The following is a 161781-nucleotide window of genomic DNA, read 5'->3' on the forward strand; positions in this document are numbered from 1 at the left end:
TGACAGCAACCGAGCCACATCATGAGTCAGCCACAAGAACCCGCCCTGGCCTGCCTAAAAACCATCCCAAGCACTGACAACTCAATGACGAGACCCCACCGACACAACAACACACAACATCAGCCGCCGCTACGCGGCGGTTTCCGGGCTTCGCCCGGAAGAGCCGGAACTCCGTTCCGGCCTGCCGGTCCACTCCGTGGCCCGGCAGGGAATCCGACTCCGTCGGATTCCGGCAGGACTGGTGCGCTCCGCGCCCCACTCCTGCAAGTGCGGCAGCTACAGGGAGGGGTGACGGGATGTGAGGGGGCTCGCCCTGTCCTCGCGCGACTGAGCCGGGAAGGGCCCGTGGCGAAGCGGAGGCGCCTTCCAAGACTGACGGAATGTCACGAGCCTCGATGTGCGTCAAAGTCGAGACACGGATGAGTTCTGGTCTCAACACCCATCCCCTATCTGTCCCATAAGCTGCGTCAAAATCTCAACTTCTACCTCCACCCCTACTTTTCCCTCCCTTAGAACGGCGGATCTTGCCCATTTCCCCATCCTCCATTGCCTACGGAAGGAGAAGGTTCACTATGCTTCTTTCTAGGAGCTGGAAGCGAACCCCGAATTTCTACCTCATCCATCGCATTACTCCATAGCTCGCGGATCCAATCTCGTAGAGATTGGACCTCGTCGATTGAATATTCTTCGGCCCACCGGTCTGCTTCTGGATCGCGATTGGAGATGGCACAAAAGGCCTCAAAGAGCAATTCGACCTTTGTCCAGTCACTGCGACTTTTTCCTTTCAGAATTCTCCGAATAGTCTCTCGGCTGATCTGTGGCGGCATATCAGGAGCATCGCCTGGTGGCGCATCCACACTGGCGTGGATGACTTGGAGAATGCGGGCCAGCTTAGGCCGGCCCGCCGCACGGTAGTAGAGGTGTAGCTCTTCCAGGAACTTTCGATGAGGTCCCGCAGGCAGTTCCTCTTCAGACGGCATGACCAGCGCACGGGGCACGTTCCAGCTCCTCAAACAGAGGCTCGTTTGGACCCGCTTAGTCTATTTGTAACGCTCATTGCTGTCAGGTAAACGCGGAAAGGCGCACTTAGAATCCAGCTTAGACACACTTAGACACGCGAAAACTTTCTTTTACAGAGTGTCATTTTCGCTGGTCAACACGGGTTTCTAGATGCTTTCGTTGTGTCTCGGCACCAACGAGGCGGGCTTTTGTCTCGGATGGTGGACACGGCGTAGCCGTCGCCGGAAACGGCGACGGCTCCCTCGGCAAAGGGAGCCGTCTGCGGATGACAGAACCACTCACGAAGGAGCAGTTGGTGTCTGACTTTGAGCGTAAGGGGGCAAGGCCCCCTGCGGAAGGCTCTGAGGGCAAGTGGCTTCGGAGGCTGAGGCGCGTTCGCAACGAAGCGGGGCTCTACCTTGTGCGCGGTGCCGCTACGACAGCGGGAGGCGTCATCGTCTCCTGTGGATTCTGGTGGGCGCAGACACGTTTTTGATGGAGCGTCAGTCATTCCTTAGCAAGGTGCAAGGTTTGCTTCGAGCATCTGCTGACTGCGGCATAGAAGGCTTCAGGAAGGCCTCCGAGAGGACGGAGGCCTTCCTCGTGCAATCGGGTTTCTGACATGTCTTGTGAGGCTCTACTGGCTTAAGTTGGGCAGCCCCAATTGTCTTCTGTTCTGGGCTGTGCGCTGGCAACTTCAGAAACGCATACGCGGTCGGTGGGCAGCATCCCAATACGGCCGTCCGGGGGCTTGTGCTGGAAATGCCTCGTGAGGGTGGAAGTCGTTGAACATGTCTGCGTCTTCGTCTACCTGGGCGCTGCCCGATCCGATGCGCGCTGTACCGGTCAACAACCCAGCACTGCCTGCAGGGTGGGCGGCACAGCCCAAGTGGGACGGCTACCGTGCACTGGCCGGCCGGTGGGCAGACGGCCGCGTCGCCGTCCGCAGCCGTAACGGCAGCGATCTGGCCCGGGCGTTCCCGGAGATCGAGGAGGCGGTCCGGCGGCTGCCGGACGATACGGCCATCGACTGCGAGCTCATCGTGTGGGAGGCGGGCCGGCTCGCGTTCGAGCGTCTCCAACAACGCATACACCGCCGCGGCGCGGTCGCGGCCCGCGCGGCCGTGGAGTTCCCGGCGCACCTGGTCGCGTTCGACCTGCTGCGCCTGAACGGATCGGATCTGACCGGGCGCGCTTTCGCCGAACGGTACGGCGCGCTGGAGGCGTTGTTCCTCGAGGAGGGCCTGGTGGCGCCGTGGTCGCTGTGCCCGACCACCACCGACCCCAAGCAGGCGGCCGGATGGCTGGCCGACTACACGGCCGTCGGGATCGAGGGTCTGGTGTTCCGGCCTCTGGCGGGCAGGTATGTGCCGGGCGGGCGAGGGTGGACCAAGTACAAGGCGCGGCACACCACGGAGGCCATCGTCGGCGCGGTCACCGGCAGCCTGCGAGCGCCCACCACGGCACTGTTGGGCCGCTACGACGACAGGGGGCGCATGCGGTACACCGGCCGCACCACGACGTTGGGCGCAGCCGTCCGGCACGCCCTCGCTGACCAGCTGCACGCCGGGGAGGCCGGCCATCCTTGGACGGGGCGCACGTTCAGTGTGGGGTGGGGTTCGCGGGAGCAGCTGTCGGTGCACCTGGTCGTGCCCGAAGCCGTCGCCGAAGTCGCCGTGGACGTCGCCAGAGACCAGGCAGGGCGGTGGCGACACCCAGTACGGCTGACCCGTATCCGAATCGACAGGACATCGGACGACGTGCCGCTGTTCGGGACGGCTCCCTAGTCAGCTGGCGGGTGGCATGGCGTGGCGCCCCGGGGGGTGAAGACATCCGCAGCCGCCGGGGCTCTCCGTAGTGGAACCGTGGTCACAGTGCGATCGGTAGCCGGAATTGATTCGACGATGCCCTACACACAGAAGGCCGGGCTCTCGTATCGAGAGCCCGGGAATCTGGCCGCGCCCGTCCGACTAGCGCAGCGAGGGGCAGTAGAAGTTCTGGCTTGTGGCCACCACCCAGGTCGTCCCTTCGACGCCCCATCCGGCGTTCACCAAGGCCTCGACCACCGGCCGCAGCCCGTACGTCTTAAGGATCTGGCAGACCCCGTGGCCCCCCTGGGCGATTTGGTTGTTGTCCAGCGTCGTGTCGGGGAAGCGAGCCCGGAACTTGTTGATGAAATCCTGGTTGTAGTAGTAGTCGCCATCGATCTGAGTCATCTGGCTTTCGCATCGAAAGATGCCCGGCAGCGCCCCAGGCGGGCCGCATACGTCCGGCACGGGTGTGGTGCTGTGGCTTGTGGTCGGCTGGGCGAGTGCACTCGTGGAGGAAAGCGCCAGCATGCCGAGCAGCATGCCGACAGTGATGACGATTCGTCGGGACCGGGTCTGGGACATGGCGATGCACCCTCATATACGGGAAGCCGGCGTTCGAGCCGGTGGCGCTGGATGAGACGGCAGCCATGAATGGCCATGGTCAGCCCGTCGCGACCTTCGGCGATGGCGGCTGATCAGGCAGCCACTCGGGAATTGCATCCCCGGCCTGGTCGACCAGCATAGCGTCGCAATTGACCCATTTCCTCACCTTATATGTGTGTATCAGATAACACTTCACATCATGCTGCGCTGCCAGAAGGTCGAGGTCACGCACCCTGGACTACAGCCTGCTGCCGCCCCGGCAGCACATCCACTGGGTGTCCGCGCACCCCTGCGCACTCGGGGCTGAGTCTCTCCGCTCAGCCCCGCCGAGACTCAGCCGTCTGCGACAGATCGGGAAGCAGGCGGCCCGCCAGGACATCCTCGCTGCGTCCGTATGCGGCCTGGACGGCCGCGATCGCCTGCTCGTAGGTGTCGGCGCGCGTGTCGATCGTCAGCTGCACGCCCTCCCCTCCCCCGGTTTTTGGCCCCGCCCCGGTCGCTGCGTCCTGGTGCCCGAGCGGGGTGAGTCCGAGGACCAGGCGGCGGAAGTCACGGCCGGCGGCGCGTACGTCGTCAGCTCCGTCCCACTCCGTGCGGTACTCCACATCGGGAAGCTGGCGAAAGCACACCAGGTGCTCAGCGACCTCAGCAATGTCTTCCGGTCTGGGGAACACGGTGCGGAAGGGGGCGACGGTGTAGTGGAGGACGTCCTGGGAGTTGATGCCGGTCAGGGCGTAGAACCAGCCCAGGCGTTCCTTCCAGTGCAGGCGGATCCCGCGCTGGCCTCGGGTGCGGCTCGTGTCCCAGGTGAGCCACATGTAGGTGGTGAAGCCGCGCTCCCGGGTGGTGGCGTCGGCCCGCACCGAACCCGGCGGGATACCGCGTGCGGTCAGAGCATCATCGACGGCCCGCACATAGGGCCAGTGCGGCAGACCCTGGGGGCTGCCCTCCCATCCGGGCGGCTCAAGCAGCACGGACCTCACCTCCATCAGCGTCGGGAGCGGTTGGGGTCATGAGGCGCGGCGGAAGACGGCGGCCGGGCCGATGACGCGGGGGCCGAACTTGTCCCGGATCTCATCGACGGTGGCTTCGGCCACCAGGCGGGTTTCTCGGGCGTCGTCGAGACTGATCTGCTCGGCGGCCTGGTCGGCGCCGATGAGGTCCTCGCCCTTGAGGACGAGGCCGGTCAGGCGGCCGCGCTGCAGGCCGGCCGCGTCCATCAACTGGTAGGCCAGGATGCGCAGGTCGTCGTCGTGCGCGGACGGCTCCACCAGACGCCTCGTCCTCTCCCAGCGCCCGCCCCCGGCGAAGGTGAGGGTGAGGGTGACCGCGCGGGCCACCTGGGCGCGGCCGCGCAGCAACGTACCGAGCCGGACCACCAGGTCGAGGAGGGCGGCGCGGACGGCAGCGCCGTCCAGGACGTGCCGGTCGAAAGCACAGCGGACGGTGGCAGCGGCGGGCAGGGTGCGGGGGATGACGGGGCGGGGGTCGATGCCGCGGGCCCGGTCGGCGGCGATCCGGCCGGCGCGGCCACCCAGAAGACGGTGCACCGTGGCCGGCGGGACGGCGGCGAGCAGGCCGACGCAGTGGATGCCGTAGTCGCGCAGCACGGCCGCCTGGCGGGGGCCGATACCGTGCAGGGACTCGACCGGAAGCGGTCCCAGCCAGTCCGTGATCTGCTCCGGGGCCACGGCGAGGACACCGCCCGGTGCAGGGATCTGGGCGGAGGCAGTGGCCGCGACAGTGATCGTCGGCCCTATCCCGACACGGACATCGACGCCCAGACGCGACAGGGCACGCACCCGCAGAACCTCTCCCAGGTAGCGGGCACTGGAGCCGTGGTAGCGCAGCGCCCCCTTCAGCTCCACCAGAGCCGCGGTCGGCGGCAGGGCCTGCACCACCGGCGACAGGCCCGACATGAGCTCCAGGACCTGCCGGTAGGTGGTCTCCCCCAGCCGGTCCGGGCACCGCACATGCATGATCGTCGACACCTTGTCCGGCACCGTCGCGCTCGTGGTCATCACAGCCACCTCCCACACCCCACGTTATCGAACATAAAATCGAACACGCGAGGGCGCGAACGTGGATCATGGGCCTAGAATCAGAAATGTGTTCGATGACCTCCCTTCCGACCTAGATCGTCTCGAGACTTTGCGTGTCTGGCATGCGCTTTGGATCCAGCGCATCGACCGCAAGATCGCCGCCGTCCAGCAGCGCGAGCGCGAGGCCGAACACGGGCGGCGCAACCGACCGAAGCCGCCGGAGTGGCTGGTCGAACTCGGCATCGGCGACGGCCGCCCGCCTGTCCAGGTCCACGCCGGCGACTGCCACATGACCGGCAAGCGCCACCGGCCCGTCGACCGCGACGAAGCACGCCGCCTCCTCGCCGCCGGCCTGCCCGGCTGCACGCACTGCCAGCCCGACGTCCGGCTGCACATCCTCGGCGACTTATCCGCCCGCCCGGCCTCACCCCTCACCGCGGCGCGCTGATCGAACATCTGCACCACCTGCTCGTTAAGCTGCGCTCGCGGTGATTCACCACCATCACCCGGAACAGGACCTGCCCCCATGCCCGTCACTCCCCCGCCGCCCATCTCCGAGCCGGACCCCTCCGCGCTGGTCTGCCCCGGCGACCGCGTCGGCCAGTGCGCCAGCTGTCAGCGGAAGACCCATCGTTTTGGCAGCGGTGGTGAACCGCTCTGTCAGTGGTGCATGGCCACGGCGAAGGACCAGTGGGACTCCCGCGTGCGCTACACCAACACCCGCAGTACCTGAGCCCGCCCGCCACACCCCGGCCCGTACCCGGTCGGGTGAAGTCGCCCGAAGGGGAGAACCCCGACCGAGCCCGGCACGTCGTGCTTGGTGTGAGAGCGATCAACGAAGCGCATATCGCGGAGCCGGGACTGGCCGTGGTGGAAATCGCGGCCGCGGACACAGCAACCGCACTCGCCGTCCAGGCGGCCCTCGCCGGACAGTGGGCAACCGCCGTATCGGACCGCGCGCACCGCGAACCCGGCGAACCCGGCGTCCGGCTGACCTGCTACCTGGACGTGCGCCAGGAGCCCGACTCGTAGCGCTGCGGGCGGGCGGCCACGTCACGCCGACCAGCCATGGTCGGGGTCATGGTCTGGGATGCGGCAGCACGGTCACGGCCGTAGGCGCTCTGACCATCGGTGAGGGCGGTCGTTCATAGGGCGCTGAGCGAGCTCCGCCCCTGGGACAGGGTGTCCTCAGGCGCTGCGCGAGCGGCGTGCGGCCGTCTTCTTCGTGGCCTTCTTCGCCGTCGTCCTCTTGGCCGGCTGCTTCTTCGACGTCTTCTTGGCCGGTAGTTCGTGGACGTCGGCGTCCTCGCCTCGGGATGCCTTCGCCTGCTGGACGGACTCGGTCAGGGCGGCCATGAGATCGAGGACCTTGCCCGGCTGTTCCGGCTCCGGGACGTCGGGCAGGGGCTTCTCCTCCCGCTTCGCTTCGATGATCTTCGCCAGGGCGTCGGTGTAGGCATCGGTGAACTCGGAGCCCTCGAGGTCCTCACGGGTCATACGCTCGATGAGCGCCAACGCCCCCTCGATCTCCTCCTGCGACACCGCCTCGTCGGGCGGGTCGACAGCGGCCGGATCACGGACCTCGTCCGGCCAGCGCATCGCATGCAGCACCAACACATCGTCCCGGACCCGGATCAGTCCGAGGCGCTCCCTCCCGGACCAGGCGTACTTCGCGACAGCCACCTTCGACGACCGGCCCAGAGCCTGCACCAGGAGCTTGTAAGGCTTCGCCGCGACCTGCCCGTCCGGGGCCAGGTAGTAGCCCTCGCCGATCCGGATCGGGTCAACCGTGTCGAGGGGCACGAACCCGGCGATCTCGATCGCCTTCGCCGTGGGGAGCGGGAGAGATTGCAGGTCCTCGTCGGTGACCGGCACGACCAAGTCCTTGGCGTACTCGTAGCCCTTGCCGATCTCCGCCTGAGAGACCTCGCGGTCCTCCAGCTCACACACCTTCCGCACCCGCACCCGCCCCATGTCCTCAAGGTGGTACTGGTGGAACTGGATGGAGTGATTCTCGGTAGCACCCACCACGTGCACAGGTACCGTGACCAGGCCAAACGTGACGGCACCTCTCCAAATAGTCCGGGGCATGGCAAACCTCCAGTACGCCCCGAGCCCTCCCAGCTGTGGGGTCTCAAATCTCGCGGCACAATCTCACGATATTGGCATCGAACGCGGCATCGAACAGAGAAACCGGCCACGGTTCGTGAGACTGAGCGGCTGTGCCATCGACCTGAGACAGATGAAGAACCGCAGGTCGGCGGGCACGGCCTGTGCCACGAGCGGTGAGACCCTACACCAGCCTAAAAGCACCACAGCCACCCGGCACCCGAGCAGCAACAGCCCGCCACCACCGGCGTCAGGATCCACCAGAACGCCGACCAGCCAAGGTCGGGCCCGTGGCCGGAGGGCTCCGGCCCGTGGTCAGGGTCGTGGGGACCGAGGCCGTCCCGAGAACCACCTTTCTCGGGACGGTTTAGCGTGCACACGCGAGAGCATCGATGTCGCGCTCGCCCAGTCTCACGAACCCGCAGCTGGTCCAGTTGAGGGATAAAAGTTTGCGGGCATCTTGGCCCGTTCGCTGGTTTGTGCCAGAGCCGCCTGCCTCGGGGTCAGGCCTGATGCACTCGACAGGTCGGCCCCGCGCAGGTCGGCCCCGAACAGGTCGGCCCCCGTGAGCGTCGCCTCGCGCAGGTCGGCCTCGGTGAGCGTCGCCTCGATCAGGTTGGCCTTCGTGAGCGTCGCCTCGATCAGGATGGCCTTCGTGAGCGTCGCCTCGATCAGGATGGCCCCCGTGAGCGCCGCCCCGCGCAGGATGGCCCCCGTGAGCGCCGCCCCGAACAGGTTGGCCTTCGTGAGCGTCGCCTCGTCCAGGTCGGCCTGCGTGAGCGTCGCCTCGCGCAAGTCGGCCTTCGTGAGCGTCGCCCCGTACAGGTCGGCCTTCGTGAGCGTCGCCCCGTACAGGTTGGCCTCCGTGAGCGTCGCCCCGCGCAGGTCGGCCTGCGTGAGCGTCGCCCCGCGCAGGATGGCGTGGGTGAGGTCGGCTTGTGCGAGTTGGGCGCCGGCTAGGTGGAGTCCGTGAAGGTCGAGTTGTTCGCGGGGGTCGACGTGGGTGCGTGATTCGGTGCGGGTGAGGGCGGTGAGGGCTGCCTGCACGTCGGCTGCTGGTTCGGTGGGGAGCGGGTCGGGAGGCAGGGCGTAGGGGTTGCTGGGTGGGGGTGGGGGTGTGGAGCTGGGGGCGTGGTGGCGGATGAAGTGCCCGAGGACGCGGGCGGCGTCGGTGGCGGCTTGTTCGGGGGCGTCCTGAACGATCTGTTCGAGGGCGAGGATGCCGCCGATACGTACGTAGATCTCGTCTGAACCGAGGCGTTCGAGGGCCTTGGTGAAGCGGTCGGTTATCTGCCCGCGTCGGGTCAGGCGGTAGGTGCGGGCGGTGTAGAGCAGGGCGATGCCGGCACCGAGCGCGGCGGTGAACGCCACGACAGCCGTGCGCAGCCCGGTCACGAGCGCTCCGGACTGATCTTTGAGCTTGGCTTCGTCCAGATGATCCTTGTCGATCTCGAACGGACCCTTCCAGATCAGCCAGGGCAGCACTACGAACAGCACCAGCGCTCCTGCCATGATCAGCACGCCCATGCCCCAGCGCCGGGCGCGTTGCTTCTGCCGGGCCCAGGCTCGGCGCCGTTTCAACCGGGTCCCGGCCTGCCAGTCGCGCCAGCGCAACTTACTTCGCCACCGGAGGCTGCGCGCAGGGTTCATTCGTCTCATGCCCCGTACATGCCGTTCTGGCGGCTTGTAGTTGCAGCCGTCAGCCTCGGCGACGTCATGAGTGAAACGGTCTTGGCTCCGCGTTCCAGGGCCGGATGTGTCCCTGCGCGGTGGGGGCAGGAGTAGCCGCTATCTTTGCGGTGTGGGCTGGGACAGCCCAGGGCTTGCGGTCCGCTCAGGCGGATAGGCGGTTGGCCCCAAGGGTGTGATGCCTGGTCCCGCTGGGTTCGTAGATCCCCGTCTCAGCAGCAACAGGCAGTCGCTTGTTGCTGCTGAGCCGTTTCGGTGCCGTGAAGTGCATCCCCACCGGCTCGTTATCTTCTCGTGACAATTCACGCCGTGAACACCCTCCGGCCGAGTGAAACCGCGTCAGAAACCGCGCACCACCTGCCACTCCAGTCATGCGAGTGAGTAAGGTGACGCCATGGCCTCTCCATACCCCGAAGGTGACCGGGAAAAGGTGGCGTCCAAGCTCCCTCCGGCACTCCACCAAGAACTCAAGATCCGGTGCGCCGAACTCGCCCTGGACATCCAGGACGCCGCAACCGCGGCCGTCACTCAGTGGCGTGCGGACGGCTGGACCGGGCCCGACGTCGACACTGCCGGCGCCAAGTCCTTCAATACCTGGCTTCCCGCTGGCTTGTACGACGACTTCAAGGCCACCTGCGGTGACCGCGACGTGTCCTTCATCCAAGGCCTCGCCCAGAGCATTCGCGCTTGGCTGGACGGCAACCCTTCACCGAAGGAGCTGCCCGCGCCTTCGGAGCCGCGCCGGATCGTCGTGTGCAATCAGAAGGGCGGGGTCGGCAAGACAACTGTTGCTGCCGGCGTCGCCGAGGCACACGCCGAGGCCGATGGCATCGGCGCCAAGTGCCTTCAGAACTTCATCACCTCGCTCACGCATGTCGAGCTGGAGCGTCTCAACCGGACCCGCGAGCAGCTCCTTGCCTCTGTGGCCGAGTACACGGCCGGCGGCCAGCGGGTGTTGCTCGTCGACTACGACCCGCAACACCACCTCAGCAACCAGCTCGGTGTCCGTCACATCCCTGCTGGCGACGAAAGCCTGATCACACACATGGCGGGCCAGCCCAAGGGAGAGCTCAGGGACCTCATCGTCCCCATCGACGACCCGCGGTTCCAGGGCCGCCTGCATGTCCTGCCCGGTGCGTCTGACGGGTTCCTGCTGGACTCGCAGCTGGCGCTGTCGGCAGCGCAGTCCCGGGGCTTCCAGAAGGAGTCTGCGCTGGAGAAGGCCCTGCGCCCTATCGAGGCCGACTACGACGTGATCGTTCTCGACAGTCCTCCCAGCCTGGGCCTGGCCATGGATGCCGGCCTCTACTACGCGCGCAGGCGGCCCAACGAGAAGAAGGGCCGCTCCGGCGTCCTCATCCCCGTGCAGTCCGAGGACAGCTCGGCTGATGCCTACGAGATGCTCGTTGACCAGATCGAAGCCCTGTGTGAGGACCTCGGCCTGAGCATCGACTATCTCGGCATCATCGTGAATCTCTTCGACTCCCGGCGCGGCTTCATCGCCACCTCTTCCCTGGAGGAGTGGCACCAGATGCAGGACCAGAAGGTGATCGCGGTCGTGGACGATCTGAAAGAACAGAGGGAGACCGTCCGTCTGAAGCGGCCGCTGCTGGGCTACGTGCCGGAGAGCAAGCAGGCCAATTTCATGCGGCTGATCGTGGCGGGGGCTGGCAAGTGAGCAAGAGGGACCAGCTTGGCAGCTCGGCGTCCTTCAGTGCTGCTGCGGGTGCTCGAAGTAGCCGACGTACTGCCATCGACAAGACCATCCACGGGGCCAGCTCGCAGAGCACGACCGTGAACCTCACGGACCTGCCTGTCCCGCAGATCAGCAACAACCCCGACAACCACCGCAACCATCTCCGCAATCTCGATGAGACCGTGGCGTCGGTCAACGAGCTCGGTGTCATCCTGCCGATCGTGGTCGCCACGGTTGACGCCTACCTCCGGGACCGTCCGGACCGCGCGGACGATTTGGACGACGGCGCTCAGTACGTTGTCGTCGATGGTCACCGGCGTCTTGAGGCCGCTCGCCGGGTCGGACTAGCGACGATTCCTGTCCGGGTCGACGACGCCCGTGTCAGCACCGACACGGCCTTGCTCGAGACCGCCTTCATCGCGAACTATCACCGCGAGGGGCTGACGGAACTCGAAGAGGCACACGCCCTTCAGCAGCTCGTGGAGTACTACGGCAGCCAGGCCACAGCCTCCAAGCGGCTGGGTATCGCCAAGGCGACCCTCTCCAGCAAGCTCTCGCTCCTCAAGCTCGTTCCAGAGCTTCAGAAGGATCTGATGACGGGAGCGCGGACAGCGGAGCATGTACGCAACCTCGGCAGGCTGTCACCGGCCGCTCAGAAGGAGAAGGCGGACCAGCGGGCGGAGGAGGCAAAGCGGAAGGCCAAGGAGCGGCATAGGCCAGCAGGACAGGTGTCGGGCGCCTCCGGTGTTCACGGCGTGAATAATCACGAAACGGTAACGCAGCCGGATGTGGTGACACCGGCCCAGCCCGCACCCCAGTCCCCTGCAGCTGAGGCTGGAGCTGAGCAGACCCCGGAGGCGATCCCCGAGCCGCGCACGTCCACGCAGCGAGGAGACACGTCTCCCCGTCAGCTGCCATATGACGATGCTCCGTTCCTCGCCATGCACCTGCACAGGAAGATGGAGCCCGCCGTCTTCGTCCAGTTCGCCAACGTGGTGCTGGGGACGCTTCGGGAGCAGCATCCCGACGCTTACCGTGCGCTGCTGAGCGAGCTGGCCCAGCACGAGCAGCGGCCGGTCTGACGCAGGAACGGCCTGAAACGCAAAGAAGGCCCGTACCCCCGCAACGTTCGCGGGAGTACGGGCCTTCGTCATGCTCCGTCGTGTGCGTCAGGGTGCCCAGGTGGCGGGCGCGCCTTCGTCGTCGGGGTTGGGGATGTTGGTGGTTGCCGGTGCGGCGGGGTGCCGCATGGCGGTGATCGGGACGGCGCCCGGCTCAGTGGGCGGTGCCCAGACCAGGCGCCAGGTGTCGTCCCACTCGCAGCCGCACGGATGGTCCGGGTGCGGGTGCCGTAAGACGACGCCGTGCGTGTGGACTGCGCGCGGGATACGGGGGATGAGTACCGAGGGGTCGTCGCCCGGGTAGAGGTACAGGGACCGCCAGGCGTGGACGCGGTCCATGTACGCGGCGGCGGCCTTGATGAGGCGCGCCCTCCGGTGGTGTCCAAGGAGAACGAACCTGTCCGGGTACAGGCTGCCGTCGGTCGGAGCTCCGAGGCCGGCGACGTACAGCCCGCCGTGGGAGATGAACCCGTAGTCGGCCGCATCCTCACTGCTGGGGGTCCAGATGGCTTCAGCGGGGACAGTGGTGCCGTCGTCGGCTTCGCTGGTCTCGATCTCGTACAGGGCCGTGGTCATACCGACGCCTCCCGGGCGATGGCGGCCGCCGTGAGGGCGGCGACGTCGGTCGTGTACGGATCGGCGTAGCTCTCGTGGTCGCTGACGACGAACAGCGTCGTCTTGGCCACGGCCCCGGTGTTGCCCCTTTCCAGCAGGGCGTTGAGGCGGTCGGCGTCGCGTTCGGTGTGATGGCACTGGGTGTAGGGGCCGATCCGGAGGAGGAGCTGTCCGAACTCGCCGTGCGGGTAGCGGGCGATGTGGATGGCGTAGTGGGCTTGTGGCATGGCGATGTCGTCGGGGAGGTCCAGGCCGGCTGCTGCGTGGGTGAGCATCCGGTAGGCGGGGTTCCAGGTGCCGAGGATGGTTGACGTCTCGCAGCGCAGCCAGCCCTTGCTGGTGTAGCGGTCGGCATAGGGCACGTGGGGGGTGTCGGGGTGGACCAGGGTCACGGAGATGACGTCGGGGCCGTGGTCATCCCCGGGGATGGGGTGGGCGCGCTCGACGAACGGGCCTACTCGGATTGCGATGTCGTGGCCGCTGCCGGGCATCCAGGGCTGCGGGTTCTTGCGGGCGGTCAGCAGCGCACGGAACGCGTCGACGACGGCCTGGTCCTCGATGGAGAGGGCGCCGGGCGCGTGGCCGCACCGGCGGAACAGTCGGGTCATCGGACGGGCTCCTTGGGGGTGTGAGCGCTGGCGGCGAGGAACACGGCCGTGGCGCGGGGGTGTTCGGTGGTGTCGAGCGTCCAGAGCCGGACGGGGCAGTCAGCGACGGTGGTGTCGAGGTAGGTCAGCCGCCACCACATCCACTCGGGCAGGCCGGGGATGTGGTGGGGGTCGTCGCTGCCGTAGGCGCTGGCGCCCGTGCTGCGGGCAGTGATGTGCAGGGCGCGCGCCCAGGCCCGCAGGGCGGGCAGGTCGGCGACCTGGATCAGGGCAGTTGGTCCGAGGCCGGGGACGTCGGCGACGTCGACCGAGGCCACGGACAGGTGGGGGTGCGCGGCGATGAGCTGCCCTGCTGCTTGGGACGGTGGCAGGGCATCGGTGGTGGCGTGCACAGGGGGGGCCTTCCTTCAGGTGATGCTCCGGCTGGCAGGCGAGGCAGCCGCGGCGACGATGCGCAGGGTGGCGGTCACGGTGTCGGCGAGCGTGTCGCGGACCGGGACGCCGTGGCTGCGCGCGATGTGGATCAGGTAGCGGTTGCTTTGGGGGTTGCCGCAGTCAGCCGGGCATCCCAGTACGGCCTTGCCCGTGCCGACATCCAGGCCGAAGTTGGCTGTGACGTTGTTCAGCGGCCCCGCCAGGACGCCTTGCAGCGGCCCCAGTTGATGGGTCGCGCGGGTGCATTGAGGGGTGGTGACGGGGCGAAGTGGCCCCACCTCGGCTCTTGCGGTGAGACGGTTCCCGTGGTCTCCGGCAGGGGCGGTGCTGTGGATGTCTTTGTCCAAGCAAGAGCTGTTCGACCGGATCCGGCGGGACAGCTGGCAGCGGCAGCTGTCGATCCGGGCTCTGTCGAAGAAGTACGGCGTTCACCGCCGACTGGTCCGCGAGGCACTGTCCTCGCCGGTGCCCACCCCGCGCCGTCGGCCGGTGCGGACCTCACCTCGGATGCAGCCGTACAAGAAGACGGTCGATGCCTGGCTGCGGGCTGATCTGGAGGCTCCGCGCAAACAACGTCACACCGTGCGGCGGATCGTTGCGCGGATCGAGGAGGAGTTCGGCGAGGCAATCCCGTATCCGACGGTCCGGGACTTCGTCGCGGCCCGGCGCAAGGAGATCGCAGCCCAGGCAGGGGCTCCGGTCGAGGCGTTCGTGACCCGGCACAACGCGCTCGGTGCGGACGCCGATTTCGACGTCGGCGACGTCTACGTGGACCTGGCCGGCCAGCGCACCCGCTGCTACCTGTTCGCCTTCCGCCTGGCCTACTCGGGCAAGGCCGTGCACCGCATCTCCCGGTCGTGCGGTCAGCAGGCGTTCTTCGAAGGCCACGTGCACGCGCTGACCACGCTGAACGGGGTGCCGGCCGGTCAGGTCCGCTACGACAACCTCACCCCGGCCGTGAAGAAGGTGGTCTTCCGCAGCCGCTCGCGGGAGGAGAACCCGCGCTGGACCAACTTCCACGAGTACTACGGATTTACCCCGTTCTACTGCGAGCCGGGCCTGCGCGGCGCCCACGAGAAGGGCGGCGTCGAAGGCCAGGTCGGCTACTTCCGCCGCAACTACCTCACCCCGGTGCCCCAGGTGAACAGTCTGGATGAACTCAACGCCCGGTTAGCCGAGTTCGAGGCTAAGGAGGATCAGCGACGGATCGGGGCCAGGATGCGGACCATCGCGCAGGACTACGCCCGCGAGGCCGGTCACCTGCTGCCGCTGCCGGACGATCCGTTCGCCACCGGGATCACCCTGACGCCCCGCGTCGACCGCTACGGCATGATCACCGTGAAGATGTGCCGGTACTCGGTCCCCGTCCGCTTCATCGACCGCAAGGTCACCGTCACGCTCACCTGCGACGACCTGACCGTCTATGACGGCCGGCGGGAGATCGCCCGCCACCGGCGGCTGACCGGCCGGGGTGCCGAACACCTCGTGCTGGACCACTACTTGGAAGCCCTGCTGACCAAGCCGGGAGCACTGGAACGTTCCGAGGCCCTCCACCAGGCCCGCGCCGAGGGCACCTTCACCGCCGTCCACGAAGCGTTCTGGGCCGCGGCCAAGAAGGCCCTCGGCGACATCGAAGGAACGAAAGCCCTGGTCAAGGTGCTGTTGCTGCACCGCCATCAGCAGCACGCCGACGTGGTTGTCGGGATCCGCGGGGCCCTTGCGGCGGGCACCTTCAACGAGGACGTCATCGCGCTGGAGGCCCGCAAGGCGGCCCAGACGGCCGGGCGGGCACCCACCGTCACCGCCAGCAGCCCCGCCCCGCAGCCGTTGGATCTGGACCAGGCCCAGGTCACGCCTCTGACTCCGCGTCGCCTCGCCCGTGCTTTGCCCGCCGATCAGCGTCCCCTGCCCCGCCTGGAGCAGTGGGACGAGCTGTTGCAGCTTCGCCGGAAGGACTCATCATGACCACCGCCCATCACGCGCTGACCGCACAGGCATCCGACGCGGCGATCGACACCGCCTGCCGCCTGCTGCGGCTGCCCACCATGCGTGCCCAGGCCGCCGATACGATCGCCCGGGCCGAACGCGAAGGGCTCTCCTACGCGGGTTTTCTCGCCGAGCTGCTGATGGCCGAGTGTGAGGACCGGGACCGGCGCCGGGCCGAACGGCGCATCCGGGCGGCTCACTTCCCCCGTGAGAAGTCGCTGCGGGAGTTCGACTACCGGGTCAATCCTCATGTCGATCCGGCGGTCATCCACAATCTCGCCACCTGCGAGTGGATCGCCAAGGGTTACCCATTGTGTCTGATCGGGGACTCGGGCACCGGCAAGTCGCACCTGCTGATCGGGCTGGGCACCGCAGCCGCCATGGCCGGTTACCGAGTCCGCTACACCACTGCCGCAGCCTTGGTGAACGAGCTGGTCGAGGCGGCAGACGACAAGCAGCTGGGCAAGACCATCGCCCGCTACGGACGCGTCGACCTTCTCGAAATCGATGAGCTCGGCTATCTCGAACTGGACCGCCGCGGCGCGGAAATGCTCTTCCAGGTTCTCACTGAACGTGAGGAGAAGAGCAGCATTGCGATCGCCTCCAACGAGGCTTTCACGGGCTGGAGCAGGACCTTCACCGATCCACGGCTTTGCGCGGCGATCGTGGACCGGCTCACCTTCAACGCCACCCTCATCGAGACCGGCACCGAGTCCTACCGCCTGGCTCGCTCCAAAGCCAAGCAGAACGGCACGGGAAAGTAGACCACCGCGACGTGGAGCCCCGAGTGGTCCTGGTGCAAGCCAAGCTCCGGGACCACTTCAGGACGCGGCGGGCGCGGGCGGCGGTTGTGCGACGCCGACGATGAAGTTTCCCCGGAGCCGGACATCTGCCGACCAGCCCAGCGCGGCGAGTTCGCCGGTGAGTGTTCCCGGGTCATGGAAGATTTTCTCGATGCGGTACTCGCGGCCGTCGTCGAGCCGGCGCAGCTTCGCGGCCACCTCTTCCCACGCGGCCTCGGCGGGCCCTTCGTCAATAAAGACCGCTTTGCCGTCGGGGGCGAGTGCGGCAGCAACGGTGTCCCAGAAGGCCCTCAGCCGGGACAACGGGACGTGGGAGAGGAAGAAGGCGAAGAACACAGCGTCGAAGCGGCGCGGCGGCTGCCACCTGAACACATCGGCCTGGGCGAACCGGACGTTGGGGAACCCGGCCCGCTCCTGGGCGATCCCCAGCACCTCGGGCGAGGCATCGACAGCGGTCAGTGAGCGCGCCCGCGCGGCCAACACCCGAGTCCACTGACCCGTTCCGCAGGCCAACTCCAGTACATCTCCGGTGATCGGAAGGCCGTCGACCGCAGCCAGCAACTCCCGCAGGTCCTCACGCTCGGAATAGACCCGGTCGTACTCGGACGCGCGGGCCCGGTAGTAGGCAATCTGCTCCGCCACAAGGGCTTCGTCATCGATTGTCATGACCTCGACCCTAGCCGTTCTCTCCGGCCTTCGGCCTACTCCTCAGCCGAAGCGGTTCACGAGTGGTCCCAGAACAAGCCAATCCCCGGGACCACTTGAAGACGTTGAGACGACACGGGATCTTCACTAAATGGGGCCGCTGGAAGGCGTCCTGGCGGGGCCGCTGAACAACGTCACAGCCACCGAAGTCCACGTTCGTGGTGAGGCCGGGGAGGGTGAACACGTCGCGGGGGATCCAGTACAGGATCGCGTCGGCGGCGGCGCGGGCCCGTGTCTTCCAGTTGGCGTGGTCCTCGGAGTAGGCGGCTCGTGTGCCGTCTGCGGTTTCGGGGGTGAGTACGGTCAGCGGCCGCTGACCGGTCCAGCCGGCTGCCAAGTGCTCGATGGCGGCGGGACGCCAGGACGCGACACCAGTGCTGGCGTGCGGGGTGGGTCCGGCGAGGAACACCCTCGGACCGGAGTCCGGGACGGGCTCGCCCGTGCTGACAACCGTGATGGCTTCCGTCACCGCGCACCCCCGCCCAGCCCTGCCGCAGCGTGGCTGGCCGGGGTCTTGAGCACGCGCGGCAGATGGACGTGGAGGTGCTCGACTTCGACCTCGCGGCCCCGGCCGCGGAGTGTGCGGGCAAGGATTTCGGTGAGGCCGCTGGCCCGGTGCCGACCTCCTGCACAACCGATCGCGATGCGGCGGGGACCGGCAGGCAGATCGGCGTAGTCGGCGAGGTTGGCGATGAGTTCGCGGGCGCCAGGGGTGTTCAGGACGACGTCCTGGACGCGGGGATTGAGGCCGTCCAGGTCGAGGATGTCGCGGGCGGCGGCGGGGTCGCGGAGCCGGTCACGGACGTCCTCGATGCGGTCGGCGGTAGGCGGGACGGGGGAGCCGTCCGGGCCGGTGGGCAGGTGCAAGTAGCCGAAGGAGATCAGGCGGATCGGCACGAAGGGGTGCCCTTCTGCTCGGTGGTGAGGGAACGACAGGGCGCCGCGCCTGGCCGGGAAGGCCGGGCGCGGCGCTCCGGGGTCGTGCTCCTGTACGTGATGGATGGACTTGCCGAGGCTTTGCGCATAGGCGATCTCACGGCTGGTCGATCCGTTTTGGTCGGTGGGGCGCCGGGGCGGCCGGACTCGGAGTCGACGGCCGCCCCGGGGGCAGGTGGTTCCGGCTCTGTGATGGGACAGGCCGGGTGGAGGGTGGGCGGTCCGTAAGAGTGCTGACCGGACGTGGCCCGTGTCGCCGTAGACGCCGCTGAACTCAACGGCCGCCCACGCAAAACGCTCGGCTGGGGAACCCCAGCCGAGCGCCTGCATAAACTGCTCGCGGCCTGATCAACACGATCACGTGTTGCGACGATCCCTAGGAAGCGCCCGTCCGCTGGGGTATGGGCCTTCGGCTGTGTCATTCACGTGGGTGTTGGGATGGCTCCGTGGGTCTGGCCATCCAGGATCCTGCCAGCGCTCTTCTTGCCGACACGCCGCATACGGACTGTGTCGTGCGGGGCGAGGGCTTCCTCCTGATCCCAGCAACGGCCCTGAGTGTCGAGGAGGATGAGGCGGCCGCGGTCGTGCCCGTGGTCCTCGGGTGCGTGCTCCCCCCACTGCTTCAGGAAGAAGGACACATCCGCCCACCGGCATTGGTCGCGCAATTCGCGCAGCCACTGGGGGTGCATCGGCCGGGCCTTGGGTCCGGACTCGCCGCCGGCGATGACCCAGTCGATGCCGTGGAAGCGGCGCTGGCAGCAGCCGTCGGCATGGACGTAGGAGGCGGTCAGGCCGTGGCCGCGCTCGCTGCCCATGGGGATGACAGCCCGTTTGAGGTCGACAGGGCCCAGCAGCGGCTCGCAGGACAGGAAGCGCACGGCGGCCGGGGTCTCCAGGAGGGCGGGGATGCGGAGGTCCGCCCACTTCTGGTCTTCGACCGAGACGCCCAGCCACATGTTGGGAAGTGGCTTCCCGCCCAGCATCGCGCCGACGGCCAGCCAGTCCTCCTGGCAGCCGGTGAAGTGCTCCCTGCCCTGATCAGCGACCAGGTGCCAGAAAGACGGGCTCGACAGCAGCGCCTTCATACGCCCGTGCCTCTTGGTGAGGATCTGGTACGTGTGCTGCGGGGTGAGCGCCATGACGGCGAACGCCTGGGCGATGTAGGCGTCGGGGATGTCCGTGTGGAACAGGTCGGACATGCTGTCGAGGAAGACGCGGCGCGGCGTGCGCCAGGTCATCGGCAGTCGCAGGCGCTCCGGCCGGAGGGTGATGTCGAAGCCGTTCTCGAAGTGGTGGCCGTTGGTCCCGCGCCACCGTTCGGCGAAGGTTTCGGCGTAGCAGTTGTCGCAGCCGGGGCTGACCTTGGTGCAGCCGGTGACCGGGTTCCAGGTGCTGTCGGTCCACTCGATGGTGGTGTTGTCAGCCACGGGCGTCCTCGTCTGCTCCTGCAGGGTGGGTGTAGCGGAGGGGCTTGCCGAGGCTCCTGGCGTAGTCGATCTCGCTGCGGGTGCTGTCGCCTATGTAGTCGCCGGGGTTGACGATGAGGACCTCGTCGGCCAGGTCGATCTTTCGGCGGTGCAGTTCGTCCAGTTGCTGCTTGAGCCGGTCGGCCCGGTCCGGGTCCTCCCACAGCGGGTGCGGTTCCTTCATGTTGCAGCCGGGGGCGAGGACGATGCGGCCGGCGGCGGTCTCGTAGAGGTTGGCCTCGGCGAGTGCGTCCCAGTGCCGGGTCGACCCGCACAACGCGACGATCGGCGGGCGGGAGGCGGTGGTGGTGACGGGCTGGTGGGGCACAGCGGTCCTTCCATAAGTGAATGGCGAGCGACGGGGCGGCCGGACTCGGGGGCCCGCGGCCGCCCCGGGGCTTCACTGGGTGGTGGGCGTGCTCGCGTCGGCGGCCGCCGACTGGGCAGCCTTCGCCTCGAGTTCGGCGTGGCGCCGCTGGAGTTGGTCGATGGCCGCGTGATCGGTCAGAGCCGTGGTGATGAGGTCGCGCTGGTACTCCATGCCGGCGAAGACGCCGCGGTGGTAGCGGCACTGGTCCTGTGCTTCGGCGCAGGCCGGGCAGTCCTCCCAATCCAGCGGGTCGTACGGGGCGGTCTCCGGTCCGGGGAGCTCCGAGGCCGTCCGGCGGGCGGCGGGGGAGTGCGGGCCGGTGGTAAACAGGTCCTCGCGCCAGGTGGCCGGCATCTCGCGGAGGAAGACGGCAAGGGCTTCCGCGATCTGCGGGTAGTTGTCGTAGAGCGACGCCCAGATCCGTGTGGCCTCGGTTTCCGGGTCGGACTTCGAGGACAGCTCGTAGGCGTCACGGGCGTAGGTCCGGATCTTCTCGCGGCGCTCCTCCCAGGTGCTGGTGTCGATGCCGGCTTCAACGGCCGCGCCCAGGACCTGGGTGTCGTGGAGGGGGTCTGGGTGCATCAGCGACGCGGCGAGGGCTTCGGCTGCGGTGGGGTCGCGGCGGGCAAGTGCGGCCACGGCCTGGTCGGTGAGGAAGGCTGTGCGTTGAGTCCAGAAGTCGGCGTTGCTGTACGCGGCGGCGAGCATCCGGGTGCGCAGGCGAGCAAGGTGCGTGGTACCGGTCATGAAAAGGACTGCTCCTTCGTGCAGTTGGTGCCGGCGGGGGCGGCCGGCGTCTCTGTGTCGGCGGTCGCCCCCGCGGGCATGAGGTCATCCCGGCCGGGCCGGGCACGGGGTCAGCGCGTGGCGAGAGCGGCGCGGTGCTCCTGGCGGTGCTCGGTGACCGCGGGCTCGGCAAGCTGCTTGACGTGGTGGGGCGTGCCGACGTCGCCGTGCTCGGAGCAGACGACGGCGAACTGCGTGCGACCGGGGCACCCGGACTTGAGGTCGCGGGGCTTCCCGGACGGCTTCACCGTGTGGTCGCAGGTGGTGTTGTCGGCGTGCCGGGGCTCCACGTAGATCGTGATCCTGGCCATGACTCTCCTGATGGGACGCAGGGGAGCGCCGCGTCCCGCCGGTGAGGCGGAACACGGCGCTCAAGGGTGGGTGAGGTGGTTACGGGGTGTCGGTAACCACGAGGAACTGGTCGCTGTCGAGGGCCATCACGACGCGGGCGTCGTGGCCTTGCTCGCGCTGGGCGGCGGCGTACTCTTCGGCCGGCCAGGAGCCGCGGGGGGCTCCGGCGGGGAACCGTTCCAGGACGGTGCGGGACTGTGCAGTGGTCGTGGCCATCACGTATCACCGCCGTTCACGCGCTCGTGGATCTCGATCAGGGTGGCGATGGCGTCGGGAGTGTCCGCGAGGCCGACCCACTGCCCGAGCGTGGTGAAGACGGGCACCTCCTCGCGGTCGGGGTCGAACACCACGGCGTAGTCGCCGTACCGGTCGAGGACCATCTCCTGCAGGGCCCGCACAGGTGCGGTGCCCAGAACCTCCAGGGAATCAACGGTGAGCCGGGCAGCCTCCGTCGCGCGGTCGGGCTGGGTGAGGATGCCGGTGACGTGCAGCAGGTCGCCGGGCTGGATCTCGGTGAGCAGCGCGTGCACGATCCCGGGGTTGCTGGTGGTGCAGGACCAGGTCACGTCGTCCACGACGTCGTCGGTGGGGGAGACGATCAGCTGGAACCGGGCGGTGTACGGCGCGTCGCCTGGTGTGGGGACGGTGTCGAGGAAGCCGTCGATGGTGAGGTGCTTGGTGTCCATCAGCTGGCCTCCGCCAGGTTGGTGGTGCGGTGGGCGGCGTCGTAGGCGTCCAGGACCTTCCGGGCCGGGGTGCCCGTGCCAGCGACCTGGTGGCCGTTGGCGCGCGCCCATTCACGGATCGCGGCCAGCTCTTCCTTGCTGCGTTTGCCGGTCAACGTCGCAGCCGGGGGCGACGCGGACGTCAAGGGCTCGGCGTCCCCTGCCGCCGCCGCGGTGGGACCGCCGGCCTTCACCGCGCGCAGCTGCGCCTGCGCGGCCTCCAGTTCGGCCTTGGCTTTGGCGACGCGTTCCTCTGCCGCCCGTTGGGCGGCGTCGGTGGCGCGGCGCTCGGTCAGCTCGGCGAGGTCGCTGCGGACGCGGGTGGCCCGGTTACGGATGCTGGCGGCGGGGTGGCTCTCTGCCCAGGAGAGCAGAGCCTCGATCCCGTCGGTGTCCACCGTGCCGTCGGACGCTGACGCCGGGACAGCCTCCGAAGTGCTGGCATCCGTGTCCGGATCGGGGGTGTCGGTGGGGACGGGCAGTTCGGAGTGCTTCACCGCTTCGGCGAGTTCGGTGTCGGACAGCCCGAGGGTGTCGCGGGCCTGGTCGGGGCTGTGGCCGACGACGGCGGCCGCCGCATAGGCGTTGGCGGTGGGGGCCTGGGTGGTCATGTGGTCTCCGGAGGCGGTGTCGGGAAGGTGAGGCAGGAGCGCGGTGAGGGTGTCGGGGTCGGTGGGCGCGCCGATCGCGTCGAGGAGCTCCGCCAGGTCGTGCTTGTCGCTGGCGTGGCGTGCGGTGACGCGGGCTGCGGCGGCGAGCTCTTCCAAGGGGGTTGGCCGGAGCGGGCGGGCATCGGCGGCGAGGGCCTGCTGCCAGGCGAGGTCGGTGGTCATGCCGCCCTCGGCTTCCGCAGCGCGAGCGCCAACACCTCGCGGTTGTGCTGCTGTTGGGCGGTGGTGAGGGGCCGGGGCTTCGCCGTCCCGGGTCGCCGCCAGTTCGGGTGGGCGGGCGGCTCGGGGTAGGCGAGGGCGGCGAGGGCGTGGTCGACGTCGGTGTGTGGGGTCCTGCTCATGGAAGGTCCTCCAGGGGGAGGTCAGGCGTGGTCGCCGTCGCCCTTCTTGGTCTTGGGTTTCGGCGTGAGGTCGGAGGCGAACCGCCAGCGGCGGGCCTCTGCGGGATGCGCGGTGATCCAGCCCTCGGCGCAGACCTTGCGCGCGGGCTCCCCGGAGTGGGAGCGCACGGGCGTGGGCCGGCCGCACAGCGTTCAGGGGAGGTCCTGCCAGCGATCGAAGTGCTGGTTGTCGCGCCAGACGAGCAGCTCGCCGGGGGCCGGGATCAGGTCCGGCTCGAACGGCGGCTTCCCGTTCTTGCGTCCCGTGCCAGTCACGGCCGGAAGTCGGGCAGTTGCTGGAAGACGCGGTCCACCAGGTCCTGCGTCGGCTTCCAGGGGATGACCTGCCCGCGTGCGGGGACGGGCAGGGGGAGCGCCTGGACGTCGGCAAGAACCAGGTGCCAGGCGCCCGGATGCGCCCACTCGGAGCACGGCTGCGCGTCTTCGGGGTCCTGGTGGCAGTCGGTGATCCGGGCGATGCCGAGCACGGCGCCGGTGACCAGGTGGCGGCCGCGGATCGTGCGGCCGATCAGCGGGATGCGCAGGGCGGGCTGGTCGACGGTCTTGCTTGTGTGCAGCAGTACCCAGCCGGTCCGCCACCGTGTGGGCCGGTTCTCCACCGTCTTGGCACCGGCGAGGATGCAGGCCGCGTACGGCTGCCTGATGCTGATGCCGCGGATCCAGTCGCCGTCCGGGAGAGGCGCGATGCTCATGCGGCTCGCCCCCACCGGGCCGTTCCCGGGCGTCCGGCGCGGCGGCCGTTGAAGGACGGCACCGTGGTGTGCACGGCGGCGGCGACAACTGCGCGGCCGGTGTGCTTGGCGTCGTACAGGGCGGCGTCGGCGGCCCTCTGCAAGGCGGACAGGTCGCGCGAACCGACCGAGGCCGGGGTCGCGGCACCGACCGACGCGGCGACGTCGACGGTGCGCCCGTCGTCCAGGACGACCGGGGTGTGCAGCATGCGGACCAGCTGTGCGAGCCGCTGCTCCAGGCGCGCTGCGGGCACCTCGAGAACGGCGGCGAACTCATCGCCTCCCAAGCGGCCGACGGACGCGCACGGGCCCGCCCAGGCGGCGAGCCGAGCCGCGGTCGCGGCCAGGACGGTGTCTCCAGCCGGGTGCCCGAGGCCGTCGTTGACGGCCTTGAAGTGGTCCTGGTCGATGAGGACCACGGCCACGTCGTCGTGGCGGGCCAGGAGCCGACGGGCGCGGGCGGTGTAGGAGTCGCGGCGCAGCAGGCCGGTCAGCGGGTCGCGGCGGGTGGCGGCGAGCTGCTTGTGCAGCGCGACCGCGTGGACCGCCCAGCCGGCCAACGGCAGGGCGGCGGTGGTCAGTAAGAGGGTGCGCTGCCCGATTCGGGCCTGAACGCGCAGGACGGAGTCCATACTTGGGATCTCCCTCTCGTCTCGTACGGGTTGGGTAGGCCCGGGGCAGGCGAACTGGTTTGGACGCCTTGAGCGCCTGTCCCGGGGTCGATCACAGCTCGAAGTCGCCGTCGTCGGCGCGGATCCAGCTGCACGGCCTCTCGTGCTTCTCGTGTTTGAGGGGCCACTGCGACCGCCCCGTCCCCGATAGGTGACGGGGCGGGGCGGCACAGAAGGCGCTCAACTCGCGAGGGTCGGCGGGTTGTTTCGATGGCGTACCGCAGGGTGGGGGTGCGGTCCGTCGGCGGCGCGGCTCAAGTGACCGCGTCCGCGAACTGCGCCTGGAGGTCCGCGCGGCCCTCGGGGTCGTCGTCCTCGTCGTCGGTGCCGTCGCCGTGGACGGTGCAGACGAGATCCGGATCGCTGCCCATGGCGCCGGTCAGTGCCTTGTGCAGGTCGGTGACCGAGTAGACCGGCGCCCACGCCTGTCCGGCGCACTCCGGGTCGACGGGGCACGGCAGCAGGACGTCGAAGCCGAAGTCGCCCTCGCCGTCGGCATCCGGGCGGTAGGCGAGGGTGAGGTACTGCTGACCGAGGCAGATCTCCGCGACGCGGTCCGGGCTGGTCACCAGGTCCGAGCCGGGCCGCCATGTCCACAGCGGCAGGATCTCCGGGCCGAAGAACCGGCGGACCAGGAGAAGGTCCCCCAGTCCGGTGCCGCCGTCCCGCCCGAGGTCGGCCTCACGGCGCTCGGACAGCCGCTTCAGCAGCGGCTCCAGGCGGTACAGGGTGTTGGCGAAGACGATGGTGTTGAAACCCTCGGCGGCCAGTTGCTGGTGCGAGTACGTCATCGCCTGGTGCTGGGCACGGACGACATCCTCGGGCACACGCCGGCTGTCCGGGCGCGAGTGCTGCCGCTGAAGGCAGACCGACAGCGGCGTAGGGACGATGACCGCGACGGCCGGCATGCCGTGCCGCTTGGCCGCCATCACCAGCTCCACCCGGACGTGCTGCTCGCAATTGGTGGCGTCGATCAGCGTGGTGAGCTTCCGGGCCATCCGGCGCTCCAGGATCAGCTGGAGGACGTCGGCGGCGTCGCCGGTCGCGTCCTGGAGGCCGGGCTCGTCGCTGACGACACCGCGCAGCTCGTCGAGGGAGAGGATCTGGGTGGCCGGCCAGGTGCGGGCGAGCGTCGACTTGCCCGCACCCGATGCGCCGATCAGCACGATGAGCCCATGCTCGGGCAGGTCCGGATACAGCACCGAGGTCATGTGTCGTCTCCTTGCGGGTGGAGGGAGCGGGCAGCCCAGGTCAGGCGCTGCCCCGCGTGGTCGGTGATCAGAGCGGCGGCCTCGTGCAGGTAGCCGGAGGCGTCACCGTCACGGTCCGGCTCGAGCTGCTCCGCCCTGCGTGCGGCGGCGCTGACCAGCTGCGCGAGGGCGGGGAAGAGGCCACCGGGCACGTCGGTGTCCTCCTGGAGCTCGCGCAGGATCGCGGCGAGCTCGCGGGCGTCGACGTCGTCGGCTTTCAGGTCGTCCTCGATCTGCTGGAGGGCGAGCTGGGCGATCCCGGCCGATGCGCGGACGCGGTCCAGGCGGGTGCGAGTCACAGCGCGACACCGGCGGCGGCCAGGGCGAGCAGGATCAGGGCGGCGAGCGACAGGTCGACCGCGCGCCGCAGGTGCGTGAACTTCCGCACGGCGAGGTTGGACAGGACCCTGATGCGGGCGGCTCGGGTGTCGCCGTCCATGCAGGCACGGATCTCGTCTTCGTTCAGGCGCGCCCAGTAGGGGAAGGAAGCCTTGTCGTCGCCGCCTAAGCGGGGCCTGACGACCAGGAGCAGCAGCACGGCGGCAGTGCCCAGGGCGAGGACGGCGAGCGCGCCGCAGACCTTCGTCACCGGCGGCAGGTCCTTGTCGGCGACGGACGCGAGGCCGGCGAGGACGGCGCCGTTGAAGGCGAGCAGCAAGGACGACTTGCCGTCCGTGCGTCCGATCTCGCTGGCGACGGAGGCGCAGGCGGTGTCCAGGTTCTTGTCGATCGCGGAGGCGGGGGCCATGGCGGTCGTCATGAGCAGGGTTCTCCTTGCAGAACGCGAAGGGCGGGGCGGTGCATGCTGGTGATCCCCCTGATCTCGCAGAGAGTGCTGGGGAGTTGAGGCGGCTGGCGCGGTACGAGCGCGCCAGCCGCCCCTTCGTGCGGTCACGGCCGGGCGTCACCCAAGGCGGGCAGACGGCGCTGGCTGTCGCAGTCGGGCCCGTTGTCGTCGTGCGGGAAGCGGCCGCCGGTGGCGTGCAGTTCGGTGAGGACCTGCAGTAAGTCCCGCTCGCCGTCCAGGACGGTGTCGATGTAGCCGGTTCCGCAGGTGCAGGGCGCGATGAGGGTGAGGACGTTCTGCTCCTGGTCGCCGCCGGTGGTGTGGTGCAGCCACAGTCCGCCGTCCAGGTAGGCGACGGCGCACGGCTCCAGGTCGTTCCCCGGCGTGGCGGGCCGGCCGGACCAGTCGTCGTCGTCCAGGGCCTTGCCGAGGGTGTCGGGGTAGAGGGTCCAGACGTGGTCCAGGGCGGCCGTCACCGCGTTGTCGCGCTGTTCGTCCTCGCCCTCCACGCCGATCTCCAGGGCGATGTCGAAGAGCAGGGCGAGCGGTGAGTCCGCGCCAGCGGCAGGGGTGGGCGGGGTGAGGATCTCGGTCATGTACGGCTCCTTCGGTTTCGGAGCGACCGGGCTGTCCGGTCCTCCGCACCGCCCCGGCCAGCACTTGTCAGCTGGCCGGGGCGGCACAGGGATCCGTCAGAACGGGGGTTCGTCAGGCCAGGGATCGGGGCACTGCCGGATCAGGCGGCAAGCCGGTGGGTGTCCGGGGCAGGGATCATGACGGTGTCGGGGCTGGGCTCGTAGCCCTTGTCGCACGGTTCACAGCAGCCCTGGGTACGCAGAGGCAGGCACGCGTAGTACCGCCGCCGGCACTTCGGGCAGGTCTGCCGCGCAGCCATCGCCCGGTCCAGCGCCCTTTCCTGAGCCAGCGTCGGAACCCGCTTCGGGACCGCCAGTTCGATGCGGTAGAACCATGCCTTTCGCAGCCCGTTGCGCCAGGTGAGTCCCGCCAGGGGCTTCTGGCCGCCGGGACTCAAGCCCAGCGCGCGTAGCTGGCGGCGGGTCACGAGTCCCCTCTCGGGTACGGGCCCGGTCCCGCGTAACGCAGCGAACACCGCGGCAGCACCCGGGGCTTGTCGAAAGCCGTACTCCGGGAAGCTGCCGTCGTCGTAGAGATCGACATCGACTGGGGCGACGGTGTCTTCGGCGGTGCTGTCCATCACGGCCTCCAGGCGCCAGGGAGCCGGACGGGACGCTTCGGGTAGCGGGGGCCGGGACGCTGCGGTCTGGGGCGGCCGATCCGGCGGCGCGGGCGAGGGATGAGCACGGGCGGTTCCTCCAGCGGGTCGGTGGACAGCAAGCAGCGCGCCCCGCCGACGCGTGGTGCGTCGGCGGGGCGTGGGGTGGTGCTGGCGGCCGGACGGCCTGGCCGGTCCTCGCCCACCACACCGGAGCGGGTGGGTGAGGACCTGACGGAATGCCCGGAGCGCTTGGGGGAGATCAGCTGCAGGTGGGGTCGATGGGCTGGGTGCTGCTCGCGCACGGGGCGGCCGGTTCGTTGTGGCGTTGGCCGGTGAGGAAGCCGAGCACACCCCACAGCCGCTCGCCCGAGGTCCCGTACTCGGGGGCGATGACCGAGACGTAGATGCCGGTGCTGACCTCGCGGTAGAGGTCGCGGTCCAGTCCACGCCACTGCATGGCCATGTCCGCGCGGCTGATTCGTCCGCCGAACGCGGTCATGGCCTCGTCGTCGCGAGTGGTGACGATGACGGGCTCCTGATGGACACCGCCACCGGGGCGGTAGTCGTTGATCCGGACGGCCAGGTCGGCGGCGTGCGCGGCGTCGACCAGGCGGTGGAACCGCATGGGGTCGGTGACCAGCAGCTCGACTGCGGCGCGTTGTTCCCACCACAGGCCGTCCGCGCCGGTGTCGGCGAGTCCGGGCTGCGAACAGGTGGTGACGTATCCGGCTCGGCACAGGGCGGCGAGGGTCGGCACCAGGTGCGTGGTCTCGTCCTCGGGGCCGTAGCGCGGTTGGTAGCCGGGGCGGGAAGCGATCTGTCCCTCCAGCCAGAGGGCCATCAGCTCACCGAGGTCGCTGATGGTCCGGGCGGACCGCCAGCGGCGCCGGTCGCAGCGGCTCATCCACGGGGCTTTGAGGTCCATGGCTGTCACCGCCCTGCGGTGGTGGCCGACGGGTTCGGGGAGGGGGCGGCGGGCTGGTCGCCGGTATGGGCCTGGGAGCCGAGGACGACGGCGAGCCCGACGCCGGCACCGACGGCTATACGTGCCAGGAGCGGGAGCTTCGGCTTGGACGGGGGCGGGTTGGGGATGAACCAGCCCTCGATCGGCTTCGGGGTGTGCTGGGCCATGGCGGAACTCCTCGTCATCGAAGGGGGAGTGGGGGCGGGGCTGCGCGGGCCGGTCGGCCTGTCCGGTCCTCGCCGCCGCGTCGGGGGTGGGCGGCGGCGGAGCGACCGGAAGGTCAGTCCTGGCAGGGGCAGACGTCGTGCTCGCCGGGTGCGGCCTGGGGCGGCACCGGACGGACGTTGATCTCGGGGTGGATGTCGATGCGGGGCTGGAAGGTGGTGTGGATGACCGGTCGCAGGCTCAGGCCGCGCAGGGCGACGACGGAGGCGATAGTCCAGGCGAGGACGGCGATGCCGGTGGCGGTGGTGCGGCCGTCGGCGGGGGAGGCGGACCACACCATGCCGATGCTGGCTGCGCCCCACAGGGTGTAGGTGATGCGGGCGCCGGTGCTGTGGAAGAAGCCGCCGACCAGGCCGAACAGGCCCACCGCCTGCCAGAAGGCGTAGACGGCGGATCCGCTGACGGCGAGACCGGCACTGTGCTGGGCGATGTATGTGCGGACCGGGGTGTCGATCACTGCCCAGAAGCCGTGGGAGGTCTCCGACGCCAGCTGGCTCTCGGGGGTGGCGGCCTCGATCTGGTGGGCCACGGCGGAGAGGACGTCGCCGGCGGCGTCCAGCAGGAGGATGAACGCGCACACTGCGGTCAGGCTGAGCGCTGCCTTGATCCAGATGGCCGTCTCGTGCCAGCCGGCGTTCCGGGCCTTGAACACCTCTTCGCACCGCTCATACAGGAACCCGCCCTGCTCCCAGGAGGCCTTCCACGCCTCGCGCAGCCGGGCGAAGCGCTTGGTGCCGGGGTCCCTTTCCGGGTCGGTTACCGGCGGCTCGGGCGTCTGGTCGAGCAGGTCGAGGATGCCCGGGCCGTTCGGGCTGGGCTGGCTGTTGGCGGGCTTGTCGTCGGACTGCATGGGTGTCTCCCTCACTCGGGCAGCTGTGGCGGGTGGGTGGTGGTGTGCAGGCCGGACGGCCTGGCCCGCACCCGACCGCGAGGGGTTCGGGTGCGAGGCAGGTGGTCCGGAGAACCAGCGGGTCAGAGGCCGCGGGTGTCGGCGAGGCCGGCGGCCAGGTCGACCATGCGCAGGGGGGTGCGGCCGCCTGCCCAGGCGTCGTTGAAGGACGGCACGGAGTCGACGTCGCCGAACTTCCTGCGGATCGCGTCCAGGAGCACGGAGGCCGCGTCGGCTTCCAGGCTTTGGTTGCCGCGGGCCTCGGCTCTGATGGCTCCGAGCATGCAGCGGGCGCCGTCCTCGTCGACCAGGACGTCTTTGCACCAGCCGCCGGTGAGTAGCCGGTGGTGCGCGCGTTCCAGCAGGGCCGCGACCGGGGTCGGGTAGGACTGCGGTGGCGGCTGGAGCGTTGGGGTCAGCGGGACGGTGACGACGTCGGCCAGGTCCACGGGTTCGGTGTCGATGTGCGCGGTGTTGACCTCGTAGGCGACCTTCGCTTCGTCCAGCTTCATGGTCATCGCCGCGTTGACGAACGCCAGGCGTTCCTCGAGGGACAGTGCCGCTGCCGGCGCGGGCGGTGCGGTGGCCGGGGCGGTCTGGTCTGTGGCGGGGTGGGTCTGAGGCATCGGGGCTCCCTGGAGGCGTGAAGGCGCGGGGCGGGGGTGGCGCCTTCGCCGTCGGCGGCCGGTGCGGTGTCAGATGCTGGAGATCAGGGCAGTGACGGTGCCGATCGCGTCGGTGATGAGCGGTGCGGCGCCGGAGGAGGCGAGGAAGAAGCCGAATCCGGCGCAGGCCAGGGCGGGCAGGATGCGCACCCAGCCGCCCCGGATGAGGACGAAGACGACGATGCCGAACAGGACGACTGCGGAGATCGATACGGCCACGAGCGGCGTGTCCTTCCAGGTGAGAGCAGGGCCCGGCCGAAGCGGCCGGGCCCTGCTCGGGTGGAGCGGTGCGGGGTGGGTCAGACTCTGGAGAGGTTCCTGATGGCCTCCAGGGCCTGGCGGGGCGAGGTGACCGCGTCGCGTCGCGCGGCAGGCTTCCCACCGCCGCGGCGCTTGCCGCCGCCCTTGGGCTCGTCGTCGTCGCCGTCCTCGTCATCGGGCACGGGACCGAACTCGCCGGGCCGGGGCGGCTCGGTCCAGTCGAACCACAAGTCGCGCGCTTCGAGCTCGCGGATCTCGTGGTCGGTCAAGTGCTCGACGGCGTCGGGGAAGTAGCCGTCGATGCCGGCCTTGAAGTCCATGAACAGCGTGCGCAGGACGTCGGGCTGCTTGCCCTCGATGATCCATCCGGCGCCGCCGGTGTTGGAGTTGGAGGGCGGCTCGGGCTCGCCGGCCATCACCCGCTCGATCCGGCCCTTCTCCGCGGGGGAGAAGGAGCGGGGGAGCGGGTCGGGGGTGTGCTCAGACGGGATGCCGAGGGCCTTGAACATGTCGCCGACCTTCTTCGGCGCCACTTTCAAAATGACGGGGATGCAGTTCTCGCGCAGGTTCTCGCACAGCAGCTGCGTGAAGCCGTCCTGGACGTAGATGGACTGGCCGGCCACCTTCAGGCCGACGCCGTACTTGCGGCCCTTGACGGACACGAGCTCCGCGAGGTCCATGATTTCCGCGCCGTAGTCGCCGTTGCGGGCGGCGGACAGGAACTCATCGAGGTACGCGGACAGCATCCGGTAGGGGCAGCCTGGCCGGGTCGGGTCCCACTCGTGGACCTGGCCGTCCTCCCACGGCATCTCGCCGCGGATCTCCATCAGCGCGACCAGGACCCGCAGGAGCCGGATCATGTAGAGGGCGCCGACGCCGTAGCGGGACGTGTGCTTGCCCAGCGCGGCTGTCTTCTCATCCGGCGCCTCAGTGGCCAGCATGACCACAGCCCCGAACAGAGCGTCTGCCGCGACATGCAGGCCCATCAGCTGAGTCTTGCCGCCACCCGAGGGGGCGACGAACAGACCGTGGGCGGCGCCCCGGTCGGTGTAGACCCGGTTGCGGGCGGGCTGGCCGTTGCCGAGGAAACCGGTCACCCAACGCCCGTCCTCGTCCGGGGTCAGCAGCTCCTTGGTCGCGGGGAAGATCTGCGCGAGCGGGCTGCTGTCCCACAGGGAGACCAGGACCTGGTTGCCGTCGACCGTGACGAACAGCCGGCCCTCGTCGTACTTGGTCTTCAGCGCGGCCGCCAGGCTGTGCTGATTGACGCGCGGCTCGCCCATCTCGTCGGAGACCTGGGCGATGTAGTGGGTGACCTTCCGCTCGTGGTCGCGGACCTTCTTCACGAACTCGGAGCCGGGAACGGGCCCCCCAGTGGCGCCGATCCGGTCGGCCCACCACTCGCGGGTGGTCGGGGCCTTCAGGCGGCGCTCGTTCGCATCGGGAGTGACGTGGACTTCCTTCCAGCCGGGACCGCCCTCACGGCCGTACTGCCGGGCCACGTCTTCGATCCGCACGTCGCTGACATCGACACCGAACGCGGCCGCGACGGCCTCCTCCGTGAGCCCGAAGATCGGCCGCCCGGCCTCGGAGGCGCGCAGCAGCAGCGACAAGTCGTTGGGCATCCCCGCGTGCGGGGTGGCCGTGACGACGATGGTGCGCCCGGGCAGGCCGCGGGTCTCCCACAGCCAGCGGACCTGGCGGGTGAAGGCGTCGGCGCCGTCGTCCGGCTGCGCCGGGGACACCCCGGGCTGCAGCTGCGGGGCCGGGGTTGGGGCGGCGAGCGCGGGCCGGTGACCCCGGCGGGTGTGCCGGGAAAACGGCATCACCAGCAGGCCGGCCGCCGCCCACCCGGCCGCGAGCAGCCCGTCCAGGCAGTAGGGGCCCCAGCCGATCGTGTTCTTCGCGGCGACGTCGACGGCGGCCGCGAGCACCAGCGGCGACCAGCGCAGGATCTTGCGTCCCGCGCCGGACTCATCGCCCCGGTAGGCAAGAACCCAGCCGCCGACACCGGCCGCGCCCGCCAGCTGCACGACCGAGTTGACGGGGCTGTCGGCGAAGAAGTTCGGTGCCGCGGCGAGGACCGGCGCGGTCACGGTGTAGAAGGCGCGCTCCAGGGCGGCGCTGCGCGGCACGGACACGGGGCTTCTCCTTCGGAAGATGCGATGGGCGGCCCGCCGTCGGTGGCGGGGCCGCCCATCAGGGGTTTCGGTGAGCTGGGGTCAGTGGACGAAGAACCCCGGCCTGGGGGTGCGCTCCCTGCGGCCGGAGCGGATGGTGTCCAGGCCCTCGTACAGCCGGGCGTGCGTACGCCGCGCATCGTTGGCGAGGCCGGAGACTTCCTGGGCCGTCTCGTGGAGCTTCTTCACTTCGACGGCGGCGCCGCCCAGGGCGACGGACACCTGGCTGGTCATCTCGATGAACTTGCGGTCGAGTTCGGCGTTGGCGATGTCGACGGCCAGGCGCTCCGCACGTTGGGCGTTCGTGCGCATGCCGCGCAGCAGCAGCTCGAGCTCGTTGCTGGCCAGGTCCATGGCCCTGTTGAGCTTCTTCAGCTTCTGCTGGACGGCCTTGAAGTGGTTGGCGTCGTCGGTCTGGGCGAGGTCGCTCATCGGCGGGCCTCCTTCCTAGTCGTGGTGGGCGGCAGCGGAGGCCTGAGCCAGGCCCGCGTCGTCCATGGCCTGGATGTCCTCGCCGTAGACCCGGCCGACGGACATGGCAGCAATCCGGGCGGCCTCGGAAGCGATCTCACACTCGGAGGCGCACCGTTCGGCGAGCTGCTTCATACGGGACGCCGCGTCGGCCAGTCCGATGACCTGGTTGACGAGATCAGCCTCGATGTTGTGGTCGTTGATCAGGTCCGCCGCCATGTCCCGCAGCGCGCTGGCGACCTTGCCGAGCGCGATGGCCAGTTCCTGGGCGCGGTCCTTGTCGAGCGCGGCGGCGATCGCAATGTTCACGATCTCCATCAGGTACTCGTCGAAGGTGATGTCGGTCCGGTGCTTGGCCGCCATACCGGCCTGGCCTGACGCGGGCTTGCTGACCTCCGATGCCACGGGGTCCTCCTGTGCAGTGGGTCGGCTGGTGCCGGGGCGCTGGGTGTGTGGTTCAGGGGCGCGGGGCAGGCTCGCCGGGCTGGAGACGGTGGCCCCGAAGGGATCGGATGGGTCGTCGACGATGACCGCGTCCGGGATGACCTCCTCGGCCTCTTCGGACTTCGGGGAGCGGGTCGGGCCGTCAGGGCGGTCAGGGCGGTCCACCGTGGAGTTCAGGTCCTCGGGCCGAAGACGTGAAGGCTCCTCCGCCTCGGGCGGGGTGGCGCCCTTGTCGGGCTTGGCGAAGAAGTCCCTGAATCTCTCTTTGTAGGAGCGCTTGTCGTCGCTGTCGTCTGTGTCCGGCGGGCTCTTGGCGTCGTCGGTCCCGGTGTCGTCCTTGGCGGCCTTGTCCCCGGAGCTGTCGGACGGCTTCTCGCCGCTCTTCTTGCCGTCGTCCGGCTTCTTGGTTTCGGAGTCGTCCTTCGTGCCGTCTGAGGACGTCTCGGGGCCGTCTTTGGGGATCCTTTTGGTCGTGGCCTCGGAGTCCTTGTCGCCGGTGCCGTCCTTCGCGGCCTTGGCCTTCTCCGCTGCCTTGGCTTTCTCCGCTGCCTTGGCCTTCTCCTCGGCCTTGGCTTTCTCGGCTGCCTCCCGCTTCGCCCTTCCCGCGGCCTTCCGCTCGGCTTTTGCCTTGCGTCGTTCCTCGCGCGCCGCCTGGACGGCGGCGCGGTCCTGGTCGCGGTCCTTGCTGCGGTCGGCAATATTGGCGGCCTGGTCGGCAGCGCGCCGCTGTTGTCGGGCGTTCTGGCGGGCGGTGGCGCGATCCTGGCGGCCGCGGGCCCGTTCGGCCCGGGGGCTGGTGGCCGGCGCATCCTTCGACTTGCCGCCGTCGCCCTTCGGCTTGCCGCCGTCGCCCTTCGGCTTGCCGCCGTCGCCCTTGGGCTTGTCGCCGTCGCCCTTCGAAACCCCCTTGCCGGCACCGGGCTTGCTCGCCCCGGAGCCTCCAGCGCCGTTCTGGCGGCCTTTGGGGCCGCTGGGCGGCTCCTTGCCTCTCGGACTGCCTCCACGGCCGCCAGCGGAGCGATCAGAGCCCTTCCCGGTGCCCTTGGGGGAGTTGGCGCCCCCGGAGCCTCGCCCGGAGCTGCCGGACCCGTTCGTTCCCGAGCCCCGGCCGCCCCCGCCGCCGGCCTTCGAGCGGCCGCCCTTGTCGGCGCCCATGCCGGAGCCGGAGGACCGCGCCGCGTCGGCCTTGCCGCGCGCCGCCGCCTTGTCGGCCTTCGCTTTCATCTGCGCCTCATGGAGCTTCGCGTTCTGCTCCATCAGCGCGGTTTCCTGGGCGGTGCGGGCTGCCAAAAGCGCGGCCTTGCGTGCTATTTCCGCCTCACGGAAGGGCGCTTCCCCGGCATGTCGGTCCCGCGCCACCTCGAGCCGGTATTCCAGCCAGTCACCGAGACGATCGGCAAGAGAACGAGACTGTTCGTATTCGTATTCGCCTTCCTCGGGTTCTTCGTCGCTGGAATCCGGAGTGTTGGGCATTCCCGTTTCCCGTAAAGCTGCTTCCGGAGAAATGGGCCCGCGAATAGGCGGGAGTTCCCTTGTTGTCTCCGGAGGGACAGGGGCACCGGCACCGCCGTCAGGCGGTTCGGAGAAAAACAAATCCCCACCGTCGGGAGCGTCCGGCATAACGCCGGAATCACTGTCCCGAGTGGGGAGGTGAACGACGTTGCTGTCGGTGTCTTCGGACACGCGACTCCCTCCTCCTTGGCTTGACAGCCGGCATCGGCCTCGCGTACGCGCGTGCACGCCACGCGCGGCACGCGGCACGCGCGGCACGCGATGGGATCGCCGAAGGGCCGTCCCCGGGATCGGAGACGGCCCTTCGTGACGGGACGCGAGGAAGCTAGCCGGAGTGGCGGCTGTAGACGTTCTGCAGGGCGAGCGCGACCTCACGGATGAACTTCGTGTCTCCGTCGCGATAAGCCTGCGTGCCCCGGATATTCATAATCCGGAGCCAGTAGTAGAAAGTGCCGAGGTCGCTGCCGTGCTGCGCAATCAAATCTTGTTTGATTTTCCGCTCATGTTCTGCACGGTTGAGCTTCTTCCGCTCTACTCTCGTGAGCGGGCGACCTGCACTCACGCCGAATCCCTGCGATCCAGGCTGTAAATCGACGTGGGGCCACCATAACCCATATTCGGGCTCGGTGCACTCTGCTGGCCCGGGTTTTCCGGGGCAGCCTGGAGCGGCTGGTGGTTCTTACGCGCCTTGAGCTGCTCCTTTTCCTTTCGGGTTTTCTTGACCTCCTTCACCTTTTCGTCGTGGGCGTGGCGCCTATTGGCGCTCTTTTCCAGTCCCGCAGTGGCGTTCTTGAGGTTCTTTAGAACGTCGTTCAGGGACTTTTCCACCGGATAAGAGCGAAGGAAAGCCTGGCCCATCCTGTCGCCCTCCACGCGGGTCCCGCGGCAGTGCACACGGGTCTCGCGCTGGAGGATCTCCAGCTTGGCCTGCATGTCCAGCACGACCCGGTGGAAGTCCGCGAGGTAGTGCGCGTAGGCGGCGGGGTTCTGCGCGATCTCACGCAGCGCCGCGTTCGGGTCGTCGAAGAAGGGCTTGCCGTCGTTTTCGGTGCTCACGGGGTCCTCCGTGGGGGTCGGATCTGCTGTACTCGGGGGGCTGTTGACTGCTTCCGGCAGCCGCAGCGGAGGGCCAGCCCGATTGCTGCGGGCTGGCCCTCACTGGCGTGTGCCGGACGGCGGATCACTTCAGGTGCTTGTCCGCGTCCTCGGGGCGCAGCAGGCCGGCCTCCTTCAGCAGCCGCACCGCCCGGTTCTGGTTGACGCCGAGCTTGGTGCGGGCCTGGTAGAGGGTGACGAAGCCGTCCTCGTCGCGCGGCAGGTTCCGTACGAGCGGCAGGAGTTCCGCGTCCGTCCGTACAGGCGTACCGGAACGGTCTGCACCCGCCGCACCGTTCGTTCCGGTTGCGGGAGGGGACACGGTGGCCGTACCTGTACGGGCACCCGGTACGCCGTTGGCGCCGGGCTGTGTACGGACACTGACCGCGCCGGTACGCCCCTGTACGGCCGCGCTGGCCGTACCGGTACGGCCAGCAGCCGGTGTACCTGTACGCGCCGCCCCGTCAGGGGTGGTGTGTACGCCGCCTGTACGGTCGCCGTACGCCCTGGTCACCGCCGCTTCGGTCCCGTCGTCGTGCGGCGGGTGGGCGGCGGGGCGTACCGGGTCCGTACCGTCCCGTCCGGGGCCTGTACCGTCTGGCCGTACCGAGCTGTGAGCGGCGTACAGGTCGCGGCTGGCAGCCCCTGTACGGCTGGGCGATGTGCCGTCCGTACCGTCGGGACGCCGGTGCGTACCGGTACGGGCGGTCGTTCCGTTTCGGCTGTCCGTACCGGTACGGCCGTCCGCACCAGCCGTACTGCCGTGCCCGTCCGTACTGTCCTCGTGCATGAGCGCGTGGACGCGCCAGATGACGGCCACGAAGATCAGCACGACGAACGTCGTCAGCTGCCACGGCGCGGACTTGCCTTCCTCCACCAGGTGCGCCTGTTCCGCCAGGTGGTAGGTGACGTTCGCCGACGCCATCAGCGCGAGCGCCGCCGGGATGTCCCGCTTGGCACGGAAAGCGGTGACGCAGTAGACGTCGATGCTGACCGGCAGCAGCGGGGCAACGTACTCGTTGATGCCGACCATGCGGGCCAGCTCGTACTCGCCGCTGGCGGCGAGGCCGACGCCGGCGGCCAGCGCGATCCACGGGGCCGTGGTCCACGCCTTGCGGCTGAGGTTCTGCTGCCAGCCGTGCCAGCGGGAGTTGGCCTTCTTCGCCTCGCGGGCCTCATCCAGCAGCCGGCGGGCGCGAGCCTCATCCGCCTGCGCCCGCCCGGTGATCCCCGCCGCCTTACGCTGCGCCTCCGTGGTGATGCGGTCGGCCTCCTTGTGGGCGGCGTCCCGCAGTTGCGCCGCGACGGTCTTGGCTTCCTCCCGCAGCCGCTCGCGCTGCTTGTCGCACGCCGCCTTGAGCCCGGCGAGCTCGTCGGCAAGGGCCTTGCGCTTGGCGGTGGCCTCCGTGTCGAACTGGTCGGTGAGCTCACGCAGCTTCTCGCGCAGCGCGGTGCGGGCCTGCTCCGCCTCGGTGTGCGCGGCAGCAACATGCTGGTCGGCCTCGCGGCGCCGGTCGTCGGCGGCCTTGACCGCGTCCGCGTACAGCGCCTGCGCCTCCGCCCGGCGGCCGTCATACTGCTCAGCCGCCGTCGCCGCGAGCTGCGCGAACCGCTCGCGGGCCTGGTCAACCTCCCGCTGCGCCGCGGCCACCAGGGCGTCGGCCTGCTCCTGAGCGCGGGCGAGAATCCCGCCGGCCTCGATGCGGCGCTGGTCGACCAGCGCCGCAATCTCGGTGAGATCGGCCTCCGCCAAACGCCGCAGCTCGGCAACCGCCTTGCCGGTCGCCTCACGGTCGCTGGTGACCAGCTCGGTCAGGTCGGCGACCTGCGCGCGGGCCTCCGTCACCAGCCTCTCGGCACGGTCGCGGGCTTCCGCCAGAAGCCGGTCGGCCTCGCCGCGCGCCGCCTCCAGGTCGTTCTTCGCCGCCGCGCGCCGGGCGGTGGCCTCCTGGTCGGCGTCGGCAGTGATGTCCGCGGCGCGGGTCTGCGCCTCGGCCATCAGCACGGTGACCTTCCGGTGCGTGTCGGCGACGGTACGCGCGGCCGCACTCTCGGCTTCCGCCTGGAGGACGGCGGCCTGCTCGCGCGCGGTGCCGATGACATCGGCGGCCCGGTCCCGGGCGTCCGCGACACGGGCCAGCGCCTCCAAGTCCCCCTCTGTCTCCGTGGTCCCGGCCGGGGCCTGGGGAGCGTCGGGGGTGGAGGAGGCGGTGGGCTGCGGAGTGGGACGAGTTGCGGCCGGCCCGTTGCGGCCGGGGTGCCTCTTGTTCCGGTTTCGAGTGGCGGCCACGCCGCCTCCTTCCAGGTCGATACCGCCAGCGGCGGTTCACGGGTGATTCGGTCAGTCGCGCTGGGGCAGCCGTCAGGCCACGACCGTGAGCGGCCGGTGCGGGGCGATGACCTGGCCGTCGGGGAGCAACTCGCCGGTGTCCTCGAAAATCAGGACGCCGTTGCACAGCAGGCTCCAGCCCTGCTCCGGGTGAGCGGCCACGACGTGCGCGGCCTCGCGGTCCGAGCTGGTAGCCGACGGACATGTCGGCCTGTGCGTGCACAGCGAGGTCGGCAGCCGGGTGGAACCGGTGGCGGTCGTCGCGGTGTTGAGCTGGGTGATCGTCGTGCCCATCGGGGCCTCCCTGTGCTGTCGGTCCGGGCTGTCCGGCTCCCCGTCACCGCCCGTCCCGGCCGCCAGGGTTCGGCGGTCGGGACGAGCTGATCAGGCAGCCGCCAGAACGGATCAGGCGGAGGCGGCCGCGGCGCGCTTGCGGGCCTCGCGACGCTTGAGGGAGCGGCGCTCCTTCTCGGACAGCCCGCCCCACACGCCCGCGGCCTCGCCCCGCTCCAGCGCGCCCTTGAGGCAGCTCTCGATCAGGGGGCAGCGACAGCAGACGGCCTTGGCATCCTCGATCTGGAGCAGCGCCGGGCCGGTTTCACCGATCGGGAAGAACAGCTCGGGGTCCTCATCGACGCAAGCGGCGCGGGGCCGGTCCGGTGCGTCGGTGGAGACGGGCGCGTAGGCGTGGCTGCGGATAACGGCGACGGACACTCGCTTCATGTGGGCCTCCCAGAAAGTCCGTGTACGAGGCAGCCCCGAGGGATCCCCCGGGGGCTGTTTCGGATGTTGGCGGCGGGCTGAACTACCTGGCGTCGATGCGGCAGCGGACCTGCTTGCCGACCGGCGAGGACACGACGTCCCAGCCGGGCGCCAGCAGGTCCAACAGGCCCAGGCCGCGCCCGGACTCCGCGTGCTCGCTGTCCATCGCCACCGCGCTCCGGTGCGGCAGCAGATCGGCGGCGGGATCATGCACGTTCACCTGGACGCTGCGCCCGGTGACGTACACCTCGACGACCAGCGGCACGTGGTCACCGCAGGCCCGCACGGCGTTGCCGAGCAGCTCGGAGACAAGCCACTCAGCCGTGTCGCCACTCGCCTGGCCGGCCCCGTACGCCATCGACACCGACACGGTCAGAGCGCGCACCGTGCTGAAGGCGGCCTCGGAGGCCGTGATGTGGGCGACGAAGCCACGGTCGCGGTGCTTGACGTACAGGCCGGGGATGCAAGCCGGAAGCGCCGGCCGCTGCGAACGGCGCTGGTCGTCCATACGGGCCCGGCGCAGCATGTCGTCCATGTCCGGGCTGCTGTCTCCTCGTGCACCCGGAGGCGCGGGGGATGTCATGATGGAACTCAAGGTTCTTCCTCTCACGGAGTGACCTGCTGAACGGCCCTGGGGTGCGATCCCGGGGCCGCTCGTTTTGGCTCTCATACGAGCTGCCAGGGGCCCGGCCGCCCCTGTTGAGGCGGGGGGGCCGGGGCCGTGGTCGATCGTCTCGGTATGTGGGTCAGGCGCCTGACGTAGTCGGGGTCCCCTGCGCGTATCGCCTGCCTAGCGCCCGCTGCCGCTGTTCGAACGCCTCCACATCCCGCGGCTGCAGCGGAAGTTGAGGGCCGTCGGCCGGACGGTCACCTCGCGGGAAGTCCCTCCGGGCGGCGTCCGCGTCGCTGACCTTCACCTGAACCGCGTTCCAGTCAGCCACGCGTCCGGCGGGCGTGCGCTCCGCGCGAGCCCGCAGGGCCTGGTCGGTCTGCGGACTGAACGCCTTGGGTAACACCGCGGTGACCTGGCGGCTGGAGGCTTCCGTGATGGCGTCGGCAAGGAGCTCCCGCCACTCGGCAATCGTCAGATCGAGCTTCACTCGCCGGTTGCTGCCGAGGCATCGGCGAGGTTCGGCGGTGCCGGCACGGTCGGTGTGGTGGGGGACCAATTTCGGGTTGCGGCCGTCGTGCCCGGTGATGGGGCACCAGCGGCTGCAGTTCGGGCAGACCAGGCTCTCCGTGCCGGGGAGCAGGTCGATGTCGACGGGGGACAGCTTCGAGACGGTGATCGCGGGGAGGCTGCTGACGTGCTTCGTGCGGGTCCGGGTCGGACGCTTGCGGGCCGTGGGCATCGCGGACGTGGCTGTCATGCGGGATCTCCTTACGTACGGAGGGGAGGGGGCGCGTCGCGGTGCTCTCTCCGCCCGCCAGGCGCACGGGAGAGCCCCGGCGTCCTGGAGGACGGACAGCGCATAGCGCTGCGACATACATGCAGGTGAGTCGAGAACCCAGGGGATTTAGTGGTGCATCGACCCCGGCCAACCCCGAGGGGCGGACGACTTCCTGCGGTCTTGCGGTGGTGCTGGGTGCGTAGCCCCTACTCAACGGAGAGTTAGGGCTATCGCTATTGCCAAGTAGAGACCATGCGGCAGCGCGGAGTCAATAGCGATAGCTCTATTCGTATTGATCGCTTGTGCTCGCCCAACGCCGACTGATAGAGCTAGCCCTAGAATCAGACCCGAGCAGCACTCCGGAAGGTGGCTCCGATGCCCGTCTCGTATCGCGACATCGCCGCTGACCTGCGACAGCAGATCAGCGAGGGGCGGTATGTGCCGGGCGACAAGCTGCCGATGCTGACCGAGCTTCAGATGCAGTACGGCGCGGGATACCAAACAGTGCGAAGCGCCATCACGCTTCTGGAGCAAGAGGGCTTGGTCATCGCGGTGCGCCGAAGAGGGACAATCGTTCGGGAACGCCCGGAGAAGCGACGCATCACCCGGTCGCGCCAGGTGTTCCGAGACGAGATCGGCTACTTCTTCGACCCGGCCGCTCAGCCGTGGGCGGCCCTGGAGACTCCCACCCTGCGGTGGGGCATCGTGCCGGTCGATCTCGCTGCCCTCATGGGCCTCGCCACAGGCGCCGAAGTCTTCATCCGGGACCGCGTGATGGGCGACCCTGAAACGAAGAAGCCAAAACAGTTGGCGACCAGCTACCTGCCGGCTGGACTCGCTCGTGGAACCCTCCTCGTCGAAGCCGATACCGGCCCAGGAGGTATCTACGACCGGCTGGAGGAGATGGGGCATCGGCCTCTGCGCTGGAGCGAGAGTGTCTCGGCCCGCATGCCTTCCCCTGAAGAAGCCGAAGCCCTGGACCTTCCTGCCGACGTAGGCGTTCCGCTCTTGCGCGTCGTACGAGTCACGACCTCGCCCACCGGCGCAGTCGTTGAGCTCAACGACACCCGGATGAGCGCCGAAGAATTCGAGATCGGCTACTCCATCCGTCGTCACGCCAGCGCCCGGCTCTCGGACGCGGACGAAGACGAAGACGACCACTGAAGAGCACCTCCCTGGCCGGGCGTGACTGCTTGCAGTTCGGTTCTAGGCCCGGGAAGTCATGAGTTCCAGATCTGACATGTGGCCTGACGAACTGGCCACATCAGCCACAGGATTGGGGCGGGATGGCACAGAAGCCAAGGGAGTTAACGCCCTGGGTGTCGCCCTTGCACAACTGGGGGTACGAGCTGCGGGAGCTCCGAAAGCTGCGAGGGTGGAGCTTGCGCGACCTGTCAGACCGAGCGATGCTCGATCACAGTCACCTGGGCCGATTCGAGCGTGCCGAACGGAAGGCCGACCGCTCGCAGGCCGCCCTCCTGGACCAAGTCCTGGGCGCGAACGGCATGTTATTCCGCCTGTGGGAGCGGATCGACGACGGACGTGGCCATGTGGCCAATTCGCCGGTTCATGTGGCCAAGTCGTCAGTGGATCTAGCTTTGGGATTGCCGAACCAGGCAGCGTCGGACGATGAGGGGCTCTCTGTCCCGTGTCGTCTACGTGATGGGTCGGTGGTTTGGGTGGCTCTGGATCGGCGTGCGCTGCTGCGCACTGGGGTGGGGCTGGGAGCTGCTGCCGCGGTCGGAGTGGGTTCGCCGGCAGTAGCGGACTCGAGCGCCGTTCCAGGCTTGGTCCGCAAGGCGCGGGCCGCGTCAGCGTATGGGTCCACGCCGGTGGAGCACCTGCGCCGCACCCGCCGCCTCCTGATTGACAGCGACAACCTTCTGGGGCCTCGGCAAGTTGTGGGCGCGGTACGCGACCATATCCAGGTCATCCAGGAGCTGCGGCGGGAAGCCCAGGGCATCGACCGGCGCGACCTCATGGAGCTGCAGACGCAGTACGGAGAGTTCTTGTCCTGGATCTACCAGGATCTGGGCAACCCAGAAGCAGCCTCGTACTGGCTAGACCGGGCAATGCAGTGGTCGCACACGGTCGGAGACACCGATCTGAGCACGTACGTCATGGCCCGCAAGGCGCAACTGGCCGGGGACACAGCGGACTTGGTCGATGTGGTCGACCTCGCAGAAGCCGCGCAGCGCATGGCACGCCCCCGCAGCCGATTGGCCGCCGTCGCGCGAACCTATGAGGCGTATGGTCACGCATTGCGTGGCGACGCGGACGAGAGTGAGCGGGCCATCGACGACGTCCGCAACGCCCTCGATGGCGCGGCCGCCGACCCCACTCCATGGGGCGTGTGGCTGTCCGCCTCGTATGTAGAGATCCACCGTGCTCAGGGCCTGGAGGCCCTCGGCAAGCATGACCAGGCTGCTGATGGATTCGCCGCTGCGATCCGGATGATGCCGGACGGCTACCACCGTGATCGCGGTGTCTACATGGCGCGGCAGGCCGTGGCTCTGGCCGGTGCGCGGGTGCCGGAGCAGGCCGCTGCGGTCGGACTGAACGCGCTGATGGTCGCGGGAGACACCGGTTCGGGCCGGATCACGAACGAGCTCGCTCGACTCGACAAGGCACTGATCCCTTGGCAGCGCATGCCGGAGGTCGAAGAGTTCCGTGCAGCCTTCGACTCCACCCTTGTTCACGAGACAGAAACGGAAGATTGATCAGATGACCACCGCCCGCCCGTACGTCCTGCTCTCCGCTGCCATGTCGGTTGACGGCTACCTAGACGACACCAGCCCCGAGCGGCTGCGCTTGTCCAACGCGGAGGACTTCGACCGCGTAGACCAGGTCCGCGCCGAATCCGACGCAATACTGATCGGCGCGAACACCATGCGCCGGGACAATCCGCGTCTGCTGGTCAACAGCGACGAACGGCGCGCTCAGCGCGTCGCCGACGGCAAGTCGGAGTATCCGCTGAAGGTCACGGTCACCCAGTCCGGCGACCTCTCCGCCGACCTGAACTTCTGGCACCACGGCGGCGACAAATTGGTGGTCACTGTGGATAGTGCGGTGGAGAAGGTGCGTGCCACTCTGGGCGACCTAGCCGAAGTGGTCGGTGTCGGCCCCGAGCTCGACTGGGGCCAGGTCCTCGATGAGCTCGGGCGGCGCGGTGTCGGCCGGCTCATGGTGGAGGGCGGTGGCACCATCCACACTCAGCTGATGGCCGCGAACCTCGCCGACGAAGTCCACCTCGCTATCGCCCCGCTCTTGGTCGGTCAGCCCGAGGCGGCTCGATTCCTGGGCGCCGCGGACTATCCGGGCGGGTCGACCGCCCGGATGAGGGTTCTGGAAGTCCGCGCGATCGGCGACGTCGTGTTCGTCCGCTACGCGCCCAAGGAGCGCGACTGATGTCTGCGTCCGACCGAGACCAGAATCTGCGCCGGATACAGCGGGCGATCGGTCTCGTCGCACTGTGTCCTCCGGGGTGGAGCCATCACTGCCCGGTGCAACTGCGGTGACATCCACTGGCCTAGCGCGGCCCGTCTTCCGACTGGATTAACCGTCCAAGTCGGCGCTCTGCTGCTAACCGCTCGCAACCTCGGCGCCGACCAGCTCGTCACCAGCAAGACCGTCCTGCCCAGAATCGGCGGAACCCAGGGGGCACCCACGTGAGTTCACCATCGTGCGACACGGACGTCCTGATCGGCGGAGCTGGCCCGGCCGGGGTGTCGGCCGCGGTCATGGCGGCCAGCCTCAAGCTGCGCACTGTAGTGATCGAGGCTGGGCGTGGGAGCATCACGTTCCGCCCTCTGGCGTTGCACGGTTCTGGAGCCTGTCCGGCAGGGCTCGTCGTCGAACGAGGCACTGGCTCCGGGTCAGCAGATGGGTCCCCAGGTCTTCCTGACGACACGTCCGTCCCGACCGCACCGAAGCCCACACCAGGGGAGTATCGTGTCTCCGAGCTTGATCAAAAGAGAATGGCCCCCACGACCTTCAGCAAGTCGAGGGGGCGGGCCGAAGGACTTTGTGGAAGGAGTCCGACGGCCTGCCGACCACCCGTACAGAGCGAATCCCAGGTGATCGACATGCATCAGGGTACCCGTACCCTGCCCCAGTCACACAGCACCCCGCCGTGGTGCCAGCAGCGCGCGAGCGATAGCTGGCCCTTCGGCGGGGTGCTCGTGCTGTCCGCGCACACCCCGGTCCGCCCCTCCGTTGAGGGGGTCGGGATGAGGTAGGTCTCTGGGGCGGCGCCTGCATCGCAGGACTTCTGACCGCCCCGGGCCCGGTTTCCGGTGATTGCCGTCACCGCTACCAGCGCCCATCTGCTCTCCGTGAGGCTTGCCGGCCTCTTGGAGGAGCTGCTCGTCCCGGCGCCAACCGGCTGCGAGCGGTTCGATCTTGGTTCTCGCCGAACCACAAAGCACCACGAGGGGCTTTGTTGTGCCCTCCCCAGCAGAGAGGAGCGGTGTCATTCTGCATGACCGCTCGGGCTTTCGCCAGCCCACGTACACCCGTTTCATGCTCGTTTGCCCTTCCATGTCGTCCCGTCATGACGGATTTCATAGCCCCATTAATCCGAAAGATCCCTATCTGAAACGGGAACACGGACGGCCTGCTCCTGCTGCTCCTGCAGGCCCGCGCGCTCGTGCGGCCCTCGCCAGGGTGCGCCGGTGAGCGCCGTGGCAGCACCGGCTGCCGTGTTGGACAACCCTTTGAGTGCGCTCGCCGACAACTCCGTCGACGAGGTCCCGATGCTTCCCGGGCAGCGGAACGCGCTGCGGTCGGTGCCGGCTTCGGGGCAGGCGGGCGACGGCGGCCTGGACAACCCACTGCGCCTCGGTCGGCAGATGCGGCTGCGGCTGCTCGCCGCGGTCCAGGCGCTGCTGGCGGACCCGTCGATCGCCGGGCTGAAGGATGCGCCGCGGCTGGCGGCGGTGGTGCTGTACGCGAAGTCGCGGGCGCCGAAGGGGGACAAGCGCGACCTCCAGACCTCCATCTGGGGCTCGGAGCTCGGTCGGTGGATGGGCATGAAGGAGTCGACCATCCACCACAAGGTGCTGCCGGTGCTGCGTGGCTCGGGCGCGCTGCGGACCCGGGTGGTGACGAACGCGAAGGGGCACCCGACCGGGCTGGACTGCCTGGTCATGCCGCTGTGGAATGCCCACCGCGGCGGGGGAGCGGGGCACCCGCTGGCCCTGTCCAAGGCGGAGTTGGCGACGCTGCTGCATCTGATCGAGGCGCTGTTCGGTCCTGGTTGGGCGCCGGAGGGCAAGGAGCCGACGCCGCCGGGGCTGCTGGCCAGCCGTACGGGCAAGGGGGCTGCGACCGACCGGCTCGGGCTGCTGCTGATGGTGCTGAACACGCGGGCGTCGGGCTGGCTGCAGCTGTGCGGCGGCTCGGTCCGGAAGAAGGAGGGGCGCGGGGCGGCGACGCTGGCGCGGCTGCTGGGCTGCTCGCCCTCCGGGGCCCGGAAGATCCTGACCAGGCTGACGGAGGCGGGTGTCGTGGCGCGGCAGCGCAAGGCGACGGTGACGCGGATGAACGGCCGGGGCAAGGTCATGCTGCTGCCGGTCGCCCGCGCGTACGGCCGCTCCCTGGCTTCTGTGGAGACTGTTCAGAGGCCTGATCCCGAGTTTTCAGCGCGTCCTGATGATGCGTCCGGAGATCATGCTCCGGCTGGTGTGACCGGTGCCCGTGGTACGGCTGGGATCTGCGGTGCTGAAGGCGCCGAGGATGCGGCGGATCAGGAGCGTCCCGATGGTGCAGAGCTCCACGCAGACCACGCGTCTGGGGTTACTCCCGTCGTTCCTCTCCAGCTCTCTCGTGGTTTTTCCGGCGAAGGCCGTGGGGGTGAAGGTCGTCGGCCGGAGCGCGTGTGCGGGCGCGAGGACCAGGCCTCCGACGGCGAGACCGCCGTTGCCGAGCCAGCGCCTCCGGTGGCTGAGGGCGGCCCGCTGCGCGGGGAAAAGCCGAAGGAATTCCCGGTCGATGAGCATGGTGGGCAGCCCGCTTCCGGGGCTGTCACCGGTGACCGGCTGAGGACCGTGGGCTGGGACAAAGCGCAGGAGCAGCGGAGGGTGCGCCTTCCGGCTGATCTTGGTCTGCGGGTGGCTCTGAGGCCGGTCCTGGGGCTGTGGGAGCGGCTGTCCGGCTGGCAGCAGGACCAGGTCGAGGCGGCCTCGAAAGCGGAGGTGAAGCGGCTGGCGGGCATGCTGGATCATCCGGAGGCAGCTGCGCGGCTGCTGGCCGACCGGCTCACCAACCGGCTGGAGGAGACCGGCGGCGAGAGCCTGGTCGACCGCCCCTACCCGTGGCTGATCCGCCGTGGCCTGGTGCAGCGTCAGGCGTGCTCGGACCGGCGCTGCGATGACGGGATCCGGCTGGACACCGGCGGGGACTGCGAGAACTGCGGCAACGTGCTCCACATCCGGCGTGCCCGGCGGGCGAAGATTGCGGCGCAGCTCGACCGGGAGCTGCCGGGGCTGGCCGATGGTGAGCGCCGCCGGGTCCTCGAGGAGCGGCTGCGCGAGCAGGCGGCCATCGAGGCGGAGGACTTCGTGTGGCGGCGCGAGAAGGCCAGCGCGGAGCAGGCCCGCCGCGATGCGGTGCGTGCGGCTGCCCGGGAGCGGGCGGAGCGCGAACGTGAGGCCGCGGCCGCCGCCGAAGCGGTGCGCCAGGCCCTGCCGTGCGAGGACTGCGGGCAGGAGCAGGCTGCCGGGCTGTGCGAGGCTTGCGGCTACCGGCGCCGGACCGAGGCCTTGATCGTGGAGGCTGGCCTGGTCGCCGCGGCCTGGTCGGCCCCCCTGGACGACACGGACGCCGTCGCCGCCGTCGCCGCTCACGTCAGGGCATCGCTGGAGGCCGACATCGAGCGGGCCCGTGCACAGTTCCTGGGGCTGGTGGAGCCCGGCGAGCTGGACGCCGACCCGGCCCTGGCGGCGTCCGCACTCGCCTTCGCCTTGCTCCAGGCCGTGGAGCAGGCGCTGCCGGAGTACCGCAGCAGCGCCCTCGAACAGCTCGGACGGACCGAGGAAGCCGAGGCGGAGGCCCGCCGGGCGTACAAGACCGAGCAACGCCGTCGCTGGTACAAGCACAACCCGAACGGCACGGACACCATCGCCGCCGCGACGAAGGCCGCTGACACGGCCCGGGAGCGCACTGCGCAGTACCTGCTGGCGACCGGGCTGGAGCAGCTGCACGAACGGGCGGCGGCCCACACGGAGTCGGCCGCGGCCGCGCTGTGGACGGACCGTCTCGCCGAACTAGCCGCGCGTTCGCTGGACGGCGGTATGGCCGGGCGGTGATGACGCAAGTATCAAGGTGAGCGGGGCCGACCTCGCACGCGAGGCCCTGGTCGCGGCCAGCCAGTGAGGCGGCGAGGTGTCCGGAGCCGACCTGTCCGGGGCGTACCGCAGGCCGCGATGGAGGCGGCCCGGAAGCCCGCAGCGGCCAGAAGCGAAGCCGCGTTTGGGAGCCAGGTCGATCCCTGAGACGTCCCAGCTGCAGAGGCCACGTCTGGGGGTAGGCATGACAGAGGAGCCGCAGAGACACGTTCGGCTACGACTGGCCAGGCGCCGCACCGCCCCAGTTCGCGTCCGGGCCCGCGTACGCGAGGCGCCACCCGAGCCGGACCCGGAGCCGTCGCGGATACGCAGGCTCTGGAATCGCACCCAAGGCGCTCGGTGGTCTCACATCATCACCGTGACGGGGACTGCACTGGCGGCCGTAGCGGCGGTCGGCGGCCTGTGGGCGTCAGCTGTCGCCACGTACTGGAGTCAACAGACAGCGAAAGACCAGCTCCAGCAGTCGCAAGAGGGCGCTGAACAAGAACGGCGGGCGCAGGCACAAGGGGTCTCCTACTGGGCAGAGCCAGGCAGAAGTGGGTGGACAGTGCATATTCAGAATCGCTCTCCCGATCCCGTGCCTTGGCTGTCCCTGACGATCGAGACAAAGATCTATGCGGAGCTCAAAGACCCGGACGGCTGGGACCTCAGGTTCGCGAAACTGAACGTAGAGACAACCGGCTTGGCGCCCTGCACCGAGCTCATCTATAAGCAGAGTCAGTTCCAAGACGGAGCCTCGTTCTGGGCGTCCTTTTTTGAAGGGTTGCATCCTGATGACGCGGGAGAACTTCAGGTAAGTGCAATCGAGTCAGTCCCGCAGGCACGCTTCACCGACAAGGACGGGCAGGCGTGGATACGCACGGCTCAGACGCTTCAGCCCTGGCCAAACGTCGAGTCAATCCCGGAGCCACGTCTGCTGCACCACACCACAATTGAGTTCGGTCCCATGGGGGTGCCCGAGTCGAAGAAGACGCCGTCTTGTGGTGGCTAACAGGCCGGTGCCTCCGAGGTGGAACAGGTGTCCGCGAAGACGGCTCCGCTGGAGGCACGCAACGCCCTACGTCCAGGCGCTCGCCGCCACGTCTTCGACGCTACCTTCAACCTGCACGAGGCCAGACACAACGCCTTCGTCGTCACCAGGCGCGGCGGCCGGGGTCTCAGAGTCGGCTGCACTGCGGACCACGGCCTGAGTCAACTCATAGATCAGCACCCCCTGTTACTGGTGGTTGTCCCGGCGTAGCGTGACGGGTACACGCCTGGTACAGCCTGCGTCGCGGTGCGCGCGGGAAGGGGGAGTCGTGCAGGAAGGGACCGTGCTGGACGGGCGCTACCGGCTGATCGAGGCGATCGGCGCGGGCGGGTTCGGACAGGTCTGGGCTGCACACGATCCCAAGATCGACCGCCTGGTTGCGGTCAAGGTGCTCACCGGTGACGCGGGCAGCAGCCGGCAGGTCGCCCGGTTCACCCGCGAGGCCGCGGTCGCCGGCGGCCTCGCCCACCCGAACATCGTCACCGTCCACGACTTCGGCTCCACCACACACAACGGGCAGCCCTGCGCCTACCTGGTGATGGAGCTCCTACGCGGCAAACCGCTCAGCGCCGTCCTGGAAGCCGGGAGACTGCCCCTGCCCAAAGCCCTGTCCGTCGCGGCCTGCGTCGCGGACGCCCTGAAAGCCGCGCACGGCGCGGGCCTGACGCACCGGGACATCAAGCCCTCCAACATCATCGTCAGGCCCAACGGCCAGGCGACGGTCGTCGACTTCGGCATCACCAAGAGCAGCGACGAACGGCACGACATCACCACCACCGGCGTCCTGATCGGCACCCCCGCCTACATGGCACCCGAAGCACTCGCCGGCACTATCGACCACCGCTCCGACCTGTACTCGCTCGGCTGCGTCATCTACGAGATGGCCACCGGCCGCCCGCCCTTCACCGGCACCTCCTGGCACCTGGTCAACCAGCACCTCAAAGAGCAGCCCACCCCGCTGCGCACCCTGCGCCCGGACATCCCCGTGGACCTGGAACGGTTCGTCGCCCGCCTCCTGGCCAAAGACCCGGCCCAGCGGCCGGCCTCCGCCGGCAAGGTCCGGGACGTCCTCAAAGAGATCAACGACCGGCACTTCGGGGCCACACCGCCCAGCCGCGGCAAGAACATCACCACCGAAGTGCTCGTCACCCGGGCGGAAGCCACAGACGGCGCGATCATTCCCTTGCGGATCACCAGCCGCACCGTCTGCCCCGCCTGCGCCACCAGGACAGACGAGAAGGCGGCACAAGCCTGCACCACCTGCAAGGGGGAGGGCCAGGTCATCCGCGAGCAGCACACCCACAAGGTCCGCATCCCCGCAGGCATCAAGGACGGCCAGGAGGTCCGGATCCGCGAACTCGGCGGCCCCGGCACGCACGGCGGTGCGCCCGGAGACCTGTACGCCACCGTCCACATCACCGACTGATCGGCAGCCGATCAACTGGCTCAGCAGCGATCAAGACTCTCCACCGATCAAGCCACCAGGCCAGGCCCTCTCACCCGTCGGGGCCGGACTGTGCGCCCCGATGCGCCTGCTCAGTTTCCTACTTGCCAAACCCTCGGCGGATCTCCTCGGCGAGGAGGCCGTCCTCTTCGCTCAGACCGAGGTAGGCCCACGAGATCCCGGCGTCGGCGAGCGCCTCAGCAATGGTGGCCCTCCCGGGGTACCGGGCTTCGACAGCGGTCAGTTCGGCTGAGCGGGCTGCGATTCTCTGCATGGCCGCGCGGCGAGCTTCGGCGGAAGCCGCCTCATCAACCCGCTCACGCGCCTCCTCCATGGCAAGGCGAGCGTCGATCCTGTCGCCTTCGAGGACGTCGAAAGCCAGGTTCACGACTTCTCGCGCCTCCAAGTCGGGCCGTTCGGCGTGGATCTGGCGGAGCTTTGCCTCCAGGTGGAGCAAGGCGCTCTCCGGCAGCATGTCGCGCATGCTGTCCAGGGCCTTCTGGAGCTGGGCGTCGAACTGGTCAGTCATACCCAGGAAGTTAGCCACTGCGACAGCCGACGTCTGACCACGGCGTCGGCTGGTTCCCACCTAGGAAGGGATTCGCCGCATGCCGGTCACTACTGCCCCGCACCGCGCGTACGGTGGTGTTACGACCCGCCAGGAGGATCCGATGAGCGCGCAGCCCGAGGAAGCTCCCGCCCCGCCGGCTCCGGCCGCCGCCGCCCAGCTGCTCGCGCAACTGCGCGCCGACCGCCGCGCCGACACCTGGGTGCCGGCCTTCGAGCGGGACTGGGTGAAGGCACTGGAGGACTCCCGCCACACCTACAGCCTCACGCCCCTGCACGACGTCGTCCGCACCTGGCAGGCCCGCCTCGCCGCGGCCCCGGCAGTCGACGCTTACATGGACTCCGGCCGCGACGAGACCGGCTTCGTGGACCTGGACGACGTCCTCGGCGCCCGCCGGTGACCGAACAGCCGTGGGCGGTACGTCTGTCCCCGCAGGCCGCGAAGACGCTCACCGAGCTCCCCGAGCACGCGAAGGAGACGGTCCGCGACGTCCTGGACATCGCGGTGCGCTCCCCGTGGGGCTGGCCCCAGTGGAACACCGGCGATGTGGAAGGCGAGGACGTCCGAGCCGCCTCCGTCGGACAGCTGTCCGTCGTCTACGTGATCAACCGGCTCACCCGGCACCTGTCCGTCCTGGACGTCATCTGGATCGGATAGCCGGGTTCTTCAGGCACGTACGGCATCTTCGCGACGTGGGAGCCTCCCTGACACGGCCTGTCACCGTCGAGCCTGAACCGTTCCCGTCCGCAGGGCGTCCATACGGGCACCCTGACACCGTGGAGCCGCCGCACCATGAGCACATCCCAGCCGCCAACCTGGCCGCACTGCGCACACGGTGCAGACCCTGCTGTCGACCCCGTTGGCTGCCGCGGCATCCACGTCCCCGGCCACACCGCGTGCCTCGCCCACCTGACCGACGACGACCGCGACGCCTACCTGGCCGCCCTGACCCCCGGCGCCAGCATCGACCACCGCGGCACCACCTTCACCGAATCCCTCCTCAACGCCTTACTCAACTCCCTCCGTGACCCCTCAACCGGCCACCCCGACTTAGGCGAGGCCGTCTTCGAGTCGGCGACCTTCGAGGACGCCGCCAGGTTCGAGTCGGCGACCTTCAACGGCGCCGCCAGGTTCGAGTCGGCGACCTTCGAGCGCTTCGTCTGGTTCGAGTCGGCGACCTTCAAGGGCGCCGCCGTGTTCGGGTCGGCGACCTTCGAGGGCGACGCCAGGTTCAGGTCGGCGACCTTCAGCGGCGCCGGGTTCGGGTCGGCGACCTTCAAGGGCGCCGCCAGGTTCGAGTCGGCGACCTTCGAGCGCTTCGTCTGGTTCGATTCAGCGACCTTCGAGGACGCCGCCAGGTTCGGGTCGGCGACCTTCAAGGGCGACGCCGGGTTCGGGGATGCGACCTTCAAGAGCGCCGCCATGTTCGAGTCGGCGAGCTTCGAGGACGCCGCCAGGTTCGAGTCGGCGACCTTCGAGGACGCCGCCGGGTTCCGGTCGGCGACCTTCAAGGGCTACGCCGCCATGTTCGATTCAGCGACCTTCGAGGACGTCGCCGTGTTCGAGTGGGCGACCTTCGAGCGCGACGCCTGGTTCGGGTCGGCGACCTTCAAGGGCGCCGCCGTGTTCGAGTCGGCGACCTTCGAGGGCGATGCCGTGTTCGGGTCGGCGGCCTTCGAGAGCCGCGCAGAGTTCGGCCTGACGACGTTCGAGGGGGTCGCTGTGTTCGACTCGGCGACCTTCGAGGGCGACGCCGGGTTCCTCAGGACGATCTTCAAAGACATCGCCAGGTTCATCTCGGCCACCTTCCAGGGCGACGCCGTGTTCGAGTCGGCGACCTTCAAGGGCAACACCTGGTTCAACTCGGCGACCTTTAAGGGCGACGCCTGGTTCGAGTCGACGACCTTCGTAGCAGCTGACCAGCTCGGGCCTTTGGTGTGTGCTGGACGGGTTGTACTGTCCGGTGCGGCGTTCGGTGGCCCGGTGACCCTCTCGTTTGCTGCGCGCCGTCTGGAGTGCCGTCGTAGTCGCTGGTCATCGACGGCGGAGATCCGCCTGCGTTACGCCACGGTGGACTTCGCGCATGCGGTGTTCGAGTACCCCCTCACGATCGCCGCCGAACTGGACCCGTTCGTGCTCACCGACGGCCGGCAACTCTCCGAAGATCCCTTTCCGAGCGCGCCCGACCCCGGGGTGCGGGTGGCGTCCCTGCGTGGGGTGGACGCGGCCCACCTGGTCCTGGCCGACCTCGATCTGTCGGGATGTCTGTTCGCCGGCACCGTGCACCTGGACCAACTCCGTCTGGAGGGGGCCTGCACGTTCGACACGGCACCGCCCGCCGTGCACTGGCGGCGCTGGCCGCCCTTGCGCTTCACCGAACGGCGCGTCCTGGCCGAGGAACACCACTGGCGCGCCAGCCAGCCGGGAGCAGTTCAGGGCTGGAACGTGGCGGTCCTCGGCGCCGGCCGGGCGGGGCCGCTGCAGCTTGCTCCGGTGTACCGGGCACTGCGCAAGGCCTTCGAGGACGGCAAGCACGAGCCGGGGGCCGCGGACTTCTACTACGGGGAAATGGAGATGCGCCGCCACGCCGGCGACATCCCCCGCAGTGAACGGGGGCTGCTGACCGCGTACTGGGCGCTGTGCGGCTACGGCCTGCGCGCCTCCCGGGCCCTGGCCTGGCTCGGCGCCGCCATGCTCCTCACCATCGTCCTGCTGATGGCCTTCGGTCTCGCCCAGGACACCCCCAAGCAGACCGCGACCGGCACCGTCCCGGCCGGCGGGGGCAAGGTCACCTTCGAGATCGACAAGGATGATCCGCAGAACCCCACCGGCAACCGGTTCACCGGCGAACGCTTCGAGAAGGCCCTGAACGTCACCCTCAACTCGGTGGTGTTCCGCTCCTCCGGCGAGGACCTGACCATCGCCGGCACCTACATCGAGATGACCTCCCGCCTGACCGAACCCGTCCTGTTGGGCCTGGCCGTCCTCGCCATCCGCAACCGCGTCAAACGCTGACGGCCCTCGCCTACGTCCAGGACGCGGTGCTGATCTGCATATTGTTCCTGCCAAGCTGCCATCTGCCGGGTGCGGCCTCGTGGAAGGCGGGGAAGCGGTGCAGGAGCCGCCCGAGGCCGTTCATCTGTCGTCGGTGCGGTTCCTGCACCGACGCGGGGAGGGCGGCGAGGATGTCGGTGCGGGTCATCGGCTCGGGCGTGCGGGCGAGCAACCGGGCGACCTGCGACAGGACGTCGTCTCCGGCGCCGCCGCGCTGCGCCTGGGTCCAGCGACGCCCGTGTACCTCGTGCTGGACGAACGGTGCAGCCAGGACCTTCAGGGTCTCAGTGCCGAACCCGGCGAGGGCCGCGCGGGTGTCGCTGGTGAACCGGGGACGGTTGAGGTACGCGCAGGCGCCAGCGGCGGCAACCGCCACTCCCGCGGCCACCGGGTGGGCGCGTGCCAGCCGCACCGCCCCGGCCAGGGTGTAACCGGTGCCCACGATCGCGCCGACGCTCCCCTGCATGCCCGCCTCCGCCTTGCCGATTCTCCCCAACGCCGCCCGGACGGCTTCCCAGTTCGGGACGGCGACGCCCTGGCGGATCAGGTCAGGGTCGGAGGCGAACAGCACCACGGGAGCGAGCACTCCAGCGAGCTGGAGGATGCCGACGTCGCTGAGGTCCTCCTGCGCGAGCTTGTCGGCGGCCGCCGTCATGGGCAGCCCGTGCACGTCTACGACGTGCAGCAGCGGCACGTACTGCTGCCACCACAGCCGCTCCGCCCGAGCGAGATCGAAGGCGCCGCCCTCGCGCTTGCGGTCGGCCAGCACCCGGGGGACCTCTGCCCACACGTAGTGCGGGATGAAGCCGCGCAGCGTCCCGTGTTGCATTCCGGCGAGGATCGAGGACGGCTGGCCCCGCTTCAGCGCCGCGGTGACGTCCTGGGTGAGCACTGATGTGTCGAAGACTCCGAGCCGGAAGCCGCCGCCGGTCAACGGTTGAGGGTAGGCGCTGCTGTACATGACGGGAGCGTAGGCCTTCAACAGGGCCCTGGCGCACGGGTTTTCCCCAGTGACGGAACCTGGGCGGTTCAGGGATGTCAGTGAGGTGGACCACTGTCCCGTGACCGCTGCCGCCCGGCTGATTGTTCGGTGGTTGTGGGTAGACCGAGCAGGTCTGGCGTGGTGGCCCGTCGTGCTCCGGCGTCTGCTGGTGCTGGCTACCGGCGCAGGCGCGAGAGCAGGCCGGGCCGCCCGGACGCCTTCGGATCGGCATCCGGCACGGCGATGTCTGGAGTCTGCGCGACGCCGGTGTCGCCGAAGACGGCGTGTCGCAGGGCATCCCAGTCTTCGCGTCGCCACCAGTCGAACAGGCGCGCGCTGCTGATCACCGGCACGGTCAGCGCGTCGGCGAATGCGCGGTCGGTGTAGACCTCGGCGTCCCGCTGCGCGGGTGGGAGCTTGGCCTGGTGGTTGACCACCAGGACGCCGCCGTCAACAGGCTCGGTCCCGGGCAGACCGGGCCAGGTGCTCAGGTGCTTGAGCAGTTTGTCGGGCAGGCTGTGCGGCGGCCGGTTCTTCGCCGACTTCACCTCGACCAGGACTCGGCAGCCGCCGTACTCGGCCAGCAGGTCCGCCGACTCGGTGCCGAACACGTCGTCGAGGTGGGTCACCGTGGCGCCGGCCGCCACAAGGACATCGTGCACCGCATCCTCCAGCGGGCGGCCGGTGTCGAACAGTAGGCCGTCGCGCAGCGGGTCGGCCACGGCCCGCAGCGCGGCAAGCTGCTGCTGCAGCTCGGTCTGCCGCTGCTCGTGGGCCCGCTGTTCCTCGGCGATCGTCTCGGCCAGCCGGGCTTCGGCGTCGGTGGCGAACGCCGGGTCGCGCACCAGGGTCGAGCGAGCGCGGGTCAGCGCGCCGGGCACGTACGCGGGCAGCGCGTGCTGGACCAGCCACTTCACCAGCAGCCGCTGGTCGGTGCCGTAGGGAACCACGAACCACCGGGCACTGCCGCCCGCTGGCATCCACACCCCGGCCACCGGGTCGCCGAGGCCGTCGACCAGGATCGGGCGCAGCTCCCCCTCCCCCGGCGGCGGCCACACCCTGGCAACTCCGGGGCCTGAGGACCCGGATTTCTTGCGGTAGGTCAGGCGGAACCAGGTGCCCGGGGGACGGTTGAGCAGTTGGGTGCCGAGTTCGTGTTCGGCGTGGTCCAGGCTGTCGGCGAGTTCGGGACTCACGCCGGCGGGGAGCGGGTTGGCGGAAATCGAGCCGTAGTGGTCGGGCAGGTGGATGCCGGGAGCGACGGTGCCGGAGAAGACGTTGTGGCGGCGTTCGCCCGCGCCGATGCAGGCGACGACGAGCGCGGTCTCACCGCGCTGCCGGGCTCCCTCGGCGTAGCGCTTGTAGGGCTCAAGGCCGGTGGCGGGTCCGAGGACGGGAGACAGAACGGCCGCGCAGTTGCCCGTCTCCTGACCCTGCCACCGCGGCTCCGCCCCGAGCGCCGCCCAGTCCACCACTCCCGGCCGCACCGCCGGGTCGGGCCAGCGGCGCGGCCCAGCGGACGTGCCCATCACGTCGGGGGCCGGGAGCGCTGGCGGTTCGCCGACGATGTGGAGGGGGATCGGGGCGGCGCTCGGGCCGGACGTGCTCATGATGGACACGGTAGCCGCCCCAAGAGCGCGGGCCCGCGTCAATTCCGGGGCACCGCGGCCCGGGTCGAAGGCACGCCGCACCGGTGCAGCAGCTCTTCCACGCTCGTCAGCGCCACCACGTCGTTGAGTTCAGAGCTCAGGCGACGCGCAGTTTCTTGCGGCGTTCACGGGCGAGCTGCTCGCGGTAATCCTCAACGGCCTGGTGGTAGCGGGCGACGAAGTGCGGATCGTCCAGCCGGTCGGCTGGGTCCATGGCATCGATGGCGGCCCGGGCGTCGGCCGGCGTCGCGTAGGCGGCGAGCATGGCGTTGATGCGGTAGACCCCGTTGCGCTGCTTCGTTACGAGGCGGGCAAGTATCAGTTCGCGCAGGCCGGAGGTGACGCTTGGGCGGCTGAGCCCGAGCAGGGCGGCAATCTGGTTCTGGCCCATCTCGGTACGGCCACCAGGCTCGCTGCGGGAGCGCAAGGCGAACAGGACGCGATAGGCCGGCCCGGGTAGGTCCAGGGCCGCGACGACGCCCTCCGCGTTGACCGGCGCGAACAACATGCCGTTGCTCACTGCTCGCCCTCCTTCTGCGTCGTCATCGCCTCGAACCGCTCCCGCCGTTCCCGGCGCTTCTGCGCGCGCTCCTTGCGGAACTCCTCGATCGCCTCGCGCATGTGCTGCAGCGACGGGAACCGGACGAGGTCCGGCAGCGCCGCAGCCCGCAGCTCCGCCAGAGCATCGGCCTGATCCACCTGAACATACTCGGTGCTGCCATCGGACAGCCGCACGAGTTCGGCTGCGACGTAGGAGTACGGCGGGTTGAACTGGTACAACCCGCGCCCACGTTTGATCACGATGCCGTGGCCCATGATCTCCCCAAGCGACTCATTCACCTTCTGGCGTGGCACGTCCAGGATCTGCGCCATGTCGTCCTGGGTGAGGGGGATCCGCCCGCCGGCCCGTTGCCCGGCGATCAGTAGCAGGATCAGCCGCAGCGGCAGTGCCTCGCGGTAGTACTGGGCGATCACGAGGAAGAACTCCAGCGCGACCATTGCGAAGGCGTTCGGCCGGTCGGGATCGGAGAAGAATTCCAGCTGCTGCCGCTGGCGGCCGAGGGTGATCTCCCGGCCCGGGTAGGACCGCGCGAGGTCGTCCAGGCCCTCGATCTTCCGCAGCCGCTCGCCGAAGGCCCGCAGCGGATCGTCCGGCGCCAAGCCGGGGTTCGGCGCGGGACTGGCGCTGCGCCGGCGGCGCTGTGACTCGGACACGAGCAGCTCTCCAAAGTTCCAAGATCCCGGGCGTGCAGCAACGTAGCAGAAGGTCAGTACTTCTGACCTCAAGGTCGGCATTACTGACCTCTGGCGCGTGTTGTGTCCTCCCAGGGGTGACACATCTCCTGCACGAACTCCTGCGTGCCGGGCATGTATGAGGGTGGGGCGCGCAGCGGGTCCTCTGGGTGCGGAAAGTCAGCAGGACCGACCTTCCGCAGGGCAGGAAGTCAGCATTCCTGACCTTCCATGCGCCGCCTGGTCGGGATCTCTGACATTTTGGGGCCGTTATGTCTCCCCAGAAGTGACATTAGAACCTCTCTATGTCCCTGCTCAGGAGTCACAAGAATCCCAGCGGCAGCGCTGTGACCTGCATGAACATGCACTCTGTCTCTATCTGATGTTCCGCAGTAGGGCGCGCACCGGGCACCGTCGTGGCTGAAGCGGCTTCGCGTGCGGCCCCGTGAGCAAGCTGCGGACCGTAGGCAGCACCACCGGCTCTGAGTCTCGGGGGGCGGCGGCCGTGACGGACAAACATCAACAACAGGCGTGGCTGATGCCGGTGAGGGGTTCCGCCGCCCGGCCCGGGGGGCCGTTCGGCTCCGGTACCTCCGCACCCCGGAAGTCGGGCCTTCTGATATCGGAGGTGCCGTTCTGTGGCGGGGTCTGCAACTCCCCAATGTCCGCGGCTACGTGATCCCGTGCAGCCTGGTCGTAGGAGCGGCGAGTGGGATGTGACCTGACCGCCGATCACTATTCGTAGACGATCTGCGACGAGACGCTCCTGGAGCGTCCCAACCCGCAGCTCATCGTGGGAGTGTGAGTGACCTGGTCAGTGCTGAGACTCAAATAGGGGAGTGGGACGTGGCGGCGGGGAAGACGGGGATACCCCAGCTGACTCGAGCACATCGGGTCCTGATCGGCGTAGTCGTGTTCGGAGCCGTCGTCATCGCCGGTATCGGCTTCGCCGGCTCGTACGCGGCCGTCCGTGAACTCGCCCTCCAGAAGGGCTTCGGGCACTTCTCCTACGTCTTCCCGATCGGCATCGACGCGGGCATCTGCGTCCTGCTCGCCCTGGACCTGCTGCTGACGTGGATCCGCATCCCGTTCCCGCTGCTGCGTCAAACAGCCTGGCTGCTGACAGCGGCGACGATCGCGTTCAACGGCGCGGCCGCCTGGCCGGACCCGCTCGGCGTCGGCATGCACGCCGTCATCCCAATCCTGTTCGTCGTCTCGATCGAGGCAGCCCGGCATGCCATCGGCCGGATCGCGGACATCACGGCCGACAAGCACATGGAGGGTGTCCGACTGACGCGCTGGCTGCTGTCCCCGGGGCCGACGTTCCTGCTGTGGCGGCGCATGAAGCTGTGGGAGCTGCGCTCCTATGAGCAGGTCATCAAGCTCGAACAGGAGCGCCTGGTCTACCAGGCCAGCCTCCGGTCCCGCTTCGGCCGCGCCTGGCGCCGCAAGGCACCCGTCGAGGCCTTGATGCCGCTGCGGCTCGCCCGCTACGGTGTCCCGCTCGCCCAGACGGCGCCAGCCGGCCTCGCTGCCGCCGGCATCGTGGAGCCGCCGATCGAGTTCACCCTCGAACGGGCACCCGCTGCAACAGCCGCTGAGGATCCCGCACTCGAGCCAGCGGCAGGCGCTGAGGGCGAACCGGTCGAGCTGAGCAGTGAGGCACCACGGACCACAGATCAAGCCCCGTTCAGAGGTGCGGGACAGGCACCCGGGAAAGCGCAGACGGATGAAGCCGAAGGGTTCGCCGCTGCCTATCAGGCCTGGATCGCGAACTTCCAGACCGCGCCGTCCGCAGCCCAGTTCGCGTACTGGCTCCAGGACCACGGCATCACCACCGCCGCCGGTGGACTCCTCACCGACGCCCAACTGCAGCCCCTGCTCCAAATCCTCAACCAGCGCTACGGCCCGACACCCGAGCCCATCGCCCCGGAGCAGCAGGCGGACGACGAACTGTCCTGGTACGACTACTTCTACAACTCCTGGCTGGCGTACGCGCAGGAACACGGCGCCTACCCCGATGCCGACACCCTCGCCGCCTACGTCTACGAGCGCGACCAGATCGCCGGCCCCGGCGGCCGCCCCCTCACCGGCGCCGACCTTCAAGCCTTCGTCGAGGACTTCCAACAGCGCGAGGCCACCGAGCAGGCCCCGCCCACCGAAGACCCAGCCGACCACTCCCGTGAGCAACGCGGCGACGAGCTTGCACCGGGCGACGAAGAGACGACCGAGTCCGCGCCTGCCGCCGCAGGTGCACAGCCAGCCAAGGACCAGCGAAGCCTTCGGGTGGTCAGCGCCGCCATCGATGGCCCGCCGCCCCACGAGGACGCGTCAACCGAGGAAGCGGGCGGGCTCACCACCGTGGACCGCTACTACCTGGCCTGGGCGGAGCACCAGGCGCAGCGCACTGAAGAACCTCCGTCCTCGACGGCAGAGGCTGCGGAGCTGTCCCGCTACCTCGCCGACGAGAAGGGCCTGCGCGGCCGCGGCGGCAAGCCGGTCAGCGCCAGCAACCTGCGCCGCTACCTCCTGCCATTCCGGATCTACCACCTGTGGGCCGAGCAACGGGTGCGCAGCCAGACACCCTCTCTGGACACCATTGCGCAGGAGTGTGCTGCGCAGGGCATCACTGCGCAGCACAACCGGCCCATCACCACCGCCTACATCGCCGACCAGGTCGACGACTTCGAACGGCGCTGGCAGGCCCTCACCCGCCACCACGCGCAGAACCAGCAGTGATACCGGCCCTCAAGGTGTGCTCTGGCAGGACATGTTCCGCCTACGCGCTTAGCTGCAGGAAGTCCTGCACGGGCCCGGCGTTCCGGTGGGCAGCCAGCTCGTCTCGCAGGTCGTCGAGCGCGTCCGACGGGCGGGAGGAGTTGAGGGTGGCGTTCTGTGTGAAGGCGTCCGTTGCAGCGGCGCAGGCGGCGTCCAGGTCACCCAGCCGGAGGTGGGCGCGGGCGGTTCGGGTGAGGTAGAGGACGTGGTCGCGTGCGTATCCGTCGGCCGAGTACTGGACATGGCGCGCCTGCTCGAAGTGGGTCAGGGCGCGGCGGGGGTCGTCGAGATCGAGTGCGCAGGATCCGGCGAGCATCTCGATCTCGCCCGGGTTGAGCCAGTACGACCATGAAGGGTCGTCGTCGTGGGGGCCGCGGGCGTGTTCGGTCCGTGCTGCGTCCAGCTCCCGCCAGCATCCGGTGCGGTCGCCGGTCTTGGACAGGGCCCGGGCGGCACGGGCGTGGAGCATCGACTTCACGCGCGGGGTGGAGCGTCGCATGGTGGTGTCCTGGGCGGTGCGGACCAGGGAGATGGCGTCTTGGGGGTTGCCCTCGGAGTAGACCTGGATCGCCATGAAGGCAAGGGTGTTGGCGCCGACCTGGGGGTCGCCGGCGCTCGCGGAGGCGCGCAGTGAGGTGACGTAGAAGCGCTGGGCGCGGGCGTGACGTCCGGAGTCGAACTGGAGCCAGCCGCACATCCGGGCGGACTCGGCGAGCAGGGACAGCAGCCGGTGTTCGAGCGGCCCGTGCTGCCCGGTCTGCTGGGCGAGCCCCTCGAGGAGGTCGTACTCGGCGACGGCTGTCTGGCGAAGCCGGGCGCCACCGAGGACGTCGTCGAGGCGGCGCAGGTCGTCCAGGCGCTGCTCCAGGGTGTCCAGCAGCGCCTGGGTGAGGCGGGGGTTTGCGGGCGCGGTGCCGGCCGAGACAGCGGGTAGGGCTTCGGTTGGTTCGGTGAGTGCGAGGCTCCAGCTCGTCGCCAGGCCGGTCAATGCGGCTCCGCTGGCGATGAGAAATGCCCGTCGGTCCTGCATGGAGCCTCCCCCGGTGGCAGCGGCTACTGCTGCCACGGTACCCGCCAGGGTCCAGGGGCTGTCGAGAACGGATCGGTCATCGGGGAAGGCGCGCAGCAGGAAATCCGGCCAGCCGAGCTCGGTGACGTCCTCGCGGGGGATGCCGTGGAGGCGGGCCATGGCGTATTGGGCGGGCATCTCGGGGGAGTTGACGCGGTTCTCCCAGCGGGAGACCTTCTGCCGGCTCTTGGCCATCCGGCCGTAGCCGAGGGCGCAGTGCACGTCGTCGAGGCGGTCGAGGTATCCCTCGCCGGTTAGCCCGAGTTCGGCGCGCAGAGCGGCCAGTGGATGAGGTAACAGCTGGTCGGACATCGTGGGTTCCCCTCCACACGCACTCCCTGATGCCCCGTCACAGTAGCCAGTCGGGCACGTGCCGTGGAGAACTTCGGCGCATGGTCCGCAACACCTCCGCAACAGCCTTTTTCTTCCCGGCGGCGGGGTGCGGGCGGTGACATGAACGGCAGACCCCCCTGATCTCCGAGCGAGGAGGGAGTGCCCATGTCCGATCCGAAACCGCCGCTGGTCTCCGTGGTCGTCAGCGCCCGCGGCAACACCCGGCACGTACGGAACCTGCTGGGCGCCCTGGCCCAGCAGACGCTGTCGAGAGGGCAGTTGGAAGCGATCGTGGTGGACAACGACCTGCCCGGGCCCGTGCGGCCGATTGCGGAAGCGGTCCGCGACGGCGGCTGGCCGTTTCCCGTGCGGGTGCTGTACGAGCCGACCCCTGGTCTGAGTGCTGGCCGCAACCGCGGGATCTGCGCGGCCCGCGGCCAGTACGTCGCCATCACCGACCCCGACATCACTCCCGAACCCGGCTGGCTTGAGGCCCTCGTCACCGCGATCGAGGAAGAGAAGGTGTTCGCGGTCGGCGGCCGCACCCATGTCACCTATCCGGGCGGCCAGGCCACGGCGTTGACGAAGGCGCTGCGCGAGTGCCACGGCGCGGTGGACTGGCCCGAGGGACGGGAACTGGCCGTGTGGCCGTACTGGGTCACCGGCTGCAACCTCCTCTTCCACCGCCAGACCGCTCTCGACATCGGCCTGTTCCGTACCGATCTCGGGCGCCGCGGGCGGTGGATGGGCGACTGCGAGGACCTGGAGTTCATCGACCGGGCCCGCCAGGCCGGCCACCGGATCCTCATCGAGCCGGCCGCCGTCGCCTCCCATCCCGTGCACCGCCCGGAGACCACCCTCAAGTACTTCCTGCGCCAGGGCGCCGGGCACGGCGTGTGCGTTGCCCGGATGCACCTGAGCGTGATCGTTGAGCCCGCCGCGATCCAGGCCGGCCGCGACGCGGTGCACGCCGCCGTCATCAACCTCGCCGCCGGGTGGACGTTCCTGGACCGTGCCCGCGCCGTCGAAGGCGCCCGCGACCTCGCCCGGATCGGCGCCTACCACCTCGAACGCGGACGGCTGCGCCTGCTCGGCCGCCGCCCCATCGCCCTGGCCCAGCACGCCCCGACAAAGGAGTCCCCCGCATGGACGTGATCACCACCATCGGCCTGCCTGCCGCCTCCGCCCCGTTGGGCGCCGAGGTCGTCGAGCGCAAGGGCGCCGGTCATCCCGACACCCTCGCCGACGGCGTGGCCGAGGCGATCTCCCGCGCCTACAGCCGCTACTGCCTCGAGGAGTTCGGCGCGATCCTGCACCACAACACGGACAAGACGTCCCTGCTCGGCGGAGCCGCCGACGTCCGCTTCGGCCACGGCGAACTCACCGCACCCATCCAGGTCCTGGTCAACGGGCGCATCACCGCCGCCCTCGGCGACCACACCATCCCGGTCACCGACATCGTCACCACCGCCGCGCGCGACTATCTCGCGAGCGCGCTCCCGCTGCTCGACACCTCGCGGTGGGTCGACGTGCGGCCGCGGCTGACGCAGGCCTCCAGCCCCGGCGCCGTCCACGCCCCGGAAGCCGCCCAGCGCGAGGCCTCCCGCCAGCGATGGTTCGCCCCGCGCACCCTGGACGACCTCGCCGAACGCCACCGACTGTTCTCCAACGACACCTCAGCCGGCGTCGCCTACTGGCCGCTGGGCATCGCCGAGCAGCTCGCCCTCGGCGTCGAGGAGCAGCTCACCGGCGAGGCGTTCCGCGCCGAACACCCCTACTACGGCACCGACATCAAGCTCATGGTCGTTCGGCACGGTACGAGCGTGCAGCTGACGGCCTGCGTTCCGCAGATCGCCCGGGAGACGGCGGACCTGGACACCTACATCGCCCGCCGAACCCAGGCCCGCGACCTGATCACCCACCTCGCGTCGACGATGGCACCCGAGCACCACGTGACGGTGGCCATCAATACCCGCGACGACGACACCCGCCCGGAGCTGTATCTGACGGCGACGGGCTCGTCGATCGAGTCCGGCGACGAAGGCGTCGTCGGACGCGGCAACCGCGCAGGCGGTCTGATCAGCATGCTGCGGCCCTGGTCCGCCGAGGGCGTTTCCGGCAAGAACCCCGTCTACCACGTCGGCAAGCTGTACAACCTGGCAGCCGCCGAGGCAGCCCGCCGCCTGCACGAGGAGACCGGCCGGGACTGTGCGGTCGTGCTCGTCTCCCAGTCCGGCCGGGACCTGACCGACCCCTGGCAGGCGATCGTGCAGACCTCTGGCCCCCACCCCCTTGGCAGGGCCGCGGTGCGGCGGGTGATCGGCGAAGTGATGGCGGACCTGGGCACGCTGCGCGAGCAGCTGCTGGACGGAAAGCTGGCCACGGCATGACCGCGCCCCGCACGGATGCCGCCGGGCCGTTCGTGCCCTGCCTCAACCCGGCCACGCTCTCCGGCATCCCGCTCCCGCCGTTCCTGGCCCTGGCCGCGGGCGCCGGATTCGCCACGGTCGAGGTCTCCATCCAGCAGGCCCAGGCCTACGGCACTACCCCCTTACGGGAGTTGCTGCAGGAGATGGGGGTGAGCGTGGCGGCCGTGAGCGGCATCCTGCCCGCCGGGCCCGTCCTGCCCGCCCCGCTGCTGGTCGACCCGGACACCTACCGCACCTGCCTGGACGGCCTGGACGGCCGGCTGGAGGCCATGGCCGCTCTTGGCTGCACGGTGGCCACGACCGTCCTCAACCCTCGCTCCTCGCTGGACACCCGCGAGGCGCGGGCCGTCGCCCGGAAGCGGATCGCCGAGCTCGCCGCCGCTGCCGGCGTGCACGGTGTGCGGCTCGCCGTCGAGGCCGTCAGCATCCACACCGGGCTGCCGCCCGAGCTGGACGGCCCGCACCCGGTTCTCGACAGCCTGCCCCGGCTCGCCGAGCTGCTGGACGAGACCGCCGCAGACAACGCTGGTGTGCTGGTGGACTCCTTCCACTGGGCGGCCGCCGGCGCCGACCCCGGCCACATCACCCTGCTCGGCCCGGACCGCATCACGCACGTTCAGATCGCCGACACCCCGGCCCACCACGCGATCGGCGAACTCACCGACAGCCACCGCCTGTTCCCCGGCGACGGGGGGCTGGCCTGGCCGGTCCTCGCCGACGCCCTGGACCAGGCCGGGTACGCCGGGCCGGTGAGCGTGGAGTTGTTCAACCCTGAGCTGCGGGCGCTGCCCGCCGGCGAGATCGCCCGCCTGTCCCACCACGCGGCCACCCGCTGCTTCACCCTCGCGGAGGCATCCCGATGACCCCCACCACCGTCCGCCCCTGTCGGCTCGCGGTCGCCGGATGCGGCGCCGCCGCCTTCGGACTCCACCTCCCGCTACTCAAGGCCTCCGCCGCGTTCGACGTGATCGCCGTCACCGACCGAGACCCGGAGCGGGCCCGCACCGCACAGCAGCACTTCGCCATTCCCCGCACCGCAACCCGGGTGGGCGACCTCCTGGCCGACGCCGACGTGCTGGTCATCCTCACCGGCGTGCACGAGGACCTCATCGAGGAGGCCCTCGACGCCGGCGTCCACGTCGTCACCGAGAAACCCGTCTGCCTGGACATCGTCCGCACCCGCAAGCTCGTCGAGCGGGCCCGGGACGCCAGGCTGCTGCTGGAAGTCGGCGCGATGCGCGCCCACGACCCGGCGCTGCACGCGGCCCTCGCCCACGTGCCCGAACCCGCCGGCGGATGGCTGGTCAAGGCCGACGGCGTCGACGAAGCCGCGCGCCGCCGCCTGCTCCCGCCCTCCTTCACGCCGTACACGTTCGCCGACGACCCACCGCAGCCCGTCCCCGACCACCTCGATGAGCACCAGGTGAGGGCCCTGCAGATTCTGCTGTGGCAGGGCTACCACCTGCTGACCGCACTCGTGCTGGCCGTCCCCGGCACCACCGCCACCACGTGCACCCTCGATCAGGCCGGGCAATCCGTCCACGCACTCCTGCACGGACCCGCGGGGGAGCCGTTCACCCTGGTCATCGGCGCGACACCGGCCGGGGTCTTCCGCGAGCAGATCCACCTCGCCGACGCAGACGCGGCCGCCACCATCGACTTCGCCCGCCCCTACGAGCCGGCCGCCACCACCCAGCTCACCACCACCGACGGCACCACCAGCGGCTTCGGCAACCCGTTCGCCGCCATGTGGGCGTCCGTCAACGCCCGCCTGTCCGGGCAGCACCCCGCCGACCTGCCGACCAGCGCCGACCTCGCGCTACGCGTCGAGGACCTCGCCCTGGCCCTGGCAGGCCTCGCCCGCCCCCACGCCCGCACACGGAAGGACGCCTGATCGTGGCCCACGACGCTCCCGTACTGGTTCTGGACGGCCCGCCCGGAGCGGGCAAGACCTCCCTGCTCGCCCGCATGGCGTGCGCCCTCGGCGACGACGCGATGTGGATCACCGAGCCCAACGCCCGCCTCGCCACCGGACTTGCCGCGCCCGTGCACCCCAGCCCGGCCGGACACACCCTGTGGTTCCTGCGGCACGAACTCGACAAAGCCCGCGCCATGCGCCGCCTGGTCACCGACGAGGCAACCCGCCTGCTCATCGCCGACCGCAACCACCTCGGCGCCCTGGCCTACTGCTACGCCACCCACGCCGAGGACTCCCTGCCCTACACGGTCGCGCGTGACTTCTACGCCCGCCGCATCGCTCCCGAACTCCCCGCAGCGGTCCTCACCGTGATCCTCCTGGTCAGCCCCGACCAGAGCCTGACCCGCCGCGGGAACGTCGCCGAACTGCCCAGGTGGAAGCAGTGGTTCGACGAAGGCTTACTGGAGCGGCTGCACACCTTCTACACCGAGATCGCCCCCACGCTGTGCCCGACCCCACCCGCGATCATCAACACCGACGGCGCCACACCGGAAGCGGTCCTCGCCCAGGTCGCCGGCCTACTCACGGACGCAGGACTCGACCAGACCGCGCGGCGCCTCACCTCCCAAACCGTCCCCGCCCCGCGGCCACCGCTGGACGAGCAGTTCGCCCACGCCTACACCCAGCTCGGCGGACTGGAAGCCCTCGGCCACCCCTTCACCCCGGCGATCGACCACCGCGGCGGCACCGTCCAGCTCTGCCAGCTCGGCGCCCTGCACCGCGATGAGGCCGGACACACCCGGCTGTGGAACCCGCTCGCCGCCCCCGACTGGAGGGCCGCCTGATGAGCCGCACCACCCCCTGCGTCGTCGGCATCAACCTCGGTCACGACGGCGGCGCCGCCCTGATCACCGACACCGTGATGGTCGCGATCGGCGAGGAACGCCTCAACCGCACCCGCTACAGCCCCGGCTTCGAGGCATCCCTCCTGTACTGCCTGCGCGCGGCCGGTCTCACCCTCGCCGACGTCGACCTGGTCGCCGTCAGCGGCATCGGACGCACCCCACCCACCCGGACCGAGACCGGCCTGGCGCACCTCGGCATCGACCGCGAGCGGATCCTCCCGGTCGACCACCACCTCAGCCACGCCTACACCGCCTACTGCCTCAGCCCGTACGAGGAGGCGACCGTGCTGGTCGTCGACGGCGGCGGCAACAACAACGACACCGAGACCTACTACGCCGCCACCCCCGACGGGATCGAGCGTCTGGGCGGCAATCCGCCCGCCAGGCCCCGGGCGGGCGGGATCGGCGCGACATACGAGGCCTTCACCAACCACTTCGGCTGGCACGAGCAGGAAGCCGGCAAGACCATGGCGCTCGCCTCGTACGGCGATCCGGGCCTCTACCTCGCCCCGCTGTTCGACGTCGTCGACACCCAGGTCCACGGACGGCTCACCCGCACCCACGCTCCCGGAGTCGCCGACCTCGCCAGGCGCACCGGCTTCGACTTCGGTCCGTACGGCAGCCTCGGCCAAGACGACCTCGCTGCCAACGCGGCCGCCTACGTACAGACCCAGACCGAACGCGCCCTGTGCGCGCTCGCCACGCAGACGATCGCCACGACCGGCCTGCCCAACTTGTGCTTCGCGGGTGGGGTCGCCCTCAACTGCGTCGCCGCCGACAAGATCCGTCGCCTGCCCGCGGTCCGAGGATATTTCGCCCCGCCCGCCGCATCCGACCGCGGCCAGGCCCTCGGCTGCGCGCTCTACGCCTGGCACCGCCTCACCGGCAACCTCCCCCAACGTCCCCTGCACAGCGACTACTTCGGCCGCGACTACAGCAGTCAGGAGATCGAACAGGCCCTGCACCGCGATCCCCGCTCCGGTCTCGTCGAACGCCGCCATACGCCCTTCACATGGCGGCGCGAGAGCGACATCGCCCGTACGGCCGCCCAGATGATCGCCGACGGGAAGATCATCGGCTGGTTCCAGGGCGGCAGCGAGCTCGGGCCCCGCGCGCTGGGCGCGCGCAGCATCCTCGCTGATCCCCGCACCCGTGACAGCTCCGACGCCCTCAACGAGAGGATCAAGCACCGGGAACCGTTCAGGCCATTCGCGCCGGCCGTCCTCGCCGACCACGCGAGCACATGGTTCGACCTGGACGTGCCCAGCCCGTTCATGCTGCTCGCCCCGCCTGTCCGCCCCGACCATGCCGACAAGATCGCCGGAGTCGTGCACGTCGACGGAACCGCGCGCGTGCAGACCGTCGATCCTGCCGTCGCACCCGCCTACGGTGCGCTGATCGAGCACTTCTCCCAGCTCACCGGAGTGCCCGTCGTCCTGAACACCAGCTATAACGACCGCGAGCCCATCGTCGAGACTCCCGCCCACGCGCTTGCCACATTCCAGGCATGCGACCTGGACGCGGCGTGCATTGGCGAATACCTGGTCGAGCGGTCCTGACCCCGGTCGAGGGCTGCCACACTGGAGGACATGACGACCTCCACTCCGCCGCTGAGGGAAGCCGCCCGCGCCATCGTCCTCGACGCTGACGACCGCGTCCTGCTGCTGCGCTACGACGAGAACGGCGGCTTCTGGGCCACCCCCGGCGGCTCCCTGGAAGACGGAGAGGACCACGCCACGGCAACGCTCCGTGAGCTGCGCGAAGAACTCGGCGTCGACGACAAGGCGGTCGAGCTGGGCGCACAGCTCGCGGAGCGCAGCAAGGATCACCTGGTCGGCGGACGCGAGGTCCGCCAGGTGGAGAAGTACTTCCTCACCCGCATCTCCGCGGCCGACGTCGACCCGGCTGGCGCCACGCAGCCCGACAACATCCGCGAGCACCGCTGGTGGACCCTCGCCGAACTGCGCGCCACGACCGAGACGGTCTATCCGCTCGGTCTTGCCGACCTGGTCACCAACGTCCTCAAAAACGGTGCACCCCTGCGGCCTGTCGTCCTGAACGGATGAGTGTTCCCCGCTCGGCGCGGGGAGCAGACTGCGGGCGTGACTGAGAACTAGCCCGGCCGAATCCCGTGACGTCGACACCGACTGGTAGAGCGCCCAGTGTCTCCCGCGCACGTGCCTAGAGGGCTTTGCGTTGGTCCCTTCCGGTGCCGTGCAGAAGGTCGTTGATCAACTGCTCCGTGGCCGTCTCAAGATCGCAGTCCAGTGTCCTGTTGATCTGCTGGATCCGGGTGATGGCGGTGTGCAGGCCGGACCGGTTCCCGGCCGCGTGCTCGATACGCATCAGGTCTCGGTAGAGCAACTCGGCGCTGTCGTCGGCACCGAGGCCGATCACGACGGCTCGCCGGGCCGCGCTGAGATCGTGATGCGGGCCAGGAGGGGTGCGGTGGGTGGCCACCGCGTGCGCGACGTCGATGATCCTCGTGATCATCTCCTGCTGGAAGGGCTCGGCCCAGGGCAGGGGGTTACCGCCGAACGGCCTGCCCCGTACCAGGCTGAGGGCCTTTTCCAAGTCCGGCACACCGGCTGGTCCCTGGGGCAGCGCGTGTTCGGCGAGCTGGAGGAACCTGGTCCAGTCGCACCGCACCGCGGGGGCCAGGCGGTAGGGGTCCTCGCCGGTGCTACGCCGCAGAACGTAGGGATTGCCAGAGGGGTCCCTTCCCAGGGCGCCACGCAGGCCTCGCAGCCGCGTGTTGAGGGTGTTCACACTCCAGGGGTTGAGCGGGTTCATGTCGGTGCACAGCACGTCAGCGGAGCGACCCGGCCGGAAATACAACAACGCGGCGAGCTGGCTGCTGCGCGGACCATGCCCAGAGGCAGCAACGCCGTCCACCTCGACCGGCCCCAGCACACGGATCTCCGGCGCGCGCAGGTCATGCGCCGTGCCCTCCGCGGCCGCCGACTCCTCACCGTTCCCGGCGCTGTCCTGGTCGTCGTCGTTCCCAGCGGCCGCTGCGCCGGAAGCCGGCTCGGTAGCCGTCGGCGGGGTTCCTTCGGTATTCGGCGCAGACTCGTCGCCGGCTGAAGGTGACGCCGCAGGCAGCAGACGCAGCCCGGAAGGATCGGCACTGGCAGCGACCAGGGCCGCGAAAACCCCACCAGTAGAGCTGGTATCCGAAGCGGTCTGCGAAACGGGGACTTCGACAGCGGCGGGCGCGGGCTGGGGCAGCTGGCCGGGTTCGTCCGGGACATCCCGCCAGGGGCCCTCGGCGGGCTGGGCGGGCTGTCCCGACACTGCGAGTGCGGTGGTGATCTGCTGGTAGGCGGCGTGTTCCAGGCGCTGCACGGTGATGTCGGTGCCGACGCAGCCGAGTTGCTGCGGGATGTTGAGTGAGGCGTTGAGGATCTCGGCGTCGGGGAAGTGCGCGGCGGCCGAGGATGCCGGGGCGATCAGGGTGACGGGGACCGGGCCGGCCTTGTCGATGAGATCGGCGAACCGCCACGACGTGTCCGCGTCCAGCGCGGACGCGCACAGCAGCAGGTAGGGCTGGTCCTGGGTGTCGGGCATCTGGTGTGCTTCCAGCAATCGCTCGCTCAGGTCGCGCAGCGCGTGCACGGGGTGGCGCATGTGGGCGATCCGCGCGGTCGGCAGCAGCTGCGGCAGGTCGTCGCCGAATCCCACGGTGACGATTTCGACGGCGCTGGCCCACGGGCTCATGCCCAGCTCGAGGGCGAGGGAGGTGCAGACCTCGGTGATGTGCACCGCGCTGCCGTCCAGCAGCAGGGCGGGCAGAGCGGCGAGGTTGAGGAGCAGCAGGTCACCCGTGTCTGTGCTGCCGATGGTGACCAGCCCCGGGTAGGGGGCGGGCACGTCGCGCGCGGCTTCCTTGTCCAGGAGGTCGGCGTCGTCGGGCAGGGCCCACCACCCCGCTGTCCCGGACACGAACGGCGTCATCGGCTGCTGGGCGAGGTCCTCGGGCAGGACGTCGATGGTGTGCGTGCCGATCCGAGCTGCCCGCAGCTGCGGCAGCCCCGGCGCGGCGGTGTCGGCGGGCAGGTGGTGCGCCAGGGTGCGCAGGGCAAGGTCCAGACGGACGGCGCCGCCCGCCTCGGCAGCGGCCGTCAACTGGGCCTCGGCTGTGGACGTTTCCGGCGCGATGGCGATCTTCTCGCCGGGCCTACGGCGGCGGCGCTGCAGCGTCCTGCGCAGGGCGAGCGCCCCGGTGATAGAGGCTGCCAGCAGTGCGCCGGCGCCCAGCACGACGCGCAGGTTCAGCGAACTGCTAGCTGGAGCCGACTCGGGCGTGGGCGCCGCGCCTGAGGAAGACGCATCGGAGGCGGATACCTCGGGTGACGCCGGGGGAGAGGCGGTCGAGGGCGCACCGCTGCTGCTCGGCCCAGGAACCGTAGGGCCGGCTGGGGGCGGGGCGCCCTGCTCGTGGTCTGGCCCGGGGCGCTCGGCCGGCGGGCTGCTGGAGGCAGAAGGCTCTGGTGTTGGGGTGGCGGAGGGGCTGGGCGCCGGTGGCTGCGCCTCCCGGGCGTCGTCGTGCCCGGGCCGGTGCTCATCGTCGGGGGCGGGCGCGGGCTGCTCGGAGTCCTGCTCGTCCTTGCCTGGTTGATCGCTCGCCGGTGGCGGGGCGTCCGGCGTGGCGGTGGAGGGCACCGTGACGTGCTGGCCCGGATAGATCACGTCGGGGTCGGTAATGGCCGGCAGGCCGTCCGGCTGCGGCTGATCCTTGCTCGCTGCGAAGAGCTCCGGCCACCGGTTGCCGTCCTCGAGCTCCTGGGCGGCGATGGTGGACAGGGAGTCGCCCGGCTCGACGACTTCCACCTGCGCAGGCTCGTCGGCCGCCGGAGCAGCCTGGTCGAGCTGCGTGTGGACGCCTCCCGCAGGGCTGTAGGAGGCGGGCATTTTCAGCTGCCAGCCGGGCTGCAGAAACCCGTTGGAGCGGAACACCAGGCCATCGCCCATGGTGTGGCCCTCATTCAGGGCGGCGATCTGACGCCACTTATCGCCGTCGCCCAGTTCCTGCTCGGCGATGCTCCACAGGCTTTCCGCAGGCCGCATCTGGCGCACTGTGTACGTCGGGGAGCCCGTACGCCCGGCCGTCGCCGTGGACGCCCTGTCGGCTCCGGCGTCGTGCCCGGCCTGGGCTGGTGCGGGCACGCGGGCCGCCGAAGCGGCAGGGGCGGCCTGCGCGTCGGAGGCCAGCGCTGAACTGGTGGGCAGCAGCACCAGAATGCTGCCGATCAGCAGCGCCGCGGCCCGCTGGGAGGAGCCCATGCCGCGTGGCGCATGCCAGGTCCGGCCACGCAGCTGCGCGAACAACTCGCGCACCGTGCAGTACGTGAACTGCGCCCATCCGATCCAGCCAATGCAGGTGATGAGTAGCAAGGCTGCCGAGCCGGTGTCCTGCCGGTCGAGGAGGTGCGCGAGGTCGTCGCGTCCGGCCTCCCACAGCACGGGCGTGGCCCAGGCCAGCAACAGCGGCAGCCCCACGACCGCGCCGGCCAGGACCAGCAGGCTCAGCACGGCCGTGACCCCACGAACCACGCGGCGGCCTGCCGTGGTGGCGGGGGAGGGGGTGGTGCCCATCAGGTGTTTCCTTCGGGTGCGTTCACGCCGTACAAGAGAGTGGCCTCGCCATGGCCGTTCACTGGCAGCGAGCCGATCCCGACGGCGGAGAGGAAGTGGGTGTCGTAGGCGTCGGCGACGTCGACCGTGAGGGTGGTGCCGTCCCCGGACACGGTGACGGTGCCGGTGGCTCCGGCGGAGGCGAGGTAGGCGCGGGCTGCGGCCACCGCGTCCTGCGGATCCACGACGATGGCCTCACCGGGGATGGCCTGGGCGGGGTCGATGGCCTGCCCGCCGGCCCGGGCGGCCTCACCCGCGACGAAGTCGGCGCGCTCGAGGGCGCGCATCCTGCTGCCTCCGTCGACCGCGACACCGATGATGCCGATCAGCGCGATGACGCACACCGCGACGAACACGGTCACGCCACCCCTGTCATCGAACGGCGTTTGCCGGGCCCGGCGTTGGGCGCTCATCCTCATCAGCCCTCCCGCTGGCGGTACTGATCCACGACCGAGGTGGCAGTCGAGGTGAGGGTGCGGCTTCCCGGGACCGGCAGCAGCAGGTCCGAGAGGGTGACCGTGCAGGTCACCGTCACGGTGACGGTGGCGACCTGACCGACCGGTACGGCCAGTCCTCCGGCGTCCACGGCCACACTGGTGGAGGCGCATCTGATGCCCTGATCGCTGAGGGTTTCGGCGGCCGCGGTATGCGCGGCGTCCTGGGCGGCGGCCACGGTGCGGTGGATGGACGCCTCCCGGGCGGCGTCTTCCGCCGCTGCGTCGATCTTTGCCCCAGAGGTGACGATCCGGCCGCCCGCGATCGCCAAGCACAGAAACATCACCAGCAGCGGGACGATGATGGCAGCCTCGATCGCCACACTGCCCTCGTCCCCCCTGCCCTGGCGCACCCAACAGACCCTGCGTCGCAGCGCGTTCATTGACCCGGCACCGTCCACCGTTCCACGGCCCCAGACGCCGCCTGCTTGACCTGCAGTCCTGCCACGCCCGGGATCATCGACTGCGCCGTGCCTGAGACCTCGACGCGCACGCGTTCTGCAGTGCTGCCGGCAGTGGAGACGCTGTAGCCGAGCAGGCTGTCGCCCGCCGCCCTCCCCAGGACCTCCTGCGCCTTGGCGGTGCCGTCGGCGGGCGAGGCCTCATACGCGCGGGCGGCGGTCAAGCCCTCCCGGGCCGCGGTCAGGGCGATGGAGCGGGCGTAGTACCACATGGATGCCTGGATGACGGCGATCGTGGCCAGCAGGACAAACGGGTAGAGGATCGCCATCTGGAGGGAGGCATCCCCGCGGTCCTCGTGCCATCTTCGCCCGCGCCACCAGGCGTGGAGCCGGTCGCCGCCAGGCATCAGATGCCGCTCAGGCTGGTGTTGTACTTGTTGATCACGATGGCGATGGTTCCGGCGATGAGTACGGCGCCGCCGACGACGGCCACCCAGATGATGACGGTCGTGATGCTGATATCCCCCCGGTCAGGGCGCCGGTTCAGCTCGGCCAGACCCTCTTCCAGACGCTCGGTCAGCAAGCGGACGGCACGGTAGCTACGGACTGCCAGGTACTTCATCGGAGTGCTCCTCCACCAAGTTGAAAGTGTTGAATCGGGTTGGTCACACGGTGAGCATGCGGATCACTGCGGGAAACGCCAGCAAGAGCATGACCAGCACGGCGAGCAAGGCGCCGGGGGCGGTCATTTTCTCGCTGGCGGCGTTGGCCTCGGCGGCCTGCGCGGTGAGCAGCTCGGTATTGAGCGCGGCCGTTCGTGCGCGCAGGGCCTTGTAGACGGCGGCGCCGTCGGTCGCCGAGCCCCGCATGATGTCGGCGACATCACTTAGGCCCGGCAGGTCGTAGGTGTCGGCCAGTTCGGTCAGCGCCTGATAGGGCGGAATCTTTTCCAGGCGGGCCCGGCGCAGCGCGCCCTGCAGATACAGAAACGGCCAGCCGTCACCCACTGCGGCCGCCTTCTCCAGGGCTTCGGTGGGTCCGGCGTCCGCGGCCCGCTTGAGGGCGACCAGGTCGAGGTAGGCGGACAGGGCGTGCGCGAACTCTTCGCGGGCCCGTTTGGCCTGGTCGCGCACCGCGAGGTCGGGCGTGATGAACAAGAGCCCCGCGACCACGAGTCCGACCACGGCGGGTACATAGAACGGCAGCGAGATGCCCGCGATGATCCACGGGATGGTCACCAGCACCGGGCACAGCAGCCCCAGCCCAGCCAGCGCAGTCTTCTTCAGCATGTAGGTGCCTGGCCCCTGTCCGAGCAGGGCGAGGTTGGTGGCCGGCACCTTCACGCCGGGCAGCCGCTCCAGGCGGGCCAGCAGCCACCGCCCCCACACCTCGTCCCGGTCCAGCACCTCGGTCTCCGGCATGCTCAGCGTTCCGGGTGCGCTGCGGGCCAGGGCGGTGGCCAATGCGGGTTGCGGCTGCAGCAGTTCCCGCACGAACAGGGCGACACCCCCGCCGATGAGGCCGCCGGTGATGACGACGGGAAACAGGTTCACAACCGGCTCCCTTCCGGCTCACGCTCGACCGCCGCCTGGAGGTGCGGGGCGGGCAGGCGGACGGTGCTGCGCGGATCGGTGATCAGGAAGCGGGGAATCCTGCGGAAGCTGCCCAGCTGCCGCATCATCGCCAAAACGGCCACGAACCCCGCAGTCAGGAAGCCGAGCACCAGCTGGCCCAGCAGCGTGGAGTACGGCCTGGTGTACGACGGCACAAAGAACCCCGCGACGATCACGCCCAGGGTGATGAACGTCATCCACCGCACGGTGGTGCGGGGTTTGGCGCGATCCGCCTCGATGGAGCGTTTGCGGCCGACTTCCTCGCGGACGGTGCCCGCCAGGTCCTCCAGCGCCTGGGCCAGGCCTGGGCCGCGGTCGTTGACGGACAGGATGAGCGCTGCCGTGACCTTGTCGGCGGTGACGTCGTCGAGTTCGCCGGCGAAGGCCCGCAGGGCCTCTTCGGGGCGCCAGCCGCGGCGCAGCCGCTCCGACAGACTCGCGATCTGCGGGGCGAGGGCGTCCGGTGCCCCTTTTCGGCTGGTGATCATCGCCTGTTCCAGGCCCATCCCCAACCTGAGCAGCCCGGCCAGGCGCTGGGTCCACTCACTCAGGGCTTCCAGCTGGCCGATGCGATCGGCCGCGATCTTGGACGGTGTGATCAGCCACGGCACCCCCACCACCGCCGCGCCCAACAGCAGGCCGGCCACGAAGTTCCCGGACATGAGCCACACCGCGCCGAAGACCACGAGCGCGCAGACGGTCAGGGTCCGTCGGCGCAGCCGCACTTCCTCGCCCTGGTCCTGGCCCGCGCGCAGGGCTTGCCAGCGTTGGCGCAGCGGGGCCCGGCGGGGTGCGGTGGTGCCGACGATCCCGGCGATGGTGCCGATGAGCCCGCCGACCACGGCCATCCCGGACAGCAATGCGAGCAACAGGGTCATCGGCCGGCCCCCACCTTCAGCGGAAGCGGCGCCGCCCACGCCCCGTACGTGTGCTGCAGGAGCGTCGAGTCGAAGCCGACCCGGCGCAGGTCATCGACGCAGCCGGGGTCCATCCGCGGCACCGCCCGCAGCTCACCGAACTCGATGCCGGGGGAGAAGACTTCGTTCATCGCCGGGCGGCCGGACTCGCCGATCCCGGTCAGCTCCAGGACGTGGGAGACGTAGCGGTGGCGGCGCCCGCCGATCCGGGTCTCGTCCGTCATGTCGACGAACACGATGAAGTCCAGCCCGTTGGCGGTCTGCCGGTAGGCGAGCTGCTCGGACAGGTTCCCCTGCGCCAGCGCGTAGAGTTCGGCGATCCGGTCGACGATGACGTCGGGGCGACGCGCGTGGATCGTGCACAGGTTGCCGCCCGCGCCATTGGTCAGGGCCTGCATCATCGCGACGATCTCCGGGCCGCGGACCTCACCGACCACGATCCGCTCCAGCGACATCCGCAACGCCGGATGCATCAGATCCAGCAGCGTCACCTCGCCGGCACCGCGCCCGGTGGCGTCCTTCTCCCCGTTGGACTCGCGCCCGATCAGGGATACGACCTGGCGGTGGTAGCCGTTGGTGTGGGCGAAGAGCTCGTCCTCGGTCTGGATAGTGGCGAAGCGGGTCTCGGGATCGAACTCCTTGAGCATCGCCCGCAGCAGTGTCGTCTTCCCCGCTTTCTGCTTCCCCGCGATCATGATGTTCTTCTCCGCGCGGACACACGCGCCCAGGAACTCGCGCAGGATCGGATCGATGGTCCCCAGCCGTACGAGGTCGTCGAGATTCGCTTGGGAGACCCGGTGGCGGCGGATGACCGCATAGGTCATCGGCCCGAGTCCGGTGATGGCCTGGAGACGGGAGCCGTCCTGCAGCGACAGCGCGAGCGTCGGGTTCGCGGTGGAGATGGTGCGCTCGCTGTATCCGGACTCCCGCGCCAACTCGCGCAAAAGGTCCAGGAGTTCTTCTTCGGAGTCCGCGATGGGGCCGACCCTGCGGCGTTCGCCGTCGCCGTAGTCCAGCCACACCTCGCCCGGGCCCTGGATGATGATGTCCTCGACTCGCTCGTCGTCCAGGTACGGCTGCAGCCGTCCGGCCCGGTAGAGCAGGTCGTAGACGGCACGCCGCAGCGCGTCGTCCTCCTGCGCGGTCGTGCTGAGGCCGCGCTCGAGGCCCTGGGCATCGGCCCACAGCGCGACGGCCTCATTGATCCAGTTCAGGCACTGCTGTTCTTCGGTGGCCCGGTCCGCCTCCGGGTTCTTCTTCAGCAGCTCCTCACGCTGGCGGGCCACCTGCCCGGCGATGTGCCGGGCCACCCGGTAGTCGACCGTGACCTGAGGCATCGCAGCCCCTACGTGTTCCCCGCTCGCCGCAGAGCCGAGGGGGACGCCGTTCGCCTGGCGCGGCCACACCGGGGCACGGCCGGGTGGCGGGGTCACGGTGGGGTTGTCGTGCAGCGGTCTACCGCGCATGGGTCACCGCCCCGCTGGCCGCGTCCGCGCCCGCGCCCGTGCCGGGGGCGAGGTGGGCCTGTTGCCAGGCGGCTCGCTGGACCAGCAGGGTGGCGCCGGTGCGGGCCGCCTTCATCAGCCCGGATTTGGCGAAGCGGCGTGGCTGTTCGGCGCCGTCGGACAGCACCTTCGCGTCCTGCGGCGCATACGGCAGGGTCGCCACCACCGGCGCCTGCAGCACCCGCTGCACCTCACCGGCGGGGTAGGGGCCGTCGTCGATCAGGATCAGGCCGACGCCGCCGACGCGTTCCTCGAGGGCGCTCACCCGCGCTTGTGCGGCCTGTAGGCAGCGCAGCGTGTTCCGCACAACCACCAGTGTTGTGTCGGCCTGTTCGGCCAGTACGCCGGAGGGGCCGAACGCGCCGCTGCGTCCGAGGTCGATCAGCACGTCGTGTCCGTGTTCGGCGTCGATGCCGCGGAACATGATCGCGAGGGCTTTCCATACTGGTGCCAGGCTGGCTGCCTGGGCCGGATCGGTGATGCCGGGCAGCAGCATCCGATCCCGCGGTGACTCCTTGATGCCGTCCTCGCTGCTCAGGTCGATCAGCTGGCGCCAGAACGCCTCCCCGAACTCGCCCTTGCGGACGGCAACGGACAAGTTCCGCAGCCCGTAGCGGTCGCCGAGCGTGCCCTGCAGCAGGCCGTGCAGCACCGCCCCGCCGTCCGGGTCGCACTCGGCCAGGATCATCTTCCGGCCCTGCTCCAGCGGCCAGTTCAGCAGCAGGGCCAGCGCGCTGGTGGTCACACCGGGTGCGCCGCTGCAGCCGGCCAGGGCGATCACACTCATCAGCTGCCGTCCGGAGCATCGAGGACCAGGCGCAGGGTGCCGGATGCTACCCACGCTGCGACGGTCGGGCCGTCCGTGGCGGCGGTGGCGACGTCGACCACCACCACACCGCTTCCGGGGGCGGCCGCGGAGGCCTTTACCACCCGGCCCGCGAGCGTCTTCGGCGTCGTGTCGCTCTCCGGCTTCGAGGCCGTGGCGCCCTGGGCGGGGACATGGACCAGGCGGACCTTCTGGCCCGGCACCAGGGCAGTGGCCGGGACCTGCTCCGGCTTCAGGCCGATCGGCACCAGCTGCTCGCCCGCCTTGACCAGGGAATCCTTCGTCACCTGCGACGGGGCCAGCAGCGAGCCGGGCTTGAGCTCGACCGCGGCCCGCTTGCCCACCACCGACTCCAGCTCGTCGGCCTCGACCGCTTTGACGGCCGGGTCCAGCGCGACGGAGGCCTTGCCGAGGTCCTGTTCGGTGAGGACCTGGCCGACCTGGACGTCGCGGACCACGGTCACGACTTCGGTGCGCTGGGCGACCTGCAGCAGCAGCACCGCGACCCCGGCGCCGCCGGCGGCGATCAGCGCCAGCGACAGGGCGATCATGCCTGGGCGGCGCCTGCGCGCGGACACTCGCGGCGGTCTCACGGGGTTGGCGACCTGTCCCTGCGGGGGCACGCCGGCCGAGGGCGCGGGGCGTTCTTGTGTGGTGCTCAACGCTTTCTCCTTCCGGCGGTGCTACCTGACGACCTGCAGTTCACCGATCGCTACCTGGGCCTGGGACTGCCTGATCTCGGTGAACTGGCCGGCTTCACCGGCGCCGTTGACCTGCCAGTCCACCGTCCAGGTGGCGGTGGCGTTCACGGTGTACTTGCCTTTGGGCTGCGAGGCTGAGGTGCGGGTGTAGGTGTGGCCGCAGGTCGGTGATTCCTGCTTGCCGTATGACGCCGTGTACGCGGTCCCCGGCCCCTGGCAGGTGACGGTGCTCCCGTCACCCATGGCCCAGTCGATCTTCGTGACCTGGGCCTTCGCGGTGACCGTGACACCGCCCAGTGATGCTGAGGCCGAGTTGGGGCCGTAGGTGGTGGGGCTCTCGGTCACCCACATCCACATCGGCACACCGACCACGTATTTACCGGCCGCGCGCGGGCTGGCGATGTCCGGACCGGTCAGCAGCATCCGGTCGACGGCCTCGCGGGCCAACTGCTCGGGGTCCACGTCGACTTCCGGCGGGTCGGCGGTCCAGAAGGTGCCCATCCTGAGCGGCACGATCCGTCCGTTTGCGTCGCGGACGAGGCACACCCTGACGTAGACGGCACCGTCGCCGGGCTTGTGGCCGTCCCAAGCGGAATTGCCGGCCGGGGGCTGAGGGTCGAGTAGCTCCACCGAGCAGTCGGACCACTCCGTGTCTTCCTTGCCCCCGCCGGACGGGGAACTGCCCGTCTGTTCCGTCCCGCCGCCAGTACGCGGCGGCGCCTGTCGGCAGACCGTGACGAACTTGCTCGCCCCCTTGCAATCGCCTCCGATGACCGGGTCGTCGGCGGCGTGGACAGGTAACGCGGGCAGGGTGCAAAGCGTGGTGGCCGTTAAGAGTGCAGCCAGAGCGGAGCGCCTCAGCATTCTCTGTTCCCGTCCGGGGTGAGCTTTGTGATCATCCATTGGTTCCCCCACTTCTCCGCAGTCGCCGTCGTCACGTAGCGCAAGGGCTGATTCGTCGGGAACGGCTGGACCGCTCCCGTCTTCTTCTTGACGGTGCGCCAGTTCGAGATGTCCAGGCAGTCCCGCAGGGTCGCGGTGGGCGTCTTGCCGGTGGATGTCACGGTGACATCGGTGATGTCGTTCACCGGGGTGCCTTTGGTGACGGTGCCGGCCTTCTGCATGATCAGCACGTCACCCATGGCCTCCGCGAGGGCATCCTTCGTCGCGTACTTCTTCAGGTCGGTGCCCTTGATGTCAGCCTGGGCGTAGGCCTTGACCTGTTCTCTCCAGAGGGCGGTGTACGCCGCGCGGACCTCGTCCTCGGCCTGTGACCGACCGTCAGCGCTCGGCGATGCGGACGGTGCTGTCGAGGAAGGAGGCGCCGATTCTGAAGGGGAATCGTCTCCTGCCGAGCTCTCGCTGCAACCGGCCAGCGCCACCAGGCTGCCTGTGGCGAGCAGGGCGGTTGCGTAGGTGCGGGCGCGAACACCGCGGTGCCCGGTGTTGCGTCGTGTTGCTCGTGTCACGTTGTCTCCCCGTACGACATGACCGCTGTCTGCGCCCGCCGCTCATCGGCGATCTGGGCACACGGCAGCTTCCAGCTGCGGTGATGCTTTTGAGTGATCGCAAGGTTACGCATATGCCAGTCAACTTCCCAGCGTGATAGTCGAGTTCACTCAGGCAACTCGGGACGTACCCGGTCACATTCGAAAGCGGAAGTCGATTTGTAGTTGTGTGTATTCGCTCCTTTCGACCGCACACGATCCGCGAGACCCGTAAGGCTGGAAGAGCAGCCCGAGCGTCACCGTCACTCCGTGTCCTGCTGACGCCCGGCGTCGTCCTGATCCGAAATCACCTCAGTGATGCCGACCGGATCCGACTCGATATCGAGGACCTTGGGTGGAGCGAGCGTGGCTCCTGTCCGCAGCGCGAAGCCGGATCGGCCCGTGCCGCTGTCAGCTCTTGCGGAATCGGCAGACCTCGGGGCGCCTGGGGCGATCGCGATGTTCGCGGTGTCGAACAGGGGCAGGTGGAAGCCGACCGTGGTGGTGCTCGGCGGTGGTGCGGGGAACTGCATGAAGACGCGTGCGCTCTCCCCGGGCTCGAGGGTGGACAGCCCGGTCGTGGTGAGCGGGCGGTCGTCGGTGTCGCGCAGGACGTAGTAGCGCTTGCGGGCTGCGAAATCGACGACCGTCGCACCGGCCAGAGATGAGCCGGTCCTGAGGACGTCGGTCTCGCTGCCGCGTAATGCGGCCGGGACTGCGGTCGTCTTGGGGCCGTTGTTCGTCAGGTTGCCGCGGACGGTGAGGTAGCCGGCCGCCAGGTCCCGCTCGGCCGCCGTGATCGTCAGGACCAGCCCGTCGCGGCCGGCGAGCTCCGCCTGCGGATCCGCCAGTCGTTCCGGCTGGCTGCGCGGTACGGCGCCGCCCCCTTGCGAGGTGGCCGCAGCACGGTCCGGCAGCGTGCTGCTGCCCGAGTCCGCGCAACCGGCCACTGCCAGCGCCAGCCCCACCGTGATCCCCGCGGTCGACAGCAGCCGTCTGAACCCTGTGGTGTCCCGTCTCCTCATGGATCTGCGTCCTCTCGGGTCGGATGAACGATCTGCAGGCGCTTGTGCGTCAGGCTGCGGGGGCCGGCCGGTCACCGGGCGGGCCCGCAGGGCGGCCATACGGTGATCACGTCGCCGTCTAGAGATACGTACCGGCCAGGGAAGCGGCGGCGGACCGTAGCAAGGTCCGCAGGGTCGAAGTCGCCGCTGCCCTGGATGACGCAGGCGCTCCCGATGTAGGAGACGGCCTGCGTCAGAGGCGGCCACCTACCCGCACCGTATGCTTCGTCGTTGCGAATCGATTCCATTGCTTGCGCCATCAGGCACTCCCAAGTTCGGCTACACATAAGGCCTTAGCTCTCGCTGGCCTCTGCGCGTGGCAGACAATTTATGGTTCGCGTGCGCAAACTGCAAGAGGTTTCCGGGGTAGTTGCAAGGCTGCGACATTCACCCCGGGAGCCCCACGCGCCGCATCGCAGCTACGTCCACGGGCGGGACCGCCGCCGACCAGCGGTACCCGCACGTCGGCGGTAGGGCCGCGATCTTCGGGGCCGTCCAGGACAGCGGCTCCCAGGGTCAGGTCCATCCGTGAGCGTCTTTCGACTGATGGGCAGCGGCGGCGCGGGCAGCGGTGGCGCCGGCAGGAGCGTGCGCGGCGAGGAAGTCGGCGACTTTGTCGAGCTGCTTGGCGGCGCGGGCGGTGAGCTCGTCCAGCGGGAGCGCCCCGGCCTTGTCCAGGGCGGCCCGCTCCAGGGCGGGGACGCGTCCGGGGCGGGCCTGGGCGGCGAAGACGGTGTCGAGATGGGGGCCGCGCAGCTGGACGGGTCCGACACGGCGGCCGCGCACGGTCAAGGAGACGTAGTGCTCGAAACGCTCCATGGTGGCGACCCGGTCCGGGCTGGGGTTGTCGCCCCACTCGGCGGTGACCGCGGCGATCGCCATCTTCGATCCTGCGGTAGTGGCCAGGGTGGAAGCGTTCTGCAGCAGCGACAGCCGCACCGGGGTGGGCAGCCGGGACAACAGCTGGGTCATGCCGTGAACGTGGCACCGGTACTTGCGCAGATCCTCGAACATCGCGGCGATGGTCTCCGGCGCCGCCCCGGTCAGCGTGATCAACTCGTCGAAGTACGGGCGGAACGGCACCCGCCGCTCCGGGGGCGTGTCCCGCCGGGAGCGCGCGGCGCGCAGCAGGTCGCGGGCAAGGAGTGCGGTCAGCAAGCGGTCGGTGGGTCCGTTGCCGCCCGGGCACACCCACACGATCATCCGGGAGTCCATCGCGGTGCGGATGTTGTAGGCGCCGATGGGCTGGCCGAGGAAGGCGCGGGTGACGGGGTTGGCGGCCAGGCGGGCGATCGGGTTGAGGACCACGGAGAACGCGTCCGGCGGCAGCGTCGGGAAGACGCCGGTCCACCACGCGCGGCTCTCCTCGTCCAGCTGGTCGGCGACGGCGGCGAGTGCGGCCGTGCGGAACCCGGCGTCGGTGAGCAGAGCCCGGACGTGGAAGATCGTCGCCTGGTCCTCGGGCCGGCCGGCCTGGCAGGCCTTCTCGTTGACCGCGACCAGGACGGTGAGCGCGGCGACCAGGATGGTGAGCGCGCGCGGAGCACTCGCGTCGTCCCAGGCCAGTGCGGCTCCATAGGCGTCGGCGATCGCTTCGACGACCTCGTGCGCTGCCGGACCGTGGTGCATGCCGAGCGGATTCCACGAACTCACCTTCGGGTTGGCGCCCAGAGCGTTGAGGTCGACCAGCGCGATCCGCGGCATCAGATGGTCGTGTGCCAGGAACGGGGTGGCGCGTGGCCAGGAGTCGCGGTGCGGGTCGACGAAGACCAGCCCGCCGCCCGCGTGAGCCCAGCCGATCGCCTGGGCCAGCGCGCGTTCGGTCTTGCCGCCGCCCGCCTTGCCCGTCCCGACCTCGAACAAGGTCTCCTCGGCGTAGGTGGCGACCAGCCGTGGCTTACCGTCCGGGCCGCGGTAGGTGCCCTGCAGCAGCAATCCGGGATCGCCGAAGGTGAAGGTCGGCAGGTCGCCGGCCAGGACTGGCAGGCGGCAGTGCACGGTCGGCGGCTTGAGCAGCCCGGTGAGCTCCTCCAGCCGCACCCAGTTCGCGCGCGGCGGCTGGCAGTGCCCCAGCGTCCAGCGGCGCTCGAAAGCGTGCCGGGTGGGCCACTGGTCGGCGCCGATCCGCCACGGACCCAGCCGCCAGCCACGCATCGCCCACCTTGAGCGGCCGCCGAACACATCGAACGCGGCCTGGAGCTGGGCGAGCCGGGCCTGGGCGCGGCCTTCGGTGTTCGAGGCGCACATCACCAGCAGCTGCACGCGCACCAGGTGGTCGTCCTCGGCCAGCTTGCCCAGCGCCTCCGCCGGCTCGACCCGGCGCGGCACCGGCGGCATCACCAGCCGCCGCCCGGCACCGGAGCCGGAGCGGTCGCTGAGGAGGTGCTGCAGCTGCCCGCTGAAGGAGTCCTCGATGCCGCTGGCATCCTGCCGCAGCCAGCGCGCGGACCGCTGTGCTTCCCGGCGTTCGGCCCGGCGCGCGGCACTCATCAGCTGCAGGCGGCGCGCCCGCAGGGCCCACTTCGGGGCGCGCTGGATGTCCAGGCGTATCTCGGCGAGGTCGCCGAGCTCGGCTCGCAGGTCCGACACGGCATCCACGAGCGGCTGCAGCGGATCAGGATCCAGCGGCACCTCGCGCAGCGGGGCCGTGAGCTTGCCGCGCAGGATGAACTCGGCACGCACCGTGTGCTCGCGGGGCTCATCCACGATCGGCCGGGCACGGTTGACGGTGATGTCCGGACCGAACGGAGTGATGGACAACAGCCGCTCCCCGCCCGCCGGTCCTTCGATGCGATAGCGCAACGGCGCACTCCCGTCCGCACGCAGCCGGATCTGCACACTCTTCGCCCGGCGCGGCGCCCACCACGGCATCGCCGTGGACGCGCGAGCAAGCTGGACACCGCGTCTGAAGATCACCTCAAAGCCCGGGTCGAAGTGTCGGTTGGGGACGAGCTCCAAAGCCATCCGCTCGGCCGAAGCGTGCGCCGCGATCGCACGGACCGCCCACTCGCCCGCGCCCCAGCACACGCCGATGACTCCGGCGAGCACATACCAGTGGGCATAGAGCCAGCTGATGGCCTCGACCAGGCTCGAGACCAGGTCGAGTACCTCACCTGAGGCCGTCTGATCGGCTCGGTGGTTCAGGTACGAGGCTGCGGAGTCCACGCGGATGCTCCCTTCTTGACGGTGTGGATGAAGTGCCAGTCGGTGATGCGCAGATCGGTGAAGGTGCCACCGCGGTCCATACCGGCCCACACCAGGTGCACCACCGCCCGGTTCGGGCGGCCGTCTTGGCGGGCGATCGCGGCCTGGATACGGAAGCGAGCAGCGGCGAACGCCGGGGCCACGGCAGGGGAGTGGCGGAAGATCTCTGGCCACTTCTCGCGGCCAACGCCGGTGGCGTCCGCGCGCAGCAGCGCTCGACCGGTGGCGAGCAACTCGCGTTCGTCGGCGGAGGGAAGGTCTGCGGGCCAGGCCCTTTCCAGCGCCTGCTGGACGGCCCGGTCGCCGGCCGTCCCCTCGCCATGCGGCGGCAGAGCTGACGGAGCGACCGGCGATGGCGAGGCGGCGCGCGGCTTGGACGGCGCCGCTGCGATGACCGAAGGTGCGGCGGCCGCCGTCGACGGCACCCCGGTCGCGAAGGCCGGCGGCGAGCCCGGGTCCGGCTGCTCTTGGCCGTGCGGCACGGCCAGTAGAGCGACGCCACAGACGGCGAGGACGACGGTGCTCAGCACCAGCAGGCGCGGTGAGCGCGGGGGAGTGGTCACAGTAGCCGTGCTCCCCCCGCGTAGCCGGACATGGCCTCGACCGCGTCCTGGCGGACCACCGTGCCGGGGCGGGCGGCGTTGATCATCTGCCCGCTGCCCAGATAGATCCCGACGTGGTAGATCGTGGAATCGCGGCCGGGGGCGTAGGCGTAGAAGACGAGATCGCCGGGCTTGAGCGCGCTGGTGCCGAGGCTTGCGGGGATGCGCCGGCCGACGCCGGCCTGCGCGGCCGCAGTACGCGGCAGCCGGATGCCCACCTGGGCGTACGCGTACAGGGCCAGCCCCGAGCAGTCGAAGCCGTTGATGTTCGCGCCGCTCTTCCCGCTGGGCGAGCAGCAGATGCCGTAGCTCTTGCCGCTGGCGTTGCCGCCGCCCCAGGAGTAGGGGACGCCCCGCTGGGCGAGTGCGGCCTCGAGGACGGTACGGACCTTGCCCGAGGCGTTCCCCAGGTCCGGGCCGGTGGCGGCTGCCGTGTACTGGTCGATCCACCCGAGCACGTTCGCCACGTACTCACTGGAGTGGTTGTACTGGAAGATGGCGGCCTTGAGCTGGGCCCGCTTGGTCAGGTCGCGCCCGTTCCCGCACAGGTAGATCGCGGCACCGAGTGCGGCGTCGTCGGCGTTGTGCGGATCGGCGACCTGGTCGCCGTTCGCGTCCTTGCCGACGCCTTGCCAGGTGGAGGGCAGGAACTGGAACGGTCCGACGGCACGTTCCCCGCTGGCGGTGCCGTCCCACCGGCCGCCGTCGGTGTCGGGGAAGGACGTGGTGTTGCCGCCGGCCCCGGAACCGTTGAGCAGCACCCCGTAAATCTTGGGGCGGATATCCCCGTTGCCAGCGATGCCATGTCCGGTGGCGTGGTTGGACTCGACCTTGGCGATCCCGGCCAGGACCGGCCAGCGCATCCCCCGGCACTTCGGGACATGCGTGCCGATCTGCTGCACGGCCTTCTTGTACGCGGTCAGCATCCGGGCCGGGATGTCCGCCGCGCTGCCGCCCTCGGCGATCCCGCCGTCGTCCTGCGCACCCGTCTGCAGCGCAACGTACGCGCTGATCGCGTTGCCGACCGGGGCCGCGCAGCACACCGCCGCGAACATCAGCAGCGCGACCATGCATGCCCACCGCCTCACCCGCCGGCCGGGCCGCTTCACTCGTCCTCACCGCCCTCGTCGCGTCGACGGGCCCGCTCCTGGCGCAGCCGTTCGGCCTCCGGGGCGGTACGTCGCATCAGCTCCCGCATCCGGGCTGCCGCCTCCTGGCGGGTGCGGCTGTCTGCACTGCCGCCTCCGGGGAGAACCGGTCCGCCAAGCCGGCTGCCGGAGCTTGGCCGCGGCGTAGGGCCGTCCCGGCGGGGGAGCGGCACCGGAGGTAGCCCCGGCTCAGGACCGGCAGCCGGCTGGGAAGGCCGCGCGGGGGCGGGCGGTGGTCCGCTTGAAGGGCCGCTGGCGGGCGCACGTCCAGCGGAGGAGGCGCCTGATGCAGTCGTGGTGGGCAGGCGGCGGCCGGTGAACGGACCGGCCCCGCCACGGTCGTCGGTGTGCTCGCTCAGCACGCGCTCGACGTGCCGCCGCGTGTCTCCCCAGGCGCGGGCGTCCTCGCGGACGGTGTTGCCCCACACCCGTGCCTGTTGACGGGCGTCCTGCGAGTAGTTGGATCCTCCCGACCGGGCCCGGCGCACGTTCTCGGGCAGACCGTGCGTTGCCCCGTACACCATCCGGCCGCCGCGGTGCAGGATGCGGTAACCGCGGTAGCGGACCAGCCGGTTGTGAGCGCGCGTGGACAGCAGGGTGCGGTCCGCGTGCTGGTCGTGGAGCACCTCGCCCGTGCGGGCATCGACGACTTCACCGTCCTCGTTGCGGTAGCGGTCCGGCGGCCCGCCGGGCCGCCGTGGCCCCCGACCACCAGGGCCTGCGCCGCCGTCCGACGGCCCGCCCTCGTAGGGATCGCCGTCCGCGGTGGGCTTGCGCCACTTGGCCAACTTCTCGTGGTCGGGGCGGCGGCCGATCAGCAGCCAGTGCGCACCCTTGGCCCCCAGGCGGGCGCCGGTCAGGCCGACCCGGGCGCCCAGCCCGCCTGCGGCCGCCGCCGCAGTGAGGGGGGCCAGCCCTCGCCCGGCTTCGGCCCTCGCGTCGGCGAGCACCCGGCCGGTGTCCACCGGCATGCCCGCCCCGTCGAACACTGAGGTGAGCGCACCCATGAGGCGCTGTCGGGTGCCGAGCATCGCGAACCGGCCGCCCCCGCCGCCGGTGAAGGCGCGCAGACCACCGCCGCCGTACCCGCCGAGCGCGCCAGGGGAATTCATCGCCAGAGCGGCACCCAGCTCGGAGCTGTCGCCGGGCAGGTGGGTGCCGCCGACCTTGGCGTACCGCATCCGCATCGCCATGCGCCGCCCGAAGGAGCTGATGCCGGTCAGCAGACGGCGGTGCCCGGCCGCACCGGCGATCGCCAGCACGTCGATCAGCAGAATGCGTTCGACCATCAGGTCGGGGCCGTTGGTGATGGTGGCGTCCACAGCGATCCCGAAGAACGGCACGAACGCGCAGATCCCGACCATCGCGAGGATCGCGACGCCCCAGATCGACAACCACTTCCACACCGACTGCCGCGCCGGGCCAGGAAGCATTCCCGCGATGAACGCCAGCCCTCCGGCAGCCGCCGCGGCCGCGCCGATGCCCTGGGTGCCCAGCAGCACGATCGCGCTGGACAGCAGCATGCCGCAGATGAAGAACGCCGCGATCAGCAGCAATGCGGCGCCACCGACCCGCCACCAGGTCGGCTTCTCCGCGTAGGCGGCACAGGCCTTGCCGACCGTCCCGGCGTCTTCGAGGTCCTCGAGGAACGCGGCGAACTGCTGGCCTTCCTCACTGAATTGCGCGCTGTCGATGTCCCCCAGCGACTGCCCCGGCGCGAGCCCCACAGCGGGCAGATCCGCTGTCGGGTCATCTGCGGCAGCACCGGGGTTGGCGTCGCGCTCGCAGTACTTCTTGGCGGGCCCCTTGATCAGGTCACAGGTGTCCTCGTCCCCTTCCCTTTCGCCCTGCTGGTCCTGGGCTCCTGCCTTGTAGCCGCCGGTGATCCATTTCAGATGGACGGCATAGGCCTTGCGATCGGACTGTTTGGCCGGGTCCAAGATGCGGCCGTACTGCAAAAGCATGTACGGCTTGACGATCAGCGCATTGGTGATCGAGTCCTGCAGCGGCCGAGCCACGTCTGTGGCGGCAACCGGCGCTGCCGCCTCCTCCTCGAGGCACTTGGCCTCCTGCACCCCGGCCATCCGATCGCACGGACCCAGACTCGCGAGCTTGCCGCCCCAGTCGTATGAACTCACGCTCTCCTGCGCCACTTCGGCGGCCACCTGCTGGGTCTGCCCGAGCGGGCCGCTAGGGGCGAGCAGGTAGTCGGGGCGCACGAACGCGGACGCGGCGAACGCCGCGATCGTCAGCGTCAGGAAGATTTCGCCCAGACCGCGGCCGACCCGCCCCCGCACGATCATGAACCCGGCGAAGACAAACGCCCACGCCAGCAACAGCCCCTTCAGCCCCAGGGTGTCGACGACGACCGTCTCGTAGGCGTCGGCGACCCGCTGTGCCGGTTTGATGAGGATCTTCAGCAGCGGGAACCGGAACGCGAGCTCGATCGCCCACCCGGCCAAGCCGACCAGCAGCCGGATCACGGTGAACAGCCCGGACAGGGCGAACGAGAGCGACTGCGCTTGGAAGCTGAAGATGGAACCGCCCTGGGCATTGAGTTCGTAGCCGTTGATCGGCACACCCTCGGAGGACGTGATGTTCAGCGGGGACAGGAGGTCTCCGGTCTCGCTGGTGCTGCTCGCCGCGTATACGACCTGGCTGTTGACCATGACGAACACACCGGTGAGGAGCAGCAGAAGGCCGGCCGAGCGGAGCGTGGCGCGGTCTGGGCGGATCATTCAGGCCCGCCTTCGTGTCGTGGTGCTGCGGCGCCGCCAGATCACCAGGGCTGCCAGGCCTGCTCCGGCGGGCACCAGGCGCCATGCCGCATCGCCAAGGTCCTGGCGGGCAGCGGCAGGAGACGAGACCGAGGCGGCCGCCCCGCGCTCGCAGTACTTCTTGGCTGGTCCCACGATCACCTCGCACGGATCCTGGCGAGGTGAAGAGGTCTCGGCGGTGAACGCGGCTCCGGTGTGCGGCCACCACGACTCCCGCAGGTTCGCCCCCACCACCAGGGCGACGACGGCGGCCGCGACGGTGATCACGGTCAGCGCGCTCGCCACGGCGGCCAGCCGCCTGGAGCGGGCGGAGGGGAAGGACGACGACGCAGTGGTGGGCATCAGGCGTATCCCCCCGGGTGTGCACCGACGCTCTCGCCGGGAGGATGTTCGGTCGCAGCGGGCGCAGGCTCCCTTGTGCGGCCTCCCGGGGTGGTGGTGATGGACGTGGCGATGCGCGCGATGTGGGGGATGACGGCCTTGATCCGGCCGGTGTTCTGGCGGGGGCAGGTCAAGAGGAACTCGCCCTCGCGACCCTTCTGCCCGACCGGGGACAGGCCGGTGGTCACCAGCCGCAGGAGCTCCGGGTCGTCGGGGTCGAGGCCGATGAAGTCCAAGCCGCGGCGGGCGCGCTCGCGGTCTGCGGTGCGGGCGAGGGCCCGGTAGGCCATCAGCCCGCGGTCCGGGCCGAGCTCGGCGGCGTCGTGCGAGCCGGCCAGCAGCCCGGCACCGTGTTTGCGGCCGTCGTGGAGGATCTCGTGGACCAGCGCGGTGCCCTCGGCGGAGGAGGTGAGCCAGTACAGCTCGTCCAGCACCACGGAGGTGAACCTGGCCGGGTCTTCGAACGCGGTCTGCCGGGCCAGGGCTGCGATCAGGTAGAGGACCGCCCGGCCGATCAACGCTTCCAAAGGCTGCTGGTGCAGGATCTCCGGGTTGGCGAACGCCGCCTTCGGCGGCAGCTTCAGGCCGGTCGTGGTGATGACGATCATGTCGTGGGCGGTGGAGGCGTCCAGCCGTACCGGCGGCAGCGCCGGGTCGAACACCATCGCCGCAAGCGAGTTGGTGGCAACCACGCGGATGAGACCGGCCAGGGTGGCGGCCGCGTCCTGGCGCCTGCCCGCTTCACCCGTGGCCATCTCCTCCAGGACCTGAAGCACCCGATGCATGGAGGGCTCAGGGTCGGCGGCGGCCTGTTCGACGGCGTGGTGCAGGACTTCGCCGTGGGTGCTCATCGGGCCGATGCCGAGCTGCAGCGTGAGATAGGACAGGGCGTAGTGGCGGCCCTCGGGGCCGGGAAACATGCGCAGCGGGTCGATGGACACCTCGGCCTGCGCGGCGTCGATAATCTGCACCCGGCCCTGCGCGGCGGTGCGGGCGAAGGTCGCCCACTCGCGTACGGGGGTGCGGTCGATGCAGATCGCGCAGCCGCCGCGGGCCCACACCGCCTCCGCGATCAGCTTCTGCAGGACACTCTTACCCGCCCCCAGATCCCCGACGATGCCCATCGAGGCGGAGGCATCCTGCTTCGGCGCATCCGCGACGTTGATCATGACGGGGCGGGTGGTGCCGCAGTCCAGATCGATTCCGAGGAACATCCCGTTCGGATCGCCGACCTCGGCGAGGGTGAAGGCCCCGGACAGCGCCCAGTCCTCGCTGACCTGATGCTGGGTGAACTCCCGCACCACACCGGGCCGCACGGTGCCGGGCAGGCCGAGCGTGAAGAGGGCTTCCTGTAGGCCGGCCGGCCGCACCGCCCGGTAATCGGCACCGCTGAGCAGGGCGGCCAGGGCGCGGGCCCGGGAGTCGCAGACGGCGGCGGTGGGCCCCCACACCGTCAGCACGGTCACCGACTGCACCTCGACCTCCACCGAGGTACGCGACAGCCGCGCATCCAACTCGCCCAGATCGCGGGCGGCCTCACTCAGCGAGGCGGGCATGCCGGTGGGGCGCGCGTCGTACTGGTCGGCCTGGTCGATGAGTTCGTTCTTTTTGCGCTGCACCTGCGCGCGCGCCTTCTCCGCCGGCACCAGGGTCAGGTCGACGGCGTAATCGACCGGAAAATCGAGGGACTCCAGCTGGGCGAAGAGATCCGCGGCGTCCTGCCCGACGGCTGGTGGGCACTCGGCCAGCGTCAAGTGGGCCTGGTAGCCGGTCCCGGCGTCGGATTCGACCTGCAGCCAGCGCCGCCCGAGTGGCGAGCCACCGTTGATCCGCCACCAGGCCGTGCGGCCCGAGCGGGTGATGCGGCCCGCGCTCTTGAGGTCGCCGTCGTCGTCCAGGGCGGGGTCGATGCCGCCTTCCTGCAGGCGGACCTGTCCGAGGTCGGCGTAGCTGGGGGAGCGCAGTATCCCGTCCCGCAGCTGGCCGCCGTACAGGTCGCTGTCCTCTGCCTCCGCCAGCAGCGGCTCGGCAACGCCGCGGTGCAAGGCGTGCTGGATCACCCACACGACCTCCGCCGGGCGGGCCGGACGGAACGCGATCCCGCCGGCCAGCGCGGCCTCGACCCGGGCGGCCTGCTCGCGATACGCCTGCACCTCGCGGCGGGCGATGGGGCCGGGGCGCATGCCGAGCAGGGGAGCCAGCTCTGCCCAGGCCGAGCCGAGCGACGCCGCCATCTGGAGCCCGGTGGTCTCGGTCTGCAGTGGCACGGCCAGCCACAGGGTGCGGCGGTGCATCTCCTGGTCGTCCAGGAGATCCAGGGCGGCCTCGACGTTCTCCACCCACGGGTGATCCGTGCCCGGCGCGGTGTCGGCGGGCTCGATGCCGTCGATCATCTTCAGGGCGATCTCGCCGGGATCGACCTGCGCGGCGAGCCCGAACAGCCTGGGTGCCCCGGACAGGGAGCGCACCATGTGGGTGATCTTGGCGAGTTGTTCGTCGCGGACCGCGGCGGGCACATAGGTGCCCTGGACGCTCTCCTCGATCTGGCCGTGGGCGTCCGAGCCCGGGTGCAGGCGGTAGATCGCCCACACGCTGCCCTGCGTCGACCAGACCAGGTGCCCGGCGATATGACGGAACGGCAGCCTCATCGCACACCCCCGCTCTGTCCGGCACGGTTGAGCAGTTGCTGGACCCCCGACACCGGCCCCACCCCCGCTGCCACGGGAGCAGCCGGCTTTGTGCGGCGGGGCATCGACGAGCGGGCACCGGCCGGCCGCGGAGCTGGACGAACTGACTGAGCGGGGCGGGTGGAGTCCTCGATCGTGAAACCCCCGAGCAGGGGGCGGGCAGCACGGTCGCGGGCGGCCCGCCCGCCGATGCGGCCTCCCTGCGGCTGCCACCCCAGCAGCACCCAGCCCAGCGCCGCCTGCATCGGGGCACGCCCCCGGATCCTGGGGCGGCGGACCACCCAGATCGCCAGCAGCCAAGCCACCAGCGGGACGGGCCCCATCCATGACCACCAGCCGATGGTTTTGATGAGCAGGAAGCCGCCGACGACGGCGACCGCGATCTGCGCGGGCGTGTACGGACCCAACGGGATCTTCCAGTCGGCGACCTTCCCCAGCACCCACGGATGGCGGCGGGCAGCGGTGTAGAAGCGGCCCACCCGGGCGGCCGCGCTCACAGCAGGCCCCCGGCACCGGTGGCCTGCGCCCGGGCGGCCGGATCTGGGGTGTGGACGACGCCGGGGACGGGGGGTGCGCCCTGGGAGGGGTTGTTCACCTCGTCCTCGAACATGTCCGCGAGCGAGTCGCGGGAGTTGTAGAGCCCCAGCGCGACGATCATCAGGAGCAGGGCGCCGATCCCCGCCTTCAGCGAGAACTTCTGGATCATGATGATGACGACCAGGACGAGCAGACCGGCCTGCAGACCCTTGGTCGCCCAGTCCTGGAGCATGGTGATCCACGCGTCGCCGAGATCGTCGAGCTTCCCGGCGAGCATCTGGCCGTGCACGGCAGTCACCGGGCACCCCCGCCCTGAGCGGTGCCCGACTCCAGCGCGGACACCTCCCACCGGCCGGAGCGGGCAGTGAGCGTGAGCTCGTACGCCAGCGGCCACCGACCACCGTTGTCCCGTGCCTCCGCCTGGACCATCACCCGCACCCGTGTCCCGTCTGCGGGGACGGATTCGGCGGCCGCCGCCTCATCGGCGGCCAGCAGCTGCTCGACCGTGACGGACTGGTACGGGGCGGGGGAGACCGGTGACAGGCGCACCCCGGGGGCGAGGTAGCGGTCGACCTCCCCGGCACCGGTCAGATAGGCGGCCAGGAACTCCCCGACCGCGGACGGCAGATCACCGCCCGCCGGCACTGTCACCGTGTACGGCGACGGCGGCCCCTCGATGCGCGGCGGGGACGCCACCACCGCTGGGGCCCCGGATACCGTGAACGAGGCGCCTGCGCGATCGGTGAGGACCGGCACCGCGAAGTAGCGCACCCGTCCGTCGGGGTACTGCGCAGCCAGCGTCACCGACCACGCGTGGCCGGTCTGCTGGGCACTGCGCACCGCCACGACCGACTCGGGCCCGGGCTGCGCTGTCGACGTCTCGGGAAGATCAACGTGGGGGGCCATCGACTGCGCAAGCCGGGCCTGCGCACTGCTCTCGTCCCCTGCGTGGCTGCGCAGCCACGCGGTGAGGAACACCGTCGCGTAGCCGGCCGGGTTGCCCGGCACAGCCGTCTTCACGGTGGCCGGCTTCGTCGCGGGGGCCGCACGGACCACGGTCGCCGGGCTGGCCACGGCGACAGCCAGCGCGACGGGCCCGGCCGCCATCACCGCCCACACACTCAGCCGGGTCAGGCGCACCCGGCGCCGCATCTGCTGCAGCCGGGCCCCCGCAGCGGTCGCAGGAACAGCCTGCTCCTCCACTGCCTGCTTGGCACGAGACATTCCGAACTCCCAGGTCAGAACCAGTCGTTGCTTCTGACCCGAGACAACCCGCCACCCCAGACCACACCGCAGACCACGAAGGCCAGACCACGATTACGAAAGGGACACAAACCCGTGGTACGGCCTGTGGTACGCCCAGACCACGAGCCGCACCACGACATTTCGCCCCCCCACGGCACCCTGCTTCGAGGAGGAACTCCGCGCGGTTGCCGGAGAGGAACGCGCGGTGGCCGGGATGGCAGATGCGCGCTGCGCAGCCGTCTGAAGCGGTCGGGCAAACAGTGGCGCGTACCTATACCGGCCGGGCTGCGCAGTCACCCGCACAAGCCGGTTGCGCAGGATCCGCGCGCCGGTGCGCAGGACGCCGACAAAGGCTGCGCAGTCGGGTGCACAAGTCGATTGCGCAGGATCCCCGCACCGATTGCGCAGGACGCCGGAAAGGCTGCGCAGTCGGTCGTGCGCCCCGATTGCGCAGCCGTGCCGGGATGCGTGGTACGGCCAGACCATGGGCGTACCAGGCCCGTCCACAGCGCAAGTTGTCGGATCGTGACCGTTGGTCTGGGTTCGTGGTCGGCCTTCTGGTCTGGGGTGCCGGGTGAGCTGACGGTATGGATCTCGCCCACGTCTGCACCCTCGATGCCCCTGTTCGCTTCGCCCGCTCAGATCGGCCGCAGAGCATCGACGGCCGCGGGTGCATGGCGCGCGAGGGATCGCGATGAGCCGCCTCGGAGCGGGGATCCGCCGCGGGGTGATGGCAGCGGATCAGTTCACCCAGATCGCCAACGGTCTCTTCCGCGACGAGCGGCTGTCCTTCAAAGCGAAGGGCATCTTCGGCTCCATCAGTACTCACCGGACCGGGTGGCAGGTGACCGTCGCCGATCTCATGCGGGCCGGGCGCGACGGGCGGGACGCGATACGGGCCGGCCTGAGCGAGCTGCAGACCCACGGCTACCTCGTGCGCGAACAACTACGGCGGGACGACGGCACCCTCGGCGACTTCGTCTTCTCCATCACCGACCGCCCCGCGACCGGCGACACCCGCCTTCCACAGCCCGTCGCGGCGCTCCCTTCTGCCTCGGCACACCGTCTCGACGGCGGGGCGGGGATCCGCCGGGGGGTCATGGCAGCGGATCAGTTCACCCAGATCGCCAACGGTCTCTTCCGTGACGAGCGGCTGTCCTTCAAGGCGAAGGGGCTGTTCGGTCTGATCAGCACGCACCGGGACGGCTGGCAGGTGACGGTCGCGGACCTGACGCGCCGCGGCCGCGACGGAGTAGCCGCGGTGAAAAGCGGCCTCAAGGAGCTGGAGAAGCGCGGCTTCCTGCGCCGGGAACAGACCCGCAACCACGACGGCACCCTCGGTACCGTCGCGTACTTCATCACGGACCTGCCTAGCCTGGAAAACCGCAGGTCGCAACCGGTGACGGGTTTTCCGCCAGCGGATTACCCGGCGCCGGGTAATCGCACCACTAAGAACACCAACAGAAAGAACACCACTCAGCAGAACACCAGCCCCCTCCGTCCGTGCGAGCACGGCGACGTCGCGCACACCTCCAGCGGGCCACCAGCCGCGGACGCGACCGCACCCGCACCGCCGGCGGACGAACTCCATCCCGGCATCCACCTGCTGCTCGAACTCGCGGCCGCCCGGCCCGAACTGCTGCTGACCGGGCAGGCGCTGACCGATCAAGGCCGCGTCGTCACGGTGATGCTGGAGTCCGGCTGGAGCCGCGAGCAGCTGCTCCACATCATCGCCGCCCGGCCCCTGCCCCACCCGGTGCGCACCTCCGTCGGCGCGATCATCGCCGCCCGCCTGCGAGCCGCCCAGGCCTACCCCCCGCCCGCCCTCGCGGCCGACCACCACGACGAGCCCGACCACCACGACGAGCCCGTCTGGGACGACCCGCAGCCGCCTGCGGCCAACTCCACGGCCGCGCGCACGGTGGGCGAGGCCCTCACTTACCGCGCCCTGGTCGAATGCACCGGCTGCGGCGTGCCCGCCACCGCCCCCGGCGAGGACCTCTGCCCGACCTGCCTCGGCTGGCCACCGTGCCGCACCTGCCCCGGCCCCACGCCCCGGCGCGCCCACCCCGACAGCGACGGCCGCTGCACGACGTGCGGCTCCGTTGCGGCCGATCCGATGGAAGGAAGCATCCTGTGACGGACACCCGCCGCACCCGGCCGCCGACCGCGACCGCGCATCACGAGCGCCCCTTCGCCCGCGCCCGGGGCGGTGAGACAGGGAACGTCGCTTGGCCGAACTCGGCCACGACCTGCGCTGGGATGCGGCCAGTCTCCTCCGAAGCCAGGACACCCGCTCCGCCTCGGCCCGTCTCATCGCCAACGAGCGGCTGATGCTCCAACTCGCCCAGCAGGTAGCCCAGATGCGCTGCGCCTCCAAGCACGGAGCGGCCAGCACCGACCAGAGCCGTCAGTTCGACCCGCTGCCCGGCCCGTACCCGCCGGGCGCTGGGCCGATGACATCCGCGCCGCCTCACCACATCCACGACGCCACGTCACTGGAAGGGACCTTCCTCATGCCCGAGCCCGACCCCAGCCCGGCCCGCAACCGGGACGTGTACCTGCTCTTCGCGCACGCGCCGTACTACCCCGGCCCCGGAACCCAGGAGATCAACACCACCGTCGTCGCTGCCGACTCGCTGCTCCACCCGCAGGTGTGCCAGCCCGACGGCGCCCGGATCCACGATCTACTGACCCAAGGACGGCAGCCCGGCGAGATCATTCCGCTGTCAACCCTCACCCACGAACTGGGCGGTGGCGCCGACTGGCCGGCCGTCGGTGACTGGGAGCGCGTCACCACCGACCTGTTGCAGCTCGTCCACTTGGGGAACTGCGATGCCCTCAGTCTCGGCCTGCCCGAGATCGCGCGCGCCCTCCTCTGCAGCGGTCCGCACAGCCATGTGCGCGCCTTCGATGCCGCAGCTGGCAAGCTCATCGCCTACGGACCCGACGAACGGGACGCCACGCTGGCTGAGGTCGGAGCATTCCTCGCCAGCCTCGTGGCCGAACAGGACCTGTGGCCCGGCGACGGCCTGCTCCCGCCGCTCGCCCGACGTCCGTGATCCGGCCGCAACCCGGGTAGACACGGACACCCGTCCAGAGCCTATGAATACTCCCCCCTCTGGGCTGTGACTGCCCTTCAGGAAGCTCCGAAGGCACCACTGACCTCGCAGATGACGCAGCCCTCTGGCCCCTAGCTTGCCGCCCATCGTGCCCACTGCCGCTTCGCCAAGCAGGCGGGCTGGGGGCCTGACATGCTTCGGGCCATAGAGTCCCGGACAACTCCCGCCGAAGAGCCCGCGGAGGGGCGGGCCTCCGCAGGATGCGACGCGCCTGCGTGTCCGAGAGATGATCCGCTCTGGAAGCTGACCCCTGGTTCAATTAGGCAGCCCACGAAACGTTTGTCACGGCGCCGTTGTCCGTGACCGCACATGAACTGCCCTTGGTTTCCCGAGGCCCGTTCAGTGAGTGGACTCCCGCCGTCATCGTTGCCGTCGCCATTGCCGCGACGATGCGCTGGCCAGTCACCGCGGATCTCCGGAAGGCAGCCCCTCACCCGGCGCAGGGCAACGCTTGCCCTGGGGGAGAGCACTCTCTGCCCGGGGCAAGCATTGGTGCTCAGCTGGCGGCGTTCTCGAGGTCGCGTTCCGGGGCCGCCTCCAGCGCGGAGGTGTTCTTGTTGTCGGCGAGGGCCGCGAGGTGCCGTTCGGCGTCGAGGGCGGCCTGGCAGCCGCTGGCGGCGGCGGTGATGGCCTGGCGGTAGGTGTGGTCGACGACGTCGCCGGCGGCGAAGACGCCGGGCAGGTTCGTACGCGTTGAGGGCGCGTCGACCTTCAGGTAGCCCTGGTCGTCCAGGTCCAGCTGGCCCTTGAACAGTTCGGTGCGAGGGTCGTGGCCGATCGCGATGAACAGGCCGGTCACGTCCAGGTCGCGGGTGGCGCCGGTGAACACGTCGCGCAGCACTACTCCGGCGAGCTTGCTGTCCGCTTCCTTGATCTCGGCGATCTCGCTGTCGAAGGCGAAGGAGATCTTGTCGTCGGCGAAGGCGCGGTTCTGCATGACCTGGGAGGCGCGCAGGGTGGAGCGGCGGTGGACGACGGTCACGGAGCGGGCGAAGCGGGTGAGGAAGGTGGCCTCTTCCATGGCAGTGTCGCCGCCGCCGACCACGACGATGTCGCGGTCGCGGAAGAAGAAGCCGTCGCAGGTGGCGCACCAGGAGACGCCCCGGCCGGAGAGCTCGTCCTCCTTCGGCAGGCCGAGCTTGCGGTAGCCGGAGCCGGTGGCGACGATCACGGTCTTCGCGCGGTGCACGGTGCCCGCGGTGTCGGTGACGGTCTTGATATCGCCGGTGAGGTCGACGTCGACGATGTCGTCGTCGATCATCTCGGCGCCGAAGCGCTCCGCCTGGGCGCGCATGTTCTCCATGAGGACCGGGCCGTCGATGCCCTCGGGGAAGCCGGGGAAATTCTCGACCTCGGTGGTCGTGGTCAGCGCACCGCCGACGAAGATGGCGCCGCCGAAGACGAGGGGCTTGAGTTCGGCGCGGGCGGTGTAGAGGGCGGCGGTGTATCCGGCGGGGCCGGAGCCGATGACGATGACGTCACGCACGCCGTCACTGTAGGTAGCGCTCACGCTGCTCACGCCTCCTGCTTGGCGTCGATCTCGGCGATCAGGGCCTCGATGCGGGTCTTGATTTCGTCGCGGATGGGGCGCACCGAGGCGACGCCCTTGCCCGCCGGGTCCTCGAGCGCCCAGTCGAGGTACTTCTTGCCGGGGAAAATCGGGCAGGCGTCGCCGCAGCCCATCGTGATGACGTAATCGGATGCCTGGACGGCCTCGGTGGTCAGGATCTTCGGCTTGGCGTCGGCGATGTCGACGCCGACTTCCTTCATCGCCTCGACCGCCGCCGGATTGACCTGGTCACCAGGGATCGATCCGGCGGAGCGGACCTCGATCCGGTCACCCGCGAGGTGGTTGAGGAATCCGGCGGCCATCTGCGAGCGGCCGGCGTTGTGGACGCAGACGAACAGCACGGAGGCGAGCGGGCTGGAGGACATCGGTTCTTCCTTCACGACGTGGTGGAGCGTTGATGCGGGTACGGGTCAGGTGTTCGGCAGCGAGTCGAGCAGTTCGGTGATGTGGGCGTCGATCTCGTCGCGGATGTCGCGGACGACGGCGATCGGGGCGCCCTCGGGGTCGGCGACGGGCCAGTCGAGGTAGCGGCGGCCTGGCACGACGGGGCACGCGTCGCCGCATCCCATGGTGATGACGATGTCGGCGGCCTGCACCACTTCATCCGTCAGGGGCTTGGGGAATGCGTCGGCGGCTTGGACTCCGGCCTCGGTCAGGGCCTGCATGACAGCGGGGTTGATGGTCTCGGCAGGGTGCGTACCCGCGGAGGAGACGACGACGTGGCCCGCTGCGCGGTGGGCCAGCAGGGCTGCGGCCATCTGCGAGCGGCCGGCGTTGTGGCTGCACACGAACAGCACCCTGGGCAGGCCTGTCCCCGGTGCTTCCGCGATGTGCGCGAGCGCGTCTAGGCGTTCAGCGGCCAGGTGTTCGGCGAGGACAACGAGGTGGGTGCGGATCCGCGCGGTCTCAGCGAGCCGGGCGTAGGAGTCGACGATGAGGCCCTGGATGGTCTCCGCCGAGAACTGGCCTCGGTAGCGGATGGCGAGACGAGCCGCTCCGGTCGCAAGCCGGTCATCCGGCAGGACGGGAGGCGGGGACGAAGCCATGTAGGGCCCCCTTCGCATGGGGTTGCGGGTCCCATAGGTCAGCCCGGGCTGGTATCAGCCCGGCGTGATGTGACAGTATCAGTCCATGCTGACGTCAGTCGACACTGATCTGATCCGGGTTCTGGCCGATCCGCTCAGGCTTCACATCGTGACCCTGCTCGCCCGCGAGACGCTGTGCGCCACCCACCTGATCGAGGAGACCGGTGCCAAGCAGACCAACCTCTCCAACCACCTGAGAGTGCTGCGTGAGGCGGGGGTCGTCGATACGGAGCCCTGCGGGCGCTTCACCTACTACAAGCTCAAGCCCGACGTCATCGCCTCGCTCGCCGGCCAGTTCGCCGACCTGGCCGAGTCCGCCCGAAATGCCGCAGACAACAAGAGGGCCTGTCCGTGACCCGCACTGAAGCAACCGCGACCACCGAGGAGGCCTCGGTCGTCGCGAAGCTGTCGACGCTCGACCGCTTCCTCGCCGTCTGGATCATCGCCGCCATGGCCCTCGGCCTCGGCCTGGGCCGCGCCATCCCCGGCCTGAACGACGCCCTGGCCAAGGTCGAGATCGGTGGGATCTCCCTGCCCATCGCCGTCGGCCTGCTGATCATGATGTATCCGGTCCTGGCCAAGGTCCGTTACGACAAGCTCGACGCTGTCACCGGCGACCGCAAGCTGATGATCTCGTCGCTGGTCATCAACTGGGTCCTTGGCCCCGCGATCATGTTCGCGCTGGCCTGGATCTTCCTGCCGGACCTGCCCGAGTACCGCACCGGGCTGATCATCGTCGGCCTGGCCCGCTGCATCGCCATGGTCATCATCTGGAACGACCTCGCCTGCGGCGACCGTGAAGCGGCCGCCGTCCTGGTAGCCCTCAACTCGGTGTTCCAGGTGATCGCGTTCGGTCTGCTGGGCTGGTTGTACCTCGACCTGCTGCCGGGCTGGCTCGGTCTGGGCGACGGGGAGCACCTCGACATCTCCATGTGGAAGATCGCCCTGAACGTCGTCATCTTCCTCGGCATCCCGCTCCTGGCCGGCTTCCTCACCCGCCGCCTGGGTGAGAAGAAGATGGGCCGAGAGTCCTACGAGTCGAAGTTCCTGCCCAAGATCGGCCCGTGGGCTCTCTACGGGCTGCTGTTCACGATCGTCATCCTCTTCGCCCTGCAAGGGAAGACGATCACCTCCCAGCCGCTGGACGTCGCCCGCATCGCACTGCCGCTGCTCGTGTACTTCGCGGTCATGTGGTTCGGCACCTTCGCGCTCGGCAAGGCCATCGGCCTGGCGTATGACCGCACGGCGACGCTCGCATTCACTGCGGCCGGCAACAACTTCGAGCTGGCCATCGCGGTCGCCATCGCCACCTTCGGCGTCACCTCCGGCCAGGCCCTGTCCGGCGTGGTCGGTCCGCTGATCGAGGTCCCGGTCCTGGTCGCGCTCGTCTACGTGTCGCTGGCTTGGCGCAAGAAGTTCACCACGTCTGAACTGACCACTGCGGGGGGAGCCCGCTGATGCACTGCCTTGACTGCCGCACGCAGCAAGCGGTGAGCACGGCAGTAGGGATCTGCCGCGACTGCGGTGCCGCCGTCTGTGAAGTGCACGCTCAGGTGACGGCGAACCAGGTCCGGCGCGGAGTGCTGCTCGCTGCTGCGCACCAGCCCCCGGACCGTACGGTGTGCTGCGCCACGTTTGCGACGGAGCGGGCCGCATGACGCAGCATGCCGACGTGGTGGTGATCGGCGGCGGACAGGCCGGGCTCGCCGCCGGCTACCACCTGCGCCGCCACAAGCTCGACTTCGTCATCCTCGACGCCCAACCCACACCGGGCGGAGCCTGGCGCCGCACCTGGGACTCGCTGCACCTGTTCTCCCCTGCAGCATTCTCCTCACTGCCCGGCCGGCTCATGCCCGCCCAGGCGGGCCAGGAGTACCCGGACGCCGGACACGTCGTGGACTACCTGGCCGACTACGAGCAGCGCTATGACCTGCCCGTCCAGCGCCCGGTCAAGGTGAGCGCGGTGCGGCCCGACGCCGGGGGGCTGCGGGTGGAGAGCGACATGGGTGTCTGGACGGCGGGCGCGGTTGTGTCGGCAACCGGCACCTGGTGGCGCCCCTTCCTGCCCGCCGTCCCCGGCCGCGAGGTGTTCGCAGGCCGTCAGCTGCACACCACCGGCTACCGGCGCCCCGCCGACTTCACCGGCCAGCGGGTCGTCGTGGTCGGCGGAGGGAACTCCGGCGCCCAGATCGCCGCCGACCTCGCCGTCCACGACGGTGTCGACCTGACCTGGGTCACCCAGCGCCCGCCCCGCTATCTGGCCGACGACATCGACGGCCGCGCCCTCTTCGACGCCGCCACCGCCCGCCGCCGCGCCCTGGACGAAGGCACGGCCGATACCGGCGGTGTGGCCTCGCTCGGCGACATCGTCGCCGTACCGCCGGTCCGCGCCGCACGGGATGCGGGGCTGCTGAAGGCCCAGCCGATGTTCGACCGGCTCACCAACAGTGGGGTGGTGTGGGCCGACGGGACGTCGGCTCCCACGGACGCGGTGATCTGGTGCACGGGCTTTCGGCCCGCCCTGTCCCACCTGGCCCCGCTGGGCCTGCGCGGGACCCGCGGGCACATTGTCACCGAGGGCACGCGCGCGATCGGCGAGCCGCGGCTGCACCTGCTCGGCTACGGCGACTGGACCGGGCCCGCTTCGGCCACCCTGATCGGAGTCGGACGCCCGGCCCGGGAGGCCGCCGCGCAGATCGCAGCCCTCCTGTCCTGACCACAGGCGCCACGCCCCTGCGGGTTGGCGGCGCAGCCGGGACAAGACGTGGCTGACGTCGCGGCCAACCCCGCGCAGGGTCTGGGCGGGAGCGGCGGGGCCGCACTTGTGCCATGGCGCCGTGCCGTAATGACTGACCTGTGCCGTCAGCGGGGCCCGGCGGTCGTGTTGGCACCTCGTCAGGGCCGTGGACGTTCACTGTTCAGGCCCGCGGCCGGCAGTGCAAGGACGGGCGCCGGTGCTCCGGCTGAGTGCCACCCCGCGGCTCGAAGGAGCGGTCAGCTGCATGCGGCGCGGGGTACGGGGTCCAGGATGGAGCGGATTCGCTTCAGCCCGTCGTGGTTGACGGAGTACCAGGCCCAGGTGCCGCGGCGCTCCCGGTCCAGCAGCCCCACCTCGGTCATGATTTTGAGGTGGTGGCTGACGGTGGACTGGCGCAGTCCCAGGCTGCCAGCCAGGTCGCATACGCAGGCTTCGCCGTTGGGGGCCTGCTCCAGCAGTCGGAACAACTGCAATCGGGTCGGATCGGCGATGGACTTGAGTATCGCGGACAGCTGTTCGGCCTCCGTGCGGTCCAGGGGCTTGCACTCCAGTCCCGGTCCGCACGAGCCGTTTTCGAGGAAACCGTCCTGCGACGCCTGCAGCTCTGTGAGAGTCACGGTTCAACCATAGACGCCGAGTGATCACTCGTGTGCGATCAAAAATGGACGTACTACGAATCCGTCTGCTCTCGGGCCGCCACGCCGCCGGTGCCCTAGCGGCTGCGGCCGACGACCGGATGCTGCCGCAAAGCGGCGCTGCAACAGAATTGGCGATGGCCGACTCCGGTTCCGGTCGGTCTGGCGGTGTCTGCCTCAGCGGGCTGTGACAGGGCAACGAGCCTGGCGTTCTATGGCGGCACGCACGGCAGCGCTCTGGTGGTTGAGCGGCAACACGGCACGGCCGGATGGATGTCCCGCTCACTCAGCCACAAGTCCCGGGCGGCCTGGGCACGGTAGAACCACCGCGAGCGGCGGGAGCGGCTGCGGGCGTGCGGCCACGGTAACGGCGGCGCGGGCGGCGGTCCGAGCAGAGAGGTGTGGCGCCAGGCTGAACTGGCGGGCCGGCCAGGCGGCTAGGAGGTGAACGCGATTGGGTCCCGTCAATCGGCGCATCCGGGTTCCGCTCCGCTCTTGGCAGGTGATTAGATAACTGTCAACATAGAGGCATGTCTAAGTTGGCTTCAGGTCCTGCCGTGCTGGCTGCCACCACGTCGTTGCAGTGCTGCCAGCCGTTGGGGCGAGAGGAACTCTCCGCGGCCGATGCGGAGAAGATCGCCGCCATGTTCAAGGCACTGTCCGACCCGGTACGGCTGAGGCTGTTCTCCAGGATCGCCGCACAGCCCGACGGCGAGGCCTGTGTCTGCGATATCCAGGACGTCGGCGTCTCCCAGCCCACCGTCAGCCACCACCTACGCAAACTGCGTGAAGCGGGGCTGCTGGAGTCGGAGCGGCGCGCCAGCTGGGTGTACTACCGGGTGGCCCCCGGCGTGCTGGCCGCCATGGCCGGCCTGCTGTCGCAGGCGGTCTGAGCCTGCCGCACCGGTCGGTGGCCCGGTGCACGGCGGGCACCGGGACCGTGGGCGTGCCTCGCCCATCTACATCTCCCCAGAGGGACGCTGGGGTGAGGAGACGACATGGACCACCACGGGCCGGAGACCGAATGCCAAGGAGAGTGCCTGCAGCTCAGCGAAGCGGACACTGCCTGGTGGTCGAGCGTGTTCAAAACGCTCGGCGACCCCGTTCGCCTGCAGTTGCTCGTCCGCCTGGCCGCGCTGAAAGGGGCCGAGGTCCCGGTGCACGAACTGTGTGACGTGCAGGTGTCCGCGTCGACGGTCAGCCACCATCTCAAACGGCTGCGCTGCATGGGTTTGATCGAGAGCCGCCGCGACGGACGCATCATCTACTACCGCCTCGGACACGGGGTCCGCGCGGTGTTGCTGCAGATCCTGCATCAAAGGGAGCGGGCAGGAACGCCTTGAAGAGCGACCCCCGAGCCCACCCCAGTCCTTCGGCCCTGTACCCCTCTGATACGCGATCGCAGGCCAGGGCCGAAGAATGCGGGGACAACAGGCGTTTCCAAGCTGACCCTTCAGCAGGAAAGGGGTCAGGAGACTGCGGCGGGGGATGCCGCCACCGGCTGGTCCAAGTGCACGGTCGTGTCGCACAGGCGCTCCACCTGCGCCGGGTCGTGGGAGACGAGCAGGACAGCCCTTCGGCCGTGCAGCGCCGCGATGGACTGCTCGACGGTGTCCCTGCTGCGTTCGTCGAGCGCGCTGGTCGGCTCGTCGAGGAGCAGACCGGCCGGTTCCAGGGCCAGAGCGCGAGCCAGACACAGCCGCTGGCGCTGTCCCGCGGACAGGTTCGCGGCCGGCGAGTCGAGCCGGTCGGCGACTTCCTTCCAAAGCCCGGCTTCGTGCAGAGCTTGTTCGGCGCGTTCCCGGAGCACTTCCCGGGAAGCCCGCAGGACGTGCCGCAGGCCGAACAGGGCGTTGTCGAGGATGCTGCCCCCGAACACAACGGGCGTCTGCGGAACGAGGACGATCCTGGCCCTGAGGTCGGCGTCTCCCTTGCCGGGCGCGATCGTCCGGTCCAGCACCTGCAGGTCGCCCTCGCGGGTCAGCCCGCGGGGGAGCAGATCCACCAGGGCGCGCAGGACGGTCGACTTTCCTGCGCCCGACGGTCCGCACAGCCCGGTGGTGGATCCGTGCTCGAGACTGAAGGAGACGGGCCCGACGAGGGTCTTGTCGCGGCTGCGTACGCGTAGCTGGCGCACGGTGATTACGCTGTCCATCGCTCTCCTTCGAAGCGGTTGCGCAGCCAGACCGCCGCGCTGAGGAGTACTGCAGTGATCAGGACCAGCACCATGGCGCTTCCCCATGCCTGGCTGACGGCCTGCGGGTCGCCCGAGTCCTGGGAGAGAGTGAAGATGTGGGTCGGCAGTGCCTGCACCGGGGATTCCACGATGCCGCTCGGCACGGTGGGAGCGCCGAAGAAGACCGTGGCGGTGAACAGCAGCGGAGCGGTTTCACCCGCTGCGCGGGCCAGGCCCAAAAGCAGGCCGGTGACCGTCGCAGGCCAGGTGTAGGGGACGATGACGGACCGGATGTACTGCGCCCGGGTCAGCCCCAGCGCCATGGCGCTCTCGGTGAGCTCGGTCGGCAGGCTCCGCACGCGGGCTGATGTGGTCAGAGCGATCACCGGGATGACGACCGGCACCAGGACGATGGCGCCGGCGAGCCAGGATCGGCCCCATCCCATGGTGGTGGACAGGATGACGAATCCGGCCAGCCCCAGCAGGATCGTCGGTGCTCCTCCCAGGACCACGGTCAGGGTCTGCAGCAGACGCGCCGTGCGCTCGGATGCGTGGACGCCGATCAGGATGCCGGCGCCGAAGCCGAGCGGCAGAGCCAGCAGGCCGGTGGTGACGGTGAGCAGCACGGTGCCGACGATCTGGTCGCGTACGCCGCCGCCGGCCGCGCCCGTTGCCCCGGTGAACCAGAAGGACGGGTTGAACGCGGCGCTGCCGCGTGTCGCCAGGACGGCGATCATCCCGACCAAAAGAGCGCTGGGCAGCAGCAAGGCCCCCAGCCGCACGGCCATCATCAGCCGGTCCCGCTGCACCCGCAGCCGCGGTGTGCTGCGGTAGCGGGCGGTCTGCTTGCTGGTGGGGCGCTGGCGCCGTTCCCGGGTGCCCCAGATCGTCACCGCGGCCACCAGCGCCAGCAGGACCAGGCCCAGGCCGCACAGCGCAGCGAAGTAGGGGCCGGAGGTTCCGGCCAGGACAGGCTCCGGACCGGCGAGTTTCGTCGTCAGTGTCTGTCCGGGGTGGACCAGCGAGTCTACGAACTCGCCGAAGCTGGTGGGTAAATGGCCGTCGGCCCGGCCCACGACCAGGAACACCGCGATGGCTTCACCCAGGGCGCGCGCAAGGCCGAGCAGAACGGCTGCCCGCATGCCCGAGCGTGCGAGGGGCAGCACCGACGAGCGGATGACTTCACGGCGGGTCAGCCCGAGCGCGAAGGCGGCCTCGCGGTAGCGGTCGGGCACGGCGGCCAGCGCGTCGACACTGACCGCCACGATCGTCGGAGTGATCATGACGGCGAGGACGATTCCGGCAGCCGCGAGACTGTCCCCGCCCGGTACGCCTGCCATCTGCGCGATGAGCGGACGGACGGCCATGATGCCGATGAGACCGTAGACGATGGACGGGACGGCAGCGAGCAGCTCAACGCACATCCGCAACGGCCGGGCCACCCGGGCGGGGAGATACTCCGACAGGGCGAGAGCCGCTGCCCAGCCGACAGGCACCGCGAGGGCGAGCGCCAGCGCACACACGACGGCGGTGCCGTAGATCATCGCCAGGCCGCCGAACAGGGAGTTGGGCGGGCTCCACGCCGCTTCGGTCAGCAGGTCCAGCCAGTCGACATGACCGCTGCTCACCCCCGCCCCGAGATACCCCGCGACGGTCAGGAGCAGCCCTGCCACAGCGAACGCCCCGGCATACACCCAGCCCCAGACCCATCTCGAGCGTCGTGGGCGGACGTCAGGCTTGGGGGTGACGGGTTTTCGCGCCAGTGTTTCGGTGGCCATCGGCTACTTCCCGATCTGCTTGAGCGTCAGGTAGCCGTGTTTGGTCATCAGCGCCTGGCCCTTGGCCGACAGGACATAGTCGATGAACGTCTTCGACGTCCCCTTCGGCTCACCGTCTGTGATCAAGAACAGAGGCCGGGACATGGGGTACTTGCTGGAGGCGATGTTCTCGGAGGTCGGTGCGATGCCGTCCAGCGTCACCGCGGCCAGCTTGTCGCGCCCTTCGATGAAGCTCGTGGACAGCGGCGCCACCGCGCCGGGCGTGGACTCGAGCTTGTTGCGGGTCTCGAGGTTGCCGCCCACGATGGCGAAGTTGTCGGAATTCGGGGGCGGCGGGGCCTTCTTGTCGCCGTAGATGTACTTGTCGAGTACTTCCCGCGTGCCGCGTCCGGGTTCCTTGTCGTAGACGAAGACTTCCAGGTCGGGCCCGCCGACTTCGGACCAGTTGGTGATCTTCCCTTCGAACAGGCCGCGTACCTGGGCTGCGGTGAGGTTCTTGACGCCGCCGTCGGCGACTTCCTTGGTGACGATGACGCCGACGGCGTCCGCACCGATCTGGACAGGGTGGAAGTCGGTGTTGGGGCTGGCGGCCTTGTCCTCGTCTGCCAGCGGCTTCGAGCTCATCGCGATGCTGATCTGGCCGGAGCCGAGCTGGGAGATGCCGCCGGCGGAACCACCCTGGGTGGCCACGGTGATGTCGAGACCGTCGGTCTTGAGGGCCTCGGCCGCATCCGCGGCTACCGGCGCTACCGTGGTCGACCCGCTGACTTGCAGTGCGCCACCGCCTGCTTGGGCTTTGCTGTCGGCGCAGCCGGCCACGGACATGACGAGCAGTGCGGTTGAGGCGAGAGCGGCGGTGCGCCGCTTCATGGTGAACACGTGTGGGGCTCTTCCTTCTTCCAGCGGAACCGTGGGGTCGTGGCGTGGGACCTGCAACGTCCCTCGGGCAGTCACCGATCGGACGGCGCGGGCAGGGACGGCCAGGCGGCCACGTTCCGGGCGGTCGCCTCAACAGCGAACGGGCCGCCCCACGCAGAGCCGCAGCCGGTGCCGAAGGAGCCCGGGCCAGTCGCCATCGGCGATGACTGCACGGCGGGCATGACGTCGTGCACCGCACGACGGGCGAAGCACACGCGCGCTCCGAGGAGCGCTGCGGGCATCGACGGCGGGTGCAGGCCGGGCCGGAGGCTACGGGCCCTCCAGACGGCGATGCTCGCCAGCGTCGCGGCAGCCATGACGGCGACCCGTGCGGCGGGGGAGAGATCCGTGCCGGACACGAGGGTCATCGCGGGGCCGGAAGGAAGAAGAAACAGGCAGACAAGGGCTGCCGTGACGGCAATTGCCCAGGCGGTCGCAGGGTGCGTTCCGGCCTGGGTGGCGCTGGCCGATTCGGGGACGGCTCGGACCGGGCCGGCGGCCGCGGATGGAGCGGACACCAGTGAGCGAACGAGTTCATACATGTCAGATCCTTCGGGGTTGGCGGTGCCCTGAAAGAGAACGCGGGCCGGGCACCCGAAGGGGCTGCCCGCGCAGGCTGCAGTGGATCTGTGGATCTGGTGCGTAGGTGGGGCCGGCGGTTCAGGGGCCGGCACCCTGATGCGGGTAACCGGGCTCAGGAGCCCGGATCTTGAGGTCTCCTCTCCTTCACCGGGCTGTGGTGAGCCAGACGTGAGCGGACGGCGCCAGGTGGACACACAGTCCGCCGTCGGTGTCACTGGTGTGCATGGACCCGCTGACGAAGTGCCAGGTCCGCTCGGCGTGTTCGGGCAGCAGGGACGGCAGGTGGATGCGTACCTCGTCGGCGGTCGGGTTGTGCAGGCCCAGGACCGCGCGGGAGCGGTCGGCGGCCTCGCGCAGCACGGCGCCGACGCCGTCGGCGTCCAGTGCGCGGACGACAGCGTCCTTCGCGAACGCCGCCTCCAGGTGCGCGGAGTTCGCGCAGCCGGTCAGGTCGGGCGCCTGGGGCCAGGCGGTCTGGACGGGGGCAGAGGCGAGCGGGCTCACAGCAGGGGCCTTCCTGTCATGGCGGATCCGGGTTTGTGTCCCAGCAGGTGCAGGACGGTGGGAGCGACGTCGGCGAGCGTGACGCTCTCCGGGAGCACGGGCGCCGGTGTGGCGGTGCCTGCGGGCACGATGACCAGGGGCACCGGGTGGGTGGTGTGCCCGCCGTAGGGGCGGGCGGTGCCGTCGGGTGCCTGCTTGGTCATGGTCTCGGCGTTGCCGTGGTCGCCGACGGCCAGCAGCCACCGGCCGCTGTCGCGGGCTGCCTCGAGGATCTGTCCCACTGCGGCGTCGGTTGCCTCGCAGGCGCTGACGGTGGCGGCCAGATGTCCGGTGTGCCCGACCACGTCGATGTTGGCCAGGTTGGCGATGACCAGGTCGACGTCCGTGCGGCCGACCGTCTCGACGACGGCGGCGGTGACGCGGTCGAGGTTCATCTGCGGCCGCGCGATGTAGTCGGGCTTGCCCTCGCCGGTGATCCGCACGTGTTCCTCGACGCTGCGTACCGTGGCGTCCCGGCCGTTGACGTAGTAGGTGACGTGCTCGAACTTCTCGGCCTCGGCGATGCGCACACTGCGCAGCCCGGCCGCGGAGAGCTCGTCGGCCAGGCCGCCGGAGGCATCTGCCCGCTTGACCAGGGCGGGTATGGCGGCGCGGGTGTCGTACTGGGCCAGGCTGAGCATGTCCGCCGAGCGTCCACTGGCTGCCAGGTGCTCGATGAGGCCGTCGGCGAACTGCTGGATACGGTCGCTGCGGAAGTTGAACCACACCACCGCGTCCCCGTCGGCGATGGCCGCATCCCCGGCGGCAGTGAGCACACTGGCCGGCACCCACTCGTCGCCGCGTTCGGAGGCGGCCACCGCCTGCTGCACGCTGCCGGCCGTTGCGCCGCGGCCGTCGGCGACCAGGGCGACCGCCTGCTCGGTGAGGTCGAGGTTGCCGGCCTTGTCCATGGCGTATCCGCGGCCGATGACGGTGGCGATCTGCCCCGTGCCGGCCTGCTGCGCGAGCGCGGCGACGCGCTCCAGGTAGACGGTTGAGGTGCCGTCGGCGACGTCGCGCCCGTCGGTGATCGCGTGGATGAACACGCGGCGCACCTGGTGGGCGGCCGCGGCGGCCAGCAGGTCACCCAGGTGATCGACGTGGGCATGGATCTGCCCGTCCGAGCACAGCCCGATCAGATGCAGGGCGCGCCCGGTGGCGGCCGTCTTGGCAAGGGTGGCGCCCAGCCTGGGGTGGGTGCGCAGGGTGCCGTCGTCGATGGCCTGCTGGACCAGCAGGCTGTCGTAGGGGAGCGGCCGTCCGGCACCGATGACCATGTGGCCGATCTCGGAGTTGCCGACCGTTCCCGCCAGCAGGCCGACCGCTTCGCCGGAGGCATCGGCCAGCGTGCTGGGAAAGCGGGTGACGAGGTCGTCCAGGACCGGGGTGTGCGCCAGGGCCAGGGCGTTGTCGTCGGCTGCGGGGGCGTGGCCCCAGCCGTCGAGCACCAGCAGGATGCCCGGTCCGGCGAACGCCGCCTCAGAGGTGCTCATATGGTGCTCTCCAGGGAGGGGTGGAGGGCGTCGAGGGTCTGCCAGAAGGCGGGGAAGGACTTGGCGACGCAGCCGGGGTCCTTGATGACGACGCCTTCGGTGCGCAGGCCGCCGATGGCGAAGGTCATGGCGATGCGGTGGTCGTCGTAGGTGTCGATGACCGCGGCGTGCGGGGTGCCGCCGGTGATGTACATGGCGTCGGCGTGTTCCTCGACGTCGATGCCCATCTTGCGCAGCTCGGTGGTGACAGCGGCGATCCGGTCGCACTCCTTGACCCGCAGGGAGGCGATGTTGGTGATGCGGGTGGTGCCCTCGGCGTAGGCGGCGGCGATGGCCAGGGAGGGCACCACGTCGGGCATGGCCTCCATGTCGATGTCGATGCCGCGCAGCCGGCCCCCGGACAGGGTGATGTCGCTGCCGGTGACCTGGGTGTGACAGCCCATCCGCTCGAACGCCTCCACCAGGTGGACATCGCCCTGGTGGGAGCCTGCGCCGATGCCGGGGATGGTCACCCGGGACTCAAGAATGGCGGCGGCGGCCAGGAAGTACGACATGCCCGAGGCGTCCGGCTCCACGGTCACCTGCCCGCCGCGGGCCTGCTGCCCGGCGGGGACGGTGAAGCGGCGGTAGCCGTCGCGTTCGACGCTGACGCCCATCTCCTTCAGTGCCGCGAGTGTCATCTCCACATACGGCTTGGAGACCAGCTCGTCGCTGATGGTGATCTCCGTGTCGCTCTGGGCGCGCAGCGCGTTGATGATCAGACTGGAGGTGAACTGGCTGGAGACGGCGCCGCTGATGGTGGTGGCGCCGCCCTTGAAGGAGCCGCCGACGATCCGGATGGGCGGGCTGCCGTTGCCGCGGACGGCGATGGCGTCCACCCCCAGCGGCGGCAGCGCCGTGAGCAGGTCGCCCATCGGGCGTTCCTGCATGCGGGCGTTGCCGTTGATCACGGTGGTGCCCTCGGCGTGCCCGGCCATGGAGATCAGGAAGCGCAGCGGGGTGCCGGCGCCGCCGACGAAGATCTCCTCCTGCGGTGCGCGCATCGGCCGGCCCGTGGGAGTGACGCGGATCCGGGCGGCAGCATGGTCGATGTCGCAGGTGACGTGACCGAAGGCCTCGAGGGCACGGGAGAGGTAGAGGGTGTCGTCGGACAGCAGCGCATTGTCGATGACCGTTTCCTGCCCGGACAGGGAGGCGATGGCCAGGTAGCGATTGGTGTAGCTCTTGGAGCCCAGAACGCGGACGGTCTCGTCGAAGGCCGCCAGCGGCCGGACGGTGACGGATTCGGCCTTCAGCCGCGGGTCAGATGTGGCGCTCATGTGCTGCCTCCGTGAGAGTGGACGGGGTGTGCGGTCTTGGCGGCCTGTGTCAGGCCTTGACGACGCGGCAGGCGAAGCATTTGAAGGCCTGCTGGCCGGAGAGGTTGTCGTAATAGCGGTCGTCGGGAAGGGTGTTGGCCGCCTCATAGCGGGGGTCACCGAAGAGGTCGCCGACCTTTTGCGCGGGACCAAAGGTGTTGGGCACGAACACGGTGTCCGCCCGGATGCCCTCCCACAGCAGCGCGGTCCCGGTCACCGAACCGCGAGGGCTTTCGACGCGGACGTCGTCTCCGTCGGCGATCCCGGCCCGGCGGGCGGCGTCGGGGTGGATCTGGATGAAGCGGATGCCGTTGAGCTGCTTGCCGGTGGCAGTCCAGTGGGTGACCTCGGCGAAGTGCACCACGCTGGGCCGGCCGGTCATGCCCATCAGCGGGAAGTCGCGGTGCACCGCGCCGGTGCCGGGCACGCCCAGGCGCACCGGGTGGGTGACGGCCTGGGGGTTGATGGGGTTGGTGACGAACGTGCTGCTGTAGGCCAGCGTGGGGTGTGCCCCGGTGACTTCCGGGTGGGTGTAGAAGATGGGCAGTGCACTGTGCCCGGTGACCGACAGCTGCTTGTCCAGCTCGGCTGTGGTGATTTCGACCTTTCCACTCGGCGTGAGAAAACGCTTGCCACGAAAGCCCGGATCCAGGGATTCGGCCGCCTTGTACCAGCTGGGATGGTCCAGGTAGAGCGTGCTCACCCCGGGGTGGTCGGTGCTCGGGCAGGGCCAGCGCAGCGGTTCCTTGCGCTTTTTCATCCGCTCGCGGGTCATGCCGCCGGCGCCGGGCGTGTGGGAGACGAAGTCGTCCCACAGCTGCTTGTAGTCCATCCACCGTTCGGGGAAGGCCTCGCGCCAGTCGGCGGCCGGGCGGCGGGTGTCGAGGTCGGCCAGCGCCTGTGCGAGGCCGATCCAGATCTCCCAGTCCGGCCGGGACTCGCCCACGCGCTCGACGACTTGGTCCTGCCAGCGGATGGCGCGGTCGTCGCGGCGCATGTAGACGCCTTCCATCTCCAGCCCGCTGCACACGGGCAGGATGATGTCGGCGTAGTAGGCGGCCTCTTCCATGAACAGGCCGGTGTAGACGTAGAAGTCGAGCTGCTCGAACGCCTTCTTCACCTTGGTGGTGTTGGCGGAGGACACCAGCGGGTTGCCCTGCGTGATCACCGCGCGCAGCCGGTAGGGATTGCCGGTGAGGATGGACTCGGCGAAGTAGTCCGGGCCGACCGGCAGTGCCTCGCGCCGCTTGGGTACCTCCGCCTTGAGCGGCGGCAGGTGCAGGTCGCCGGGCCAGGTGTTGTGCATGAAGTTGCAGCCGCCGCCCGGGCGGCCGATGTTGCCGGTGACCGCGGCCAGGAAGGTCGCCACCCGGTAGGTGTCGAAGGCGCCGAGCTGGTGCGAGATCCCGGCGTTGCAGAAGATCGCTGCCGGCCTGGCCTGCGCGTACTCCTCGGCCATGGCGGTGATGGTGGCCGCGGGCACGCCGGTGACCTTCGCCGCCCACGCGGGGGTGTACTGGTGCTTGACCAGGTGGGCGCGCAGCTCGCCGAAGCCGACCACCCACCGCTTGACGAACGCCTTGTCGTACAGGCCCTCATCGACGATGTGGTGCAGCATGGCCAGCAGCAGCGCGAGGTCGGTGTGCGGCTTGGGTGCCACCCACCGGTCGGCCGCCGCGCCGGTCGGCGTCAGCCGCGGGTCGACCACGGTCAGGGTGGCCTTGGTCTTCTTGCGCCCGCGCAACAGGTAGTCGAAGGTGACCGGGTGGGTCTCGGCCTGGTTGGTGCCCAGGAACAGATAGTGGCGCGCCGAGCCAAGGTCGTCCTTGCCGGTGGCGCCGTCGATGCCGTAGCCGTTGGTGAAGTTGCCCAGGCCGAAGGTGGCCGCCAGCGCGTTGCCGCCGGCGTCATTGCAGACCGGGCCGACGTCGGTGTTGTTGGGGCTGCCCAGCATCGTGAACAGCCGGGCCACCAGCGAGCCGGTGCCGCGCGGCAGCCTCCCGGTGGTGCGGTTGGCGATGGTGTGGGCCTGCCCGGCGTCCCGCAGCGCCAGCAGCTTCCCGGCGATCGTGCGCAGTGCCTCCTGCCAGCTGACCGCCTCGAACTTTGAGTGCGGCGAGCCCTTCGCGCCGGAGACGCGGCGCAGCGGTGTCGTCAGGCGCTCAGCGTTGTACACGAGCTGGGGCATCAGCTCCGCCTTGACGCATACCTGCCCCTGCTGCACCGGATCGTCGTCCTCGCCGCGCACGGCCAGCACGCGGCCCGCCTTGAGATCGACGTTCAGACGGCAGTTGCTGTTGCAGAACTGACAGGCCGTCGCCACCGTCCGGTCCGGGGTCAGAGCAGCGGACTGGTCGGTGAACGCCGCCCCCGCAACACCGCCGGGCGGTAACGCGGAGCCCGGGGTGGCGGATGCGTGCGCGGGGATGAGAGGCAGCAGAGCGGGCACTCCGAGGCCGGTGCCGCCGATGACGCTGCCGCGGACGAATCCGCGCCGGGACAGGCCGTGCTGGTCGGACTTCATGAAGAGGTGAGGTTCCTTCCGCCTGTTGTGGGGACGAGGCGGGCATGGCGGTGCCCGGGCCGTGCGCGCAATGGCGCACGGCCTTGGAGACTGCAGCGGTCGTGCGCGTCAGTGAGAAGCCGTCGTCGCGAAGCCCGCCTTGGCGCGCACGGCGGCCAGGAACGCCTTGAGGATCTCGTGCTCGGAGCCGGGCTCGGAGGACAGTTCGGGCTGGAAGAGGCTCCCCATGAAGAACGGGTGACCGGTGATCTCCAGAGCACGCGGCGCGCCGTCGACGTCCCAGGCGCTGATCTGCAGCGATCCCTGGCTGGCAGAGTCCATGAAGGCGTCGGTCAGCCCGTAGTCGCAGTGGAAGATCTCCTCCACCTCGGTGGTGCCGTAGATGGAGGCCAGCAGTGTGCCCTCCTTGACTTTGAGTGGCGCCTTCTCCCCGCGGAAGGAGCACTTCAGCGGCGTGACGAGCGGCATCAGCCGCTCCGGGTCCTCATCGACGCCCTCGGCCTCGGGCAGGTGCAGAACGTTCTGCGCGTGCTCGATCAGGGCGCTGAAGAAGCCTCCGCAGGTGCCCAGGAACGGCAGCCCGTTCTCCCGGGCGTAGCGCACCGCAGTGTGCACGCCCTTCTGGTTGAAGTAGGGCGCGCCGGGCACCACCCATATCCCGTCGAAGCCCTGCAGGAGTGAGGTGTCGTGGATGTCGGTGGTCGGGATCCACTGGGTGGTCAGGTCCCACTGCTCACGCATCGCGTCGATCTTGGGATGAGACGGCTCGTCGTGATTGCCGCGGTCGCCCACCAGGGCAAGTCGGGGCCGAGCAGAGACTGACATCGTTTCCCTTTCAATATTTCAGGAAGGGCCCGGAACAGCCGTCGCCGGTGACGGTTCCAGCCTCGTGAGCGCAGCAGTCCGCGTGCCGAGCGCGGTCTGCTCCGCAGGAAGTGGTCGTACGTGAGGTGATGTCAGGACCGTGCGCCACACACGGATCCGTGAACAGAAGTGGGAGAACCGAGGCGTGTTATCGCCGCGCCGGCGGTGATGCGACTGAGAGCGTCTGCCTGCCGGATGTACGCATGTGTCCCCCTGGCACCCCGTGAGCGGGACCCTCTGCGCAGGCCCCCGTGCTGCTTCTCGCTCAATTTATCGATGACGGTCAAAGTATTCGAGGGTCTCCTGCTCAGCCTGGAACGATTCGCGCCAACTCAGCACCCTGCACCGGAACGCCGCCTTCCACGGTGCGGGGTGAGGGTTGATCAGGATCTTCGGCACGGACGCCGTCCTGTCGCGGAGCGCGGCGCCGCGCGACGGGCCGGACGGCCAGCGGACCGGGCAGTGGTGCGGCCTTGGGGTGTTTGCGCACTTCAGCCCCGAAATCCCCTGCCGTGGACGGCCAGTTGTGAAGGCGCGGCGCAGATGGCCGGATGCGGCATACAAAACTCGCCGTTATCAACAGCAGACGCTGTTGATAACTGTGTTTGCTGCTTAATTAGGGGTGGCCAGCGGCTGGCCCGGCCTCTTCAATCCCCCGCGGGCCCGGCCGGCCCTGGCTGCCCCATGTGGGCGCCACCCCGTCGCGCTGGAGGAGAACGCACGTTGAACCGCTCAGCCGGCCATCCCCGCAGATGGCAAATCCTGAACATCCTGTGCCTGAGCCTGGTCCTGATCGGTCTGGACACCCTGATCCTCAACCTGGCCCTGCCCAGCATCCAAAAGGACCTGGACGCCACCAGCAGCCAGCTGCAGTGGACCGTCGACTCCTACGCCCTGGCCTTCGGCGGCCTGCTGCTTATGGCCGGCGGTCTGTCCGACCGCTTCGGCCGCAAGCGCCTGCTCTCCATCGGCCTGGCCGCGTTCGCACTGACCAGTCTCGGCGCGGCCTTCGCCTCCAGCGCCGAAATGCTCATCACCTTCCGCACCCTGATGGGCATTTCCGCCGCCTTGATGATGCCCGCCACCCTGGCCATCATCAAGGACGTCTTCCCGCCCGAGGAACAGGGCAAGGCGATCGGCATCTGGTCCGGAGCCGCCGCCGTGGGCGTGCCGCTGGGCCCGGTGGTCAGCGGACTGCTGCTGGAGCACTTCTGGTGGGGCTCGATGTTCCTCATCAACGTGCCCCTCGCCGCCATCGCCCTGATCGGCGGTGCCAAGCTGATTCCCGAGTCCAAAGCCGACGGCCACCCCGGCCTGGACCTCGTCGGAGCCCTGCTCTCGGTTGCCGGCCTGGTCGCCATCGTCTACGGCCTGGTGGAGGCCCCGCACAATGGATGGGGCGACATCGTCACCCTCGGCTCCCTGTTCGTGGGCGTCGTCCTCATGGTCGCCTTCGTGCTGTGGGAGCGGCGCACCGCCCACCCGATGCTCGATGTCGGTCTGTTCCTCAACGCCCGCTACGGCGGCGGCGCCCTGGCGATCGCCTGCACCTCCTTCGGCCTCTACAGTGGCCTCTATCTGCTCACCCAGTACCTGCAGTCCGTGCTCGAACTTGACCCGCTGGGCGCGGGCCTGCGCATGCTCGCTATCGGCACCATGATGATCGGCGCACCGCTGTCGGCGAAGCTGGTCGAGCGCACCGGACTGAAAGCCACCGTCGTCCTGGGCCTGTTGCTGTGCGCGGCCGGGCTCGGCGTGCTGGCCGGACTGCAGGTCGACGACGAGGCCCAGGCACTCATCGGGCTGGCCGTGTTCGGCCTGGGCATGGGCATCGCCCTGCCGGCTGCGGTGGATGCCATCCTGGTCGTCTCCGCCGCCCGCCAGGCCGGCGCCGGCTCCGCCGTGGCGGATGTGGGCATGCAGGTCGGCGGCGCGCTGGGCATCGCCATCAGCGGCAGCGTGATCACCACCCTCTACCGCGACGACCTGCCGCAGGCCGCAACGCTGCCCGGGGAAGCGGGAGATGCGGTACGAGAGTCCCTGGCCGGCGCGTCCGCGGTTGCCCAGCAGGTGGGCGGCAGCGCAGGCCAGAAGGTCCTGGCCGCCGCCCAGCAGTCCTTCGTCGGCGGCTTCGCCACCACGCTGCTGATCGCTGTCGGTGTCGCCGTGGCCGGAGCGGTCACCGCCGCGCTCGTCCTGCCCCGAGACCGTGCGCCCGAGGACGACGGCACCGCGCAGGCCGAAGCCGCCCACGGCACCAGCGCCGATGCCCCCGCAACCTCCTGATCCCGAAAGGGCGGACAGTGCGTAGGATCAAGCCCGTAGCCCGGCCCGGCGCGCGCGTCGCGGCCCGCCCGGCGCCGGACGACCGGCCCGGGGGCGAAAGGGAGGTGGCGATGGCACGGCCATCGAAGCTGAGGGTCGCGGTCAGTGATCCGGCTCAGTGGCTCAGTGAACGCGAGCGCGCCCAGATGCTGGCGCCCAAACTGCGGGCGCTGGCCGATGAGACCCGGCTGATGCTGATCCTTCTGATCGCGCAGCGTCCCCGCACGGTCAAGGAACTGCAGGAGGCCACCGGCTTGAGCCAGACGCTGGTCAGCCACCACCTGGCTCCGCTGCGGGAGCAGCAACTCGTCGAGGCGATCCCCAAGGGCCGCAGCAACCAGTACGTCATGTGCTGCCAGACCCTGGCCGAACCGCTGCGCATGTTCGCCAGTTTGGCGGCCATGGACCCAGAGACGGTGGCGGCCTGCCTGCACGCCGAGGCCGACCAGCCCGCCGCGCAAGGCGCCTGACCGCGCACACAGCAAACCGGCAGGGCCGGTGCTCCTCCCCCACGGGGAGGAGCACCGGCCCTGCCGGATGCTGTCCTACTGCTGCAGGCTCTGTTGGAAACGGTCGCGGATGTCCAGCGTGGTCAGGGCGTTGGTTGCCCGCGGTGGTATGGAGCCGGTCCGCGGCAGCGTTTTGACGCTGATCAGGTGCGGGCCGGAGGCGGCCTGGGCGCGTTGCATCGCACCGCGCAGGGCTTCCTCGCTGTCACAGGCGACGGCGCTGGCGTAGCCGGCGGCCCGTGCCATCTCGGGGAACGAGGTGGTCGCCGACGTGGTCGCCTGCCCGCCCGTCGACTCGTGCACCCGGTTGTCGAGCACCACATGGATGAGGTTGGCGGGCGCCTCGTTCCCGATCATCGACAGCGCGCCCAGATGCATCAGCAGGGCCCCGTCCCCGTCCAGCACCACCACGGTGCGCTCGGGATGGGTCAGCGCCACGCCGAGACCGATCGACGAGGCGTGGCCCATGGAGCCCTGCATGTAGAAGTTGCCGGGCGCATCCGCGACCGCGAAGGTGTCTCGCCCGGTGAAGCCGGTGGTGGCGATGACCGCCGCCTGCGGCGCGGCCGCGGTCACGACACCGATCGCCTGCGCGGCGGCAAGCCCTTGCGTATGCGGGTCGTTGGCGGCCTCGGCTTTGCCGATGGCGCCGCGTTCGACCAGCACGAACGGTGCCCGCTGCTCTGCCAGGTCCTTCTCCGCCTGGTCCAGGACCGACCGGAACTCCTCCGCCCCGTGCTGGGCGTACAGCGTGTAGTGCGGGGTGTCGACGCTGTCCAGCAGGGCGGGGGTGGCTGGCCCCATCACCGCGTGCTGGGGCTCGTCGGTGGCCGGGTCGGGCCAGCCTCGCAGACTGGTGAAGGTCAGAATCGGCAGCTGGTAGGTCATCACCAGTGAGGTGAGCGGGTTGATCAGGTTGCCCAGGCCGGAGTTCTGCAGCATGACGTAGGCGCGCTGCCCGCCCAGGGCGGCGCCGGCGGCGACGGCCAGTGCGCTGCCCTCGTTGGGGGCGGGCACGTAGCGGCCGGGCTGGGTGCTCAGGTGGGCGATCGGCCCGCCGAAGTGGGAGCACGGCACGCCGCTGGCGAGGGTGAACCCGCGCTCGGCGAGGAGGTCACAGAATTCTTGAGCGGAGATCATGGACGGGGCAGCTCCGTTTCAGCGGTGGGGGACGGTGAGTTGGGCGCTTCCTGGGCAGCGGCCCGGGAGCGTCGGCGCATCTTGATGCCTTCGACGATGATGGGGATGCCGGAGACGAGCACGATGCCGATGACGATGGCCTCGATGTTGTCGCGGACGAAGGCGATCTGGCCGAGGTAGTAGCCGACCAGGGTGAGGCTCACCGACCACAGGACCGCGCCCAGCACGTTGAACAGGAAGAACGTGCGGTAGGTCATGCGGCCCACGCCGGCGGTGATGGGGATGAAGGTGCGGAACACGGGGATGAAGCGGGCCATCACCAGCGCTTTGGGGCCGTGCTTGAGCATGAACTCCTGGGCCCGTTCGGCGTTCTCCTGCTTGAAGAAGCGGGAGTTGGGCCGCCTGAAGAGAGCCGGGCCGATCTTGCGGCCGAAGGCGTAGCCGAACTGGTCGCCCAGCACCGCGGCGACGGCGATGGCGAGCATGACCAGCCACAGCGGCTGGTGCAGGATCTGGTCGTTGGCCACCAGCAGGCCTGAGGTGAACAGCAGCGAGTCGCCGGGCAGAAAGAAGCAGACGATCAGCCCGGATTCGGCGAAGACGGTGGCCATGATGCCGAGCATCCCGAAGGTGGATATCAGCGCTTCGGCATCGAGTAAGGGTGAGGAGGCGAGGTTCATCATCGCGGTGTGCCCCAGAGGTCAGATGGATTGAGCGGACGGCAGGACGCGCGCCGGCCCCGCAGCGGGGCCGGCGCCCTCTACAGCGCTAGCGGGCGGCCCACACGGGACGCTCGTCGATACGGACCACGGCACACGTGATGGACACCCCGCCCCCGTGGGCCACGATCAGGACGTGGTCGCCGGGGCCGACCTGGCCGGTCTCCACCAGGTGGGTCAGGCCCACGATCTGGTCGTTGACCGTCATGTGGCCCAGATTGCGGCCGAAGTCGAGCAGGCCCTGCGCGGGGGAGAGCCCCATCGGGTCGAGAATGACCTTCAGGTAGCTTTCCTGGCCGGTGAAGACGTGGCAGACACGGGTGACGTCGCCCGGCTCCAGGCCCGCCTCGGCCAGCGTGCGCAGCGCGATCTCGGTGCGCAGCTCTCCCTGGCGGCGCACGACCTCGGCGACGGTCTCCTCCAGCCCCCCGGTGGCGGCCAGGCGCTCTTTGAAGTCCATACTGCGCCCGACCGTCAGCGACGGCGGGAAGAGCGGCTCGCTGCCGCGGTACTGCTCCTCGACTTCGGCGGTCGAGCCGGTGTTGATGGACAGCAGGCTCGCAAATCCCTCCGACTTCGACAGCAGGACGGCGCTGCCTCCATCACCGAGGACACCGTTTTGGATGCCGAAGGCCCACCGGTTGAAGTTCGGGGTGCCGACGTTGTCGGCGCCGGTGAGCAGGGCGGCACTGCGTTCGGGTACGGCCTTGAGGTAGCAGACGGCCAGCTCCAGGGAGCCGATCAGGCCGCTGCACGCCTGCCAGACACGGAAGGAAGGCACGTCGCGGTCGGTGACGTGCCGCAGGATGTAGTGCTGCGGTGACCATCCCTCAGGTCCCTGCTCGTGACCGCAGGCGTGAATGTGCAGGTCGATGTCGTGCGGGTGCAGCCCGGAGCGTTCCATGGCCTGCCGGGCAGCGGCGATCGCCATGTCCGGGGCAGGCATGTCATCCGCGACAGCGGCGCCCGTCCAGCCGTAGAACTCGTAGTCCTCGGCGTCGTACAGGCCCAGAGCGACGGCCTTGCGGGCGTCGACGATCTCAGGGATGTGCGTGCCCAGTCCGGCGATGCGAATGTCGGTGGTCTTCATGAAGTCGGTCCTCGTCCCTCGCTCGGTCAGGCCGAGGCGTCAGCGGAGTTCAGTTCGGCGGCCAGGGCTTGGGCGACGGTGGTGATGCTGCCGTCCTTGAGGAGTTGCACCATGGGCAGCTTGACCTGGTAGCGGCGTTCGATGCGGTTGCGTAGTTCGACGGCCATGAGGGAGTCCATGCCGAGCCGGTTCAGCGGCCGGTTGACGTTGACGCGTTCCGCGCGCAGGCCCATCACCACGGCGGCCTCCTGCCTGAGGAAGTCCAGCAGCTCGCTGCTGGGCACCGCCTGCGCAGCAGCGGCCTGGGCTCCACCGGACTCCGGCACCGCGGGTGCCTCGACGGGGGCAGCCGCTGCGGCGACGGGTGCGACCGGTGCGACAGAACCCGTCTCGGGTTCGTCGGCGGCCACCGGTGCGCCGGCATCGTCGGTCACGGTCTCAGCCGGGCCTTGTACAGGGCTGAGTTCAGCGGCGAGGGCTTGGGCGACGGTGGTGATGCTGCCGTCCTTGAGGAGTTGCACCATGGGCAGCTTGACCTGGTAGCGGCGTTCGATGCGGTTGCGTAGTTCGACGGCCATGAGGGAGTCCATGCCGAGCCGGTTCAGCGGCCGGTTGACGTTGACGCGTTCCGCGCGCAGGCCCATCACCACGGCGGCCTCCTGCCTGAGGAAGTCCAGCAGCTCGCTGCCGGGCACCGCCTGCGCCACAGGGGCATCCTGCGGGACAGGCCGGGCAGCGGCCGCAGGCGCGGTAGCTGTCTGCGGTGCGGGGGCGGCCGACGGCGCGGTGGTGGGAGCCGGAGTCTGGGCGAGCGCTACCGCCTTGCCACTTCGCTGCTCGTGCTCGGTTACGGCCGACGGCACGGGCTGCTTGACGCCGGTCAAGTGCTGCAGCAGCGGCGCGGCCGCGGCGCCCGGGTACGCGCGGGCCCAGGCGGGCCAGTCGGCCGGCAGCACCGCGGTGTGCAGACGGCCCTCGGCCAGGATCCTGCCGAGCACTGCGAGGCCGTCGGCCGGGCTGAAGGAGGCCATGCCCTGCGGCAGCAGGGTGCGCTCTTCCTGCTGCTCCTTGCGGGCCACCATGCCGACGCTGTCCCAGAAGCCCCAGTTGATGACGGTCGCCGGCAGCCCCTGGGCGTGCCGGTGGTGCGCCAGGGCGTCGAGGAAGGCGTTGCCGGCCGCGTACCCGCCCAGCATGGGCGAGCTGAGCAGGGCCGAGCCGGAGGAGAACAGGACGAATGCCTCCACCGACTCCTCGTGCAGCAGCCGGTGCAGGTTCCACGCTCCGGAGACCTTGGCCGCCAGCACCCGGTCCATTTCGGTGGCGCTCATGTCGCTCAGCGGCGTGTAGTCGATGACCCCGGCGGCGTGGAAGACACCGCGCACCGGCGGAAGGCCGGTGCGGCGCCGGGAGGCGAACAGCGCCTGCATGGCCTGGAGGTCGGCGACGTCGACGGCCTGGTACGTCACGTGCACGCCGCGCTCGCGCAGCTGCCGGAGCACAGCGACAGCACCAGCGTGCGGATGGTCGTCGGTCATCGGCGCGTCGGGGTCGGGCAGCGGGCTGCGTCCGGTCAGCAGCAGGTGCCGGGCGCCCTGGTCGGCGAGCCACAGGGCCAGCTGGCCGCCGATGCCGCCCGCCCCGCCGGTGATCAGGTAGGTGCCGTCGGCGTGGACGCTCACGGCCCGGCCGCGGGGACTTGGCGCAGCAGCGGGCTGCGGGTCGAACGACAGCACGATCTTGCCGGTGTGGCGGGACTGGGCCATCAGGCGGAAGGCGTCCGCGGCTTGGTCCGCCGGGTACACCGTGTGCGGCAGTGCCTCCAGGGCGCCCTGGCCGACCAGGGCGGCGGCGGCCCGCAGCACGCGGCCGGCCCGCTCGGGGGCGTGCTGGATCATGTGCACGACGTCGACGGCGTGGAAGGACAGGTTGCGGGCGAAGGCCCCCAGCGGCAGCGGATTGTTGTCGAGGATGTCCCGCTTGCTCAGCTCGAGGTAGTGCCCGTAGGGGGCCATCAGTGACAGGTTCGCTTCGATGGCGTCGCCGGCGAGGGTGTTGTAGATGGCGTCGAATCCCTCGTCGCCGAGGGCCGTTTTGAAGGTGTCGGCGAAGGTGAGGCTGCGGGAGTCGGCCACCTGCTCCACGCCGAGTTCGGTGAGCAGTTGGCGTTTGGCGTCGCTGCCGGCGGTGGCGAAGATGCGGGCGCCCTTCCAGCGGGCGATGCTCAGCGCGGCCCGTCCGGTGCCGCCGGTGGCGGTGTGGATGAGGACCTTCTGGCCGCGCTCCAGGCGGGCCAGGTCGTGTAGCGCGTGGTAGGCGGTGAGGTACGCGGCGGGCAAGGTCGCGGCCTCGGCCCCGGTCAGCTGGGCCGGTTTGGGCGCGGTCAGGCAGGCGCGGGTGACGACCTCGGTGGCCAGGGCGCCTTCGGCGAAGGCGATGACCTCCTCGCCCACCGTGACATCGGTGACGGCGCGGCCGGTCTCGGTGACGGTGCCGGCGCACTCCCAGCCCATGACCGGCGGCCGGTTGTCCTGCCCGGGGTATGCGCCCAGGCTCAGCAGCACGTCGCGGTAGTTGACGCCGGCGTGGCTGACCTGGATACGGACTTCGTCTGCGGCAAGGGCTCGCTCGGGTATCGCGGTGAGCTGCAGGTCGTCGATGACGCCCGGTGTGGGCAGTGACAGAGCACGCGGCGCGTGCGCGGCGGCCGCGGGACGCAGCCGGGCTGCCAGGCGCCGTCCGTCGCGCAGCGCGATCTGGTCCTCCTGGTCGCCGTGCTTCAGCAGTTCGGCCAGGGTGGCGACGCTGGCGGCGGACCGGTCGAGGTCGGCCAGGCGCGGGGTCAGCGCCGGGGCCTCGGCGGCCAGGGTGCGGCCCAGTCCCCACAGCATGGCCTGGAAGGGATGGCGTACCTGCTCGCCGGTTCCGGTGGCCTGGGCGAGTTGGGTGATCAGCCACAGCGGAGGCTGTCCGATCAGGCGCTCTTCCAGGGCCCGGGCCAGGTGCAGCACGCTGTGGGAGGACAGGAGTTGGGCGCGGCGGATCTCGGTGGGGGTTGCGTCCAGGCCTGCCTGGGCGTCCAGGGCCCACAGGTGGAGGATGCCGCGGCAGGTGCCGATGCGGGCGACGTCGCCCAGGATCTCGCGGTAGTGCTCCTGCTTCGACGGGTCGATGCGGTACCGGTCGCCGCCTCCGGCCAGGGGGCCGGCGCCTGCGGTGACGGCGACCACGCGCTGTCCGCGACCGGTCAGTTCCCGTACCAGGGCCCGCCCGGTGGAGCCGCTGTCGGTCAGCACCAGCCAGAAGCCCTCCTGTGCGGGCGCGGCCGTGCTGGGCGCGGGCAGGGGGATCTCGTCCCAGGTCAGGGAGTGCAGCCAGGTGTCGCGGTCACTGCCGCCGCCGGGGGCGGCGGGGGTGGGGGAAGTCTCGGTCGGCGTCACGAGGTCCTCGGGGGGTGTGGTGAGCAGTGCGGGCGCGTGACCGGCCAGGTACTGCAGGCGCAGGCCGCGCATCTGCGCGATCAGGCGGCCGTCCTCGGCACGGATGTCGATGTCGGCGGCGAAGGAGTCCTCACGAGGGGAGGGCAGCAGCCTGGCGTGGCTGAACAAGGCGGCGGGCGGCTGCTGGTAGAAGCGGACCTCGTCGATGCCGCCCAGGACGAAGACGCCTTCCTCCCCGGGCACGGTCAGCGGCCGGGCAGCGGCCATGGCGTGGCCGCTGGCGTCCAGGAGCGCCGGGTGGAAGTGATGGTGGGCCAGGCCGTCGGCGAGCGCGGAGGGGCAGTCCAGGCGGGCGAGGACTTCGCCGTCGGTGCGCCACAGTTCGGTGATGCCCTGGAAGGTGCCGTTCCACTGGTTGCCGCGTGCGGCGTTGAACGGGTAGAAGTCGCCGGCGTTTTGGTGCTGCGGCAGGCGGGCGCGGATGGCGTGGAGCGGTTCGGACGGTTCGGGAGCATCCTGCGGCAGGGCGCGGGCGGTGGCTTCGGTGTGCAGGATCCACTCTGCGCCGTCGGCGTCCTGGCTGTGGATGCGGCAGTGCAGCGAGGTGTCCGGGCGCGGGGTGACGGTGACCTTGACCTCGGGTGCGGGGCCGTCTTCGTCCAGGAACAGGGCGCGGTGATAGTGCACGTCGGACACCGACAGGTTGTCGGATCCGGTCACGGTGCGGGCGGCCGCGCCGATGAGTTCCAGGTGGGCGGTGCCCGGCAGGATGATCGTGTCCTGGATGCAGTGGTCGCGCAGGTAGGCGTTGTTGCTCAGGTCCAGCGGTCCCTGCCAGACGTGCGTGGCGCCTTCGGCGGCCAAGGGCGGGCCCAGCAGTGGATGCGGGGCCTGTGCGGCCTTTTGCCGGACGGCCGGTGGCGCCTGGGGTGTCGCGGCCGCAGGGGCGGTCGCCGGGCTGGGGGTGTGGCTGATCCAGTGGCGGGTGCGCTGCCACGGGTAGGACGGCAGCGGCACGTAGTGGCCGCCGGCGCTCATGGTGGCGAAGTCCAGGCGTGCGCCGGCCGTGTGCAGGGCGGCGGCGAAGGTGAGCAGGCTGGTGCGTTCGTCGGTGTGGCGGCGCAGGCTGCCGATGGCGGTGGTGTCCGCGCCGGTGTGCAGGCGGCTGGTCTCCTTGATGCCGGCGACGAGCAGCGGGTGGGGGCTGACTTCGATGAAGGCTGTCTCACCGAGGTCGAGTTGGCCGCGTACGGCGCCGGCGAAGTCGACGGGCCGGCGGATGTTGCGCACCCAGTAGTCGGCGTCCATGCCGGAGCCGTCGATCACCTCGTTGAGCAGGGTGGAGTGCAGTGGGATGCGGCCCGCACGCGGGGTGAGGTGAGCGAGTTCTTCGAGCAGGTCCTCGCGCAGGGCGTCCATCTGGGGGCAGTGCGAGGCGAAGTCGACGTTGACGCGCCGGTTGTCGATGCCGCGGGCGTCGAGGGCGGCCAGGACCTGGGTCAGGGCGTCGACATCCCCGGACAGCAGGGTGGAGGTGGGGCTGTTGATGGCAGCCACCGCGACCGTGTCCTCGAATCCGGCCAGTGCGGCTTCGGCCTCGTCGGCGGGCAGCGCGACCCAGGCCATGGTGCCGAGACCGGAGAGACGTTTGGCGAGCCGGCTGCGGCGGCAGATGACGGCGGCCGCGTCCGGCAGGGAGAGCGCGCCGGCGATGTAGGCGGCGGCGGATTCGCCCATGCTGTGGCCGATGACGACGTCCGGCGTGATGCCCCAGGACTGCCACAGTTCGGCCAGGGCTATCTCCATGGCCCACAGGGTGGGCTGGATGACGTCGAGCTGCTTGAGCCGTTCCTCGTCCGCGGAGCGCAGCAGGTCGATGACCGACCAGCCGGTCTCGGTCTTGATGGCCTCGTCGCAGGCTTCCATGCTGTGGCGGAAGACCGGTTCGCTGTCCAGGAGTTCACGGCCCATGCCGGGCCACTGCGAGCCCTGGCCGGGGAAGACGAAGGCGATCCTGGGTACCGCTTCGAGGTCGGTGTAGTCGCTGAAGGACAGGCCGGGCTCGGTCTCGCCGTCGGCGAAGCCCCGCAGGGCGGCTGCCGCTTCGGTGTGGCTGTCGGCGGCGAGTGCCAGGCGGGCGTCGTGGGGGGTGCGGCGCAGGGCGGCGGAGTGGCAGATGTCGCGCCAGGCGTGCTGGGCGCCGGAGCCCTCGAGGTGGCCGGCCATGGCGCGGGCGGCGTCGGTCAGGGCTTCGGGGCTGAGGGCGGACAGCACCAGCAGTTCGCTCCGGGTGGCCGGCGTCTGGGTGTCCGTGTCGCGGGTGGCCGGTTGGGGTGCGGCTTCGAGGACGAGGTGGGCGTTGGTGCCGGAGAAGCCGAAGCTGGAGACCCCGGCGACGGCGGGCCTGCCGTGGTCGGGCAGCGGCGTGGCCTGGGTAGGGACGCTCAGCGGCAGGTTGTCCCAGTCGACGGCCGGGTTGGGGTGGTTCAGGTGCAGGTTGGGCGGGACCGTCTTGTTCTCCAGGCACAGCACGGCCTTGATCAGCCCGGCGATTCCGGCGGCCGCCTCGGCGTGGCCGATGTTGGTCTTCACCGAGCCGACCAGGCAGCGCTGGTCTGCGGGGCGGGGGCCGATGATGTGGGCCAGGGCTTCGAGTTCGACCGGGTCGCCGACGCTGGTGCCGGTGCCGTGGGCCTCGATGTAGTCGACGTCGGCCGGGTCGATGCCGGCGTTGGCGTAGGCGCGGCGCAGCACGTCGCGCTGGCCTTCGACGGCCGGTGTGACGAGGTAGCCGCTGCTCTGTCCGTCGTTGCCGACGGCGGAACCGCGGATGACGGCGCGGATGCGGTCGCCGTCGGCTTGAGCGGCTGAGAGCGGTTTGAGGATGACAGCGCCGATGCCGTCGCTGCGCACGAAGCCGTCGCCGGAGGCGTCGGCGAACTTGCAGCGGCCGTCGGAGGCGAGCATGCCGGCCCCGGAGTAGACGACGCCTTCCTCCGGCAGTAGCACGAGGTTGACGCCGCCGGCGATCGCCAGCGGGCACTCGCCGAGCCGGATCGCCTGGACGGCGTTGTGCACGGCGACCAGGGCGGAGGAGCAGGCGGTGTCGACGGTGAAGCTGGGGCCGCGCAAGTCGAAGGCGTACGACAGGCGCCCGGAGGTGATGGCGCGGGAGGCCGCACCGGTCATGGCGTAGAGGTCCAGTTGGTCGCGGTTGCTGTACTGCAGGTGCCAGTAGTCGCCGCCCAACTGGCCGATGAACACTCCCGCGTCGGTGCCGGCGATCTGCGGCAGGGGCTGGCCTGCGTCCTCCAGTGCTTCGTAGGCGACTTCCAGCAGCAGCCGCTGCTGGGGGTCCATGCGGTCGGCCTCCCGCGGGGAGATGCCGAAGAACTCCGCGTCGAAGGCGTCGATGTCGCGCAGCAGCCCGCCCCACCGGCTCACGGTGCGGCCGGGTGTGCGGGGAGCCGGGTCGTAGACGGCGTCGACGTCGTAGCGCTCGGGCGGGATGTCCGTGATGGCGTCACGGCCCTGCAGCAGCATGTCCCACAGCTGCTCAAGACTGGTGGCGTCGGCGAAGCGTCCGGCCATACCGATGATGGCGATCGGTTCGCTGGCGGCGTCAGCCGCGCGGGTGGGGTCGTGAGGCATGGATGTCCTTCCGGGCATGGCGAAGCCGTTCACTGGTGAAGCAGCACGGAAGGAACCACGGTCTGTGCGCGGCAGACCGGCACAACAGCCGGCCCGGTGGCGGGCGCACACACCGAGGCAGAAGGGGAGGGAACAGGGAAGAGCCGGTCCCGTCTTTTGAGCGGTCGAAGGCGTGGCGAGCGCTTCACACCGTTCACGGTCCGGACGCGGCCGTCGGCACAGCCGCTGTTTCCTGAATGTCGTTACGGCACTGGGCGATTGCCCCGTGCCGCACACCCCCGCTGTTTCGATATGTATCGAGATTGACTCGTCGGGGGCGCCACATGCAACGCGGCGCGAAGTGACGCTCGTCACACTGGATGAGGCTTCGGCCGAAGGTTGACATTCATCGAATCAGAGGCAAGGCTGGAATCTTGATTCGTTGTTTATCTATATAGGCGGTTGTGATGAAGCCTCCGCCGCGCCGCCGGCGGGGCCGCCGCGACAGGAGCCGATCCCGATGAACGATTCCGCCGCAAACCCGGCCGCCGACGAGCAGAGCGAGAGCCCCTGCTGCGCCGCGATCGCCGAGTTACAGCGCCGGGCACGGCAGCGCGCCGAGCAGCGCCTGCAGGCAGACGGCGACGAGGCTTCCCCGACCGCGCCGCCCGAGCCCGCACGCGATGCCTGAGCACCGCTACCCCCTTCCTGAAAGGACACCGCACCGTGGTTGACCACAGCCCCGACCGTCTTCCCGTCGCCGTGATCGGAGCCGGACCCGTCGGCCTGGCCGCCGCCGCCCACCTGGCCGAGCGCAGCCTGCCCTTCGTCGTCCTGGAAACCGGCGACACCCCGGCCTCGGCCGTGCGGGCCTGGTCCCACATCCAGCTCTTCAGTCCCTGGGAGTACAACACCGACCCCGCCGCCCGCCGCCTGCTCCAGGCCGCCGGAGGCTGGGACGAACCCGACGCCTCCGCCCTGCCCACCGGCGGCGACCTGGTCAAGCAGTACCTCCAGCCGCTGGCCGAACTGCCCGCCCTGGCCCCCCACATCCGCTACGGCGCCACCGTCACGGCCATCAGCCGCCTGGGCATCGACCGACTGCGCACCGCCGACCGCGAGAACACACCGTTCGTCCTGCGCCTGGCCGACGGCGAGGAACTGCTCGCCAGCGCCGTGATTGACGCCTCCGGCACCTGGCACCAGCCCAACCCCGTCGGCGCAGGCGGCCTGCCCGCCCACGGCGAAGCGGAAGCCGCCGCCTGGATCAACCACGGCCTGCCCGACGTCTTCGGCGCCGACCGCGCCCAGCACGCAGGCCGCCACACCATCGTCGTCGGCGCCGGCCACTCAGCTGCCAACACCCTGCTCGCACTCGCCGAACTCGCCGACGCCGAACTGGGCACCACCATCACCTGGGCCATCCGGGCCGCCGACCCCGCCGCCTCCTTCGGCGGCGGAAGCGACGACGAACTGCCCGCCCGCGGCGCTCTCGGCTCCGGCCTGAAGATGCTCGTCGACACCGGCCGCGTCACCCTCGCCGCCAACTTCCGCACCCACAGCATCCGCCCCCTGGGCGACGACCCGGCACACGACCAGGTCCAGCTCATCTCCCGCACCCCGGACGGCACCGAGCAGACCCTGACCGCCGACCGCATCGTCGCCGCCACCGGCTTCCGCCCCGACCTGCACATCACCGACGAACTGCGCCTGGAACTGGACCCGATCATGTCCGCGCCGCGCGCGCTGGCCCCCCTGATCGACCCCAACCAGCACTCCTGCGGCACCGTCACCCCCCACGGCTACCGCGAGCTCGCCCACCCCGAACCGGGCTACTACGCCGTCGGCATGAAGAGCTACGGCCGCGCCCCGACCTTCCTCATGCTCACCGGCTACGAGCAGGTCCGCTCCATCGCCGCAGCCCTGGCAGGCGACATGGACGCCGCCCAGTCGGTCGAACTGCAGCTGCCGGAGACCGGCGTGTGCTCGGTGACCGCCGGCGGCGAAGCCATCGCACTGCGCCTGGGACTGACCAAAGACCAGCACGAACAGCTGCTCCACGTCACCGCCAAGCACCTGGGCACCTCCGCCAGCGCAGCCGAGGCAGTCCTGTCCGCAGCCACCGAACTCGGCATCGACCACACCGCCGCACTCCAGCTGGCCGCCTACGCCGCCGAACAGTTCGACGCGCCCGGCGCCACCGGCTGCTGACCGAACCGGCAACGAAACGCGGCTGCCCCTCCCCGTATCGGGGCAGAGGCAGCCGCACCAGCCGTCAGGACGTGCGGTGCACCTTGTGCTGCGCCGCCTGCGCCCTGGGCCGCACCACCAGCAGATCGATGTTCACGTGCGAAGGGCGGGACACCGCCCAGACCACCGCATCCGCCACGTTCTCGGCCACCAGCGGGCCCGGCACACCGGCGTACACGGCGTCGGCCCGGTCGGTGTCACCGCGGTAGCGGTTGAGGGAGAACTCCTCGGTCTGCACCATGCCCGGCGCGATCTCGATCACCCGCAGCGGCTGCCCGCACGCCTCCAGCCGCAGCGTCTCGGCGAGCACGTGCGCCCCGTGCTTGGCCGCGCTGTAACCGCCGCCGCCCTCGTAGCACGTAAACGAAGCCGTCGACGTCAGCACCACCACCGTGCCATCACCGCTCGCGAGCAGCTTTGGCATCAGCGCCTGGGTCACCTGCAGAGTGCCCAGCACGTTGACCTCGTACATGTGCCGCCAGTCGGCGGGATCGGCCTGCGCGATCTCCTCGACCCCGAAAGCCCCGCCGGCGACGTTCACCAGCACCTCGCAGGCCTCCACCTGCTCAGCGAATGCGGCGACCGCTTCGCGGTCCGTCACATCCAGGGGACAGACATGCACGATGCCGCCCTCGGCGCGAATTTCCTTGGCCACCGCTTCCAGACGGTCCACCCTGCGTGCGGTGAGGACGACGGTGAACCCTGCCCGGGCCAGCTCGCGCGCTGTGGCTGCTCCAATGCCGCTGCTGCCTCCAGTCACCACCGCGGTGCGCTGTTTCGAACCCTGAGTGGGTATGGCCATGAAGTGCTTCCCCCAGCCCTTGATTAGACAGACATCGAAGTAAGGGATCTTGGCATCCGTGTCAACGAGTGTCAACATAGACAGATGTCAAAGCTCCAGGGGAAAGTGGCCGCGCTCCCGGCCAAGCCGTGCTGCCCGGCACTGACCGAACGAGAGTTGACGGTGCAAGAAGCCGAACTCACCGCCGCGATGTTCAAGGCCCTCGGCGACCCGGTCCGGCTCCGCCTGTTCTCCAAGGTGGCCTCCCACCCCGACAGCGAAGCGTGCGTGTGCGACATCGCTGACGTCGGTGTCTCCCAGCCCACCGTCTCCCATCACCTGAAGAAGCTCAAGGAAGCCGGCCTTCTGGTGTCCGAACGCAGGGGGACGTGGGTCTACTACCGCGTCGAACCCTCCGTCCTCGCTGCGATGGGGCATCTGCTCACCCCCACGCCGGCCAAAGCAGCCTGAAGCCCCTCCCGGTCGCTGCCGCTGTTGGGGCCGGAGGTGCGGGCGGTGACACGCGTCTGCGCACCACCGCTTCTGAGTCCTCGCGCCTCGCGCTGAAAATGCACAACTGGCCGACCAGGGGTCAGTGGGAGCGGCATTCTCGCGCCGGGCGTCGCGGCTGTGTGAGCAGGGTCCTGCCGTGTCCTCCCGTCAAAGCCTGGGCGCCCCTGAATCTTCGCGTCGGCCGATTGGCCGCCGTCGTCAGTTGCGCCGCTGGGCTGCCGCCGGGACGCAAGGTCACGTCGCAGGCCCGGTGCGGACTGGAGTACCTGCAGCAGACGCCGGTGGCATTCGACTAGGAAGTGCGCGGGTCGCTCCGGGCGCCTTTGTGAGCGCCTTCGGCCACCCGCTACAGCCTGGCCCGGCCCAGCGATCACCCGACTAACGGGTAGCCCTGCACGAGTGACGGCCGACGTCTGCGCCATGGCTGCTCGGCTGCCCGACAGGCGCCGGGCTTCGGTCGGATGCGACCGCGACCTTCATCCGCTCGCCTAAACCCCATGCCTGTCTACGGTGTGGTCGGCCAGTGCACGCTGGCTGCCCCGATCGCCCGCAATCGTCGACTCGGCCTGCAAGCCTTCATTTCCCCTGGCATCGATGAACGTCTATGTTGACGCTCATCGATGCGAGTGCCATGCTGGGCAGCGCAAGGGATCGACGGATGTCGAAACAAAGGGGATTCCAGTGAACGCGCTCACCGATCAGTTGCCCGTCGTGGTCATCGGGGCCGGCCCCGTCGGCCTGGCCGCCGCCGCCCACCTGGTCGAGCGCGGCCTCGACCCCCTGGTCCTGGAGGCCGGCCCGGCCGCAGGCTCCGCTGTCCGGGAGTGGTCGCACGTCCGCCTGTTCTCCACGTGGGGCGAGGTCATCGACCCGGCCGCGGAGAAGCTGCTGGCCCCGACTGGCTGGGTCCGCCCCGACGCCGCGGCCTATCCGACCGGCGGTGACTGGGCCGAGCAGTATCTGCAGCCGCTCGCCGACGTCCTCGGCGACACGGTCCGCTACGGCGCCCGGGTGACCGGCGTCGCTCGCGCCGGCCGTGACCGGATCGTCGATGCTGGCCGTGACGAGCAGCCCTTCACCGTGCACATCGAGACCGCCGACGGCCGCGAGGAGCGGATCACCGCGCGCGCTGTCATCGACGCCTCCGGTACGTGGTCGACGCCGAGCCCGATGGGCGCGGACGGCCTGGCCGCGCTCGGGGAGAAGGCGGCTGCTGATCGCATCTCCTACCGTCTCCCGGATCTCAACGATCCAGCCGCACGTGCCCGTTACGCAGGTAAGCGCACCGCTGTCATCGGCTCCGGAGCCTCCGCCTTTACTGCCCTCGCTCTCCTCGCCGACCTGGCCGAGGAGGAGAAGGGGACGCACGCGGTGTGGATCCTGCGCCGCGGGATCGGCGCTAACACCTACGGCGGCGGCGAGGCCGACCAGCTCCCCGCCCGCGGCGCTCTTGGCCTGCGCGCCAAGGCGGCCGTTGAGGCCGGTCACGCGAGCGCGATCACCGGATTCCGCACCCAGGCCGTCTCCCACGACGGCGACCGCCTCGTCCTCGAGTCCGACGACGGCCACCGCACGGACCCCATCGACGAGGTCATCGTCCTGACCGGTCTCCGCCCCGACCTGTCCTTCCTCGCCGAGCTCCGCCTCGGCCTGGACGAGCGCCTCCAGGCACCGACCGACCTTGCCCCGTTGATCGACCCCAACGTCCACTCCTGCGGCACGGTCTACCCGCACGGCGTCAACGAGCTCTCCCACCCCGAGCAGGGCATTTACCTCGTCGGCATGAAGTCCTACGGCCGCGCCCCGACCTTCCTGGCCATGACGGGCTACGAGCAGGTCCGTTCCATCACCGCTGCGATCGCCGGGGACCAAGAGGCCGCCGAACGCGTCGAGTTGATCCTGCCGGAGACCGGAGTCTGCGGCGGCGCGGGCCTGTTCGACGAGGCGGAGAACACCGAGCAGTCCGGCGGCGGCTGCTGCGCCGCCCCCACCACACTCCAGATCGGCATCGGCGCCCCGGCCGCCACGTCCGGCGGCTGCTGAACACCCCATCCACACCAGGAGGTTCGTCATGTCCCGCGTACAGCTCGCCCTCCGTGTCCCGGATCTCGAAGCGTCCATCGCCTTCTACAGCAAGCTCTTCGGCACCGAACCCGCCAAGCTCCGCGACGGCTACGCCAACTTCGCCATCGCCGAGCCACCGCTCAAGCTCGTCCTGATCGAAGGCACCGCAGGCGAGTCGACCCGCATGGACCACCTCGGCGTCGAGGTCGACAGCACCGAGGCGGTCCACGCGGCCACCGCGCGGCTGAGCGAAGAGGGCTTGGCCACCGACGTCGAGTACGACACCACCTGCTGCTACGCCCTCCAGGACAAGGTCTGGGTGCACGGTCCCGGCCAGGAGCCCTGGGAGGTGTACGTCGTCAAGGCCGACGCCGACTCCCTGGCCAAGCAGCAGGGCAGCACCTGTTGCGCCGACCCGACGACGGCCGACACCAGCGAGACGCAGGAACCGGCCGCCGCAAGCAGCTGCTGCTGATCCGCAGATGGCCCAAATCCGCACCACCGAGGCCGTGACCGGAACGGGGGACCGGTCACGGCCTCGCGGCGTGCTGCCTGCCTTGTGCGCCACCCAGATCACCAGCTGGGGCATCGTCTACTACGCCTTCCCGGTACTCAACCCGCAGATCAACAAGGCCACCGGCTGGCCGGTCGGGGCGACCACGGCAGCCTTCTCCGCCGCCCTGCTCGTCTCCGCGTTCACCGGCATACGGGTCGGCCGGATCATCGACCGCAGGGGCCCACGCGCCGTGATGACCGCCGGCTCGGTCCTCGGCGTAATCAGCATCCTCATCGTGGCCGCCGCCCCGAACCTGGCTGTCTTCACGCTCGGCTGGCTACTCGCCGGAATGTCGATGGCGGCCACCTTCTACCAACCCGCCTTCGCCGCGCTGACCCGCTGGTGGGCCCCCGACCACATCCGCGCACTCACCATCGTCACTCTGGCCGGCGGCCTCGCCTCCACCATTTTCGCGCCCGTCACCGCGATGCTCGCCGAACACCTCAGCTGGCGCACCACGTACGCCGTCCTGGCCGTGGTCCTCGCTGCCGTGACGATCCCGGCCCACTCCCTCGCGCTGAACGCCCCCTGGCCCCCAGCGCCGCAAGCGCCCGTTCACGCCACCGGTGGCGCGGACGCGGTGGCCCGCAGCCGGCCGTTCTGGCTGCTGGCTGCCGCATTGACCCTTTCCGCATTCAGTATCTACGCCGTCGTCGTCGCCCTCGTCCCCCTCCTGCTGGAACGCGGCTTCACCACCAGCCAGGCCGCCTGGGCCCTCGGTCTCGGCGGCGCCGGTCAGACCCTCGGCCGAACCCTGTACGCAACCCTGGCCCGCCGCACCCGGCCAACTGCCCGCACCGTCACGCTCATCGGGCTGGGCGGCCTCACCACCGCTGCTCTGGCACTGGTGCCGGGCCCCTACGGCCTGCTGGTCGCCCTATCTGTCGCAGCCGGCATGGTCCGCGGCAACATCACCCTCATGCAGGCCACCGCCATCACCGACCGCTGGGGAACCAGTCACTACGGCCGACTGTCTGGGCTCCTCGCGGCGCCTGCTACTGCGGCTTCCGCCCTGGCGCCCTTCGCCGGGGCCGCCCTGTCCGCACCACTGGGCGGATACCCACACCTCTTCGGACTGCTGTCCGCTCTTTCCATGCTGGCCGCGCTCACCGCTCTCGGAACGGCTGTACGTCTCCAGCGTGACTCCTAACCCCCTTGCACGCCGATGGCGGTGGTTCGCTCGAACCGGCGCCACAGGCATTGCGCTCGACGGAGGCCGTCACATCGGCGCTTCAGTGCCCCGGGCCAAGGCCCGGGGCGCCGCGGCGGCCCATCCGTTAGGGCAGTGCGTCGACTGCGGTCTGCCATGGGTAGGCGTCGAGGTCACCGTGGCGTGGTTTGTGCGGGGTGAATCCGCCTTCGCCGAGCAGGATGGTGATGCCGGCATCGCGCAGGGTCTCCACGCTGCGCGGCACAGCCGGATGAGCGGCTTGAGCGTCGTTCCAGTGGGGCAGTGCGACGGTGGGGATACGCAGCCCGATGGCCTCTGTGATCAGGCCCAGGGCCAGGGTGTCGGATGCGCCGGCGGCCCATTTGTTCAGGGTGTTGCTCGTCAGGGGCGCTACGAGGATGGCGTCTGGTGGCGGGAGAACGTCTGGCTGGCTGGGGAGTTTGTACTGCCAGCGCACGGGATGCCCGGTGAGCTGTTGCAGGTCCTCGATTTCGCCTTCCGCGTCCTCGGTGGCCCATCGGTAGGCGGAGGGCGTCAGGATCGCGCAGACGTCCCAGTTGGCCCTTTGCGCGGCCCGGATAGGGATGTCCAGACGACGGGCAGGAGGAGCGGCACAGGCGATCAGGTACAGCGTCCGGTTCGTCACCCGGGCAGTCCACAGCGATCAGCGAGCGCGCGCAAGCGGCCCTCGGCGCAACCGACTCCGAGGAGCTGGAGGTTCTCCACGAGCGTTTTCGTGCGGGGCCGGCACCGGACCTCATCGGCCGCCAGCTCCTCGGCCTCCAGCAAGGTGGCCACCGCCTGCTCGCGCAGGCCGGCCTGCAGCTCGCCGTGGGCGCGGTCGGTGAGAAGGTGCGCTCTGCGCTCCCGGGGCAAGTTCTGGAACGCTGCGGCAGAGATGCCCGAGGCGACCGCTACGGCGTCGGCTCCCTCGGACAGCTGGACGTGCGCCGCGACGGCGTAGAGCGAGACGTTCGTCGGGCCGAATGCGGTCCACAGCCGGTTGTCGTCACATCCGAGGCGCTCGGCCTGTTCCTCGGCCTGGCCAAGGAAGTCGGGCACACGGCGGGCGTGCTGGCCGGGGTTGCGGTCGTCCGCCTCGGCGGCGGCCGCGGCGGCCATGGCGGCTTTGAGGTAGAGCATGCCCAGCACGCTGTAGCCGTCCGGCCCGCAGCGCAGCAACTCCGGGGCAAGCCGCTCAGCGGCGGCGAGCACGAACTGCGCGGCGCCCGCGGCCTGGCCGGCGCTGGTCATGGCCTCCCCCAGACGCCGGGCCGCGCTGGCCTTGATCACGGGGTTCTCGGATCGCTCGGCGGCCGCGACGGCGCGGTGCCCGGCCACCACTGCCAGCTCGGTGTCGCCCCACTTGATGGCGGCCGCCTCGGTCAACTCCAGCGCCAGCGACAGCAGTTCGTACGAGACGAGCTGGTCGTCTCCTTCGTAGTGCTGGGCGGCCCGGGTCGTGTCCACGAGCAGGGCCGGAATGACAGAGCTGAGCTGGGAGAAATGCCCGGCCTGGAAGCCAAGATGCGCGTGGGCGACCGAGCGGCGCAGCTGCTCGACGGGACGTGGTGGGGCGGACGAGTGGTCACAGGATCCGGTGATGACGTCGTGCCGGTACAGGGCACGGCGTACGGCTTCGATCTCGGCTTCTCCGACGCACCCGGTGTCGACGGGATCGGTCAGCAGGCGTTCCAGCGTGATGTTGAGACGCAGGGCGGCAAGCCGGACGATCGAGAGCTGCGGGTCTGCCTGGCGGCGGCCGCCTTCGAACTCCTCCACCCATCTGACGCTCTTGCCCATCAGCGCGGCAAAGGCCTCCTGCGTCATGCCGCGCCGTGTCCGCCAGAACCTGACACGGCGACCGATCTGTAACGGGTCCACGGGAGTTCTCCGCACGCAGAGTGCCAACCCACACACACCGTGTGGGCTGGAACCGGTATACCGCCCCTACCGTCCGGATATGGCCAAGTCCCCAAAGACACCTCCCACGTGGACCTCGCTGTACGGCGAGCCGCGAGGAACGCGCCGTGACGCACTGCTTGCCGCAGGGACGTGGTCCACACGCCTGCAGCAGCACAACGGCGGCCAGGACGTCGTCGTCCTGCCGCTCGCACGCGGACTCGCAGCACTCGACGCCATAGAGGTACCGATCGGGGACGGCTATGCGCTCTTCGCCGACTACCTCCACGGAAAGCTGCTGACGCTCCTCTCTCCTGGCTGGGCGCACCTGTGGGCGGAGGTGCCGGATGTGCGCGTCGTGCCGATCGGCGGATGGGTCGTGGTGCCGACCCCCGGCAGCATCGGCTCGTACGCGGCGTCGTGGCTGAGCCTGCCTCCCCCACATCCGTGCCCGTCGTGGGAGGACCAAGTCGAAGGGGAAGACGGCGCCGACGAGACCCTCGTCGGGCCTCACCCTGGCAGTCCCCATCCTTCGATGTCCGCCGGCGACCTGGACCCTCAGCAGTTGTTCGAGGCCTTCACCGGTTCTTCCGCAGAGTCCAACGCGGCGGCCCACTGAGCGCGCACTCCGCTTGACCCCCGATCCGCCCGATGCCTCTCCCCCGTGGGCTCGGGCGCGGGAGCCCCCGACCGGCCGTTCCACCCGGCCCGGTCGGGGGCTCCTCCATGTTCACAGCCAGCCAACAACGAGCCTGACTTCCCTTCCCCCCAGGTACACGCGCACGGTCGACGTGGTCACAGATCGGTCCACGGGCGGGGCTCACCCCCGGTCAGTGGCACCCAGACCGGCCCGGAGGGAGCGTGCTCCTCGATGTCCTCGAGGACGGCGGCTCCCAACGGAACCTCGCGGGCGAGGGCTGCGACGAGCGGGTGGTGGGCGACCATCGCCTGCAGATCGCTGATGCGGTCGTCCAGCCGGGCCCGGGAGGCGCCGGTGAGGACGAAGAGGATGCGGGGGAAGACCGGATACCAGCGCAGCCATGCCGGGCCGGTGGAGACAGATCGGCGGCGTCCGACGGGCTGGGCTTCGTAGTGGAACAGCCTGGCGTACTCGATCAGCTTCACGGCCAGGCGTTCGCTGCTCATGGTGGTGCGATCGACCTCCACGAACGCGCGCAGCTTGCGACGGCGTTCGCTGTCGATGACGGTGTAGTGCAGGACGGCGTCGGCCACGAGCCGCTCACCCTCACCGATGGAATGCGCCACCTCGGGAGTCCAGTCCCACGGGCCGTGCTCGTGCCCGAGCCGGCGCGCGTCTGCCGCGAACGGCAGGTGGGACCGTACGACGGTCAGCGTGTGCGGCGTCTTCAATGACGCTGCTGTTGCCGAGGTGATGGGGTACGGCGGGCGCCCGCGCAGGAGGGGATGATCGCGGGCCAGAAGCACCCCGTCCGGGGTGAGGTACCAGGCATGCGTACGCGGCCGGTCCAGGTCCGGCAGCGGGGTGAGGTCGACCAAGCCCGCCGCGCGCAACTTGTTCAGCGCCCGGGAAACCAGTTGGCGAGAGCCGGTCGGCCGCAGCATCTGGAGCAGCTGGCCGGTCGTGGCCATCCGGTGCAGGGCGAGCGCGGTCAGGACCTGCAAGCGCAACGGCTCAGCAGGGCTGGGGGCCAGTTCGGCGGCTGAAACACCTGAAGAGGATCGAGTCATGGAACAAAGACAAGCGGCCGACCCAGACCATGGCCCGGACCACGAGACCCCGACCACGGTCACGATCCCAGAACAACCTCATGGTCTGCGCCATGGTACGGGCAGACCACACCACTCGCGGATGACGCCGTGGAGCCATCCGCGCAAGCGGTCGGAACATGAGCGATGGCCGGTCCGCAGCAGCAGATGCTGCTGCGGGGCGTGGTGACGAACCACGCCATGCCGGCCATCGTGCGACCCCCGGCCCGCAAGGGACCAACTCCTCACACCGGGAGCCGCGTTCATAGGTGCGGTGCGCGCAGGTCCGCTCACCGCCAGGTGCTACCTACTGGACCGCTGTGCGGCCTGGTCCAGGATGCGCCGACGCGTCCACCGCCGGCGCCCCTTCTGACGGCCCGCTTCGGCGAGTCCGTCCACGGTCTTCAGCAGCGGCAGGTTGCCCTGAGACAGAGCGCTGGAGAAGGAGCCGACACTCTTGTATCCCAGCAGCGCGGCCGCCTGGCTTGCCCCCAGCAGCTCCTGGGGATCACCGTCGGCGGACACCTCGGGCAGCGGCGGCGCGGGCTTGGTCCCGGCTCGCCGTCCGCGGCCGGGCCGGCTGGCCATCCACTCCTGCAACGTCGCCACCTTCCACAACTGGCGGCGGTAGGGGTTCTCGGCCGTGCCCATCTCTTCCACGACGTCCGGCTCGGGGAAGTAGCCGGGGTGGTCCCGCACGAACGTGTTGACCTGGTTGGCGTTCTTGTAGCCGAGATACCTCGAGGCATCCGAGGCATTCAGCAACGTCTCCGGATCGAGGGAAGGCGGCCTGTGCTGGGTGAGCCGCGCCGCGGAACGGTGCGAAAACCACTCGGTGACCTCCGCGTGGTCCCACAGACGGGCCCGGCCACGTTTGTCGACAGGCTCGGGAAACGCCTTGCCGGCGGTGTTCTCGGTGCGCTCGGTGTAGAACTGGCTGATCCGTGCGGACGTCAGACCGTGTTCGGCCGCGATCTCGGCAGCGTCGGCCAGGCGAGGTTCACGGTGCGAGGTCATGGCAGAACCGTCCCCTTCTGTTCAGCAGTGCGCCGGCCAGCCCGGCACGTAAAACAAATAATGGCAGAAGTTCTGGTGAGGGGTCCAGCCCGCGGCACAGCGTTTTCTCGACGGTGGCCGCGTTGACGGCTCGAGGCCTACTCTTCGGGGATCAGGCAGACCCCGCGGCGCGCGGCGGCCTCGGCCATTTCGATGAATGCCATGGCGGCCGGCGTTCTTTCCCATTCGGCCAGGGCCAGCAGCAGGATCAACTCGGTGCGGTCCTGTGAGGCATCGCAGGGCATGCCGGCCGTCTGTGCAGCGGCCAGCAGGTCCGCGGTCGCCAGCCCGTCGAGGCGCGCTGCCACCTCCTGGTGCAGATCCTGCAGGCCTTGCTGGTACAGCTCGTTCGCCTCGCCCAGGAGCTGCACCAGGTCCTCGTCGTGGCTGGCCGGTGCCGCTGCAGCGAGGTCGAGGATGCGCTGGGTCGTCGTCATCGTCATCGAGTATCCCTCCCGGATGGGGGTGAGCGGCGGTGTGGTGGTCAGCTGCAGCCATCGCATCCGGCGGCGCGGTGCAGGAGTTCGCCGGGCCCGGTACGGGCTTTGGAGTCCCACGTGGGCGGCTTGCGTAAGGCGGCGTGGACGTCGCGTTCCATCCGCTCGAAGTCCTCGCTCTCCTCAACCTCGATGCCAGGGTCCGGGGCGTCGCGCCGACGGGAGTGCGCGATGAGCTCGGCCATGGTGATGTTCGGATTGAACGGCACCTGGCGGACGCGTTCGACCAGCGCGCACAGTTCGGCGAGCCGCGGCCGGCGCCCGGCGGTCAGCAGCAGATCGCGGTGGTTGGCCAGGGTGCAGGCCGAGCACGAACAGCGACTGGAACCACGCCGGTCCTGGGCGCCGGGGTAGGAGTCGTAGCACCAGTGGTAGGGCAGCCCCGCACTGACCGTGCGGTCCCAGACCTCTTTCGTGCTCACCTGGTGGGCGGGCAGCCACTCGTCGACGACCCGGGCCGAGTTGTCGGTCGTACGGCGCCACACCTCCCGGTTGCGGCGCTCCGTGCTCTCCTCGGCCCGCATCCCGAGCACGTTGGCGAACAGCAGCGGGCCGTCCGTCTCCTTCCTGAGCGCGCGGACCTGCGGGGTGAACGCCTGGTACACCATCTTCGTCTTCCACGGGCCGGTGCAGGTGCGGGCCCGACCCAGCCAGGGCCAGTCGCCCCGCTCCGCGATGAAGGTCAGCAGATCGAACGGCACCCGCTCACCGTCGACTTCACGGCTGCGCCGGACCTCCACATGCCGCTCGGGCGGCACGCCGAGAATTCGGCTGTGCTGTGCGGCGAGTTCGCTGGCACTGGGCCAGCGCACTCCGTCCACGGTGACGGAGGGCCACTCCATCGGGCCCAGACTCGCGTGGGCGGTCCAGACGCGGTCGTCGACACCTGCCTGGCGGGCGGCGTCCATCGCGATGAGGCCGGCCACGAGTCCGTCCTTCCCGCCGGACAGGTTGATGACGATGCGGTGCCGGGTCGCGGCGAACTCGACCGGGTCGGCGTACTGGGGGGTGGGGTGCGACATGGTTCCTCTTTCCTGGTGGGCGGGTTAGGGGGCGACCCTGGCGGGGCCGGTCCGGTGAGGCTGAGGTGCCTCCCCGTCCCGGCGCTCCTGCGGCTGGACGGGGAAGAGACTGAGCTGGTCCTCGGCCTCCGGAGCCGGCTTGGATGCGGGCACGGCCCGCCGGGCGGCGGTGGGCTCCGCAGGGCCGCCGGTGTCGGCCCTCTCCTTGACGTCCGCGGAGTGAGGGCAGGGGCAGAGCCACCGGCAGGGTTGCTGGTGCGGTCCGTACCGGATCACGGCGACGACGAACCCTTGGGCGTCGGTGACCGTGTCGGCGTGCTCGTCGACGCGGGGGCCCCGGGCGCTGACGCACCGGTCGTGGTGCCCGGAGGCGCAGCCGGGGCAGATCCCGCGCTCGCAGGAGCACCAGCGGTGGAAGCCGTGGGGGTAGGCGTCGTCAATCTTGCGCAGTCCCTTGGTCCAGGCGTGCGCGCGGACCCAGGCGCCTTCCTCCTCGGTCATCGGGGAGGGCGTGGTGGAGGCAATGGGCTCGAGAATGCCCATGATCGCGGCGCCGATGTGGCGCAGGCGGGTCGTCATGCTTGGTCTCCGAACAGGGTCGGGGTGGCGTGGAGTTCGTCCAGCCAGGCCAGGAGGCGCGGGAGGTTGGTGTCGGGCCCGAAGGCGAGATAGGTGCCGTCGCAGCTGGTGCAGCCGAAGGCCTGCGCGATGCGCAGCCGCCGGCGGGAGTTGACGCGGCCCATGTGCACGGCCAGGCCGCGCTCCTGGGCCTCACCGGCCAGCCGATGGGCGGCCGGTGAGGTCTTCCACTCGGTGCTGCCGGCGAGGAACAGCACATCGACCGAGTCCCAGGGAATGAGGCCGAGCTCGCTGCCGTCCTGGGCGGCGAACGCGACCGGGATGCCCAGGGCGCGGATGGGCTCCAGCCAGGGCATCGACTCGGCGAGGGTGGCCGCGGCGTCCATCGGGACGTCGGGGGCGACAGCCCATAGACAGCGGTCGGGGCCGTAGCGGTCGACGGTCGCCGTCAGCCACGCGAACCAGGCCTGCTCGCCGGGCCAGCCCTTGCCGAACTTGCCGTTGTCGCAGGCGTACAGGGCGCCGTGCGGGATCACGTTGCCCTGGGCCGGGGTCGTCATGCAGGCCAGCAGTCCGGCCTGCATGGCGGCCCGTACGTCAGCGCCGGACGGCGTGGCCAGGTACAGCACGGCGCAGCAGCGGAGGAGGAGCGAGGGCTGAGGGCATGGGTGCGCGCACGGGAAGTCCTTCCAGAGAGGGGCGGTGAGGGCTGGCTCAGTGGAGGCGGAGTTGGGCCGCGAAGCCCGAGACGAGGGCGTCCCAGTCCTGCTCGAAGTGCTTGTCCTGCTTGTCGATCACGCGGGCCGGGGCGGTGGCGAAGAGTTCCTCCGCCATCGGCCATCCCTGGGTGCGGGGGCGGACCCAGGCCCGCGCGCGCCCGTACACCGGGTCGTGCTCGACGTCGACGCCGTGCCGCTCGGACAGGGAGATCAGACGCCTGGCGAGCTGGTGCGGGCGGCCGAGGTCGACGCGCTCGGTGGAGCGCTTCACCGGCCGGCGCCTGCCGTCCTCGGACAGCAGGAACAGACGGCGCACGTGGTACAGCGCCCAGGGCATGTCGAGTTCGCGCTCGAACGCCTCCAGGCAGGCCCGGTCCCGCGGCTGGGCCGGGTCGAACATCTCCAGGAGGCTCTTGCGGCCGTAGAGCTTCGCGTTCGGGTTGAGGCTCATCGCCGTGTACTCCAGGCGCAGCACCTTGCCGGCGATGTCCGGGTGGGAGCGCATGCGCTCCATGTGGGCGGGCAGCGCTCCCATGGAGGCGGAGAAGCAGCAGAAGGTGCAGTACGACTTCGGCCAGTGCACGCCGAACCGCTTCAGCAGGTAGGCCTCGCACTGCTGCCGGTGCCAGCCCCAGTCGATCAGCGGGAACTCGCCGGTGCGTCCGGGCATCTTCGAGGTGATCTGGTCGCTGAAACGGCGGCCTTCCTCGTCGGCGTTGAAGCCCATGATCTGGCGGAACGGGCGGCCGCCGAAGACCTGTCTGAGCCACCAATCGCCGACGTCGCCCTTCGCCCACAGGGAGCATTTGCGGGTGCCGGCCACCTGCGGCACCGTGCCGACGGACTCCTGGTCGTCCCACAGCGTCCACGGCCCGCGCGCGAAGAGCCGGTCGGGGCGGCGGGAGTCGTCCAGGATCGTGAACCCGTCGGCCGCGAGGTGCCCGTTGCGCGCCAGCTGGACGAAGCGAACGCCGTTCTGGCGCAGCAGCGGGATCATGAACTCGTCTGCCAGAAGCCGGGTCTCGGGCCACTCGCTGCCGGTCGCCATGTAGAGGACGGCGGTGCGGTCGAGGTCGATGCCGTGGGCGTGCGGGGCGGTGAGCATCTTGGCGAGGTAGGCCGTGGAGTCGGCCCCGGCACCCCAGTTGATGACGGTGTCCAGGTGGTCGTCGGTACTGAGGCCGGGCAGCGGCGGCGTGTAGGTCGCAGGGGACATGGCGGCTTTCACTCCTCGAGGGGCGGGCCGGTCAGCCGCTGGGCGGAGACGATGAGCAGGAGGTCGTCGGCGGGCCACGGATCGCAGGTCTCCCAGGGATCGCCCTGGGACAGCACCACCACCTCGCCGGGCGCGGTGATGAGGCAGCACACGCCGCAGCCGCACGACGGGTCGAAGGGCTCGGGGTGGGCGATGTAGGGGGTGGAGAAGTAGTCGGCTCCCTTCTCCCCGACCGCGGCCAGGAGCAGGTCGCCGTCCGCGACGTCGCCCGCGCGGACGACGCGCGCGTGCGCCACAGCGAGTGCGAGACGGGGGTCCGGGCTGTTCACGGCGAGCTGTCGGTCAAGCAGGCGGGCGTTGCCGCTGGAGCGGGCATCGCCGGTGGCGGGCGCGGCGAGCAGGGGCCGCTGGAGGCCGACGGCCGTGTGGGCCGCGTGCATCGCCTCGACGTGGTCCAGGGCCTCGACGAGGATCACCGCCCGGGCGAGCACGGCCAGCAGGGCGGCACTGGCCTTCAGCGTCGCGCCGCTGGCTGCGGTACCGGGCCGGTAGAGACTGACCGCCGCACCGCCGCCGTCGAGGACGGTGCGCAGCAGCGGTGCGTGCGCGTGGGGGTGGGCGCCGTCCAGGCCGCGCGGCAGGACGGCGAGGGAGGCCCGGCCCGCCTCGGCGGCTGCCCGGTGGGCGGTGGAGTCGATGCCGTAGGCGAGCGTGGCGGTGACCGTGTGACCGGCATCGGCAAGGGCGGTGGCGAAGTCGTGCGCGCGGGTGACGGCCCGCTCGGTGGGGACCCGGTTGCCGGTCACGACGACGGCCGTGCCGGTCAGCTGCGGCAGCCGCTCGCGGCCGCGCACCCACAGGCCCAGCGGGCGGTTGGGCCCCAGGTCGGCGAGGGCGGTGGGCCACTCCTTGTCCGACGGGATGACGAACGAACAGGTCAGCTCTGCTTGGGCGAGTTCCTCGCGCGGCCGGTAGGAGGCAAGACGCCTGCTGGCGTCGTCGCGCACACGCCGCTCCCACACCTCCACCGGGGTGTACTCGGCGAGGTCGGCGGCGAGTTGGCCGGGGGTGAAGTGGGCGGCGAGCGCGGCGCGTGCGGCTCGTTCGGACAGGGCGCGTGCGGGCATGGAGGGCCGGGCCTTTCAGGCAGGGCGCGGCACCGGCAGGCGAACCGGTGCCGCGCCGGGGCGGGCGAAGAGGGGTGTGGCCAGCGGCGACGGGAAGGGGAGTGCCGTCGACAGCTGGGGTGGAGGGGCCGGGTTAGGGCCGGTCGGCGGTCTGCTTCTGCTCCCACCAGGCAGGCGGGCGGGAGGCGGCGGGCCGGGGCTCCGGGGGAGCGGTGTAGGGGCGGGCGGCGATCGGGCTGGGCAGGCTGGTCTCGGTGTAGGCGATGCGCCTGCGCAGGCTGATACCGAGGTCGTCGACGCTCAGGTACAGGGCGTTGTCCTTCACCCCGGTGATGCGCCCCTTGACCAGGACGTGGACCCCGTCGACGAGCGATTCGGCGGCGTTGGTGGCCAGGTCCCGCCAGGCGGTGCAGATGTAGGAAATCGGATCCAGGTCACGCCACTGCTGCGCGGTGGCATCCCACTGCGTGGGGGTCTCGGTGAGGCGGAACCGGCAGACAGCGACGCCGCCTTGGGTGAAGCGGACTTCCACGCCACCGGCGACGGTGCCGCTCACGTGCGTGACGGACGGGGCCATACGAACACCTCCTACATCAAATAATAGTGTCTTCCGTGTGTGGGTCAACCCCCCTGTCGGCACGTCCCCGTGCGGTACGGCCGGCCAGGCGCCGGAGGCGGGCCTTCCAGCCGGTCGGCTGCGCCGGGGCCGGCGGTGGGGTGAGGTTGTCGAACACCGTGGTGTCCGCGAGCTCCACCACCATCGGGACCGTGCCGTCGGGCCGGACCAACTGCTCGTCGGTGGTGTCGAGATGGACGGAGACCCGTACAGCCTCCCGGTCGGCGTCGAGGTAGGCGAACACCAGGACCCCTGCGATCTCGATGCAGGGCAGGCCCTCATCCTCCGGCCCGTCCATCGGGTGGAAGAGCGCGGAGCTGTTCGCCGCCGCGCAGGCCTCGGCGTCGGCGAGGTTGAGGCTGAGGGGCGCGGGCACGTGGCGGGAGACGTCGGCCGGGTAGAGCGTGTAGCCAGCGTCGCCGCGGCTGTTCGCCGGTCCGTAGTAGAGGTCCACGACCCCCTGGTTGTCAGCGGGCGGCCGGTACGGGACACCGTCGGTGCCCGCCACGTCGTCCCAGGAGCTGCGTACCTCCTGCGCGAGCGAGGCCAGGGCGGAAGCCTCGTCACACCAGAGGGTCACGTCATCACGGTGCCGGTCCCACTGGCGCAGCACCCACGCCCGGCCAGCCGTCTGCGGGGTGAGGCCGCCGGTGACGGCGAAGCTGAAACGGCTCAGCCACCCTTCGACGATGTCGACAGTGTCCGCACCCGGCCATTCGCCGGTGCGCTCCTGGAGGCCGTCCATCAGGTCGGCCAGATCGATGATGGCCGCGCCTGCGAGCGTGGCCGGGTCCGGTGTGATCGGCATGACGGTTTCCTTCCGTGCGGGTCAGGACTGGTTCATCAGGGCGTTGAAGAGGTCCATCAGGTGCTGCTGGTCGGGGGTGAGAGTCGCGGTGCGCAGCACGCGAGTGCGCAGGACAGGCACATCGAGGCTGATGCCGGAGGGCACATCGGGCCGCTCGGGCCGCGAGACCAGCCGGTAGGTGCGGGTGTGGATCATCCAGGCCTCGTACCGGTCGGCGGGGCTGCCGCTGCGCGCGGCGTGACCCTCGTCCGTCGTGCGGGACGGGCAGGGACAGGACGGATCGGTGCAGGGCCGTCCTGCGGGGTGGCTGGCCAGGACCGGGCTGCGGCGGTAATGCGTGGCGGCGCCGGACAACATCGGGCAATGGTCGGCGGTGTAGGGCAGGCACTCGGGGTGCAGCGCCGGTTCCGGGGAGCAGCCCGTGAGGACGTCGGCCGGTCGGACAATCAGGAAGCAGCGTTCATCCAGCGGGTGTCCGCAGATCTGGCACAGGCGTCTCCGGAAGGCGGCGTGGGCCTTGTCGGCGTCGAGGACACCGAAAGCCGCGTGACCGTCGTGAATCAGGGTCACGTACGGCACCACCAGCCCGCCCGCCAGCGGCCGGTGGGCACAGCGTTGAGGTATCGCGTGCATGGGGTGGGTTCCTTCGGATCGAGCGGATGTCAGGTGCTGGCCGGTGGGGGAGGGTCGGCCGGGCCGCCGGCCAGCAGCGCTTCCCAGTGGGCGTAGCGGCAGCCGGTGGCGTCGTGCAGGCGCAGGTGCAGCCAGTTGAGGTTGTCTCCGGCCCGGATGACGGCCTCGGCGCCGATGGCGACGGCCCGGGGGTAGATGGTGCTGTCGTCGGGGTCGGCCAGGACGACGATCAGGCCCCGGCGGTGCGGCACATGGCGGAGCGTGAAGGCGCTGTAGCTGCGGTCGTCCAGGAGCACGAGCGGAGCGCGCTGGTACTCCGCAGCGCTGAACAACGGCGATGGCAGGTGCAGGCGGGGAACCGGGCTCGTGCGCAGGCCGACCGGATCGTGGTCGGTGCTGTCGCTGATGACCAGCACCGGGGCCTGCGGTCTGTCCCGACCGGCTTGGGGTGGGGCGGACATGGCGGTGACACGTCGCTTTCGTGAGGGCCGAGGCGGGGGGATTGGGCGGCCTGCGGGCGGGGCGGCCGACGGGGCCGCCCCGCCCACAGGCGTTCGCTCAGCCGAGCGGGTAGAGCACCAGCGCGGGGAGGGCGGTGTCGGGGATGCCGTCCGCGTACAGCTCGCGCAGGGACGGGTCCTCCTTTAGCTCCTGGGGCAGCGGGAAGACCTCGCCGACGAGCTCGCCGTGGGTCGGCGCGTACCGGGAGACGCTGTAGGTGGAGAACGGTGAGTAGAGGTTGCCCTCGGCGTCCCGGGACAGCACGACGAGCGTGTCTCCGGGCATGTCCTTCCAGTCCTTGCGGACCAGGTGGCGCAGCACGGCGAGGGTCAGGGGGCGGTCGGTGGCCTCGCTGTCCGGGTCGGGGGACGGGGCCTGCTGCTGGTCGGTCATGTGACGGCCTTTCACGTGCGGGCCGGGCAGGAAGGGCCCGGCCGATTGATCGGCGAGGGGGCGGGCGCCGCCCCGGTCATGGGGCGGCGCCGTCAGGCTCGGTCAGTCGTTCTCGATCGGGTCCAGGCAGGTGACGGGGATGCCGCTGCCCGGGATCCGGAAGCGCGTCATGTCGTCGGGGATGCGGTACTTGGGCTTGCCCGGCTCGCCGTTGCGCGGGTCGCGGCGCAGGATGCGGGTGGACTCCTCGTCCAGCAGGAAGCCCGCCCGGGTGCCGGTGCGGTTGCGCTCCTGCACGGTGCCGGTGAGACCGCGCAGCAGGGCCGGGCGCAGCGAGTGGTTGATGCGGGCCCGGCTTCCGGCCACGAGCCCGGCGGACGCTTCCTTGTCGATCGCGCGGAGCCGCCGTGCGGACGCCTCCTGGACCTTGGAGACCTTGATTGCGTCCGGCAGCTGGCCGATGAAGTCGAGGACTTCATTCATGGTGACGCTCATGCTGGTTCGCCTCTCTGTGACATGAGGGTGGGGAACCGGCCGGGCACGGGCGTGCCCGGCCGGGGCTTGCGGGGGAGGTGCGGTCAGGCGGCGGTGTCGGGCCGGTGGCGGGCGACCGCCTGGTCCTCGACCTCGGACAGCCGGTAGCTGCCGTTGTCGTCCCTACCGAGCGCTTCCAGGAGCAGCAGGTAGCGGGCCTGGTGCGCGGTGAGGTGCGACCACGTCTTGGGCTCGCGGATGTCGTACTCGCAGGCAGCGGCGATGTGCGCGAACAGCGCGTTGACGACACGTGCCTTGGGCAGCTGTACCGCCGTTTCCGCCAGGTCCGCGTGCTCGGGCTCCTTGATCCCGAGGAAGCGGGCGACGGTTTCGGACTCGTGCTTGTCGGTCCAGGAGCTGTAGAAGTACGGCAGGGTGAGCACGACTTCCTGAGCGAAGACACGGGCCGCATCGGGCAGGGTCTTCTGCCGCACGAGACGGGCGACGAAGTCCTGACGGGGGCCGGTGGCGGCCTTCCAGGCCCGGTTGCAGGCGATGACCTTGCGGCGCTCCTCCGCCCTGGCCTCGTCCTCCTGCGTCCTGGGCTTCTTCGGCTGCGGGCGGACCTTGTGGCCGTGCGCGGACGGGTCGGAGCAGTGCCACACGGGCTGGTGCTCGTCGTCGAGCCGGGCACTGTGGCCGGGGCAGTTCCGGTGGTTGTCCTCGGTGAGCGGATTGCCCAGCCCGCTGGTCAGCTCGGCCAGCGGCTTGGACGGGTCCTTGTGCCCCCACCCCGGCTGCCGCAGCAGCGGGATACCCGCCGTCTTGAGGTCTTCCTCGGCCCTGGTCCGGGCGTCGGCGTCGTCCTGCTCGGCCTTGAGCAGTGCCACCTCCTGGTCCCAGTGGCCGCGCCCGCCGTTGCCTTCCTCGTGGTCGCGCTGAAGCGCGCGCAGCAGACGGCGCTCCGCACCGGGCACGTGCTCGACCTCGGCGAGCTGGGCGGTCTGCTCCAGGTCCATGCCTCCGGCCGTGGCCCGGCGAAGGGTGGCGTCGTCGAGCTGCTGCGCCGCCTTGGCCTGCCGGACGGCGTTGCGGCCGACGCCAAGGGCCCTGCTGGCCTGGCGGCGCTCCACGTCGCTCATGTCGATCAGGGACAGCTCCTGCGACTTGAGGATGTCGCGCTCGCTCATCCCCTCGCGGTGCTTGTTCTCGACCAGGGACAGAAACCGGGTCCAGCCGTCCCGGCCGACCAGGTCTTCCCGCACGTGCGCCTTGATCCTGCGCACCGGGCGGCCGTCCTGCTCGGCGGTGGCGTTGGCGACCTGCTGCGCCTGCGCGCGCCGCCAGCCCTTGAAGGCGCCGTACGTGCCGTCGGGCCGGGGCCGGACGCTGATGGTCTCCTCGACACCGATCTCCTTGACGGAGGCGATCAGTTCCTCGTCCGGTTCGGTGTCGGTTTCGCGGGCGTTCTGCTCGTCACGCACCACCTGCGCCGGGTCGAGCAGGACGATCTGCGGCGCGGCTTCTTCCTCGTGTGTGACGGGTTCGGTGGGCTGGGCCGAGACGGCGGTGGCCATGGGGCTCTCCTTCTCCTTGCCTGTTCGGCGAACTGGGGCGGTGGGGGTGTCACCCCCTCGCTTCAAATACAATAATAGTGTGTATCTGTGTGAGGGCTAGACACCCTCTGACCTGCATAAATGCTGTCCATCGGGGGTGCCTGCGGCGCTACGCGCGGCGGTCTCGATCAGCGAGTCCCGGCTTCAGTTCAGGTCGTGCACGACGTGCCAGCATGGACCGGACCAGACCGTGAGCCCCAGACTCCTCACCTGCTCACGCAGGGCGTCGTCCCACTCGGCGCCGACCGGGAGCGAGGGCACTGCCCGGTACGTGTTGGGCCCGAACTGCTCGTAGCCCACCCCGAGAATGACGTGCTCCTCGTCGCCGACCGTGAACAACTGCACGCACACGTCGGCAAGGTGCCCGCTGGCGGGGCGGTGTGCCTGGGCTTCCAGCGCTTCCCGCTCCCGGGGCGGCGCGACCACGACGCCGTAGACGGCGTACACGCAGTGGGACACGGACATGATTCAACCTCCCTGGCCCAGGGGCCGGTTCAGCGTGCGGGGGCGGGCGCGGCCGGCCGGACGGCGGTCAGCTCCTGGACAGCGGCTTGTTGGCGGAGAAGACGTAGTGGCCCAGGTTGCGCAGCATGTCGGCGATGTCGTCCACGGCCGCGGAATCGTGGTCGGCCTGACGGATGTAAGCCTCGATCTCGTCGTTCCAGGTGAACCCGTGGGCGGCAAGGGACTCTTTCGTCTCGGGTGTGAGGTCGAGGGAGGACTCGGGAGCGGCGACGAGTCCGTGAGCGGGGTCGGGTACGACGAGGAACACCGGGCTCCTTCCGTGCGGGCCGCCCAGGTCTGGGCGGCCCATGGTCTGGGCGGGGCGGCTGGTCAGTGGGTGACGGTGACGGTGTAGTCGGCGTCCAGGACGGCGAGCGCGGCGCGGATGGACGCGCGGGTCTCCGCGCTTGGGACGGAGCAGGGGAAGTCCAGGGCGAGCACCGCGTCGTTCAGGTCGTTGTCGGTCATCGGCAGCGTGTAGCCGCTGCGGTAGAGGGCGACGGCGGTTGCGGTGGCGACGCGGACGCGGTTGTAGGCGATGGCCTCTGCGGGCGTGACGTCGGTGCCGAGCGCTTCGCGGGCGGTGGGCGGCAGTTCTGCGATCCCGGCGGTGAACCGGCGGGCGGGAATGCGAAGGCGTGCCGGTCGCAGGGCGCGGCGCAGGGTGCGGCGCAGCGTTCGAAGCATGGCGACTCCTGGGATGCGGGCAGGGAAGGGGGTGGTCACCTGGTGAATGAAGCGGGGGAGATGACGGCATCCCCGGCTCAATGCCGGAGGGTGCGTGCCTGCGAGGGGATTTGAACCCCTGACCACTCACGAGTGGAGCCGCTCTACCGCTGAGCTACGCAGGCGTGGGGCCGCCGGTGCGGCGGCCGGGTGAGGGAGGGTCAGCGTCCGGCGATCTCGCGCAGCCGCTGCAAGGCGGTGGGCGCGTCGTCGTACCAGAACGTCTCGTTGGGCTTCAGGCCGAGCGCCTTGGCGGCAACGTCACAGATCAGGCGGCGCTCCTCGCCTCGCTCCGCGTAGACGCTTGCGAGCGTCTCGTACTCGGCCCCGTCGTTGTCCGTGCCGGTGACCTCCACCTCCTCCTCGTCGGGCAGATCCACGAGCGTCCAGCCGGTGAGGTGCGCCGCCCATCCGGCCGCGCACAGCTGGGAACCGCACGCCGGAGCCTCCTCGGGGGCCAGCCGGAGAGCCTCGGGCAGATGTGCCCAGTGGTCCATGCTGAAGACGCCGGGCTGCGCCTCGATGGCGTCCAGGACGGCAGACGCCACGGCGGCGGGCGTCTCGGGCTTCGGGGTGACCTCGATGGCGGTCATCACAACTCCAGTCATGTCGAACGGCGTTGGAGTAGCGCTGGTGGGCGTGACGCCCCCTTTCACACCACTAATAATAGTGTGTTACGGGGTGGTGTGAACCCACCCCTGACCTGCGCTTCTTACTCCCGTACCGCCTCCTGGGCGAACGCGGCCAGCATGGAAATCACGGAGCCGGGGCGCCCGGACACTTCGGCCTGGACCCCCTCACCGGAGGCGCCGACGAGCACGGTGACGCTGTCGACCTGGACGGGGCCGCGCTCGCCGGGCGGCCTGGTGTCGTGCTGCCAGATGATCCGGGTGCGCCGGTACTGCTCCTCGATCCGGGCCCCGGGCAGTGCGCCGGCCACGGCTTCGGCGACGGCGCGGCGGCCACTCTCCTCCGCCTGCTGGCGGGCGGCGATTTCGGCGGCCTGCTGGGCGGCCTCGGCGTGCAGCGGGTACAGGCGCCGGGTGATCTCGCGTGCCACGTGGCGGGGGCTGCTGGCCGTGACCCCGATCGACGGCGCGATCATCCTGGTCTCGTCCGGCAGTGCCGCGTGGATCTTGAGACGGTCGGGGTGACGGTCGTCGGGCTGGGACAAGCGCAGGGCGCGGCCGTCTCCGTCAATGACGAGCCGTCCCAAACCGCGCCCGTAGTCGGTGAGTTCGGCCGTACGGCAGTGACTGCCCAACTCCCGCGCCACTTCGTCAGCGAACGCGTCGAACTGCTCCTGTGTGGTCAACTCGCGTGTCATGGCGATCTGTTCACTCCTTCGGATAGCTGGAGGGTGGGCTCGGCGCGGGGTTCCTCGCGCCCTGGTCGCGGAGCTCGGCGTCCCGGCGGGCGTCCTCGGCGGTGTAGCCGGTGTCGCACCACGGTCGGCACAGCTGGCCCGGGGGTGCGCCGCACGTCTCGCACCGGTCCTCGAAGTCCCCCGGGCGCCACGGGCGCGGCTGTCCGCTCACGCGGGGAGCTCCCGGATGCGGTCGGCCAGGGCTCGGGCGGACATGGAGGGCTCTGGTAGGACGGGCACGGCTTCTCCTTCCAGGAGGCGGTGACTAGCGCGGGCGGCCTGGCCAGGTCAGGGGGCGGCGGTCCACAGGGGGAGGCCGGTGGTGGTGCGGGCGCTGATGCCGGGGCGCTCGGGCACGTCGCGGTAGTCGGACACCTTCACGTAGCCGCCCGGTTGGGTGTCGAGGCGGACTGGCGAGCCCTCCCATTCCCACTGCGCGATGAGTTCCGCGGGGAGGTTCTCGACGTCGTCGGCTTCCACCTGTACGGCCCACGCGGTCAGCTCCTCCCCGTACTCCCGCCGCCACTCATGCAGGACGGGGAAGAGGTGGGCGAAGTCGTCGACCAGGGCCAGGGCGCGCGCCTGGTCGGGGGCGGGGTCTTCGGCGTAACTCGGTGCGTCGGGGCGGGTGCGCTCACCGAGGCTCATCAGCCAACGCATGATCGGCGGCTCCTGGTCTTCCGTGTCGGGTTCACGAGGTGGTGCGGGCAGGTGCGTTGCCCATGTACGCGGTGTCGATCTCGGCGGGCCATTCGGAGTCGACGCATGGGTCGCGCTCGCACCACCGCCACTCGTTGCCGTGGGGGCAGCGGGGCGCCCGGTAGGTGACGTGCACGACGGCCGAGTACGTGTAGTGCGCGTGGTCGACCGGGTCGGCGTACTGGTGGCGGATGGAGTTGGAGTCGTCGAGGTGCTCGGTGACGGTGGAGACGGTGACCTCGTGCTGCTTGTTGTCGAGGTCGGTGGTGATGTAGCGGTCGCCGGTCTCGAGGGTGCGGGCGTACTGCATCCCTGTGGTCAAGGCCATTTCGTGATCCTTCGTGGTCAGGCAACGATCACGGGCGGGCGGTGGGTCAGGGGCGGCCGGACGGCTCGGGCTTGCGGTAGCGGCAGAGGAAACGTGCGGCCCACGTGCGGCTGGCGAAACCGGGGATGCCGCCGCCGCTGCCGGGGCGGTTACCGGGATACTCGGCCACCCACCCGCAGACGCCGTTCGGGTCATACCAGACCACCCCGTAGCAGGTGCTGTGATCTTGGGGGTCCAGCACCCGGCGGCCGAACGAGCCGGTGTTGGCGGCGAACGTGAACTCCTCGGCCACGGCGGCTCCTTTGCTCGGGTCCGGGTGCGAGAGGGGGCGGGGCAGGACCAGTGACGCCCCCTCTCGCACTTCAATAATAGTGTTTACTGTGATGGTGTGAACCCGCCCCTGACCTGCACTTTCCTTCGTCTGTCAGGGGGTGCCGACCAGAGCCGGGCGGCGGCCGCGCGGGCGCCTGCGCTGCTGGGCACGCAGGGAGTCGGCTTCCTCCTGGGCGCGGCGGGCGCGCTCGTGTTCTTCGGCGGCCGCGCTGACGCAGTAGGGCACCCACCACTGCAACCCCCTGATCTTCTGGGTCAGCGAGTCGGGGCGGTCGGCCAGCATCAGCAGCAGGACCGGATGCGGGCAGAGGCTGAGCCACCGTGCGGCGGTCCGCCATGCGGCTTCGGCGGCCTTCCGCGCGGGCAGCGCGGTACGGGCTTCGCGCTCCAGGCGGGCGGCCTCGGCCTGGTGGTAGGAGGCGGACCAGGTCAAAAAGCGCAGCAGGCCGGGGGTGTCGCGCTGGCGGGAGGCCTCCAGGATCGCGGGCAGGTCGGCGCGCTGCGCGACCTGCTCCGCGCACCCGCGCAGGACGGCGGTGAGTACCGCAGCCGTCTTCTCCGGCGGCGGGTGATCGGCGGCGGACAGGATCGGGTGCACCGAGACCTGGGGGCGGTCGGTGTGGTCGCGGTAGAGGGTCAGGCTGCCCCGGTAGCCGGTACGGCTGCGGGCGAGCCGCGGGAGGTCCTCGTCGGGGGCGGTGGTCGTGTAGGCGTTCACCGGCCCGAGACACGCGCGGACGGCGGTGAACTGGTCCCAGTGGTGGGGGTCGGTGGTGCCGGTGACGTGCACGCTGCCGCGCATCGCCCCGCCCAGCTCGAACACGACGGCGTCGTCCTGGCGGTGGCCGGCGGTGACGCGCACGGGGCCGGCGGGCGTGTCGATGGTCAGGATCGGGCTGGACATGGGCTGCGACTCCTCAGAACTCGACCGGGCGGGCTGGGGGCGTGACCCGGTGGGTTGGGGGCGTGCCGCCCCGCGCTCGCCGAAGGGGGAGGTGCGGGCGCGGAGCGGCACTCGGCCAGTGGCGCGCTGGCCGGAGTGGATGGCGACTGAGGGGCTACTCCTTCGCGGTCCTGTGGGGGCGGTGCAGTGCGGGGGCGTGGCAGACCACGAGGGGCGCGGCGTCGTCTGCGGGCATGGACGTGACGGTCTGGTGGAGTTCTGCCGTGTTCATGGGGTGCAGCCATCCGGCCCGCACCTCCCACCCGCACACGCGTGGGCCTGCGTCGGTGGTCGTGGCGACCAGGACGGCGTCACGCACGGTGCTGCTCTCCAGGGCGAACGTCAGCAGGACGAAGAACTGCACGTACTCCTCGGCGGAGTGATCCACGCGCCACGAATCGGGCTCAACGGACACGTGCAGGTCGGCGCTCATCTCTGTGCCGTCGGTGCGCTCGGCGTTGAGGTTCAGCGCGTGGCTGCCCTCGCCGAGGGCCGGGAGCAGTGCGGTGAGCGCGTGCAGGGCGCGGCCCATGGCCAACGCCGTGGCGGCGTCGTCGGGGCGGGGGAGTTCGGGCTCAGGCATGCGGGGCCTCCTCGTCGGAGTCGGGGAGCTGGAGGAGAACGGGGGCGGGGTAGACCTGCCGGAGTACGGCGGCCACGTCGGAGCACGGCATGACGGCGGCCTGGAGGGCGTCCGTGTCCAGGGGATGCAGCCATCCGTCACGCAGGGACCACCCGCACGCGCGGGGGTGGGGCTCGGCGGCCGTGGTGGCGACAAGGACGGCGCTGCGCATCGTGCTGCCCTCCAGCGCGAACACCAGCAGCATGCGCAGGGCGCAGAACTCGTCTTCGTCCAGGACGGCCAGGCGCAGCGGCTCCATGCCGATGGAGAGATCGGTTCGGCCCGTGACGAATGCGTGGTCGGTCCGCTGGGCCACGAGGTTCAGCGTGTGCTCACCGTCTCCGAGTGCCTGGACCACGGCGGACAGGGCGGTGAGGGTGCGGTTCATGGCGGCCGCGATGGCGTGGTCTCCAGGGTGGGCGAGCTCCGGGCGTGCAGACATGAAGACTCCTTACGGGGCGGTGGGCGGTGCGCGTCGGAGGCCGGCGGCCGCACTGCGCCCCTGGGGGCAACGGATGTTGTGGCGCGCGGTCGGCTCCGCCGACGCGTCGCGCTGCCGCTACGCGCCAGGGGCGGGGCGGGCACGCTCCGCGCTCCCTGCGGGGCCGGGTCGCGCGCTCCGCGCTCTGGGGCCGGTCGGGCCCGTGCGGGCCGGGCTGGGGGAGTGACCCGGCCCGCACGGGGGTCTGTCAGCTGAGTCCGCTGGGTTCGCGGCTCAGCGGGTTCGGAGCTGGAGCAGGCGCCGGTGGGCCTTGCTCTTGATCTCGTCGTCGGCGCCTTCGAGTACGGCCGTGGCGCGCGCGATCTCCTCCGTCATGGACTGCGGCGGGCGCCTGGGCGTGACGTGGTCGAGGTAACCGGTGATGGCGCGCTCGGCCGCGTAGGCGGTCCGTCCGACGCGTGCGGCCTCGGTGCGGAACACGTCGTCGAGGGCGTCCAGCCGGGCGGTGTGGTTGGTCTGCTTGCGCTTGGACGCGTCCTCGTCCAGGGGCCAGAGGTCGGCGATCACCTGATGGAAGTCGGCGATGGCGATGTCCGTGCGGGCGAGCGCGGTCTCTTCGGCAGCGAACTGCTCGAAGTACTGGGAGGAGAGTCCCAGGGTGCGGCGGGCTTCCTTGATCTGGCTGGTGGCTCCTGCGGTGTGCCGGACGGCCCAGCGGGTGACCGCGTCGCGGACAGCGAACCGCTCCGTGTTGGCGCAGACGGGCCGCCACGGGGTGACAACGCACTGGAACTGTCCGTTGCCGGAGTGGTCGTTCATGACGGCGATGTAGGGCACCACGATGTCGTGGATGCCGTCGGCGTCCACGGTGACCGTTTCCGGGAGACGGATGGAGATGAACACGCGCTTTCCGCCGCGCAGGAGTCCGGCGGACTCCCACACCACGTCATAGCGGCTCACCAGCTCCTGAAGGAACACGAACCCCGCCCGGTTCTGAATCGGCGTGTACCGGGAGCCGACCGCACCGAGAGCGGCGCCGGTGTCGGAGCGCACGGTGTGCCGCTGGTCGGCGTGCTCGCGCATCTCACCCTGCCACTCGTACAGCGCGGGCACCGTGGTGACCTCGAAGTCGAGCCCGGACAGACGCAGTACCTCGTCAATGTCCGTGGTGCCTCCGGGGATGATCTGACCGAGGCCGTGCCACGCCGGGGACGACGCGTAAAGGGCGGTGGTGCCGTCCGCACGCTCGTCGAGCCCGTGGTTAGCGAGGATCTGCTCGATCTGTCCCTCGGTGTTGCGGGAGACGGTGAACGTCTCGCCCCGGTCCCAGCCGGTGAGGACTTCGTACCGGTCGGTGCCGACCATGCGGACCTCGCCCCGGTCCACACGGGCCTGCAAGGCGCGCTCTTGTTCGCGGACGGCTTCGACCTGCGCGGCCTTCTCGGCAGCGAACGCGGTGTTTACGTCGGTGATACTCACGGTTCCCCTTCGCCGTTGGTCTCTGCGGGCCGGGGGGCGGTGGCACCGCCCCCCGAACAACTCCAATAATAGTGTGTTTCAGGGGTGGGTGAACCCACCCCTGACCTGCACACTTACACCAGCGGCGCGCGGAAATCCGGAAGCGGCGTCAGACTCTGCCGCCGTACCCGCGTGACAGCGGGCACCGGCATGCCGCCGATCACCTCGCACAGGTCGTAGCGGACGCTGTGAGCCGCTCCGACGACGGGTCCGGCCTGCGCCGTGATCGCCTGCACCCAGTAGACGCCGTGACGGCGCGTCACGCTGCCGTGATACCTGACCTTCTGCCACAGCACCGGTCCGCTGTCCTGCGGGTCGAGGCTGCGCGCTACCGCGAGCGCAAGCTGATTCGCCACCCGCTCGGACAACAGCAGGTCGACGAACGCCCGGTCGACCGTCCCCCGGTCGACCGGCACATCAGCCATGGCCGGGCCCGTGTGACCGGTGCGTAGACCCATCGCCCAACCCAACTCGAAGAACGACCGGACCACCTCCAGCTGCTCGTGCGAGACCCGCATGGCGTCCGGGTCCCGCTCACTGCGCGCCAAATCCCGCAGCGCATAACGCGCCTGCTCCTTTTCGGCGTCCGTGAGCGGCGCTCCGATTTCCCGGGCCTGCTCTGGAATCCGCGTGCTCTCCATAGCGTCTCTCCTCGTTTTCGGTGATGCCGGGGGGCACTCCAATTGGCGTGCCCCCCGTGCGGACTACTTCAGGAACCCGTTCGACCGGAGGAAATCGGCCGCGATGTACGCGACTCCATGAGGCTTGTAGATCTGCGGGAATCGCCGCAACTCCACTTCCATGCGCCCCGCCTTGTCCGGCTCGATGAACTCCTGAACCAGACGGTAAGGATCGTCACCCTTCGGCATTTCCAGGATGACCGGACCAGCGGCCTTGGTCTCGAACCGAATTCCGGTGTAGTTCCGGTCGGCGTTGTGAACGACCTTCACCCCGGCCCGCGCACACAGCAGCGGCAACAGGTTCGCGATCGTGCGGGCACGAATCGCGAGCTCGGTCATGGGAGCGTCCGCGCCGCACACTCCGCGCACGATCCCGTCACTGATCTGGAGTTCCATGTCTTTCCCCTTCGTTGATCCCTTGCGGTTCCCGGGGGTCACCCCTGCCTGTACTTCAAATAATAGTGTGTAGTTCGTTGGGATGGAACCCCTGTTGCGCTGCGGGTTGCGCTGGAGGTTGCGCCAGGGTGTTGCGCTGGAGGTTGCGCCAGGGTGTTGCGCTGGAGGTTGCGCCAGGGTGTTGCGCTGGAGGTTGCGCACCCCCCTGGGGCCTCTCCACATCACCCCTGGTCACCCCAACACTCAAGCCTGGTACGCCTGCTGACATCCCCCTCTGCACACCCCCACGCACCCCAGACGAGAAGAAGAAGGGAAAGGGAAGGGCGGGGACGGGTACGGGAGCACATCGGAGGATCGGGGCGCCGTCCTCCTCTGCTTGCGCGTCGGCGGGGCCTCCGCGCTCCGGGCGTCGGACACAGCCGACGCAGCAGACCGGGTGTGGGAGCAGCGGGGCACAGCGCGCGGCCGGCACCCGGCCGCACCATCCCTGCGCCAGGAAGACATCACCTACGATAGAAGAGCTTCTTGGAGAGAAGCGCTGCTGGCGGGGAGTTCCGGTACGGGTTTGCTGACCCACCGGATCCGCCGTTCCCCGCCAGCAGACAAATCCCAGCAACATAACGGGGCGCAGCGAAATACGGCCACTCTAAAAGCGCCGCACATTTCCGCCCCACTCTTCGGAATCCCTTTGCGCGCGGTCTGCTCCGCAGACGCGACGCGCCGCCGCTACGCGGCGGACACCCCGGGCCGTCCGCGCCCGGACGAGAGTAGCGGTGGCATCGCTACGCGATGCACTACGGAGGGGGCGGCCCGCTGACGCGGGCCGCCCCCTCCTGGATATCTACGACGCTCCGCGTCGTTGCGGGTGGGGGTGCCGGGGTTCCTTGACCGGCACCCCCACCCACCCTGCCCCGCCCGGCGGGTCCACGGAGCAGGGCGCGGGCCAGGTCGCCATCCCAGCCCGCCTCACAGGGCAGCTACAGGACGGTGTAGGCAACGGGCGGGTAGACCGCCTCGCCCTCGTCGTCCTCGTCGCTGCTGTGCAGCCCGAACGCGTCCAGGAACACGGCCGGTTCGCGGCCACCGATCAACTCAGCCGCCTCGGACGCCGTGCACTCGTTGAGCGTGCAGTAGGACAGACACCAGGCCCGCATGACGCACGCCGCGCCCTCCTCACCCTCCGAGGGGCTACGCAGGTACAACGTGCCGTACGACAGCGGCTGCGCCAGCCCCACCATCAGCAAGAACGCCATGTTGTCCAGGTACTTGTCCTCGGCACCCACGAGATCCTCCGGGCCACCGTCACCCTTCACGGTCAGCGGGAGCGCCGCGCACAGCGGCTTTTCCTCGCCGTCCATGGTCACTCCCAGCCGCACGACGTGCTCGCCTGGAGTCAGACGGCCCATCAGACGGGCCAGCACGGCGTAGGCCTCCTCGCGGGCCTCCGCGATTCGGGCCGGAGAAATCGGCTTCATCTTCGCCATTTCTGCCACTCTTTCGTCTTGGAGAGAATTCGCCCGGCAAGGTTGCTGCCTTACCGAACGCAGTAATTCTATTACGACTCCAGGCCTATCGGAATAGAGCAGACGGAGCAAGCAGGGGCGGAATTAGGACAGTTACTGTTCGTGACCCTCAAGCGGGTTCGGTGGGTACGTGAAGTGAGCCCAGAATGCAGCCAGGGCGCGAAATGAAGCACTTCATAGGGAGGCTGACCCAACGTCAATATCAGACCCTGAAGCGGGGAGATGGGGTGGGCCTTAGTTCCAGAACTCATCCAGTACCTAATTTTGACGCACAGTCCGACGTCGCGAGGACTGCACCCCTCTCCCCAACTCGCCCAGGAGGCCCCCTCTTTGCAGGCAGCCTGATGTTGTGTGTTGTTGTGTCGGTGGGGTCTCGTCATTGAGTTGTCAGTGCTTGGGATGGTTTTTAGGCAGGCCAGGGCGGGTTCTTGTGGCTGACTCATGATGTGGCTCGGTTGCTGTCA

Annotated in this window: 166 protein-coding genes and 1 tRNA gene; 42 read left to right on the plus strand and 125 right to left on the minus strand. The window is 70.0% G+C overall.

Annotation, left to right across the window (positions count from 1 at the left end; translation table 11 throughout):
* Positions 1 to 509: 509 nt before the first annotated feature.
* Positions 510 to 998, minus strand: coding sequence for a hypothetical protein (locus ABKA17_RS43880; RefSeq protein WP_353698031.1), 489 nt, complete (start codon positions 996 to 998; stop codon positions 510 to 512).
* 792 nt (positions 999 to 1790) lie between these two features.
* Here ABKA17_RS43880 and ABKA17_RS43885 point away from each other — a divergent pair.
* Entirely contained in the window at positions 1791 to 2786 is a 996-nt protein-coding gene (locus ABKA17_RS43885) for an ATP-dependent DNA ligase (RefSeq protein WP_353698032.1), read from the plus strand.
* A 183-nt stretch (positions 2787 to 2969) separates the two neighbouring features.
* On the opposite strand, the gene ABKA17_RS43890 is transcribed toward ABKA17_RS43885, so the two are convergent.
* The 3 genes from ABKA17_RS43890 to ABKA17_RS43900 form a co-directional block, all read right to left on the minus strand.
* Positions 2970 to 3392 (minus strand): DUF732 domain-containing protein, encoded by a 423-nt coding sequence (locus ABKA17_RS43890; protein WP_353698033.1) that lies wholly within the window; start codon positions 3390 to 3392, stop codon positions 2970 to 2972.
* 338 nt (positions 3393 to 3730) lie between these two features.
* Entirely contained in the window at positions 3731 to 4387 is a 657-nt protein-coding gene (locus ABKA17_RS43895) for a DUF6292 family protein (protein WP_353698034.1), read from the minus strand.
* Positions 4388 to 4423: 36 nt separating this feature from the next.
* Positions 4424 to 5434: a DNA polymerase Y family protein gene (locus tag ABKA17_RS43900; protein WP_353698035.1), complete on the minus strand. Its 1011-nt coding sequence runs from the start codon at positions 5432 to 5434 to the stop codon at positions 4424 to 4426.
* Between the two features lie 88 nt (positions 5435 to 5522).
* On the opposite strand from ABKA17_RS43900, the gene ABKA17_RS43905 reads away from it, so the two are divergent.
* From ABKA17_RS43905 to ABKA17_RS43915, 3 genes are all read left to right on the plus strand, one after another.
* Positions 5523 to 5903 carry a DUF6233 domain-containing protein gene (locus ABKA17_RS43905; protein WP_353698036.1) on the plus strand — a complete coding sequence of 127 codons (381 nt, stop codon included), beginning with the start codon at positions 5523 to 5525 and terminating at the stop codon, positions 5901 to 5903.
* A 78-nt stretch (positions 5904 to 5981) separates the two neighbouring features.
* Positions 5982 to 6188, plus strand: coding sequence for a hypothetical protein (locus ABKA17_RS43910; RefSeq protein ID WP_353698037.1), 207 nt, complete (start codon positions 5982 to 5984; stop codon positions 6186 to 6188).
* An 89-nt stretch (positions 6189 to 6277) separates the two neighbouring features.
* The gene (locus ABKA17_RS43915; protein WP_353698038.1) at positions 6278 to 6487 is read left to right on the plus strand and encodes a DUF6207 family protein; all 210 of its coding nucleotides are present in this window, start codon (positions 6278 to 6280) and stop codon (positions 6485 to 6487) included.
* A gap of 156 nt (positions 6488 to 6643) precedes the next feature.
* On the opposite strand, the gene ku is transcribed toward ABKA17_RS43915, so the two are convergent.
* Both ku and ABKA17_RS43925 read right to left on the minus strand, forming a co-directional pair.
* Positions 6644 to 7546, minus strand: coding sequence for a non-homologous end joining protein Ku (ku, locus tag ABKA17_RS43920; RefSeq protein ID WP_353698039.1), 903 nt, complete (start codon positions 7544 to 7546; stop codon positions 6644 to 6646).
* A 429-nt stretch (positions 7547 to 7975) separates the two neighbouring features.
* Positions 7976 to 9145, minus strand: coding sequence for a pentapeptide repeat-containing protein (locus ABKA17_RS43925; RefSeq protein WP_353698040.1), 1170 nt, complete (start codon positions 9143 to 9145; stop codon positions 7976 to 7978).
* A 502-nt stretch (positions 9146 to 9647) separates the two neighbouring features.
* Between ABKA17_RS43925 and ABKA17_RS43930 the strand changes: the two genes are divergently transcribed.
* Positions 9648 to 10931, plus strand: coding sequence for a ParA family protein (locus ABKA17_RS43930; protein ID WP_353698041.1), 1284 nt, complete (start codon positions 9648 to 9650; stop codon positions 10929 to 10931).
* Positions 10928 to 12031, plus strand: coding sequence for a ParB/RepB/Spo0J family partition protein (locus tag ABKA17_RS43935; RefSeq protein WP_353698042.1), 1104 nt, complete (start codon positions 10928 to 10930; stop codon positions 12029 to 12031). The genes ABKA17_RS43930 and ABKA17_RS43935 overlap by 4 nt, the downstream gene beginning before the upstream one ends.
* An 87-nt stretch (positions 12032 to 12118) precedes the next feature.
* On the opposite strand, the gene ABKA17_RS43940 is transcribed toward ABKA17_RS43935, so the two are convergent.
* The 4 genes from ABKA17_RS43940 to ABKA17_RS43955 are packed head-to-tail and all read right to left on the minus strand — an operon-like array spanning position 12119 to position 14075.
* On the minus strand, positions 12119 to 12646 hold the full coding sequence (locus ABKA17_RS43940; protein WP_353698043.1) for a hypothetical protein: 528 nt from the start codon (positions 12644 to 12646) through the stop codon (positions 12119 to 12121).
* Positions 12643 to 13293, minus strand: coding sequence for a hypothetical protein (locus ABKA17_RS43945; protein WP_353698044.1), 651 nt, complete (start codon positions 13291 to 13293; stop codon positions 12643 to 12645). The genes ABKA17_RS43940 and ABKA17_RS43945 overlap by 4 nt, the downstream gene beginning before the upstream one ends.
* A complete protein-coding gene (locus tag ABKA17_RS43950; protein WP_353698045.1) occupies positions 13290 to 13685 on the minus strand; it encodes a hypothetical protein in 396 nt (131 codons plus the stop codon). Before ABKA17_RS43950 ends, ABKA17_RS43945 begins: the two co-directional genes overlap by 4 nt.
* A 15-nt stretch (positions 13686 to 13700) precedes the next feature.
* Entirely contained in the window at positions 13701 to 14075 is a 375-nt protein-coding gene (locus ABKA17_RS43955) for a hypothetical protein (protein ID WP_353698046.1), read from the minus strand.
* Between ABKA17_RS43955 and istA the strand changes: the two genes are divergently transcribed.
* Both istA and istB read left to right on the plus strand, forming a co-directional pair.
* The gene (istA, locus tag ABKA17_RS43960; RefSeq protein WP_353698047.1) at positions 14062 to 15693 is read left to right on the plus strand and encodes an IS21 family transposase; all 1632 of its coding nucleotides are present in this window, start codon (positions 14062 to 14064) and stop codon (positions 15691 to 15693) included. The genes ABKA17_RS43955 and istA overlap by 14 nt on opposite strands.
* Positions 15690 to 16478, plus strand: coding sequence for an IS21-like element helper ATPase IstB (gene istB, locus ABKA17_RS43965; protein WP_353698048.1), 789 nt, complete (start codon positions 15690 to 15692; stop codon positions 16476 to 16478). The genes istA and istB overlap by 4 nt, the downstream gene beginning before the upstream one ends.
* 57 nt (positions 16479 to 16535) lie before the next feature.
* Here the strand turns inward: istB and ABKA17_RS43970 are convergent, their stop codons facing one another.
* The 35 genes from ABKA17_RS43970 to ABKA17_RS44140 all read right to left on the minus strand — a co-directional run bounded on the left by ABKA17_RS43970 (position 16536) and on the right by ABKA17_RS44140 (position 40771).
* On the minus strand, positions 16536 to 17183 hold the full coding sequence (locus ABKA17_RS43970; RefSeq protein WP_353698049.1) for a class I SAM-dependent methyltransferase: 648 nt from the start codon (positions 17181 to 17183) through the stop codon (positions 16536 to 16538).
* A gap of 10 nt (positions 17184 to 17193) precedes the next feature.
* A complete protein-coding gene (locus tag ABKA17_RS43975) occupies positions 17194 to 17691 on the minus strand; it encodes a nucleoside 2-deoxyribosyltransferase domain-containing protein (protein ID WP_353698050.1) in 498 nt (165 codons plus the stop codon).
* Entirely contained in the window at positions 17688 to 18119 is a 432-nt protein-coding gene (locus ABKA17_RS43980) for a RapZ C-terminal domain-containing protein (protein WP_353698051.1), read from the minus strand. Before ABKA17_RS43980 ends, ABKA17_RS43975 begins: the two co-directional genes overlap by 4 nt.
* Before the next feature lie 461 nt (positions 18120 to 18580).
* Complete coding sequence (locus ABKA17_RS43985; protein WP_353698052.1) at positions 18581 to 19585, minus strand: DUF5131 family protein; 1005 nt, start codon at positions 19583 to 19585, stop codon at positions 18581 to 18583.
* Positions 19578 to 19952 (minus strand): hypothetical protein, encoded by a 375-nt coding sequence (locus tag ABKA17_RS43990; protein ID WP_353698053.1) that lies wholly within the window; start codon positions 19950 to 19952, stop codon positions 19578 to 19580. Before ABKA17_RS43990 ends, ABKA17_RS43985 begins: the two co-directional genes overlap by 8 nt.
* Before the next feature lie 72 nt (positions 19953 to 20024).
* Complete coding sequence (locus ABKA17_RS43995; RefSeq protein ID WP_353698054.1) at positions 20025 to 20741, minus strand: hypothetical protein; 717 nt, start codon at positions 20739 to 20741, stop codon at positions 20025 to 20027.
* A 110-nt stretch (positions 20742 to 20851) separates the two neighbouring features.
* The gene (locus ABKA17_RS44000) at positions 20852 to 21091 is read right to left on the minus strand and encodes a hypothetical protein (protein WP_353698055.1); all 240 of its coding nucleotides are present in this window, start codon (positions 21089 to 21091) and stop codon (positions 20852 to 20854) included.
* A 79-nt stretch (positions 21092 to 21170) separates the two neighbouring features.
* On the minus strand, positions 21171 to 21347 hold the full coding sequence (locus ABKA17_RS44005) for a DUF8839 family protein (protein WP_353698056.1): 177 nt from the start codon (positions 21345 to 21347) through the stop codon (positions 21171 to 21173).
* Positions 21347 to 21817: a hypothetical protein gene (locus tag ABKA17_RS44010; protein WP_353698057.1), complete on the minus strand. Its 471-nt coding sequence runs from the start codon at positions 21815 to 21817 to the stop codon at positions 21347 to 21349. Before ABKA17_RS44010 ends, ABKA17_RS44005 begins: the two co-directional genes overlap by 1 nt.
* Positions 21817 to 22689 (minus strand): Lsr2 family DNA-binding protein, encoded by an 873-nt coding sequence (locus ABKA17_RS44015; protein WP_353698058.1) that lies wholly within the window; start codon positions 22687 to 22689, stop codon positions 21817 to 21819. Before ABKA17_RS44015 ends, ABKA17_RS44010 begins: the two co-directional genes overlap by 1 nt.
* Positions 22686 to 22868 carry a hypothetical protein gene (locus tag ABKA17_RS44020; RefSeq protein ID WP_353698059.1) on the minus strand — a complete coding sequence of 61 codons (183 nt, stop codon included), beginning with the start codon at positions 22866 to 22868 and terminating at the stop codon, positions 22686 to 22688. Before ABKA17_RS44020 ends, ABKA17_RS44015 begins: the two co-directional genes overlap by 4 nt.
* A 21-nt stretch (positions 22869 to 22889) precedes the next feature.
* A complete protein-coding gene (locus tag ABKA17_RS44025) occupies positions 22890 to 23036 on the minus strand; it encodes a hypothetical protein (protein ID WP_353698060.1) in 147 nt (48 codons plus the stop codon).
* A 24-nt stretch (positions 23037 to 23060) separates the two neighbouring features.
* Positions 23061 to 23183: a hypothetical protein gene (locus ABKA17_RS44030; RefSeq protein WP_353698061.1), complete on the minus strand. Its 123-nt coding sequence runs from the start codon at positions 23181 to 23183 to the stop codon at positions 23061 to 23063.
* On the minus strand, positions 23180 to 23620 hold the full coding sequence (locus tag ABKA17_RS44035; protein ID WP_353698062.1) for an ASCH domain-containing protein: 441 nt from the start codon (positions 23618 to 23620) through the stop codon (positions 23180 to 23182). Before ABKA17_RS44035 ends, ABKA17_RS44030 begins: the two co-directional genes overlap by 4 nt.
* Positions 23617 to 24291, minus strand: a complete 675-nt coding sequence (locus tag ABKA17_RS44040; protein WP_353698063.1) for a GGDEF domain-containing protein — start codon at positions 24289 to 24291, stop codon at positions 23617 to 23619. Before ABKA17_RS44040 ends, ABKA17_RS44035 begins: the two co-directional genes overlap by 4 nt.
* Before the next feature lie 293 nt (positions 24292 to 24584).
* Entirely contained in the window at positions 24585 to 25541 is a 957-nt protein-coding gene (locus ABKA17_RS44045) for an AAA family ATPase (protein ID WP_353698064.1), read from the minus strand.
* Positions 25538 to 25879 (minus strand): hypothetical protein, encoded by a 342-nt coding sequence (locus ABKA17_RS44050; RefSeq protein ID WP_353698065.1) that lies wholly within the window; start codon positions 25877 to 25879, stop codon positions 25538 to 25540. The genes ABKA17_RS44045 and ABKA17_RS44050 overlap by 4 nt, the downstream gene beginning before the upstream one ends.
* A complete protein-coding gene (locus ABKA17_RS44055; RefSeq protein ID WP_353698066.1) occupies positions 25876 to 26340 on the minus strand; it encodes a Pycsar system effector family protein in 465 nt (154 codons plus the stop codon). The genes ABKA17_RS44050 and ABKA17_RS44055 overlap by 4 nt, the downstream gene beginning before the upstream one ends.
* A gap of 131 nt (positions 26341 to 26471) precedes the next feature.
* On the minus strand, positions 26472 to 26963 hold the full coding sequence (locus tag ABKA17_RS44060) for a hypothetical protein (RefSeq protein ID WP_353698067.1): 492 nt from the start codon (positions 26961 to 26963) through the stop codon (positions 26472 to 26474).
* Between the two features lie 140 nt (positions 26964 to 27103).
* Positions 27104 to 27583, minus strand: a complete 480-nt coding sequence (locus ABKA17_RS44065) for an RRQRL motif-containing zinc-binding protein (RefSeq protein WP_353698068.1) — start codon at positions 27581 to 27583, stop codon at positions 27104 to 27106.
* Positions 27584 to 27863: 280 nt separating this feature from the next.
* A complete protein-coding gene (locus ABKA17_RS44070) occupies positions 27864 to 28529 on the minus strand; it encodes a DUF6919 domain-containing protein (protein WP_353698069.1) in 666 nt (221 codons plus the stop codon).
* 5 nt (positions 28530 to 28534) lie between these two features.
* Entirely contained in the window at positions 28535 to 28735 is a 201-nt protein-coding gene (locus tag ABKA17_RS44075) for a hypothetical protein (RefSeq protein ID WP_353698070.1), read from the minus strand.
* 113 nt (positions 28736 to 28848) lie between these two features.
* Complete coding sequence (locus ABKA17_RS44080; RefSeq protein ID WP_353698071.1) at positions 28849 to 29643, minus strand: hypothetical protein; 795 nt, start codon at positions 29641 to 29643, stop codon at positions 28849 to 28851.
* A 122-nt stretch (positions 29644 to 29765) separates the two neighbouring features.
* On the minus strand, positions 29766 to 30308 hold the full coding sequence (locus ABKA17_RS44085) for a DUF6197 family protein (protein ID WP_353698072.1): 543 nt from the start codon (positions 30306 to 30308) through the stop codon (positions 29766 to 29768).
* A gap of 69 nt (positions 30309 to 30377) precedes the next feature.
* On the minus strand, positions 30378 to 30566 hold the full coding sequence (locus ABKA17_RS44090) for a hypothetical protein (protein WP_353698073.1): 189 nt from the start codon (positions 30564 to 30566) through the stop codon (positions 30378 to 30380).
* Between the two features lie 80 nt (positions 30567 to 30646).
* Complete coding sequence (locus tag ABKA17_RS44095; RefSeq protein WP_353698074.1) at positions 30647 to 32749, minus strand: chromosome segregation protein ParM; 2103 nt, start codon at positions 32747 to 32749, stop codon at positions 30647 to 30649.
* 81 nt (positions 32750 to 32830) lie between these two features.
* Positions 32831 to 33220, minus strand: a complete 390-nt coding sequence (locus tag ABKA17_RS44100) for a conjugal transfer protein TraB (protein ID WP_353698075.1) — start codon at positions 33218 to 33220, stop codon at positions 32831 to 32833.
* A 15-nt stretch (positions 33221 to 33235) separates the two neighbouring features.
* Complete coding sequence (locus ABKA17_RS44105; RefSeq protein WP_353698076.1) at positions 33236 to 35176, minus strand: ATP/GTP-binding protein; 1941 nt, start codon at positions 35174 to 35176, stop codon at positions 33236 to 33238.
* A 364-nt stretch (positions 35177 to 35540) separates the two neighbouring features.
* Entirely contained in the window at positions 35541 to 35777 is a 237-nt protein-coding gene (locus tag ABKA17_RS44110) for a hypothetical protein (RefSeq protein WP_353698077.1), read from the minus strand.
* On the minus strand, positions 35774 to 36271 hold the full coding sequence (locus ABKA17_RS44115) for a hypothetical protein (protein WP_353698078.1): 498 nt from the start codon (positions 36269 to 36271) through the stop codon (positions 35774 to 35776). The genes ABKA17_RS44110 and ABKA17_RS44115 overlap by 4 nt, the downstream gene beginning before the upstream one ends.
* A gap of 124 nt (positions 36272 to 36395) precedes the next feature.
* Positions 36396 to 38600 carry a coiled-coil domain-containing protein gene (locus ABKA17_RS44120; protein WP_353698079.1) on the minus strand — a complete coding sequence of 735 codons (2205 nt, stop codon included), beginning with the start codon at positions 38598 to 38600 and terminating at the stop codon, positions 36396 to 36398.
* A gap of 72 nt (positions 38601 to 38672) precedes the next feature.
* Positions 38673 to 38864: a DUF5999 family protein gene (locus tag ABKA17_RS44125; RefSeq protein WP_353698192.1), complete on the minus strand. Its 192-nt coding sequence runs from the start codon at positions 38862 to 38864 to the stop codon at positions 38673 to 38675.
* Positions 38865 to 39044: 180 nt separating this feature from the next.
* A complete protein-coding gene (locus ABKA17_RS44130; RefSeq protein WP_353698080.1) occupies positions 39045 to 39362 on the minus strand; it encodes a WhiB family transcriptional regulator in 318 nt (105 codons plus the stop codon).
* Positions 39363 to 39444: 82 nt separating this feature from the next.
* The gene (locus ABKA17_RS44135; RefSeq protein ID WP_353698081.1) at positions 39445 to 39936 is read right to left on the minus strand and encodes an ATP-binding protein; all 492 of its coding nucleotides are present in this window, start codon (positions 39934 to 39936) and stop codon (positions 39445 to 39447) included.
* Positions 39937 to 40147: 211 nt separating this feature from the next.
* Positions 40148 to 40771: a hypothetical protein gene (locus tag ABKA17_RS44140; protein ID WP_353698082.1), complete on the minus strand. Its 624-nt coding sequence runs from the start codon at positions 40769 to 40771 to the stop codon at positions 40148 to 40150.
* 396 nt (positions 40772 to 41167) lie between these two features.
* On the opposite strand from ABKA17_RS44140, the gene ABKA17_RS44145 reads away from it, so the two are divergent.
* The 6 genes from ABKA17_RS44145 to ABKA17_RS44170 all read left to right on the plus strand — a co-directional run bounded on the left by ABKA17_RS44145 (position 41168) and on the right by ABKA17_RS44170 (position 50594).
* Positions 41168 to 41956, plus strand: a complete 789-nt coding sequence (locus tag ABKA17_RS44145) for a GntR family transcriptional regulator (protein WP_353698083.1) — start codon at positions 41168 to 41170, stop codon at positions 41954 to 41956.
* Positions 41957 to 42078: 122 nt separating this feature from the next.
* Positions 42079 to 43512, plus strand: coding sequence for a helix-turn-helix domain-containing protein (locus ABKA17_RS44150; RefSeq protein ID WP_353698084.1), 1434 nt, complete (start codon positions 42079 to 42081; stop codon positions 43510 to 43512).
* Between the two features lie 4 nt (positions 43513 to 43516).
* Positions 43517 to 44200 (plus strand): RibD family protein, encoded by a 684-nt coding sequence (locus ABKA17_RS44155; protein WP_353698085.1) that lies wholly within the window; start codon positions 43517 to 43519, stop codon positions 44198 to 44200.
* 1265 nt (positions 44201 to 45465) lie between these two features.
* On the plus strand, positions 45466 to 48099 hold the full coding sequence (locus tag ABKA17_RS44160; protein WP_353698086.1) for a hypothetical protein: 2634 nt from the start codon (positions 45466 to 45468) through the stop codon (positions 48097 to 48099).
* 397 nt (positions 48100 to 48496) lie between these two features.
* Entirely contained in the window at positions 48497 to 49129 is a 633-nt protein-coding gene (locus ABKA17_RS44165) for a hypothetical protein (RefSeq protein WP_353698087.1), read from the plus strand.
* Positions 49130 to 49436: 307 nt separating this feature from the next.
* Entirely contained in the window at positions 49437 to 50594 is a 1158-nt protein-coding gene (locus ABKA17_RS44170) for a protein kinase domain-containing protein (protein ID WP_353698088.1), read from the plus strand.
* A gap of 118 nt (positions 50595 to 50712) precedes the next feature.
* Here ABKA17_RS44170 and ABKA17_RS44175 read toward each other — a convergent pair whose 3' ends face one another.
* Complete coding sequence (locus ABKA17_RS44175; RefSeq protein ID WP_353698089.1) at positions 50713 to 51141, minus strand: hypothetical protein; 429 nt, start codon at positions 51139 to 51141, stop codon at positions 50713 to 50715.
* Positions 51142 to 51283: 142 nt separating this feature from the next.
* Here ABKA17_RS44175 and ABKA17_RS44180 point away from each other — a divergent pair, with 142 nt between their 5' ends.
* The 3 genes from ABKA17_RS44180 (at position 51284) to ABKA17_RS44190 (ending at position 54195) form a co-directional block, all read left to right on the plus strand.
* Positions 51284 to 51580: a DUF6247 family protein gene (locus ABKA17_RS44180; protein ID WP_353698090.1), complete on the plus strand. Its 297-nt coding sequence runs from the start codon at positions 51284 to 51286 to the stop codon at positions 51578 to 51580.
* Positions 51577 to 51837, plus strand: coding sequence for a hypothetical protein (locus tag ABKA17_RS44185; RefSeq protein ID WP_353698091.1), 261 nt, complete (start codon positions 51577 to 51579; stop codon positions 51835 to 51837). The genes ABKA17_RS44180 and ABKA17_RS44185 overlap by 4 nt, the downstream gene beginning before the upstream one ends.
* 135 nt (positions 51838 to 51972) lie before the next feature.
* A complete protein-coding gene (locus tag ABKA17_RS44190; RefSeq protein WP_353698092.1) occupies positions 51973 to 54195 on the plus strand; it encodes a pentapeptide repeat-containing protein in 2223 nt (740 codons plus the stop codon).
* Between the two features lie 10 nt (positions 54196 to 54205).
* Here ABKA17_RS44190 and ABKA17_RS44195 read toward each other — a convergent pair whose 3' ends face one another.
* The 4 genes from ABKA17_RS44195 to ABKA17_RS44210 form a co-directional block, all read right to left on the minus strand.
* A complete protein-coding gene (locus tag ABKA17_RS44195) occupies positions 54206 to 55195 on the minus strand; it encodes a PIN domain-containing protein (protein ID WP_353698093.1) in 990 nt (329 codons plus the stop codon).
* 197 nt (positions 55196 to 55392) lie between these two features.
* Entirely contained in the window at positions 55393 to 56826 is a 1434-nt protein-coding gene (locus ABKA17_RS44200) for a hypothetical protein (protein ID WP_353698094.1), read from the minus strand.
* Between the two features lie 136 nt (positions 56827 to 56962).
* Entirely contained in the window at positions 56963 to 57385 is a 423-nt protein-coding gene (locus ABKA17_RS44205; RefSeq protein WP_353698095.1) for a MarR family transcriptional regulator, read from the minus strand.
* Complete coding sequence (locus ABKA17_RS44210; RefSeq protein ID WP_353698096.1) at positions 57382 to 58080, minus strand: hypothetical protein; 699 nt, start codon at positions 58078 to 58080, stop codon at positions 57382 to 57384. The genes ABKA17_RS44205 and ABKA17_RS44210 overlap by 4 nt, the downstream gene beginning before the upstream one ends.
* Before the next feature lie 930 nt (positions 58081 to 59010).
* On the opposite strand from ABKA17_RS44210, the gene ABKA17_RS48045 reads away from it, so the two are divergent.
* Positions 59011 to 60837 (plus strand): DUF2637 domain-containing protein, encoded by a 1827-nt coding sequence (locus ABKA17_RS48045; protein ID WP_502994540.1) that lies wholly within the window; start codon positions 59011 to 59013, stop codon positions 60835 to 60837.
* 40 nt (positions 60838 to 60877) lie between these two features.
* Here the strand turns inward: ABKA17_RS48045 and ABKA17_RS44220 are convergent, their stop codons facing one another.
* On the minus strand, positions 60878 to 62257 hold the full coding sequence (locus ABKA17_RS44220; RefSeq protein WP_353698097.1) for an NsdA family TPR-like regulatory protein: 1380 nt from the start codon (positions 62255 to 62257) through the stop codon (positions 60878 to 60880).
* Between the two features lie 186 nt (positions 62258 to 62443).
* On the opposite strand from ABKA17_RS44220, the gene ABKA17_RS44225 reads away from it, so the two are divergent.
* Genes ABKA17_RS44225 through ABKA17_RS44255 form a run of 7 tightly spaced genes read left to right on the plus strand, consistent with a single transcriptional unit; the run spans position 62444 to position 69596 of the window.
* Complete coding sequence (locus ABKA17_RS44225) at positions 62444 to 63433, plus strand: glycosyltransferase family 2 protein (RefSeq protein ID WP_353698098.1); 990 nt, start codon at positions 62444 to 62446, stop codon at positions 63431 to 63433.
* The gene (locus tag ABKA17_RS44230) at positions 63424 to 64668 is read left to right on the plus strand and encodes a methionine adenosyltransferase (protein WP_353698099.1); all 1245 of its coding nucleotides are present in this window, start codon (positions 63424 to 63426) and stop codon (positions 64666 to 64668) included. The genes ABKA17_RS44225 and ABKA17_RS44230 overlap by 10 nt, the downstream gene beginning before the upstream one ends.
* Entirely contained in the window at positions 64665 to 65570 is a 906-nt protein-coding gene (locus ABKA17_RS44235) for a sugar phosphate isomerase/epimerase family protein (RefSeq protein ID WP_353698100.1), read from the plus strand. Before ABKA17_RS44230 ends, ABKA17_RS44235 begins: the two co-directional genes overlap by 4 nt.
* Entirely contained in the window at positions 65567 to 66601 is a 1035-nt protein-coding gene (locus ABKA17_RS44240; protein WP_353698101.1) for a Gfo/Idh/MocA family protein, read from the plus strand. Before ABKA17_RS44235 ends, ABKA17_RS44240 begins: the two co-directional genes overlap by 4 nt.
* A gap of 2 nt (positions 66602 to 66603) precedes the next feature.
* Complete coding sequence (locus ABKA17_RS44245; RefSeq protein WP_353698102.1) at positions 66604 to 67470, plus strand: AAA family ATPase; 867 nt, start codon at positions 66604 to 66606, stop codon at positions 67468 to 67470.
* On the plus strand, positions 67470 to 69089 hold the full coding sequence (locus tag ABKA17_RS44250; protein WP_353698103.1) for a carbamoyltransferase family protein: 1620 nt from the start codon (positions 67470 to 67472) through the stop codon (positions 69087 to 69089). The genes ABKA17_RS44245 and ABKA17_RS44250 overlap by 1 nt, the downstream gene beginning before the upstream one ends.
* Before the next feature lie 30 nt (positions 69090 to 69119).
* Complete coding sequence (locus ABKA17_RS44255; RefSeq protein ID WP_353698104.1) at positions 69120 to 69596, plus strand: NUDIX hydrolase; 477 nt, start codon at positions 69120 to 69122, stop codon at positions 69594 to 69596.
* A 115-nt stretch (positions 69597 to 69711) separates the two neighbouring features.
* Here ABKA17_RS44255 and ABKA17_RS44260 read toward each other — a convergent pair whose 3' ends face one another.
* From ABKA17_RS44260 to ABKA17_RS44365, 22 genes are all read right to left on the minus strand, one after another.
* Entirely contained in the window at positions 69712 to 73128 is a 3417-nt protein-coding gene (locus ABKA17_RS44260) for a hypothetical protein (RefSeq protein WP_353698105.1), read from the minus strand.
* Positions 73128 to 73580, minus strand: coding sequence for a pilus assembly protein TadG-related protein (locus tag ABKA17_RS44265; RefSeq protein ID WP_353698106.1), 453 nt, complete (start codon positions 73578 to 73580; stop codon positions 73128 to 73130). The genes ABKA17_RS44260 and ABKA17_RS44265 overlap by 1 nt, the downstream gene beginning before the upstream one ends.
* Positions 73581 to 73585: 5 nt before the next feature.
* Entirely contained in the window at positions 73586 to 74044 is a 459-nt protein-coding gene (locus ABKA17_RS44270; protein WP_502994541.1) for a TadE/TadG family type IV pilus assembly protein, read from the minus strand.
* Complete coding sequence (locus tag ABKA17_RS44275; RefSeq protein ID WP_353698108.1) at positions 74041 to 74469, minus strand: TadE/TadG family type IV pilus assembly protein; 429 nt, start codon at positions 74467 to 74469, stop codon at positions 74041 to 74043. The genes ABKA17_RS44270 and ABKA17_RS44275 overlap by 4 nt, the downstream gene beginning before the upstream one ends.
* A complete protein-coding gene (locus ABKA17_RS44280; RefSeq protein WP_353698109.1) occupies positions 74469 to 74684 on the minus strand; it encodes a hypothetical protein in 216 nt (71 codons plus the stop codon). The genes ABKA17_RS44275 and ABKA17_RS44280 overlap by 1 nt, the downstream gene beginning before the upstream one ends.
* A gap of 43 nt (positions 74685 to 74727) precedes the next feature.
* Positions 74728 to 75615, minus strand: a complete 888-nt coding sequence (locus ABKA17_RS44285; RefSeq protein WP_353698110.1) for a type II secretion system F family protein — start codon at positions 75613 to 75615, stop codon at positions 74728 to 74730.
* On the minus strand, positions 75612 to 76553 hold the full coding sequence (locus ABKA17_RS44290) for a type II secretion system F family protein (protein ID WP_353698111.1): 942 nt from the start codon (positions 76551 to 76553) through the stop codon (positions 75612 to 75614). The genes ABKA17_RS44285 and ABKA17_RS44290 overlap by 4 nt, the downstream gene beginning before the upstream one ends.
* Positions 76550 to 78058 (minus strand): TadA family conjugal transfer-associated ATPase, encoded by a 1509-nt coding sequence (locus tag ABKA17_RS44295; protein WP_353698112.1) that lies wholly within the window; start codon positions 78056 to 78058, stop codon positions 76550 to 76552. Before ABKA17_RS44295 ends, ABKA17_RS44290 begins: the two co-directional genes overlap by 4 nt.
* Complete coding sequence (locus ABKA17_RS44300) at positions 78048 to 78884, minus strand: CpaE/TadZ family protein (RefSeq protein WP_353698113.1); 837 nt, start codon at positions 78882 to 78884, stop codon at positions 78048 to 78050. The genes ABKA17_RS44295 and ABKA17_RS44300 overlap by 11 nt, the downstream gene beginning before the upstream one ends.
* Complete coding sequence (locus tag ABKA17_RS44305; RefSeq protein ID WP_353698114.1) at positions 78884 to 79585, minus strand: SAF domain-containing protein; 702 nt, start codon at positions 79583 to 79585, stop codon at positions 78884 to 78886. The genes ABKA17_RS44300 and ABKA17_RS44305 overlap by 1 nt, the downstream gene beginning before the upstream one ends.
* Positions 79586 to 79606: 21 nt before the next feature.
* Positions 79607 to 80137 carry an ATP/GTP-binding protein gene (locus ABKA17_RS44310; RefSeq protein WP_353698115.1) on the minus strand — a complete coding sequence of 177 codons (531 nt, stop codon included), beginning with the start codon at positions 80135 to 80137 and terminating at the stop codon, positions 79607 to 79609.
* Positions 80138 to 80481: 344 nt separating this feature from the next.
* Positions 80482 to 81006: a hypothetical protein gene (locus tag ABKA17_RS44315; RefSeq protein ID WP_353698116.1), complete on the minus strand. Its 525-nt coding sequence runs from the start codon at positions 81004 to 81006 to the stop codon at positions 80482 to 80484.
* 368 nt (positions 81007 to 81374) lie between these two features.
* On the minus strand, positions 81375 to 82136 hold the full coding sequence (locus ABKA17_RS44320) for a hypothetical protein (protein ID WP_353698117.1): 762 nt from the start codon (positions 82134 to 82136) through the stop codon (positions 81375 to 81377).
* Between the two features lie 555 nt (positions 82137 to 82691).
* Positions 82692 to 85340, minus strand: coding sequence for an ATP/GTP-binding protein (locus tag ABKA17_RS44325; RefSeq protein ID WP_353698118.1), 2649 nt, complete (start codon positions 85338 to 85340; stop codon positions 82692 to 82694).
* Positions 85316 to 85942: a hypothetical protein gene (locus ABKA17_RS44330; RefSeq protein ID WP_353698119.1), complete on the minus strand. Its 627-nt coding sequence runs from the start codon at positions 85940 to 85942 to the stop codon at positions 85316 to 85318. Before ABKA17_RS44330 ends, ABKA17_RS44325 begins: the two co-directional genes overlap by 25 nt.
* The gene (locus tag ABKA17_RS44335) at positions 85939 to 87051 is read right to left on the minus strand and encodes a C40 family peptidase (protein ID WP_353698120.1); all 1113 of its coding nucleotides are present in this window, start codon (positions 87049 to 87051) and stop codon (positions 85939 to 85941) included. The genes ABKA17_RS44330 and ABKA17_RS44335 overlap by 4 nt, the downstream gene beginning before the upstream one ends.
* A 35-nt stretch (positions 87052 to 87086) precedes the next feature.
* Positions 87087 to 89867 carry a hypothetical protein gene (locus tag ABKA17_RS44340; RefSeq protein ID WP_353698121.1) on the minus strand — a complete coding sequence of 927 codons (2781 nt, stop codon included), beginning with the start codon at positions 89865 to 89867 and terminating at the stop codon, positions 87087 to 87089.
* Positions 89868 to 90248 carry a hypothetical protein gene (locus tag ABKA17_RS44345; protein ID WP_353698122.1) on the minus strand — a complete coding sequence of 127 codons (381 nt, stop codon included), beginning with the start codon at positions 90246 to 90248 and terminating at the stop codon, positions 89868 to 89870.
* Positions 90248 to 92935: an ATP-binding protein gene (locus tag ABKA17_RS44350; RefSeq protein WP_353698123.1), complete on the minus strand. Its 2688-nt coding sequence runs from the start codon at positions 92933 to 92935 to the stop codon at positions 90248 to 90250. The genes ABKA17_RS44345 and ABKA17_RS44350 overlap by 1 nt, the downstream gene beginning before the upstream one ends.
* A complete protein-coding gene (locus tag ABKA17_RS44355; RefSeq protein WP_353698124.1) occupies positions 92932 to 93471 on the minus strand; it encodes a hypothetical protein in 540 nt (179 codons plus the stop codon). The genes ABKA17_RS44350 and ABKA17_RS44355 overlap by 4 nt, the downstream gene beginning before the upstream one ends.
* Positions 93468 to 93809, minus strand: a complete 342-nt coding sequence (locus ABKA17_RS44360) for a hypothetical protein (RefSeq protein WP_502994542.1) — start codon at positions 93807 to 93809, stop codon at positions 93468 to 93470. The genes ABKA17_RS44355 and ABKA17_RS44360 overlap by 4 nt, the downstream gene beginning before the upstream one ends.
* Positions 93806 to 94735: a conjugal transfer protein gene (locus ABKA17_RS44365; RefSeq protein WP_353698125.1), complete on the minus strand. Its 930-nt coding sequence runs from the start codon at positions 94733 to 94735 to the stop codon at positions 93806 to 93808. Before ABKA17_RS44365 ends, ABKA17_RS44360 begins: the two co-directional genes overlap by 4 nt.
* A 715-nt stretch (positions 94736 to 95450) precedes the next feature.
* Here ABKA17_RS44365 and ABKA17_RS44370 point away from each other — a divergent pair.
* Both ABKA17_RS44370 and ABKA17_RS44375 read left to right on the plus strand, forming a co-directional pair.
* Positions 95451 to 96896 (plus strand): hypothetical protein, encoded by a 1446-nt coding sequence (locus tag ABKA17_RS44370; RefSeq protein ID WP_353698126.1) that lies wholly within the window; start codon positions 95451 to 95453, stop codon positions 96894 to 96896.
* Positions 96897 to 96987: 91 nt separating this feature from the next.
* Positions 96988 to 97818, plus strand: coding sequence for a hypothetical protein (locus tag ABKA17_RS44375; protein ID WP_353698127.1), 831 nt, complete (start codon positions 96988 to 96990; stop codon positions 97816 to 97818).
* A gap of 556 nt (positions 97819 to 98374) precedes the next feature.
* Here ABKA17_RS44375 and trxB read toward each other — a convergent pair.
* The 3 genes from trxB to ABKA17_RS44390 are packed head-to-tail and all read right to left on the minus strand — an operon-like array spanning position 98375 to position 100494.
* Positions 98375 to 99364 (minus strand): thioredoxin-disulfide reductase, encoded by a 990-nt coding sequence (trxB, locus tag ABKA17_RS44380; RefSeq protein WP_353698128.1) that lies wholly within the window; start codon positions 99362 to 99364, stop codon positions 98375 to 98377.
* 29 nt (positions 99365 to 99393) lie between these two features.
* Positions 99394 to 99813 (minus strand): arsenate reductase ArsC, encoded by a 420-nt coding sequence (locus ABKA17_RS44385; protein WP_353698129.1) that lies wholly within the window; start codon positions 99811 to 99813, stop codon positions 99394 to 99396.
* Between the two features lie 45 nt (positions 99814 to 99858).
* Positions 99859 to 100494, minus strand: a complete 636-nt coding sequence (locus ABKA17_RS44390) for an arsenate-mycothiol transferase ArsC (protein ID WP_353698130.1) — start codon at positions 100492 to 100494, stop codon at positions 99859 to 99861.
* 85 nt (positions 100495 to 100579) lie between these two features.
* On the opposite strand from ABKA17_RS44390, the gene ABKA17_RS44395 reads away from it, so the two are divergent.
* The 4 genes from ABKA17_RS44395 to ABKA17_RS44410 are packed head-to-tail and all read left to right on the plus strand — an operon-like array spanning position 100580 to position 103249.
* Entirely contained in the window at positions 100580 to 100888 is a 309-nt protein-coding gene (locus tag ABKA17_RS44395) for an ArsR/SmtB family transcription factor (protein WP_353698131.1), read from the plus strand.
* On the plus strand, positions 100885 to 101991 hold the full coding sequence (gene arsB, locus ABKA17_RS44400) for an ACR3 family arsenite efflux transporter (RefSeq protein WP_353698132.1): 1107 nt from the start codon (positions 100885 to 100887) through the stop codon (positions 101989 to 101991). Before ABKA17_RS44395 ends, arsB begins: the two co-directional genes overlap by 4 nt.
* Positions 101991 to 102191: a DUF2180 family protein gene (locus ABKA17_RS44405; protein WP_353698133.1), complete on the plus strand. Its 201-nt coding sequence runs from the start codon at positions 101991 to 101993 to the stop codon at positions 102189 to 102191. Before arsB ends, ABKA17_RS44405 begins: the two co-directional genes overlap by 1 nt.
* Positions 102188 to 103249 carry an ArsO family NAD(P)H-dependent flavin-containing monooxygenase gene (locus tag ABKA17_RS44410; protein WP_353698134.1) on the plus strand — a complete coding sequence of 354 codons (1062 nt, stop codon included), beginning with the start codon at positions 102188 to 102190 and terminating at the stop codon, positions 103247 to 103249. The genes ABKA17_RS44405 and ABKA17_RS44410 overlap by 4 nt, the downstream gene beginning before the upstream one ends.
* 278 nt (positions 103250 to 103527) lie before the next feature.
* On the opposite strand, the gene ABKA17_RS44415 is transcribed toward ABKA17_RS44410, so the two are convergent.
* Positions 103528 to 103908, minus strand: coding sequence for an ArsR/SmtB family transcription factor (locus ABKA17_RS44415; protein ID WP_353698135.1), 381 nt, complete (start codon positions 103906 to 103908; stop codon positions 103528 to 103530).
* A 548-nt stretch (positions 103909 to 104456) separates the two neighbouring features.
* Here ABKA17_RS44415 and ABKA17_RS44420 point away from each other — a divergent pair.
* Positions 104457 to 104819, plus strand: a complete 363-nt coding sequence (locus ABKA17_RS44420; RefSeq protein ID WP_353698136.1) for an ArsR/SmtB family transcription factor — start codon at positions 104457 to 104459, stop codon at positions 104817 to 104819.
* 105 nt (positions 104820 to 104924) lie between these two features.
* A complete protein-coding gene (locus ABKA17_RS44425; protein ID WP_353698137.1) occupies positions 104925 to 105269 on the plus strand; it encodes an ArsR/SmtB family transcription factor in 345 nt (114 codons plus the stop codon).
* 125 nt (positions 105270 to 105394) lie between these two features.
* On the opposite strand, the gene ABKA17_RS44430 is transcribed toward ABKA17_RS44425, so the two are convergent.
* The 9 genes from ABKA17_RS44430 to ABKA17_RS44470 all read right to left on the minus strand — a co-directional run bounded on the left by ABKA17_RS44430 (position 105395) and on the right by ABKA17_RS44470 (position 116039).
* Positions 105395 to 106081, minus strand: coding sequence for a phosphate ABC transporter ATP-binding protein (locus ABKA17_RS44430; RefSeq protein WP_353698138.1), 687 nt, complete (start codon positions 106079 to 106081; stop codon positions 105395 to 105397).
* Positions 106069 to 107880: a phosphate ABC transporter permease subunit PstC gene (gene pstC, locus ABKA17_RS44435; RefSeq protein WP_353698139.1), complete on the minus strand. Its 1812-nt coding sequence runs from the start codon at positions 107878 to 107880 to the stop codon at positions 106069 to 106071. Before pstC ends, ABKA17_RS44430 begins: the two co-directional genes overlap by 13 nt.
* A gap of 3 nt (positions 107881 to 107883) precedes the next feature.
* On the minus strand, positions 107884 to 108750 hold the full coding sequence (locus ABKA17_RS44440) for a phosphate ABC transporter substrate-binding protein (RefSeq protein ID WP_353698194.1): 867 nt from the start codon (positions 108748 to 108750) through the stop codon (positions 107884 to 107886).
* Positions 108751 to 108830: 80 nt separating this feature from the next.
* Entirely contained in the window at positions 108831 to 109340 is a 510-nt protein-coding gene (locus ABKA17_RS44445; protein WP_353698140.1) for a hypothetical protein, read from the minus strand.
* 184 nt (positions 109341 to 109524) lie between these two features.
* Positions 109525 to 109884, minus strand: coding sequence for a hypothetical protein (locus ABKA17_RS44450; protein ID WP_353698141.1), 360 nt, complete (start codon positions 109882 to 109884; stop codon positions 109525 to 109527).
* Complete coding sequence (gene gpmI / locus ABKA17_RS44455) at positions 109881 to 111416, minus strand: 2,3-bisphosphoglycerate-independent phosphoglycerate mutase (RefSeq protein ID WP_353698142.1); 1536 nt, start codon at positions 111414 to 111416, stop codon at positions 109881 to 109883. The genes ABKA17_RS44450 and gpmI overlap by 4 nt, the downstream gene beginning before the upstream one ends.
* Positions 111413 to 112735: a 3-phosphoshikimate 1-carboxyvinyltransferase gene (gene aroA, locus ABKA17_RS44460; protein WP_353698143.1), complete on the minus strand. Its 1323-nt coding sequence runs from the start codon at positions 112733 to 112735 to the stop codon at positions 111413 to 111415. Before aroA ends, gpmI begins: the two co-directional genes overlap by 4 nt.
* A 49-nt stretch (positions 112736 to 112784) precedes the next feature.
* Positions 112785 to 115298, minus strand: coding sequence for a molybdopterin-containing oxidoreductase family protein (locus ABKA17_RS44465; RefSeq protein ID WP_353698144.1), 2514 nt, complete (start codon positions 115296 to 115298; stop codon positions 112785 to 112787).
* A gap of 108 nt (positions 115299 to 115406) precedes the next feature.
* Positions 115407 to 116039, minus strand: a complete 633-nt coding sequence (locus ABKA17_RS44470; protein WP_502994543.1) for a glutamine amidotransferase-related protein — start codon at positions 116037 to 116039, stop codon at positions 115407 to 115409.
* Positions 116040 to 116885: 846 nt separating this feature from the next.
* On the opposite strand from ABKA17_RS44470, the gene ABKA17_RS44475 reads away from it, so the two are divergent.
* On the plus strand, positions 116886 to 118448 hold the full coding sequence (locus ABKA17_RS44475) for an MFS transporter (RefSeq protein ID WP_353698146.1): 1563 nt from the start codon (positions 116886 to 116888) through the stop codon (positions 118446 to 118448).
* A 110-nt stretch (positions 118449 to 118558) separates the two neighbouring features.
* Positions 118559 to 118957, plus strand: coding sequence for an ArsR/SmtB family transcription factor (locus ABKA17_RS44480; protein WP_353698147.1), 399 nt, complete (start codon positions 118559 to 118561; stop codon positions 118955 to 118957).
* Between the two features lie 75 nt (positions 118958 to 119032).
* Here the strand turns inward: ABKA17_RS44480 and aepY are convergent, their stop codons facing one another.
* The 4 genes from aepY to ABKA17_RS44500 all read right to left on the minus strand — a co-directional run bounded on the left by aepY (position 119033) and on the right by ABKA17_RS44500 (position 129036).
* Positions 119033 to 120136, minus strand: a complete 1104-nt coding sequence (aepY, locus tag ABKA17_RS44485) for a phosphonopyruvate decarboxylase (protein WP_353698148.1) — start codon at positions 120134 to 120136, stop codon at positions 119033 to 119035.
* Entirely contained in the window at positions 120133 to 120819 is a 687-nt protein-coding gene (locus tag ABKA17_RS44490; RefSeq protein ID WP_353698149.1) for a DedA family protein, read from the minus strand. Before ABKA17_RS44490 ends, aepY begins: the two co-directional genes overlap by 4 nt.
* 85 nt (positions 120820 to 120904) lie before the next feature.
* The gene (locus tag ABKA17_RS44495) at positions 120905 to 121945 is read right to left on the minus strand and encodes a ketoacyl-ACP synthase III family protein (RefSeq protein WP_353698150.1); all 1041 of its coding nucleotides are present in this window, start codon (positions 121943 to 121945) and stop codon (positions 120905 to 120907) included.
* 26 nt (positions 121946 to 121971) lie between these two features.
* Positions 121972 to 129036 (minus strand): SDR family NAD(P)-dependent oxidoreductase, encoded by a 7065-nt coding sequence (locus ABKA17_RS44500; protein ID WP_353698151.1) that lies wholly within the window; start codon positions 129034 to 129036, stop codon positions 121972 to 121974.
* Between the two features lie 499 nt (positions 129037 to 129535).
* Here ABKA17_RS44500 and ABKA17_RS44505 point away from each other — a divergent pair, with 499 nt between their 5' ends.
* Both ABKA17_RS44505 and ABKA17_RS44510 read left to right on the plus strand, forming a co-directional pair.
* The gene (locus ABKA17_RS44505; RefSeq protein WP_353698152.1) at positions 129536 to 129706 is read left to right on the plus strand and encodes a hypothetical protein; all 171 of its coding nucleotides are present in this window, start codon (positions 129536 to 129538) and stop codon (positions 129704 to 129706) included.
* A gap of 35 nt (positions 129707 to 129741) precedes the next feature.
* Positions 129742 to 131226: an NAD(P)-binding domain-containing protein gene (locus tag ABKA17_RS44510; RefSeq protein WP_353698153.1), complete on the plus strand. Its 1485-nt coding sequence runs from the start codon at positions 129742 to 129744 to the stop codon at positions 131224 to 131226.
* 64 nt (positions 131227 to 131290) lie between these two features.
* Here ABKA17_RS44510 and ABKA17_RS44515 read toward each other — a convergent pair whose 3' ends face one another.
* Complete coding sequence (locus tag ABKA17_RS44515) at positions 131291 to 132067, minus strand: SDR family oxidoreductase (RefSeq protein WP_353698195.1); 777 nt, start codon at positions 132065 to 132067, stop codon at positions 131291 to 131293.
* Positions 132068 to 132151: 84 nt separating this feature from the next.
* Between ABKA17_RS44515 and ABKA17_RS44520 the strand changes: the two genes are divergently transcribed.
* The 4 genes from ABKA17_RS44520 to ABKA17_RS44535 all read left to right on the plus strand — a co-directional run bounded on the left by ABKA17_RS44520 (position 132152) and on the right by ABKA17_RS44535 (position 136329).
* Positions 132152 to 132517: an ArsR/SmtB family transcription factor gene (locus tag ABKA17_RS44520; protein WP_353698154.1), complete on the plus strand. Its 366-nt coding sequence runs from the start codon at positions 132152 to 132154 to the stop codon at positions 132515 to 132517.
* A gap of 723 nt (positions 132518 to 133240) precedes the next feature.
* A complete protein-coding gene (locus ABKA17_RS44525) occupies positions 133241 to 134602 on the plus strand; it encodes an FAD-dependent oxidoreductase (protein WP_353698155.1) in 1362 nt (453 codons plus the stop codon).
* Between the two features lie 28 nt (positions 134603 to 134630).
* On the plus strand, positions 134631 to 135098 hold the full coding sequence (locus tag ABKA17_RS44530) for an ArsI/CadI family heavy metal resistance metalloenzyme (RefSeq protein ID WP_353698156.1): 468 nt from the start codon (positions 134631 to 134633) through the stop codon (positions 135096 to 135098).
* Between the two features lie 7 nt (positions 135099 to 135105).
* Positions 135106 to 136329: an MFS transporter gene (locus tag ABKA17_RS44535; protein ID WP_353698157.1), complete on the plus strand. Its 1224-nt coding sequence runs from the start codon at positions 135106 to 135108 to the stop codon at positions 136327 to 136329.
* 127 nt (positions 136330 to 136456) lie between these two features.
* On the opposite strand, the gene ABKA17_RS44540 is transcribed toward ABKA17_RS44535, so the two are convergent.
* Positions 136457 to 136996 (minus strand): flavoprotein, encoded by a 540-nt coding sequence (locus tag ABKA17_RS44540; RefSeq protein WP_353698158.1) that lies wholly within the window; start codon positions 136994 to 136996, stop codon positions 136457 to 136459.
* Positions 136993 to 138180, minus strand: coding sequence for a helix-turn-helix domain-containing protein (locus tag ABKA17_RS44545; RefSeq protein WP_502994544.1), 1188 nt, complete (start codon positions 138178 to 138180; stop codon positions 136993 to 136995). Before ABKA17_RS44545 ends, ABKA17_RS44540 begins: the two co-directional genes overlap by 4 nt.
* A gap of 133 nt (positions 138181 to 138313) precedes the next feature.
* Here ABKA17_RS44545 and ABKA17_RS44550 point away from each other — a divergent pair, with 133 nt between their 5' ends.
* Positions 138314 to 138871 carry a hypothetical protein gene (locus ABKA17_RS44550; RefSeq protein WP_353698160.1) on the plus strand — a complete coding sequence of 186 codons (558 nt, stop codon included), beginning with the start codon at positions 138314 to 138316 and terminating at the stop codon, positions 138869 to 138871.
* Between the two features lie 176 nt (positions 138872 to 139047).
* On the opposite strand, the gene ABKA17_RS44555 is transcribed toward ABKA17_RS44550, so the two are convergent.
* The 32 genes from ABKA17_RS44555 to ABKA17_RS44710 all read right to left on the minus strand — a co-directional run bounded on the left by ABKA17_RS44555 (position 139048) and on the right by ABKA17_RS44710 (position 161278).
* Positions 139048 to 139962: a replication-relaxation family protein gene (locus ABKA17_RS44555; protein ID WP_353698161.1), complete on the minus strand. Its 915-nt coding sequence runs from the start codon at positions 139960 to 139962 to the stop codon at positions 139048 to 139050.
* A gap of 321 nt (positions 139963 to 140283) precedes the next feature.
* Complete coding sequence (locus ABKA17_RS44560; protein WP_353698162.1) at positions 140284 to 140997, minus strand: hypothetical protein; 714 nt, start codon at positions 140995 to 140997, stop codon at positions 140284 to 140286.
* Positions 140998 to 141134: 137 nt separating this feature from the next.
* Complete coding sequence (locus ABKA17_RS44565; protein ID WP_353698163.1) at positions 141135 to 141479, minus strand: hypothetical protein; 345 nt, start codon at positions 141477 to 141479, stop codon at positions 141135 to 141137.
* Between the two features lie 41 nt (positions 141480 to 141520).
* A complete protein-coding gene (locus ABKA17_RS44570) occupies positions 141521 to 142555 on the minus strand; it encodes a phosphoadenosine phosphosulfate reductase (RefSeq protein ID WP_353698164.1) in 1035 nt (344 codons plus the stop codon).
* 24 nt (positions 142556 to 142579) lie between these two features.
* The gene (locus tag ABKA17_RS44575) at positions 142580 to 143134 is read right to left on the minus strand and encodes a DUF6248 family natural product biosynthesis protein (protein WP_353698165.1); all 555 of its coding nucleotides are present in this window, start codon (positions 143132 to 143134) and stop codon (positions 142580 to 142582) included.
* Positions 143131 to 143763, minus strand: a complete 633-nt coding sequence (locus ABKA17_RS44580; RefSeq protein WP_353698166.1) for a hypothetical protein — start codon at positions 143761 to 143763, stop codon at positions 143131 to 143133. Before ABKA17_RS44580 ends, ABKA17_RS44575 begins: the two co-directional genes overlap by 4 nt.
* Positions 143764 to 143848: 85 nt before the next feature.
* The gene (locus ABKA17_RS44585; protein WP_353698167.1) at positions 143849 to 145069 is read right to left on the minus strand and encodes a hypothetical protein; all 1221 of its coding nucleotides are present in this window, start codon (positions 145067 to 145069) and stop codon (positions 143849 to 143851) included.
* 8 nt (positions 145070 to 145077) lie between these two features.
* On the minus strand, positions 145078 to 146196 hold the full coding sequence (locus tag ABKA17_RS44590) for a DNA-processing protein DprA (protein WP_353698168.1): 1119 nt from the start codon (positions 146194 to 146196) through the stop codon (positions 145078 to 145080).
* A 133-nt stretch (positions 146197 to 146329) separates the two neighbouring features.
* Positions 146330 to 146773 carry a single-stranded DNA-binding protein gene (locus ABKA17_RS44595; protein ID WP_353698169.1) on the minus strand — a complete coding sequence of 148 codons (444 nt, stop codon included), beginning with the start codon at positions 146771 to 146773 and terminating at the stop codon, positions 146330 to 146332.
* Between the two features lie 16 nt (positions 146774 to 146789).
* A complete protein-coding gene (locus ABKA17_RS44600) occupies positions 146790 to 147620 on the minus strand; it encodes a hypothetical protein (protein ID WP_353698170.1) in 831 nt (276 codons plus the stop codon).
* Between the two features lie 21 nt (positions 147621 to 147641).
* Positions 147642 to 148253, minus strand: coding sequence for a cell envelope biogenesis protein OmpA (locus tag ABKA17_RS44605; protein WP_353698171.1), 612 nt, complete (start codon positions 148251 to 148253; stop codon positions 147642 to 147644).
* 29 nt (positions 148254 to 148282) lie between these two features.
* On the minus strand, positions 148283 to 148714 hold the full coding sequence (locus ABKA17_RS44610) for a CpaE-like family protein (protein ID WP_353698172.1): 432 nt from the start codon (positions 148712 to 148714) through the stop codon (positions 148283 to 148285).
* Positions 148715 to 148811: 97 nt separating this feature from the next.
* Entirely contained in the window at positions 148812 to 149147 is a 336-nt protein-coding gene (locus ABKA17_RS44615; RefSeq protein ID WP_353698173.1) for a hypothetical protein, read from the minus strand.
* Positions 149148 to 149249: 102 nt separating this feature from the next.
* Positions 149250 to 149642, minus strand: coding sequence for a hypothetical protein (locus ABKA17_RS44620; RefSeq protein ID WP_353698174.1), 393 nt, complete (start codon positions 149640 to 149642; stop codon positions 149250 to 149252).
* A gap of 83 nt (positions 149643 to 149725) precedes the next feature.
* Positions 149726 to 151198, minus strand: a complete 1473-nt coding sequence (locus tag ABKA17_RS44625; protein ID WP_353698175.1) for a ParB/RepB/Spo0J family partition protein — start codon at positions 151196 to 151198, stop codon at positions 149726 to 149728.
* 183 nt (positions 151199 to 151381) lie between these two features.
* Positions 151382 to 151702, minus strand: a complete 321-nt coding sequence (locus tag ABKA17_RS44630) for a hypothetical protein (protein ID WP_353698176.1) — start codon at positions 151700 to 151702, stop codon at positions 151382 to 151384.
* A 67-nt stretch (positions 151703 to 151769) separates the two neighbouring features.
* On the minus strand, positions 151770 to 152009 hold the full coding sequence (locus ABKA17_RS44635) for a hypothetical protein (protein WP_353698177.1): 240 nt from the start codon (positions 152007 to 152009) through the stop codon (positions 151770 to 151772).
* A gap of 62 nt (positions 152010 to 152071) precedes the next feature.
* Positions 152072 to 152428: a hypothetical protein gene (locus ABKA17_RS44640; protein ID WP_353698178.1), complete on the minus strand. Its 357-nt coding sequence runs from the start codon at positions 152426 to 152428 to the stop codon at positions 152072 to 152074.
* 95 nt (positions 152429 to 152523) lie between these two features.
* A tRNA-OTHER gene (locus ABKA17_RS44645) sits at positions 152524 to 152592 on the minus strand.
* Positions 152593 to 152628: 36 nt separating this feature from the next.
* The gene (locus tag ABKA17_RS44650; protein WP_353698179.1) at positions 152629 to 153060 is read right to left on the minus strand and encodes a hypothetical protein; all 432 of its coding nucleotides are present in this window, start codon (positions 153058 to 153060) and stop codon (positions 152629 to 152631) included.
* A 119-nt stretch (positions 153061 to 153179) separates the two neighbouring features.
* Positions 153180 to 153794 (minus strand): hypothetical protein, encoded by a 615-nt coding sequence (locus ABKA17_RS44655; protein WP_353698180.1) that lies wholly within the window; start codon positions 153792 to 153794, stop codon positions 153180 to 153182.
* A gap of 10 nt (positions 153795 to 153804) precedes the next feature.
* On the minus strand, positions 153805 to 154005 hold the full coding sequence (locus ABKA17_RS44660) for a hypothetical protein (RefSeq protein WP_353698181.1): 201 nt from the start codon (positions 154003 to 154005) through the stop codon (positions 153805 to 153807).
* Positions 154006 to 154121: 116 nt separating this feature from the next.
* Positions 154122 to 154493, minus strand: coding sequence for a hypothetical protein (locus ABKA17_RS44665; protein WP_353698182.1), 372 nt, complete (start codon positions 154491 to 154493; stop codon positions 154122 to 154124).
* 31 nt (positions 154494 to 154524) lie between these two features.
* Positions 154525 to 154860, minus strand: coding sequence for a hypothetical protein (locus tag ABKA17_RS44670; RefSeq protein WP_353698183.1), 336 nt, complete (start codon positions 154858 to 154860; stop codon positions 154525 to 154527).
* A gap of 46 nt (positions 154861 to 154906) precedes the next feature.
* Positions 154907 to 155152 carry a hypothetical protein gene (locus ABKA17_RS44675; protein WP_353698184.1) on the minus strand — a complete coding sequence of 82 codons (246 nt, stop codon included), beginning with the start codon at positions 155150 to 155152 and terminating at the stop codon, positions 154907 to 154909.
* 132 nt (positions 155153 to 155284) lie between these two features.
* Positions 155285 to 156097: a hypothetical protein gene (locus tag ABKA17_RS44680; protein WP_353698185.1), complete on the minus strand. Its 813-nt coding sequence runs from the start codon at positions 156095 to 156097 to the stop codon at positions 155285 to 155287.
* A 154-nt stretch (positions 156098 to 156251) separates the two neighbouring features.
* A complete protein-coding gene (locus tag ABKA17_RS44685) occupies positions 156252 to 156719 on the minus strand; it encodes a hypothetical protein (RefSeq protein WP_353698186.1) in 468 nt (155 codons plus the stop codon).
* Complete coding sequence (locus ABKA17_RS44690) at positions 156712 to 157200, minus strand: hypothetical protein (RefSeq protein ID WP_353698187.1); 489 nt, start codon at positions 157198 to 157200, stop codon at positions 156712 to 156714. Before ABKA17_RS44690 ends, ABKA17_RS44685 begins: the two co-directional genes overlap by 8 nt.
* A 273-nt stretch (positions 157201 to 157473) precedes the next feature.
* Positions 157474 to 158679, minus strand: a complete 1206-nt coding sequence (locus ABKA17_RS44695; RefSeq protein WP_353698188.1) for a DUF932 domain-containing protein — start codon at positions 158677 to 158679, stop codon at positions 157474 to 157476.
* Between the two features lie 113 nt (positions 158680 to 158792).
* Entirely contained in the window at positions 158793 to 159359 is a 567-nt protein-coding gene (locus ABKA17_RS44700) for a hypothetical protein (RefSeq protein WP_353698189.1), read from the minus strand.
* A 63-nt stretch (positions 159360 to 159422) separates the two neighbouring features.
* Complete coding sequence (locus ABKA17_RS44705) at positions 159423 to 159794, minus strand: hypothetical protein (RefSeq protein WP_353698190.1); 372 nt, start codon at positions 159792 to 159794, stop codon at positions 159423 to 159425.
* Positions 159795 to 160771: 977 nt separating this feature from the next.
* The gene (locus ABKA17_RS44710) at positions 160772 to 161278 is read right to left on the minus strand and encodes a hypothetical protein (protein WP_353698191.1); all 507 of its coding nucleotides are present in this window, start codon (positions 161276 to 161278) and stop codon (positions 160772 to 160774) included.
* Positions 161279 to 161781 lie beyond the last annotated feature (503 nt).

The organism is Streptomyces sp. RG80 (genome assembly GCF_040446465.1).
In the GTDB taxonomy this organism is placed as follows: Bacteria; Actinomycetota; Actinomycetes; order Streptomycetales; family Streptomycetaceae; genus Streptomyces.

Coding starts and splice junctions, on each gene's coding strand:
- ABKA17_RS43885 (WP_353698032.1), top strand. CDS start 1,791: ATGTCTGCGTCTTCGTCTACCTGGGCGCTGCCCGATCCGATGCGCGCT.
- ABKA17_RS43890 (WP_353698033.1), bottom strand. CDS start 3,392: ATGTCCCAGACCCGGTCCCGACGAATCGTCATCACTGTCGGCATGCTG.
- ABKA17_RS43900 (WP_353698035.1), bottom strand. CDS start 5,434: ATGACCACGAGCGCGACGGTGCCGGACAAGGTGTCGACGATCATGCAT.
- ABKA17_RS43910 (WP_353698037.1), top strand. CDS start 5,982: ATGCCCGTCACTCCCCCGCCGCCCATCTCCGAGCCGGACCCCTCCGCG.
- ku (WP_353698039.1), bottom strand. CDS start 7,546: ATGCCCCGGACTATTTGGAGAGGTGCCGTCACGTTTGGCCTGGTCACG.
- ABKA17_RS43930 (WP_353698041.1), top strand. CDS start 9,648: ATGGCCTCTCCATACCCCGAAGGTGACCGGGAAAAGGTGGCGTCCAAG.
- ABKA17_RS43940 (WP_353698043.1), bottom strand. CDS start 12,646: ATGACCACGGCCCTGTACGAGATCGAGACCAGCGAAGCCGACGACGGC.
- ABKA17_RS43945 (WP_353698044.1), bottom strand. CDS start 13,293: ATGACCCGACTGTTCCGCCGGTGCGGCCACGCGCCCGGCGCCCTCTCC.
- istA (WP_353698047.1), top strand. CDS start 14,062: ATGTCTTTGTCCAAGCAAGAGCTGTTCGACCGGATCCGGCGGGACAGC.
- istB (WP_353698048.1), top strand. CDS start 15,690: ATGACCACCGCCCATCACGCGCTGACCGCACAGGCATCCGACGCGGCG.
- ABKA17_RS43970 (WP_353698049.1), bottom strand. CDS start 17,183: ATGACAATCGATGACGAAGCCCTTGTGGCGGAGCAGATTGCCTACTAC.
- ABKA17_RS43995 (WP_353698054.1), bottom strand. CDS start 20,741: ATGACCGGTACCACGCACCTTGCTCGCCTGCGCACCCGGATGCTCGCC.
- ABKA17_RS44000 (WP_353698055.1), bottom strand. CDS start 21,091: ATGGCCAGGATCACGATCTACGTGGAGCCCCGGCACGCCGACAACACC.
- ABKA17_RS44005 (WP_353698056.1), bottom strand. CDS start 21,347: ATGGCCACGACCACTGCACAGTCCCGCACCGTCCTGGAACGGTTCCCC.
- ABKA17_RS44010 (WP_353698057.1), bottom strand. CDS start 21,817: ATGGACACCAAGCACCTCACCATCGACGGCTTCCTCGACACCGTCCCC.
- ABKA17_RS44015 (WP_353698058.1), bottom strand. CDS start 22,689: ATGACCACCGACCTCGCCTGGCAGCAGGCCCTCGCCGCCGATGCCCGC.
- ABKA17_RS44020 (WP_353698059.1), bottom strand. CDS start 22,868: ATGAGCAGGACCCCACACACCGACGTCGACCACGCCCTCGCCGCCCTC.
- ABKA17_RS44035 (WP_353698062.1), bottom strand. CDS start 23,620: ATGAGCATCGCGCCTCTCCCGGACGGCGACTGGATCCGCGGCATCAGC.
- ABKA17_RS44040 (WP_353698063.1), bottom strand. CDS start 24,291: ATGGACTCCGTCCTGCGCGTTCAGGCCCGAATCGGGCAGCGCACCCTC.
- ABKA17_RS44045 (WP_353698064.1), bottom strand. CDS start 25,541: ATGACCTCGGTGCTGTATCCGGACCTGCCCGAGCATGGGCTCATCGTG.
- ABKA17_RS44055 (WP_353698066.1), bottom strand. CDS start 26,340: ATGACGACCGCCATGGCCCCCGCCTCCGCGATCGACAAGAACCTGGAC.
- ABKA17_RS44060 (WP_353698067.1), bottom strand. CDS start 26,963: ATGACCGAGATCCTCACCCCGCCCACCCCTGCCGCTGGCGCGGACTCA.
- ABKA17_RS44065 (WP_353698068.1), bottom strand. CDS start 27,583: ATGGACAGCACCGCCGAAGACACCGTCGCCCCAGTCGATGTCGATCTC.
- ABKA17_RS44070 (WP_353698069.1), bottom strand. CDS start 28,529: ATGGACCTCAAAGCCCCGTGGATGAGCCGCTGCGACCGGCGCCGCTGG.
- ABKA17_RS44075 (WP_353698070.1), bottom strand. CDS start 28,735: ATGGCCCAGCACACCCCGAAGCCGATCGAGGGCTGGTTCATCCCCAAC.
- ABKA17_RS44080 (WP_353698071.1), bottom strand. CDS start 29,643: ATGCAGTCCGACGACAAGCCCGCCAACAGCCAGCCCAGCCCGAACGGC.
- ABKA17_RS44085 (WP_353698072.1), bottom strand. CDS start 30,308: ATGCCTCAGACCCACCCCGCCACAGACCAGACCGCCCCGGCCACCGCA.
- ABKA17_RS44100 (WP_353698075.1), bottom strand. CDS start 33,220: ATGAGCGACCTCGCCCAGACCGACGACGCCAACCACTTCAAGGCCGTC.
- ABKA17_RS44105 (WP_353698076.1), bottom strand. CDS start 35,176: ATGCCCAACACTCCGGATTCCAGCGACGAAGAACCCGAGGAAGGCGAA.
- ABKA17_RS44130 (WP_353698080.1), bottom strand. CDS start 39,362: ATGAAGCGAGTGTCCGTCGCCGTTATCCGCAGCCACGCCTACGCGCCC.
- ABKA17_RS44135 (WP_353698081.1), bottom strand. CDS start 39,936: ATGGACGACATGCTGCGCCGGGCCCGTATGGACGACCAGCGCCGTTCG.
- ABKA17_RS44140 (WP_353698082.1), bottom strand. CDS start 40,771: ATGACAGCCACGTCCGCGATGCCCACGGCCCGCAAGCGTCCGACCCGG.
- ABKA17_RS44145 (WP_353698083.1), top strand. CDS start 41,168: ATGCCCGTCTCGTATCGCGACATCGCCGCTGACCTGCGACAGCAGATC.
- ABKA17_RS44150 (WP_353698084.1), top strand. CDS start 42,079: ATGGCACAGAAGCCAAGGGAGTTAACGCCCTGGGTGTCGCCCTTGCAC.
- ABKA17_RS44155 (WP_353698085.1), top strand. CDS start 43,517: ATGACCACCGCCCGCCCGTACGTCCTGCTCTCCGCTGCCATGTCGGTT.
- ABKA17_RS44175 (WP_353698089.1), bottom strand. CDS start 51,141: ATGACTGACCAGTTCGACGCCCAGCTCCAGAAGGCCCTGGACAGCATG.
- ABKA17_RS44180 (WP_353698090.1), top strand. CDS start 51,284: ATGAGCGCGCAGCCCGAGGAAGCTCCCGCCCCGCCGGCTCCGGCCGCC.
- ABKA17_RS44190 (WP_353698092.1), top strand. CDS start 51,973: ATGAGCACATCCCAGCCGCCAACCTGGCCGCACTGCGCACACGGTGCA.
- ABKA17_RS44195 (WP_353698093.1), bottom strand. CDS start 55,195: ATGTACAGCAGCGCCTACCCTCAACCGTTGACCGGCGGCGGCTTCCGG.
- ABKA17_RS44200 (WP_353698094.1), bottom strand. CDS start 56,826: ATGAGCACGTCCGGCCCGAGCGCCGCCCCGATCCCCCTCCACATCGTC.
- ABKA17_RS44220 (WP_353698097.1), bottom strand. CDS start 62,257: ATGTCCGACCAGCTGTTACCTCATCCACTGGCCGCTCTGCGCGCCGAA.
- ABKA17_RS44225 (WP_353698098.1), top strand. CDS start 62,444: ATGTCCGATCCGAAACCGCCGCTGGTCTCCGTGGTCGTCAGCGCCCGC.
- ABKA17_RS44230 (WP_353698099.1), top strand. CDS start 63,424: ATGGACGTGATCACCACCATCGGCCTGCCTGCCGCCTCCGCCCCGTTG.
- ABKA17_RS44235 (WP_353698100.1), top strand. CDS start 64,665: ATGACCGCGCCCCGCACGGATGCCGCCGGGCCGTTCGTGCCCTGCCTC.
- ABKA17_RS44240 (WP_353698101.1), top strand. CDS start 65,567: ATGACCCCCACCACCGTCCGCCCCTGTCGGCTCGCGGTCGCCGGATGC.
- ABKA17_RS44250 (WP_353698103.1), top strand. CDS start 67,470: ATGAGCCGCACCACCCCCTGCGTCGTCGGCATCAACCTCGGTCACGAC.
- ABKA17_RS44255 (WP_353698104.1), top strand. CDS start 69,120: ATGACGACCTCCACTCCGCCGCTGAGGGAAGCCGCCCGCGCCATCGTC.
- ABKA17_RS44260 (WP_353698105.1), bottom strand. CDS start 73,128: ATGGGCACCACCCCCTCCCCCGCCACCACGGCAGGCCGCCGCGTGGTT.
- ABKA17_RS44265 (WP_353698106.1), bottom strand. CDS start 73,580: ATGAGCGCCCAACGCCGGGCCCGGCAAACGCCGTTCGATGACAGGGGT.
- ABKA17_RS44270 (WP_502994541.1), bottom strand. CDS start 74,044: ATGAACGCGCTGCGACGCAGGGTCTGTTGGGTGCGCCAGGGCAGGGGG.
- ABKA17_RS44275 (WP_353698108.1), bottom strand. CDS start 74,469: ATGCCTGGCGGCGACCGGCTCCACGCCTGGTGGCGCGGGCGAAGATGG.
- ABKA17_RS44280 (WP_353698109.1), bottom strand. CDS start 74,684: ATGAAGTACCTGGCAGTCCGTAGCTACCGTGCCGTCCGCTTGCTGACC.
- ABKA17_RS44290 (WP_353698111.1), bottom strand. CDS start 76,553: ATGACCCTGTTGCTCGCATTGCTGTCCGGGATGGCCGTGGTCGGCGGG.
- ABKA17_RS44295 (WP_353698112.1), bottom strand. CDS start 78,058: ATGCGCGGTAGACCGCTGCACGACAACCCCACCGTGACCCCGCCACCC.
- ABKA17_RS44300 (WP_353698113.1), bottom strand. CDS start 78,884: ATGAGTGTGATCGCCCTGGCCGGCTGCAGCGGCGCACCCGGTGTGACC.
- ABKA17_RS44320 (WP_353698117.1), bottom strand. CDS start 82,136: ATGAGGAGACGGGACACCACAGGGTTCAGACGGCTGCTGTCGACCGCG.
- ABKA17_RS44335 (WP_353698120.1), bottom strand. CDS start 87,051: ATGGTCGCGCTGCTGATGTTCGCGGCGGTGTGCTGCGCGGCCCCGGTC.
- ABKA17_RS44340 (WP_353698121.1), bottom strand. CDS start 89,867: ATGATCCGCCCAGACCGCGCCACGCTCCGCTCGGCCGGCCTTCTGCTG.
- ABKA17_RS44345 (WP_353698122.1), bottom strand. CDS start 90,248: ATGCCCACCACTGCGTCGTCGTCCTTCCCCTCCGCCCGCTCCAGGCGG.
- ABKA17_RS44350 (WP_353698123.1), bottom strand. CDS start 92,935: ATGAGGCTGCCGTTCCGTCATATCGCCGGGCACCTGGTCTGGTCGACG.
- ABKA17_RS44365 (WP_353698125.1), bottom strand. CDS start 94,735: ATGTCTCGTGCCAAGCAGGCAGTGGAGGAGCAGGCTGTTCCTGCGACC.
- ABKA17_RS44370 (WP_353698126.1), top strand. CDS start 95,451: ATGAGCCGCCTCGGAGCGGGGATCCGCCGCGGGGTGATGGCAGCGGAT.
- ABKA17_RS44385 (WP_353698129.1), bottom strand. CDS start 99,813: ATGTCCTCCAGCCCGCTCGCCTCCGTGCTGTTCGTCTGCGTCCACAAC.
- ABKA17_RS44390 (WP_353698130.1), bottom strand. CDS start 100,494: ATGGCTTCGTCCCCGCCTCCCGTCCTGCCGGATGACCGGCTTGCGACC.
- ABKA17_RS44395 (WP_353698131.1), top strand. CDS start 100,580: ATGCTGACGTCAGTCGACACTGATCTGATCCGGGTTCTGGCCGATCCG.
- ABKA17_RS44405 (WP_353698133.1), top strand. CDS start 101,991: ATGCACTGCCTTGACTGCCGCACGCAGCAAGCGGTGAGCACGGCAGTA.
- ABKA17_RS44410 (WP_353698134.1), top strand. CDS start 102,188: ATGACGCAGCATGCCGACGTGGTGGTGATCGGCGGCGGACAGGCCGGG.
- ABKA17_RS44420 (WP_353698136.1), top strand. CDS start 104,457: ATGTCTAAGTTGGCTTCAGGTCCTGCCGTGCTGGCTGCCACCACGTCG.
- ABKA17_RS44425 (WP_353698137.1), top strand. CDS start 104,925: ATGGACCACCACGGGCCGGAGACCGAATGCCAAGGAGAGTGCCTGCAG.
- ABKA17_RS44430 (WP_353698138.1), bottom strand. CDS start 106,081: ATGGACAGCGTAATCACCGTGCGCCAGCTACGCGTACGCAGCCGCGAC.
- pstC (WP_353698139.1), bottom strand. CDS start 107,880: ATGGCCACCGAAACACTGGCGCGAAAACCCGTCACCCCCAAGCCTGAC.
- ABKA17_RS44440 (WP_353698194.1), bottom strand. CDS start 108,750: ATGAAGCGGCGCACCGCCGCTCTCGCCTCAACCGCACTGCTCGTCATG.
- ABKA17_RS44445 (WP_353698140.1), bottom strand. CDS start 109,340: ATGTATGAACTCGTTCGCTCACTGGTGTCCGCTCCATCCGCGGCCGCC.
- gpmI (WP_353698142.1), bottom strand. CDS start 111,416: ATGAGCACCTCTGAGGCGGCGTTCGCCGGACCGGGCATCCTGCTGGTG.
- aroA (WP_353698143.1), bottom strand. CDS start 112,735: ATGAGCGCCACATCTGACCCGCGGCTGAAGGCCGAATCCGTCACCGTC.
- ABKA17_RS44465 (WP_353698144.1), bottom strand. CDS start 115,298: ATGAAGTCCGACCAGCACGGCCTGTCCCGGCGCGGATTCGTCCGCGGC.
- ABKA17_RS44470 (WP_502994543.1), bottom strand. CDS start 116,039: ATGCGTGAGCAGTGGGACCTGACCACCCAGTGGATCCCGACCACCGAC.
- ABKA17_RS44480 (WP_353698147.1), top strand. CDS start 118,559: ATGGCACGGCCATCGAAGCTGAGGGTCGCGGTCAGTGATCCGGCTCAG.
- aepY (WP_353698148.1), bottom strand. CDS start 120,136: ATGATCTCCGCTCAAGAATTCTGTGACCTCCTCGCCGAGCGCGGGTTC.
- ABKA17_RS44490 (WP_353698149.1), bottom strand. CDS start 120,819: ATGATGAACCTCGCCTCCTCACCCTTACTCGATGCCGAAGCGCTGATA.
- ABKA17_RS44495 (WP_353698150.1), bottom strand. CDS start 121,945: ATGAAGACCACCGACATTCGCATCGCCGGACTGGGCACGCACATCCCT.
- ABKA17_RS44500 (WP_353698151.1), bottom strand. CDS start 129,036: ATGCCTCACGACCCCACCCGCGCGGCTGACGCCGCCAGCGAACCGATC.
- ABKA17_RS44505 (WP_353698152.1), top strand. CDS start 129,536: ATGAACGATTCCGCCGCAAACCCGGCCGCCGACGAGCAGAGCGAGAGC.
- ABKA17_RS44515 (WP_353698195.1), bottom strand. CDS start 132,067: ATGGCCATACCCACTCAGGGTTCGAAACAGCGCACCGCGGTGGTGACT.
- ABKA17_RS44520 (WP_353698154.1), top strand. CDS start 132,152: ATGTCAAAGCTCCAGGGGAAAGTGGCCGCGCTCCCGGCCAAGCCGTGC.
- ABKA17_RS44530 (WP_353698156.1), top strand. CDS start 134,631: ATGTCCCGCGTACAGCTCGCCCTCCGTGTCCCGGATCTCGAAGCGTCC.
- ABKA17_RS44535 (WP_353698157.1), top strand. CDS start 135,106: ATGGCCCAAATCCGCACCACCGAGGCCGTGACCGGAACGGGGGACCGG.
- ABKA17_RS44545 (WP_502994544.1), bottom strand. CDS start 138,180: ATGACGCAGGAGGCCTTTGCCGCGCTGATGGGCAAGAGCGTCAGATGG.
- ABKA17_RS44550 (WP_353698160.1), top strand. CDS start 138,314: ATGGCCAAGTCCCCAAAGACACCTCCCACGTGGACCTCGCTGTACGGC.
- ABKA17_RS44555 (WP_353698161.1), bottom strand. CDS start 139,962: ATGACTCGATCCTCTTCAGGTGTTTCAGCCGCCGAACTGGCCCCCAGC.
- ABKA17_RS44560 (WP_353698162.1), bottom strand. CDS start 140,997: ATGACCTCGCACCGTGAACCTCGCCTGGCCGACGCTGCCGAGATCGCG.
- ABKA17_RS44565 (WP_353698163.1), bottom strand. CDS start 141,479: ATGACGATGACGACGACCCAGCGCATCCTCGACCTCGCTGCAGCGGCA.
- ABKA17_RS44570 (WP_353698164.1), bottom strand. CDS start 142,555: ATGTCGCACCCCACCCCCCAGTACGCCGACCCGGTCGAGTTCGCCGCG.
- ABKA17_RS44575 (WP_353698165.1), bottom strand. CDS start 143,134: ATGACGACCCGCCTGCGCCACATCGGCGCCGCGATCATGGGCATTCTC.
- ABKA17_RS44585 (WP_353698167.1), bottom strand. CDS start 145,069: ATGTCCCCTGCGACCTACACGCCGCCGCTGCCCGGCCTCAGTACCGAC.
- ABKA17_RS44590 (WP_353698168.1), bottom strand. CDS start 146,196: ATGCCCGCACGCGCCCTGTCCGAACGAGCCGCACGCGCCGCGCTCGCC.
- ABKA17_RS44595 (WP_353698169.1), bottom strand. CDS start 146,773: ATGGCCCCGTCCGTCACGCACGTGAGCGGCACCGTCGCCGGTGGCGTG.
- ABKA17_RS44600 (WP_353698170.1), bottom strand. CDS start 147,620: ATGCCGATCACACCGGACCCGGCCACGCTCGCAGGCGCGGCCATCATC.
- ABKA17_RS44605 (WP_353698171.1), bottom strand. CDS start 148,253: ATGCACGCGATACCTCAACGCTGTGCCCACCGGCCGCTGGCGGGCGGG.
- ABKA17_RS44610 (WP_353698172.1), bottom strand. CDS start 148,714: ATGTCCGCCCCACCCCAAGCCGGTCGGGACAGACCGCAGGCCCCGGTG.
- ABKA17_RS44615 (WP_353698173.1), bottom strand. CDS start 149,147: ATGACCGACCAGCAGCAGGCCCCGTCCCCCGACCCGGACAGCGAGGCC.
- ABKA17_RS44620 (WP_353698174.1), bottom strand. CDS start 149,642: ATGAGCGTCACCATGAATGAAGTCCTCGACTTCATCGGCCAGCTGCCG.
- ABKA17_RS44625 (WP_353698175.1), bottom strand. CDS start 151,198: ATGGCCACCGCCGTCTCGGCCCAGCCCACCGAACCCGTCACACACGAG.
- ABKA17_RS44630 (WP_353698176.1), bottom strand. CDS start 151,702: ATGTCCGTGTCCCACTGCGTGTACGCCGTCTACGGCGTCGTGGTCGCG.
- ABKA17_RS44640 (WP_353698178.1), bottom strand. CDS start 152,428: ATGCTTCGAACGCTGCGCCGCACCCTGCGCCGCGCCCTGCGACCGGCA.
- ABKA17_RS44650 (WP_353698179.1), bottom strand. CDS start 153,060: ATGACCGCCATCGAGGTCACCCCGAAGCCCGAGACGCCCGCCGCCGTG.
- ABKA17_RS44655 (WP_353698180.1), bottom strand. CDS start 153,794: ATGACACGCGAGTTGACCACACAGGAGCAGTTCGACGCGTTCGCTGAC.
- ABKA17_RS44665 (WP_353698182.1), bottom strand. CDS start 154,493: ATGCGTTGGCTGATGAGCCTCGGTGAGCGCACCCGCCCCGACGCACCG.
- ABKA17_RS44670 (WP_353698183.1), bottom strand. CDS start 154,860: ATGGCCTTGACCACAGGGATGCAGTACGCCCGCACCCTCGAGACCGGC.
- ABKA17_RS44680 (WP_353698185.1), bottom strand. CDS start 156,097: ATGTCCAGCCCGATCCTGACCATCGACACGCCCGCCGGCCCCGTGCGC.
- ABKA17_RS44685 (WP_353698186.1), bottom strand. CDS start 156,719: ATGCCTGAGCCCGAACTCCCCCGCCCCGACGACGCCGCCACGGCGTTG.
- ABKA17_RS44690 (WP_353698187.1), bottom strand. CDS start 157,200: ATGTCTGCACGCCCGGAGCTCGCCCACCCTGGAGACCACGCCATCGCG.
- ABKA17_RS44700 (WP_353698189.1), bottom strand. CDS start 159,359: ATGGAGAGCACGCGGATTCCAGAGCAGGCCCGGGAAATCGGAGCGCCG.
- ABKA17_RS44705 (WP_353698190.1), bottom strand. CDS start 159,794: ATGGAACTCCAGATCAGTGACGGGATCGTGCGCGGAGTGTGCGGCGCG.
- ABKA17_RS44710 (WP_353698191.1), bottom strand. CDS start 161,278: ATGGCGAAGATGAAGCCGATTTCTCCGGCCCGAATCGCGGAGGCCCGC.